This is a genomic window from Bacillus paralicheniformis (genome assembly GCF_002993925.1).
Lineage (GTDB): Bacteria > Bacillota > Bacilli > Bacillales > Bacillaceae > Bacillus > Bacillus paralicheniformis.
The window spans coordinates 1010001-1240686 of record NZ_CP023665.1; the positions used below are offsets into that span (position 1 = coordinate 1010001).

General features: G+C 45.5%; 231 protein-coding genes, 14 tRNA genes, 6 pseudogenes and 2 riboswitches (1 of these 253 running past the window's edge). Of the genes and pseudogenes, 175 read left to right on the forward strand and 76 right to left on the reverse strand.

Features of this window, described 5'->3' with window-relative positions; translation table 11 throughout:
- Positions 1-15: 15 nt before the first annotated feature.
- The 13 genes from CP943_RS05065 to CP943_RS05125 all read left to right on the forward strand — a co-directional run bounded on the left by CP943_RS05065 (position 16) and on the right by CP943_RS05125 (position 1207).
- Positions 16-91: transfer RNA gene (locus tag CP943_RS05065), tRNA-Val, on the forward strand.
- A gap of 21 nt (positions 92-112) precedes the next feature.
- Positions 113-189, forward strand: a tRNA-Met gene (locus CP943_RS05070).
- Positions 190-213: 24 nt separating this feature from the next.
- Positions 214-290 (forward strand) — tRNA-Asp (locus tag CP943_RS05075).
- A 9-nt stretch (positions 291-299) separates the two neighbouring features.
- A tRNA-Phe gene (locus CP943_RS05080) sits at positions 300-375 on the forward strand.
- Positions 376-378: 3 nt separating this feature from the next.
- A tRNA-Thr gene (locus tag CP943_RS05085) sits at positions 379-451 on the forward strand.
- A 7-nt stretch (positions 452-458) separates the two neighbouring features.
- Positions 459-543: transfer RNA gene (locus CP943_RS05090), tRNA-Tyr, on the forward strand.
- 7 nt (positions 544-550) lie between these two features.
- Positions 551-624: transfer RNA gene (locus CP943_RS05095), tRNA-Trp, on the forward strand.
- Positions 625-644: 20 nt separating this feature from the next.
- Positions 645-717 (forward strand) — tRNA-His (locus tag CP943_RS05100).
- An 8-nt stretch (positions 718-725) separates the two neighbouring features.
- Positions 726-797 (forward strand) — tRNA-Gln (locus CP943_RS05105).
- A 53-nt stretch (positions 798-850) separates the two neighbouring features.
- Positions 851-925, forward strand: a tRNA-Gly gene (locus tag CP943_RS05110).
- 14 nt (positions 926-939) lie between these two features.
- Positions 940-1010, forward strand: a tRNA-Cys gene (locus CP943_RS05115).
- A gap of 12 nt (positions 1011-1022) precedes the next feature.
- Positions 1023-1111: transfer RNA gene (locus CP943_RS05120), tRNA-Leu, on the forward strand.
- 14 nt (positions 1112-1125) lie between these two features.
- A tRNA-Leu gene (locus CP943_RS05125) sits at positions 1126-1207 on the forward strand.
- Positions 1208-1367: 160 nt separating this feature from the next.
- Here the strand turns inward: CP943_RS05125 and CP943_RS22605 are convergent.
- A complete protein-coding gene (locus CP943_RS22605; protein ID WP_311178838.1) occupies positions 1368-1544 on the reverse strand; it encodes a site-specific integrase in 177 nt (58 codons plus the stop codon).
- Positions 1545-2587: 1043 nt separating this feature from the next.
- Between CP943_RS22605 and CP943_RS05140 the strand changes: the two genes are divergently transcribed.
- The 13 genes and pseudogenes from CP943_RS05140 to CP943_RS22610 all read left to right on the forward strand — a co-directional run.
- A complete protein-coding gene (locus CP943_RS05140) occupies positions 2588-3340 on the forward strand; it encodes a hypothetical protein (protein WP_234026559.1) in 753 nt (250 codons plus the stop codon).
- 108 nt (positions 3341-3448) lie between these two features.
- Positions 3449-3577, forward strand: a complete 129-nt coding sequence (locus CP943_RS22795) for a hypothetical protein (protein ID WP_023856437.1) — start codon at positions 3449-3451, stop codon at positions 3575-3577.
- Between the two features lie 15 nt (positions 3578-3592).
- Positions 3593-4030 (forward strand): annotated as a pseudogene (locus CP943_RS05145) (ArpU family phage packaging/lysis transcriptional regulator).
- Complete coding sequence (locus CP943_RS05150) at positions 4030-4572, forward strand: site-specific integrase (protein WP_023856436.1); 543 nt, start codon at positions 4030-4032, stop codon at positions 4570-4572. The pseudogene CP943_RS05145 and the gene CP943_RS05150 overlap by 1 nt, the downstream one beginning before the upstream one ends.
- A 232-nt stretch (positions 4573-4804) precedes the next feature.
- On the forward strand, positions 4805-5701 hold the full coding sequence (locus CP943_RS05155; protein ID WP_023856435.1) for a hypothetical protein: 897 nt from the start codon (positions 4805-4807) through the stop codon (positions 5699-5701).
- Positions 5702-5914: a hypothetical protein gene (locus CP943_RS05160; protein ID WP_023856434.1), complete on the forward strand. Its 213-nt coding sequence runs from the start codon at positions 5702-5704 to the stop codon at positions 5912-5914. It begins immediately after the preceding gene.
- A 175-nt stretch (positions 5915-6089) separates the two neighbouring features.
- Complete coding sequence (locus CP943_RS05165) at positions 6090-6695, forward strand: hypothetical protein (RefSeq protein ID WP_105980826.1); 606 nt, start codon at positions 6090-6092, stop codon at positions 6693-6695.
- A 186-nt stretch (positions 6696-6881) separates the two neighbouring features.
- Positions 6882-7349, forward strand: coding sequence for a hypothetical protein (locus CP943_RS05170; RefSeq protein WP_105980827.1), 468 nt, complete (start codon positions 6882-6884; stop codon positions 7347-7349).
- 51 nt (positions 7350-7400) lie between these two features.
- Positions 7401-8027, forward strand: coding sequence for a hypothetical protein (locus CP943_RS05175; protein WP_105980828.1), 627 nt, complete (start codon positions 7401-7403; stop codon positions 8025-8027).
- A gap of 141 nt (positions 8028-8168) precedes the next feature.
- Positions 8169-8542 (forward strand): annotated as a pseudogene (locus tag CP943_RS05180) (HNH endonuclease signature motif containing protein).
- Positions 8543-8923: 381 nt separating this feature from the next.
- Positions 8924-9457, forward strand: a complete 534-nt coding sequence (locus CP943_RS05190; RefSeq protein ID WP_023856432.1) for a phage terminase small subunit P27 family — start codon at positions 8924-8926, stop codon at positions 9455-9457.
- A pseudogene (locus CP943_RS05195) lies at positions 9457-9942 on the forward strand (terminase large subunit domain-containing protein); the annotation flags it as partial. The gene CP943_RS05190 and the pseudogene CP943_RS05195, both read left to right, overlap by 1 nt.
- A gap of 80 nt (positions 9943-10022) precedes the next feature.
- Positions 10023-10269 (forward strand): annotated as a pseudogene (locus CP943_RS22610) (peptidoglycan-binding domain-containing protein); the annotation flags it as partial.
- Between the two features lie 48 nt (positions 10270-10317).
- Here the strand turns inward: CP943_RS22610 and CP943_RS05205 are convergent.
- Positions 10318-10608 carry a contact-dependent growth inhibition system immunity protein gene (locus tag CP943_RS05205; protein ID WP_023856429.1) on the reverse strand — a complete coding sequence of 97 codons (291 nt, stop codon included), beginning with the start codon at positions 10606-10608 and terminating at the stop codon, positions 10318-10320.
- Between the two features lie 12 nt (positions 10609-10620).
- Positions 10621-12210, reverse strand: coding sequence for a ribonuclease YeeF family protein (locus CP943_RS05210; RefSeq protein WP_234026560.1), 1590 nt, complete (start codon positions 12208-12210; stop codon positions 10621-10623).
- Positions 12211-12533: 323 nt separating this feature from the next.
- On the opposite strand from CP943_RS05210, the gene CP943_RS05215 reads away from it, so the two are divergent.
- The 3 genes from CP943_RS05215 to CP943_RS05225 all read left to right on the forward strand — a co-directional run bounded on the left by CP943_RS05215 (position 12534) and on the right by CP943_RS05225 (position 18772).
- The gene (locus tag CP943_RS05215) at positions 12534-13652 is read left to right on the forward strand and encodes a Rap family tetratricopeptide repeat protein (protein WP_023856456.1); all 1119 of its coding nucleotides are present in this window, start codon (positions 12534-12536) and stop codon (positions 13650-13652) included.
- Between the two features lie 753 nt (positions 13653-14405).
- On the forward strand, positions 14406-15731 hold the full coding sequence (locus tag CP943_RS05220) for a TGS domain-containing protein (RefSeq protein WP_105980829.1): 1326 nt from the start codon (positions 14406-14408) through the stop codon (positions 15729-15731).
- Positions 15732-16015: 284 nt separating this feature from the next.
- Positions 16016-18772, forward strand: a complete 2757-nt coding sequence (locus CP943_RS05225; RefSeq protein WP_234026561.1) for a M14 family metallopeptidase — start codon at positions 16016-16018, stop codon at positions 18770-18772.
- Positions 18773-18996: 224 nt separating this feature from the next.
- On the opposite strand, the gene CP943_RS05230 is transcribed toward CP943_RS05225, so the two are convergent.
- On the reverse strand, positions 18997-19512 hold the full coding sequence (locus tag CP943_RS05230) for an HXXEE domain-containing protein (protein ID WP_080131295.1): 516 nt from the start codon (positions 19510-19512) through the stop codon (positions 18997-18999).
- 109 nt (positions 19513-19621) lie between these two features.
- Between CP943_RS05230 and CP943_RS05235 the strand changes: the two genes are divergently transcribed.
- The 7 genes from CP943_RS05235 (at position 19622) to ssuD (ending at position 27178) form a co-directional block, all read left to right on the forward strand.
- Complete coding sequence (locus CP943_RS05235) at positions 19622-20191, forward strand: TetR/AcrR family transcriptional regulator (protein ID WP_035339157.1); 570 nt, start codon at positions 19622-19624, stop codon at positions 20189-20191.
- 127 nt (positions 20192-20318) lie between these two features.
- Complete coding sequence (gene aroD / locus CP943_RS05240; RefSeq protein WP_025811878.1) at positions 20319-21083, forward strand: type I 3-dehydroquinate dehydratase; 765 nt, start codon at positions 20319-20321, stop codon at positions 21081-21083.
- A 106-nt stretch (positions 21084-21189) separates the two neighbouring features.
- Positions 21190-21298: riboswitch (TPP riboswitch) on the forward strand.
- Between the two features lie 148 nt (positions 21299-21446).
- A complete protein-coding gene (thiC, locus tag CP943_RS05245; RefSeq protein ID WP_025811876.1) occupies positions 21447-23222 on the forward strand; it encodes a phosphomethylpyrimidine synthase ThiC in 1776 nt (591 codons plus the stop codon).
- A gap of 201 nt (positions 23223-23423) precedes the next feature.
- Positions 23424-24191 (forward strand): ABC transporter ATP-binding protein, encoded by a 768-nt coding sequence (locus CP943_RS05250; RefSeq protein WP_020450655.1) that lies wholly within the window; start codon positions 23424-23426, stop codon positions 24189-24191.
- A 41-nt stretch (positions 24192-24232) separates the two neighbouring features.
- The gene (locus CP943_RS05255) at positions 24233-25201 is read left to right on the forward strand and encodes an aliphatic sulfonate ABC transporter substrate-binding protein (RefSeq protein ID WP_199792127.1); all 969 of its coding nucleotides are present in this window, start codon (positions 24233-24235) and stop codon (positions 25199-25201) included.
- Complete coding sequence (locus CP943_RS05260; protein ID WP_023856468.1) at positions 25198-26034, forward strand: ABC transporter permease; 837 nt, start codon at positions 25198-25200, stop codon at positions 26032-26034. Before CP943_RS05255 ends, CP943_RS05260 begins: the two co-directional genes overlap by 4 nt.
- A gap of 13 nt (positions 26035-26047) precedes the next feature.
- Complete coding sequence (gene ssuD, locus CP943_RS05265) at positions 26048-27178, forward strand: FMNH2-dependent alkanesulfonate monooxygenase (protein WP_020450658.1); 1131 nt, start codon at positions 26048-26050, stop codon at positions 27176-27178.
- A 30-nt stretch (positions 27179-27208) separates the two neighbouring features.
- Here ssuD and CP943_RS05270 read toward each other — a convergent pair whose 3' ends face one another.
- Complete coding sequence (locus tag CP943_RS05270; protein WP_025811868.1) at positions 27209-27667, reverse strand: hypothetical protein; 459 nt, start codon at positions 27665-27667, stop codon at positions 27209-27211.
- Positions 27664-27870 carry a helix-turn-helix transcriptional regulator gene (locus tag CP943_RS05275; protein WP_020450660.1) on the reverse strand — a complete coding sequence of 69 codons (207 nt, stop codon included), beginning with the start codon at positions 27868-27870 and terminating at the stop codon, positions 27664-27666. Before CP943_RS05275 ends, CP943_RS05270 begins: the two co-directional genes overlap by 4 nt.
- Positions 27871-28419: 549 nt before the next feature.
- On the opposite strand from CP943_RS05275, the gene CP943_RS05280 reads away from it, so the two are divergent.
- The 7 genes from CP943_RS05280 to CP943_RS05310 all read left to right on the forward strand — a co-directional run bounded on the left by CP943_RS05280 (position 28420) and on the right by CP943_RS05310 (position 32692).
- Entirely contained in the window at positions 28420-28632 is a 213-nt protein-coding gene (locus CP943_RS05280; RefSeq protein ID WP_020450662.1) for a hypothetical protein, read from the forward strand.
- 106 nt (positions 28633-28738) lie between these two features.
- Positions 28739-29485, forward strand: coding sequence for an ABC transporter ATP-binding protein (locus CP943_RS05285; protein WP_020450663.1), 747 nt, complete (start codon positions 28739-28741; stop codon positions 29483-29485).
- Positions 29451-30920 (forward strand): hypothetical protein, encoded by a 1470-nt coding sequence (locus CP943_RS05290; RefSeq protein ID WP_025811867.1) that lies wholly within the window; start codon positions 29451-29453, stop codon positions 30918-30920. Before CP943_RS05285 ends, CP943_RS05290 begins: the two co-directional genes overlap by 35 nt.
- Entirely contained in the window at positions 30910-31818 is a 909-nt protein-coding gene (locus tag CP943_RS05295) for a PqqD family protein (RefSeq protein ID WP_020450665.1), read from the forward strand. The genes CP943_RS05290 and CP943_RS05295 overlap by 11 nt, the downstream gene beginning before the upstream one ends.
- A complete protein-coding gene (locus tag CP943_RS05300) occupies positions 31815-32099 on the forward strand; it encodes a hypothetical protein (RefSeq protein WP_011197680.1) in 285 nt (94 codons plus the stop codon). Before CP943_RS05295 ends, CP943_RS05300 begins: the two co-directional genes overlap by 4 nt.
- 106 nt (positions 32100-32205) lie before the next feature.
- The gene (rpsN, locus tag CP943_RS05305) at positions 32206-32475 is read left to right on the forward strand and encodes a 30S ribosomal protein S14 (RefSeq protein ID WP_023856470.1); all 270 of its coding nucleotides are present in this window, start codon (positions 32206-32208) and stop codon (positions 32473-32475) included.
- Positions 32476-32618: 143 nt separating this feature from the next.
- Positions 32619-32692 (forward strand) — tRNA-Gly (locus CP943_RS05310).
- Between the two features lie 108 nt (positions 32693-32800).
- Here CP943_RS05310 and CP943_RS05315 read toward each other — a convergent pair.
- Positions 32801-33430 (reverse strand): hypothetical protein, encoded by a 630-nt coding sequence (locus CP943_RS05315; protein ID WP_105980832.1) that lies wholly within the window; start codon positions 33428-33430, stop codon positions 32801-32803.
- 80 nt (positions 33431-33510) lie between these two features.
- On the opposite strand from CP943_RS05315, the gene queG reads away from it, so the two are divergent.
- The 18 genes from queG (at position 33511) to CP943_RS05400 (ending at position 49244) form a co-directional block, all read left to right on the forward strand.
- Positions 33511-34659 carry a tRNA epoxyqueuosine(34) reductase QueG gene (gene queG / locus CP943_RS05320; RefSeq protein WP_026580012.1) on the forward strand — a complete coding sequence of 383 codons (1149 nt, stop codon included), beginning with the start codon at positions 33511-33513 and terminating at the stop codon, positions 34657-34659.
- A gap of 63 nt (positions 34660-34722) precedes the next feature.
- Positions 34723-35625 (forward strand): amidase domain-containing protein, encoded by a 903-nt coding sequence (locus CP943_RS05325; RefSeq protein WP_105980833.1) that lies wholly within the window; start codon positions 34723-34725, stop codon positions 35623-35625.
- Positions 35626-35672: 47 nt separating this feature from the next.
- Positions 35673-36146, forward strand: coding sequence for a tRNA (uridine(34)/cytosine(34)/5-carboxymethylaminomethyluridine(34)-2'-O)-methyltransferase TrmL (trmL, locus tag CP943_RS05330; RefSeq protein WP_020450670.1), 474 nt, complete (start codon positions 35673-35675; stop codon positions 36144-36146).
- Between the two features lie 99 nt (positions 36147-36245).
- On the forward strand, positions 36246-36860 hold the full coding sequence (locus CP943_RS05335) for a YhbD family protein (RefSeq protein WP_020450671.1): 615 nt from the start codon (positions 36246-36248) through the stop codon (positions 36858-36860).
- Positions 36861-36875: 15 nt separating this feature from the next.
- Positions 36876-37586, forward strand: a complete 711-nt coding sequence (locus CP943_RS05340; RefSeq protein ID WP_039072541.1) for a polymer-forming cytoskeletal protein — start codon at positions 36876-36878, stop codon at positions 37584-37586.
- Positions 37587-37600: 14 nt separating this feature from the next.
- Positions 37601-38302: a hypothetical protein gene (locus CP943_RS05345; RefSeq protein ID WP_039072542.1), complete on the forward strand. Its 702-nt coding sequence runs from the start codon at positions 37601-37603 to the stop codon at positions 38300-38302.
- Between the two features lie 37 nt (positions 38303-38339).
- On the forward strand, positions 38340-38555 hold the full coding sequence (locus CP943_RS22270; RefSeq protein ID WP_125897635.1) for a hypothetical protein: 216 nt from the start codon (positions 38340-38342) through the stop codon (positions 38553-38555).
- Between the two features lie 143 nt (positions 38556-38698).
- Entirely contained in the window at positions 38699-40594 is a 1896-nt protein-coding gene (gene prkA / locus CP943_RS05350) for a serine/threonine protein kinase PrkA (RefSeq protein WP_020450674.1), read from the forward strand.
- 165 nt (positions 40595-40759) lie between these two features.
- On the forward strand, positions 40760-41926 hold the full coding sequence (yhbH, locus tag CP943_RS05355; protein WP_020450675.1) for a sporulation protein YhbH: 1167 nt from the start codon (positions 40760-40762) through the stop codon (positions 41924-41926).
- A 307-nt stretch (positions 41927-42233) separates the two neighbouring features.
- Positions 42234-42866: an HlyD family secretion protein gene (locus tag CP943_RS05360; protein WP_020450676.1), complete on the forward strand. Its 633-nt coding sequence runs from the start codon at positions 42234-42236 to the stop codon at positions 42864-42866.
- A gap of 63 nt (positions 42867-42929) precedes the next feature.
- The gene (locus CP943_RS05365; RefSeq protein ID WP_217626294.1) at positions 42930-44495 is read left to right on the forward strand and encodes a DHA2 family efflux MFS transporter permease subunit; all 1566 of its coding nucleotides are present in this window, start codon (positions 42930-42932) and stop codon (positions 44493-44495) included.
- Positions 44496-44512: 17 nt separating this feature from the next.
- Complete coding sequence (locus tag CP943_RS05370; protein ID WP_020450678.1) at positions 44513-45043, forward strand: NAD(P)H-dependent oxidoreductase; 531 nt, start codon at positions 44513-44515, stop codon at positions 45041-45043.
- Between the two features lie 13 nt (positions 45044-45056).
- On the forward strand, positions 45057-45389 hold the full coding sequence (locus CP943_RS05375; protein ID WP_026580008.1) for a hypothetical protein: 333 nt from the start codon (positions 45057-45059) through the stop codon (positions 45387-45389).
- Positions 45390-45522: 133 nt separating this feature from the next.
- On the forward strand, positions 45523-46290 hold the full coding sequence (locus CP943_RS05380; protein ID WP_051303785.1) for a hypothetical protein: 768 nt from the start codon (positions 45523-45525) through the stop codon (positions 46288-46290).
- Positions 46291-46294: 4 nt separating this feature from the next.
- Complete coding sequence (locus CP943_RS05385) at positions 46295-46669, forward strand: GntR family transcriptional regulator (protein WP_039072545.1); 375 nt, start codon at positions 46295-46297, stop codon at positions 46667-46669.
- The gene (locus CP943_RS05390; protein ID WP_023856480.1) at positions 46666-47367 is read left to right on the forward strand and encodes an ABC transporter ATP-binding protein; all 702 of its coding nucleotides are present in this window, start codon (positions 46666-46668) and stop codon (positions 47365-47367) included. Before CP943_RS05385 ends, CP943_RS05390 begins: the two co-directional genes overlap by 4 nt.
- Positions 47368-47386: 19 nt before the next feature.
- On the forward strand, positions 47387-48310 hold the full coding sequence (locus tag CP943_RS05395) for an ABC transporter ATP-binding protein (RefSeq protein ID WP_025811849.1): 924 nt from the start codon (positions 47387-47389) through the stop codon (positions 48308-48310).
- A complete protein-coding gene (locus CP943_RS05400; protein WP_025811847.1) occupies positions 48303-49244 on the forward strand; it encodes an ABC transporter permease in 942 nt (313 codons plus the stop codon). The genes CP943_RS05395 and CP943_RS05400 overlap by 8 nt, the downstream gene beginning before the upstream one ends.
- A 116-nt stretch (positions 49245-49360) precedes the next feature.
- Here CP943_RS05400 and cspB read toward each other — a convergent pair whose 3' ends face one another.
- On the reverse strand, positions 49361-49561 hold the full coding sequence (gene cspB, locus CP943_RS05405) for a cold shock-like protein CspB (RefSeq protein ID WP_003155376.1): 201 nt from the start codon (positions 49559-49561) through the stop codon (positions 49361-49363).
- A gap of 303 nt (positions 49562-49864) precedes the next feature.
- Positions 49865-49978: riboswitch (SAM riboswitch) on the forward strand.
- Between the two features lie 99 nt (positions 49979-50077).
- Here cspB and CP943_RS05410 point away from each other — a divergent pair.
- The 4 genes from CP943_RS05410 (at position 50078) to CP943_RS05425 (ending at position 54084) form a co-directional block, all read left to right on the forward strand.
- Complete coding sequence (locus CP943_RS05410) at positions 50078-51079, forward strand: methionine ABC transporter ATP-binding protein (RefSeq protein ID WP_023856483.1); 1002 nt, start codon at positions 50078-50080, stop codon at positions 51077-51079.
- 2 nt (positions 51080-51081) lie between these two features.
- The gene (locus CP943_RS05415; protein WP_020450685.1) at positions 51082-51732 is read left to right on the forward strand and encodes a methionine ABC transporter permease; all 651 of its coding nucleotides are present in this window, start codon (positions 51082-51084) and stop codon (positions 51730-51732) included.
- Positions 51733-51753: 21 nt separating this feature from the next.
- Positions 51754-52572 carry a MetQ/NlpA family ABC transporter substrate-binding protein gene (locus tag CP943_RS05420; protein WP_025811844.1) on the forward strand — a complete coding sequence of 273 codons (819 nt, stop codon included), beginning with the start codon at positions 51754-51756 and terminating at the stop codon, positions 52570-52572.
- Positions 52573-52698: 126 nt separating this feature from the next.
- Positions 52699-54084 carry an L-cystine transporter gene (locus CP943_RS05425; protein ID WP_020450687.1) on the forward strand — a complete coding sequence of 462 codons (1386 nt, stop codon included), beginning with the start codon at positions 52699-52701 and terminating at the stop codon, positions 54082-54084.
- Between the two features lie 45 nt (positions 54085-54129).
- Here the strand turns inward: CP943_RS05425 and CP943_RS05430 are convergent, their stop codons facing one another.
- Positions 54130-54471 (reverse strand): hypothetical protein, encoded by a 342-nt coding sequence (locus CP943_RS05430; RefSeq protein WP_025811843.1) that lies wholly within the window; start codon positions 54469-54471, stop codon positions 54130-54132.
- Between the two features lie 47 nt (positions 54472-54518).
- The gene (locus CP943_RS05435) at positions 54519-56315 is read right to left on the reverse strand and encodes a S9 family peptidase (protein WP_095289852.1); all 1797 of its coding nucleotides are present in this window, start codon (positions 56313-56315) and stop codon (positions 54519-54521) included.
- A 145-nt stretch (positions 56316-56460) separates the two neighbouring features.
- Between CP943_RS05435 and CP943_RS05440 the strand changes: the two genes are divergently transcribed.
- The gene (locus CP943_RS05440; RefSeq protein ID WP_095289854.1) at positions 56461-57021 is read left to right on the forward strand and encodes a YhcN/YlaJ family sporulation lipoprotein; all 561 of its coding nucleotides are present in this window, start codon (positions 56461-56463) and stop codon (positions 57019-57021) included.
- A gap of 115 nt (positions 57022-57136) precedes the next feature.
- Entirely contained in the window at positions 57137-58030 is an 894-nt protein-coding gene (locus tag CP943_RS05445) for a hypothetical protein (RefSeq protein ID WP_105980834.1), read from the forward strand.
- Here CP943_RS05445 and CP943_RS05450 read toward each other — a convergent pair.
- Positions 58024-58671: a spore coat protein gene (locus CP943_RS05450; RefSeq protein WP_020450692.1), complete on the reverse strand. Its 648-nt coding sequence runs from the start codon at positions 58669-58671 to the stop codon at positions 58024-58026. The genes CP943_RS05445 and CP943_RS05450 overlap by 7 nt on opposite strands.
- Before the next feature lie 698 nt (positions 58672-59369).
- Here CP943_RS05450 and CP943_RS05460 point away from each other — a divergent pair.
- The 3 genes from CP943_RS05460 (at position 59370) to CP943_RS05470 (ending at position 65687) form a co-directional block, all read left to right on the forward strand.
- On the forward strand, positions 59370-61391 hold the full coding sequence (locus tag CP943_RS05460; protein ID WP_095289858.1) for an ATP-binding protein: 2022 nt from the start codon (positions 59370-59372) through the stop codon (positions 61389-61391).
- A gap of 112 nt (positions 61392-61503) precedes the next feature.
- A complete protein-coding gene (locus CP943_RS05465; protein WP_105980835.1) occupies positions 61504-65106 on the forward strand; it encodes a 5'-nucleotidase C-terminal domain-containing protein in 3603 nt (1200 codons plus the stop codon).
- Positions 65103-65687, forward strand: coding sequence for a class D sortase (locus tag CP943_RS05470; protein ID WP_023856493.1), 585 nt, complete (start codon positions 65103-65105; stop codon positions 65685-65687). Before CP943_RS05465 ends, CP943_RS05470 begins: the two co-directional genes overlap by 4 nt.
- A 31-nt stretch (positions 65688-65718) precedes the next feature.
- On the opposite strand, the gene CP943_RS05475 is transcribed toward CP943_RS05470, so the two are convergent.
- Complete coding sequence (locus tag CP943_RS05475; RefSeq protein WP_105980836.1) at positions 65719-66636, reverse strand: RluA family pseudouridine synthase; 918 nt, start codon at positions 66634-66636, stop codon at positions 65719-65721.
- A gap of 112 nt (positions 66637-66748) precedes the next feature.
- Between CP943_RS05475 and CP943_RS05480 the strand changes: the two genes are divergently transcribed.
- The 8 genes from CP943_RS05480 (at position 66749) to CP943_RS05515 (ending at position 74700) form a co-directional block, all read left to right on the forward strand.
- Positions 66749-67117 (forward strand): DUF5365 family protein, encoded by a 369-nt coding sequence (locus CP943_RS05480; RefSeq protein ID WP_105980837.1) that lies wholly within the window; start codon positions 66749-66751, stop codon positions 67115-67117.
- Positions 67118-67306: 189 nt separating this feature from the next.
- A complete protein-coding gene (locus CP943_RS05485; protein ID WP_373367315.1) occupies positions 67307-67711 on the forward strand; it encodes a CBS domain-containing protein in 405 nt (134 codons plus the stop codon).
- 138 nt (positions 67712-67849) lie between these two features.
- Positions 67850-68512 carry an HAD family hydrolase gene (locus CP943_RS05490; protein ID WP_105980838.1) on the forward strand — a complete coding sequence of 221 codons (663 nt, stop codon included), beginning with the start codon at positions 67850-67852 and terminating at the stop codon, positions 68510-68512.
- 23 nt (positions 68513-68535) lie between these two features.
- Positions 68536-70074: a bifunctional GNAT family N-acetyltransferase/carbon-nitrogen hydrolase family protein gene (locus CP943_RS05495; RefSeq protein WP_105980839.1), complete on the forward strand. Its 1539-nt coding sequence runs from the start codon at positions 68536-68538 to the stop codon at positions 70072-70074.
- A gap of 335 nt (positions 70075-70409) precedes the next feature.
- Entirely contained in the window at positions 70410-72038 is a 1629-nt protein-coding gene (abc-f, locus tag CP943_RS05500; RefSeq protein ID WP_105979131.1) for a ribosomal protection-like ABC-F family protein, read from the forward strand.
- 244 nt (positions 72039-72282) lie between these two features.
- Positions 72283-73083: a formate/nitrite transporter family protein gene (locus CP943_RS05505; RefSeq protein ID WP_105979130.1), complete on the forward strand. Its 801-nt coding sequence runs from the start codon at positions 72283-72285 to the stop codon at positions 73081-73083.
- Positions 73084-73594: 511 nt separating this feature from the next.
- A complete protein-coding gene (locus CP943_RS22955; protein ID WP_023856501.1) occupies positions 73595-73774 on the forward strand; it encodes a hypothetical protein in 180 nt (59 codons plus the stop codon).
- Positions 73775-73788: 14 nt separating this feature from the next.
- A complete protein-coding gene (locus tag CP943_RS05515; protein WP_020450706.1) occupies positions 73789-74700 on the forward strand; it encodes an AEC family transporter in 912 nt (303 codons plus the stop codon).
- A 65-nt stretch (positions 74701-74765) separates the two neighbouring features.
- Here CP943_RS05515 and CP943_RS05520 read toward each other — a convergent pair whose 3' ends face one another.
- Positions 74766-75758 carry a quinone oxidoreductase family protein gene (locus tag CP943_RS05520; protein ID WP_105980840.1) on the reverse strand — a complete coding sequence of 331 codons (993 nt, stop codon included), beginning with the start codon at positions 75756-75758 and terminating at the stop codon, positions 74766-74768.
- 167 nt (positions 75759-75925) lie between these two features.
- On the opposite strand from CP943_RS05520, the gene CP943_RS05525 reads away from it, so the two are divergent.
- The 10 genes from CP943_RS05525 to CP943_RS05570 all read left to right on the forward strand — a co-directional run bounded on the left by CP943_RS05525 (position 75926) and on the right by CP943_RS05570 (position 86043).
- Positions 75926-76483 (forward strand): glycerol-3-phosphate responsive antiterminator, encoded by a 558-nt coding sequence (locus tag CP943_RS05525; RefSeq protein WP_026579996.1) that lies wholly within the window; start codon positions 75926-75928, stop codon positions 76481-76483.
- 227 nt (positions 76484-76710) lie between these two features.
- Positions 76711-77526 carry an MIP/aquaporin family protein gene (locus tag CP943_RS05530; RefSeq protein WP_059230666.1) on the forward strand — a complete coding sequence of 272 codons (816 nt, stop codon included), beginning with the start codon at positions 76711-76713 and terminating at the stop codon, positions 77524-77526.
- 46 nt (positions 77527-77572) lie between these two features.
- Positions 77573-79063 carry a glycerol kinase GlpK gene (gene glpK / locus CP943_RS05535; protein ID WP_020450710.1) on the forward strand — a complete coding sequence of 497 codons (1491 nt, stop codon included), beginning with the start codon at positions 77573-77575 and terminating at the stop codon, positions 79061-79063.
- A 146-nt stretch (positions 79064-79209) separates the two neighbouring features.
- Positions 79210-80877, forward strand: a complete 1668-nt coding sequence (gene glpD / locus CP943_RS05540; protein ID WP_105980841.1) for a glycerol-3-phosphate dehydrogenase — start codon at positions 79210-79212, stop codon at positions 80875-80877.
- A gap of 184 nt (positions 80878-81061) precedes the next feature.
- Positions 81062-82807, forward strand: coding sequence for a phospho-sugar mutase (locus CP943_RS05545; protein WP_105980842.1), 1746 nt, complete (start codon positions 81062-81064; stop codon positions 82805-82807).
- Positions 82808-82937: 130 nt separating this feature from the next.
- A complete protein-coding gene (locus tag CP943_RS05550) occupies positions 82938-83396 on the forward strand; it encodes a DUF6773 family protein (RefSeq protein WP_025811820.1) in 459 nt (152 codons plus the stop codon).
- A 21-nt stretch (positions 83397-83417) separates the two neighbouring features.
- Entirely contained in the window at positions 83418-83615 is a 198-nt protein-coding gene (locus tag CP943_RS05555; protein ID WP_025811818.1) for a helix-turn-helix transcriptional regulator, read from the forward strand.
- Between the two features lie 118 nt (positions 83616-83733).
- A complete protein-coding gene (locus tag CP943_RS05560) occupies positions 83734-84882 on the forward strand; it encodes a GAF domain-containing sensor histidine kinase (RefSeq protein WP_025811816.1) in 1149 nt (382 codons plus the stop codon).
- Positions 84870-85520 (forward strand): response regulator, encoded by a 651-nt coding sequence (locus CP943_RS05565; RefSeq protein WP_033155147.1) that lies wholly within the window; start codon positions 84870-84872, stop codon positions 85518-85520. The genes CP943_RS05560 and CP943_RS05565 overlap by 13 nt, the downstream gene beginning before the upstream one ends.
- A gap of 4 nt (positions 85521-85524) precedes the next feature.
- The gene (locus tag CP943_RS05570) at positions 85525-86043 is read left to right on the forward strand and encodes an NADPH-dependent FMN reductase (protein ID WP_025811812.1); all 519 of its coding nucleotides are present in this window, start codon (positions 85525-85527) and stop codon (positions 86041-86043) included.
- Positions 86044-86073: 30 nt separating this feature from the next.
- On the opposite strand, the gene CP943_RS05575 is transcribed toward CP943_RS05570, so the two are convergent.
- Positions 86074-86322 (reverse strand): YhdB family protein, encoded by a 249-nt coding sequence (locus tag CP943_RS05575; protein ID WP_023856510.1) that lies wholly within the window; start codon positions 86320-86322, stop codon positions 86074-86076.
- Positions 86323-86520: 198 nt separating this feature from the next.
- On the opposite strand from CP943_RS05575, the gene CP943_RS05580 reads away from it, so the two are divergent.
- Entirely contained in the window at positions 86521-86847 is a 327-nt protein-coding gene (locus CP943_RS05580) for a YqzG/YhdC family protein (protein WP_306453675.1), read from the forward strand.
- Between the two features lie 30 nt (positions 86848-86877).
- Here CP943_RS05580 and nsrR read toward each other — a convergent pair whose 3' ends face one another.
- Entirely contained in the window at positions 86878-87309 is a 432-nt protein-coding gene (nsrR, locus tag CP943_RS05585; protein WP_023856512.1) for a nitric oxide-sensing transcriptional repressor NsrR, read from the reverse strand.
- 258 nt (positions 87310-87567) lie between these two features.
- Here nsrR and hmpA point away from each other — a divergent pair, with 258 nt between their 5' ends.
- From hmpA to CP943_RS05600, 3 genes are all read left to right on the forward strand, one after another.
- Positions 87568-88782 (forward strand): NO-inducible flavohemoprotein, encoded by a 1215-nt coding sequence (hmpA, locus tag CP943_RS05590; RefSeq protein WP_025811809.1) that lies wholly within the window; start codon positions 87568-87570, stop codon positions 88780-88782.
- A gap of 95 nt (positions 88783-88877) precedes the next feature.
- Entirely contained in the window at positions 88878-90287 is a 1410-nt protein-coding gene (locus CP943_RS05595) for a SpoVR family protein (protein ID WP_025811808.1), read from the forward strand.
- 385 nt (positions 90288-90672) lie between these two features.
- Positions 90673-91509 (forward strand): C40 family peptidase, encoded by an 837-nt coding sequence (locus tag CP943_RS05600; RefSeq protein ID WP_105980843.1) that lies wholly within the window; start codon positions 90673-90675, stop codon positions 91507-91509.
- 48 nt (positions 91510-91557) lie between these two features.
- On the opposite strand, the gene CP943_RS05605 is transcribed toward CP943_RS05600, so the two are convergent.
- Complete coding sequence (locus tag CP943_RS05605; RefSeq protein WP_025811806.1) at positions 91558-92436, reverse strand: LysR family transcriptional regulator; 879 nt, start codon at positions 92434-92436, stop codon at positions 91558-91560.
- Positions 92437-92546: 110 nt separating this feature from the next.
- Between CP943_RS05605 and CP943_RS05610 the strand changes: the two genes are divergently transcribed.
- The 5 genes from CP943_RS05610 (at position 92547) to CP943_RS05630 (ending at position 98923) form a co-directional block, all read left to right on the forward strand.
- Positions 92547-93638 (forward strand): citrate synthase/methylcitrate synthase, encoded by a 1092-nt coding sequence (locus CP943_RS05610; protein ID WP_025811804.1) that lies wholly within the window; start codon positions 92547-92549, stop codon positions 93636-93638.
- Positions 93639-93759: 121 nt separating this feature from the next.
- Positions 93760-94824, forward strand: a complete 1065-nt coding sequence (locus tag CP943_RS05615; RefSeq protein WP_025811803.1) for a PQQ-dependent sugar dehydrogenase — start codon at positions 93760-93762, stop codon at positions 94822-94824.
- A gap of 82 nt (positions 94825-94906) precedes the next feature.
- A complete protein-coding gene (locus CP943_RS05620) occupies positions 94907-95776 on the forward strand; it encodes an SDR family oxidoreductase (protein WP_020450727.1) in 870 nt (289 codons plus the stop codon).
- A 138-nt stretch (positions 95777-95914) separates the two neighbouring features.
- Positions 95915-97273: a sodium-dependent transporter gene (locus CP943_RS05625; protein ID WP_020450728.1), complete on the forward strand. Its 1359-nt coding sequence runs from the start codon at positions 95915-95917 to the stop codon at positions 97271-97273.
- A 21-nt stretch (positions 97274-97294) separates the two neighbouring features.
- Positions 97295-98923, forward strand: a complete 1629-nt coding sequence (locus tag CP943_RS05630; protein ID WP_084825683.1) for a pyridoxal phosphate-dependent decarboxylase family protein — start codon at positions 97295-97297, stop codon at positions 98921-98923.
- 36 nt (positions 98924-98959) lie between these two features.
- Here the strand turns inward: CP943_RS05630 and CP943_RS05635 are convergent, their stop codons facing one another.
- Positions 98960-99847, reverse strand: coding sequence for an AraC family transcriptional regulator (locus tag CP943_RS05635; RefSeq protein ID WP_026579986.1), 888 nt, complete (start codon positions 99845-99847; stop codon positions 98960-98962).
- A gap of 77 nt (positions 99848-99924) precedes the next feature.
- Complete coding sequence (pdxR, locus tag CP943_RS05640) at positions 99925-101337, reverse strand: MocR-like pyridoxine biosynthesis transcription factor PdxR (protein WP_039072558.1); 1413 nt, start codon at positions 101335-101337, stop codon at positions 99925-99927.
- 112 nt (positions 101338-101449) lie between these two features.
- Between pdxR and CP943_RS05645 the strand changes: the two genes are divergently transcribed.
- Positions 101450-101884 (forward strand): GNAT family N-acetyltransferase, encoded by a 435-nt coding sequence (locus tag CP943_RS05645; RefSeq protein WP_095289894.1) that lies wholly within the window; start codon positions 101450-101452, stop codon positions 101882-101884.
- A 28-nt stretch (positions 101885-101912) separates the two neighbouring features.
- Here CP943_RS05645 and CP943_RS05650 read toward each other — a convergent pair whose 3' ends face one another.
- The 4 genes from CP943_RS05650 to CP943_RS05665 form a co-directional block, all read right to left on the reverse strand.
- Positions 101913-102203: a hypothetical protein gene (locus CP943_RS05650; protein ID WP_003180123.1), complete on the reverse strand. Its 291-nt coding sequence runs from the start codon at positions 102201-102203 to the stop codon at positions 101913-101915.
- On the reverse strand, positions 102191-103261 hold the full coding sequence (locus CP943_RS05655) for an anti-sigma factor (protein WP_011197691.1): 1071 nt from the start codon (positions 103259-103261) through the stop codon (positions 102191-102193). The genes CP943_RS05650 and CP943_RS05655 overlap by 13 nt, the downstream gene beginning before the upstream one ends.
- A complete protein-coding gene (sigM, locus tag CP943_RS05660) occupies positions 103254-103745 on the reverse strand; it encodes an RNA polymerase sigma factor SigM (protein WP_011197692.1) in 492 nt (163 codons plus the stop codon). The genes CP943_RS05655 and sigM overlap by 8 nt, the downstream gene beginning before the upstream one ends.
- Positions 103746-104033: 288 nt before the next feature.
- Entirely contained in the window at positions 104034-104576 is a 543-nt protein-coding gene (locus tag CP943_RS05665; RefSeq protein WP_026579984.1) for a cupin domain-containing protein, read from the reverse strand.
- A 155-nt stretch (positions 104577-104731) separates the two neighbouring features.
- Between CP943_RS05665 and CP943_RS05670 the strand changes: the two genes are divergently transcribed.
- The 3 genes from CP943_RS05670 (at position 104732) to CP943_RS05680 (ending at position 106920) form a co-directional block, all read left to right on the forward strand.
- Positions 104732-105727, forward strand: coding sequence for an aldo/keto reductase (locus tag CP943_RS05670; RefSeq protein ID WP_035339104.1), 996 nt, complete (start codon positions 104732-104734; stop codon positions 105725-105727).
- Positions 105728-105852: 125 nt separating this feature from the next.
- Positions 105853-106452: a lysophospholipid acyltransferase family protein gene (locus CP943_RS05675; protein WP_020450740.1), complete on the forward strand. Its 600-nt coding sequence runs from the start codon at positions 105853-105855 to the stop codon at positions 106450-106452.
- 102 nt (positions 106453-106554) lie between these two features.
- Complete coding sequence (locus CP943_RS05680) at positions 106555-106920, forward strand: DUF805 domain-containing protein (RefSeq protein WP_020450741.1); 366 nt, start codon at positions 106555-106557, stop codon at positions 106918-106920.
- Between the two features lie 29 nt (positions 106921-106949).
- Here CP943_RS05680 and CP943_RS05685 read toward each other — a convergent pair whose 3' ends face one another.
- From CP943_RS05685 to CP943_RS05700, 4 genes are all read right to left on the reverse strand, one after another.
- Positions 106950-108227: an acyl-CoA thioesterase/bile acid-CoA:amino acid N-acyltransferase family protein gene (locus CP943_RS05685; protein WP_105980844.1), complete on the reverse strand. Its 1278-nt coding sequence runs from the start codon at positions 108225-108227 to the stop codon at positions 106950-106952.
- Positions 108224-108844, reverse strand: coding sequence for a TetR/AcrR family transcriptional regulator (locus tag CP943_RS05690; RefSeq protein WP_228119598.1), 621 nt, complete (start codon positions 108842-108844; stop codon positions 108224-108226). Before CP943_RS05690 ends, CP943_RS05685 begins: the two co-directional genes overlap by 4 nt.
- A 107-nt stretch (positions 108845-108951) precedes the next feature.
- The gene (locus tag CP943_RS05695) at positions 108952-110274 is read right to left on the reverse strand and encodes a hemolysin family protein (RefSeq protein ID WP_020450744.1); all 1323 of its coding nucleotides are present in this window, start codon (positions 110272-110274) and stop codon (positions 108952-108954) included.
- A 60-nt stretch (positions 110275-110334) separates the two neighbouring features.
- Positions 110335-110760 carry a Cu(I)-responsive transcriptional regulator gene (locus CP943_RS05700; RefSeq protein WP_020450745.1) on the reverse strand — a complete coding sequence of 142 codons (426 nt, stop codon included), beginning with the start codon at positions 110758-110760 and terminating at the stop codon, positions 110335-110337.
- Between the two features lie 314 nt (positions 110761-111074).
- On the opposite strand from CP943_RS05700, the gene CP943_RS05705 reads away from it, so the two are divergent.
- The 4 genes from CP943_RS05705 to CP943_RS05720 all read left to right on the forward strand — a co-directional run bounded on the left by CP943_RS05705 (position 111075) and on the right by CP943_RS05720 (position 114084).
- Positions 111075-112448, forward strand: coding sequence for a hemolysin family protein (locus tag CP943_RS05705; RefSeq protein WP_003180145.1), 1374 nt, complete (start codon positions 111075-111077; stop codon positions 112446-112448).
- A 97-nt stretch (positions 112449-112545) separates the two neighbouring features.
- Complete coding sequence (locus tag CP943_RS05710; protein WP_105980845.1) at positions 112546-112947, forward strand: transcriptional regulator; 402 nt, start codon at positions 112546-112548, stop codon at positions 112945-112947.
- Positions 112948-113156: 209 nt separating this feature from the next.
- A complete protein-coding gene (locus tag CP943_RS05715; protein ID WP_003180149.1) occupies positions 113157-113444 on the forward strand; it encodes a hypothetical protein in 288 nt (95 codons plus the stop codon).
- Positions 113407-114084 carry an N-acetylmuramoyl-L-alanine amidase family protein gene (locus CP943_RS05720; protein ID WP_105980846.1) on the forward strand — a complete coding sequence of 226 codons (678 nt, stop codon included), beginning with the start codon at positions 113407-113409 and terminating at the stop codon, positions 114082-114084. Before CP943_RS05715 ends, CP943_RS05720 begins: the two co-directional genes overlap by 38 nt.
- Positions 114085-114290: 206 nt before the next feature.
- Here the strand turns inward: CP943_RS05720 and crcB are convergent, their stop codons facing one another.
- The 3 genes from crcB to CP943_RS05735 are packed head-to-tail and all read right to left on the reverse strand — an operon-like array spanning position 114291 to position 115765.
- Positions 114291-114647, reverse strand: coding sequence for a fluoride efflux transporter CrcB (gene crcB, locus CP943_RS05725; protein WP_026579979.1), 357 nt, complete (start codon positions 114645-114647; stop codon positions 114291-114293).
- Positions 114644-115045, reverse strand: coding sequence for a fluoride efflux transporter FluC (locus tag CP943_RS05730; RefSeq protein WP_023856526.1), 402 nt, complete (start codon positions 115043-115045; stop codon positions 114644-114646). Before CP943_RS05730 ends, crcB begins: the two co-directional genes overlap by 4 nt.
- A gap of 15 nt (positions 115046-115060) precedes the next feature.
- Positions 115061-115765 carry a glycerophosphodiester phosphodiesterase gene (locus CP943_RS05735; RefSeq protein ID WP_023856527.1) on the reverse strand — a complete coding sequence of 235 codons (705 nt, stop codon included), beginning with the start codon at positions 115763-115765 and terminating at the stop codon, positions 115061-115063.
- A gap of 191 nt (positions 115766-115956) precedes the next feature.
- On the opposite strand from CP943_RS05735, the gene CP943_RS05740 reads away from it, so the two are divergent.
- The 3 genes from CP943_RS05740 to CP943_RS05750 all read left to right on the forward strand — a co-directional run bounded on the left by CP943_RS05740 (position 115957) and on the right by CP943_RS05750 (position 118102).
- A complete protein-coding gene (locus CP943_RS05740; protein WP_003180159.1) occupies positions 115957-116064 on the forward strand; it encodes a YhdX family protein in 108 nt (35 codons plus the stop codon).
- Between the two features lie 182 nt (positions 116065-116246).
- Positions 116247-117323, forward strand: coding sequence for a mechanosensitive ion channel family protein (locus tag CP943_RS05745; protein ID WP_023856529.1), 1077 nt, complete (start codon positions 116247-116249; stop codon positions 117321-117323).
- Between the two features lie 29 nt (positions 117324-117352).
- Entirely contained in the window at positions 117353-118102 is a 750-nt protein-coding gene (locus tag CP943_RS05750; RefSeq protein ID WP_025811794.1) for an NAD-dependent protein deacylase, read from the forward strand.
- Between the two features lie 39 nt (positions 118103-118141).
- On the opposite strand, the gene CP943_RS05755 is transcribed toward CP943_RS05750, so the two are convergent.
- Together CP943_RS05755 and CP943_RS05760 are read right to left on the reverse strand one after the other, a co-directional pair.
- Positions 118142-118636, reverse strand: coding sequence for a GNAT family N-acetyltransferase (locus CP943_RS05755; protein WP_025811792.1), 495 nt, complete (start codon positions 118634-118636; stop codon positions 118142-118144).
- Positions 118637-118770: 134 nt separating this feature from the next.
- The gene (locus CP943_RS05760) at positions 118771-119682 is read right to left on the reverse strand and encodes a polysaccharide deacetylase family protein (protein WP_023856532.1); all 912 of its coding nucleotides are present in this window, start codon (positions 119680-119682) and stop codon (positions 118771-118773) included.
- Between the two features lie 293 nt (positions 119683-119975).
- On the opposite strand from CP943_RS05760, the gene dat reads away from it, so the two are divergent.
- Positions 119976-120827: a D-amino-acid transaminase gene (dat, locus tag CP943_RS05765; protein ID WP_095290007.1), complete on the forward strand. Its 852-nt coding sequence runs from the start codon at positions 119976-119978 to the stop codon at positions 120825-120827.
- Positions 120828-120866: 39 nt separating this feature from the next.
- Here dat and nhaC read toward each other — a convergent pair whose 3' ends face one another.
- Positions 120867-122225 carry a Na+/H+ antiporter NhaC gene (gene nhaC / locus CP943_RS05770; protein ID WP_023856534.1) on the reverse strand — a complete coding sequence of 453 codons (1359 nt, stop codon included), beginning with the start codon at positions 122223-122225 and terminating at the stop codon, positions 120867-120869.
- Between the two features lie 237 nt (positions 122226-122462).
- Between nhaC and CP943_RS05775 the strand changes: the two genes are divergently transcribed.
- The gene (locus tag CP943_RS05775; protein ID WP_023856535.1) at positions 122463-123443 is read left to right on the forward strand and encodes an aldose 1-epimerase; all 981 of its coding nucleotides are present in this window, start codon (positions 122463-122465) and stop codon (positions 123441-123443) included.
- Positions 123444-123458: 15 nt separating this feature from the next.
- Here CP943_RS05775 and CP943_RS05780 read toward each other — a convergent pair whose 3' ends face one another.
- The 5 genes from CP943_RS05780 to CP943_RS05800 all read right to left on the reverse strand — a co-directional run bounded on the left by CP943_RS05780 (position 123459) and on the right by CP943_RS05800 (position 129400).
- Positions 123459-123935 carry a DUF4944 domain-containing protein gene (locus CP943_RS05780; RefSeq protein ID WP_023856536.1) on the reverse strand — a complete coding sequence of 159 codons (477 nt, stop codon included), beginning with the start codon at positions 123933-123935 and terminating at the stop codon, positions 123459-123461.
- 77 nt (positions 123936-124012) lie between these two features.
- Entirely contained in the window at positions 124013-125947 is a 1935-nt protein-coding gene (locus tag CP943_RS05785; RefSeq protein ID WP_105980847.1) for a TOMM precursor leader peptide-binding protein, read from the reverse strand.
- Positions 125947-127794 (reverse strand): putative thiazole-containing bacteriocin maturation protein, encoded by a 1848-nt coding sequence (locus tag CP943_RS05790; RefSeq protein WP_105980848.1) that lies wholly within the window; start codon positions 127792-127794, stop codon positions 125947-125949. Before CP943_RS05790 ends, CP943_RS05785 begins: the two co-directional genes overlap by 1 nt.
- A 124-nt stretch (positions 127795-127918) precedes the next feature.
- The gene (locus CP943_RS22960) at positions 127919-128233 is read right to left on the reverse strand and encodes a heterocycloanthracin/sonorensin family bacteriocin (protein WP_080131300.1); all 315 of its coding nucleotides are present in this window, start codon (positions 128231-128233) and stop codon (positions 127919-127921) included.
- Positions 128234-128899: 666 nt separating this feature from the next.
- A complete protein-coding gene (locus CP943_RS05800) occupies positions 128900-129400 on the reverse strand; it encodes a universal stress protein (protein WP_026579971.1) in 501 nt (166 codons plus the stop codon).
- Between the two features lie 521 nt (positions 129401-129921).
- On the opposite strand from CP943_RS05800, the gene CP943_RS05805 reads away from it, so the two are divergent.
- On the forward strand, positions 129922-131676 hold the full coding sequence (locus CP943_RS05805; RefSeq protein WP_105980849.1) for a multidrug ABC transporter ATP-binding protein BmrC: 1755 nt from the start codon (positions 129922-129924) through the stop codon (positions 131674-131676).
- Complete coding sequence (locus tag CP943_RS05810) at positions 131673-133691, forward strand: multidrug resistance ABC transporter ATP-binding protein/permease BmrD (RefSeq protein ID WP_023856543.1); 2019 nt, start codon at positions 131673-131675, stop codon at positions 133689-133691. Before CP943_RS05805 ends, CP943_RS05810 begins: the two co-directional genes overlap by 4 nt.
- Before the next feature lie 20 nt (positions 133692-133711).
- Here CP943_RS05810 and CP943_RS05815 read toward each other — a convergent pair whose 3' ends face one another.
- From CP943_RS05815 to CP943_RS05820, 3 genes are all read right to left on the reverse strand, one after another.
- Entirely contained in the window at positions 133712-134335 is a 624-nt protein-coding gene (locus CP943_RS05815) for an NAD(P)-dependent oxidoreductase (protein ID WP_025811778.1), read from the reverse strand.
- Positions 134336-134358: 23 nt separating this feature from the next.
- Positions 134359-134502 (reverse strand): hypothetical protein, encoded by a 144-nt coding sequence (locus CP943_RS22400; protein WP_165688282.1) that lies wholly within the window; start codon positions 134500-134502, stop codon positions 134359-134361.
- Positions 134503-134672: 170 nt separating this feature from the next.
- Positions 134673-134876, reverse strand: coding sequence for an alpha/beta-type small acid-soluble spore protein (locus tag CP943_RS05820; protein WP_026579969.1), 204 nt, complete (start codon positions 134874-134876; stop codon positions 134673-134675).
- Between the two features lie 232 nt (positions 134877-135108).
- Here CP943_RS05820 and CP943_RS05825 point away from each other — a divergent pair, with 232 nt between their 5' ends.
- The gene (locus CP943_RS05825) at positions 135109-135333 is read left to right on the forward strand and encodes a hypothetical protein (RefSeq protein ID WP_020450771.1); all 225 of its coding nucleotides are present in this window, start codon (positions 135109-135111) and stop codon (positions 135331-135333) included.
- Between the two features lie 50 nt (positions 135334-135383).
- Here CP943_RS05825 and CP943_RS05830 read toward each other — a convergent pair whose 3' ends face one another.
- The 5 genes from CP943_RS05830 to CP943_RS05850 all read right to left on the reverse strand — a co-directional run bounded on the left by CP943_RS05830 (position 135384) and on the right by CP943_RS05850 (position 140309).
- Positions 135384-136490: an ABC transporter ATP-binding protein gene (locus CP943_RS05830; RefSeq protein ID WP_023856547.1), complete on the reverse strand. Its 1107-nt coding sequence runs from the start codon at positions 136488-136490 to the stop codon at positions 135384-135386.
- 115 nt (positions 136491-136605) lie between these two features.
- Positions 136606-137487: a helix-turn-helix domain-containing protein gene (locus tag CP943_RS05835; RefSeq protein WP_020450773.1), complete on the reverse strand. Its 882-nt coding sequence runs from the start codon at positions 137485-137487 to the stop codon at positions 136606-136608.
- 18 nt (positions 137488-137505) lie between these two features.
- Positions 137506-137724 carry a YheE family protein gene (locus CP943_RS05840; protein WP_171866274.1) on the reverse strand — a complete coding sequence of 73 codons (219 nt, stop codon included), beginning with the start codon at positions 137722-137724 and terminating at the stop codon, positions 137506-137508.
- Between the two features lie 144 nt (positions 137725-137868).
- Positions 137869-139227, reverse strand: a complete 1359-nt coding sequence (locus tag CP943_RS05845) for a YheC/YheD family endospore coat-associated protein (RefSeq protein ID WP_103749065.1) — start codon at positions 139225-139227, stop codon at positions 137869-137871.
- A complete protein-coding gene (locus tag CP943_RS05850) occupies positions 139224-140309 on the reverse strand; it encodes a YheC/YheD family endospore coat-associated protein (RefSeq protein ID WP_020450775.1) in 1086 nt (361 codons plus the stop codon). Before CP943_RS05850 ends, CP943_RS05845 begins: the two co-directional genes overlap by 4 nt.
- A 329-nt stretch (positions 140310-140638) precedes the next feature.
- Between CP943_RS05850 and CP943_RS05855 the strand changes: the two genes are divergently transcribed.
- The 8 genes from CP943_RS05855 to CP943_RS05890 all read left to right on the forward strand — a co-directional run bounded on the left by CP943_RS05855 (position 140639) and on the right by CP943_RS05890 (position 147783).
- On the forward strand, positions 140639-141769 hold the full coding sequence (locus CP943_RS05855; protein ID WP_103749064.1) for a DUF445 domain-containing protein: 1131 nt from the start codon (positions 140639-140641) through the stop codon (positions 141767-141769).
- Between the two features lie 122 nt (positions 141770-141891).
- The gene (locus CP943_RS05860; protein ID WP_016886435.1) at positions 141892-142245 is read left to right on the forward strand and encodes a YlbF/YmcA family competence regulator; all 354 of its coding nucleotides are present in this window, start codon (positions 141892-141894) and stop codon (positions 142243-142245) included.
- 446 nt (positions 142246-142691) lie between these two features.
- Positions 142692-143555, forward strand: a complete 864-nt coding sequence (locus CP943_RS05870) for a Cof-type HAD-IIB family hydrolase (protein ID WP_026579965.1) — start codon at positions 142692-142694, stop codon at positions 143553-143555.
- A 143-nt stretch (positions 143556-143698) separates the two neighbouring features.
- Positions 143699-145216, forward strand: a complete 1518-nt coding sequence (locus CP943_RS05875) for a coproporphyrinogen III oxidase (RefSeq protein WP_026579964.1) — start codon at positions 143699-143701, stop codon at positions 145214-145216.
- A gap of 135 nt (positions 145217-145351) precedes the next feature.
- Complete coding sequence (locus CP943_RS05880; protein ID WP_020450783.1) at positions 145352-146128, forward strand: enoyl-CoA hydratase; 777 nt, start codon at positions 145352-145354, stop codon at positions 146126-146128.
- Between the two features lie 126 nt (positions 146129-146254).
- The gene (locus tag CP943_RS05885; RefSeq protein ID WP_026579963.1) at positions 146255-147373 is read left to right on the forward strand and encodes a Rap family tetratricopeptide repeat protein; all 1119 of its coding nucleotides are present in this window, start codon (positions 146255-146257) and stop codon (positions 147371-147373) included.
- Complete coding sequence (locus CP943_RS22405) at positions 147363-147500, forward strand: hypothetical protein (RefSeq protein ID WP_023856549.1); 138 nt, start codon at positions 147363-147365, stop codon at positions 147498-147500. The genes CP943_RS05885 and CP943_RS22405 overlap by 11 nt, the downstream gene beginning before the upstream one ends.
- 4 nt (positions 147501-147504) lie before the next feature.
- Positions 147505-147783, forward strand: a complete 279-nt coding sequence (locus CP943_RS05890; protein WP_020450785.1) for a hypothetical protein — start codon at positions 147505-147507, stop codon at positions 147781-147783.
- Between the two features lie 72 nt (positions 147784-147855).
- Here the strand turns inward: CP943_RS05890 and CP943_RS05895 are convergent, their stop codons facing one another.
- Positions 147856-148041, reverse strand: a complete 186-nt coding sequence (locus CP943_RS05895) for a YhzD family protein (RefSeq protein WP_026579962.1) — start codon at positions 148039-148041, stop codon at positions 147856-147858.
- Positions 148042-148158: 117 nt separating this feature from the next.
- On the opposite strand from CP943_RS05895, the gene CP943_RS05900 reads away from it, so the two are divergent.
- The 6 genes from CP943_RS05900 to CP943_RS05925 all read left to right on the forward strand — a co-directional run bounded on the left by CP943_RS05900 (position 148159) and on the right by CP943_RS05925 (position 155932).
- Positions 148159-149055, forward strand: coding sequence for an ABC transporter ATP-binding protein (locus CP943_RS05900; RefSeq protein WP_020450787.1), 897 nt, complete (start codon positions 148159-148161; stop codon positions 149053-149055).
- Positions 149048-150316 carry an ABC transporter permease gene (locus CP943_RS05905; RefSeq protein ID WP_020450788.1) on the forward strand — a complete coding sequence of 423 codons (1269 nt, stop codon included), beginning with the start codon at positions 149048-149050 and terminating at the stop codon, positions 150314-150316. Before CP943_RS05900 ends, CP943_RS05905 begins: the two co-directional genes overlap by 8 nt.
- Positions 150317-150417: 101 nt before the next feature.
- The gene (locus CP943_RS05910; RefSeq protein WP_105981355.1) at positions 150418-151662 is read left to right on the forward strand and encodes a metallophosphoesterase family protein; all 1245 of its coding nucleotides are present in this window, start codon (positions 150418-150420) and stop codon (positions 151660-151662) included.
- Between the two features lie 13 nt (positions 151663-151675).
- On the forward strand, positions 151676-154636 hold the full coding sequence (locus tag CP943_RS05915) for an AAA family ATPase (protein WP_105980850.1): 2961 nt from the start codon (positions 151676-151678) through the stop codon (positions 154634-154636).
- A gap of 49 nt (positions 154637-154685) precedes the next feature.
- Positions 154686-155630 carry a 3'-5' exoribonuclease YhaM gene (gene yhaM / locus CP943_RS05920; RefSeq protein WP_020450791.1) on the forward strand — a complete coding sequence of 315 codons (945 nt, stop codon included), beginning with the start codon at positions 154686-154688 and terminating at the stop codon, positions 155628-155630.
- A gap of 68 nt (positions 155631-155698) precedes the next feature.
- Positions 155699-155932: a sporulation YhaL family protein gene (locus CP943_RS05925; RefSeq protein WP_020450792.1), complete on the forward strand. Its 234-nt coding sequence runs from the start codon at positions 155699-155701 to the stop codon at positions 155930-155932.
- 44 nt (positions 155933-155976) lie between these two features.
- Here the strand turns inward: CP943_RS05925 and CP943_RS05930 are convergent, their stop codons facing one another.
- Positions 155977-156837, reverse strand: a complete 861-nt coding sequence (locus tag CP943_RS05930) for a peptidylprolyl isomerase (protein WP_020450793.1) — start codon at positions 156835-156837, stop codon at positions 155977-155979.
- Positions 156838-157000: 163 nt separating this feature from the next.
- Here CP943_RS05930 and CP943_RS05935 point away from each other — a divergent pair, with 163 nt between their 5' ends.
- Positions 157001-157087, forward strand: coding sequence for a YjcZ family sporulation protein (locus CP943_RS05935; protein ID WP_003180245.1), 87 nt, complete (start codon positions 157001-157003; stop codon positions 157085-157087).
- A gap of 127 nt (positions 157088-157214) precedes the next feature.
- Entirely contained in the window at positions 157215-157313 is a 99-nt protein-coding gene (locus tag CP943_RS05940; protein ID WP_020450794.1) for a YjcZ family sporulation protein, read from the forward strand.
- A gap of 54 nt (positions 157314-157367) precedes the next feature.
- Here CP943_RS05940 and CP943_RS05945 read toward each other — a convergent pair whose 3' ends face one another.
- Positions 157368-157583 (reverse strand): hypothetical protein, encoded by a 216-nt coding sequence (locus tag CP943_RS05945; RefSeq protein WP_003180249.1) that lies wholly within the window; start codon positions 157581-157583, stop codon positions 157368-157370.
- Between the two features lie 78 nt (positions 157584-157661).
- Positions 157662-158177, reverse strand: a complete 516-nt coding sequence (locus CP943_RS05950) for a DUF3267 domain-containing protein (RefSeq protein ID WP_023856554.1) — start codon at positions 158175-158177, stop codon at positions 157662-157664.
- Positions 158178-158390: 213 nt separating this feature from the next.
- Here CP943_RS05950 and CP943_RS05955 point away from each other — a divergent pair, with 213 nt between their 5' ends.
- Positions 158391-158738 (forward strand): YhaI family protein, encoded by a 348-nt coding sequence (locus tag CP943_RS05955; RefSeq protein WP_023856555.1) that lies wholly within the window; start codon positions 158391-158393, stop codon positions 158736-158738.
- Here the strand turns inward: CP943_RS05955 and CP943_RS05960 are convergent.
- Together CP943_RS05960 and CP943_RS05965 are read right to left on the reverse strand one after the other, a co-directional pair.
- Positions 158735-159355, reverse strand: a complete 621-nt coding sequence (locus CP943_RS05960; protein ID WP_020450797.1) for an HTH-type transcriptional regulator Hpr — start codon at positions 159353-159355, stop codon at positions 158735-158737. The two genes, CP943_RS05955 and CP943_RS05960, sit on opposite strands and share 4 nt — an antisense overlap.
- Before the next feature lie 193 nt (positions 159356-159548).
- Entirely contained in the window at positions 159549-159905 is a 357-nt protein-coding gene (locus tag CP943_RS05965; protein ID WP_039072586.1) for a YtxH domain-containing protein, read from the reverse strand.
- Between the two features lie 161 nt (positions 159906-160066).
- Between CP943_RS05965 and CP943_RS05970 the strand changes: the two genes are divergently transcribed.
- Positions 160067-160258, forward strand: a complete 192-nt coding sequence (locus tag CP943_RS05970; protein WP_039072587.1) for a membrane protein YhzF — start codon at positions 160067-160069, stop codon at positions 160256-160258.
- Positions 160259-160349: 91 nt separating this feature from the next.
- Here the strand turns inward: CP943_RS05970 and CP943_RS05975 are convergent, their stop codons facing one another.
- The 3 genes from CP943_RS05975 to CP943_RS05985 form a co-directional block, all read right to left on the reverse strand.
- Entirely contained in the window at positions 160350-160877 is a 528-nt protein-coding gene (locus CP943_RS05975) for a tryptophan transporter (RefSeq protein ID WP_020450799.1), read from the reverse strand.
- A 143-nt stretch (positions 160878-161020) separates the two neighbouring features.
- A complete protein-coding gene (serC, locus tag CP943_RS05980; RefSeq protein ID WP_039072588.1) occupies positions 161021-162094 on the reverse strand; it encodes a 3-phosphoserine/phosphohydroxythreonine transaminase in 1074 nt (357 codons plus the stop codon).
- 198 nt (positions 162095-162292) lie between these two features.
- Positions 162293-162712, reverse strand: coding sequence for an HIT family protein (locus CP943_RS05985; protein WP_020450801.1), 420 nt, complete (start codon positions 162710-162712; stop codon positions 162293-162295).
- Positions 162713-163236: 524 nt separating this feature from the next.
- Here CP943_RS05985 and CP943_RS05995 point away from each other — a divergent pair.
- The 3 genes from CP943_RS05995 to CP943_RS06005 are packed head-to-tail and all read left to right on the forward strand — an operon-like array spanning position 163237 to position 165955.
- Positions 163237-163977 carry an ABC transporter ATP-binding protein gene (locus CP943_RS05995; protein ID WP_020450802.1) on the forward strand — a complete coding sequence of 247 codons (741 nt, stop codon included), beginning with the start codon at positions 163237-163239 and terminating at the stop codon, positions 163975-163977.
- Positions 163970-165196 carry an ABC transporter permease gene (locus CP943_RS06000; RefSeq protein ID WP_020450803.1) on the forward strand — a complete coding sequence of 409 codons (1227 nt, stop codon included), beginning with the start codon at positions 163970-163972 and terminating at the stop codon, positions 165194-165196. Before CP943_RS05995 ends, CP943_RS06000 begins: the two co-directional genes overlap by 8 nt.
- Before the next feature lie 48 nt (positions 165197-165244).
- The gene (locus CP943_RS06005) at positions 165245-165955 is read left to right on the forward strand and encodes an EcsC family protein (protein WP_003180270.1); all 711 of its coding nucleotides are present in this window, start codon (positions 165245-165247) and stop codon (positions 165953-165955) included.
- A 30-nt stretch (positions 165956-165985) separates the two neighbouring features.
- On the opposite strand, the gene CP943_RS06010 is transcribed toward CP943_RS06005, so the two are convergent.
- The 3 genes from CP943_RS06010 to CP943_RS06020 form a co-directional block, all read right to left on the reverse strand.
- On the reverse strand, positions 165986-167146 hold the full coding sequence (locus CP943_RS06010; protein ID WP_199792128.1) for a M20 family metallopeptidase: 1161 nt from the start codon (positions 167144-167146) through the stop codon (positions 165986-165988).
- Positions 167147-167286: 140 nt separating this feature from the next.
- Complete coding sequence (locus CP943_RS06015; RefSeq protein WP_020450805.1) at positions 167287-168663, reverse strand: transporter YhfA; 1377 nt, start codon at positions 168661-168663, stop codon at positions 167287-167289.
- Between the two features lie 107 nt (positions 168664-168770).
- On the reverse strand, positions 168771-169274 hold the full coding sequence (locus tag CP943_RS06020) for an antibiotic biosynthesis monooxygenase family protein (protein ID WP_020450806.1): 504 nt from the start codon (positions 169272-169274) through the stop codon (positions 168771-168773).
- A 131-nt stretch (positions 169275-169405) separates the two neighbouring features.
- Between CP943_RS06020 and CP943_RS06025 the strand changes: the two genes are divergently transcribed.
- From CP943_RS06025 to CP943_RS06050, 6 genes are all read left to right on the forward strand, one after another.
- Entirely contained in the window at positions 169406-171544 is a 2139-nt protein-coding gene (locus CP943_RS06025) for a transglycosylase domain-containing protein (protein ID WP_023856563.1), read from the forward strand.
- Between the two features lie 125 nt (positions 171545-171669).
- Positions 171670-172731: a uroporphyrinogen decarboxylase gene (gene hemE, locus CP943_RS06030; protein ID WP_023856564.1), complete on the forward strand. Its 1062-nt coding sequence runs from the start codon at positions 171670-171672 to the stop codon at positions 172729-172731.
- A gap of 73 nt (positions 172732-172804) precedes the next feature.
- Positions 172805-173743, forward strand: coding sequence for a ferrochelatase (gene hemH / locus CP943_RS06035; protein WP_023856565.1), 939 nt, complete (start codon positions 172805-172807; stop codon positions 173741-173743).
- A gap of 15 nt (positions 173744-173758) precedes the next feature.
- On the forward strand, positions 173759-175171 hold the full coding sequence (gene hemY, locus CP943_RS06040; protein WP_023856566.1) for a protoporphyrinogen oxidase: 1413 nt from the start codon (positions 173759-173761) through the stop codon (positions 175169-175171).
- 196 nt (positions 175172-175367) lie between these two features.
- Complete coding sequence (locus tag CP943_RS06045; RefSeq protein WP_003180287.1) at positions 175368-175940, forward strand: TetR/AcrR family transcriptional regulator; 573 nt, start codon at positions 175368-175370, stop codon at positions 175938-175940.
- Between the two features lie 71 nt (positions 175941-176011).
- Entirely contained in the window at positions 176012-178174 is a 2163-nt protein-coding gene (locus CP943_RS06050; RefSeq protein ID WP_105980852.1) for a YhgE/Pip domain-containing protein, read from the forward strand.
- A 56-nt stretch (positions 178175-178230) separates the two neighbouring features.
- On the opposite strand, the gene CP943_RS06055 is transcribed toward CP943_RS06050, so the two are convergent.
- Positions 178231-179226: a ketoacyl-ACP synthase III gene (locus CP943_RS06055; protein WP_003180291.1), complete on the reverse strand. Its 996-nt coding sequence runs from the start codon at positions 179224-179226 to the stop codon at positions 178231-178233.
- Positions 179227-179332: 106 nt separating this feature from the next.
- Between CP943_RS06055 and CP943_RS06060 the strand changes: the two genes are divergently transcribed.
- The gene (locus CP943_RS06060; protein WP_016886430.1) at positions 179333-180370 is read left to right on the forward strand and encodes a M42 family metallopeptidase; all 1038 of its coding nucleotides are present in this window, start codon (positions 179333-179335) and stop codon (positions 180368-180370) included.
- A gap of 78 nt (positions 180371-180448) precedes the next feature.
- On the opposite strand, the gene CP943_RS06065 is transcribed toward CP943_RS06060, so the two are convergent.
- The 3 genes from CP943_RS06065 to yhfH form a co-directional block, all read right to left on the reverse strand.
- Positions 180449-180646, reverse strand: a complete 198-nt coding sequence (locus tag CP943_RS06065) for a hypothetical protein (RefSeq protein WP_003180298.1) — start codon at positions 180644-180646, stop codon at positions 180449-180451.
- Between the two features lie 155 nt (positions 180647-180801).
- Positions 180802-182088 (reverse strand): glutamate/proton symporter GltT, encoded by a 1287-nt coding sequence (locus tag CP943_RS06070; protein ID WP_003180300.1) that lies wholly within the window; start codon positions 182086-182088, stop codon positions 180802-180804.
- Positions 182089-182396: 308 nt separating this feature from the next.
- On the reverse strand, positions 182397-182531 hold the full coding sequence (gene yhfH, locus CP943_RS06075) for a protein YhfH (RefSeq protein WP_003180302.1): 135 nt from the start codon (positions 182529-182531) through the stop codon (positions 182397-182399).
- Positions 182532-182687: 156 nt separating this feature from the next.
- On the opposite strand from yhfH, the gene CP943_RS06080 reads away from it, so the two are divergent.
- The 3 genes from CP943_RS06080 to CP943_RS06090 all read left to right on the forward strand — a co-directional run bounded on the left by CP943_RS06080 (position 182688) and on the right by CP943_RS06090 (position 186131).
- A complete protein-coding gene (locus CP943_RS06080) occupies positions 182688-183422 on the forward strand; it encodes an MBL fold metallo-hydrolase (RefSeq protein ID WP_105980853.1) in 735 nt (244 codons plus the stop codon).
- Between the two features lie 18 nt (positions 183423-183440).
- Positions 183441-184430 carry a lipoate--protein ligase gene (gene lplJ / locus CP943_RS06085; protein WP_020450815.1) on the forward strand — a complete coding sequence of 330 codons (990 nt, stop codon included), beginning with the start codon at positions 183441-183443 and terminating at the stop codon, positions 184428-184430.
- A gap of 159 nt (positions 184431-184589) precedes the next feature.
- Positions 184590-186131 carry a fatty acid--CoA ligase family protein gene (locus CP943_RS06090; protein WP_039072636.1) on the forward strand — a complete coding sequence of 514 codons (1542 nt, stop codon included), beginning with the start codon at positions 184590-184592 and terminating at the stop codon, positions 186129-186131.
- Here the strand turns inward: CP943_RS06090 and CP943_RS06095 are convergent.
- On the reverse strand, positions 186102-186548 hold the full coding sequence (locus CP943_RS06095) for a YhfM domain-containing protein (RefSeq protein WP_020450817.1): 447 nt from the start codon (positions 186546-186548) through the stop codon (positions 186102-186104). The genes CP943_RS06090 and CP943_RS06095 overlap by 30 nt on opposite strands.
- Positions 186549-186675: 127 nt before the next feature.
- Between CP943_RS06095 and CP943_RS06100 the strand changes: the two genes are divergently transcribed.
- From CP943_RS06100 to CP943_RS06115, 4 genes are all read left to right on the forward strand, one after another.
- Positions 186676-187227, forward strand: a complete 552-nt coding sequence (locus CP943_RS06100) for a helix-turn-helix domain-containing protein (protein ID WP_003180313.1) — start codon at positions 186676-186678, stop codon at positions 187225-187227.
- A gap of 12 nt (positions 187228-187239) precedes the next feature.
- Positions 187240-187956: an AzlC family ABC transporter permease gene (locus tag CP943_RS06105; protein ID WP_003180314.1), complete on the forward strand. Its 717-nt coding sequence runs from the start codon at positions 187240-187242 to the stop codon at positions 187954-187956.
- Entirely contained in the window at positions 187949-188260 is a 312-nt protein-coding gene (locus tag CP943_RS06110) for an AzlD domain-containing protein (RefSeq protein ID WP_025811755.1), read from the forward strand. The genes CP943_RS06105 and CP943_RS06110 overlap by 8 nt, the downstream gene beginning before the upstream one ends.
- 71 nt (positions 188261-188331) lie before the next feature.
- On the forward strand, positions 188332-189588 hold the full coding sequence (locus tag CP943_RS06115; protein WP_079289326.1) for a M48 family metallopeptidase: 1257 nt from the start codon (positions 188332-188334) through the stop codon (positions 189586-189588).
- A 57-nt stretch (positions 189589-189645) separates the two neighbouring features.
- Here CP943_RS06115 and CP943_RS06120 read toward each other — a convergent pair whose 3' ends face one another.
- Positions 189646-190782 (reverse strand): S8 family peptidase, encoded by a 1137-nt coding sequence (locus CP943_RS06120; RefSeq protein WP_023856571.1) that lies wholly within the window; start codon positions 190780-190782, stop codon positions 189646-189648.
- Between the two features lie 384 nt (positions 190783-191166).
- On the opposite strand from CP943_RS06120, the gene CP943_RS06125 reads away from it, so the two are divergent.
- The 4 genes from CP943_RS06125 (at position 191167) to CP943_RS06140 (ending at position 195286) form a co-directional block, all read left to right on the forward strand.
- Positions 191167-192096, forward strand: coding sequence for a DMT family transporter (locus tag CP943_RS06125; protein ID WP_026579953.1), 930 nt, complete (start codon positions 191167-191169; stop codon positions 192094-192096).
- 109 nt (positions 192097-192205) lie between these two features.
- Positions 192206-193183: an ABC transporter substrate-binding protein gene (locus CP943_RS06130; protein ID WP_026579952.1), complete on the forward strand. Its 978-nt coding sequence runs from the start codon at positions 192206-192208 to the stop codon at positions 193181-193183.
- 82 nt (positions 193184-193265) lie between these two features.
- Positions 193266-194264, forward strand: coding sequence for a FecCD family ABC transporter permease (locus CP943_RS06135; RefSeq protein WP_026579951.1), 999 nt, complete (start codon positions 193266-193268; stop codon positions 194262-194264).
- Positions 194264-195286 (forward strand): FecCD family ABC transporter permease, encoded by a 1023-nt coding sequence (locus tag CP943_RS06140; RefSeq protein WP_035339053.1) that lies wholly within the window; start codon positions 194264-194266, stop codon positions 195284-195286. The genes CP943_RS06135 and CP943_RS06140 overlap by 1 nt, the downstream gene beginning before the upstream one ends.
- A 30-nt stretch (positions 195287-195316) precedes the next feature.
- Here the strand turns inward: CP943_RS06140 and CP943_RS06145 are convergent, their stop codons facing one another.
- From CP943_RS06145 to CP943_RS06170, 7 genes and pseudogenes are all read right to left on the reverse strand, one after another.
- Positions 195317-195889, reverse strand: coding sequence for a histidine phosphatase family protein (locus tag CP943_RS06145; protein WP_020450824.1), 573 nt, complete (start codon positions 195887-195889; stop codon positions 195317-195319).
- Positions 195890-195996: 107 nt separating this feature from the next.
- Entirely contained in the window at positions 195997-197088 is a 1092-nt protein-coding gene (locus CP943_RS06150; RefSeq protein ID WP_105980854.1) for an acetyl-CoA C-acyltransferase, read from the reverse strand.
- Positions 197085-198518, reverse strand: a complete 1434-nt coding sequence (locus tag CP943_RS06155; protein WP_229129127.1) for an AMP-binding protein — start codon at positions 198516-198518, stop codon at positions 197085-197087. Before CP943_RS06155 ends, CP943_RS06150 begins: the two co-directional genes overlap by 4 nt.
- Before the next feature lie 13 nt (positions 198519-198531).
- The gene (locus CP943_RS06160) at positions 198532-199083 is read right to left on the reverse strand and encodes a biotin transporter BioY (RefSeq protein ID WP_101560673.1); all 552 of its coding nucleotides are present in this window, start codon (positions 199081-199083) and stop codon (positions 198532-198534) included.
- 147 nt (positions 199084-199230) lie between these two features.
- Positions 199231-199737: a methyl-accepting chemotaxis protein gene (locus tag CP943_RS22965; protein ID WP_370510583.1), complete on the reverse strand. Its 507-nt coding sequence runs from the start codon at positions 199735-199737 to the stop codon at positions 199231-199233.
- A gap of 300 nt (positions 199738-200037) precedes the next feature.
- A pseudogene (locus CP943_RS22970) lies at positions 200038-200409 on the reverse strand (protoglobin family protein); the annotation flags it as partial.
- 220 nt (positions 200410-200629) lie between these two features.
- A complete protein-coding gene (locus tag CP943_RS06170) occupies positions 200630-202180 on the reverse strand; it encodes an FAD-dependent oxidoreductase (protein ID WP_043054265.1) in 1551 nt (516 codons plus the stop codon).
- A 120-nt stretch (positions 202181-202300) separates the two neighbouring features.
- On the opposite strand from CP943_RS06170, the gene CP943_RS06175 reads away from it, so the two are divergent.
- A complete protein-coding gene (locus CP943_RS06175) occupies positions 202301-203158 on the forward strand; it encodes an SDR family oxidoreductase (RefSeq protein WP_020450827.1) in 858 nt (285 codons plus the stop codon).
- A 68-nt stretch (positions 203159-203226) separates the two neighbouring features.
- Here CP943_RS06175 and CP943_RS06180 read toward each other — a convergent pair whose 3' ends face one another.
- A complete protein-coding gene (locus CP943_RS06180; protein WP_020450828.1) occupies positions 203227-203460 on the reverse strand; it encodes an IDEAL domain-containing protein in 234 nt (77 codons plus the stop codon).
- Positions 203461-203732: 272 nt separating this feature from the next.
- Between CP943_RS06180 and CP943_RS06185 the strand changes: the two genes are divergently transcribed.
- On the forward strand, positions 203733-204311 hold the full coding sequence (locus tag CP943_RS06185; RefSeq protein ID WP_096747985.1) for a competence protein ComK: 579 nt from the start codon (positions 203733-203735) through the stop codon (positions 204309-204311).
- Here the strand turns inward: CP943_RS06185 and CP943_RS06190 are convergent.
- Positions 204305-204670 carry a YhjD family protein gene (locus CP943_RS06190; protein ID WP_105980857.1) on the reverse strand — a complete coding sequence of 122 codons (366 nt, stop codon included), beginning with the start codon at positions 204668-204670 and terminating at the stop codon, positions 204305-204307. The two genes, CP943_RS06185 and CP943_RS06190, sit on opposite strands and share 7 nt — an antisense overlap.
- 207 nt (positions 204671-204877) lie before the next feature.
- Here CP943_RS06190 and CP943_RS06195 point away from each other — a divergent pair, with 207 nt between their 5' ends.
- Both CP943_RS06195 and lepB read left to right on the forward strand, forming a co-directional pair.
- Positions 204878-205489: a TVP38/TMEM64 family protein gene (locus tag CP943_RS06195; protein ID WP_020450831.1), complete on the forward strand. Its 612-nt coding sequence runs from the start codon at positions 204878-204880 to the stop codon at positions 205487-205489.
- A 12-nt stretch (positions 205490-205501) separates the two neighbouring features.
- Positions 205502-206020: a signal peptidase I gene (gene lepB / locus CP943_RS06200; RefSeq protein WP_020450832.1), complete on the forward strand. Its 519-nt coding sequence runs from the start codon at positions 205502-205504 to the stop codon at positions 206018-206020.
- 128 nt (positions 206021-206148) lie between these two features.
- Here lepB and CP943_RS06210 read toward each other — a convergent pair whose 3' ends face one another.
- A complete protein-coding gene (locus CP943_RS06210) occupies positions 206149-207924 on the reverse strand; it encodes a S8 family peptidase (protein ID WP_105980858.1) in 1776 nt (591 codons plus the stop codon).
- Between the two features lie 424 nt (positions 207925-208348).
- On the opposite strand from CP943_RS06210, the gene CP943_RS06215 reads away from it, so the two are divergent.
- Positions 208349-209590 carry an MFS transporter gene (locus tag CP943_RS06215; protein WP_020450834.1) on the forward strand — a complete coding sequence of 414 codons (1242 nt, stop codon included), beginning with the start codon at positions 208349-208351 and terminating at the stop codon, positions 209588-209590.
- A gap of 40 nt (positions 209591-209630) precedes the next feature.
- Here the strand turns inward: CP943_RS06215 and CP943_RS06220 are convergent, their stop codons facing one another.
- Positions 209631-211244, reverse strand: a complete 1614-nt coding sequence (locus CP943_RS06220; RefSeq protein ID WP_020450835.1) for a PucR family transcriptional regulator — start codon at positions 211242-211244, stop codon at positions 209631-209633.
- 602 nt (positions 211245-211846) lie between these two features.
- On the opposite strand from CP943_RS06220, the gene allB reads away from it, so the two are divergent.
- From allB to CP943_RS22625, 15 genes and pseudogenes are all read left to right on the forward strand, one after another.
- Positions 211847-213211, forward strand: coding sequence for an allantoinase AllB (gene allB, locus CP943_RS06225; RefSeq protein ID WP_105980859.1), 1365 nt, complete (start codon positions 211847-211849; stop codon positions 213209-213211).
- 598 nt (positions 213212-213809) lie between these two features.
- Positions 213810-215039 (forward strand): allantoate deiminase, encoded by a 1230-nt coding sequence (gene allC, locus CP943_RS06230; protein WP_020450840.1) that lies wholly within the window; start codon positions 213810-213812, stop codon positions 215037-215039.
- A 23-nt stretch (positions 215040-215062) separates the two neighbouring features.
- Positions 215063-215851, forward strand: coding sequence for a (S)-ureidoglycine aminohydrolase (gene allE / locus CP943_RS06235; protein WP_020450841.1), 789 nt, complete (start codon positions 215063-215065; stop codon positions 215849-215851).
- A gap of 15 nt (positions 215852-215866) precedes the next feature.
- Positions 215867-216895 (forward strand): ureidoglycolate dehydrogenase, encoded by a 1029-nt coding sequence (gene allD / locus CP943_RS06240; RefSeq protein WP_105980860.1) that lies wholly within the window; start codon positions 215867-215869, stop codon positions 216893-216895.
- A gap of 26 nt (positions 216896-216921) precedes the next feature.
- Positions 216922-217971, forward strand: a complete 1050-nt coding sequence (gene allD / locus CP943_RS06245; protein ID WP_020450843.1) for an ureidoglycolate dehydrogenase — start codon at positions 216922-216924, stop codon at positions 217969-217971.
- 17 nt (positions 217972-217988) lie between these two features.
- Positions 217989-219746 carry an acyl-CoA synthetase FdrA gene (locus tag CP943_RS06250; RefSeq protein ID WP_105980861.1) on the forward strand — a complete coding sequence of 586 codons (1758 nt, stop codon included), beginning with the start codon at positions 217989-217991 and terminating at the stop codon, positions 219744-219746.
- Entirely contained in the window at positions 219746-221011 is a 1266-nt protein-coding gene (locus CP943_RS06255; protein WP_023856588.1) for a YlbE family protein, read from the forward strand. The genes CP943_RS06250 and CP943_RS06255 overlap by 1 nt, the downstream gene beginning before the upstream one ends.
- Positions 221008-221778: an oxamate carbamoyltransferase subunit AllH family protein gene (locus CP943_RS06260; RefSeq protein WP_075212922.1), complete on the forward strand. Its 771-nt coding sequence runs from the start codon at positions 221008-221010 to the stop codon at positions 221776-221778. The genes CP943_RS06255 and CP943_RS06260 overlap by 4 nt, the downstream gene beginning before the upstream one ends.
- 5 nt (positions 221779-221783) lie before the next feature.
- Positions 221784-222716 carry a carbamate kinase gene (arcC, locus tag CP943_RS06265; protein WP_020450847.1) on the forward strand — a complete coding sequence of 311 codons (933 nt, stop codon included), beginning with the start codon at positions 221784-221786 and terminating at the stop codon, positions 222714-222716.
- Between the two features lie 164 nt (positions 222717-222880).
- On the forward strand, positions 222881-224134 hold the full coding sequence (locus CP943_RS06270; protein ID WP_035339036.1) for an MFS transporter: 1254 nt from the start codon (positions 222881-222883) through the stop codon (positions 224132-224134).
- A 253-nt stretch (positions 224135-224387) separates the two neighbouring features.
- Positions 224388-224504, forward strand: a complete 117-nt coding sequence (locus tag CP943_RS22620; protein WP_234026564.1) for a DUF2690 domain-containing protein — start codon at positions 224388-224390, stop codon at positions 224502-224504.
- A gap of 250 nt (positions 224505-224754) precedes the next feature.
- Complete coding sequence (locus CP943_RS06280) at positions 224755-225852, forward strand: Rap family tetratricopeptide repeat protein (protein WP_105980862.1); 1098 nt, start codon at positions 224755-224757, stop codon at positions 225850-225852.
- A complete protein-coding gene (locus CP943_RS06285) occupies positions 225852-225968 on the forward strand; it encodes a hypothetical protein (RefSeq protein ID WP_020450851.1) in 117 nt (38 codons plus the stop codon). The genes CP943_RS06280 and CP943_RS06285 overlap by 1 nt, the downstream gene beginning before the upstream one ends.
- 250 nt (positions 225969-226218) lie before the next feature.
- The gene (locus CP943_RS06295; protein WP_026579936.1) at positions 226219-226713 is read left to right on the forward strand and encodes a hypothetical protein; all 495 of its coding nucleotides are present in this window, start codon (positions 226219-226221) and stop codon (positions 226711-226713) included.
- A gap of 262 nt (positions 226714-226975) precedes the next feature.
- Positions 226976-227086, forward strand: a pseudogene (locus CP943_RS22625) (hypothetical protein); the annotation flags it as partial.
- 24 nt (positions 227087-227110) lie between these two features.
- On the opposite strand, the gene CP943_RS06300 reads toward CP943_RS22625, so the two are convergent.
- Positions 227111-228265 (reverse strand): AbrB family transcriptional regulator, encoded by a 1155-nt coding sequence (locus tag CP943_RS06300; RefSeq protein WP_105980863.1) that lies wholly within the window; start codon positions 228263-228265, stop codon positions 227111-227113.
- Between the two features lie 209 nt (positions 228266-228474).
- Here CP943_RS06300 and CP943_RS06305 point away from each other — a divergent pair, with 209 nt between their 5' ends.
- From CP943_RS06305 to CP943_RS06315, 3 genes are read left to right on the forward strand one after another with little or no spacing between them, the layout of a single operon-like run.
- Positions 228475-228708 (forward strand): spore coat associated protein CotJA, encoded by a 234-nt coding sequence (locus CP943_RS06305; RefSeq protein WP_020450858.1) that lies wholly within the window; start codon positions 228475-228477, stop codon positions 228706-228708.
- 5 nt (positions 228709-228713) lie between these two features.
- The gene (locus CP943_RS06310; RefSeq protein WP_020450859.1) at positions 228714-228977 is read left to right on the forward strand and encodes a spore coat protein CotJB; all 264 of its coding nucleotides are present in this window, start codon (positions 228714-228716) and stop codon (positions 228975-228977) included.
- A gap of 21 nt (positions 228978-228998) precedes the next feature.
- Positions 228999-229568 (forward strand): manganese catalase family protein, encoded by a 570-nt coding sequence (locus CP943_RS06315; RefSeq protein WP_023856600.1) that lies wholly within the window; start codon positions 228999-229001, stop codon positions 229566-229568.
- A 44-nt stretch (positions 229569-229612) separates the two neighbouring features.
- Here CP943_RS06315 and CP943_RS06320 read toward each other — a convergent pair whose 3' ends face one another.
- On the reverse strand, positions 229613-230686 hold the 3' portion of the coding sequence (locus tag CP943_RS06320) for an AMP-binding protein (RefSeq protein ID WP_105980864.1). It continues 546 nt past the right edge of the window; 1074 of the gene's 1620 nt are visible here — the last part of the coding sequence; its start codon lies beyond the right edge, outside the window — the gene reads right to left on this strand; the stop codon is at positions 229613-229615.

A 230686-nucleotide genomic window follows, 5' to 3' on the forward strand; every position in this document is an offset into this window, starting at 1 on the left:
TACGTCCTGTACTTCGGAGGATTAGCTCAGCTGGGAGAGCATCTGCCTTACAAGCAGAGGGTCGGCGGTTCGATCCCGTCATCCTCCACCATTTCTATGAAAATCATATTATCGCGGGGTGGAGCAGTTCGGTAGCTCGTCGGGCTCATAACCCGAAGGTCGCAGGTTCAAATCCTGCCCCCGCAACCAAATTTAAAAATTCATTGCCAAAATGGTCCGGTAGTTCAGTTGGTTAGAATGCCTGCCTGTCACGCAGGAGGTCGCGGGTTCGAGTCCCGTCCGGACCGCCATTTAATAAAGGCTCGGTAGCTCAGTTGGTAGAGCAACGGACTGAAAATCCGTGTGTCGGCGGTTCGATTCCGTCCCGAGCCACCATTTGCCGGTCTAGCTCAATTGGTAGAGCAACTGACTTGTAATCAGTAGGTTGGGGGTTCAAGTCCTCTGGCCGGCACTGTTTTGGAGGGGTAGCGAAGTGGCTAAACGCGGCGGACTGTAAATCCGCTCCCTCAGGGTTCGGCGGTTCGAATCCGTCCCCCTCCACCATGTTTTTAGGGGCATAGTTTAACGGTAGAACAGAGGTCTCCAAAACCTCCGGTGTGGGTTCGATTCCTACTGCCCCTGCCAATTTTAATTCACAATTTATGGCGGTTGTGGCGAAGTGGTTAACGCACCAGATTGTGGCTCTGGCACTCGTGGGTTCGATTCCCATCAATCGCCCTTCATATTGGGCTATAGCCAAGCGGTAAGGCAACGGACTTTGACTCCGTCATGCGCTGGTTCGAATCCAGCTAGCCCAGTTTTCATCTTTCTTTATCATCCTGCATATGATAAGATGAATATTAGTTAAAATGCGGAAGTAGTTCAGTGGTAGAACACCACCTTGCCAAGGTGGGGGTCGCGGGTTCGAATCCCGTCTTCCGCTCCAATTCTTAAAATGATGGCGGCATAGCCAAGTGGTAAGGCAGAGGTCTGCAAAACCTTTATCCCCGGTTCGAATCCGGGTGTCGCCTTATTTGCCTCGTGCCGGGGTGGTGGAATTGGCAGACACACAGGACTTAAAATCCTGCGGTAGGTGACTACCGTGCCGGTTCAAGTCCGGCCCTCGGCACCATTGATCACACACATGCCGGTGTGGCGGAATTGGCAGACGCGCACGACTCAAAATCGTGTTCCTTCGGGAGTGTCGGTTCGACCCCGACCACCGGTATCCTTAGCTCTTTTTAAGAACCGATAAGATTTTTCGAAACGCTCATAAATGTTGATATATCAACGTTTATGAGCGTTTTGTGTTTTATAAGAACTGGATAGAAAACGGTACGTTTTGAAACTTTTTTGCACAAATTTTGCACAAGCACCTCCTCAATTTCCTATGCAATTTCAGCTTCCTCGATAGCCATTTCCTCAAAAATGTTTACAGTCTCATTTTCATCTCTTTCTCGTAGCTCTTTAATTAAGTGAGCATATGTGCTAGAGGTGGTTTCTATATCAGCGTGTCCTAACCTTGCACTTACATAATAAATTGACACCTTTCGATAAAGCAGCACGCTTGCATGAGTGTGCCTTAATCCATGAACTGTCGGTTACAACTTTTTTGAGTAGTTTATTTACATTTGTATTGCTGATGACTTTATATTTTGATTAGAGCTAAGGGCGAGAAAACCGTTGAAAAGAAGATCCGGGGTCTTGACTGGGTAGTTATTTGATGGGCGGCTACGGGTGCGGTCCATGTCATAGCAAATAAGCCGAAAATATCTAATGAAGTGTACAACGATATTGACGGAAATGTGGTCAATTTCCTAATGCAAGTCAAAAAGGATCCAAAGGCAATACAAAAGGCTTGTGAGTCTATTCCTTACAGCTGGGCGCTTTTACGAGAAATGGAAGACCGAGAATTATCCAACAGACGACTTTGACCGGGCTGTCCAATGGTTTTATAAGTACCGGTCCGGGATCAGCAAGGGAAACGTGGAGAATGTTCCACAAACCGGATGGTGTCACAGTACGAAAAGCGGGCAGAATCCAGCGGGTGGATATATAAGTGCCTGTACAGCTTTTCAATCATTCTCCAACCGAGTGAAGGGTGCCGCAAGGAATCATTGAAAAATACGATAGCCCCGATACTCTCTTTTATGTTGATCCTCCGTATGTCGGCCGAGAACAATTTATGCTGGCGGGTTTAAAGATCAGGATCACCGGATCTGGCGCGGCTTCTGAACCAGGTGAAAGGAAAAGTAGTTCTCTCTTATTATGATGATCCTTTGATACCCGAACTCTATCCCAATTGGGATAGAGAAACTTTTTCAGCATATAAGCAGGTTGTCGGTGAATCCGAAAAAGTGAACCTGGCCGAAAAAATGCTACTGTTCAATTATAAAATCACTCAGCTCAGTTTATTTGATCAGGAGGCGCAATTGTGATCGAATACAAGCTGTCGTGAATGAGGTTTACAGCAAATTAGATATAAAAATTTGACCAGATTGTATGCTGCCCGAAATGCGGCTGCAGCATGGGCGTTGAGAAGGAGAATATAAGTTGATAAAATAGGATGATTAGGAAAATATTGAGGTATGAAAGAGGGAAGATTGAAATGGATAAAAATCTAAATGAATTATTAAGTTATTTTGAAGTGCCTAGCTATGTTATTTCGCTAGTAGGTCTCGCTTTGTATCTGATTAGGATTTTACACCCCATTACTCTTTTTTCTTCGAATGTTGTTGAGCAGAAATTATTTTCAAAAGAACGGTTGTTTTTCGTAGTTGTTTGTAAATACTTTGCTTACGGATTTTATTTTGTAATCTTATTCTTTTGTTTATCTATATCTTTTAATGACAGTTTTGGTTGGACTTATAATGAAGTAAGAAATAATGTTTCTCTTATATTTATAGCATTAATAATAATGTTCTCATTAATAGCAAACGATATTCGAAACACAGAAAATGTTTTATTTAAAGTAAGGTCTAATAAGATTATTAAATTATTAGTTTTTTTACTGTACTTGATCGCTTTACTCACTTTTTATATCAATACTGCTTTGTTGATAGTATTTTCTGAGTATGAGAATTCACGATGGCTAATATTTGCGTTATTAATTTTATTTTTAATTTGTGCAGCTATCCCCTTCATTTCGATTCCTGTTATAAAATTCATTAATGGGTCAACTAAAAAAGCGGTATATATAAAAGATAAAAATAACGAGAAATGGTTCATATTACATCCAATAAACAAGGAAATCGTTTTATTAGGGGATAACAGCGATCCCAAAAGGTGTGAAAGAACCATGTTTAAAAAAATAGAAGATATATATAATGAACCGATCAGACTAAAAATAGAAGATAATTAAGTCCAAGACGGAAAGCCTGCGGACACTGAACTTACAGCTTTTACACTGTTTGTTTAGTGTCCGTTTTTTATTTGTCCCGGCTGCGGTCTAGTGAAAGGAGCAATAGATATGAAACCCACCAAAAGAAAACGCCCTGAAAAAGCACAGGAGCGCTCTGAACGCTTTTGGAGAGAAATCATGGGGCAAAAAAAGCAGATTCTTAAAAGAGGCAAAGGCGGCGCTTATAAGCGCAAATAAAAGGAGGAATAAACCATGCTATTTCAATTACCCGAAATCGATAGAGAAGCAACCAAAAAGAAGGTTGAAGCCATACTTGATAATTACAGGGTGGTTCTCTTGCAAGTGCCGGATGATCTGCTGCCGAAAGTAACGGCGGGGTTCAACATTGTTCCACCGTCAAATACAAACGCGTTTCATTCATCTACCGAAGATACGGCCATCAAAAGAATTGAAATGGAACAGGAACGACATGCCTTTCTTTTAAAAATTCAAAAGGCTGTGAATCGATTGCCGGCCAATGAACGGCAGATCATCATCATGAGGTATATGTCACAGGATCACCGTTTTAATTATGAGGTTTAGAACGAAATTGGGTTAAGCCCGCGCACATACTTCCGGATAAAATCGCGTGCTTTTTACAATCTGGCTTTTGCATTGAAAGAAGAAGTGTATGTGAAGAGTGCTTCATAATGAATTTTGTGCTGCCTATCAGGGACATGGACCAGATTTATTATATTAAGAAATTCCTGAGAGAACGGAGCGAAAGAAACTATCTTCTTTTCGTCACCGGCATCAACTCGGGTTTACGTATATCTGATTTACTCCGGCTAAGAGTCCGCGACGCGAAACGAATGTACATTGATTTAAGAGAGAAGAAAACCGGCAAGCAGAAACGGATCAAAATAAATAAGGCCCTAAAAAAAGCCCTGGCCCATTACATTAAAGACAAGGATGACCAGGAATTTTTGTTTAAGAGCCGTGAAGGGCTTAACAAACCAATCAGTAGAAGCACGGCATACAACATATTGAAAGAAGCGGCGAAATACGTCGGGCTTGATGGTATCGGTACCCACACCATGAAGAAAACGTTTGGTTATTGGCACTATAAAAAATTCAAGGACGTTGCTCTGCTGCAAGAGATATTTAACCATTCCAGCCCGGACGTGACGCTTAGATATATTGGGATCACTCAAGACACAATGGATCAAACAATGGACTCATTCAGTTTGTAAGCTCATCTGTCTTCAAAACGGATGAGTTTTTTTGTGCCTAATTTAACGAATTAACCATAATGAAAAATTGGCTGACTCATTTTAAAGAAAAGGCATAAAACTATGCAGGACAAAGGGTTCAGCGTTTTCGTGAATTGGACACAATATAAGATATGGTTAATTGGTGGATATTGTGGATAAATCAGGTGTCTTATATTATAATCCTCATAGGAATATTTAGGGGGGATTAAAATTGACAAGGACAGGCGTTCGGAAAGATGCAGCAAAAAAAGAAAATACAAAAAGAGCATTTGTTATAACACCAATTGGTGATGATAATACAGATATTAGACGTTCCGCTGAAGGCTTTATAGATGCTGTAATTGTACCTGTACTGAATGACCTTGGATTTGAAACTAATGTTGCTCATAGAATGACCGACGGTGGTTCTATTACAAATCAATTAATTAATAGTATTTTGGAAGATGATTTAGTTATAGCAAACTTAACTGGATTAAATCCAAATGTAATGTACGAGGTAGCTGTAAGGCATGCTGTTCGAAAGCCCATTGTTCATGTTTGTGAGAATGGTACTAAACTTCCTTTTGACTTAGGAGCTGAGCGTACTATATTTTTTACTAATGATATGAAGGGCGTTATAGAAGTGAAAGGGATCTTCAAAAAATATGTAGAATCAGCGCTTAAGGAAAAAGATCCAGACAACCCTATTTATAGGGCATCAAGTGAGTCGATGATTTTACAGCATGTGAAGGATGAAAACCCTGATCAGTTTATAGTTTTAAAAAGAATTAATGATATAGAAAGATTATTAAAATCTTTGAATTTATCGGAAAGTCTTAATGAATCACGACGGAAATCTAATTTCTACGGGTTTGAAACATTTGAATTTGAAGTAAGCGCAGTTAGTGAATCATTATTATTTGATGTGCTATTAGGAACAATGAATGATTTAGGGATTGATACAAAACTAAGTAATCCAATGGTAACTTCTTACATAAATGATGAGGGCAAAGAAACTTATAAAGTTATAATTGAGCTCCCTTTATATATGTCCTCGGAGAGATTTCTTAAAAAGTTTAATGAAAACGGAATGGGGCTTTTAGAAAACATAAAAAAGGTAAAAAAGTAAATGGCACAATTGTGGCACAACGTTGGCACTCTGTTTAGTTTTAAATCGGTTAATATGGTATTAGGTCAAACATTGAAGAAAACGCCTCCAATAACGGAAGGCGTTTTTCATATTGCTACTCAAATTAAGCCGGCGAAGAATATAGCCAAACGGGAAGAGCATTCTGAGCCGGATCGCGCTAGTCTTGCGGCATTGGTATCGGGAGATTTGTAAGCAGTATGTTTTTTGGACATGCCGTCTTACAATGCTTGGCTTCCTCTCGGAGTATGTGTAAGGCGCAAATTTTAATACGCGTTTAGCATAAGGAGGAATCGTTCGACAAATTTCGCACAATATAGACTGCTGTCAATTACCTCCGATATAGTAATATGGGAGGTAGGACGTTATTATGAGAAATTTTTATAAAGATATAGTTTTCTTTTTCATCATATTCTCTTTATTATTAGGGGATATTATCTTATTTTCAAACCTGATTAATGAGTTTTTTGTCGATTCCGAGACTATTATTGCAGGGATTATCGGATTTGTTGGCGCTATTTTGGGCGGCGCAATTACTTATGTAGGCGTTAGATTGCAACTTAGTCATAGAGATAAAGAAATTTTTTTAAGCACAGCTACGGAACGAATAATTAATTTAAGTTCATTGGAAGATCGATACTTAAGCTACAATAGAAGAGCTCTTAATTATGCTCAACAGATTCATATGGATCCAGAACGAAGAAATTATCAAACTGGCGAGCTAGTAAAAGAAATAATTGAATCAATACAACAAGACAGGAGAACTTTGATAGAAGAAATGGGGTACAGCGAATATAAAGAAATAATGAAAATCATAGGGAGTATATATAGAAAAATCGATGGGTATATTGGAAAAAGACCTATGACTGAAGACGAAGCTAAAGAAGGTATAGATGAAATTCAAAGATTATTTAAAATCATTTCAAGTTATAAAAGTTTAATTTTAAGAAAATATGAAAACTATACTAGGCACTAGTTACCTAGTGCTTTTTTATGTTCTCTGTAAACCGGATCCAGTGAATCTCAGAATAAACGATTGGCGGCCAATGAGAGCCTCTGAGTGTGGGGCCGGTTTAGAAAGAATGTATATTTTGACAATCCAATATAGCTGTTTTTTTGCTACAATAATCCTGATAAGTAAAATATAAGGGTGGTTAGTATATTGAATATGGATATCATAAGGTTTATTGCAGTACCTTTAATCGTTGTTATTCTTTCTGCTAGCTTTAGTTCCTACCTAACAACCAATGCCGAAAGAAAAAGAAGAATTTTTGATAAGAAATATGATTTATATTTAGAATTTGTTCAAGTTGTATCATCTGCTGTAATTGTTAATCAAGCTTTGTTAAAACATCAATTTAAAAATTTATCAGAGGATCAGTTGCCTCATGAGTTACAAAAAGAGAAGGCTAAACTAGCTGAGAATTATCTTTCTATTAAAATGAAAGTCTCTTTAATTTGTAATAAAGAAATTATTGAGCTTTTTAAAGATATAGCTGATTTTAACCTACAAGATCCTAAAAAATTAGATGCATTTTATAGAATAATGTTGCTTATGAGAAATGAACTCGGTTTAAGTAATGATTCAGTTATAACACATGATTTTGACCTATTATTAAATGGAAAATGAGATACTTTTAAAATTAACTTTAACCATAGAAGATTTAAAGGGGGGGATCACATGAAAGTTGTCGATTGGGTAGTGCTATTATTACCTATAACCTTAACAGGAATACTAGGTTTATTTTTCAATGCTAAATTAGAAAAACAGAAACATATTTTACAAAAAAAAATTCAAGACTTTAGTTTGTATAATGAGAAAAAACATTTATGTTATTCAGAATTATATAAACTGATGAAAGAGGCACAAGGGCATATTTTTGGTTTGAAAGGTTTAATTTCAAGACCTAGTTTTGATGATTATAACAAAGATGACATTGAGAGCTATTTAAATGAGATTGGTACTACTCAAAAAGTTGTTAACGATGTTGTTGATTTATGGGAAGTTAATAAAGATAAGGCAATAAAAAAAGTTAGAGAATATGAAAAATTGAGAGACCTAACTCTAGCAAAAAATGCATTAATTAAAGCAAAAAATTTTTGGCTGCTTAACGAATTATATTTTATCGAATATACAAGTGATAAACTAGACGAATATTTTCAAAAATTAAATGAATTATATATTAACTATAGCCATATTGAAGAAGTATCTAGAATTGAAAATAGGGAAATAAAAAAAGAAGTAGAGGATAAATTCAATGTGTTAAAAGCTCGGATGAAAGATGAACTTTCCTCTTTTATAGAATAAAGATAAATCAGTGCAATAGATGAAAAGAGAATTTTTGAGAAAAAGACCATTAACGATCTAAATAAAACGAGGGTGTTTCTAGTGAGTCTGTTCTTTTTTGAAATTTTAGGCTTTAAAAGCAAAAAAGAAGGAGAGTTTATAATGCATACCCCTTTAAAACCCTGCAATGAACCAGGCTGTCCGACTCTCACCCGGAAAAGTTACTGCGAACAGCATAAGAGGGACAAGCCAGCTTATGATCAATACCGTGAGTCAGCTGCCCGCCGGGGTATGACAGCAAATGGCGGAAGGCAAGACAGGGGTACCTGTCGAAGCATCCTTTCTGTGTTTCCTGCATGAAGGAGGGCAGGCGGGTTCCTGCATCAGTCGTTGACCATAACAAACCGCATAAGGGAGATAAAAAACTATTTTGGGATTCTTCCAACTGGCAGCCGCTGTGTGCGCCCTGCCACAGCAGGAAGACCGCGAAGGAGGATGAAGGCTTTGGCAACAGAACATCAAACCTGCGTATGTGATCACTGTTGAACCAAGTTCCATATCAAAGGATGTTCGAAAGTTAGGAAGTATGACAACGGGGTGCGGCAGCATTACATCAAGTGTCCGCGGTGTCAGACTGAATACACGTCCTACTACACAAACGAGACGATCAGGCGCATGAAACAGAAGGTAAAGAAGCTGACTGTACTACGTCTCAAAGCACAAGCTCAAAAGGGAATTGACGTATACAAGCAGAAATACACGCAAGCTCGAGAGGAATTAGAAACGGCCATGCTGGAGCTGCGGAAGGAAATGGAGCCCCCCGCCCTTAAATCTCTGGAAAGGATTTCGCCGGAGACCGCGCTCCCCTCCACATTTTGAAAAATTCCCTAAAAGAAATTTCGGAAGGAGGTGAGGGAATGGTAAGACCAAGGCAACCAGTTGACTTATTGCTTGTGAAAGGTAAGAAAAACCTGACAAAACAGGAGATTGAGGAACGAAGAAAGCAGGAGATCAAGGCGCCAGGAGACAAGGTAAAGGCGCCTTCTTATTTACCGAAATACTTAAAAAGGGAATTCAAAAAAATAGCGGACGAGCTGAAAAACATCGGAATTATGACGAATTTAGATGTTGATGCGCTCGCCCGTTTTTTATATTCGCGGAAGCTTTACCTTCAGGTGACGGACCAGCTGCTTGAGCAGGGGCCAATGAAAACAATAGTCGTCAGAGATAAGGACGCACAGGGAAATGTCGTGGGGGAAAAAGAAAAAACGGTAGTTAATGAAGCGTATTCGGACTTGCTTATCAATCAAGATAAACTATTCAAACAATGTCGGCAGGCTTCCAGTGATTTGGGCTTAACCATTTCCTCGTGCTGCAAGCTCGTGATTCCTAAAAAGGATGACGACAAGCCGAAATCAAAAGAGGAAGAGCGGTTTGGGGGCCGGATGTAATGCAAGAGGTCACCGCTGAAATTCTGATTGAGCGTGTATGGGCCTATTGCGAAAAAATACTTTCCGGTGAGATAAAGGCTTGTCAAAAGCATAAATGGGCTGTGCAGCGATTTTTTAAAGATGTTGAGGCGTTAGCGAAACCGGATTGCCCCTTTTACTATGACGCTGAAGCAGTGCTAGATTTTTACGAATGGGCGCGGCAGTTCAGGCATGTTGAGGGGATACTTGCGGGTGAGCCGATTGAGCTGACAGATTTTCAGCTATTTATTGCGGCCAATGTATATGGCTTTTTTAAAAAGGAAAACGGTGCCCGCCGATTCCGAAAAGTTTATATTCAGTTGGCGCGTAAGAATGCAAAATCGCAATTTCTCGCACTCATGGCTTCTTATGAAGTGTTCCCGACAACCGAAAAACATCGGGTGTTTATTGCTGGATGGTCCCGGGAGCAGTCAGACGATGTATACCAGGCGATTCTTGAACAGTTAATGCGAAATATCTCGGCCATTGTGGTGGATCAAGCAAGCGACCTGCAACATCGGCCCCAAAAGAAAGCACGAAAAAGCCGGAGGGAAAAAAGTACCCACTACCGATCGGAATTTACAAAAGCCCAATGATGAAGGGAACGGCTGTCCGGCAGATTCAGGAAGCATTAGCTGCCCTCTATTTCTAACCAGACAAAGATGCCAAAAATAACGGCATTGATGGCTTTTACGGGTGAATGCGGTCAAATGGTTCCAACTATGCATGGGCTGTCTGCGGACGGTATTTACGGACCGAAGACGAAAGCGAAAATTGAATCGTTACTGAAGTAATAAAAAAGGCCCTCTCGTAAAAAAGTGGGCCTTTCAAGTCTTTTTCTTTTAAATAGCTTCTTTTATTTGCTCTATTACACTTTTTAACCATTGTATAGGAGTTAATCCGATAGCAGGAAAATAAATTTCGCAGTGCGATTTTATATAGTCTTCTTTCTCTTGATCAGATATGTCACTATTTAAAAACTCTTGACAAAATTGTATTGTGAAAGCCAAGCATTCTTTGCTGGATTCACTAATAAACTCATTCAGTGCTTGTTCTGGGGACCCCATATCCTGATGAAATGTGCCATCCAAAAAATCACTTAACTCTTCAAAAATATCATAATTATCTTCCATATTGAAACTCCTTTATTTTATTGGATATCCTGTTAAAATATACTCTCCATCTTTCCCCTTTTTCAAGACTATTTTTGCATTCGTAACATCTTCTGCGGTATTTGAGCCTCTTTCTATACTTCTTCCAAGAACATCTCCATTACCTTTGTATCTTAATGCAAGAGTAGGCCTGCTTTTAGGGTCTGATAACCACTTTTCTACTTTTTTTATGTTTTTGGGATCTTTCAATACTTCACTAGCGACTTTTTCTGCTGTAGCTCTATCTTTAAAAGTAGATGAACCAGTGATTTTAAGATCTTTTTTTAAACGTTGGGATAACTCCTCGTCAGTTTTCCCAACATGCCTTTTGATTAAGTGGCCTCTTTTGGATTCATGAGCTGCTAATCCACCACCTGGTGCCAGGGGACTACTGTCCCCAGGTTTAACTGTATCTTTACTCTTCTGGGCTTTATCTACCTTAGAAACGTTCTTTGCCGCTTCTTCACCTTTAAATAGCTTGTAGCCGCGCTTTCCGTACTTAAATGCCTTTCCGATAGGGGTGATACTCAATCCGGCCATCAAACGATCACCGTTATCTTTAACGATTTCGCCTGTCGCAAGGTCGTATCCAAACGCTGCTCTTACTGCATCATACACACCTGTAAATTCCATCGCTGTATCGAAATATTTAGCAAAGTCGCTTTTTTCTACATTCTCTGGAAGGGTGTAGGCGGGTTCTATCTTAACGATTGTATCACCATCTATGTATGCCCGGTAAAGCGTATCGTTAAATACTCTATAATCTTTTTTAAGTTCATTCAATTCCTCTTGAGTGTACTCTTTCTTGGAAACCTTTTGTGTCGCCAATTTTTTTAATCGATCTGGATTGGCGAGAGTGTTAATGTCCGCATCTTCTTTGTCTCCGACTTTTTTCAACATGGCACCCATCGCTGTTTCTTGATTTCCACTCAGGTTATCCATCTCATCCGGCTTTAAAATCGCGCCTTTTTGATAACTGGTGATTTCAATTTTGGGCCCGGTATACATCTTTTCGAGCCGCGCCATGTATCTCTGCATCGTCTCAAGATCGTTTTCAGCCGTTTTGAGGGCGTTGGTTTGCTCGCGGTCAAACGCATGCAGCTTTTCAAGAGTCGTGCTGATTTCCTTTAACGCTTTCTGATTCTGTTCATGAAAACCGCTGTCATTCAAATCCGGTAAATCGACGATATGGCTGACTTTTGCGATTGTAGAGTTGGTTTTAGAAACCAAATGTTTCGTTGTTCGATCAGCAGCATTTAAGCCATTCTCCAGTTCGTGTTCGAGAAAGGACTGTGAAATAAATCCGTTATGGTTGGGTTCCAGGGAATTCAACGCGCTTTTCATTTTCTTCAGCGTGGAACTGTATTCCTCTATGAAAGTGTCATAGAACCGCAGAAAAGGGGTGTGACATTCCTCGTAAAAGGCGCGGATCGCGTCGCCGCCTTTTCCTTTTAAAGCATCATCAAGTGATGTGATCCCCTCAACGGCCTTTTTAACTTTATCGAATTCGTCTGATTGTTGTTTTAATTGTTCCAGCGTTTGATCAATTGCATGGTGCAGCGCCTGAACATCCAGAGTCTTCATGGCATTCTCCTCTAATACTTTTCATTACAATCAGTATATAGTTTACCACTTTATAGAAAGGACTTGGTGAATATATCCTGTTCAACCATGAAAATGAATCATTGGACTTAGGTCATTACTTCTATTAATTCATTTCGATTACCGTAAACAAGTTTGTTATAGCATTCTTTAGGCTCTGTGACTAAACCAAAAGCCATTTGTTTTAAATCTGTCTTTCGGTATCACGAAAATCTCATTTTTTGGGATGATAGAAGTTTTACAATTATGAATTGTATGTTAATCTTTACATAAAAAGGATGTTAGCTGGAAGGGAATGATGGCAGTTGGAGACTATCCCGTCTTCTGAAGTTGGAATCAAAATAAACCGCTGGTACAACGAAATTCAAAAATTAAACGTAATAGAAGCAGAACAATTAAAGGCGGAAGTTCACTTAGCTATAGAAAGAATGGAAGAAGATCAAGACTTGCTTTCCTATTATCAGCTTATGAATTTTAGACATGAGTTAATGTTGGAATATCTTTTCCCGGCAGAAAAAAAGCTGAGCAAATCGGATTATCTTAGGGAAATTGAGGGACAGGGAAGAAAATTGTCAGGCTTGCTCGAATACTATTTTTCCTTTTTCACCGGAATGTATCATTTTTCACGAGGAAAATACATAAAGGCAATTAAGGGTTATAGAGCAGCGGAAAAAAAGTTGACGAAAGTTTCAGATAAAATAGAAAAAGCAGAATTCTATTATAAGATGGCTGAAGTGTTTTATCATATGAAACAAACTCATATGTCAATGTATTATGTGTCTCTCGCTTATGATATTTATAAATCCTATGATGCATATGTGATTCGAAGAATCAATTGTCTATTCGTTGTTGCTGGGAATTACATTGATTTATCAACGCATGATCAAGCTTTACCGCATCTTTTAAGCGCTAAGGAATCCGCGGAAGACATTCAAAACAAGGCGATCGTTGCAAAGGCTCTTTTAAATGTCGCATATTGTTATAATGCAATGGAGAGACCAACAAAAGCTATTGAATACTTTCATAAGGCGATTGATGTAGCAAAGGAAATAAAGGCAAAGGAACTGACTCAGGCTTATTATGATTTGGCTTTAATTCACTTTCGAAATAACGAAAATATTGAAGGACGAAAATTTTATGAAAAGGCGCTTGAAAGTGCGCGGGTATTTGAAGATGAATTATTCCTGTGTCTGTTGGACGTTTTAGAAGTACTGTATATAAAATCAGCTAATAAGTCAGAGGTACTAGAAACAATGAAACCATTACGGGATAGTCGTGGTTACCCCTATCTTGAGGAACTGGCATTAGAAGCAGCTCTATTCTATACTAGGAATGAGCGGCCAAATGATTCCATATTTTTTTATGATCAGATGGTGCAGGCTCAGAAACAAATCAAAAGGGGCGACTTTCTGTATGAAATCTAAGCTGTTTCTTTCGCTGACCCTTGCATTGGGCTTGTTGGTCGTGTCGGACGCTTCCATTCACACATCTGTTGAACAACAACATGCAGAATTTTCTGTGGCATCTAGGCTCGCAACATAATTGTGTTTGGGCAGGTCATTTGTTGGCCTGCCTTTTTGGTGAAAGAATTATTTTAGTTTGAAAACGAACCTATGCCAAAATCTTGGACGACTTGTATAAAGCAGAACGATTGTGTTGATACTCATTTTTCTTCGCCCCTTGTGTTGGAATTTTTATCATATCAATATTTGAATATGCAGCTGTCCGCATTATTAGCAATTTAAAATTTTTGCGCCAAATTTTGTACAAAGGCAGACAAAAACCTTGATATATCAATGGTTCTCTGGATATATTCACCCTGACCACCGATATCGCTGAAAACCGTATTGCCAAACGACGAAAGAGCGTTCCATATAAAAGGAACGCTCTTTTAGTTTATTCCCATCAAAGCGGAGAGCCGCCAACATAAACGCAATGACCAACTGTTGTCCGCACTCTTCATTTATCGCACCGTGAAATAAGGCACCTTGTCATCGGCAAGGTGCTTTTCTCGATGCAATGATATGTCCCGATCCTCCGATCCACCTTTTTACGTTTTGTTTACAAGTTGATCAAACTTTAGCGACATCTGCCCGCTATATTGAATACAGCCAGATCTCATCCAGATATAGACAAAGGAACACGTAAAGGATTAATTTTTTTGAGGAGGAATACAGTTGTCAATTCGCATTAAATTGCCTGGCGGGTCCGTCAGAGAATTTGAGGAGGAAGCAAGCATTGAAGATGTCGCTGCTTCTATTAGCTGCGGTCTGGAAAATGCGGTTGCAGGTAAATTAAACGGAAAGCTTGTAGATTTATCAACTCCGCTTCAGGACGGTGCGCTCGTTGAAATTGTCACCCGGGACTCGGCTGAAGGTCAGAAGTTCAAGCGTGAAAAAGCGCGGGGGACAGGGCGTATTGTGGCACTTGATGCAGCTCGGGGGCTAGCGGTCATCGGGATGTATTTGCAGCACTTCGCCTTGAACGAAACGAACGGTTCAATCGTTTCCGGGAATACGACGCTTCTATTTGTGCTTTGCGGCGGCATCTCCTATTCGATCATGGCCGGGCGCATGTTGGATCGAGGAATGGAGCCGGCCGCATTTCGGACGCGGATGCTTGCCCGCGCGGTATTTATCGATATTATAGGATACCTTCTCATCATGCTGAATACTCCGTTCGGGGTGATTTTGCCAGCTTATGCGGCACTGTTTGTGCTGGCGTTGGTGCTGATTCGTCGTTCGACACGTGTGTTAGTTACAACAGCAGCTGTTTTGCTTGCAGTGAGCCCGCCGCTGATGATTCTCGGAGGCAGCGTACTGTCGAAAGCATACTTACTTGGTGATATGGCAGGCGGCCCGATGTCGGCGCTCGCACTTGCACCCGCTTTTGTCGCCGGTATGGCAATCGGGCGCTTCGATTTGACCAGGATGCGGACCGCACTCTCGCTAGTGGGCAGCGGCACAATCATGGTTATCGTCTCTAAAGTTTTGGGCACTTTCGTTCTTCCGGGGCTGAGCCGTTCATTCGAAGAGTGGCTCGTAAGTGTTCAAGGCACCGCCGGCGCTGAGCCGGATCAGTATGCAATCTGGCCGCACAACGTGGCACCGCCGTTGTGGCACAATCTTCTTTCGATTGCTCCGCACAGTGCGTCAACTTTCCAGACGATGCTGGGGCTTGGGGTTGCCTTTCTGGTGCTTGGATTGGTATGTCTCGTGCCGCCGAAAAACTCTGCCGTGTTAAAGCCGTTCGCGGGAGTCGGACGTGTGGCGTTGACGATGTATGCAGCTCAGTTTGTTGTTATATGGACTCTTGAAATCTCGGGGGCCAAGTATGATATCGGGGCCATTCCATTCAGTGATCTGTTCGTCGCGGCCATGGTGACGGTGACAGGGTGGCTGATTGCACGGCTTCCTGCCGGTCCGCTTGAGACAGCGATGCGCCGCTTTGACCGGGCCTTCAGCACCTTGGGACCCGTCACGGGAACGACGACATCCAGGTAGGCGGTCTTCAACATTTTACCAGAAGAAACCGTCTAAGGAGGCAGTTCCTTCAGGCTGTTAGCCTGTCGGGAGCTCCGGAAGATAAAGGAGGAGGAGGAGGAGGAGGAGGGCATGCTGAATCAGAGTGTGAGGCAGGCAAATGAAATGCAGCCAGAACTCCTCACTCTTGTAATGGTTTTCTCTTATCAAGTTTGCAATTTGAAAATATCATGAAATGGGGATGGCATTTTTCTATGTTTAAGAAATCGTTCACAAAGTGTTATCTGATCTTGGTTTTGTCGCTTATGATGCTGCTTGGAGCGATAACCCCCGGTGTTGCTATGGCGCAGACTGGCAAGGGAACGGCGTCCGGTCAGCAGACAAAAGTAAAGACTAAAAAATCTCAGAAGCTAAAACTGGACAACAATGTTGCTTCGATGACAGAGAAACGAACGCTTCATGCTGCGTTTAAGCTTCCGCAAGGTGTTGATGTGAAGAGCTTAAGCTGGACGTATGACGGCAAACCGCTGTCTCAATGGAAAAAATATAAGGTCCGTGATTACAGCGGTGCACCTTTCATTACTGTTAGCCATGTAAAAGTGACCAACGGCAAGGTTCATGCTAACATCAATTTCGATCTTCCATACGATACAGACAACCTGTCAGAGCCGCGATTGCAACGTCCGCTATACGCATCGCTGATGGGCACATATGATTTGGCGGCAACAGTGAACGGACGAGTGGTTGCCCATGCTCCCGTAAAATTGACGCCATATGACAGCTTCCGCACTTACGATGAGCTGAAACCGGAGATCGATGCCGTTACAGCAAAAGCTGCGCAAAAAAACAACAGATATATCAAAACGACTTCTATTGGAAAATCGGTCGAAGGCCGTGATATCTATTTGACAGTGCTTGCCAAAGATAAAGCCGCTGTCGATAAGTATCAGAAGGTGACTCACCCTGCCATGCTCAATGACCCGGAGAAATTGCAGGCCGACATTAAATCCGGCGCATTTGGCGACTATCAGGTGCCGATCTGGTTGAACAATATTCATCCGAATGAAGCGCCTGGCGTCGATGCGATCATGAATTACTTTAAGTCAATGGCATTGGATAAGAGCATGACGTACGATACAGTCCTGCCGAATGGCAAGAAAAGCAAGACAACGTTGAATATAGACGATGCATTGGAACATGTTTTTTTCCTGTTCGTTTATACGGACAACCCGGATGGCCGGGTTCATACAACACGTTCCAATGCTGAGGATTTCGATTTGAACCGGGATAATTCTTATCAAACCCAGCCTGAAACGCGCAGCGTAACGGAACAAATCGCGAAGTGGTCGCCGCTGTCTTTTCTGGATATGCACGGGTTCGATGCCAATTTCCTGATTGAGCCTTCTACTCCGCCTCATAACCCGAATGTTGAGTATGACCTTTTGATTGACCACATGGTGGAACAGGCAAAGGCTATGGGTGAGGCCGGGATTGCTAATACGAAGTATGACTACTATCATATTCCTTATGAAGAACATCGGAAAACTGCGAAATATCCAAATTATGTGTCAAAAGGCACGGCTTCGGGATGGGATGATGCATCTGCAGCATATACCGCTGCATTCGCCATGTATCACGGTGCGATGGGTCACACGCTGGAAACGCCCGAGTCGAATGAAGAGTCTACCAAAGCTCTGTATTACAGTTCTGCGGCAGCCACAAAATATGTAGTGGGAAAAAAAGAAGAGCTGTTCCTGAACCAATTAAAAATATTCGAGCGCGGCGTGGACAATATCGATGATCGCGCTGTCGATCATTACTTGGTCAACGCCAAAAACGAAGAGATCGGCCGACCGCGGCAGGGCAATCAAAACTTCTTCCCGGAATATTACGTACTGCCGGTCGATAAAAATATTCAAAAGAATGTGTTGGAAACCTATAAGATGGTTGAGTACTTCCTTCGCAACGGCGTAAAGATTGAACGATCAACAAAAGCGGTAACCGTTGACGGAAAAACATATCCGGCAGGATCATTTATTGTAAACATGCACCAGGCAAACCGCGGCCTCGCGAACTTGGTCTTGTATGATGGAATAGATGTATCTGATTATGAAATGATAGCCGGTGAGATGATTCAAAATTTCCATGATATGCGAGGTTTTGACCGTTATGTAATTCGAGATGCCGGGGTGTTCAAAGGCAAGACTTCTGCCATCACCTCCGTGTCGTTTCCGGGGACTAAAATGCCAAAACGCTCAGCTTATGTGCTGATCCAGAACACAAACAATGATGCGATAAAGGCAGTCAACGAGTTACTGGCAGCCGGCAAGACCGTTACAATGCTCACCAAGAGCGGATCAGGCTATCAAGCGGGCGACTTCGCGGTTGCCTACAAGGACCTGGCCCCGTTGGCTTCCAAGTACTATCTCGACGTGAGCGCATCCGGCCATAAGAAACCAAGCGGCAAAGTCCTCAGGGCTTCTACTGTAGGAGCACTGGGTGAAGCGGCATATGTACTGAAAAATCTGGGCTTTAACGTCACCTCAGAACAGGCGGGCGCAGATGTGCTTGTCAATACGTTCGACTCTTCTAAATATGTTAATAAAGGAAAGCCTTACATTGCATTTGGAAACATGGGGATGACGAATGTTCAGAAGTGGATCCCCGGATTTTCTTTTAAAGGACCTGAATGGGAGAGATACGAAGGCGTCTTCTTGGCAAATGTCATGCAAGATCATGCTATTACAGCTCCTTACAATAAACAGGAATACTTCTACACAGTCACTGGTTCTTATATTACCGCTGTTCCTAAAACGGCAAAAGTGCTTGCGGTGATTGCTGATGAAGATCACTTCTTCAAGGCAGGCTGGTGGCCTGGACATGATGCTGCCAAAGGAAAGATTATGGCTTTCACGTATAAAGATAACAACAAGAACTTAACTGTTTTCGCTAACGATCTAACCAATGACGATCATCCGCAGCATCAATATCGGTTGCTGGCGAATTCGATTTTCAATGCCGGTCCCGGAAAAACCGAAAATGCTCCATCATCAAAACGATGAGAGGCTGGACAGCTGAAGTGCAAGCGGCTCCCGCAGTGGAGGTGTCTCGTCTAAACAGCTGGATAGACAAGCTTTGGAACGAACATTGAACCATCGTTAGCAGCGCCATGATTTTAGATCATGCTGCCTTTCTTTTGAAGGGCAGTTTTTTCGTGTCTGACGGGTCTTCATCGTTTGCTTTGCTTCTAGTCAAAGGGCCGGAAGCTTCCGTAAGTGCCTGCTTTTCATATGCGGCCATATGCTTCCAGCCTTTCTTGAATCCTCCCCATTTTTTTATGCAGAAACTTAAGGTTAAAAAAGACGATAAGTGTTCCGGATATGGCTGATAAGATCATTGCAGGAAAACTGAATTTTTCTATCTCTGCGGCAGCGGTCAGCAGATAGCAACAAAATGGCAGCATAAAGATCGACGTTAATATGCCGGGTACATAATGTTTAAATCTGAACCATAGGACGATATGAACAAGGAAATGAACAGTAAAAGCAAAAAAGAAACCAAACCAGATAATATATTGATTAAAATAAATACTGAGAACAGTTACACCAACAGCTAGTATAAATTCTTCGAGCACAGCGCAAACAAAAGAAGCGGTTTTGGCATGTCCAAATGGAGCTTTTTTCAGTTGTTTCAGCTCGCTTCGATATCTTTTGCCCCATGCCTCGACCATCACCATCTCTTCAAAATCATGCAGTATAAATAATATCGGCAGCATCCAAGCCATAAATTGCATATTCTCCATTTACATTCCCCCTCTTATGTGCCACAATTGTGACATTTCATAGAGAACAAAGTCAATGAGCCAACGAAAAGTGCTACATTGCCATAAAAAGTGCGACAGGAGAGAGAATATGAAGCAAATGCCCTCAAAAACAGCTCAGCAATCTAAAAGCTGGCTGACGCTATCATTGTTGGAGCTTATGAAGGAAAAAAGCTTTTCAGACATCACCATTACAGAGATAGCGGAAAAAGCGCAGCTTGACAGAAGAACATTTTATCGGCATTTCCATTCAAAAAAAGATATATTAGACCGCTATTTTGAGCAGCTTTGCAGTGAGTATTCCAATTACATTGTTCAGGAAAAACATATTGACTTATCCAGTCTTGGACATGCATACTTCAACTTTTGGAGCCGACATGCCGATTTTTTACAAGCCCTTCATCAGAACCATTTGTTTTATTTGATTGTTGAGAAATATAATGAACTTCTACCGGATCTTCATAAAAAATTTAAAGAAGAAACCTTTCATTTTAAAAGCAAAATCGACTTGGAGTACGGGCTTTCATTCAGCGCAGGGGGCTTTTGGAACATCCTTTCAAAATGGTTTGAGAGAGGCCGGAAGGAAACTCCTGAAGAAATGAGTCATATTCTGCAAGGAATAGTAGATTCATTTTTAAACAAGCAAGCTATCGAAAGGTGATCTCATGTTGGTATATAAGTGCTTTAAGTGTTTAGCCTTCTTTCTTAATTTCTGCTTGTGCTTACGGCCAATCTTCGGTACCGTTAATGCAAAGACCCTTGTAATATAGAGAACAGGAGTGAGGCCGTTGTTGAATACGGTGAAGATCAGAGGGGTGGCCATCGGAGAAGGAGCCCCGAAAATTTGCGTGCCGCTCATCGGAAAAACGCATGAACAATTGAAAGAAGAAGCTGCTTTTCTTCTATCGATTAATCCGGATCTTGCCGAATGGCGGGCGGATTTTTTTGAGGATGTCGAAGACGTTGACAAAGTGAAAAAGGTATTGGCTGACATCCGGGAGATCTTAAAGGATATCCCGTTGATATTTACATTTCGCAGCGCGGAGGAAGGCGGCGAAAAAGAAGTCAGTAAGGAATTTTACTTTTCCTTGAATCATGCCGTAGTAAAAACAGGGCTGGCAGATGTGATTGATGTCGAGCTGTTCAATGAAGAGCATCATGTGGAAAAACTAGTTCAATCGGCTCATATGCAGCATGTCTTTGTCATTATATCCAACCACGATTTCGGGAAGACGCCGAGAGCGGAAGAGATCGTTTCCCGTCTCCGAAAAGCCCAGGATCTTGGCGCCGATTTCCCTAAGATCGCGGTGATGCCTGAAACACCGGCAGATGTGCTGGTGTTGCTTGAGGCGACTCATATGATGCATGAGCGGTATGCGAAGCGGCCGATTATCACGATGTCGATGGCCGGAAAAGGCTTGATCAGCCGGCTCGCCGGAGAGGTATTTGGCTCGGCCGTGACGTTCGGCGCAGCGAAAAAAGCATCCGCACCTGGCCAAATTGAGGCGACGGATTTGAAACATATACTTGATGTGCTTCATCGCAATTTATAATCATTGGGTGCGCCGCTCTGATCCCTTTTATAGTGAAAAAGATTCATATATTTTTCCATCCTTTTCACTTGCCAAATCGGTGTGTTACGATAAAAAATGAATTGAATAGCTTTACTAGGGGTGCCCGACTGCGGGCTGAGAGAGAAACATGTGTTTCTTAACCCTTTGGACCTGATCTGGTTCGTACCAGCGTGGGGAAGTAAAAAGGATTCGGGAGAAGATGGGGAATGGGTATGGTCCGTCTGTCTTCCAGTGATTTTACTGACTGTAAAACCAGGTTCATCATATGATCCTGGTTTTTTTGTGCTGGTGCTGTTCCGGAGTTTCGTCCTGATCAATTTTTTAGAGGGGAAGGATTTTTACATGAAACAGGAGTCAGTACAGCAAAAAAACATCTCGATTATGTCAAGTTTTTCAGGGAGCCGCAAAGTGTATGTCGAAGGGGCGCGACCTGACATTCAAGTGCCGATGAGAGAAATTTCGCTAAGTCCGACGACGGGTTCATTTGGCGCCGAAGAAAATCAGCCTGTCCGCGTCTACGACACGAGCGGTCCCTATACGGACGCGAATGCAGAGGTTGATATTCTTAAGGGGCTGAAACCTTTGCGGGCGACCTGGATCAGGGAGCGCGGCGATACCGAAGAATATGAAGGCAGAGAAATCAGACCGGAGGATAACGGCTATAAAAGCAAAGAGAAAGCGAGCAACAGCTATCCAGGGTTGAAACGAAAACCGCTGCGCGCGAAAAAAAGTCAAAATGTCACCCAGCTGCATTACGCAAGAAAGGGGATCATTACGCCCGAGATGGAATTTATCGCGATCCGAGAGCATGTATCTCCCGAATTTGTTCGTGATGAAGTGGCAAGCGGACGGGCGATTATTCCGTCAAACATCAACCATCCGGAAAGCGAACCGATGATTATCGGCCGCAACTTCCACGTGAAAATCAATGCCAACATCGGCAATTCCGCTGTCACCTCTTCGATTGAAGAAGAAGTAGAAAAAATGACATGGGCCATCCGCTGGGGCGCCGATACGATGATGGACTTGTCCACAGGTAAAGATATTCATACAACGAGGGAGTGGATCATCCGCAATTGTCCAGCTCCTGTAGGGACTGTGCCGATTTATCAGGCGCTTGAAAAAGTAAACGGCGTCGCGGAAGATCTCACTTGGGAGATTTACCGCGATACATTAATCGAGCAGGCTGAGCAAGGCGTTGATTATTTTACGATTCATGCCGGCGTCCTTCTTCGGTATGTGCCGCTGACGGCAAAGCGCGTCACTGGAATTGTATCCCGCGGCGGGGCAATTATGGCGCAATGGTGTTTGGCTCATCATGAGGAAAGCTTTCTGTACACTCATTTTGAAGAGATTTGCGAGATTATGAAAACATACGATATCGCATTTTCGCTCGGGGACGGCCTTCGGCCCGGCTCGATTGCCGATGCGAATGATGAGGCCCAATTTGCCGAATTGGAGACGCTCGGCGAGCTGACGGAAATCGCCTGGAAGCATGATGTTCAAGTGATGATCGAAGGACCGGGACACGTGCCGATGCATAAAATTAAAGAGAATGTTGACAAGCAGATGGAAATTTGCAAAGAGGCGCCGTTTTACACGCTCGGCCCGCTGACGACCGATATTGCACCGGGCTACGATCATATTACATCGGCAATCGGAGCGGCGATGATCGGCTGGTACGGTACGGCCATGCTTTGCTATGTGACGCCGAAGGAGCATTTGGGACTGCCGAACAAAGACGATGTCCGCGAAGGCGTCATAACATACAAAATCGCGGCCCATGCGGCTGACCTTGCCAAAGGGCACCCCGGCGCGCAAATCCGCGATGACGCGCTTTCCAAGGCGCGCTTTGAATTCCGCTGGCGGGACCAGTTCAATTTGTCGCTCGATCCGGAAAGAGCGCTTGAATACCATGACGAAACCCTTCCGGCGGAAGGCGCCAAAACGGCACACTTTTGTTCAATGTGCGGGCCTAAATTTTGCAGTATGAGAATTTCCCAGGATATTCGCGACTATGCCAAGGAAAACGACCTTGATGAACAAAAGGCTATTCAAAAAGGATTGGAAGAGAAGGCGAAGGAATTTAAAAAAGCAGGCGGCAGCATTTACAGTTAAAAACGGGCAATACTGCAGATGAAAGGGGAACCTTTCATCTGTTTTTTTATAATATGGGGTTGACAGGTCGGAATAATATGAATTAGTATGTTGTTTAATATTTCGGAAAATTTCATCAGCGCTGATCGGTCAACCGAAGGCTCTTATCTCAATTGGGATAAGAGTTTTTTATTTTCAGTTTAGAAAAGAAAGGGGAACAAGATGTCTTTATCAATTCGTGTAAATGAAAAAGCATTTGGAAACGGCAGCCTTAAAACAAGCGTGCTTCAAGACGTGAAACTGACGGTCGAAAACGGCGAATTTCTGACTGTCATCGGTCCAAGCGGATGCGGGAAAAGCACGCTCTTAAAAATCGCTGCCGGTCTTGACGGGAATTATGAAGGGCGAATCAGCATGAACGGAAGAGAAATCAAGGGCCCGGGGATTCAGCAAGGTTTCATCTTTCAGGAGCATCGGCTTTTTCCATGGCTGACGGTCGAGCAAAATATCGCCGCAGATTTAAGCCTGAAAGAACCGGCGGTGCGAAAAAAAGTCGATGAATTGATTGAAACGGTGCGGCTGAAAGGCGCGGAGAAACAGTATCCACGCGAGCTGTCCGGAGGTATGTCGCAGCGGGTCGCGATTGCCAGGGCTTTGCTCAGGGAGCCTGAGATTTTGCTGCTTGATGAACCCTTCGGCGCCTTGGACGCCTTTACGAGAAAGCATCTCCAGGATGTTCTGACAGACATTTGGCGAGAAAAGAAGATGACGATGATCCTCGTGACGCACGATATTGACGAATCGGTTTATTTAGCCAACCGGGTCGCTATTCTTACCGCAAAGCCGGGGAGAATCCACAAGCTGATTCCGGTCGATCTGCCATTTCCGCGCAGCAGAACATCGCCCGTTTTTCAATCAATCAGACAAAAAGTGCTGAAAGAATTCGAGACAACGGAAACATTCAGCTTTCAGGAAGGTTCAGGGATTTGAGCAGAAAGGAGCGGAAAAACGTGAAAAAATGGCCGTTGTATATGCTGGGCTGCCTGATGCTTCTTGCGGGCTGTTCAGCAGCCCAATCAAGCGGAGGGGGCGGAGATTTAAAAGAGATCAACATCGGAGTGCAGCAAAGCTTAAGCCCGTTGCTCCTTGCGAAAGAAAAAGGCTGGTTTGAAAAAGAGTTCGCAAAAGAAGGGATTCAAGTGAAATGGACAGAGTTTCAAAGCGGTCCGCCGCAGTTTGAAGGTCTTGCCGCAGGTAAACTTGATTTTTCCCAGGTTGGAAATTCACCGGTGATCGCAGGGCAGGCGGCTGGCATTGATTTTAAAGAAATCGGTCTTTCGCAAGACGGTTTAAAGGCGAACGGCATTCTTGTGAAAAAAGGGAGCGGCATCGATGACATAAAAGATTTGAAAGGAAAGAAGGTGGCGGTGGCAAAAGGCAGCAGCGGGTTCGATTTTCTGTATAAAGTGATCGATAAAGCAGGTCTGGAGCCAACAGACGTCAACATCATTCAGCTTCAGCCTGACGAAGCCATGCCGGCATTTGACAGCGGCGCGATTGATGCATGGTCGATTTGGGAGCCGTTTTTGTCCCTTAAAACGATCAAAAGTGACGCGGCAATATTGGTTGACGGGGAACAAATCGACAAGTATTCCCCGGGTTTTACGCTTGTACGAAGCGAATTTGCCGAGAAGTATCCTGATGAGGTGATCCGTTTTCTGAAGGTGTATGACAAGGCCGTGAAATGGCATAAAAACCATAAGAAAGAAGCGGTTGAAGCGTATGCGAAAATTAAAAATCTCGACAAAAAGGTCGTTGAAAACGTGCTGAATAACACCGAACCGTTAAATGAGCCGATCACAGACCGCATTATTGAAACGCAGCAGGAGACTGCCGATTTTCAATTTAAATTAAAAGCGATTAACAAAGAGATTGATGTAAAAGAAGTGGTTGACAATTCATTTATTAAAAAAGCGCTGAAAGGAGGAGATGACAAATGAGGGCTGTTTCATCAAGCACCCCCTCGATCCAGCCGAAAGCAGGCGCAAAACTGAGACCGGCCGCTTTTCGGCTGGCATGGGGGAAGGGAATTGTATTACCTGTGATATTGATTTTATTATGGCAGCTTGTCGGGACATTTGAGCTCATATCAAAAACCGTGCTTCCGGCTCCTTTAGATATATTGCTTACATTTCGGGATCTCATCGTATCAGGAGAGCTTTTCACTCATTTAGGCATCAGCATTCAGCGCGCCGCGCTCGGCTTTTTCCTGGGAGCCGGACTCGGGCTCCTGCTGGGGCTTGTAATCGGCTTTTCAAAAATCGCCGAGGATTATCTCGATCCCTCTCTGCAAATGCTGAGAACCGTTCCGCATCTCGCCGTCACGCCGCTGTTTATCTTATGGTTCGGTTTCGACGAACTGTCAAAGGTGCTCTTGATCGCGCTCGGCGCCTTCTTCCCGGTATATATCAACACATTTTCAGGAATTAGGGGCGTCGATTCGAAACTGTTCGATGTGGCGAGAGTATTGGAGTTCCATTGGCTGAAGCAGGTGACTAAGCTGATTCTTCCCGCGTCGCTTCCGAACATCCTCTTAGGCATCCGCCTGTCGCTCGGTGTTTCGTGGCTGGGCCTTGTTGTTGCCGAACTGATGGGATCAAGCGCGGGAGTCGGCTATATGATTATGGATGCCAGACAGTTTTCACAAACCGATAAGGTGTTTGTCGGAATTTTGATTTTCGCTGCCGTCGGCAAGCTGACGGATTCATTCGTCAGAATTCTGGAGAAAAAGTGCCTTGGCTGGAGAAACAGCTATCAAGGTAATCAAAAGTAAAGGGGAGATCTTTTTGGACATTTTATGGTTTATTCCTACTCATGGGGACGGACGTTATCTCGGCACAGACACGGGAGGCAGAGCCGCAGATCACACCTATTTTCAGCAGGTAGCGCAAGCGGCTGACCGGCTTGGGTATACAGGGGTTCTTTTGCCGACGGGAAGATCGTGCGAAGATCCGTGGATTACCGCCGCCGCTCTGGCGTCAGTCACGAAAAATCTGAAGTTTTTAGTCGCTGTAAGACCCGGTTTGATGCAGCCGTCGGTTGCGGCGCGGATGGCTTCCACATTCGACCGGCTTGCAGAGGGCAGACTCCTCATCAATGTGGTCGCCGGCGGTGATCCGTATGAATTAGCCGGCGACGGCCTGTTTATCAGCCATGATGAACGGTATGAAGCGACAAATGAGTTTCTCGACATATGGCGGTCGCTTTTAAAAGGCGAGACTGTCAGCTATTCGGGGAAACACTTGAAGACCGAAAACGGCCGCTTACTCTTTCCGCCCGCCCAACACCCTCATCCGCCGATCTATTTTGGGGGCTCGTCAAAGGCCGGGCAGGAGACTGCCGCCAAACACGCGGATGTCTATTTAACATGGGGAGAGCCGCCCCATCTCGTTAAAGAAAAAATCCAATCTGTCAAAAGACAGGCTGAAAAAGAAGGGAGGAACGTCCGTTTTGGAATTAGACTGCACGTAATCGTCAGAGAAACGGAACAAGAGGCGTGGCAGGCGGCAAATAGACTGATCAGCCACTTGGATGATGAAACGATTGCCGCAGCCCAAAACGCGATGAAACGGACGGATTCATCAGGGCAAAAGAGGATGGTTCAGCTTCATCAGGGAAACAGAACCAATCTTGAGATCAGCCCGAATCTTTGGGCGGGCATCGGACTGGTCAGAGGCGGAGCGGGGACAGCGCTCGTCGGTGATCCGGAAACGGTGGCCTGCCGGATAAAAGAATATGCTGATCTCGGCATCGAATCCTTTATCTTCTCAGGTTATCCTCATCTTGAAGAAGCGTATCATTTTGCCGAAAAGGTCTTTCCGCTCCTTCCGTTTCGCCCGAAACTTCAAAGAAAAGCGTCTGGCGAAGTCATCGGAAATGACCATTTTCCGACGAGGCAAAAGGAAAAAACGATTTAAATAAAAAAACTCCAGACATTCTGGAGTTTTTTATCTGTTTTTATAAAATGAAAACATATATGAAAGATGCTGAATAATGATCAGCACAAAGATGACGATGATCGGGAAATACGGGATCCTGGCTTGGAAAAACGGGTAAAAGATCAATAGAAGCGCTGCGACTGGCATCGCCACATACAGCACGATATAAGATGTTCTGCATGCTTTTGCGGTAATCATCTGTTCTCTTTCATCCTGTTCTTTAAATTCGTCAGGAACGAGCATAAAGCGCTGCTTGCGTGAACCGCTTTTTTTCTCCAAGTATGTGTAAATCGAAAGCGCGAGCCCAAAGAGAAGGATGGGAATCAGGTTAAAAACAAAATGGAGCTCTGAAGCGTTTGTTTTCAAGCTTTTGGCGATTTGTTCCGATGTGTGAAAAAAGGTTATAAACGTCCAGCATGCGAGTCCGAACAGAAGGATGTGAAAGAAAGTCCGTGTGATCATATTCATTCGTGTTTGCCTCCCTCTAACCAAAATACGTCTTCCATTTTTAATTGAAATTCCTCGCAAATTTTCAAAGCCAAAAGAAGCGACGGGATGTAATTGCCTTTTTCAATGGCCGCAACTGTCTGCCTTGTAACTCCGATCGCGTTTGCAAGGGCTTCCTGTGAATACCCGTACCTTGCTCTCAATTCTCTAACCCTGTTGTTCATCCTACCACCTGCAATTCTTCGTTTATATAGTATATTTGACATATTGTTAAATGGGTTTGACATAATGTTAACTTGATTTTACAATGTAATCAACATCTTTTGATCTAGGATCGGCAGGTTATTAACTGTAACATTTAAATTTATACATAAAATTAACAGAAATGGAATAGAGAAAATAGAATTATCTCACTTTTTGAAAAAAGGGACTTTGGGGGTATTTTGGGGTTCGGATTTCAGGAGAAGGAGGGTCTTATTAGCTGGTTCTTTTTCCTTAACATCCTTGAAAGACACGAGATTTATAAAAAGAAAAAATGAGAGAGAAAGAAGGAGGAGAAATAAGACAAAAAGATTATAAAGACATCATAAAGTGGAAACGGGGCTTTCATCTTCTCTTCCAAGCCGAAAAGCGTGGGCCATTAGATTGAAAAACCGCGAGATCCTTAAATAAATAGTTGGAACGTAGTGTTTATGAAATAGGAAATTTCATAGATTTCAGTATGATTTTGGATATGTTACTCTTTGGTTACTTGATAGAAAGGAGGGGGAAAAATGACATACGCAGCACCTCAGGTTGACTATTCTGTCAATCCGTCGATCGAAGATCAGGCTTGGTTCTTGGTGTTTGTTGCAGTGCTTTTGGCACTTGGCGCAACTGTTGTTCTTGGCGCCGCTGTATGGTGTGTAGTTAACGGAAACGGCAGCTTCACAGGATCCGTCCAATGGGTCAGCGGTTTGAAAGTCAACATTGAATGTAGGAAATAGCCATACTTAAAGTATCTGTTCACAACAAGAGACATATTTGATGAGGCTTAACCGTCTGTGGGGGGCGGTTAAGTCTTCCTGACATTAATCATACCCTGGAGGCATTATGTTTATTATAGATAACCTATCTAAAACATATAAAAACAATGTGACTGCCGTTAGCGGGTTTCATATAAAGATTGAAAAAAACCAGATTGTCGCGATAGCGGGTCCGAACGGTTCAGGAAAGACGTCGATTATTAATTCCATTTTAGGAATCATTACGCCTAGTGAAGGAACCATTCTTTTGGATGACCTGCAGAACACGACGGCGGAATTCAAGCAAAAGCTGGCGTATGTTCCCGATGAACTGCTTTTGCCGGATGCCCTTTCAGCTGCCGAATATTTGGATTTTGTTTCTTCTATGTATAATTGTACATCAAATGAAAAGCGGAGACAATTAATTGAGCTTTTCGATATGAAAGAGGCTTTGCAGGAGCCGATTGAAACGTACTCACACGGAATGAAAAAAAAGACGCAGCTGATCGCTGCTTTTATGCTGGAGAGCGAATTTGTCATCATGGATGAGCCGTTTCGCGGGCTTGATATTGAAGCGGTCATCAATACGAAAAAGCTGATGAAGCGCTATGCGGCCACACAAGGATCGATACTGCTTGCGACTCATGACATGCTTTCTGCGGAAGAATTGTGCGATAAGATTGCGATTATTTCAAAAGGCGTCAAGATGGATGAAGGAAAAGTCAAAGAATTAAAGGTTAAATACAGCTGTAATTCGCTTGAAGAAGTGTTCTTGAAAGCTTCGATGCTGAGTGATAGGGGTGCGCATTTTGATCAAATCATTCGAAATTTCTAAAATGATGCTGAAAATGTGGCAGAAGGAAATGGGCAAGCTCTTAAATACCGGCACCAAAAAAATGATCGCCGCCCTTTTTTTAATTTTGGCGATTGCGATGGGGAGCATCATTGGCTACAGCTTTACGGGGATGTTTTTAAGCGCTTTTCTGAATGGAGAAATTCGCTCACTCGGGTTGTTCGTGATTTCAATGTTCATGAACGTCTCGATTTTTACGTTTGTTTTCTTCATTTTATTTAAAGTAAGGACGCCTGAACAGAACAGCTTCTCCATGCAGCTGAGCTGGTTCCCGCTGACGGCTTTCGAGAGGAGTCTCGGATATTTTATTCCGTTTGCCGGCGCGGTTTCATTCCTTGTCCTGTTTATCATGTCTATTCTGCTGATTCCGAATTTTGTCGCCAGCGGTGTAGGCTTTTGGTTTGCTTTTACGTTTTTTGCCCTGCTTTTTGTGCAGATCATTTTTTTCTTTTCGCTTCTCAACCTTGTTTATAACCTGGTGTATATGGTGATCTTGAAATTCGGTTTTCCGCTGCAAAAATTTTTTTCAATGTTTGTTCTTGTCGTATTAGCTGTTATTTACGGATTCACCTCTTTTGATCTGGGGAAGATTCAGAACGCTTATTCAACCTTTGATTATAATCTGACATATTTTGCAGCGCCGCTGTTTCTCGTGCTGAACGGTCAGTCGGCAGGCGCCGGAATCATACTGGTGGTGCTGATCTTGGCAGCCGCAGTAACTGCTTCGTTTATGTCGCTGAATGTTGTGCCGATCCTCACTGAAAAAAAATCATCCAAACTGTTTTCATTTATTAAAATCCCGTCGTCAAAACCGCTGTCTTTGGCGGTGAAAGAAATAAAATCACAGGCCAGAAATGAAGAAAATATTTTAAACTTCATTTTTTTACTTTTGGCTCTATGCTTTTTAAAATACAAATTTCAGTTCGGATTTACCGGGGAGAGCTATTTGGTGCTTGGAGGCGTGACGGGCATCATCGCCTTCAATTCATATGGGAATGATCTGCGGATGATGCAGGTGTACAAGGCGATGCACTTGAAAATAACAACGGTTTTGTGGTCAAAGTATCTCGGGCTGTGTGTGCTTGGCCTCATTCAACTCTGCTTGTTTTCCGTGTTGACGTGGACTTTTCCTGAGAGCTTTGCGGTCTTCGTAAAGACGATTGCCGTGCTATTAAACGCAATTGCGATGTTCTATTTAGCGGGCATTATTTTTCCGCTTGACCGCAACAACCCTTATATGGGGATCTTCTCTTTCGGAATGCTCCTCATCTTTATGATTCCGCTGTTTTTCATCGTGAATTATGCGGTCGATAAAGTCACGGGCGAAGCGCTGCTGTTTCTCATACCGTGTCTCGAATTACTGCTGATCCTGCTGTTATACGGAGGGTTTAAATGGAGGTACCATTATGATCATTAGGATGTTGAAAGCACTGGTCGGAATCAAAAAAATTCCCTATTTTCCAGAGCATGTGAAGCTGGATCGGAAGCATATTTCAGATCGCGATCTCGATGCGGATTTTCCCATCAATCCGACAGCCTATCAAATGCTGAAAGAAGTCGACGGAAAAAAAGACGAACTGGAGATAGCCGGGGATCTGGCCGGCGTCTTTCGCGTCAGTGAAGAGGTGTTGCTAAAGGATTTGCACCAATTGCTGACAGGGCTCAACCGCAACTATTTAATCAATTGGAAGTACGGTGAACGCCCGTCTTTCCTCGGTTTTCTCTATCAGTTTTTCGGCCAGTACCATATTCGCTACAAGGAAAGGTTTTCAAGCGATTCTGATTCATTTCTGTTTTTGTACATGAAATTTCTTCATGTGATTTCTAAGAAAATTATTGTTTTCTGGCTCGTCTTTTTGATGCTGTCGCTTTCGGCTTACATTTTCGTTCCGGACGGTTCAATCATCAGCATTGCCGCTTATTTTTCCGTCATCTATTTCGGGTTGATCACCGGCACAGCACTTCATGAAGTGGTGCACGGCATCGCGCACCGGAAATTTGTCGGAAAAAACGGGCCTCAAGGGTTTTTAGCGGCTGATATGATGTCCGTCAAATTTATCAGGCCTGTCATATCGCCGTATGATAAAAAGTCGATTTGGATTACGGCGTTGGGGCCGCTTATACCAGGGGCGCTCGGAATAGCCGGCGTGCTGTTTACGATCTTTTTTCTTCAGGAAAACGCGGTCTCGGTCGGCATGCTTCTGTTCTTTTCCACTTATGCTCTGCATATGATGTATCTGCTTCCGTTTATGGGTGACGGAAAGTCGATTATGAAACAGCTGATGATCAGAGGAATTGGAGGTAAATCATCATGAATACAAACTCTTTAAAGCAGGGACTAATCTTTGCCAGTTTCTCAAGCTTTCTCGCATTTCCGATGCTTGCGGCTGCGCTTTTGTTTTATCATCTTTTTTCAAATCAAACGAGCAACGATATCCTGTTTAACAGTTTGTCGTTTGTCATGGAGAGCGAATCGGCTTTTTCATTCCAGGTGAAGCCCAACTTTTTCTTCATTATGATCGGGCTGTTTATCGGCATTTTTATTATAACGGCCGCGATTTCATCAATTTATCAGAAAAAAAAGGGTGAATCTTAAAAGAGCTTGCTACTTGAGGCAGGCTTTTTTTATTTGCATCGGAAGACGGGTTGTGATAAATTTAAATCGTAATCATTACGCTTTATTGAGAAGGAGGATACTCAGAGTGGCCAAGAAATCAAAAATTGCTAAAGAAAAAAAGCGCCAAAAGCTTGTTGAACAATATGCGGAACTCAGAAAAGAACTAAAAGAAAAAGGCGATTACAGAGCTTTGAGCAAGCTTCCGCGCGACTCGGCGCCATCAAGGCTGCATAACCGCTGCGAAGTGACCGGAAGGCCGAGAGGATATATGAGAAAGTTTAAAATGTCGCGGATCGCGTTCAGAGAGTTAGCATATAAAGGCCAGGTACCAGGTGTGAAGAAATCCAGCTGGTAATCTGTCAATGTCCGGAAAAAAGCTGCCGATGTTCATATCGGCGGCTTTTTTTCGACAAATTTTTAATATACCCTTGACGAAATTTTAATAAACGTGTAACATAATAAAAGTCAAAACGATGATGTTGTTTTTAGAGATCATATGCGGGTGTAGTTTAGTGGTAAAACCTCAGCCTTCCAAGCTGATGTCGTGGGTTCGATTCCCATCACCCGCTCCATACATACTGTTTATAACGCAGTGTTTCGTTTCTCAGATTAAACGAAGCATTGCGTTTTTTCATGTATGAAATCATCGTAAAAAACCTGCTCTCTTTAAGAACAGGTTTTTAAGGAAAGACGGTTGAGATATGTTCGCCGCCGTGAATTTGTTCGAACATTTTTGTTAAAGACTCGAGCAGGCGGCGGGATTCTTCTATAGATAATGAGGGCCTGAAAAAGACGAGCTGCAAGGCATCTTTTGTATCCGTTCCTGCATGATGAAGGCTGAGGTTTCCGGTGATCGTGCCGAATGCTCCAGCATCATCGGAGAACGTGATGATCTCGCCGGGACTTCCGGGTTCGATTTTAATCGGACCGTTTAATTTCCGGGCATCATATATATGAACCGGTATCAAATATTTGAGGGAGAAAAAACGGCTCAGATCAATCGCTGAATTTTCCGGCTCAACAAAGCGCTGTTCTTTGATATCTTTCAGCATCCGTTCGAGTCCGCTTTCCCGTCCTGAATAAGACGGGTTCAGCTCCCGGAAGGCATCATGCCATTCTTTAACGGCCATTTCATCTTCGGGACTGCGATCGGCATAGTCAAAAAAAAGCGATTCCTGAAAAAGGCGGAGCCGGCCTTTGAGCATTTGCGGGGAGCCGGTGATCTCAATATCTTGATATAACACAGCACCAACCTTAAATGAAGGAATGCGGTTTAAAATAGCAGGCGCGATTTGCAAACGAAGTTCCAATTTAAATTCATCTCCCGTGTCATGGTACACTCTATTATACAGAGAGCGAAAACGAAAACAAAGAAAGGAGGCTCTGCACGATGGATGTGAAAAAACTGAAACAGGATGTCATCGAATTCGCACAGGAAATCGGCATCGATAAAATCCGGTTCGCCAGTGCAGATACTTTTGAAACATTAAAAGAACGATTGATTGAGAACCGGACCCTCGGCTATGAATCAGGCTTTGAAGAACCCGATCTTGAAAAGCGGACGAACCCGGATCTGCTTTTGCCGAAGGCGAAATCGATCATCGCCATCGCCCTTGCTTACCCTTCAAAAATGAAAGATGCGCCGAGAAGCAAGAAAGGCGAACGGAGGGGCATCTTTTGCAGAGCTTCCTGGGGAAAGGATTATCATCATGTCCTGCGGGAAAAGCTTGATCAGCTGGAAGAATTTTTGAAAGCGCAGCGCAGCGATGTCAGAACGAAATCGATGGTTGACACCGGTGAGCTGTCGGACAGAGCTGTCGCAGAGCGCGCGGGCATCGGCTGGAGCGGAAAGAACTGCATGATCATTACGCCTGAATTCGGGTCTTACGTTTACTTGGCGGAAATGATTACGAATATTCCGTTCGAGCCTGATGAGAGAATCGAAGATCAATGCGGCTCATGCAACAAATGTATCGAGGCATGCCCGACCGGTGCGCTCGTCAACCCCGGGCAGCTCAACTCCCAGCGCTGCATCGCTTTTCAGACGCAGACAAAAGGTTTTCTGCCCGACGAGTTCCGTACGAAAATCGGAAATAGGATCTACGGCTGTGATACGTGCCAGATGGTATGCCCGAAAAATAAAGGGGTCGATTTTCATCTGCATCCTGAAATGGAGCCGGACCCTGAGATTGCCAAGCCGCTTTTAAAACCGCTTCTGACGATGTCGAATCGCGAATTTAAAGAAAAGTTCGGCCACGTGGCCGGCTCATGGAGAGGCAAAAAGCCGATTCAGAGAAATGCGATTATCGCACTTGCCCATTTTAAAGAAACGGACGCTCTCCCTGAACTGATTGAGCTGATGCACAAAGATCCGCGGCCGGTCATCAGGGGAACCGCCGCATGGGCGGTCGGAAAGATCGGCGGAGCGGATGTGATGGGTGAATTGGAGCGCGCGCTCGCGCACGAGCAGGATGAAGAAGCAAAAGTTGAAATCCAAAAAGGCATCGGCCTTTTAAAAGAAACGAGTGCGACTAATTGAGGGCTGTCCTGACATATGTTTAATGATGAGAAATGAATTAACAAACATATGGTGGTGTAGCCCTTGAAACAGATCATCGAGCAGCTCCTGAAAGCCAGACTTCATTACTTAATCAACGGAAAAGATGAAACAAACTGGCGGGATGCCGGGGGTTTTGAAGTCATTGAACGGAAGCGGAGGCTTTTTCAAAACCGCGGCGTGCAGATCGTGAAGGCCAATATGAAAGCAGCTGTAAAAGAGCACTGGCTTGATGAAGACGGCGCGTCGCATGTGAACTATCAAACCCATACCGTATACTTGTGCAAAGACGGGGATGATATGTATATGGAAGAACATATTGAAGACAGAAGCGCCATTTTGTATGATCAGATGGTCATCAAAGACTCCAAGGCCCCGCGTCCGGCCGCACAGTCTTATCCTGAGCCTGAAAGCGGCGATGATGAGATGCGCGAATTGCTGGGAAGGGCGTTCCGCTATGACCGGCTGGCCGCGGTGCGCTATGCGGAAACGTATTGGAATAAACGAAATCCCGCTTACAAAAACTTTGAAGACAATTGCACAAACTTTATTTCCCAGTGCATAAGGGCCGGAGATGCGCCGATGCGCGGCTATCCGAACAGAGGCAAAGGCTGGTGGATGCAAAACCATTCCTGGAGTTACAGCTGGACTGTCGCTCATTCGCTCAGAACCTTTTTGAAGCAGTCAAAAGCCGGCCTCCGAGCGGTTCAAAAGCGGGCCGCGAAAGAGCTGATCGAAGGCGATGTCATTTGCTATGATTTTAACGGAGACGGAAGATTTGACCACGTGGCTCTTGTGACGGCAAAGGATAAAAGCAATATGCCGCTGGTGAACGCGCAAACGCACGACTGCCGGATGAGGTACTGGTCTTACGAGGATTCGCCTGCCTATACTTCATCGATTCGATATGCGTTTTTTCATATATCAGATGATACGACAAAATCGTAATGAGTGGTATAATAAACAGCGGATCAGAAAAACAGAGGTGAATACTTTTGGCATTGCATGTCGTACTATATCAACCAGAAATTCCTGCAAACACAGGAAATATCGCACGGACTTGTGCAGCAACAGATACAACGCTTCATTTAATCAGACCGCTCGGTTTTTCAACCGACGATAAAATGCTCAAGCGGGCAGGTCTTGATTATTGGGAATTCGTCAATGTCGTCTACCACGACTCATTGGACGAATTGTTTAATGCCCATCCTGACGGCCGTTTTTTCTTCATTACAAAATTCGGTCAAAAACCGCACACTTCATTTGATTATTCAGATCAAAACGAAGATCACTTCTTTGTCTTCGGACGAGAGACGAACGGCTTGCCGAAAGAGCTGATCGAACAAAACATGGATCGCTGTCTGCGCCTGCCGATGACAGAGCATGTCAGATCACTGAACTTATCAAATACTGCAGCAATCCTCGTGTACGAGGCGCTTCGCCAGCAGAATTACAGAGATTTGACTTAAGCTTTATCAGGAAAAGAGCCCTTTTTAACAGAGGGTTCTTTTTTTTGCTTTATAATGTAACAGTGTTATGTTACAATGTGTGTAAAGGAGCTGAAACAGATGGTTCAGGATGATTTAATTTCAAAAAAAGAGCTGCTGGATTTGACTTCGATCTCATACGGGCAGCTCTATAGATGGAAACGGAAAAATTTAATACCGGAAGAGTGGTTTATCCGGAAATCGACGTTCACCGGACAAGAAACGTTTTTTCCGAAGGAAGACATTTTAAAAAGAATCGAAACCATTCAAAGCATGAAAGAAAATCTTTCCCTTGATGAAATGGCGGAAATGTTTACACCCGGTCTGTCCGAACTAAACGCGAGCCGCGGGGAACTGCTTGAAAAAGGCATCGTTTCACAAGCGGTCATGACGTTTTTTGAAGAATGCACCGGAAAGCGCGATGATCCATTTCATCTGACAGAAGCGCTTGCGGCTTATGTGTTGGAAGGCCTGCTCCAATCCGGCGACATCAGCCTGGATGAAGGAAAAATGGTGCTGGATGTCATCATGTCGCACGAGGCGGAGAACAAAGGGAGGCTGATTGTGCTTCGGAAGCTCGGCATTGCAACATGTCTGATCACCGAGGGCAGCATCGTGTTGGAAAAAGGAGTCAAGGTCGCCGCTGACATCAATCTGGCAGCGAGCAGCGAAGAATTGAAAACAAAATTCATGTAAATGGAGGATCAAAAGATGGAGAATTTATTGATAAACGGATTTGGCAGTTCAGGTGGAGGCACGTATCAAACGGTTGAATTAAACGGCAAAGGAACGATTAACGGCGATATTGACTGCGAAAGGTTCAGCTGCAGCGGCACCGGGACTGTAAACGGAGACGTGAAAGCGGGGGAGCTGAGAATCAGCGGCCACGCCAAACTAAACGGCGCAATCGCAGCTTCCAAGGTCAGAATCGACGGTTCTGCAAAGGTGGATGGCGATGTCGAAGCAGAACAGCTTAAAGTCTTAGGCTATGCCGGCATTAGCGGACATGTGAAAGGCGACGAAGCAATCGTTCGCGGAAAAACGTCAATCGGCAAAGACTGCGAAGTGGAACATTTTACTGCGGAAGGCTATTTTACAATCGACGGGCTTTTAAACGCGGAACAAATTGAGATTAAGGTTCACGGCGGTGAAAGTAAAGTGAAAGAAATCGGGTGCCGGCGGATCGTCTGCACTGCACATCAATCGAAGCTGTTCTCGTTTTTAACGCCGCTTATTTCTCCTCCGAGACTGTCTGCCGAGCTGATTGAAGGGGATCAAATTGAACTCGCCAATACGGCCGCGAAAGTTGTCCGGGGCAATTCGGTTATCATCGGCGAAAATTGCGACATCGACCTGATTGAGTATAAGGAAGATATCCGGGTGGCGGAAACGGCAAAAGTCGGAGAGAGAAGGAAAATATAGCGGAGGGATAGGACATGAAGAAACACGACTTGAAAATACACGGCTCCGGAAATGCCGGAGGCGGATCATTCCATCATGTTCTCATCAGAGGTGAAGGAACGATCACAGGAAACATTGAATGTGAAAAATTCAGTACACACGGCACAAGCGAATTGTCAGGCGATGCGACAATCAAAAGCTTTAGTGTACACGGGGAAACAGAGATCCGGGGGAGGCTGAAAGCTGACAAAGCCAGAGTGTACGGGACGGTGGATGTTTCTGAGGACGCCGACATCAGCGATGCAGCCGTAAAAGGCATTATCAATATCGGGGGTAATATGGCGGCTGAAACGTGCGATGTCAAAGGCGCACTGAACGTAAGAGGCGATTGTGAGGCAGAGGATTTTACACTGACGGGCAGCTTGGACGTAAAGGGTCTGCTGAACGCCGGCGCGATTGACATCGGCTTAAAGTTCGGAAACAGTTCGATTGGCGATATCGGCGGCACGCATATTAAGATTGTCAAAAAACGCGGGCTCTTGTTTAATAGAAACGGAGGTTTTCTCTCAGCAGGGACAATCGAAGGAGATGATATTTACCTGGAAAACACGGAGGCCCGCATGGTCAGGGGAAACCGCGTGCATATAGGGCCCGGATGCAAGATTGAGAAAGTTGAATACAAAAGCAGCTGCCGGGTATCTCCTAAGTCTGAAGTGAATGAAGATCAACAGGAATAAAACAGTGTTATGTTACGAAAAAAGGATGGCTTCAAAAGTGAGCCATCCTTTTTCCTTTGAATTTTATTTGCCGGGTTTGCTTTCGTATCCGGCAGTAAAAATGGATACGAGGAACGCGAGGATGACCCCCATCATGATCAACGTTCTCATTAAAATCCCTCCTCATCCTTATTCCCTTGTTGTCATCTGCACCGATGCCATCAGCCGTACCGCAGGAGCACTTGCGGACGGAACTTTTCTGCTCTTATTATGAATGGTTTGCTCCATCCTTGTCAATTCGAGGAAAGTACATTTCATTTTTTATATGAAAAGCATCTAAAGGGACATCTCCGCATAGATTGAATGTAACAGTGATTCACTTGGCACCTTGCATTTATCATCATATAGGAGGTTCTTATGGATATATTAAAAAAGATTGAACAGTATAGAGAGGAAGAGCAGCGTCTGAAATGGGAAGGAACCTTCGCTGAATATTTAGAAATCGTAAAGGAAAATCCGACTGTCGCGCAATCTGCTCATTCCCGCGTTTACAATATGATTAAAGACAGCGGCATTGAAGAGAAAGACGGGAAAAAAGTATACAGCTTCTTTGACAAAGAGCTGTTTGGTCTTGAAGAGCCTTTGGAACGCCTAGTTGAAGAATACTTTCATCCGGCCGCGAAGCGCCTTGATGTCAGAAAAAGAATCCTGCTTTTGATGGGGCCTGTTAGCGGGGGAAAGTCGACTTTGGTCACCATGCTGAAAAGGGGGCTTGAAGCATACTCTCTTACAGATGAAGGGGCTGTCTACGCCATTCAGGGCTGTCCAATGCACGAAGATCCGCTTCATCTAATTCCTCAGCATCTGCGGGACGATTTTTACAATGAATACGGCATTCGTATTCAAGGCAACCTGTCCCCGTTGAACATGATGAGGCTGGAACAGGAATACGGCGGAAGAATAGAAGACGTGAAGGTTGAAAGAATCTTTTTTTCAGAGGATAAACGGACGGGGATCGGTACGTTCAGTCCGTCGGACCCTAAATCGCAGGATATCGCTGATCTGACGGGAAGCATTGATTTTTCGACGATTGCCGAATACGGATCGGAATCCGATCCGCGCGCATACCGGTTCGACGGAGAATTAAACAAAGCGAACAGAGGAATGATGGAATTTCAGGAGATGCTGAAATGCGATGAAAAATTCCTCTGGCATCTTTTATCGCTTACACAGGAAGGGAATTTCAAAGCGGGCCGGTTCGCGCTCATCTCAGCGGATGAATTGATCGTAGCCCACACGAATGAAACCGAATACCGTTCATTTATATCCAATAAGAAAAACGAAGCGCTCCATTCGCGGATTATCGTCATGCCGATTCCATATAATTTAAAAGTATCAGAAGAAGAAAGAATTTATGAAAAAATGATCGCTGAAAGCGATGTGTCTGATGTTCATATTGCGCCGCACACGCTAAAAGTGGCTGCGATGTTTTCGATTTTGACGAGGCTGAAAGAGCCGAAGCGGTCAGACATTGATCTTGTCAAAAAAATGAGGCTGTATGACGGAGAGAGTGTTGAAGGCTACAATTCTGTCGATGTCGAGGATTTGAAAAAAGAATACACTGACGAAGGAATGAGCGGAATCGATCCGCGCTATGTCATCAACCGGATCTCGTCGACGATCATCCGCAAAAACATGGAATCGATCAATGCGCTTGATGTCCTCCGTTCTTTAAAAGAAGGGCTTAGCCAGCATCCGTCGATTTCGGCAGAAGACCGCGAGCGTTATTTGAACTTTATTTCCGCCGCCAGAAAAGAATACGACGAAATGGCGAAGAAAGAAGTCCAAAAAGCGTTTGTGTACTCTTATGAGGAATCTGCGAAAACGCTGATGGACAATTATCTTGATAATGTCGAAGCGTACTGCAATAAAATTAAGCTTCGCGATCCGCTGACGGGAGAAGAAATGAATCCGGATGAAAAGCTGATGAGGTCAATAGAAGAACAAATCGGCATTTCCGAAAATGCGAAAAAGGCATTCCGCGAAGAAATTCTCATTCGCATTTCTGCCTATGCAAGAAAAGGGAAACGGTTTGACTATAATTCGCATGAGCGGCTCAGAGAAGCCATTCAGAAAAAGCTGTTCGCAGACTTGAAAGATGTCGTCAAAATCACGACATCGACAAAAACGCCGGACGAACAGCAGCTCAAGAAAATCAACGAGGTCGTCGCCCGTCTCATTGATGAGCACGGCTACAACTCGACTAGCGCAAACGAACTCTTAAAATATGTAGGAAGCTTATTAAACCGGTAACTTGAAGACCCGTCCGGAGAAGGGCGGGTCCTTTTGTCCCATTTTCAAAATTGTTTGTCAAAAGTTATTTGCACCTGCATAAGATAACAATAAACATTTTAGACTTGCATCCGCAGGGCTATAAACCGAAGCCATTTAAGGGATTATCAATAAGGAGGGGAATTCATGTCCCATAAAGACAATGGCCATTTTATTATTTCTCAGGAAGACTGGTCCCTCCACCGAAAAGGGTATGATGACCAACAGCGTCACCAGAAAAAGGTGCAGGACGCGATCAAAAACAATCTGCCTGACCTGATTACGGAAGAAAGCATTATTATGTCCAACGGCAAAGATGTTGTCAAAATTCCGATTCGATCGTTAGATGAGTATAAAATCCGCTATAACTATGATAAAAATAAACATGCCGGCCAGGGAGACGGCGACAGCGAGGTAGGAGATATCGTCGCAAGGGACGGTTCGGATAAACGGGGCGCCGGCAAAGGCCAGGGAGCGGGCGATCAGGCCGGTGAAGATTATTATGAAGCTGAAGTTTCGTTAATCGATTTGGAAGAGGCGCTCTTCAGCGAAATGGAACTGCCGAATTTAGAACAAAAAGAACGGGATGATATCGTTGTCGAAGATATTGAGTTCAACGATATCCGCAAAACGGGTTTGACCGGTAATATCGATAAGAAAAGAACGATGCTCAGCGCTTTTAAGCGAAATGCAATGACGGGAAAACCTTCATTTTATCCGATCTACCCCGAAGACTTAAAATTTAAAACGTGGAATGACTCCGTAAAGCCGGAATCAAAAGCCGTTGTGCTCGCAATGATGGATACGAGCGGATCGATGGGCGTTTGGGAAAAATATATGGCGCGAAGCTTTTTCTTTTGGATGACACGTTTTTTACGGACAAAGTATGAAACGGTCGATATTGAGTTTATCGCCCATCACACTGAAGCCAAAGTGGTATCAGAAGAAGATTTCTTTTCGAAAGGGGAAAGCGGGGGCACGATTTGTTCATCTGTATACCGCAAATCCCTCGAACTGATTGAAGACAAATACCATCCGACACGCTATAACATTTATCCGTTTCATTTTTCGGACGGCGATAATTTGACATCCGACAATGCGCGTTGCGTTAAGCTTGTCGGAGAGATTATGGAGAAAGCGAATATCTTTTGCTATGGCGAAGTCAACCAGTACAACAGACATTCAACGTTAATGTCAGCCTACAAAAATATTAAAAACGAAAAATTCAAGTATTATGTGCTGAAACAGAAAGCCGATGTTTTTCAGGCTCTGAAGAGCTTCTTCAGCAATGAAGAACGGCATCAATATACATGAAAAAACGCGATTGAAACCTCCGGCAGCGGAGGTTTTTTGTTTGGAAAATATTTAAATCAAAATTTTAAGTGCAAGGTTATTGACATTCTTTATTACTTTAACTAATATTTAATCTTGTTAACTATTTATTTTGTTGTGCAGAGGTAAAAACAAATTTACCGCTTCCGATCTTTCTTGCTCAGTTTTGAACAACTTTTTCAGTACACGTCCCGCAAGTTGCTGGGCAGGAAATAGGAAAACGCAAAACCGCGGAAGCCGATCAAACCGGCTTCATCCAAAATATAAGGATATGAAAGGAGAAATAAACATGAGCAAAGGACGTTTAATTGCGACGAACATTATCGGACTCATCATCGTGCTTGCCATCTTAGCAGGAGGTGCGTATTTCTATTATGACAGCATCAGCTATGTGAAAACCGACGAAGCACACGTGACAGGCGAGATGGCCGACATTACGGCGCCTGCATCAGGGAAGCTCTCAGATTGGGATTTGAAAGAAGGATCAAAAGTTTCAAAGGACGAAAAAGCAGCGAAAATCAAAGGGGAACAAACGGTTGACGTGAAGTCGATCATGGACGGAACGATTGTCAAAAACGAAGCGAAAGAAGGCCAGATCGTACAAGCCGGTCAAACGCTTGCGAAAACCATCGACATGGATCATCTGTACATTACAGCTAACATTGAAGAAAACGACCTGAAAGACATCGAAAAAGGGGACAAAGTCGATATCGTCGTTGACGGTGATTCAGGCACTACATTTGAAGGAAATGTCGAAGAAATCGGCTATGCGACAAACTCAACATTTGACTTGCTTTCTCAAAGCAATTCAAGCGGAAACTACACGAAAGTGACGCAGAAAGTACCTGTGAAAATTTCAATTAAAAACCCGTCTGACAAAGTGCTGCCGGGAATGAACGCATCCGTGAAAATTTCAAAATAACCGGGGGAAATAAAAAAGAGCGAAAGGAGGATGTCATAAGTGGCTTCTCAGAAAAAAGGAAATATGTCACTGCTCATCATTTTAATGGGCGGCTTGTTTCTGGCCATTTTAAACCAAACGCTACTGAATGTGGCGATGCCTCATCTCATGACAGAGTTCAATGTGAGCGCCACAACGATTCAATGGCTGACAACCGGATATATGCTTGTCAACGGCGTTTTGATTCCTTTATCAGCCTTCCTGATTATGCGGTTCGGCGGACGGAGCTTGTTTTTAACGGCGATGCTGCTGTTTACGGTCGGAACGCTGATATGCGGAATTGCGCCTAACTTCTCGACGATGTTAACCGGACGCCTCATTCAGGCAGTCGGCGGAGGCATACTTCAGCCTTTGGTCATGACCACGATTCTCTTTATCTTTCCTCCGGAAAGCCGCGGGAAAGGAATGGGAATCTTCGGGCTTGCGATGATGTTTGCTCCTGCTGTCGGTCCGACGCTATCCGGCTGGGTCATTGAAAACTACAGCTGGCGGATCATGTTTTACGGCCTTGTGCCGGTTGGTTTGATCGTCATCATTTTCGGTTTTTTCCTATTTAAAAATATGACGGAACCTAAAAAAATCAAATTGGACACAGCAGGCGCGATTCTTTCAATTGTCGGATTTGCGGCGTTGCTGTATGGTGTGAGCGAAGCCGGCTCAGACGGCTGGGATGATCCGCTCGTACTTTCCACAGTTGTGATCGGTGTGATCGGCATTGCCGCTTTTATCATCCAGCAGTTGAAATCGAAAGAGCCGATGCTTGACTTCAGAGTGTTCAAATACGATATGTTTTCACTGTCAAGCGTGATCAACGCCATCATTACAGTTGCTTTGTATGCAGGAATGTTCCTGATTCCGATTTATTTGCAAAACCTGGTCGGCTTTACAGCGCTTCAGTCGGGGCTTCTGATGCTGCCGGGCGCACTCGTCATGCTTGTGATGTCGCCGATCTCAGGAATTTTATTTGATAAAGTCGGCCCAAGGCCGCTAGCGATTGTCGGATTATTGATCACTGTTGTGACGACCTACGAATTTACGACGCTTACGATCGATACACCGTATATGCACATCGTGTTGATCTATGCGATTCGGGCGTTTGGGATGTCCATGTTGATGATGCCGATCATGACTGCCGGCATGAACCAGCTTCCGCAGCATTTAAACAGCCACGGAACGGCGATGTCGAATACGCTTCGCCAAATCAGCGGTTCGATCGGAACGAGCTTGATCACGACGATTTATACAAATCGCACGACATTCCACTATGCATCAATGGCCGATCAGACAAATACGGCTGATCCGTCATTTATGAGCACATTGCAGTCAACCATTCAGTCAACAGCGCAATCGATGCATATATCTCTTGAACAAGCACAACAATATGTCGTGAAATATTTGACCGGACAGGCTCAGCTCAACTCGAATGTCATGGGCATCAATGACGCATTTATGTGGGCGGCCGGGTTCTGTGTCATCGGCCTCGTTCTCAGCCTGTTTTTGAGGGATGTCAGAAAAGACAAGCTGCGCAGGAAGAACAAGGCGGAGGAGCTGACATTGCTTCCGGCTCCTAAAGAAGCGAAAGAATCTTAAAATGAGGAGGTTCTGACATGAAAATTTATGTTGTTTACGACAGTGAAGGCGAGCATACGAAAAAGCTGGCTGAAGCCATTGCGGAAGGCGCAGGGGAACATGAGGCTGCAGACGTGCTGATCGATCATGTCAGCCAGGCGGATATTAGAAAGCTCGAAGAAATGGATGCTATCATCTGGGGCTGCCCAGGTCATTTCGGTACAATCAGCTCCGGATTAAAAACTTGGATCGACAGGCTGGGCTACCTTTGGGCGGAAGGGAAGCTGATCAATAAGATCGGCGCAGTCTTCTGCACAACAGCGACAACTCACGGCGGTCTTGAGGCGACAATGCTCAACTTAATAACACCGATGCTTCATCAAGGCATGATGGTCGTCGGCTTGCCTGGAAATGTACCTGAAAATGCTTTATACGGGTCTTATTACGGTGCAGGCATCACGTGTCCTGTCGACAGTGACGAACTGATCGGCGAAGAAGGCCTGGAGCTGGGCCGGGCTTTAGGCAGACGCGTCGCCCAAGTGACAGACCGCTTTACAGCAGGACAGTGAGGAGCGATTTGACATGACCATTATATTGACCATCATCGCTGCTGTCCTCGTCATTATCGGTCTGGTGGTATTTAATGTGCGGTCGGCGTCTTCACAGGATAAACCCGAACATGAGGATAACGCGGCAGCTGAAGCTGGCATTCCTCATGTTCAGGAAGAAGAAGCGCCTGAGCAAGTTGAAGCCGATCAGCAAGATCCGTTCGAAATGAATGATCAAACCTATCGGGCGATTCTGCAAAAACTTCAACATCCAAAAGAGGAAAAAAACCATTCCGAGAAAACGGAAATGGACGATATGGATTACCGAAAAGCATTAAAATCCATGAAAAAGCGGGAACAGGATTAAAGGCAAATTCGCTGGGAACCAGCGGGTTTGCTTTTTTTTTTTGCATTTTTTTGTAATATTTGATTGCGATTTTTACTGTATCGGTGTACTATTGATGTAGTACACCGATACAGTGACTAGAGGAGGATATGTTTTGCGGTCTTTCAGCGGTTTATTTAAAAAAGATTTTCTCATGGCAAGGTTTTGGTTTTTGGTTTGGATGCTGTGCATGATTTGTGCGATTATTGCAAGCTTTTGGTTTGCTCATTATACAGGCGAATCAATGGCTCTTTTTGGGGCGCTAGTGACCATTTTATTATTTCATAGTCTGTTTTGTCCTTTAATGATCCTAGCTCAGCTCCGTCTGGAAGGGAAGACGCAGCTTTGGTTATATAATCCGAACAACAGTGCGTTATTGCTGGTGTCAAAGCTTGCTTCAGCTGCCGTATACCAATTGATTTCCCACGCTGTTTTATTCATTTTCGGGCTGGTTGTCAGAAGCGTTCTGCTCTCCAGCAGCGCCGGTCTGTTTTCCGTGTCAGATTTGCTTCTCGTCAATATCGCTGTCTTTTTAGGCTCCATCAGTTTTTCCACATGGGTGATGTTTCTGTGGACGGTATATGAAGCGCTCAGAAAATATCCGGCTATCAAAAAAATCCGCTGGATCATTCCCTTGCTAATCTACAGTGCTTACGGATTAATCGAGGCGCTGTTCATCGAGAGCGGCTTATTCCAGGAATTGCAGAAATTGTGGAGCATTTCTTTAAAGGCTGAATTCAAACTTCATTACGAACATTCAGGATGGACTGTTACATTTTCTCAAGTTGATTTGCCGGGTGTTCTCCTGGTGTATTACACAGTCTTAGGCGTCTGTCTCTTCTATCTCTCCTGCAAATTACTGAACAGAAGAGTTGAGGTGTAAAAGAATGGCAAATGAATTTTCTGCTTCAAAGCCGATCTATAGGCAAATAGCCGAACAGCTCTTTAAAAAAATGATTCGCGGAGAGATCAAGCCGGGAGAAAAATTGCCTTCGGTCCGTGAGCTGGCTGTTCAGACACAGGTAAATCCGAATACAATCCAAAGAACCTACAATGAAATGGAAAGGATGGGCGTGGTGGAGACCAGAAGGGGACAGGGCACCTTTGTTGTTGAACATACGGAAGTCATCGATGATTTAAAGCGGGAGATGAGGACGGAAGTTATCGGGCAATTTGTCCAGAGCATGGAAGAGCTTGGCTTGTCTAAACAAGACATGTTGTTGGAACTTGACCGTTTTCTTCAGAAAGGAGATCCCAAATGAAGATTGAGCTGAAAAATGTCACGAAGAAGTTTGGCAAAGAGTATGCGCTCAAAGAGGCCGATCTGTCACTTTCTCCCGGGAAAATTTACGGGTTGACAGGACCGAACGGCAGCGGCAAATCTACGATCTTGAAGCTGATCACAGGGCTCTCGTTTCCGGATTCGGGCTCGGTGCTGATCGGAGGGCGGCCGGCAGCCAGAAAGGAGACGAAGAACATCGCCTATTTAACAGAGCTCGATATGTTCTACGATCCATTTCGGGTCAAGGATATGATTCACTTTTATGAAACCCAGTTTTCCGATTTCCGTATAAATAAAGCGTGGGATCTGTTAAAGGACATGAAAATCGACGGGGATAAAAAAATCGGCAAGCTTTCCAAAGGCAACCGGGGCAGGCTGAAGCTCGCGCTCACATTGGCGCGCGATGCAGCAGTCGTGCTGCTTGATGAGCCGTTTTCCGGTCTTGATCCGATGGTGAGAGAATCGATCGTCAAAAGCCTTCTTACATATTTGGAGCTTGATAAGCAGACAATCGTCATCGCCACCCATGAGATTCATGAAATTGAACAAATTTTGGATGAGGTCGTTGTCGTCTTAAATGGCCGAATTGAAGAAAAAAAGGATGTCGAACAGCTGCGCGAGGAATCCGGAATGTCGCTTTTGGAATGGCTGAAACGGTTTATTGAAGAAAAAAATTGAAAAGGCTGGAGGAGAAACAGTGGAAACACTTTTGGAATTAAAAAATGTATCAAAAACGATCAGGGGGAAAAAGATTATCGACGGCTTGAGCTTTGACGTGCGGGCAGGCGAAATATTCGGCTTCCTGGGTCCGAACGGCGCCGGAAAAACGACGACGATCCGGATGATTGTCGGGCATATGAACATCACCGCCGGTGAAATCGCCGTGTGCGGCGTCAGCGTAAAAGAAAATTTTGAAAAGGCCGCGCGGCATATCGGAGCGATCGTTGAAAATCCGGAACTGTATAAATTTTTAACGGGCTATCAAAACCTTCAGCAATACGCGCGCATGACGAAAGGCGTGACGAAACAGAAAATTGACGAAATCGTCGAGCTTGTCGGATTGAAAAACAGGATCAATGATAAGGTCAAAACGTATTCTTTAGGAATGAGACAAAGGCTTGGCCTGGCCCAAAGCCTTTTGCACGATCCGAAGCTCTTGATTCTCGATGAGCCGACGAACGGGCTTGATCCGGCCGGTATCCGGGAAATTCGCGATCATTTAAGAAAGCTGACGAGAGAAAGAGGTATGGCGGTCATCGTTTCAAGCCACCTGCTTTCAGAAATGGAGCTGATGTGCGACAGGATCGCCATTATCCAGAACGGAAAGCTCCGGGATATTCAGCATGTGCACGGACCCGCTCGGGATGAAAAGAAGCGCTATTATATTCAAGCGGATGACAATCAGGCTCTGATGCGGGAAGCGGCTGCCTTCAAAAAGATGAAGGTTGACGAAGCGGATGGCGGGATAGAGCTCAGCCTTCAAAAGGATGAAGTGCCTGATTTGATCAAACACTTGTCAGACAACGGTGTCCGCCTATATGAAGTGAAGGCTGTGAACAAATCGCTGGAAGACCGGTTCCTGGAAATCACCGCAGAGAAGGAGGAAGCTCAGCATGTTTAATCTCATCGTAAATGAATGGATCAAAATTTTTAATCGAAAAGGCACATATGTCATGATTGCGATTTTGCTGTTATCTGCCATCGGGCTGGGCGTTCTCACAAAGACGATCGGAGAGACAGACCAAAACCCGGACTGGAAAAAAGAATTGATGCAGGAAAATAAAGATATGAAAGAACAACTTAAAGGGGTCAATAATCCGGCACTTGAAAAAAGCTATGAACGGTTGACCGCCATTAATGAGTATCGAATCAAGCACGATTTGCCGGAAGACGGGGACTATTCGGCCCTGTCGTTCATCAGCGACGCGAGCAGCACCATTCCTCTCCTCGGTCTGTTTGTGATCACGGTGGCTGCGGGAATCGTTGCGAATGAATTCAACTGGGGAACGGTGAAGCTGCTTGTCATCAGGCCGATCAGCCGCTTTAAAATTTTGCTGGCAAAATATTTTACAGTTCTGCTTTTTGCATTGGCTTTGCTTTTCATTCTGTTCGCAAGCGCGGGTATCACAGGCATTGCTTTATTCGGGGCAGGCGACGGCAGCCAGGTTCACTTGGCGTACGCCGATGGAACAGTTGAAGAAAAAAGCCTGCTGCTGCACTTGGCCGGCAGCTATTTGCTGAATTCAATCTCGCTTTTGATGATGGCGACAATGGCCTTTATGATTTCAGCTGTTTTCAGAAACAGCTCGCTTGCCGTAGGTATTTCAATTTTCCTTTTGGCAATGGGCGGAACGGTGACAAACTTGCTCGCAACGAAATTTGATTGGGTGAAATACATCTTATTTGCCAACACTGATCTCACTCAATACTTTGACGGATCTCCGCTTGTTTCAGACATGACGCTGGGATTCTCGATTGTGGTGCTGGCTGTCTATTTTATCGTTTTTCATGTGCTCGCCTTTGGTGCATTCACAAAAAGAGACATCGCTTCATAAGCGGTTTTCGCAAAAAAAGCCTGACGCCGGTTTTCCGGGCGTCAGGCTTTTTTTAAATATAAAAAGACTGCTGACATTCGGTCAGCAGTCCTGTATGAAGATCAGCGGTTCACAGCTTACGCTTTTGTTACGTTAGCAGCTTGTGGTCCGCGGTTTCCTTCAACGATTTCGAAAGATACAGATTGGCCTTCTTCCAAAGTTTTGAAGCCTTCGCCTTGAATAGCAGAGAAATGAACGAATACATCGTCTTGTCCTTCAACTTCGATGAATCCGAAACCTTTTTCAGAGTTAAACCATTTTACTTTACCTTCTAGCATGAAATTTCCTCCTAAAGCGATAACGCTTAAATTCACTATTCTTGCTCTAAAACAAACTTCCAAGACGAAAACTCTTACAAAACTTTCTTCTTAAAGATAGTTCGAACAAAAATAATTACCTTTACTTTACCAGTGTTTAAGCGAAATTACAACTGCTAAACACAATTTTTTTAAAAAAAGTGAAATTTAATAATCAGGGCGAAAAATAAAGCATTAAAAAGCGGGTTTTTGAAATTTTCACAATTCTGATTGACAACATTTCAAAGAAGCTGTAAAGTTAGGTAAAACTTCATGCATCAACACTTCTTATTTAGAGAGGCGGAGGGAATTGGCCCTATGAAGCCTCGGCAGCGGGTTCTGCATACAGCAGAATACTGTGCCACATCCAACAAGCCGTACGGGCTTGGAAGATAAGAAGAGAGCGGACCACTCTATTTACTTCGTGTCGTCTAAGGCTTCTTCTTATTTTTTAAGAGGGAGCCTTTTTTGTTAGCCAAAAAGAGGAGGAAGATCATCATGATTACATTTGAAGGCGTTGAAAAGGTCTATGAAAGCGGCGGACAGAAGGTTCATGCGCTCAATGGAATCGACCTTCATGTAGATAAAGGGGAAATATACGGCGTCATCGGATTCAGCGGCGCAGGGAAAAGCACGCTGATCCGCTGTGTGAACTTCCTTGAAAAACCGACGGCCGGAAAGGTATTCGTCGGCGGAAGAGACTTAATGTCTCTGTCGAAAGCTGAGATTCGAGCTGTTAAAAGGAAGATCGGCATGGTATTTCAGCATTTTAACCTGTTAAATTCAAAGACGATTTTCGCTAATGTCGCTGAGCCGCTCGCGCTTGTCAAAACACCGAAAGCCGAAATCAAGCAAAAAGTGACGGAACTGCTCCATTTTGTCGGACTTGAGGATAAAGCCCGCGATTATCCGGATCAGCTGTCGGGCGGCCAAAAGCAGCGCGTCGGCATTGCCCGGGCGCTGGCGACAAATCCGGAGGTTCTGCTCTGTGATGAAGCGACATCCGCGCTTGACCCGCAGACGACCGGCGATATTTTGAAGCTGCTGAAGCGCGTCAACGAACAATATAACATCACGATTTTGTTGATCACTCATGAAATGAATGTGGCAAAAGAAATCTGCGACAAAGTCGCGGTCATTGAAAAAGGAAGGATCATTGAATCAGGCAGCGTGTTTGACGTGTTTTCCGCGCCGGAAACCGAAACGGCCAAAAGCTTTGTCAAATCAGCCATCGACCACGAGATACCTGAATCGATTCAAAAATTAAATGTGAAGCATCTCTACCAGCTTCAATTTGTCGGCGAATCTTCCGGGAAGCCATTTCTTTCGCAAGTGGCAAAGCGGTTTGACGTAGAAGTCAACATTCTGCACGGAACGATTACAGAGCTTCAGGGAATTCCGTTTGGCAGTATGACGGTTGAACTGCAGGGGGAAGACGGTGAAATCGGGCGGGCGCTCGAATATATCCGCAGAGAAAACATTCGCATCAGGGAGGTATAAGCATGCTTGTTACATATGACCAAATCATTGACGCACTGGTTCAGACGATTCAAATGACGGTTTTCTCGCTTTTATTTTCAAGCGTGATCGGCATTCCGCTCGGCATTTTGCTGGTTGTCACAAGGAAGGGGCATCTGCTTGAAAATCCGGCAGTTTTTACGGTTGTCAATATGATCATTAACATTTTCCGTTCCGTTCCGTTTATCATCTTGATGGTTGCTTTAATTCCGGTGACAAGGCTGATTGTGGGGACGTCCATCGGCACATCGGCAGCGATTGTTCCCCTGACTTTTTATGCGGGGCCTTACATCGCAAGGCTCGTCGAGAACTCTCTGCTTGAAGTCGATCCGGGAGTCATTGAAGCCGCTGAAGCAATGGGAGCGACTCCGCGGCAGATCATCTTCCGGTTTCTGATTCCGGAAGCGCTCGGTTCGCTTGTGCTGAGTTTTACGGTGGCAACGGTCGGATTGGTCGGAGCGTCGGCGATGGCTGGTGCGATAGGCGCCGGCGGTCTTGGGGATTTGGCGATCACATACGGCTACCAAAGGTTTGACACGCTGACGATGATCATCACGGTTGCAATTCTCGTCATCGTTGTGCAGGGATTGCAGACATCCGGAAACGTTCTGTCCAAAAAATTGAGAAGAAGATAAATAGAGAGGGAGACAGCTATGATGAAAAAGTTCACATTTATTATCATTTTACTGCTGCTTGCGGGAGTGATCGCGGGGTGTGCGGCAGACTCTGATGCGAAAACCATTAAAATCGGCATCAGCGGAACGGATACAAGAATCTGGGACTTTGTGAAGAAAAAAGCCGAGAAAGAAGGCTTAAAGCTTGAAATCGTCAAATATTCTGATTATGTTCAGCCGAACCAGGCTTTGGCGGGCGGTGACATTGACGCCAATGCATTTCAGACGATATCTTACTTTAATGCATTCAAAAAGGAACGCAATCTTGAACTTTCGCCGATCGGCACAACGATCATCGCTCCGATGGGCATTTATTCCGAGAAGTATGATTCGCCTGACGATATACCAAACGGCGCGGAAATCGCTGTTCCGAGCGAAGCGACGAACATGGGCAGAGCCTTGCTCCTGTTGGAGTCCGCCGGCCTGCTTCAATTAAAGGACGGATTTGACGGAAACGGAACGCTTGATGCGATTAAAGAAAATCCTAAAAAACTCAAAATCACAACGGTGGCCGCAGAGCAAACGCCGCGCGTGCTTCCCGACGTCGCTGCATCTGTTATCAACAACGGCATAGCGGTTGACGCCGGCTTCCATCCTGTCAAAGATTCGATTAAACTGGAAGACGAAACAGCGACACCGTACATCAACATTATTGCGGCCAGAACAGAAGACCGGGACCGTGAAGATTTGAAAAAGATCGTTGAGCTGTACCAATCAGACGATACCGCTGAATTGATCAAAAAAGAGTTTGACGGTGCACAGCTGCCGACTTTTGTTCCACTGAAAGACATCGGCGAATAAAATGTCAGTCGCGCAATTGATTCCAGGGTCATATATTGAAATACATCGATAATTCCTACTTGACCAATCAGGTTTGTTGTACTATAGTTTTTAAATGTAAAAAATTCTGGGGGTGCTTTTGTTACCATGACATTATTTGTTGTTATTAATATTATCGTCATGCTCGGCCTGATGGCGCTCCTTTATATGATGCAAAAAAAACATGTTTCGTTTTCTAAGCGGGTATTTACCGCTCTGGGAATCGGCATTGTTTTTGGATTCGCTTTGCATTTTATATATGGTTCGTCTTCAGAAACGATTACGCAGACATCTGATTGGTTTAATATTGCAGGCGGCGGCTATGTGAAGCTTTTGCAGATGATCGTTATGCCGCTTGTATTCATCTCGATTTTGGGTGCTTTTACAAAGCTTAAACTGACGCACAATATCGGAAAAATCAGCGGATTGATCATCGGCCTCTTGATCGCGACGACAGCTGTCGCTGCTGCGGTGGGAATCGCGTCCGCACTTGCTTTCGACCTGCAGGCTGTCCATGTGGATCAAGGCCAGGCAGAGTCAATGAGAGGGGCGGAACTCGAACAGAAATCGCAGGACATGGAAGCCAAAACACTTCCACAGCAAATTGTCGAGCTTCTTCCGGGGAATCCGTTTTTAGATTTTACGGGAGCAAGACCGACATCAACGATCGCCGTTGTTATTTTTGCGGCTTTCCTTGGAATCGCGTATCTCGGGGTCAATCGAAAACAGCCTGAACAAGCTGAGCTTTTCAAAAAGATGGTTGATGCCGTGTATGCGATCATTATGCGTGTAGTGACGTTGATTCTGAGGCTGACGCCTTACGGTGTATTGGCGATCATGACAAAAACGATTGCAACGAGCGATCTCGACAGCATTGCCAAGCTCGGCAAATTTGTCATCGCTTCATATGTGGCGCTGATCGTCATGTTCATCATTCACCTGCTGCTCATTACATTCAGCGGTTTAAATCCTGTCACATACTTGAAAAAGGCGTTTCCGGTCCTTGTATTCGCGTTTACATCTAGATCAAGCGCAGGCGCTTTGCCGCTGAACATTAAAACACAGCGCAGCCTCGGTGTTCCCGAAGGCATTGCAAACTTTGCCGGTTCCTTCGGACTGTCCATCGGACAAAACGGATGTGCCGGAATTTACCCTGCAATGCTCGCGATCATGATTGCGCCGACGGTCGGACAAAATCCGCTTGAGCCGTCATTTTTGTTCACGGTTATCGCTGTTGTTGCGATCAGCTCTTTCGGAGTGGCAGGCGTCGGCGGAGGTGCGACATTTGCAGCGCTTCTCGTCCTTTCGGCGTTAAATATGCCCGTAGCGCTTGCTGGACTGCTGATTTCGGTTGAGCCGCTCATCGACATGGGGCGTACGGCTCTTAATGTCAGCGGCAGCATGACGTCAGGACTTGTCACAAGCAAAGCAACAAATGAACTTGAAAAAGACACGTACCAAGACCGTACTAATATCATTGAAGCAGAAGTGTAAAAGAAGAACGGCCCGCACAGCTTGATTGCTCGTGCGGGCCGTTTTTTATGAATAGCTTTGGTCGTTATCGAACATCGTCTGGTTTGCAGTCTGATCGTTCATGACATTAACCGGGGCAGTCATATGGCTTGATTGATGCTGGTCGTTTGCCGTATGGCCTGACTGGCGATGTTCCTGTGACTGTCCTCCGGAATTGAAAGCCTGTTTGATCATGTCAGCCGGATTCATCATCATCTGGTTTCGGCCGTTACCTTGCTGTCGACCTCCCATGCCCTTCGCGAACATGCCTGTCAATCTTTTGCGGATTTCGGGAGAAAAAGCCGCGGTCAATGCAGCTGATCCTAAAACCAATACAGCGGGATGGATGCCTGATCTTCTTCTAAACAAAGGGTCAACCTCCTTTTTACGTATACCATCCCCAGTCCTGATCGGTTTTATTCTTCAAGCTGTGCCGCGAGATATAAGCGGTTACTTTCGAAAAATTCGAAAATTTTATGGTAGGCTTTTATTTTATTTTCTGTTTTAGAAAAACCGTGCCCTTCATTTTCCAAAACAAGATACTCAATATTCCGCCCCATGGCTTTCAACCGATCGACGACCTGATCGGACTCTTCCTTTACCACGCGGGGATCGTTTGCGCCTTGGATGATCAGCATCGGCTGAGTCATATTCTCCAGGTATGTAACAGGAGAATCGGCTTTCAGTTTTTCATAATCCCGCTCAGGGTTGCCGACCCATTTTTCCATCATCGGCTGCCAGAAATCCGGTACGGATTCGACAAACGAAAACAGATTGCTGACTCCGCATATATCGACGACGGCGCGGAAATACTCTGGATGCCTTCCGTGAAGCAATAGCGACATATACCCTCCGTAGCTGCCCCCCATTAAAAAAAGTTTTTCGCGGTCCGCAAGCTTTTGATCGATAAGCCAGTCGATGCCTGCAGTCATATCGAGGCGCGGTCCGTCTCCCCAATCTTGTTCAACCATTTTAAAGAAGGAATAGCCGTAATTCGCTGATCCCCTGAAATTAGGGGCGAATAACTGGTAGCCCATTTTCGCAGCGAGTTGAAAGAGATCATAGAACATAAAGGTTTCTGCATCTTGCGGTCCGCCGTGCGGCCAAATAATCGTCCAGCCGTTCGCTTCTTCCGGGCCCGGCTTAAACAGCAGCCCTTCTATTGCGAGACCGTCAAAAGAAGGATATGTCACAACCTCCGGATATGACAGCTCCTGTTCGGAGAAACCCGGAACCGAATGTTTCGTTAATTGCCGCCATTTCGTCTGTCCTTTCGTTAATACATAGAGATTAGCCGGCCTGGTCGGCGTTGAGCCGAGAATGTACAGCGTGCCCGAAGAGGCGCAGTGTATTTTCGAAATGGATGTGCAAGGGCAGTCCACCTCCCGGCTTCCTCCTGTTGCTGTGTTGTACTCATACATCACCTCTTTGACGCCTTTTTTTCCAATCAGATAAAGGAAAGTTCCGCTCGGATCAGCGTGGATGGCTGTTAAATCAGTTTTGTCAATCGAAAGCACCGGCGCAAAAATACCGGATGAAACGTTGTACAAGGCAAGGTATGAAAACTCGGCTTCGTAGTTTGTCGTGACGAATAACCGATCATCAGATGCAAAGCGGGAAGAATAAACCATATGAGGCAGCGTCTCATCGGGGACGATTCCTGTCGTCACACCTTCAGCGGTATGGATCATGCAGACATTGTGGCTGTTGACATAGTAGACATGGATGCTGACGGCTTTCTCGCCCGGGCTTACATCAGCCAGTATTGAAGTTCCGTCTTTTCCTTCAAAAATAAGCTCTTCTTTTTCAGCGAGACAATCGTATCTGTATGTATTTAAAAATGTCGGATTGTCCTTTGTGGAGGAGTAGTAAACGGCGTTTTGGACAGGGATGGGCTCGAAGTGGCGGTCCGTTTGATTTCCGTTTAATGAATGGAACGACCCGTTTTTTGACGAAAGCTTGTACAGTCCGCTTTGTTCGTTTCCGTCATGGTCAAAACCGGCATAGAGAATAGAGCCGTCGGGATTGTAGGCGATTCCTTTTGCATCCTGATTCAAGAATGACAGCTGGTACGGGTATGCATCGGGAAGATCCATCGCCCACAGGTTTGATGTTCCGTTGAGATTTGTATCAAAAACAAGCTGCGTCTCATTGGGATGTACCGCAAAGTCTTTAATTCGCAGCACATGCAAAATGCTTTTTGCTTTTTCCATTTTATATACACCTCCGGATTTATTTGGGTATTTTTACATTCAATAAGATCATAACAAAAGTCGCGTATAAAAAATATGCTTTAGACAAATAAATAACACGAAAAAGAAAAAAACTATACGTCAATCATTAAAGGAGGCAATTTTAATGTTCAGTATGAAAAAAGGCGCGATTGTTGCTTTGCTCCTTCCGTTTTTGTTCACAGCCGGATGCGGCATGGCAAACCAGGGGGCGGATAACAACCGTCGCAACCAGGACAATGCGCTTCAAAATGTAACAAACAGAGATAACGACCGCACGAATGTCAATGACGGCAGAAACGTCAACGACCAAATGAATGTGACAGACAACCGCGATGCCAATCGGAACAATAATAATATGGAAGTGGCGGATAAAGCTGCAGACAAAGTGACGGAACTGAAAGAAGTCAGAAGTGCAAACGTCATTACGACAAACCGCAACGCTTATGTAGCGGTCGTTTTGAAAGGCAATCCGAAAGGCGACGTAACGAATGAGCTGAAAGGGAAAATCTCGAAAAAGGTTAAAGAAGCAGACAATAACATTAACAATGTATTCGTTTCGGCAAATCCTGATTTTGTTGACCGGATGACAAATTATGGCGACAGAATCCAAAATGGCGAACCGATCGAGGGCATGTTTGAAGAATTCGGTGAAACGATCAACAGAATTTTCCCGAATCAAAGATAATGAAAAGCCGCAATGAGCGGCTTTTTTTGTTGGCTGCTTTTCATACAGGCCACTTCCTGAACCTTTCCGCATAGTGTGTAGTACAGAGAAGCACATCGCGGAGGAGGGATGATATGTGACGGGAGAGATGAAAGCAGCCTTTATTTTAATTATGGCGGGCACTCTATCCGCTTTGTTATTGGCCGTTTTTGTCGTGTTCAGCCAAGAGAGCCCTGAGGCAGCTGTTCTTTCTGGGAAAAAAGAAAAACTGAAAGAATCGCTGAAAATGCTTAAATATGAAAGTGTCAGCATTTATTACGCTAAAGAAGATAGGACGATCCTGGAGCTGACAAAGGAGACGCTTCGGGATGCAGCTGACTTGAATCGGGAACTGTTTGCGAGTCCTCTTCAAGACAGCGTTGATTTGATCTTTTTTTCAAACCGCGATGATATGGAGTCATTTTCAAAATTAAAGGATATCACCGGATTTTACTCAAATGATATGCGGATGATCGGGCTGTTGCTCGAGGAGAAAAAGCATCTGAATAGCAGCGAGGGATTCGCCGTCTTCCTGTACAAACGGGTGCTGATACATGAGTATACCCATTATGCTTTTCACGTCAAGCTGAGAGAACTGAATGCCGACCCGGCAGCTTATCCGCTTTGGTTTCACGAGGGAGTGGCGGAATGGGTTTCTGCGCACGACGCCGTAGAAATCCGGACTTTGCCGTCAGCCGTTCCGTTGAGCAAGCTGAAGACCGACAGGCAATGGCAAAAAGCACGCTTTGGATATGAAACCGATATTTATTTGCAAAGTTATTATTTGATCGAAGAGCTCGTGGAGAAAAAAGGAAGGGATGTCATCCTCGACATGATCGAGGAAACGGCTGCTCGGGGAAGTTTTGAAGACGGATTTAAGGCCGCCGTCGGTCAGTCTTTACTGGGCTTTGAAAAAGAATTCAAACGGAAATATGAAGCGAAAAAAACGGCACGGAACGTTTCTCTTCCGTGCCGTTTTCATTATCAATGAATAGGTCTCTGCTGCCCGTTCGGAGGCATTTGCGGCTGACCTTGCACCGGAGCGAATGCTGAAGTCATCTTCTGCATGTCTTGCGGTGCAAGCTGAGGAACTTGATAGTACCCGTGTTTGTTCTGATAAAGGAAAATTTCATAAGCCATTTCGATATAGTGAGGAATCTGGTCTGCCAGAACTCTTCTGCAGACAGGGTTTGTCACTTCGGGAGCCGCCATGGCCAATGCCGAACAATTGGTTTTCATCAAGCCGAGCATAAAGCTGCTGATACAGGCGTCATCAATCGCCTGCACGGATTGCTTCGGCTGTTTTGGCTGGGCATCTTTTAACCCGTAGACAAATTGGCGATCCTCTTTCATCATATACGTTGCCGTTTCCTGACTCGGCTTTTGCCCCGTTCTGAAACATTCTGTCGTGATGTTGTACTGAGACGAAATAAACCGGTGCTGCCGGTCCAAAATATCGAGCAGCTCCGGATCTTTGACATGCTCTCTGAACATCATATATTGCTCAAGAACGCCGATCATACCGGACAACACTTCATGCATGTCAAACACTTCGTGGCCCCCGTGATTCATATGCTGCATTCCTTCATTGCCTTGATTGATTTGCATTTGCGGCTGGTTTTGCTGTTCCACTCTAACGTATCCTCCTTAAATGTAATTCAACTATTATATTTCGTTTTTGCCGTCATGTTTATTCAAAAAAGGAATAATCGATAAACTGGATTTAAAGGGATTTTATTCTAACCGTCGAATAGTTTAGTTCAGAGAAAATATTATGGGGGTCTTGTGTTCAAAGACAATATATCATCTCATTGGTCGAAAGTGGAAATGAGGTCATTTTGGCGTCAAACTGAAAAAAACTGAGGATCAGGAGAGGAAATTCTGGCCGGTTTTGAGATCCCTCGTACCTTTGTAAACGGAGCACATATATGCCGGGCGATGATGAAATGTTCATGCATGCTTCATGCTTCCGGCAGTTAAAGGAATTCGGTGAGTGGATGGATGTTTGATATCCGAAAAAACAAATGAGCCGAAACAGGTCGGATTCAAATAAAGGCTGCCGGAAGAAGAATAAAAGACGGATGTCGGTCTTGTGTTCATGCACTTTTGTTTAAATATGGACTGAAAAACAATCGATTTGCAATGCCCGGGTGGATATCGGCATGAAGAACTTTGGCATTTAAAGAAGGTGCCTGCAAACTTTTTATTGCCCCTGCGCGATCTGTAAAGGATTCTCCCTCCGTAAATGATTTCAGCTGCCAATCATCATGAAAATGCAAAAAAGGTGTTTTCCTTTTTGATTTTGCACTTAGAAAAGGAGGAGTTTTGTAATGCTGGGCTCAAGTGAGACGGTTGGAAAAATGTCAGGTTTATTTGGTAATGATTCTGTGTATCCGAAGGTGCAAACAGAAGTATATAAAAAAATCAATGAACTGAGTGGTTTTCATAGGCTGGATGATATTTATCTTTCCTTGATCGACCAGTATATGTTTCCTTGTCTGATCCTGAATGACCGGGGAGAAATTGTCGCGTCCTCAGAAAGTGCCGATCAATATTTGAAAAGTTCAAAAGGCAACATTCATCAAGCTTTTCCCGCGAGCTTATCCGTGCAGGTCAATGCCGCTTTACAGAGGGCAAAAAAAGAGAAAAAAGTGTCGTTTAAAAACGTTCCGATTTATTTAAGCGGAGAACTATCCTTTGTTCATTTGACATTAAAAAGTTTCTTCCGCCAGTATCACAAGCTTTATGTGCTGTTTATCGAAAAAGCAAAAGAAGAGGCTGCCCGCGCGCCGGTATCCGGCGGAGAGGACGGCCAGCTTCATCTCCAACATCTGTACCGGACGGTAAAAGAGCTCGAAGCGTCCAACGACGCTTTGGTGTCCGCCAATCAAAAGCTTCAGGAAGAAAACAAAAAATTAACAGCGCTAAACAGGGCGTTTGAAAAGAAAGTGAATGAGCTGAACACCCTTAAAAATGATCTGAACAATCTGCTGACGAGCACGAACATCGCCGCCGTTTTTTTGGATCAGGAATTGAAATTGAAATTATTTACGCCAGAAGCCGCCAATATGTTCGACCTGAAAAAGGAGGACCTTTCAAGGCCTGCCGATAAGCTGACAGAGAGGTTCAACTATGAGGAGTATGCCGATGACTTAAAGCGGACGCTTTATGAAAACAAGACGGTCGTAAAAGAGTTCGAAATGCCAAACGGCGGCTGGTATGCCGTGAAAATGATGCCTTATTATGCTTCGGGGAAAAAGATTGAAGGCATTGTTGTCACGTTCACGAATGTCACTGAACTGAAAAAGACAAACGAGGCCCTGCACATCAGCTCACAGGCTATTGATCAAAGTCCGGCCAACATATTGCTCACTTCGGTCGACGGTTCGGTTACTTATGCAAACAAACGCTTCTGCCGGATGCTCAGAAAACAACAAGATGACATCATCGGCAGGGATGTATTTGACATTTACCGCAAGCATTTTCACTGTGATGATCTCCATCGCTACTGGAAGCACGTCCTTGATAAGAAACCATGGTCAGGGGATCTTCATTACCAGGATGGGGAGCAGCAGGACAGGTGGGAGCAAACCTCCCTTGTTCCTGTGGAGGACAGCGTAGGGAACGTGCATCAGGTGATGCTGATATCCGAGGACATTACAAACCAAAAGCGGTCTGAAAAAATGCTTATGAAATCGGAAATGCTGTCAGCGGTCGGGCAGCTCGCTGCCGGGATCGCTCATGAAATACGGAATCCCCTCACATCTCTGAAAGGGTTCCTCCAGCTGATGATCCAGTCTAAAAAATATCAAAAAGACTATGCGGAAGTGATGATGTCCGAATTCATCAGGCTTGAAGCGATTATCAACGAATTTCTCGTATTGGCCAAAACAAAATCGACTACATTTGATCCGGTTCAGGTCAACTCGATTGTTGAAGATGTCTGCATGGTATTGGAGTCGCAGGCCGTGCTGAACAATGTGCGGATCGAGAAACAGCTGAGCGGAGATCTCCCTGAGATTCTTGCTGTATCAAATGAACTGAAACAGGTTTTCCTCAACATATTAAAAAATGCGATCGAGGCGATGGAGGATGCTGAAGGCTTTATCACAATACGTTCCTACTTTGAAAAAGACAGCGTATTCATCACCTTTGAAGATCAGGGAAAGGGCATCTCAAAAGATGTGCTTGAAAAGCTTGGGGAGCCATTTTATACAACGAAGGAAAAAGGAACCGGGCTCGGATTAATGGTTACATTTAAAATTATTGAAAATCACGGCGGAAGCATTCATTTTGAAAGCGAGGAAGGAAAAGGAACGACCGTAAAATTGAAGCTTCCGATTAAAGAATGAGAATACGGTCATCCCTGTTCTCATTCTTTTTTGAAAATTTTACAAAAAAATTATATGTTCTTTATCATTATCAGATAAACTTGACAGGAAGCAAAAAACGGGAGGCGAATATATGGTCAATGTTCTAAAGTGTCGTTTTTTAGCTGGTTTGACGATCACCCTTATGATGATTGCGTCTTTTTTAGCGCCGTTTGCGGACGTATCGCGCGCTTCAGAAACGATTACCGTAGAAGAAGCGATTAAGCACAACGAAGGGCATGCAGCCGTTGAAGGGTATGTCGTCGGGCATACTGTGTCGAGCGGCCATTATCGTTTCAGCGGAAATTTCGCCAACGATTATAACATCGCAATCGCAGATAAAAAAGAGGAAACATCACCTGAGAACATACTCCCCGTGCAGATACCCGCATCTTTCAGAGACCAGTTCGGTTTAAAGACAAACCCTCATCTCATCGGAAAAAAACTCATCATTGAAGGCGAACGCTCTACATATTTTAATTCCCCCGGTTTGAAATCCGTTCAATCCATCACATTTTCCGGAGGCGATGCGCCGCCAGTCCAGCCGGAGATCAAAACGATAGCCGAGGCGCGCAAGCTTTTAAATGAAACGGTCAAAATCAAAGGAATCGTCACTGCGGATCAAGCAGCTGTCGGAGGAGGAAAACTGTCCACATTTATTCAGGACGACACGGCGGGAATCAATATTTATTCCGCTGTACAAGGCGATTTTCCAGAGCTGAAAGAGGGGATGTCTGTCTCGGTCACAGGGAAGATCACGACATTCAAAGGTTTGACAGAAATTGTTCCTGTACCGTCAGGCATTGAAGTAACCGGAGAAGGAGCGGCACTGCCTGACCCTGTTCCGTTGACCATTAAAGATGTGCTCGATCACGGAACGGCAGCTGAATACGAAGGCCGGCTTGTGAAGATGAAAGGCTTTATTGAAACAAAGCCGGATGCGCCGGCAGGCGGCGGCTATAATATCACGATGATCGATGAAAACTATCATCCGCTCACACTAAGGGTGATGGAACAAACGAACGCCGCCGAATCGATAGAACAAGGACAATGGTACGAAATTACCGGCGTGTTAAGCCGTTATGATACGGTGCAGCTTCTGCCGAGAAAGCAGGACGACCTTCAGATATTAGACGGCGTCGCGCATCCTCCCCCCGCTGCTGAAGGGGAATACGAAAGTGTTGTCGAACGAGTTGTTGACGGGGATACGATCCACTTAAAAGAGCCGGTTCTCGGATCTACAAAAGTCCGCTATGTCAACATAGATACAGCCGAAACTTATCATACGCCGAAAAATGAATTAGATGAAAACCAGCTGAAACATGGAAACAAGGCGAAGGAATATTTGCAGTCTATATTGGCTCCGGGAGACAAAGTCACTGTGAAGGTGGGCAAAGAAGCAAAAGACAGCTACGGCCGCCTGCTTGCCCAAGTCATCACTGAAGACGGCGTCAATACGAATTTGCAGCTTGTCCAAAAGGGGATGGCTGTCACCTATTTCATTTGGCCGATTGGAAGCGATGAAGACTATCAATTGTTTCAAAGCGCCGTCAAAAAGGCGAAAGACGAGAAAATCGGCATTTGGAATCCCGCTGATCCCCTCCTCGAAATGCCGTTTGAATTTCGTGCCAGGGAGCAAGGCAAAGGGCTGACGCGGCACGTCGGAGACTCTGCGGAAAAAACGTATGTCGTGCCTGAAAAGTGGCGAGAGATTCCGGTGGAAAGACGAATTTTCTTTACGACGGCTGAAGAAGCGGAAGCTGCAGGCTATTCGAAAAAAGAGCAAAGCGGCAATATTCCGCTGCGTCTGTTAAGCATGAATGATCTGCATGGAAAGATCGATCAGCAATATGAGCTCGATCTAAACGGCGATGGCCGGACGGATGGAACATTCGGCAGGATGGATTATGCAGCAGCATTAATCAAAGAAAAAAAATCCGAACGTGAAAATACGCTGATCGTCCATGCAGGCGATATGATCGGAGGAAGCTCGCCGGTTTCTTCCCTGCTTCAAGACGAACCGACAGTTGAAGTCATGGAGGAAATCGGATTTGACATTGGAACCGTCGGGAACCACGAGTTTGATGAAGGGACCGAAGAGCTGCTGCGCATGTTGAACGGCGGCGAACACCCTGAAGGGAAAGGGACAAAAGGTTATGACGGACAGAATTTCCCGCTTGTCTGCGCCAATTGCAAGTTGAAAACAAGCGGGGACAGCTTTCTTCCTCCATATGAAATCATTGAAGTTGAAGGAGTGCCTGTCGCTTTTATCGGCGTCGTGACACAGGCGGCTGCCAATATGGTCATGCCCGAAGGGATTCGCTCAATTGAATTTACAGATGAAACAAAGGCCGTCAACCAGGCTGCAAAAGAATTGAAAGCGAAAGGGGTCCGGGCGATAGCGGTGCTCGCCCATATGACAGCTTCCCAGGACGGCGGAGTTGTGACCGGTGAATCAGCCGAACTTGCCAAAAAAGCAGATCCCGAGATCGATGTTATCTTTGCCGGCCACAATCATGAAGTGGTCAACGGCCAAGTCAATGATATTTTAATCGTTCAAGCATACGAATACGGGAAGGCAATCGGTGTTGTCGATCTTGAAATCGATCGGGAATCGAAAGACATTGTTCAAAAGAAAGCGGAAATCGAATATGTGAATCAGGAAAAGCTCAAGCCTGATCCGGCGGTCGGTCAGATACTGGATAAATATGAGCAGATGGTTGCGCCGATCATCGGTGAGAAAGTCGGTGAAGCAGCGCACGACATGGCCGGCGGCTATTCAAATGACGGAGACACCCCTCTTGGGAATCTGATTGCTGACGGCATGCGGCACGCGATGAATTCAGATTTCGCATTGATGAACGGGGGCGGGATCCGCCAAGATTTAAAAAAAGGAACGATTACATGGGGAGACTTATTCAATATCCAGCCTTTCGGCAATGTACTCGTCAGGCTTGAAATTAAAGGCAGGGATTTATACGATATTATAGACGCACAAATATCCCCATCATATGGCCCGGATTACTCGATCAGCGGCTTTACCTACACATGGGACCCGAAAACAAATAAAACCGCGGATATCTTTCTTGAGGACGGAACGCCAATTGATTTAGACCGGACATATACGCTGACCGTAAACAACTTTATGGCATCTGCTTCGGGCAGCAAGTATTCGCCGATTTCCCGGCTTGGAAAAAATTCGGTCACAGGGCCGGAGGATATCGAAGCCACAGTAGAATTTGTCAAAAGCTTTAAAGAACCGATCGCTTACGCTGCCGAAGGACGAATCAAAAAATTAGCAGAAGATGATTCGCGTCCGGGAGAAGAGCCAGCTGATCCTGATGATGAAGAAAAACCCGGAAGCGGAGGCGCTGATCCGAATGACGAAGAAAAACCGGCTGGAGATAAGGGCGATGGAGAAAAACCCGGCTATGACAGCGGAGAAAAGCCGGTTCATGGCGATACGTCAAAGAGCGGAGCTGCTCCTGTTGCAGGCGTGACGATCGGTGAAGGGGCGGATGCGCCGGAGGAGAAGATGGACGGTCTGTCAAATGATGCGTTTCTGTCAGATTCGCGTGAAGAGCACAAGCTGCCCGATACGGCGGCCTTTTACGGCGGTTTCCTTTTGTACGGCTTCCTGACATTTATGTTTGGAGCGATTCTTTATATGCGGAAAAGGGGTATTGCAAAACTATGAAAGTCAAGATGTTATCGTTTCTGCTTATGACGGCGGGGCTTGCCATTTTTGCATACGGCGGCTGGAAAATATTCGATATGAACAGACAGACCGATATTTCTTTAACTGCAGCAAAAGAAGCCATTGCATCGAGTCAATCCGTCCGTTCAGCAAAGCATCCCTCAGCGCCCGCATCGTTTAAACCCGACAACGGCGAAGCGGCAGGCATCCTCCATATTCCCAGACTGGACGCTGAGCTTCCCATCGTTGAAGGAACCAGTCCCGATGATTTGAAAAAAGGTGTCGGTCATTATAAAGACAGCTATTATCCAAAACAAAACGGGCAAATTGTTCTTTCGGGGCACAGGGATACGGTTTTTCGCAGAACAGGAGAGCTTGAAATCGGAGATAAGCTGAAAATCGAGCTTCCATACGGAAGCTTCGAATATGAAATCACACACACGAAAATTGTTGATCAAGATGATACATCCATCATCACGCTGCAGCACGAAAAAGAAGAACTGCTGTTAACGACATGCTATCCGTTTTCTTATGTCGGAAATGCGCCTGAGCGCTATATTATGTATGCAAAACCGCTTTAAGGCTGTCCTTAATGGACAGCCTTTTTTATGTTTAATCAATCGTGCCGAACAGTCGTCCGATTTCGTCTTTCAAGTCATTCGGCAGCGGTGCTGTGACAGTGACGGGTTCTTTTGTGATCGGATGGGTGACATTGATTTCGATCGCGTGAAGAGCCTGCCTCGGAAAAAGCCCCTCTGAACCGCCGTATAAAGTGTCGCCTGACAAAGGATGACCGATGCTTGCAAGGTGAACACGTATTTGGTGGGTTCGGCCTGTCTCCAGCTGCAGCCTGCATAGTGTAACATCGTGCCGGCTGTCATACTCTTTCGATTCAAAATGGGTCACGGCGGGCTGTCCGGAATCGGACACCCTTCTTCTGACGGGGTGGTACCTGTCTCTGCCGATCGGCGCCGAAATGGTTCCTGTTCTTTTTCTGAATTTCCCTTCCGTTACAGCTAGATATGTACGCGACAGTTCTTTTCTTTGCAGCTGTTCGTCTAAAAGGGCGTGGGCGAGGCGGTGCTTTGCAAAAACGACAGCGCCGCTCGTATCCTTATCAAGACGGTGGACGTGCCGGACTTTCCGCTCCTCGCCGTTCATTTGAAAATAAAACGCCACAAGGTTGCTCAGCGTGCCGATCTGGCCAGCTTCATTCGGATGTGTCGCCATTCCCGCCGGCTTATTGACAATGAGCATATGATCATCTTCAAACAGAACGGGAAGTTCCCCGTATTCAGGGACGATTCCGCTTTCTTCCTCCTCCCTGAGATCGATCATCACGCTGTCTCCGCTCTCAAGCCGAACGTTATGATCTACGGGTTTATGATTCACTTTAATTTTCTCGTTTGCGACCCAGTATTGAATGACAGGCTTCGATGCTTTCGCTTCTCTTTTTAGAAATGCAAATAAATGTTCGCCGTCATGCCGGCTGCCTGCACTAAAGATTAAGCCGTGGTTTTTTTGGTTCATTTTTACTGCTCCTTTCTGTAAAAAGCGTTCAGCCATTAGGAAACACTTACCTTCACAGCCCATTGTTTATGTATGATATTCTGATTGAAGAGATTTGAACAAGGGATGAAGGGTGATCAATTTGCGAATTGTAAAGGCAGCAACTGAAGAACAAGAAATTTATATAGAAGAGCTTGTATCAGAGCTGTATCAAATATTTCCATTGTACTTGAATAAACAAAAAATAAAAGAACTTAAAAAGCAGGGCATGCTTGAATTGAAAGAGGATGAATACAAAGGAACGCTCGATGAGGCGTTTCAGATTATGACAAGCCTGCAATTGATCCATGCCTTATTAACTAAGGCGAAGCGCCGGTGGATGCTGAAAGACCGTGATTTGTTCGATAAAAACTGCCTCAAGCTGAATGACTGCGGTTTGTACTTCCCTCTGACATCCGCCGACTTTCATATCGTGAATACCGAGAATAAAATGCTGATGTAAAATCGGCTTTTGCCTGAATTGAAGAGCTTGTTCCGTTTTCGGAAAAGCTCTTCTTTTTATGAAAAGATGATATAAGAAATAAGCGGAAAACACAATGAAATGGTGCCAACTTCCTTTTTAGCATGTGCGCGACCTGTACATACTAACAATCGAAAGGGGTGCAGTCTATTGACGACAATCAGCAATGCAATGTCTAAGCAAGTGGCGACAATTTCTTCCAATCAAACGGTTCAAGAAGCGGCTGAGTTGATGAGCCGTCATAATATAGGGGCGATCCCGGTCGTAGATCAAGGCGTGTTAAAAGGAATGATCACAGACCGTGATATCACACTCAGAACGACAGCGGAAGGCCAGGATGGACAGACGCCTGTTTCAAACGTGATGACAACAAATGTTGTTTCAGGGAATCCGAACATGAGCCTTGAAGAAGCATCACAGCTGATGGCTCAAAGTCAAATCCGCCGTCTGCCGATCGTCGATAACAACCATTTAGTCGGGATTTTGGCGCTCGGGGATCTGGCGGTAAACGAAATGTCCAACGAATCTGCCGGACAGGCGCTTACGAACATCTCCACTCCGGCACGGACTCAGTAAGAACGGAAGAGCTTGCCTCTTACAGCAGGCTCTTCTTCATTTATACATACCGGTTTTTAGTGTCTTCTCTTTTCAAGGGGCGGCAAGAAGGATACAATGAATGGTGCAAACAGTCAAAAGGAGTTGGGCTAAAGCGCGATGATTAAAGCAGTGATTTTTGATTTTGACGGTCTTATTTTAGATACAGAAACGCATGAATATGAAGTGCTCCAGGAAATTTTTGAAGAACACGGCTCAGAGCTGCCTATGTCGGTTTGGGGAAATGTCATCGGCACGGCCGCCGGATTCCAGCCGTTTTCTTATCTGGAGGAACAGCTGCAAAAAAAGCTGGACCATGAGCAATTGACGAAATTGAGGCAAGAGCGTTTTACGAAAAGAATGGAAAGCGAAAAAGCGCGTCCCGGTGTGGAAGCTTATTTGTCCGCGGCGAAAGAGCTCGGTTTAAAAATCGGCTTGGCGTCAAGCTCGGATTATAAATGGGTGTCCCAGCATTTGAAACAAATCGGCCTGTACGATGATTTCGAGTGCATCAGAACGGCCGATGATGTTGAGGAAGTCAAACCGAACCCGGAACTCTATTTAAAAGCGGCGGAATGTCTCGGTGTGAAGCCTGAGGAGTGCATTGCATTCGAAGATTCTGTCAACGGATCAATCGCCGCGAAAAGAGCCGGAATGAAATGTGTGATTGTACCGAATAAAGTAACGAAAAGCCTGCTGTTCGAGCATTATGACCACCGTTTGGAATCAATGGCGGAAATGGAGCTTGAGCAGCTGATCGAAATAATTTCCAATCCATCATAAAGAAGGCAGAGGAGGAATGGGACGTGTCTGAAAAACTGGATCTTTCCCGCTTTGAAAAAAAGATTGTCATCCGCAATATTGAAGAAAAAGATATCGACAGCATCATCGGGCTTCAAGAGCTATGTTTTCCGGGAATGATCCCATGGAAACGGGAACATCTGGAAAGCCATTTGGAACACTTCCCGGAAGGCCAGTTTTGCGCAGAGCTTGACGGAGAAGTCATCGGTTCCTGTTCAAGCCTGTTGATCAACTTTGATGAATATGATGACAGACACACATGGCAAGATATTACAGACGACGGGTATATTACGAATCACAATCCCGACGGTTTAAACATGTACGGGATCGAGGTCATGGTTCATCCTGAATACAGACGGATGAAGATCGGCCACCGTCTCTATGAAGCGCGTAAAGATCTGGCAAGGCGCTTGAATTTAAAGAGCATTATCATCGGCGGCAGGATTCCGAACTATCATAAGTACGCTTCCGAGATGACGCCGAGGGAGTATGTCGAACAAGTCATCCACCACCAGATCTATGATCCGGTTCTTTCGTTTCAACTGTTGAACGGATTTACGATGATGAGGATCAATCCGAACTATCTCCCGGATGACAGAGCATCAAGCAAATATGCGACATTGATGGAGTGGAATAATGTCGACTACTTGCCGCAGACGAAGCGCTATTACAAATCAGCTTTTCCGGTGAGAATCTGTGTGATTCAATATGAGATGAAGCAGATTCATTCCTTCGAGGAGTTTGCCAACCAAGTCGAATACTATGCAGACGTAGCTTCAGACGCGGGAGCGGATTTTGCCGTCTATCCCGAAATCTTTACGACGCAGCTGATGTCGTTTCTTGAAGAGCGTTCACCGAGCCTGGCTGTTCAGCGGATCACCGAATATACAGAAGACTATATCAGCCTGTTCACAGATCTTGCCGTTAAATACAATGTCAACATTATCGGCGGTTCCCACTTCGTTGAAGAAGAAGGGAAGATCTACAATATCGCTTACTTGTTCAGAAGGGACGGAACTATCGAAAAGCAATATAAGCTTCATATTACCCCGAATGAACGAAAATGGTGGGGCATCAGCAGGGGGGACGAGGTGCGCGTCTTTGACACAGACTGCGGCAAAATCGCGATCCAGATCTGCTATGACATCGAGTTCCCGGAGCTCGGCAGAATCGCAACCGAAAAAGGGGCCAAGATTATTTTCACCCCTTTCTGCACGGAAGACCGCCAAGGCTATTTGCGAGTCAGATACTGTGCTCAAGCAAGAGCGGTTGAAAATCAGGTGTACACGGTTATTTCCGGTACGGTCGGCAATCTGCCGCAAACCGAAAATATGGATATCCAATATGCACAATCCGCGATTTTTGCTCCTTCAGATTTTGAATACGCAAGGGATGGAATCGTCGGAGAATGCAATCCGAACATTGAAATGGTGGTCATCGGCGATGTCGACCTGGAAATTCTCAGAAGGCAGCGGCAGGACGGAACCGTCCGGCAGCTCAAGGACAGACGCCATGACATCTACCGGATTCATTATCAAAAATAGCAGATTCGTGTGCCGGCCGTTTTAGGCCGGCTTTTTCATGTTGACTTTTATCTTTATTTTTCATATATTGTAACTATTAAAAGGAGGTGGAAAAGATGAATCAAACTGGTAAGCGTATGACGGATATGCAAGCTCATCTGTATATTTGTCGCGCGATTTTTTCCGGGGAATGCGTATTACGGGATCAGTCTGCCCTTTTTTACACATTCAATTGGAAAAAATACCAGTGAGAGACATCTGCCCACAATCGGATTTTTGATGCTGACGGCGGGGTGTAAGCTCTGCCGTCTTTTTTTATGCTCGGTGTCTCTTTACGGAGTGCGGAGGAAAAATAGATGATGATATGCAGTTTGCAACATGTCGGGCAAACATACGGAGGACATACGATTTTCAGCGGGCTGTCATGGGACCTGCACCAAGGGGAGCGAATCGGTCTGATCGGACGAAATGGGGAAGGGAAAACGACGTTGTTGAAGCTGATCGGCGGCCAAGCGAAACCTGATGAAGGCCTTGTGACTTGGAAAAAAGGATTATCAACGGGGCTCTTGGAGCAGAATCCCGCATGGGACGGCAGCCAAACGGTAAAAGAGCTGCTGTATGATGTTTTTTCGTCATTATGGGACACACAGCAGAAGCTTTCCCGGATTGAACGGCAATTGGCCGTTGAAAAGGACGAGGAAAAACTCAGTCTTCTTTTGGAAAAGTACGGGGCTTTACAAGATGAATTTCAACGGAAAGGCGGCTACGGCATCAGTGCGCAAATCGAACGGGTAGCGCACGGCTTAAATATCGAGCGGCTACTCGATGCCGAGTGGCGGGAGTTAAGCGGAGGAGAACGGACGAAAGCGGGTCTTGCCAGGCTTCTCTTGGCAGCTCCGGATCTGCTTTTGCTGGATGAACCGACAAACCATTTGGATTTGACAGCGATCGAATGGCTGACGTCTTTTTTAAAGCAGTACAAAGGCACAGCAGTCATTGTATCGCATGATCGCTATTTCCTGGATGAAGCGGTCACCTCAATTCTTGAAATCGACCAGGGAGAGCTTCACTTTTCCAAAGGCAGCTATACACATTATGCCGATGAACGGGAAGAGCGCCTCATGAGAGAATTTCATGACTATCAGGATCAGCAGAAGAAAATCAAAAAAATGAAGGAAACGATCAAGCGGCTGAAGGAATGGGCGAATCGCGCCAATCCTCCGAATGATGGCCTGCACCGGCGAGCCAAAAGCATGGAAAAAGCTTTGGAGCGCATGGAGAAGGTGAAGAAACCCGTACTGGAACGCAAAAAGATCGATTTAGCTTTCAGCATGGATGAACGAAGCGGAAAAGATGTCGTCAGGCTTGAGGATGTCTGCAAAAGCTTCGGTGAGCGGTTGCTTTTTGACAATCTCAGTATGCATGTCCGTTTTCAGGAGCGCGCCGCCATCGTCGGAGAGAACGGCAGCGGCAAAACGACGCTGCTCAACATCATTAGCGGAAAGGAAACACCGGACAGCGGTGACGTGCAGCTTGGCAGCAATTTATCGGCCGCATATCTGACGCAGCATGTCGGCGAAATGGAGGAAGAGCGCACGGTTTTAGCCGAATTCCGTGAACATGTTTCTGCATCAGAAGGCGAAGCCAGAATGTTGCTTGCAAAGTTTTTGTTTTTCGGCCAATCCGTCTTTCAAAAAGTGAAAAATTTAAGCGGAGGCGAACGGATGCGGCTTCGCTTGGCCCAGCTCGTTCACCAAAACCATAATGTGCTGATCCTCGATGAGCCGACAAACCATTTGGACATCGAATCGAAGGAGATGCTTGAAGAAGCATTAAGCCAATTTCAAGGGACGATTATCGCAGTTTCGCACGACAGATACTTTCTTGACCGGCTTTTCAATGTCACCTGGTGGCTTGACGGCAGAAAACTCGTCAAGTATGAAGGGAACTATACATTCGCAAGAGAGAAGCGGCGGCAGGGTTGACACATTTTTATCACATTTGATAGGATATTGCTACAGTTATAGAAGGCAAAAGCAATGGAATGTATGCACGGACTGTATATATTCTCTTTCGATATCTTAATTCTGCTTGATTTTGTTGTATGGGTATGCATACAAGTTAGGCAGCATTCAAACGCCTGGTTGACACAGGTTATTTGAGTGCTGCCTTTTTTTATTGTCTTTCTGCCATAACTGTGAGAAAAGAAGAAATAATGGAGGTTTTAGTATGGCTTTTCGAAAACCGGATGAAATAGCGGATGCGGCAATTGAAGCAGGAATGAAAAAAATACAGCTCTCGCTGCCGTCTCTGCTTGTATTGGGGTTTTTAGGCGGCGCATTTATCGCGCTTGGGTACTTGCTTGATATCAGGGTAATCGGCGACCTGCCGAAAGAATGGGGAAGCCTGTCCAGCCTGATCGGAGCTGCCGTATTTCCTGTCGGTCTGATCCTTGTGGTGCTCGCTGGCGCTGAATTGATCACAGGGAATATGATGTCCGTTGCGATGGCTTTATTTTCAAGAAAAATATCACTGAAACAATTGGCGGTTAACTGGGGAATCGTTACGATTATGAACTTAATCGGGGCACTGTTTGTTGCTTACTTTTTCGGACATTTGGTTGGATTGACTGAAACAGGTCCTTATTTAGAAAAAACGATCGCCGTTGCACAAGGGAAACTCGATATGAGCTTCGGCAAGGTTCTCATTTCCGGCATCGGCTGTAACTGGCTTGTATGTCTTGCTGTATGGCTTTCTTTCGGCGCACAAGACGGAGCAGGGAAGATCCTTGGCATCTGGTTCCCAATTATGGCTTTTGTCGCAATCGGATTTCAGCACGTTGTCGCCAACATGTTTGTGATTCCCGCAGCCATTTTTGCAGGCTCGTTCACATGGGGGCAGTTTATCGGAAACATCATTCCGGCTTTTATCGGCAATGTCATTGGCGGATCCGTGTTCGTCGGTCTCATTTATTTTATTGGATACTACAAGAAAGACCGCTCCAGAAAAGAAATGAAGCGGGTATCATAAACAAAGGGCAAACATACAAATGCCGTCCGTTTTTGGAAAAAGATGATGATGAAATGGGATTAGGCGGGTGTACTTCAAAGTAAGAAAAAAGCAACGGAGGCTGAACAGCATGACAATGAGACAGCAGAATGTGATACACAAGGAAAAGCTCATGGCTCATTCAGCCTGTGGAAGAATTCGTGTCCTTCCTTACCAATGCTTTTCGCACGCATTAAATCGGAATAGACGGACATCCGCGACTCCCCGCAGGCAGTAGAGACAATGTATGTCTTCTTTTGTCTGCGGTTTTTAATTGCCCGCGGCAGAAGGAATGATGCCCTTTGAAAGGACAGTGAAAAAGACAGTTGCATTCGCCTAAACCAGCAAGACCGAAAGGCTGCCGGTCATATAAAAATCCTGAAACATGCCCATTGCTTGAGCACTGCCAAGATCAAAGAACCGCCAGAAAGTCATCATCCGACATGTACGGGAGGCCCGCAAAATCGTTTGTCTGTTTCAGGGGAAACGGAATGTGAGTGAACAAGTTCTCCTTACAGCCGCATCCCAGTACATGAAGAAGATTGCCGCATACCTAGCCAAGCAGGGCCGGGTATGCGGGATCTCTTTTACTGCAAACGGGCTGGAAACACCGTTGAAAACAAACGGAATTTTCTATATGATTGATAGTATTAATGAGAACGGTTATACATAAAAAGAAGGTGCATCATGGAGTTTGTGCTTGTTTTACTGCCGGTTTTCGGGATATTTGCGATCGGGTTCATCGGACAAAAGCTGCTTCATTTTGATATTCAGAACCTATCTAAAATGTCCCTGTATTTAATGTCTCCGTTTTTAGCGTTTGATACGTTTTATGAGAACAAGCTGACGATGGATTATATCTATATGTCTGTCTATTGTCTCGGCCTCTGTTTCATTTTGATTCTATTTGTCTACCTCATTTCATATGTTCACGGGTATTCCAATCAGGAGCGATGCGCTCTCGTTTTATCATCCGCTTTCATGAATAACGGAAACTACGGCACTCCCGTCGTCCTGCTTGTCTACGGCACGGCCGGGCTTGATATCGCCGTTGTGCTGATGGTGCTTCAGCAGCTTGTCATGAGCACGATCGGCATATATTATGCAGCGAAAGGAAGCCCTGAAGCGGGCGGATTTAAAATTGTGATGACAAGGGTTATCCGGATGCCGGTCGCATACGGTGCCCTGCTCGGCATATGCTTTCAGCTGGGGCATATTTCGATTCCCGAACAGTTAATGACGGGAATTAAATTGGTGGGGGACGCCGCGATTCCGACGATTATGATTATTCTCGGCATGCAGCTTGCGGTGATTTCCTTTCAACATATCGAATACCGGAAAATTTCTTACTCGCTTTTGCTGAAACTATTCGTGTCTCCGCTCATTGCCTTGGGGTTTGCGCTGATTCTTCCCGTCGACGGGCTGGTTAAACAGATCATGGTGTTGGCGGCGGCCATGCCGACAGCGGCGAATACGACTTTGATGGCGGTGCAGTTTGAAACAAAGCCGGAAATCGTTTCAAGCGCGACGTTTATCAGTACAATGCTCAGCATCGTCACCCTTCCGGTCGTGCTGTGGCTGCTTTCATTATGGGGCTGACCTCTTTTTTCGGTCAAAACCAAAAAACGGCGGCTGAGGACTGGCAAGCCGCCGTTCCCCAGAGGTTACCCGCCTATTTGCAATGCGATATTTCCAAACTGTTCCCCGTCTTTCATCCGTTTAAAGGCTGCAACCGCTTCTGATAAAGGAAACACTTGATCAAGCACCGGCTTAAGGGAATGGCGTTCGATAAAATCAATCATTTGCCGAAATTCTTCGAGGCTGCCCATCGAAGTACCGATGATGCTGATCTGCGGGAAAAAGAGCGAGCGCAGCGGAAGCTGGATGCTGTCTCCCGAGCTGGCGCCGAAATTGATGATCCTTCCGTTCGGCTTGATGACATCGAAATAATTCGCAAAAGTTGCCGGACCGATGCTGTCGAGGATTAAATCAACCCGTTCCCCGCCCAAGCTTTCTTTCCACAGACCGCGGCTTTCAATTGCGAGATCCGCCCCATAGCGGAGCGCTTCTTTTCTTTTTTCTTCGCTTCGGGAGGTTACAGTCACCCGCGCGCCCGCTGCCTTTGCCATGAGCACTGCATTTGTGGCGACGCCTCCGCCGACTCCCGGTATTAAGATGTGTTCGCCTTTTTTTAAATGTCCTTTCGTAAATAAAGCCCTGTAAACGGTCAGAGCGGATAAAGGCAAGACGCCTGCTTCCTCCCAGGAAAGGTGCGCTGGTTTTTTCAACACGTGCTTCGCCGGGACGATGACATGCTCTGCGAAGGTTCCGTCAGATGGGCCGCCGAGAATGTCGGGTACTTGCGGAACAGAATCCGTATATTCCCAGCCGATGCTCGGATTGATGATCACCTCTGTATGAACGGCGAGGCCCTGAACGCCTTCGCCTGTCTCTTCGATCGTGCCTGCTCCGTCGGAGCCGGGTATAAATGGGGCATCACCCGCCTCCCTGGATTGAAAGAGGAACAAGTCACGGTGGTTCAGTCCGGCCGCTTTAAGTCTGATTTTGACTTCACCCGGACCGGGCGTTTTGTCGGAAACGTCTGTATATTTCAGTCCTGAAAGGCCCTTGATTCCTTCATGGATGATCGCTTTCATAAAAAATTCCCCCATTCGAGTTGGTTGTGTTAAATTATGGACATGACTGAAGGTAAATGTAAAATGATTTGCCCGGGGACCGTGAGAGGCTTTATAAAGGATTGCAATGAGGCGGAAATTCCATTAGTGTAATACAGAAGCAAGATAGCAAGTGAAGGAGATGGAACATGAGTTTTCACGATCAACAAATTTTACCTGCGGTACGTAATATGAAGCAGTTTGATACATTCCTGGACAGCCCGTTTTCATACGGGGTCCTGCTTGACATCCACCTTGGACAGCTGGGAGGCGTCATCAGCGCGGCCAGATCCCATGGGAAAAAAATGTTTGTGCACGTCGATCTGATCCAAGGAATTAAGCATGATGAATACGGGGCGGAATTCATTTGCCAGGAAATGAAGCCGGCGGGCATTCTCTCTACAAGATCAAGCGTTATCGCAAAAGCAAAGCAGAAGAAAGTGTATGCGATCCAGCGCATGTTTTTAATAGACACAAGCGCCATGAAGAAGAGTATTGAATTGGTGAAAAAGCACAGACCCGACTATATAGAAGTGCTTCCCGGAGTGGTACCGGAACTGATCAAGGAAGTCAAAGAAATAACCGGCATTCCGATCTTTGCGGGCGGGTTTATCCGTACTGAAAAAGACGTCGAGCAGGCGCTTGCAGCAGGGGCATCCGCAGTCACCACCTCAGACACTGATCTATGGAAAAAATACTGGAAGTAAAAATTTAAAATGTGAAAAATTATTGACAACGCTTTCACTATACGATACGATCTTACTAAGTTAATACATTGTGACGGAGACCCGGAGACCACAGCAGTTCTTTACTCAGTATGATGTAAAGAAAGTTTGCTGTGTTTTTTTATGGTCTTTTAGACACAGTGAAGAAGGTGAACCCATGGTGTTCATCTTAGAATAACACTTCATAATAGATTTTAGGAGGGATAGCCTTGACAGCATTTTGGGGGGAAGTTATCGGAACGATGCTGCTCATCGTCTTTGGAGCTGGAGTTTGTGCAGGAGTTAATTTGAAAAAATCGCTGTCCCATCAATCCGGATGGATTGTGATCGTCTTCGGCTGGGGGCTCGGCGTGGCCATGGCGGTATATGCCGTCGGCGGCATCAGCGGAGCGCATTTAAATCCGGCCGTTACATTGGGGCTGGCATTTGTCGGAGATTTTCCTTGGGAAGAAGTGCCTTCCTATATTTTAGGACAGATGATCGGCGCATTTTTAGGAGCGGTGCTCGTTTTTCTTCACTACTTGCCGCACTGGAAAGAAACCGAAGATCAAGGCGCGAAGCTGGGAGTATTTTCGACAGGGCCGGCGATTCCAAATACATTTGCAAACCTGTTCAGTGAAACATTGGGGACTTTTGTTCTCGTTCTCGGACTTTTAGCGATCGGTGCAAACAAGTTTACTGACGGACTGAATCCGCTCGTTGTCGGATTTCTGATCGTGGCGATCGGGCTTTCGCTCGGCGGAACAACAGGCTATGCGATTAACCCTGCCCGCGATTTGGGGCCGAGAATCGCCCACTTTGTCCTTCCGATTGCAGGAAAAGGAAGTTCAAATTGGAAGTACGCGTGGATTCCTGTTTTAGGACCGGCGCTCGGCGGTTCATTTGCAGGCGTTTTTTACAACGCCGCATTCAAAGGGCACATTACCAACACATTTTGGATTGTAAGCGTTATACTAGTTGTGATATTGTTAGGTTTCTATATTCATATGAAAAAACAATCGGTTGATCAATCGGTCAACATTTAAAAAAAAACGCAAATCTTAACAGACATATAAGGGGGAGTTTCCAAAAATGGAAAAATACATTTTGTCTCTTGATCAAGGCACCACAAGCACAAGGGCGATTGTTTTCAACAAAGCAGGCGAAATCGTCCATATTGCGCAAAAAGAATTTCAGCAATATTTTCCAAACCCCGGCTGGGTTGAACACAATGCAAATGAAATCTGGGGCTCCGTTCTGTCGGTGATCGCTTCTGCGCTTTCAGAATCGGGAATCGAAGCCGCGCAAATTGCCGGAATCGGGATCACCAACCAGCGGGAAACGACCGTTGTTTGGGATAAACATACCGGTAAACCGGTCTACAATGCGATTGTGTGGCAGTCCCGCCAATCGGCGGAAATATGTCAGGAATTGAGAGAACAAGGCTATGAAGAAACGATCAGAGAAAAAACAGGCCTTTTAATCGATCCTTATTTTTCAGGCACGAAGGTGAAATGGATTTTGGATCATGTGGAAGGGGCACGGGAGAAAGCGGAAAACGGCGACCTTCTCTTCGGTACGATCGATTCTTGGCTGATCTGGAAAATGTCCGGCGGAAAAGCGCATGTGACAGATTATTCAAACGCCTCAAGAACACTGATGTTCAACATCTATGACCTCAAATGGGATGATGAACTTCTCGATATTCTCGGCGTACCGAAATCGATGCTTCCTGAAGTCAAGCCTTCATCGCATGTATACGCTGAAACGGTCGATTATCATTTCTTCGGCAAAAACATTCCGATTGCAGGTGCAGCCGGCGACCAGCAGGCAGCATTGTTCGGGCAGGCTTGCTTTGAAGAGGGAATGGTTAAGAACACGTATGGAACAGGCTGCTTTATGCTGATGAACACCGGCGAGAAAGCGATCAAATCAGAGCACGGCCTGCTGACGACAATCGCTTGGGGCATCGACGGAAAGGTGGAATATGCGCTGGAAGGCAGCGTCTTCGTCGCTGGTTCCGCTATTCAATGGCTCCGTGATGGGCTGAGAATGTTTAAGGACGCCAAAGAAAGTGAAAAATACGCTGTAAGAACAGAATCTGCCGATGGTGTTTATGTGGTTCCTGCATTTGTAGGTTTAGGCACGCCTTATTGGGACAGCGATGTCCGCGGCGCTGTATTCGGACTGACCCGGGGTACGACGAAAGAGCATTTTGTTAGAGCAACGCTTGAAGCGCTTGCCTATCAAACGAAAGATGTTCTTGACGCAATGATGGAAGACTCCGGGATCTCGGTGAAAACGCTGAGAGTCGACGGCGGAGCTGTCAAAAACAACTTCCTGATGGATTTTCAGGGCGACATTTTGGATGTCCCTGTAGAACGTCCTGAAATCAATGAAACAACCGCGCTCGGTTCAGCCTATTTAGCGGGTCTTGCTGTCGGCTTCTGGAGTGATCGTTCCGAGATCAAAGACCAGTGGCAGCTTGACAAACGTTTTGAACCGAAAATGGAAGAAAAAGAGCGTGAGAGTCTGTACAGCGGGTGGAAGAAAGCTGTAAATGCAGCTAGGGCTTTTAAATAAGCCGCATGTATGTTACAATCTAATTAAGTTAATAGAAACGGTTGGAGAAGAGGAGAGACCGCAGGCACCAAAGCAGTATCAGCGCTTTGGATGTTTGTGGTCTCTTTTTCTATTTTTTTACCGTGACAACAAGGGAGGACATGAACATGGAATCATTATTTTCAAGCCGCAAACGGGACGATATTTTACAGAATATGACGAAGCAGAAGTATGACGTGTTTATTATCGGCGGAGGTATTACAGGCGCAGGGACGGCATTGGACGCCGCATCTCGCGGAATGAAAACGGCGCTTTGCGAAATGCAGGACTTTGCGGCCGGAACGTCAAGCCGCTCCACGAAACTCGTACACGGCGGACTTCGTTATTTAAAGCAATTTGAAGTGAAAATGGTAGCCGAGGTCGGCAAAGAGCGGGCGATCGTCTATGAAAACGGTCCGCACGTGACAACGCCTGAATGGATGCTGCTTCCGATGCATAAGGGAGGCACTTTCGGCAAATTCAGCACTTCAATCGGACTGCGAGTGTACGACTTTTTAGCAGGTGTCAAAAAAGCTGAGCGGAGGAGCATGCTGAATGCCGAGGAAACGCTTCAAAAAGAGCCGCTTGTGAAAAAGAACGGCCTGAAAGGCGGCGGCTATTATGTCGAATACCGGACGGATGACGCCAGGTTGACGATCGAAGTCATGAAAGAAGCGGTTAAATTCGGAGCCGAGGCCGTCAATTATGCGAAAGTAAGCGATTTTATTTATGAAAACGGCAAGGTCACCGGCGTGGTCATTGAAGACGTCTTCACGAAAAAAACGTACCGTGTCCACGCGAAAAAAATCGTGAATGCCGCGGGTCCGTGGGTTGACCGTCTACGGGAAAAAGACCATTCAAAAGAAGGCAAACACCTTCAGCATACAAAAGGCGTGCATCTTGTTTTTGATCAATCGGTCTTTCCTTTAAAACAAGCCGTTTATTTTGATACGCCCGACGGCCGCATGGTGTTCGCGATTCCGAGAGACGGAAAGGCATATGTCGGCACAACGGACACCGTCTACAACGAGGATCTGGAACATCCTCGAATGACGACTGCAGACAGGGATTATGTCATTAATGCAATCAACTATATGTTCCCTGAAATGGGAATCAAGGCTGAAGATGTCGAATCAAGCTGGGCGGGGCTCAGACCGCTGATTCATGAAGAAGGAAAAGACCCGTCCGAGATTTCCCGGAAAGATGAGATCTGGACTTCTGAATCCGGACTGATCACGATTGCCGGCGGAAAGCTGACCGGCTACAGAAAAATGGCTGAGCATATCGTCGATCTTGTCAGAGACCGATTAAAAGAAGAGGGCGGCAGAGACTTCGGTCCTTGCAGAACAAAAACGATGCCGATCTCAGGCGGCCATATCGGCGGTTCCAAAAATCTGGAGGATTTTATTCAAGTGAAAGCAGCCGAAGGGATCAAAGCTGGACTGTCCGAAGAGACGGCAAAACAGATCGCCGCACGATACGGTTCAAATGCAGACCGCCTGTTTGATCGTGTCCCATCCCTGAAAGATGAAGCAGCAGAACGCCGCATTCCTGTCCATGTACTGGCAGAAATGGATTACGGGATCGAGGAAGAAATGGCTGCCGTCCCGGCAGACTTCTTCGTCCGCAGAACGGGTGCGCTGTTCTTTGATATCAATTGGGTCCGCACTTACAAAGACAGCCTTACCGACTACATGAGCGAGAAGCTGAACTGGGATGGCGAAACGAAGGCCCGGCATGTCCAAGCATTGGAAGGACTTCTTCACGACGCTGTTGTCCCGCTGGAAAGCAGATGATGTATCGGGTCAAATGCCCTTGATGAATTTTCTTTAAAAATCAACCGAATGGCCTAACGTGAGGCTGTCTTGATCAGGCAGCCTCATTTTTTTCGTTCGGCATGCTAAATTTGGACAAAGCGGCTGTTTGTCGATATGATAAAAGAAAAGCTGCAATTACTTAGCTAGAACATTGGAGGTAATCATGAGCTGGAGAACGAGCTATGAACGCTGGAAAAACAAAGAAAACTTAGATTCCGAATTAAAATCGCTTCTTTTGGAAGCTGAAGGAAATGAAAAAGAACTAGAGGATTGCTTTTATAAAAAACTTGAGTTTGGTACAGCCGGCATGCGCGGAGAGATCGGACCCGGTCCGAATCGCATGAACGTTTATACGGTTCGCAAAGCATCGGCGGGCCTTGCCGCATACATAGGAGCGAACGGCGAAGAAGCAAAAAAGCGCGGTGTTGTGATCGCGTACGATTCCCGCCACAAGTCGCCTGAATTTGCAATGGAAGCTGCTAAAACGCTCGCGGAAAACGGCGTTCAAACGTACGTGTTTGACGAACTGCGCCCGACACCTGAACTTTCCTTTGCGGTAAGAGAACTGAATGCGTTTGCAGGTATTGTCATCACGGCGAGCCATAACCCGCCTGAATACAACGGCTATAAAGTCTACGGAGAGGACGGCGCGCAGCTTCCGCCTGCTGATGCCGACAAACTCATCGGCTATGTCAATGCGATTGAAAACGAATTGGAAATCGAAGCAGGCGATGAAGCTGCCTTAACCGAAAAAGGGTTGATCCAAATAATCGGCGAGGAAATCGATCAAGCGTATCTCGATAAACTGACATCGATTTCTGTCAATCCTGATCTGGCAAAGGAAACTGAAGTCAAAGTCATTTTCACCCCGCTGCACGGCACGGCAAATAAATCCGTGAGACGCGGCTTGAAAGCTCTCGGGTATGAGCATGTCACAGTCGTTCCGGAACAGGAGCTGCCTGATCCTGACTTTTCGACCGTGTCTTCTCCTAATCCGGAAGAGCACGCCGCTTTTGAATATGCGATCAGGCTCGGAGAAGAAAAAGGAGCCGATATTCTGATCGGAACCGATCCCGACGCGGACCGCCTCGGCGTTGCTGTAAAGGATCAAGAAGGCCGTTACGCGGTGCTGACAGGAAATCAAACCGGCGCGCTGCTTTTGCATTATCTGCTATCGCAAAAACAGCAGAAAGGCACGCTGCCTGATAACGGAGTCGTTCTAAAAACGATTGTGACGAGCGAAATGGGGCGCGACATTGCCGCTTCTTTCGGACTTGACACGATCGACACGCTGACCGGCTTTAAATTCATCGGAGAAAAAATCAAACAATTTGAAGCATCGGGCGAATATGCTTTCCAATTCGGTTATGAGGAGAGCTACGGTTACTTGATCGGCGATTTCGCAAGAGACAAGGATGCCGTCCAGGCAGCACTGCTTGCGGTTGAGGTATGCGCCTTCTATAAAAAGCAGGGAAAATCGCTGTATGATGGGCTCCTCGAATTGTATCAAACGTTCGGCTTCTATAGAGAAGGCTTGAAGTCCCTGACCTTAAAAGGAAAAGAGGGAGCGGAGCAAATCGCAGCCATCCTCAGCACATTCAGAGAACAGCCGCCTCTTTCCATCGCCGGAAAAGACGTTGTATCCGCAGAAGACTATTTGACAGGGAAGCGGACGCTGCTGAAGGAAAACAAAACAGAAACGATCGATCTTCCGACATCCAATGTTTTGAAATATTTCCTTGAAGACGGCTCATGGTTCTGCCTCCGTCCATCTGGCACAGAGCCTAAAGTGAAATTTTATTTCGCAGTCAAAGGCCCAACCAATGAAGACAGTGAAGCGCTTCTCCATCAATTGACAGATGAAGTGATGAAAAAAATCGATGATATTGTAAAAGCGACTTCAAATTGATAATCGCTGAAAACCCGCCTTGCTACACGGCGGGTTTTCAATTTTTATTGATAAGCGGCCATAAATAATGTAATATATATTTAACAATAAGTTAGATATAAATTGCATATGAAAGGGGAAAATGGCTGACATGAAATGGATCAAAACCGGGGATGAATACGTAGAAAAGAAAATGACGCAATTTTTTAGCGAAGCCGGTACGATTGTCGCTGCTATCTTATTTTTGGATATGATCATCCGGGGCCTCATTTTAGGGAGACCGGCATCCGAATACATCGTCAGTGCCATCGGTTTTGCAGTCTATGCAGGCTGGATATTGTTCCGCTATCTTTTGTCGGGGTTTGAATATCCGGAGATTGCAGGTCAAGCGGCGTACAGGAAAAAAAGAAAAGAGATCACGGCTCTCAGCCTCGCTTCCGGCATCATATTTGCCATTTTAGTGCTTATTTTTACCGGCATACCAAAACACCCCGGCAGTTGGTTTGACTTTATTATGATGGTGATGTTGTTTGTATTTTTTCATTTTCTGATCAACTTTATCTCGTTGCGCAAATCCTTTCGGAAAAATCAAGATCTATTAGATGATTAAATGAAAACGGCGGGTGAGCATATGGTTAACCGGGTCAAACTCGCCCGGGTCGAAAAGTCTTTGACACAAGCCCAGCTTGCCGAGCGGGTCAATGTGACAAGACAGACGATCGGGCTGATCGAAAAAAATAAATACAATCCGACATTGCACCTTTGCATCGCGATCGCAAAGGCGCTGGACAAAACGCTTGACGATTTGTTTTGGGAGGAAGAAGCTTAACGATTCGCTTTGTCCCTTCTCGGTCAAAAGTCTTAGAAAAGTTCATCTCATGAGGTGGCCTTTTTTTTATCAAATATCGATATAATAAAAGAAACTCCGGGTTAAGGGGATGAATCTTTTGCGGGAAGACACGCAGTTTGAAAAATTGAAAACGCTCAAAGAAATAGCGGAAGCTTTAAACGAAGGGAACCATCTAAAAGAAACGCTACATGCTGTTTTAAAAAAGCTGCTCAGCTTAACGGGACTCAAAACGGCGTGGCTTTTTCTGATCGATGAAAAGGGGAGCTTTGAACTGGCCGCTTCGGTCCGCCTGCCTCAGGCGCTTTCTTACCGGCACAACCGTTTATTATGCGAAGGAAGCTGCTACTGTCTTGAACAATATAGGGACGGAAAGCTGGACAGGGCGAAAAATATCATTCATTGCCGGCGAATTACGACGGCCATGAGACAGAAGACCGGAGATCCGGAAGGCATCACACATCATGCAACCGTCCCTCTCAGCGATCAGAAGAAACGGTTCGGTTTGCTGAACGTTGCGGCTCCGGACAAAATTCATTTCAGCCGCGGGGAACTGGCGCTCCTCGAAGCTGTTGCTTTGCAAATCGGGATGGCGATCAAACGGATGCGACTTGCTGAACAACAGCAAAAACACATGCTGCTGACCGAAAGAAACAGATTGGCTCAGGACTTGCATGATTCCGTCAATCAAATGCTTTTTTCGCTCAGCTTGACCGCTAAAGCGGCGGGTGAAATGACAGACCAGCCTGAGATCAGGGAAATGCTCGAGTTTATGCAACATCTTTCTCATGAAGCACTGCTTGAGATGCGGGCGTTAATTTGGCAGCTGAGGCCCCAGGGCCTTGAAGAAGGGTTGGCGGCGGCTCTTGAAAAATATGCGGAAGTGCTCGGCCTTCAGGTGATCTTCACGCTCAGCGGTGTGCTCCGGCTGCCGCCTCCTGCTGAGGAATTGATGTGGCGGCTGAGCCAGGAAGCTCTCAACAATTGCAAAAAGCATGCCATTGCTAGCCGCATACAAGTGAAAATCGATGTATTCCAATCGTCTGCCGTCTTGGAGATCGAAGATGACGGCAAAGGGTTTCAGTACGATCCTGACGCGGGGCTTCCGACGCTTGGGCTGAAAGGAATGAAGGAGCGGACGGAAAAAGCGGGCGGCACGTTTTTGATCGACTCCGCAATCGGTAAGGGGACGAAAATCCGGGCGGTTTTGCCTTTGAATGAGAAGGGGGAGGCAGGATGGAAAAGGTGAAAATCATCATTGCCGATGATCATCATATTGTCAGAAAAGGCCTCTTATTTTTTTTCAAAACAAAAAGCGATTTTGACGTTGTCGGAGAGGCATCAACAGGAATTGAGGCGCTCGATGTCTTGCGAAGACGGGAGGCAGACATCGTATTAATGGATTTATCAATGCCTGAAATGGACGGAATTGAGGCGACAAAGCGAATAAAAAAGGAATATCCGTCTGTCAAAATCATAGCGCTGACAAGCTATGCGGATGAAAGCTATGTGATTCCCGCAATCCAGGCTGGAGCCTCTGCCTATCAGCTCAAAGACGCCGAACCTGATGAACTTGTCGAGACGATACGTGCTGTTTATGGAGGTAGATATTCCTTGGATCCAAGCATCATGTCCCACGTCTTTCACCATATGTCACAGGCTGATGAGAAAGAAAAAATACATCAATTGACAAAAAGAGAAAAAGATGTTTTATTGGAAATTACAAAAGGGAAAAGCAACAAGGAAATCGCCGCTTCTTTATTTATCAGCGAAAAAACAGTGAAAACTCATGTATCCAATCTGCTGTCAAAGCTTGGCTTATCCGATCGCACGCAAGCCGCGCTCTTTGCAGTTAAACACGGACTACAACAAAATGACGGGAGATGATCAAATGAAAATAACCGTAGTCAGCGGAACCGCGAGAAAACAGGGCAGAACGCGGATCGCCGCTTCCTATATCGCCCGCACGTATCAGGCCGAGCTTATCGATCTAAGCGAGTTCATCCTACCGATTTTCAACGGAGATGAAGAGCAGAGCTCGCTGGAGAATGTTCAAAAACTGAAAACTTCGGTCAAAGAAGCAGACGCTGTCGTTTTATTATCTCCCGAATACCACAGCGGTATGAGCGGCGCTTTGAAAAATGCGCTCGATTTTTTAAGCAATGAACAGTTCTCGGGCAAACCGGTGGCGCTTTTTGCTTGTGCAGGAGGCGGCAAAGGCGGGATGAACGCGCTCGCCAATATGCGTATTGTCGCGCGCGGAGTTTATGCGAACGTCATCACAAAGCAGCTTGTGCTCGATCCGATTCATATTGATGAGGAACACCATACGGTTACTGAAGCAGCCAAAGCCAATATCAAAAATGTAATGGAAGAGCTTCTGCTCTTTGCCGAATTTCAAAAAGCCTGACGCCGATTAGAGCGCCAGGCTTATTTTATTTTACGTAAAAACGAGCACGCCGTTTTCGTGTTCTTGTCCCGAAAATGAGGCGTGATCAATGTATTGCAGCAGATCATAAAGCCTTTTTTCGACAATGGCGTCATCTCTTTCAAAATTGTAGGCGTGCAAAAAATGCTCGATCCGCTTTGATAATAAATCGTCTTCTGTCCGCACCATCAGGATCAGCAGATTGTCCCACTGCGAGCGGTGCGTATAATACAAAGCTTTGTCATAGTCAGCGTAATTCAATTTCGCCACTCTCCCTTCTTTCTGAGGAGTCATGATTATTTTATGTGGCGGGGTGTTTTTTTCTCCGGGCAAAACTTGGTCTCCCTTGTTTGACGGCCTAGAAATATGAGGATGGTATACGCTATACCGCGAAAAAATGTCTGCATGACATTCTCCGTTTCCGGTCAAGCTAACGTATGTACAATACATGCGGAGCGAATGGAAATGAAAAAACGATATTGCACGTACTTTTTTTGCATATTAACGCTTTTGTCATTCCCGGCGAAGAGCCACTTTCAAGCAGGTGTTTCCGATGCGCCAGAACGGTGGGAGAGAATCGCCTGGAGCGCCCTTGAAGAAAAATACGAAGGTGCAAAGCTTGAGGATTATGAATATTTAGGGCGCACTCAAGTCAATGATGAAGAGACAAAAGATGTCTTCAGGGTAACCGTCAATCAGGAAGGCAAATCATTTTCGGCGCACGCCGAGGTGTATTTTCACCCGGTGACCAATGCGATCATCAACGTGAATATTTTTACTTTATAACAAAAAAAACGAAGGAAGCAGCTTCCTTCGTTAACTCAATAATTTACGTATATGGTCCTGATTAACGATAATATCCTGCAGAGTGTATTGATCCAATACGTCCAAATAGGCGGAAAGGGCTTTGTTTAAAACATGCTTTAATCCGCAGATCGGAGAAAGTATACAATGGTTTTTTTCTCCGTTAAAACACTCGACAAGGTTAAAATCATCTTCTGTATTTCTTATGACTTCACCGATATTAATCAGTTCAGGCGCTTTTCCGAGACGAATCCCGCCGTTGCGGCCCCGAATCGTTTCAACGTAGCCAAGCTTGCCAAGCTCGTAAATCACCTTCATAAGGTGGTTTTTTGAAATGGAATAAGATTCGGCGATGTCTTTTATATTGACAAGCTCGTTTGAGTTTTTGGTTGCTAGAAAAATCAGTACTCTCAATGAGTAATCCGTATAATTTGTTAATTTCATCGCATTACCTCAATCAAACAAGTTTCCATTATCTTATCACATTTGCCTTCGGTTATGAGGGTGGAGCGGAAATTGTTACAAAAATATAAAACATTCCTTAAAAATATTGCTTTAATTCCATTAAAAGTCTAGTATAAAGATGTATTCAAAATACATCTTTAATCAAAAGTAACAGTCCCATTTAAAAAAAGATCTTATTGCACCTTTAAAGATGTATTTGAAATACATCTTTAAAGTGACTGGAGAGGAGAAAGCGTTATGCTATCTGAAAAAACCATGCAAATTGTCAAATCGACCGCCCCTGTTTTAAAAGAAAAGGGAACAGAGATCACCACTTGTTTTTACAAGCGGATGTTTAATGCGCACCCTGAATTGAAAAATATCTTCAACATGTCCCGCCAGCAAACCGGCGGACAGCCGAAAGCTTTGGCTTTTACTGTTTTGCAGGCGGCTGAGAACATCGACCGGCTCGGAGACCTGCTGCCGGTTGTCAAACAAATCGGACATAAACACAAAAGTTTGCATGTGAAACCAGAGCACTATCCTATTGTCGGTCAGCACCTTTTGGAAGCCATTGAAATCGTGCTCGGCGAAGCTGCGACAGAGGACATTCTCCAGGCATGGGCAGAAGCCTATGAAGAGATCGCCCGCGTATTTATTGAAGTCGAAAAACAAATGTATGAAGAAGACAAAAAGCAGGATGGAAACTGGGAAGGATTTAAACCGTTTGTCATCATGGATAAGCGGGTCGAATCCGCTACGATTACTTCCTTTTACTTGAAGCCTGCCGATGGAACGGATTTGCCCGCTTTCAGTCCCGGACAGTACGTATCTGTCCGCATTAAAATTCCCGGCGAACCATATTTCTTAACAAGGCAGTACAGCTTGTCAGATGCCTGGAATAAAGACTACTACCGCATTTCAGTCAAACTGGAAGCGGAGGAAGGGCAACCGGTCGGAAGGGTATCAAGCTATCTGCATGAGAACATGGAGATCGGGGGCAGCTTGGAAGTGAGCGCTCCGGCCGGAGATTTTACCCTTTCCGAAGGAACGGATCGTCCGGTTTACTTCATCAGCGCCGGATCAGGCATCACGCCTGTCATGAGCATGGTGCAAACATTGGCTCAAAAAGAAAGCAGCCGCGAGATCACATTCGTGCACGCTGCGAAATCTGAACAGCACCACGCTTTCAAGGAAGAAACGGAGAAGCTGCTCGGCGCCAATCCGGCGAACCGTCTCCTGTTTGTCTACAGCAGGGGTGCTGAAGCGACGGAAGATCATATTGTAAAAGGCCGGGTGAATGAAGAGCTTTTGAAATCGATCGTGAAAGATCCAAATGGCGAATTTTATGTATGCGGTCCGCTTTCATTTATGAAAAGCGTGATTGAAGGATTGCAAAATCTTGGCGTTCAGATGGAAAACATCCGCTATGAGAGCTTTGCTTCATCCCTTGACATGCAAATAGCGAACTAACCAAAGAGGCAGCTGTCAAACCGACAGCTGCCTTTCATCTTTTCAAATCCCGGCTCATACAATAAAGATAAGTCCAACCGGGGGGGATTTGAGTATTGAGCATACGGGAGCAAAAAGAGCTGCAGCGGGCGATAGCAGAAATTACGGAGATCGCGGAAGGATTCGGCCTGGATTTTTATCCGATGAGATATGAAATTTGTCCGGCTGAAATCATTTATACATTCGGCGCATACGGGATGCCGACAAGATACAGCCATTGGAGTTTCGGCAAGCAATTTCACAAAATGAAGCTTCACTATGACTTTGGCTTGAGCAAAATATATGAGCTTGTCATTAATTCAAATCCGTGTTACGCGTTTTTACTGGACAGCAATTCATTGATTCAAAATAAGCTGATTGTCGCACACGTTCTGGCTCATTGTGATTTCTTTAAAAATAACTGCCGTTTTCAAAATACGAAGCGCGATATGGTTGAAAGCATGTCGGCGACAGCAGAGCGGATTAAACATTATGAGACGGTCCACGGCTCAAAAGAAGTCGAAGCATTTCTCGATGCGGTGCTGGCGATTGAAGAACACATTGACCCTTCGCTCGTGAGGCCGAAGCTGTCGTGGAGCATAGATGACGAAGAGGAAGAAGAAACAGACGCGTCGCCCACTCCTTATGACGACCTCTGGGAACTGGATCACAAAGGATCGAAAGAGAAGAAGAAAAGGACGAAAAAAAAGTTTCCGCCGAAGCCGGAAAAAGACATTCTGCTGTTCATTGAAGAACATTCGCGGGAGCTGGAGCCTTGGCAGCGCGACATCTTAACGATGATGAGAGAGGAAATGCTGTATTTCTGGCCGCAGCTTGAAACGAAAATCATGAATGAAGGATGGGCGTCCTATTGGCATCAGCGAATCATCCGCGAGCTTGATCTGACATCAAGTGAAGCAATCGAATTCGCCAAGCTCAACGCGGGAGTGGTTCAGCCGTCCAAAACGGGCATCAATCCTTATTATCTCGGATTGAAAATATTTGAGGACATAGAGGAGCGCTACAACAACCCGACAGAAGATATGAAGAAGATGGGTGTAAAGCCGGACTCGGGGAGAGAAAAAATATTTGAAGTCAGGGAGATCGAATCAGACATTTCATTTATCAGAAACTATTTAACGAAAGATCTTGTAATGAGGGAAGATCTCTACTTGTTTCAAAAACAGGGAAGGGATTATAAAATCATCGACAAGGATTGGAAGGCTGTGCGCGATCAGCTTGTCAGCATGAGAGTCAACGGAGGATTTCCTTATTTGACAGTTGAGGATGGAGATTACTTAAAGAACAATGAATTATACATTAAGCATTGGTATGAAGGGATCGAACTCGATTTAAAGTATCTTGAAAAAGTTCTGCCTTACCTTCACCAGCTATGGGGAAGAAGCGTGCATGTCGAAACCGTGCTCGAAGATAAGCCCGTCATGTTTTCCTATGATGGAAAGGCTGTCCATCGCAGATATTTATAAAAAGTTTCAGGCTGCATTCGGGCAGCCTTTTTTTATTTTAAAGCGCAGCGACGTCCGTCACTATGCAGTTTTACGAGTTAATAATAAAAATGTAAAATAAAGTATTTAACACTATTTCTAGTATTGTAATTTTGGCTGCAGGAAAGTGCGAAAATGTAGTATTTAAGTTACTTTTGAAATGTAAATGAAATATTATCGACCCTTAAAAAATTTTTTTAAAAACGAATAATTAAGGAATTTGACTTAGTAAGTCAAGACTATACCTGATGGAAACCCCTCCTTATAATAGAAACAGAGGAAGGCTGAAGCAGCCGTTCTCAAAAATCATGAAACTGCTAATTTTTGCCTTTAAAAATATAAAGAATTCTGCTAGTGGGAGGACAACATGAAAAAACAAGTAATAACAGTAGCATCAGCGGTTGTTTTAGGATCGACTTTATTTGCGGGAGCGGCTTCCGCGCAAACCATAACGGTGAAAAAAGGGGATACGTTATGGGGATTTTCGAAGAAGTACGGTACAAGTATCAGCAAGATTAAACAGGAAAACAAGCTGAAATCCGATATCATTTACATAGGGCAGAGGTTGTCGATCAATGGAAGCAGCTCATCGTCTGCAAAAGCGTCGCAAGCTTCATCAGCTACGCATAAAGTGGTCAAAGGAGACAGCCTTTGGAAAATTTCTCGGACATACGGCATGACCGTCAATGAACTGAAGTCTCTGAATGGTTTAAAAACAGATTTAATCCGGATCGGACAAGTATTAAAAGTTAAAGGGACGAAAAGCGTAAAAGCTGCATCAACGACAAAGCCTTCTTCTTCAAGCGGGACAAGCAAAACAAGTAAGGCACCTGCGCAAACCTCTTCAGCGCTGAATACGTCAAAGCTTGTTTCAGATGCAAAAGCCCTTATCGGAACGCCTTATAAATGGGGCGGAACATCTACATCAGGATTTGACTGCAGCGGATTTGTCTGGTACATCCTCAATAAACAGACAAATGTGGCGAGAACGAACACAGCCGGTTACTGGAATTCGATGAAGAGCGTATCAAGCCCTGCAGTAGGTGATTTCGTATTCTTCACGACATATCAGCCGGGACCTTCGCATATGGGGGTTTACATCGGAAACAATCAATTCGTTCATGCCGGATCTGACGGCGTAACGATCAGCGATATGACAAACAGCTATTGGAAGCCCCGCTATCTTGGAGCAAAACGCTTCTAATGTTGCAGGGACAAGCCCGTTCATCATGATGAACGGGTTTTTTTCCGTTTAGAAACGGAACTCGGCTAAAAACGCTAAAAAGTGTTCGACCTTCTCATTATCTTTCAGACTAATTGCATATCCCCCTGCAACAGGAAGCTTCATGAAATCGCACGGCACCTCTATTAATCTTCCTTCCATCAGCTCGCGGCGCACAGTCGACAGCGGCAAAAATGATATACCGAGTCCTTCTGAAATAAATCGTTTCGTAATATGCGTTTGGCTTACGAGCATTGTTCTGACAAACGGAAATTTGATCCTCAGCTGCCTGACGAGGTCGTCCCAGTATTCGGGGTGATTATGGGTCAACAGCAAATATTCTTCAAGCAAATCTTCGACATCGAGCGGCGGCGCTTGTTCTGAATCGCGGCCGTCATGAGGGGCAACCAAAATCACGGGATCGCTGTACATGGAATAGCAGTTCAGGTTTGACGATTGCACGTTTAAGCAGCTTAATCCGATATCTGCATGGCCGGCTGAAATCAGGGGAGCGATTTCAGCTGATTCGGCGATCTTTACTTTAATCTCCGAATTCGGATGCAGCGCTGTGTATTTTTTTAATACAAATGGGAGAATCGTATCGGCGATAAGCGGTGAAACCGCTAGATTCAATGTCTGCGAATAGCCCTGTCTGATTCTGTGAAGCTCTGCCATGCTCGATTCATAGTCTTCCAGCAGGCGAAGGGCGAAAGGAAGGTAAGCGCGGCCTTCTTTCGTTAAATGAATGCTTCTTCCTTTGCGGGTGAACAGCTGGCACCCGAGTTCTTCCTCAAGCAGTTTAATTTGAACGGTGACGGTCGGCTGAGAAATAAATAAGGTTTCCGCCGTCTTTCTGAAATTTTCGTATTTTGCGGCAGTAACAAAGGTATGAAGCCATTTAAAATCCATTGCAGTCCTCCTGATTAATTTTGTTAATCAAAGACATCAATATAATTCAATATTTTTTAAATATTATATCAACTATAATGATATTTACAAAGGAAAAAGGAGGAATTGATATGGTTTATCATGGATTAAAAGGGATTACTTGTGTTGAAACAGCCATCAGCCGCATTGACGGTGAAGAGGGAAAGCTGATCTACAGAGGGTACAATGCTGATGAACTGGCGCTTACATCCACATTTGAAGAAGTCGCTTATCTGATACTCAACGGGTCATTTCCGACGGAAGCGGAACTCAGCCAATTCAATGAGATGCTCGCTTCATTCCGTGTGCTGCCAGAAGCATGCGAGCGATTGATCCGCAGCCTTCCTGCCGAATTAGACGATATGGCGGTTCTTCGCACGGCCGTTTCTTCATTCGGGGATAAATCGTTTGCGTTCAAGCCGACAATGGAGCAGGCTCTCAGACTGATAGCAGCCGCCCCGTCGATTATCGCCTTCAGAAAAAGGCTGACTGATGGCAAAGAGCCTGTTCAGCCGCTGGATGAGCTTGGCTTTGTGGAACATTATTTTTACATGCTGAAAGGAAAGCGCCCGACAGAAGCTCAGAAAAAAGCGCTCGAAACGTACATGATTCTTGCGATGGAACACGGCATGAACGCTTCAACCTTTTCGGCAAGGGTTACGGTGTCTACGGAATCCGATCTTGTTTCTGCCGTCACATCTGCACTTGGCACAATGAAAGGACCTTTGCACGGCGGAGCGCCGTCAGCGGTTACCGATATGCTGGAAGGCATCGGGGAAAAACAGCACGCAGAAAGCTATATAAGAGAGAAGCTTGAAAAAGGCGAGAGACTGATGGGATTTGGACACCGCGTCTATAAAACGCATGATCCGAGAGCGAAGGCTTTAAGGGTGAAAGCTGAGGAAATTGCCGGGGGCGACCGGGATATCGACCTTGCTCTTCATGTTGAAAATACGGCGATCCGCCTTTTGGAAGAATACAAACCGGGGCGCAAGCTTTATACGAATGTCGAATTTTACGCAGCGGCTGTCATGAAGGCGATCGATTTTGATGCCGCATTGTTTACCCCTACTTTTTCGGCAGCGAGAATGGTCGGCTGGTGCGCCCATGTGCTGGAGCAGGCTGATAACAACATGATTTTCAGGCCGTCGGCTAAATATATCGGGGAATTGGTTTCTCAGTAATGCGGACACACGCCTTCTCAGCGAAGGGCGTGTTTTTTAATAGATTTTTGTATGTTTAAGTAGGGAATTATGCCGGTGTTCTTGAATGTATTCATCAAGAAAATCCTTTAAGGGGGAGACGATGAAAAAAGGATTCCTGATGTTGATCATGCTGTTTTTTCTGAGTGCATGCTCAGAAGGCCGGGATTTTGATGCTGAAAATGAAGCGGCGGCGACAAAAGAAGGCGGAAGCGGCGCCGAGGTCATCGCAGAGCGCTTGGATGTACCTTGGACGATCGCTCACACTGGCGGGATTTTTTTCATTACCGAAAGAAACGGGGGAATCGTATCCATTGCCGAAGGCAAAAAGGAGCGCATGCAGCTTCAGCTGAAAAAGCCCGTTCATCAAGAAGGGGAAGGCGGGCTGCTCGGATTTGTGCTCCATCCTGATTTTAAAAACAATCAGGAGGCATACGTTTACCATACATACAAAGACGGGAGCCATCTGAAAAACCGGATCGTAAAATTGACGCTTGACCGTCTTACTTGGACGGAAACGGAGGAGCTGCTTGCCGATTTGCCAGGAGGCGTGATTCATAACGGCGGCCGGATGGCGATCGGGCCCGATCAAAAGCTGTACATCACGACAGGCGATGCGGGGGAAAGGGAATGGGCCCAGCAGCCTGAAAAGATGGCGGGTGTGATTTTAAGGATGGAGCTTGATGGTGCGGTCCCTGCTGATCAGCCTTTTCGCTCGTCTTATGTATACAGCTTTGGACACCGCAATCCGCAAGGCCTCGCATGGATCGGCCGGCAGCTTTACAGCTCCGAACACGGGCAGTCTGGACATGATGAAGTGAACAAAATTGAACCCGGAGCCAATTATGGCTGGCCGGTGATTGAGGGAAGCGATGAGAAGCGGGGAATGAAAGCGCCGCTCATCCATTCGGGAGAAAAAACGTGGGCCCCATCCGGTTTAGCGCAGAAAGGGGATGTCCTCTATATGGCCGGGCTGCGGGGAGAGGGGGTTTTCCGGGTCGATCCTGCGGAAGCCAAAGCGGTCAAATGGCTTGGCGGATACGGCAGAATCAGAGATGTAAAAGTAATCGGAGATGATCTGTATTTCATTACGAACAATGGCGACGGAAGAGGCGAAAAAAAACAGACAGATGACCGGCTCATCCGCGTGCCTCTGTCTGACCAGTAAACATGTCTCGCTGAGTTCTTGCGTTTAAGGATGCCGGAATCGTGGTAACTGTGCACTAAACAATGGTGAAGAGGTGAGACGAATGAATCCGGCAAACAGACAGACGGATGGACAGAAAGCGCAAAAACAAGAAAAACAACCCGGGGCTGAGCACAAGATGGTGCCCCTTCCGCTCTCGGAAGATCGCGACTACAAAGGAAGCGGCAAATTAAAAGGAAAAACCGCCATTATTACCGGAGGAGACAGCGGAATCGGCAGAGCGGCCGCCATTGCATACGCCAAAGAAGGTGCGGACATTGCCGTCATGTACTTGGACGAACACAAGGATGCCGAGGAAACGAAAGAACGAATCGAACAGGAAGGCGCAAAATGCCTCTTGATTCCCGGAGATGTCGGGGATGAAGCACATTGCAAAACATCTGTCGAAAAAGCGGTGAATCACTTTGGCGGACTCGACATTCTTGTCAACAACGCTGCCGAACAGCATCCGCAAAAAGGGATCGAAGATATTTCGACCGAACAGCTTGAACAAACGTTCAGAACGAATATTTTCTCCATGTTTCACATGACAAAAGCCGCGCTCCCGCATTTAGGGGAAGGAAGCGCGATTATCAATACCGCATCGATCACAGCTTATGAGGGCAGTCCGGCGCTGATTGACTATTCGAGCACAAAGGGTGCGATTGTGGCGTTTACCCGTTCGATGGCTGCATCCCTTGTCAAAAAAGGAATACGCGTCAACGCGGTAGCGCCGGGGCCCATTTGGACGCCGCTCATTCCGGCTACTTTTTCGCCGGAAAAAACGGAAAAACACGGTACAAATACGCCGATGGGAAGGCCCGGACAGCCTTCTGAACACGCTGCGGTGTATGTTCTGCTCGCTTCAGACGATTCTTCTTATATGACAGGACAGACGATCCACATCAACGGCGGAAGATATGTGACGACATAAGCTTTCAACCGGCTGCTATTGTAAGGCAGTCGGTTTTTTCTGTTTATTTTTTCGGAAAAATAAGAATTTGAAAGATCACTTTCAAAAAAGCTGCCCCGTAAGAGATAATAGAAACAGAAAGAGAAAGGATGTGTATGAATGAGCGATCGCAGAATGACAGCAAAATGGGCATCCAAACTTGGATTTGTTCTCGCTGCAGGGGGATCCGCCATCGGCCTGGGGGCGATTTGGAAGTTTCCCTATGTGGCTGGAACGAGCGGAGGAGGCGCATTTTTCCTTGTATTTGTCCTATTTACGATCCTGCTGGGATACCCCTTGCTTTTGGGGGAATTTATATTAGGTCGAAAAAGCCAATCGGATGCTATCGGCACCTATCAAAAAATAGCGCCGGGGACGCCTTGGGTGATCACAGGCTGGATCGGAATCGCCGCCTGCTTCCTTGTTCTGTCGTTTTACAGTGTGATCGGCGGCTGGATTTTGCTTTATATCATCAAAGCAGTAACCGGTTCATTGTCGGGTCTCACGCAGGACGGATACGGGGAGCTCTTCGGTTCGATCATCCAAGATCCGCTGCAGACACTGGCAGCGCAGCTTGCGTTTATCATCATGACGATCCTCGTCGTGGCGAAGGGTGTGCAAAAAGGAATCGAGCGCGTCAGTTCGATTATGATGCCGCTATTATTTATTTTATTTATTGCGCTCGTTTTAAGGGCTCTGACGCTTGAGCATGCGATCGACGGCGTGCGTTTTCTGCTTGTGCCCGATTTTGGCAGCCTGACGCCGCAGGCGATTCTTTTTGCGCTCGGACAAGCTTTCTTTACGTTGACGCTTGGCGTATCTGTGATGGTAACGTACAGCTCCTATTTGTCAAAGTCACAAAACCTTCCGAAGTCGGCGGTCTCGATCGTGATCATGAACCTTGCCGTCACGCTGCTTGCCGGTTTGGCGATTTTTCCGGCCGTCTTTTCATTTGGGCTTCAGCCCGATCAGGGTCCGACTTTATTATTTACGGTTCTGCCGGCAGTTTTTGACCGGCTTCCATTCGGGATGCTGTTTTTTATCGGATTTTTGACGGCCTTTTTATTTGCTGCGCTGACTTCGGCTTTTTCGATGATTGAGATCATTGTTGCCGCTATTACAAAAGGCGATCAAACAAAAAGGGGAAAATGGACGTGGGCGATCGGCCTTTTGATTTTTGCCGTCGGCATTCCTTCCTGCTTGTCTTACGGAGTGCTCGATGAGCCGTTCATTTTTAAGAAGACGTTTTTTGATGCGGCGGATTATGTCGTCAGCAATATTTTGCTGCCGCTTGGCGCGCTTTTTATTTCGATTTTTATTCCGCTGAAATTGTCCAAACACGATCTATATGAAGAAATGAAGAGCGGATCAAAAGCGGGGAAAGGCTTTTTTATCGTGTGGTTTTATCTTCTCCGTTTCCTTGTGCCGCTTGCAATTGTACTTGTCTTTTTAAATTTAATCGGAGTGTTTTCATTTTAAAAGATCAGGAGATGGGTGAATATGGTGTTAGACTTTCAACAGATGTTTCCGAGCGAGGATGGCAATCACGAGGCGCGGTATCAGCTGCTGGCATTGCTTGAAGCGGTATTGGCCGGAATGGACAGGCTGAAGGATCCCGCCCGGATGACGCTTGGCCGCGAGTCTGAAGTTTCCTCTGACTACTATCAAAGCGTCATTGAAGAGGCCGCCTTGCCGGAAAAAGGCTTCGGGGCGGAAAAAAGCGTTGAAGAGCTATTGAAATTGCTTGACGGCCACCGTTTTTTAAACAGGCATTATGTGGCCAACGCGACACCTTTGCCGAACACCGCCAGCATCGCCGGGAATCTTTTAATGGTTCTTTTAAACGGAAACAATTTATGGGATGTCGACGGCACCGCTGCAGCCAAGGCGGAAGTGCAGATCACGGCGATGCTTTCGGACATTGTCGGCTATGACAGGCACAAGAGCGGCGGTTTTACCACATGGGGCGGGCAGGGAGCCGTTTTTCAGTCGCTCAGGCTGGCGATCGCAAGCGCGTACCCTGAAGCGAATCAGCAAGGAACGCCGCATCACCTGTACGCGTTCTGTTCAGAGCTTTCGCATTTCAGCCTTTACAAATCGATGGAAGCGTCCGGAATCGGGACGGACCATTTGATCAAGGTCAAGACGAATCGCGATCATTCGATGGATCTGGCCGATTTGCGGGAAAAAATGCAAGCCGTGATTGAAAAAGGCGGACATCCGATTTATGTATTGGCAACGCTTGGCACAACTGACTCATTTGGCATCGATGATTTGGCCGGTATCAAAAAAGTGACTGAGGAAATAGAGGCCGCCTACGGTTTGCCTCCTGTCTATATTCATGCCGATACGGCGATGGGCGGGATGTACGGTTTTTTTAACGGATACGATTTCATCGGAAACCCGCTTCATCTTGAAGATGAGGTGCTTGAGACGCTTGCCCGCTACAAAAAACATTTTCAGCATTTGCACCTGGCGGACAGCTTGGTCTTTGATTTTCATAAACTTGGACAAACGCCGTATATCACAAGCCTTTTCTTGGTGAAAAACCGTGAGGCACTGAAAGTCGTTGATTTGGATCCGGATGAGACGCCTTATGTCGGTAACAGAGGGTTTGGCAGCTATCATACGAGCTATACGCTAGAGTGTTCGCGAATGGGAAGCAGCATACCGATTTATGCTTCTCTGCTCGCATTCGGAATCGAAGGCTACCAGGAGATCTTGGCCAATTACATCAGAGTTAACCTGGCATTTCGAAAAAAACTCCTGCAGGCTTTTCCGAATGCAGCCGTCACCAATGATGTATCACCTGTAACGACATTCCGCTTCTATCCGGGAAATGTCCGCTATCACGAAGAAATCAGCGGCGCCATCACGGAGGAAGAAGTGCGGAATATTAACAAATTCAATGAAAAAATCGCCGAAACATTGGGAAGGTACCGCAGTCACACCTATTTTGGCAGCACGAAAAAGCAAACATACGTTTATCCTGCTGACAGCCGTTTGCCCGTGCCGCTTTATGTCCAGAAATTCTACAGTGTCTCGCCTTACACGACGGTTGATACAATTGACCATTATATCGCCTTTTTAAAAGCGCATGTTGAACCGTCCGATGTAGCAGCCGGATAAAATTTAAACGGGAGGGTTAAACCTCCCGTTCTTTCTTTAGTCTTTATATGCGGTTCTTTTTTGAACCGGTATCCATATTTCGCTTTTAAACGTTGGGGAGCTGATATCTTGATCCTGATTCCAAAGGATTTCCGGCCCTTTCGTTTGCTCGTAATGTGAAGACGGGAACCATTCAGCATAAATGCGTCCCCAGACATTTTGAAGGGTGTCCGGAAACGGACCGGCCGCTTCAAATACAGCCCATGTCGAGGCGGGAACTTCAAGCTGTTCATATCGGTCCGGGCATTCCTTCGTTGTCGCTGCACCGATATAATGGTCAAGTTCTCCCTGCTCTTCCATCCGGCCTTCGGAAAAGTTCGCTGATGCTTGAATCAGTCCAAGCGGCTCCACATTTGACAGCTCCTTTAATTCATCGATGTTTTCACTCCTTAAAGCTTTCCACATCGAGGCGATTTCCGGATTGATTCCGTGAAAGACGACAGGAACCCTTTTTTTGATTCCGGCGATCCGAAATGCCTTTTTCTCAACAATTCGGTAATTCATTTCGTTTCCTCCTCTAATTGTAAGCTGGAAGGTCATCGGAGGATATGCTTTCAGTGTGCTGATATCGTGTCTGGCCTCTGTCGGTGTAATGCCGTGCAGCTTTTGAAATGCGCGCGTAAAAGCATCCGGCGAGTGATAGCCGTATTTCACCGCAATATCGATCACTTTTCGATTCGTGTTCTTCAGTTCAAACGCTGCAAGGGTAAGCCGCCTGCGGCGGATGTATTCGGACAGCGAAACCCCGGCAAGAAAAGAAAACATCCTTTTAAAATGATATTCAGAGCAGTAAGAAAGCTTCGCAAGCGTTTGAAAGTCGATACTGTCCGCCAAGTGTTCTTCAATATACGCCATGGCTTGATTCATGTTCTTCAGCAAATCCATTTGATGACCTCCTATGTTTACAAGAATAGCAGGAGCAGAATCCCCACATCCGACTTTCCGTGCCCGATTGTGCAGGGTCATTCCCGAGACTGTCCACCGTTCAACCATGCTGTCTTCAGCTTTTTGATGCCGTCTGCGATGCTTTTTTCAGAAAGTCCGCCAAACCCGAGGAGCACCGCGTGGGTTTCAGGAGGAGTCACATACGAGACTGAGGCTGGATATACTTTGACCCCTTTTTCCAGCGCTTTCCGGGTCAGCCACTCTTCGCTCGGGGCGTCTTTCACCTCAAGGATGATGTGAAGGCCGGCGTTCTCTCCTCTGACTGCGGCATGATCGCCAAATTCACGCTTGATGGCATCAAGGAGCGTTTTTCGCTTTTTTCGGTAGAGTGTTCTCATTCGGTTCAAGTGCCTTTGATAATCCCCGTTTTTCATAAAAAAAGCAATGGCATGCTGTACATGGCGGGAAACCGTTTGTTTAAATAAGGATGCCATGTTGAGCCCCTCTTTGACGAGCGGAAAGGGGAGAACCATATAGCTGATCCTGAGGGAGGGAATCAGCGATTTTGAAAAAGTCCCTAAATAGATGACCCGGTGGTTCCGGTCAAGTCCCTGAAGGGAAGGAATCGGCTGTCCTGCATAGCGGAATTCCCCGTCATAATCGTCTTCGATGATATAAGCTCCGGTCGATGCTGCCCAGTCAAGCAATTGCAGCCTGCGGCCGACCGGCATGATCATTCCGAGCGGAAACTGATGGGACGGGGTGGTGTATGCGAGCTGCGGCTGATATTGTTCAAGATCTTGCACGGAAATCCCGCTCTCGTCGACTGCTATAGGCATCACATTGAAGCCGCCGGTTTTCAGGACCGTTTTCGAGCGATGAAATCCGGGATCTTCAAAACCGACGGTTGTGCCTTTAGGAAACAGATGGCACAGCAACTGCAGCAAAACCGGTGTGCCGGCTCCGATGATGATTTGCTCGGGTGAACAGACCACGCCGCGCGATTCTCTGAGATAAACCGCAATCATTTTCCGCAGTGGAATGTCTCCGGCCGGCGGGCCGCTTTGAAAAAGGTCGTACCCTGATTCACCAACAGTTTTGGCGAGCGTTTTTTTCCATTGGGAAACAGGAAATGACGCGAGGTCTACGTGGCCGTGGTGAAAATCGATCATGTTAGCCGCCGTCTCATGTTCTTCCGGTTCTTTTTCGGCAGGGGGAGGAGGCGCAGTCTGTGCAAAGTCTCCTTCCACTTCAGCCGCAAACCAGCCTTTTCTAGGCTTGCTAAGCAAATATCCTTCTGCAGCCAGCTGTTCATACGCGTGTTCTACAGTTGTCAGGCTGACATTTAAGTGTTTGGAAAGCATTCGTTTGGAGGGAAGCTTTGTTCCAGGCTTTATGTGTCCCGAATGAATGCTGCGTTTGAAAAACGTGTACAGCTGCTGATAAAGCGGCTCGCTGCCGCTGCGGTTTAAAAAAGGGGTTATATCCATTCAATCATCCCTTTCAATTCATCTGGTATGTTTTATTTTATCAAAACTGGCCATTTTAAAAAGGCCAGTTTCCGGGTTAAAGTAGTTTCATAACCAACAGAAGGGAATGACGATGTTGCTCGATTGTAGGGAATTGCATTGTGAAACAGAGCTCAAGGAAGTCTATCCGATTATGAGACAGCTCCGCCCCCATTTGGATGAAACGTCTTTTTTGGAGCTCGTCAAAGAAGCTCGGGAGGCTGAAAGCTACACATTATTTGCGCTGTACGACGGTGATATTCCGGTGGCTTTGGCCGGCTTTTTGCCGAGGGTTTCTTTGAACCAAGGCCGGCATGTTTGGGTAGCGGACCTGGTGACGTGTGAAAAACACCGTTCAAAAGGCTATGGAAAGAAGCTTTTAGGCGCTGTTGAAGAGTGGGCCAAAGGGAACGGATTGGCTTCAATCGCTTTATCCTCAGGCTTACAGCGGGCAGACGCTCACCGTTTTTACGAAGAGAAAATGGGGTATGAAAAAGCGAGCTACCTATTTCGCAAGGCTCTGAAATGAAAAACTCCCCGGTATAACCGGGGAGTTATTAAAAGCCGAGCTGCAGATTCGTATCGATGGAGACGATGGTCCATACGCAAACGAGAATGAAAATGTTCAGGACGACGCCGAGAAATCCGAGACCGGTCCGTCCTTTTTTTATGAACAGCTCGATAATTCCGAGCGGAACGGCGGCCATCGCAAAAGGAAGCATCTTATACGAATATGCGATCGTGTCGCTTAAAATGGCCAAGTTTAAGACGAACAGGGACAGAATGGCCGTGCCGACAGACACCCATCCAAATACGTTGTGCTCCTTAAAGATTCTTACCAGTTCCATAATTCCACCTCACCTACTTTAGCTGCTTTGACAGGCCCTTTTTTGATCAGCCGTTCAACCTCTTTTGACGGTCCGGTAATGACGGCTCCATACACGTTCACACCATTCTGTTCCACATAGTCAAGCCGTTTGGAAAGCTTCAGGTCTTTCCTGCCTGAAATGGTTTCAGCCCATTTCTTGTTCTTGATCATGTAGGAAAGCGCCGCTTTAAACTGCTCGTCATCGTTTTCGGCAGGTTGCTGAATTTCAAAAATCCGGTTTGAATCTTTTCCGGGAAATCCGATCGGCTCTGCGTATGGATGATCTTTTAAATCGCCCTCTGTTTCAATCGCATTCCACAGAACGCGAACATCATAGCCTTTTAATTTTTCATACAGCTCCTTTGTCGGGTATGCTTTTTCAAAGGAAAGGAAAGCTTCGGTTACGGTTCCGTCAGGCAGCTGTTTTAAAATCGACTCGGCTTTGGACACTGATTTTTCTTTGATGCCGTCAGGGTAGACAAAATGACGTTCTTCTTTTGAAAGCTCCTGATTGTATTGATGAATCTGCGGAGACTTCAGCTGATCGAAGAACATTTCCACTTCTTCATTTCCAACTACTTTTGTGACGTTTCCGATTTGCTTCTTTAACGGGAACTGTGTTTCGATTCCAAAGAGTTTTACTTTGTTGACAAGGGCTTCAGTATCGACTTGAATATTCGGGTTTGTGACGGCAACTGTCATTGAAGCGGTTTGCACCAGTTCATTCCCTTTGCTTTCATGCCCGCCCAACCCGTAGTATAGATAGCTGCCGAGTGTGCAGATCGGCAGAATAATAAGCGTAGAAATAACAGCAAGGGTGGAAATCCGCATATATGATTTATTTTTTCCGTATCTTAAAATCGCTTTTTGCTTTTCAGGACTGATCGCCAAATCCCAGTCTTCGTCTTTCATTTCCTGTTCCAGCATGTCCTGGTATTCTTCAAGCTGTTCAAGCTCTTCTTCGACCCGGAGCATTTCCGATTCGGAAAGTTCGCCGTTTTTATATTTTTCCCAACGTTTTTTAAAATCTTCATTCATCGTTAACACCTCTGTTGTAAAGTGCTTTCAGCCGCTGTCTGGCACGAAATAAAACACTTTTAAAATTAGCCTCTGAGATATTCATCAAGCTTGACGCTTCCTTGTAGTTCAATTCTTTTAAATAGTACAGCGTAAGCGCTTCCCGGTAATTATCGGGGAGCTGGTTCATATATAAGGTTAACACTTCCTTGATTTCGACCTGGTGAGCAGGGCTTTGCACCGCGTTTTGAAACAGGTTTCCGATCATGTCGTCAGAAATCGTCACTTCCTTTTTATGCTTTCTGACATAGTCGATAAACGCATTGCGTGCCACTTGAAAAAGCCATGGCTTCACTTTGCTGTGGTCGTAAGAATGGATGTGTATGTAAGCTCTCATAAAGGTTTCCTGAAGCAAATCCTCTGCTAGATGTTTATCTTTCGTCATGGAGAGCAGGAACCTGTAAACATCATTCATATACATTTGGTAAATTTCGTCGATAGTCACTGCCTTTTCTCCCCTCTATGTTATAAACGCATAAGAAAGGTTTGAAGTTGCACTAAATATGCCCACGGCTCATTTTTCCTCCAATTTCTTACCTTTAAAATCATCTACCCTATATAATAACTGAACACGTTCAAAAAAACTAATCTTCATGGCGATTTTAACGACTGAACGGCCGAAATATAAAGAACAGCAGCAAAATAAGCCTTTAAGCATATCAGATCTTTATTATATGCTAAAAGGCTATTTGATTAGAGGATATCCTTCATTATCAGCTGTTTTTATCGTCTGTCAAAAATATTGGCCGTGACCGCGGCGGCCTTCTGCGGCCAGCGCATCGGCTTTCGTTCGATGGACGGTGCCGAATGGGTGGTTGGGCGGAGCATAGATTGAATAGAGTTTCAGCGGAGTATTGCCTGTATTGGTGAGATTGTGCCATGTTCCGGCAGGGACGACGATAGCGGTGTCATCGTAAACATTTCTTTTAAATTGCAAATGATGTTTGCTCGGCCCCATTTGAACGATTCCCCTGCCTTGTTCAACACGAAGGAACTGGTCAACGTGAGGGTGCATTTCTAATCCGATGTCTTCGCCGGGGTTGAGGCTCATCAGGGTAACTTGCAAATGCCTTCCTGTCCATAAAGCGGTCCGAAACGTTTTGTTCTGTTTGGCCGCTTCGTTGATGTTAGCGGCAAACGGCTTTTGTCCATAATCTCTTAATACGATGCGTTCTTCGCTGCCGGGTGTTCGAAAAGCGCCTGCATAGTCTGATTCGTGAAACCAAACCGGGTTATAAGAAAAAGGAATATAATATGGGTATTGATTTGGATGCATTTGTTCTAGGTCCCTTCATTAGCTTTATTGGGATCATCGTATGCAATAGGCATATGAAGTGTCCCGCTGTAAGATGGTTTTTAGTCAAAACACGTTTTTTTAAAAAAGCTTCCGGGAAAATATGATATCAGACTCATAACAGGAGGGAGAGGAGCATGGAATACATCAACATATCCGGTACATCGATCGAATCGTCGCGCATCGGTCTCGGAACATGGGCCATCGGAGGTTTTATGTGGGGCGGAAGCGATGAAAAAGAAGCGATTCAGACGATTCATGCTGCGCTTGATGAAGGAATCAACCTGATTGATACCGCTCCGGCATACGGTTTCGGGCAGTCGGAAGAAATCGTCGGTAAAGCCGTACAGCAATACGGAGAGCGCGACCGAGTCATTCTCGCGACAAAATCAGGACTTGATTGGAAGCAGGAACAGCTGTATCGCGACGGATCGAGGGAGCGGATCATCAAGGAAGTTGACGATTCGCTGAAAAGGCTCAATACGGATTACATCGACCTGTATCAAGTGCATTGGCCCGATCCGCTCGTCCTGATCGAAGAAACGGCGGAAGCGATGAAAGACTTGTATGATGCGGGGAAAATCAGAGCGGTCGGCGTCAGCAATTTTTCCCCGGAGCAGATGGACACATTCAGAGCTGCGGCGCCGCTGCATACCGTACAGCCGCCGTACAACATGTTTGAAAGGGAAATCGAGCAAGACATTCTTCCGTATGCGCAAGATCAAGGGCTGACGACGCTATTATACGGAAGCTTGTGCAGGGGGCTCCTGTCAGGAAAAATGAATGAGGACTACACGTTCAAAGGGGACGACCTTCGAAAGCGGGACCCTAAGTTTCAAAAGCCGCGCTTTAAAGAATATCTTGAGGCCGTCAGGAAACTTGATGAGTTTGCAAACGAGCGGTTCGGCAAATCGGTTCTCCATCTGGCAGCAAGATGGGTGCTTGATCAGCCTGGCGCAAGCATTGCTTTATGGGGGGCAAGACGCCCTGATCAAATCCGTCCCGTCAGCGAAATCATCGGCTGGAGTTTAACGGAAAGTGATCAAAAAGCAATTGACGACATATTGGACAATACGATTTCAGAACAGATCGGGCCTGAATTCATGGCGCCGCCGACAAAAGAAAAAGTCTGAAAACCGGGGAGAAAATTCCTCGGTTTTTTTTGTGAAAAATCATTTTTTAGTACCAGGTAATAAAAAAAATTGTTATAATAATAAAGGGAAACCTCATACGACTACATCAATAAAGGAAGTGCCATATGTATAAATTTACTGGTTATGCTGCAAAAGCGATTCTTTCTTTGCGCGGCGGAATTAAAGTATACAATAAAGAAAATCTTCCTAAAGACACAGGTTTCGTTATTGCGTGCACACATGCAGGATGGGTGGATGTCGTCGCACTGGGTGTCGGCATTTTGCCTATGGAAATTCATTACATGGCGAAAAAAGAGCTTTTTGAAAATAAATTAAGCGGTTCTTTTCTTTCAAGCATCAACGCATTTCCCGTCGACAGGGAAAATCCCGGGCCAAGCAGCATCAAAACCCCGATCAAGCTGTTGAAAGAAGGAAAAATCGTCGGCATTTTCCCAAGCGGAACAAGATCATCTGAAGATGTTCCATTGAAAAGAGGGGCTGTCACGATCGCCCAGATGGGAAGAGCGCCGCTTGTGCCGGCCGCATACAGCGGTCCTTCCAACGAAAAAGAGCTTTTCAAGAGAGGCAAAATGAAACTGGTCATCGGCGAACCGCTCAATCAGGAAGATTTCGCTCAATATTCGTCAAAAGAAAAGCTGGTCAAGATGACGGAGGCTTTGAATGACAGTATTAAAGCTTTAGAGAAAAAGCTGGAGCAGCTATAATTCAAACATACGCAAGGAAAAACAGCTTCTCACGCACAGAAGCTGTTTTTTAATTTTTTGGGCAGTATTTTAGAACGATATTTATTGGTGAGGAGCTTATATATGAAATGGTATTTGAAAGCAATAAAAAACTATGCAGGATTTACAGGAAGGGCGAGACGAAAGGAATTTTGGCTGTTTTGCTTTTTCTCATACATGATTTTGGTCCTCTACGGTTTTTTTAAAGCCATTCTGCATCTTCCGGAATATGAAATAGAGACATTTTTAGGGATGGTTTATTTGCTTGCCATTCTTGTGCCGGGCTTGGCTGTCACGATCCGCAGATTGCATGATACGGGTAAAAGCGGCTGCTGGATCTGCATCGGTCTGATCCCTCTCATTGGGCAATTTATTTTGCTGATCATGCTTTGTCAAAACAGTGTAAAAGAGGAAAATCAATACGGGCCGAACCCGAAGGGAGCTATCTAAGCGAAAACCGCCTGTCCCCAGGCGGTTTTTTAGTTGTTTGGGGCAGTTGATTTTTCTAAAAACAAAAGCAGTTCCCGCCAAAATGTTTGAGCTGCAATGGCATCGGCTTCAGTTTTTCCCCCATAGGCTATTTTTCGGCTTTTCCGCCCGGATGTCGGAAAGTATGGAGGCCTGATATTATGGCCGGCATCTTCGAAATATAGATGTTTAACAGAATAGGGAAATCTCTTCTTTTTCAGCCGTTCAACGATTTTCTCGTTCATAGAGGCGGAGGGCCATACCAAATCATCCGTACCTGAAGTTAACAGAATAGGCCCATTAATATGTTCCGCTTTTATAATTGCTGGATGATCCTCTTTCACTTTCCGTAAAGCTTTTTTGTAAAGATCAGTAAAAGCATGAGGCTGTCTTGTGAGCTTATGTGTCACCATATTCCACAGCTGAGAAAGCGAAAACAATGGCAGCGGGGCAAAGGCGAGCGGTGCGCCGTCCAGACTCCAGGAAGATGTCTGCCGAAATTTTTTTAATCCAACGCCTTGAAAGACGACCCCGCCGCCTACATGAGAAACCGCAAAACGGATTTCCGGAAAATGGGAACCTATCAGCAGCGCCAGTTCGCCGCCTTTTGACCTTCCGCATATTCCGATCTGACGATGATGAAGTCCTTCTTGGCGTCCGAGCCAATCGATCGCTTTCCGGAAATATTCAAGCGGGATTTCAACCAGTTTTTTAGGAAGCTGTTTGTATTGAAAATAAGGGATTGCAAATGTTGCATATCCGTAATTTGCTAACATGCCTGCCATTGTTTCATCAAGACCGCCGTCAGATCCCCCTAATACGATGACTGCGGGAGGCCGGTTGACAGCAAGCGGACGAAAAAATGTGCCGGACAACCCATTTTCGCTTACTTCCTGTCTCTCTACTGTTTCAGAAAGCAGCACTCGTTTTATTTCTTTACTCAGGATCGTGCGTTCTTTTTGCTTCACCTCAATCCTGTAAACGGAGGAATTAACCGATTTTTTATGGAACGAGCAGGAGGATTCAACCGCCTGCATTGACCAAAAAAGCCCCATTTGATCTTTAGACTGGTAGGTTCCTTTTATTGGGGCTTCTGCTGCAGGGTCGACTTCTCCCAATCGATTCGCTTGAAAAACAGCATGTGATCTCCACTCTGCGTCAGCTTCATCTTTCACAGTCAAGATGATTTCAATGATATCAAACGGTCGGAGTCCGCTTATCTTCAGGTTTATTTTTTCATCCCATTTGGAAACTGCAGGTATGTGCAAAACCGGTTGCAGAGTAATCAAGACGGCACTTCCTTTTCAAGTTTTGTATAAAATAAATCGACGCACTCCTCAACATAGTCATCAATACGATCATCGAACGACTCCTTGAATGCGGGCAAATGTTGAAACATAATGTATTGATTCAGCAAACCGAAAAACATTTGGCTTAAAATTTGAAAATTGCCGCCTGAAATTTTTTTTTCGGCATAGAGGTTGGCAAAATAAGTCTCTAAAAAGCGATTGAGACGGCGGGGAATATCCATGATTAATTCGCAAACTTCCTTATCCTGTACTGCATCATTAAAGTAAAGTAAAAAAACAGTACCTTTTTCCAGGTTTTCTTTTAGATATGCTTTCGCAATGAATGAGAGGTCTTGTCGTAAATCGCCGCTCAGTATTCCTTCAAGTTCTCCAATAAAATCTCCCGATGACACATGTTGAATAACACTTTCCCGAAATAAATTCTGTTTATTTCCGAAGTGTCTAAAAAGGGTCAAATGATTGACGCCTGCTTTTTGGGCAATTTCCCTGGTGGATGCGGCTTGATATCCTTTTTCTTTGAAAAGGGCAAGCGCCGCTTCGATTAATCGATCCCTTGTAGATTGTGCTGACATAAGTCCCTCCTGAAATGTAATCACTTGATTACATGATAATTGAATTTTGTTCTGTAATCAAGTGGTTACATATTTTGAATGCAAAAAAAAGAGGATACAAATTCATTGTATCCCCCGGTTTGTTCACAATGTTATTCCGCTTCCTCAAGCAGCGGCGTTTCCGCAGCTTTTTTCACCTCAACGTATGAAACGTGGTGGCCGTCGATTTCGTTGATCGTGAATTCAAATCCCTGATCGGTGATCATGTCGCCTTTTTGGACGTCATATTTTTGCGTCAGGAACCATCCGCCGATCGTGTCAATTTCCTCATTGTCGAGCTGAATGCCGAGCAGATCGTTGACTTGGTTGACGAGCACTTTACCGTCGAGAATGTAATGGTTTTCGCCAATCTTGCGGATTTCATTAATTTCATCGATATCGAATTCGTCACGGATTTCGCCGACGATTTCTTCAATGATGTCTTCGACCGTCACGAGTCCGGCCGTTCCGCCGTATTCATCAGAAAGGATCGCCATATGAACGCGTTCTTTCTGCATTTTCAGAAGCAGATCGTGGATCGGAACAGTCTCGATCACATGAATGATCGGATTGATAAACTGTTCAATCGTGTCTTCTTTGGAGCATTCTCCGCTGATGCAGGCCGTCAGTATTTCCTTGACATTGATGACGCCGACGATGTTGTCCTTATCTCCGTCTTCTACGGGATAGCGGGTATAGCCTTCGACCTTCGTGATGTCGATCATCTCGGCGATTTTCATATCATTTGGAAAGCTGACGACTTCTGTTCTCGGGATCATGATTTCCTTGGCAAGACGGTCATCGAATTCAAAAATTTTGTTGACATATTTGAACTCAGATTGATTGATTTCGCCGCTTTTGTAGCTTTCTGACAGAATAATTCGCAGCTCTTCCTCTGAGTGCGCCATTTCATTTTCAGAAACCGCTTCAAGGCCAAACGCTTTCGTCAGCAGCCTTGCAGATCCGTTCAGCGCCCAGATGAATGGGAACATGATGCGGTAGAACCAGATCAACGGTTTTGCAAAAAGGAAGGAAACGGCTTCCGCTTTTTGGATCGCAAGCGTCTTCGGAGCGAGCTCGCCGACAACCACATGCAAAAACGTAATCAAGCTGAAGGCGATCACGACTGAAACGATGTGTGATACAGAGCTCGGAATGTTCCACTTCACAAATAGCGGTTCAAGCAGCCGGGCAACTGTCGGCTCCCCGAGCCAACCGAGACCGAGAGCCGTCAAAGTGATGCCGAGCTGACAGGCCGATAAATATTCGTCTAAATGCGTAATGACTTTTTTCACCGAAACCGCTGTTTTGTTTCCTTCAGCAATCAATTGATCAACCCGCGAGCTTCTGATTCTGATAATCGCAAACTCAGACGCTACGAAAAATGCTGTTAAAGCAATTAATACAGCAACAAAAACCAAATTAACTATTTCCAATTAGGACCTTCACTCTAGCGTGAGAATGAAGGTAACACCTCCTGTTTAGTAAAAGATTAACTAAAGCAGCAGTAAAAAGGACTGGATGACCGTCATTTTTTCAGGAGAAAGCCGGCTTTTCAGAATCTTCCGTTCATCGGGATTCAGCCGTTTCAATCTGTTTATGAGCACGGAAATATTGTCATTGACATGATCAATTTCCGTTGTCAGGCTTCCAATTTCATCATCATTCACAGTTGAAGAGGGAAACTGGTTTTCCAGCCTTACTTTAATGTCGGACAGGGCCAATCTCTGCTGCTTGCAGTCCATAATAAACTTCAGCCGTTTGAGAGCGGCTTCATCGTAATAACGGTAGTTTGAACATGATCTGTCAGGCGTTAACAGCCCGAGATTCGTATAATAATCGACAGTCCGTTTTGTTACGCCTGCAGCAGCTGCTAATTCGCCAATGCGATATTTCTCTGCCCCATCTGCATCCCTCCTCAACCATCACGTTATAGTTATAAAACATTTTAATATATTAGAAGCTGTTTATACAAGTTAATTGATCAAAAAAAGGCGTAAAATTGATGCGAAAACCTTTATTTATCTAAATATTCGAGAAAATATTGTTAGATTTAAAGTTTAGACATTTGACTGACTCTTTTTTAATAAAGTAAGATAATAGTATATATTTGGCTTGGAGGTGGTTAGATGGGGCCCTCTGCATAGTCATTTTTACAGAACGCACATCAGCCTTATTAAGGGAATTTGAATTCATCAGGAGGTGACTCCTTGTCCTTTGTGAAGGATAAGGTTAAATGGACGATATTGTTAGTCTGATAATCATCGGGATTCTGATTGCATTAACCGCTTTTTTCGTGGCATCGGAATTTGCGATTGTCAGAGTCAGAAGCTCCCGCATTGATCAGCTGATTGCTGAAGGAAACAAAAAGGCGGTTCGCGCAAAACAAGTGGTGTCGGATTTGGATGAATACCTTTCAGCTTGCCAGCTCGGCATTACGATTACAGCACTCGGACTCGGCTGGATGGGGGAGCCGACGGTTAAAAAGGTGCTGCATCCGGTCTTTGAAAGCTTGCATGTTTCTGGCGCTGTATCGCACGCTCTTTCAGTTGCCATTGCATTTTTAGTGATTACATTCCTGAACGTCGTGGTTGGAGAACTTGCCCCAAAAACCATCGCGATTCAAAAAGCCGAACAGATGACACTGTGGCTGGCGGGACCTCTGCACTTTTTCAATGTTGTGATGTTCCCGTTCATTTGGACGCTGAATGCCTCAGCCAGAGTGCTGACCGGGTTATTCGGTTTGAAGCCTGCTTCGGAAAAGGATGAATCCCATTCGGAGGAAGAGCTGCGAATCCTGTTATCAGAAAGCTACAAAAGCGGAGAAATCAATCCGTCTGAATATAGATACGTTAATAAAATCTTTGAATTCGACAATCGGATCGCCAAAGAAATTATGGTGCCGCGCACTGAAATCGCCTCCGTCCCGGTGGATATGCCGATCGATGAGGCCATTTCGGTCATGCTGCAGGAAAAGTATACGCGCTGGCCTGTCTATAAAGGCGATAAGGATCATGTCATCGGCATGATCAATACGAAACAGCTGTTTACGGATATGCTCATGATGTCAGAGGCTGAGAAAAAGCGATTGTCCCTTGAAGCCTATGTCCGTCCGGTTATTGAAGTCATTGAAACCGTGCCTGTTCAAAAGCTGCTGATCAAAATGCAGCGGGAGCGGATTCACATGGCGATCTTAACGGATGAGTACGGCGGGACATCTGGTCTTGTGACGGCCGAGGATATTCTTGAAGAAATCGTCGGGGAAATCAGGGACGAATTCGATGAAGACGAAAAACCGCTTATCGAAAAAGTCTCCGATCATGAATACATTATGGACGGCAAAGTGAGAATCGATCAGGTCAATGAGCTGTTTGAAGACGATCTCGAGGAAGAGGAAGTCGAAACAGTCGGCGGACTTGTGCTGAAAGAAAACATAGATATCGCGGAAGGCCAGGCGGTGCATATCGGCTCTTACACGATAACGGTTCTCGAAATGGAAGGGCGTCTGATTAAGCACGTCGAAGTTAAGCGGGAACAAACAACAGAACATGTAGAGCTGGCACCGGCAAATCCGGTCGTCGTTAACGAAGTCACCTTGAGCGAAAAATAGCTCAAGGTGATTTTTGATTTTAAGAAAAAAGTCATTTGAACAGGAACTTTTGTTCGTATATAATGGGAACAAACGTTCTGTTTGAGAGGTGATTGATTTGCTGTGGTACGAAATCATTTCGGAGGAAGAGAGGAAAACGTATATTAAGCGGATCGAATTTCATTTGCGGAATTGGAAAAATTACAAAGCCGCCGTGCTCAATTTAGAAAGGAGGATGGAGAAGGAGCAAAAGAACGGGCTCACCGTCAAAGAAAGAAACGCTGAATATCAGATCGACGCGGAAAAAAGGCTCTATCAATTTTTGCTTGATTCGATGGAAACGGCTGTCTCCGAATTGGATGAGCTCGAGCGGAAGTTGGTGGAATGCCGGTATATTCATAATTGGAGCATGGGAAAATGCGCGATGGAAATCGGCTACAGCGAAAAAACGCTGTTTTTAATGAAGAAATCGCTGCTGGCCAAGCTGCTTGTCAGCTTGGCGGCGATCACGAATATTTAACGGATGCGAGGGCTTGTCTCAAACAAGCCCTTCTTTTCTGCGCCGCTTCAGTTTTTTTTCAGGTTCTTGACGCGATGATGACACGGGAGAGGGCAGCTTTTCTTTTATGATAAAGACAAGCTTTAAACAGCGGGGAGGTTTGACACATGTAATGAAACAAATGCCGGTCATTTTTTGAGACAAACGCTTCAGGAAAGGAGAGGAAGAACATGGATTTTTCTGAAATTGCGCTCGTTCCGCTGATTACGGGATTGGTGCATACGGTAAAGCTTGTCGGCATTCAGAAACGATTTCTCCCCATCTGTGCAATTGTCTTCGGCATCTCGATTTCTCTCTTGTTTACCGCAGGGGACTGGAAGGAAGATATGATGATCGGAACTTGGCTTGGCTTGTCATCAGTTGGATTTTACTCCGGCTCAAAAAACGTCTTGAAACCATTATCAAAGGAGGAGATTGAACATGAAGATTTATTTGGATCCGGGACACGGCGGAAGTGATCCGGGAGCATCGGGAAACGGTTTGCAGGAAAAGGACGTGACGCTTGCGATTGCTCTCAAAATGAATGACATTCTATTAAAAGAGTATGATAACGCAGAGACGAGGCTGAGCAGAACAACAGACAAAACGGTCACGCTTCAGGAGCGCACAGATGATGCCAATTCGTGGGGGGCCGATTTATTTGTCTCCATTCATACAAACGCTTTTGACGGTACGGCGTACGGGTATGAAGATTATATCTACAGCGGCTTGACCGATGAGTCGGTTACTGCTCTTTATCAACGGATCATTCACGGCGAAGTGATCAAGGAGAACGGACTCAGGGACAGGGGAATGAAGAAGGCGAACTTTCATGTTCTTCGGGAAACAGCGATGCACGCCATATTGACGGAGAACGGCTTTATCGATCATCCCGAAGATTCGGCAAAAATGAAAAGCGCCGCTTGGATCGAACAGACGGCGCGGGGACATGCAGCCGGCATCGCACTCTGCCTCGGTCTGACACACAATGAGTTTCCCCTGTATAAAGTGACGATGGACGGGGGACAAATTGGAGCTTACCAAGAAAAAGACGATGTTTTGAACGTTATTTCTGCGAATTGGGACAGCTTTCAAACAGCGGCCATTGAAAAAGGATAAAAAGGGAAGAATCCATTTTGAATACTTCAAAATGGATTCTTTAATGTGTTTGTATCTTTTTTAGTTGTCCGTGGTGTTCCTTTCTGAACAATGCCATCCAAATCAGGGCACAGCTTTTGCGACGGCGGGCGCAAGAAAAATGACAACCGGAAGTACATGTGCAAGCGCCTGTTCATAGCCGAACAAGCATCATTGTTTCATCATCTTCACAAAATCAGCATGCTGCCGGCCCAGAACCCCCCGAGTGAGCATGCCATTGTAAGCAGCATGTAAACCGCTGAATCCTTTACACGTTTTGCAGCCAAAAGCTGAACCGCTTCGACGCTGAATGTGGAAAATGTTGTGAAGCCTCCGAAAAATCCAGTTCCGACCACGATAGAGACCGTTTGATTGTCAATGCCGAGGCTGACGAATATGCCGAGGGCGAATGAGCCGACAATATTGACCACCATCACGCTGACAGGAATGCGCGGGCGCGGAAACATCGCCATGAGCATATTGCCGAGCCAAAATCTTAAAACGGAGCCGAATCCTCCGGCGATCATAAATCCAACTGCCATCATGATTGATACCGCTCCTTTTCTTTCCCTGACGCTCCGCTCATCCTTTTGCCGATCATGATGCCCAAAAATGCGGAGCACACCCCGCAGGCAAGCGACACGATCAAGTACAGAACCCCGATGTGCGGAGCGGCCGATTGCAGCAAAAATACGGTCTCTTTAGAAAAAGCGGACATTGTCGTATATCCTCCGCAAAACCCCGTTCCTAAACATAACTGGACGAGCGGCTTTTTTGCCCGAGCCGCAAAAAAACCTGTCAAAAGGCCGAGGAGAAGGCTTCCAGACGCATTTTCAATAAAAGTCGGCCAAGGAAAACCGGCGGTGCCGCCATGCAGATTGACGAAGTAGCGCAGCAGCGAGCCGAGGGCTCCTCCGATAAAAACGGCAACAGATGATTTCATACTCTTCCTTCTTTCTCAAAAATAATCCGGGTAGTCGGTAATGATCCCGTCGATTTTCCAGCTTTTCAGGCGGCGTCCCGTTTTCTCCCCGTTGACCGTCCAGGCCAGCGCCTTCAAATCACAGCTGTGAATCGATTTGATCAGAAAAGGGCTGACCATCGTAGCTTTCAGGCTGACGTACCGGGCAAACTCCGCGATTTGCCGCAGCCGGGCGCGCGGCAGCATTCCGAATCGCGGCCTGATCAAAACGGCGGTCGGAATCGAAGGATACATGTGATGAAGCGCCCTCATGGCGCCTGCGTCAAACGACTGGACAATCGTGTTCATCGAATGGCCGAACCGGCTGATCAGTTGTCCGGCCGCTTTTTCGATTCCGGGCTGGGTTTTGGACGACTTGATTTCGATGAGAAGGCCCGTCTTGTTGTGATATTTCCCCAGAACAGCTTCAAGTGAAGGGATTTTTTCGCCCTGAAATTCCGGGCTGAACCAGCTTCCCGCATCAAGCTTTTCGAGCTCATTCATCGTATACTCGCGAACGAACCCGGTACCGTTCGTCGTTCTGTCAACTTTGTCATCGTGGATGACGGCAAGTCTGCCGTCTTTTGTCAGCTGTACATCGAGTTCGATAAAATCAGCCCCGAGCTCCACCGCTTTTTCAAAAGCGGCAAACGTATTTTCAGGGGCGTAAGCCGAGGCTCCGCGATGTGCGATAATATGCAAGCATGTCAGCTCCTCTTGATAAAATCTTTCCATCACAAGGATACCCGATTTTGACGATGCAAGTAAATCATTTGACTGAAGCGGACAAAGGGCAGGGAGAAGAGACAAGCGACAAATTTCGGCAAAATGGTACAAAAGGATCATTTACTAAAGATTCTGATATTTTATAATGGACAAAAGGAGGCGAGATGATGGGTAAAGGGAGAATTAAAGTGGAAGAACGGATTAAGATCGAAACCGATGCTGAAATGTTTAAAGCGACTCTCCTTGATCAAACACAGTCTCAGAAGAAGAAATAGCGGTGTTGGCCCGAATCACGTTGTCTCTGGAACAATAAAATATGATGATCATCAGGCTGCCGAAGTGTTCGGCAGCCTTTTATGTGTGTCGACGGTTATTTTTGGTGCACAATAAAATGAGAAATTTTTTTCTCGTTTTAGTATAATTAAAGCTTGATGAGTGAAATAAGGGAGAGAAAGCAATGTTCGAAAAGTATATGACAATGGATTTCGCTGTCGATATCGGAATCAGCATCGGTATCCTTCTTTTATTTTTCGCGTTTCGAAAAATATTTACGAAGTACTTGTTCAACTTAATACTGAAATTGACGAATAAGACGAAAACAGACTTTTTCAATCAGGTGGTGCTGGCCTTTGAAAAGCCGGCCCGGTGGTTTTTTGCGATACTCGGTATTTATCTGGCCATCATATATTCCCCGTTTTTTGATGGGCATATGGCGATCGTTCATAAACTGTACAGAGTGTCCGTGATTTTGGTTATTGTAAGCGGCCTATACAACTTAACGGCGGCTTCGTCGGTTTTATTCGATAAAATCAATAAGCGGCTTGAGCTTGATATGGATGATATTCTTGCGCCGTTTTTGTCCAAGATTCTCCGCTTTATCATTGTAGCGCTCGGAATCAGCGTTATCGCCGGAGAGTTCAATTATGATGTCAACGGATTTGTTGCCGGACTCGGGCTCGGCGGCTTCGCTTTTGCTCTTGCGGCAAAAGACACTGTCGGCAACTTTTTCGGCGGAATTGTCATTATTATGGAGAAGCCCTTTACAATCGGCGATTGGATTGAAACAAATATCGTCACCGGATCTGTTGAAGATATATCGTTCAGAAGCACGAAAGTCCGCACGGCCGGAGAAGCTCTCGTGACCGTCCCCAACTCGGTGCTGGCTAACGAAGCGATCATGAACTGGACGAAAATGCGAAAGCGTCAGGTCACCTTTACGCTCGAAATCGATCCGTCCACCCCGCGCGAGAAAGTCGAACGATGTGTGGAGCGTTTCAAAGAAATGCTCAAGTCGCACGAAGGGGTCAACCCGGATGTCATTATGGTCAATTTTGATGTCCTGAAGGATACGCATTTAAGCATCTTCTTCAATTACTATACCAATACGACGGTCTGGGCCGAAAACTTGGACGTCAGACAGGATGTCAACTACCGCATTCTTGATATTATGAAAGAGGAGCAGGTTGATTTTGTTTCTCCGGGTCACAGCCTCTTTGAGTTGAAGAAAATGAAAGATCAGCAAGGAGATGCTTAGGTAACGCTTTTGGAAGGGAGACAAGCCAAATGGAGGAAAAAGCCCTGAGATTTGTGGAGATGATCGAAAATGCCGAGCGCATTACCGTTTTGACAGGCGCCGGTATGAGCACGGAATCAGGTATTCCCGATTTTCGTTCAGCCGGCGGCATATGGACGGAAGATCTGTCGAGAATGGAAGCGATGAGTCGTGATTATTATGAACGATATCCAAAATTGTTTTGGCCGAAGTTTAAAGAGCTTTTTCAAATGAAAATGACCGGAACTTATCAGCCGAATGACGGGCACCTTTATTTAGCCGATCTCGAGAAAAGCGGTAAGGATGTCAAGGTGTTCACGCAAAATATCGACGGACTGCATCTTAAAGCGGGAAGCCGCCATGTTTATGAACTGCACGGTTCGATCCAAACTGCCACATGCCCAAAATGCGGGGTGCGCTATGGTCTTGACCACATTCTTCAAGAAGAAGTGCCAAGATGCCATCGCGTCAATGGCAAGGGGAGAGAATGCGGATTCATATTAAAAACGGATGTCGTGCTGTTCGGCGATGCCGTTCAGCATTTTGACACGCTTTTTGAAGTCCTCAACGAATCCGACCTGCTTTTGGTGATCGGCACTTCACTCGAAGTGGCGCCTGTCAGGTTTGTTCCTGAAGAAGCGCACTTGATCCCAGGCTTGAAGAAAGCGATGATCAATCTCGATAAGACACCTTACGATCATTTATTTGATATTGTCATCCATCAAAAAATCGCCGAGTTTGTTCGGAAGCTTAACTGTTAAAAAGGCGCTCCAGACCGGAGCGCCTTTTTCTGAGCTTCATCACAATTTTTTATAATAAAAAACGGATGTATCGAAGCTGCCGTCTGCAGATTCCGCGTATGCGGGAATGCGGCCGGCTTCGGCAAAGCCGAGCGAAGCGTAAAGAAGGTTGGACGGGTCTTTTTCCCTTGTATCCAGCACGAGAAGAGATCTGCCTTCCTGTTTCGCCCTGTCGATCGCTTTTTCCATTAATGATCTGGCGACGCCCTGCCGCCTGAAGGCGGGATCTGTCATTAACTTGCAGATTTCCGCTCTGTGGCGGCCGTTTTGTTTTGTGCATAAGTGCAATTGAACACTTCCTGCGATCCGGCCGTTTTGTTTGGCAATCCATAACACCGAATCCGGTGTGACGGCTGTTTTCCAATAAGCCTCCGCCAGCTGCTCATCAAGCGGGGGCAGAAAGCCGATCGATGCCCCGTCATCGACGACTCGGATGAGAAGCTCGGCCAATTGATTGGTATATTCGGCAGTCGAATGCAGCTCTTCAATTTTCATTTATTCACCCCATGATATAGAGATAACTGCATCATAATCAGAAAACGGTTTGTTTGGCAACAAGTGTGTCAGATAATCACACTTGCGGGAGGAAATAAAAAAATCCCCTTCAGCAGGGGATCAGGTATGGGGTGTTATTCATGAACGGGTGTCATCGATTCATCAAGCGTTGCAAATGAATACCCCATGTTTTTTAAATTTGTCAGCAATAACGGCAACGATTGAACCGTTGAAGGAATATCGTGCATCAGGATCACGATCGGCTGTTTTGTCTGCCGCTTTTCCAGCGTATTCAGCTGGTTCATGACTTCCGGAACGAATTTTTGGCTTCTGTATTTCCAGTCCATGCTGTCAATATTCCAGTCCCAATAAACAAATCCGTTCTTTTTCAGCACTTTTTTCTGCGCTTCGGTCAGCGAAGGTTTGCTCCCGTAAGGCGTTCTGATTAAATGGGTTTCAACCCCGGTGATAGACTTCAGCGTTTTTTGAGCCTGCTTCATTTCCAGCTGAGGAGAATTGGCGCCTTTATAAAATTGCTTTTGGTCATGGGTCACTCCGTGAAGTCCAAGTGCATGGCCCTGCTGCTTCATATTGAGAACGGCTTTTTTGTGAAGCTTCATGTTCGGTTCGAGCATGAAGAACGTCGCTTTAGCGTCATGTTCGGATAAAATTTGCAGCAGCCTTTGGCTTACGGCTGAAGGCCCATCGTCAAACGTCAAATAAACCGTTTTTTCCTTCAATTTTTCTTGCTTTTTTTCCGCGGCAGCTTTTTGCTTCTCTTTTTCCTGCTTGCGCTTTTCGATCTGCTGTTTTGTGCTCAAGTGATCGAGAAGTTCGCCTTGCGTTGCTTTTTTGAGCGGAACGCTGTCTCCTTCATGCCTCATTTGGCTGTTTTCCGACACCGTAAGCTCTTTTTTCTCAGCGGCGGCAGAGGACTGTGAAAGGTCCCACACGTACAGGAGAATCAGACACAAAACAAAAAAGCACGCTGCTTTCGTCAACAGATAAGCTACAGATGGGGCAGTTTTTTTTGATACTTGGCGCATGTCACTCTCTCCGTATCATTTTTCTCGTTCCAATGCCATTATAGAATGCTAGTCTCATAAAATAATGGATCACAATGTTTAAGTATACAGGATTGGAAAGAAGATGAATACAGGATGAAGGGAAAAATATATCAAATTTTAATAGAAAATGCTGAACGATGGGGAATGCTGTTTTTTTGATCATGAAGGCGGAGAAAAGTTTTTGGAAATATTGCACTATTTTGAAGGGCAGGGTCGTGTTAGAATGGAATGGAGAAAATTCAGAAGTCAACAAAAAACAAGGGGATGGAGAAATGAAAGTTCTTTTTAACGGCCGGCTGATGGAACGGAGCGAGTGTGCGGTTGATATTGAAGACAGAGGCTACCAATTTGGAGACGGCGTCTATGAAGTCATCCGCATTTACAATGGAATCTTGTTCACGCTTGATGAACACATTGCCCGCTTATATAAAAGCGCAGCCGAAATCGGAATCGACTTGTCTATTTCAGAAGCCGAGCTGAAAAGCCAGCTGAAAGAGCTCGTCGACATCAATCAAATGCGGGACGGCGGGCTGTATCTTCAAGTGACAAGGGGAAAAGCCCCGAGAAAGCACCAATACGGAGCAGGGCTTACGCCTCAGGTGACGGCTTATACATTTCCTATTCAAAAGCCTGAAAAAGAACAGCAAAACGGCGTTTCAGCTATTACTGCGGACGACATGCGCTGGCTGAGATGCGACATTAAGAGTTTAAATCTGTTGTACAATGTAATGATTAAGCAAAAAGCGCATGAAGCTTCTTCATTCGAAGCGATCTTAATTCGCGACGGGTTGGTGACGGAAGGGACGTCCTCAAATGTTTACGTCGTCAAGCAAAACGTTATCTACACCCATCCTGTGACAACGCTCATCTTAAACGGCATCACGCGGATGAAAGTGCTTCAGCTGTGTGAGCAACACGGCTTGAACTATGAAGAAAAAGCGGTGACAAAGGCTGAATTGCTGAATGCAGATGAGGTGTTCATCACGTCAACGACAGCCGAAGTCATTCCGGTCACATCGATTGATGGGCAAACTATCGGCTCCGGAGCGCCCGGACCGCTCACCAAAAATGTGCAGACAGCATTGCAAAACAGCATTTTGTCAGAGACAGCCAAACCGGTTTAACAAAGAAAAACGCCGCTTCCATGGGGAAACGGCGTTTTTTTACTTGCGGAAACCGAACAAAATTGAAAAGAGCGGCGATAAATATAGGAAAAACACAAACGGCAAATATTCAATAACGGGAACGCCGAGCGCGCTGGACATGAACGCGCCGCTGACTCCCCAAGGAATCATCGGATTGATTAATGTCCCTCCGTCTTCAAGCGATCTCGACAAATGTTTCCGGTCGATTCCGAGCTTGTCATACAGCTTTTTAAAGGACTGTCCGGGAATCAAGATCGATAAATACTGTTCGCCTGTCGCCAGGTTCATGCCGATGCTTGATGAAACGGTTGAGAACACAAGCCGGCCTTTCGTATGAATGCCCTTGATCACACCTTCAAGCAGGCTTGTAATCAGGCCGATCTTTTCCATGAGACCGCCGAGCGCGAATGCGATGATAATCAGGGAAACAGAGCCCATCATCGATTGAAGGCCGCCGCGGTTTAAAATTTTCTCAACGGCTTCAGTGTCGGCTGAGAAAACAGGACCATTCTGCATCGCTGACAAAAACGATGAAATGCTGGCGTCAGGCTGTATCAACGCGGCAAGAATTCCGGCGGAAACGATCCCCGCTGCAAGCGACGGAATGACGGGCGTTCGTCTGACAGCAAGTACAATCACAAGAAGAGGCGACAGAAGCGCCCAGACGCTGATGTTGACTGTACTTTCTATTCCGTTTATGATCGCTTGAATGTTTTCGGTAGAAGCCGGTGCCGCCGTTAAAGAACGGCCCATGAAAAAGAAAAGCAAAATCGTGATCAAAAGAGCGGGGATCGTCGTTCCCGCCATATGTCTAATATGCTTGAAAATGGGAAGCTCTCCGACCCCTGCGGCAAAATTGGTCGTGTCAGACATCGGAGACATTTTGTCGCCGAAACAGGCGCCGCAAATCACAGCTCCCGCCGCCCATGTCAGTGGAACGCCGGCCGCCGCGGCCACGCCGATGAGGGCGACGCCGATCGTGCTGACCGTCGTAAAGCTGGAGCCGACCAATGAACTGATCACAAGACAGCTGAAAAGTGCGGTGAGCAGCAGGTGCTGCGGTTCAATCAGATTCAACGCGTAAACCGTTACCGTCGGAATCGCGCCGCTGTACTCCCAGACTCCGATTAAGATGCCGATTAAACAAAGGACGATAATCGGCTGAACGCCATTCCGGATGCCTGAGACAATGCCGCTTTCAAGGTCTTTCCAGGAATGGCCTTTCACCGCGCCGACCGCAGCTAAAAAACCAACGCAAATCAACAGCGGTATGTGCGCTTCTGCTTTAAATATGAATAAGCAGGTGAAAATAATGAACAATATGGCTAAAAACAATAGAGCCGATATGGAAAACGATAGACGTTTTTCGTTTGACAAGTCACACACCTCATTAGAAGAAATATCTCTCTTTAATACTTTGATGCTTTTGTGCATAAACGTATTATAACAGAAAAATAGATTATATACTTAAATTAAAATATTTCAAACATTTTTCAAAGGTTCGCCCATTCTATTTTGAAAGCGCTGACTTTTTTAAGATATAATAGATTGGAGATAGGCATGTACTTGATACACGTTTCACTGATCCTTTAGCCAAAATAGGGGGAAATGCGAATGTCTTACACTGTTCAGAAAAGCCGGTTTTTAGATGAGGAAGCGATCTGGTTGGAAAATGATGATTTAGAGGCTGTACTTGTGCCCGGGTGGGGAAGCAATTTAATTTCACTGAAGTGGAAGCCGAGCGGTTTGAAATTGTTGAAAACGCCTGAAACAAAGGAAGAATATAACGCGAATCCGTTTTTATTCGGAATTCCTGTTCTTTTTCCTCCCAACCGGATCGATCACGGAAGATTTACATATGCGGGAAGAACGTACGAGCTGCCGATCAATGAAAAGCCGCTCGAAAACCACCTGCACGGATTTCTTTACGATAAAAAATGGACGGTCGAAAAAGTGGAGGCAACAGAAGAGATGATCATCGTGCAGACGAAGCTGGACTCTGATGATCATCCCGATATTAAAGCGATCTTTCCGCACTCGTTTTCCATCACCATCACTTACACGTTAGAAGGACAGCATCTGAAAATCGATGCATCGGCTGTCAATCGCGGTCAAGACCCGATGCCGATCGGATTGGGGTACCACACATCTTTCCGCTATCCTTTAAACGAAGCAGGAGATAAAGAAAGGTGTCTGTTTACTCTTCCTGCCTCAAAGCGATGGACGCTGACAGACCGCATGCTGCCGACAGGCGAGTATCGGGTGACAGAGGAGTTCAAAGCGGGAAAAATGGCAGCGGGAGAAAGGCTTGACGATATATTGGCAGCTGAACAAGACCAGGAAGGAAACAGCGCGGCCGTCATTGCGGACAGCCTCGCCGGCATTCGCGTCCGCTACCAATGCGACGGTCATTTTAAGCACTGGGTTGTGTTTAACGGTACATCTGATCAGGATGACCTGCTTTGTATAGAGCCATATACTTGGATGACGAATGCACCGAACCTCAACCTTCCGAAGGATGTGACCGGATTTCGGGATTTGGGGACTCAGGAAGAGCTGACGATGCGAAGCAAAATTGAGGTGGGCGGAATATAATCGATATTCCGCCTTTTACCATGAGCTTTTATCAAGCGTAAATGCTGTATGGGACGCTTGTTTGCCCTCTCTCCAATCCAATTGAACCGTGATCTTGCGGCCGGCGAATTCGGCTTCTTCAAGCTCTTCCAAAAAAGAAACGGATTGTTCTTTTGACCCTCCGCCGGGGAATTCGCCTCCCGCGTAATCTTTCATCGGCGTCTCGACTTGGGAGTTCAAAACGATTTCATCACCAAACTTTACGACCAACTTTTCCAAATATATATCGTCCAGCTCCCCGCGGTCGCCTGTCCAATAGAGGTCTCCGCCAAATAGCGTGCGGCCTTCTATCTTTTTGATCACGGCCTCCCAATTTCCATCGGCGCTTTGTCCGTTCCATTTCGGGTATTCCGTCATATAGAAACCGATCAGTCTGCCGCCGAAATAAACGGTGCAAAAGGCCGTGAAAAGGGAAGCAATGAAAAGAAGCGGCCGCTTGTATTCCTGTTTCATATTATCCACCGCCTAAAAAGTTCTGCTTTATGATCATAAAGCAGAACAATCGGGAAAAAAAGTCATTCTCTTAAATTTTAAGGGAACGGGTGCGGGTGCAGGTTCAGCTGTTCTGGTGTTAACGGCTCTTCTGCAAAGCCGAGCTCCTTCGGCACCGTGAAAATTCTCTCAAGTCCTTCCAGGCGGATGAAGCGCTGTCCGAATGTCATCGGAATCAGGCCCGGGATAAGCACTTTCACACAGTAAAGTCCGTTCCGTTTGATAACAGGGGAAGTCTGGTCAACGACAATCACTTCAAGATTGAGACTCCGGAAAGCTTCAAGCAGGTCGCAGAGATCTTCGGTTAAATCAAGGTGTTTCTTTCTTTTTTTAAAGGCATCGTCGAATGTTTGTAGAGGCCGGCTTTGATTCAGCAAAAACCGGAGTCGCTCTTCAGCTTCAGGCAGTCCGTACATGAAGCTGTGATCCTCCATTTCCTGCACTAAAGCAGGATTGCGGAGCATCTGGTGATATTTGCTCCTTTCAGATTCAAATTTGCGGTCGTGCTTCAACATCATGCCTGCCAGCTCATGAAGGGCGCTTTTCACCGCTTTTACGGGATCGGGGTGGGCCCCTGCGGAACAAATCAGATTCAATCCTTCCCGTTTTCTGTTTTTGGCGATCGCCCAAACGCTTGGAATGCCGTATTCCATCGTTGAATTAAAGACATGCAGATCATATCCCGCCACACTTCGCACCCTCTCTGTCATGAGGCGTAATTCCGGATCTTCTGAAGAGCCGAGATCCAGCTGCCGAAGTGGGAGCCTGGCGTACCAGGCAAGCAAAAATGAATCGCGCTCAGCGGCTTCTAGTATGGCATGGAAAATCGCTTCCTCCAAACTCCCTCCAAGTGCACAGCCGTTCGATGTTTCATAGACGAAGCTGTCTTCGCGCCCCAGGCTGTAATAGGCGAGCGATTCAGGAATGAGAATCGGCCGTTTCTGCAAAAATGAATAGCCCCATACCCAGTGAAGAGGACGGGCCGGGTGAAATGGCTGAAAAGGAAAATCGGGATGCATGTATTGTTCCGCTTGATGGAGCCCGACTTTTGCCGGGTTGAGCGCACGATCCTTTACATTTTCATAGGTGTCATGTACGACCGTCCGTTTGCCGCGCGGTTCAATTCCGGAATAACGTTCCAAACCCTCTAAAATGGCGGTCAATTCGCTGTCTTCATACGAATGGCTCCGCCCTCCGACACCTTCATTTCCCGTCCATAAAGGCATATTGACGATCATATCGGCGAACGGCAGAATCGCGTCATAAATTTTGGTGTTGAATATCCCCGTTCTATGATCCAGATAGTCTTTGGCGAGCGTTTGTTTTAAATCGTCCGTGTTTCGCACGCGAAAGCTGTCCGGGTTCGTTTTCAGACTGGGCCGAAGCGATATCCGTGCGGATTCCGCTCCGTCTTCAGGCAGACTGCCGCATATAGGGCATGTCGGTTCCGGGATGAAAGCGTGGAGCGAACTTTCTAACGTTTTCAAATTGACGATGTATAGGTTTTTTTTCAACCGGCCGCACCCGCCGTTCATGATGTTGTCGACTTCTGTGCAGATCAGGCTGACCATTTGGCGGCAGCCGGTCTTTGAAACCCACGGATCGCGGCTTATGCCATTGCTTTTTTGTTCCAGTTCAAGGGTCTCTCTGCTGTCGGGGCCGGAGATATACCGCCTCATATCGGCGCATTGGGAACATCCTGACGCTGACGGAATAACGAGCGGTCCGATGACCCCTTCGCCAAAAGATGCAAACCCGCGAAGCCACGGAATCCCTGCTGCCCTTAGCACCTTTTCCGCCTCGCGGTATAATAAAGGCCGCCAAGCATCGTGCAGCACAAGAGCGAACGCAGTCTCCTCCGGTATGCTGTTCTCAAAATCAGACCTTCGGATAATGTTATATTCAGCAGATAATTGTTGTGATGCGTCTTCTGCCATCAATCCTTCGCCAATGACCAAAATGCAGCGGTTCATCAAGATTCCTCCTTTCGCAACTGCACGCAGTAAATGCCTGCCAGTTTTTCTTTGAAAAATGGTTCAGCAGGCAGCTCATAGACATAAAGCTGCAAGTCGCAGTTGTTTTTCAAGGCGGAAAGCAGTGTTTGCTGCAAATCAGCGGAAACGGGGGTAGCAAGCTTCAGGTCACTAGACTCCAGCAAAACATCCGCGCCTTTCACAGGGTCTTTGTCTGTCAGCGCCCGTTCGAGCGCTTTTCTGAGAGCGAATGTGATGTTGAGTCCAGAACTTCCGTACCAGCGGCCGCGAATTCCCGCCCATGCGACAGGGAAGCCTTGTATGTTTTTTCCTACACCGATTTCCGGTTTGCCGTACAAGACTGTCAGCGCTTTTAAATAAAATGCGGTATGCCGGTCTTCCATTCCGCCTAGCTGAACGAGGGAAATCGTTTCTTTTCCGCTTTTGATCCGTTCTCGCAACCGGTGTTCCAAGCATTTCTCCAATCCCCTTAATACGCCTTCAGCCAGCGTTTCCCCGGCGGCGATCTCCCCGTTACTCGGATAAGAACGGTTCAACCTTGATGCATACATTTCAATACCCGCCAGCCCGGCTTCCCGCCGCGCCTCTTGATGGGTCAAACCGACCGACACCGTCTCGGGCAAAAGCTCCGCAGGTCCGGAAGAGAGCGGGTCTGCTGTCTGAACAAAGCATTGTGCTAAAGGAAGCTGCCGCAAATGTTTCTCTTCCCACAGATGAAAAATGCCCGTTACAGGTGAGGTCAGTTCACTGAAACATTGAAATAACCTGCTTTCTGCTTCTCTTCCGGGGCGCTCCGAAAGTTTCGCTTCAAGGTCGCAGATGAGTTCAGGCGAATCCTTGCCGCAAGCGAAGTCCGGATGCGGAAGAAACATATGCCAGCCGCCTTCGAGCGTTGCCAAATCAATCAGATACACTTGATTCTTCTTAGATAATGGTGCAATCTCAGCAGTTGCTTTCATCAATTCGAACACAATAACGTTTGCCAGCATGTCTTTCCCTGCCGAAGGAAAAGTTCGAAGAGCCCGTTCTTCATGGAGCGCAGACCGATGGAGGCGCCTCCAGGCATCCTTCAGGCAGCCGTCTCCTTGTTGATGAAAGACAGGGCCTGCCAGTCCGACTTGTTTCAGGCAGATCCCGGGTATGAAGCCTTTGTTCTCTTCGAGGCAAAACGTTTGAAGATCGCGGAGCTCATCTGTGAAGCCGCGGTCAGAGACATACAGAACCCAATCGGCAGATCGCACCGCTTCCCGCCAGTGTTGCGTTTCGGCGCAGCCAATCTCCAGTCCGCTTTCGGTTTGCCCTGATATTTCTCCCAGTTCGTCTAAAGCGTGCCCGGATGCATCCGTCACGATCGCACGGATTCTTGAAAAACCGGAATCGATCAGCGACCGGACCAATTTTGTGAGAAAGGAGCCGGCCCCTATAGCCAATATTTTGGTTTGACGCGACAGCTGAAAGCGGTAAGCGCCGGAATCGGCAAAGCTCTCAATAAATTCGATTTGGGCTTCAAACGTTTGAAGCACTGAGCTTTCCAGTTTGTGCGGGTGATCCCGGCTTACGTCGCGAACGAACCCGTTTTTATAAAGCATTTCTCCGATTTCATATACTCTCTTTCGGTACGGAGCCTGTAGCCCTTTTGTCAAGTCTTCAAGCGAATGTTCCCCGTTGAACATCGGCAGAAGTTTTTCGATCCATTGAGCAATCGAAGATCCTTTTATGCGAAACGACCCGGAATTATTTCTAAAGTATGCGCCGCCGTTCGGATCAGGAAGAAACCATGTATCCTGGTTTACTTTCAGGCGAGCGGAAGCAGTCAGGTGTGTCATGCTCTTCCTCCTTCAATGTTTTAAAAACAAGACATACCATTATATGTAATTTTGTTTGTCCTTTATGCAATAGAAGACCCCTGCGGCAAAAGAGGCAGGGGAAGTCTTCTTTTTTATAAAAAAACTACATGCCTCCGCGCCAACAGCTCCAACAGCAATGGCCCGCGCAGCTCCAACAACTGTGGCCCATGCAGCTCCAACAGCTGTGGCCCATACAGCTCCAGCAGCTGTGGCCCGCACAGCTCCAACAGCTGTGACCCGCGCAGCTCCAACAGCTGTGACCCATGCAGCTCCAACAGCTGGCACAGCTTCCGCAGCTCCAGCAGCTTGCGCAGTGTTTAACATTGGCGTGATGACGGTCCGCATCCCAATGCGTCATATCTTCTGCCTGGAATTGATCCATCTCCAACGACTGCAGTTCATCATGGAATGGTTGCATTTAATATCCCCCTCATCGATAAAATTTTTTGACCAAAACACAATAAAAAAAGAATGAAACATAAGCAAAGTCAGATTAAGTCAAATACCCCGGGTACTCACAAGATCAAATTATGAGGTCTGTTAGGTGGTTGTTACTAATTTGAACGCCTATTTTTCCTGTTATTGGATTTCGCTGGAGAGGGGCTTTTATTTTGCGGCAGTTTATTGATATAAAGATCGTTGGGACTGTAGAGAGGGGGGACAATAAGTAAAACCAAGAATGCGGGGCAAGGCGGAGAAAGAAATCAATTGTAAGTCATGTGGAGTGAAAGTCAAATTTCAAGGGAAACGTCTAAAGTGAAGAAAGTCTAGAGGATAAAGGTAACCATTCGGCTTAGCAGGAAAAAATCAATTGGCGTTGTATATAGCAGTAGAGGATCATTCGCGGGAACAGTGCCCTTGCAGTTTTATACTGATGCAAATGCTTATGTATGACTGCAAAAACAGGTTCTTTCTACAAGTATGTTTTCATAGAGAAGGAGAGATTGCATTGATTCAATAATAAATGCGGTCATAGTATTAGGAGTCTTCCTATCCATTGTGTGGGGCATGATCTATATTATGAACAGGAGAAGATCGTAACATGATGAGAGGCCGGACATTTGACCGGCCTCTTTTAAAATCGTTATTTTACAATTAGCACAGGGATCTCCGATTTTGTCGATATCTTGTCACTGACACTGCCAAACAGGAGCTTTTTCAGGCGGTTTTGGTCGCGCGTACCCGTGATGACAAGGTCAGCGCCGATATTTTCCGCATGTTGTAGAACTGCGTTGGCCGGGTCGCCTTCCAACACCTCTATTTCCGCGTCGTACTGGTTTTCGCTCAATATGATTTTCGCTGCCGCAATCGCTTCTTCCGCGCTGTCCTCATAGATCATGGGTTCACCGGCCAAGTCTGAATCGTGGGGGACCCGGGGCACGGCCGGGAAGCCGCTGTAAAGGTATGGCGCGCCGGCAGCGGGTCTTTCAGTCGCAGCCTCTGTTCTCACTTGCCTCGGTTCATGGACATGGGCGACGGTCAATTGCGAGCCGAGCCTTTTCGAGAGGTCGATCGCTTTTTTCAGCGCTTTTTTGCTTTCCTCTTTTCCGTCAAACGCGACAATGATCCGGTCAGCTTTAAACAAATTGATCATTCCTTTCAGAATGGATTTACTTTTATATTACCCGTTTTCCCAACAAATCTAACGAAATATGAGAATATGAATCAAAAGCCCGCCATTCGCCAAAAAAACAAATTGACAAATAAAGGGCCGTACTATAAGATGGAAAATATTAATAAGATTGGAGGGTATCGTCATGTTTAGAAATATCAAAGCATCAGTTCAACAACAAAAGCACCTTAACGTGACATTTTTATACCTTCCTTACGATCAGGGCTCTGTTTCACTTTAACAATTTTCAAAAGGAAGGCGCATGTCGCGTGAACAAGCGTACATGCGCCTTTTTATATGAAAAAAGGCATGCTGGTACACAGTGTGCCTTTTTTTTCTGAGAAAAAACATTCTGTTCCCGATGCGGAGCAGCATGTTTTTCTAATAAATAAACCGCACATAAGGAGGAATTTTTTATGCCGAGTATCAGAAAAAACGAAATCAAAGATTGTAAGGAAAAACTTGAAGGCGGCTAAAAAAGGAGAGGATATTAGATGTTTTCTGTTTTATGGAAGCTGGGCTGGTTTTTTAAAGCCTCTTGGCGGCGCTACACGCTAGCAGTCGTCCTATTGATTATTGTAAACGTATTGGAAATGTTTCCGCCGAAGCTGCTTGGCAACGCGATTGACGACATGCAGGCGGGCACTTTTTCAAAGGCCGGCATGCTCGGCTATATCGGTTTATTTCTCGCGCTTGGCGCAGTTGTTTATATCTTGTCCTATTATTGGATGTATCAGCTGTTTGGGGGAGCGAACCTTGTCGAAAAAATCCTCAGATCCAAGCTGATGGGCCATTTGCTGAAAATGACCCCGTCTTTTTACGAGAAAAACCGCACAGGGGATTTGATGGCGAGGGCGACAAATGATTTAAAAGCGATTTCCATGACGGCGGGCTTCGGCATTTTGACCTTGGTCGATTCGACGATGTATATGCTGACGATTCTTTTGACGATGGGTTTTTTGATCAGCTGGAAGCTGACGCTTGCTTCGATCATTCCCCTTCCGCTGATGGCGGCTGCCATCAGCATTTACGGGAAAAAAATTCATGAGCGTTTCACGGAAGCGCAGGATGCGTTTGGCGCTTTAAATGATCGAGTGCTTGAGTCCGTGTCAGGGGTAAGGGTGATCCGGGCCTATGTACAGGAGAAAAATGATGTCAGCCGGTTCAACAGCATGACGGCTGATGTGTACAAGAAAAATATGAAAGTCGCTTTGATCGATTCGCTGTTCGAACCGACGGTGAAGTTTTTGGTCGGGATCAGCTATTTAATCGGTCTTGGCTACGGCGCCTATCTTGTTTTCCGCAGCCAGCTGACATTGGGTGAACTCGTCTCTTTCAACGTGTACCTCGGCATGCTGATCTGGCCGATGTTTGCGATCGGAGAACTGATCAATGTCATGCAGAGGGGAAATGCTTCGCTTGACAGAGTAAATGAAACATTGGCATATGAGCCTGATGTGAGAGAGCCCGCCGAACCTGAAGCAGCGGAACCGGGCGATATTGTGTTTGACGGGGTCGCTTTTACGTACCCGAGCTCCGCGTCGGAAAACCTGGCCGATATTTCATTTACCGTATTAGAAGGACAGACGGTCGGAGTCGTCGGAAAGACGGGAAGCGGCAAAACGACGTTAGTCAAGCAGCTGCTGAGGCAGTACCCGAAAGGAAAAGGAACGATCACCATTTCGGGCGTGCCGATTGACCGCCTGCCGCTTGATCAGCTTCGCAGCTGGATCGGGTATGTGCCTCAGGACCACGTGTTGTTTTCAAAATCGGTGAAAGACAATATTTTGTTCGGCGGACGACTCGCCGAGGAACGCGATTTATACGATGTCATCTCTGCAGCACATCTGAAAAAGGATATTGAGATGCTTTCAGACGGTTTGGAGACAATGGTCGGAGAGAAGGGCGTCGCTTTATCCGGGGGGCAGAAACAAAGGATTTCAATTGCGAGAGCGATGATTGCGGAGCCCCATATTTTGATCTTGGATGATTCGCTGTCCGCCGTCGATGCGAAAACGGAAGCGGCGATTATTGAAAACATCCGCAGCAGGCGGAAAGGCAAAACGACCTTTATTACATCACATCGGATGTCGGCCGTCGAACACGCCGATTTCATTCTCGTCATGGAAAATGGAAGGATCGTTGAAAGAGGGACGCATCAGGAACTGATCAGCCGGAAAGGCTGGTATTTTGAACAATACGAAGCACAGCAGCTTCCTTCGGGAGAAGAAGGGGGGACTGTAGCATGACAACAGGAAAAAGGCTTTTCCAATATGCGCTTCTTTACAAAAAAATTCTCATCTGGGCGCTCGTCATGCTGACGATTGCCGTCACAGCCGAGCTGACGGGACCGATGATCGCCAAAAAGATGATCGACGATCATATTCTCGGAATTGAAAAAACGTGGTATGAAACAACAGAGGAGACGAAATATACCGTTTCCTATAAAGGAAAGGAATATATCAGGGAGGACAGGACAGACTCTTCAGCTGAAAAGCTGCAGGAAGTTCACATCTTTCAAGTCGGCATGAACTACTACTTTGTGGAGGAACCGGTTTCCTTTGACGGAGAGCGGACGGTATCCGGAGAAGAGCTGAGAATGACAAGCGGAGACCGGACGGAAACCTACAAGGCCGATCGCCTGTCTTTGTCAGAAGTGTATGCTTTTTACGAGCCTGAAATAGGAGGGCTGATTTCACTCGTTTCTATTTATTTCGGCCTTCTCGTCTTCTCGATCTTTTTCCATTACGGCCAATTCTACCTCTTGCAGATGAGCGCAAACCGCATCATTCAAAAGATGAGGCAGGATGTATTCGCCAACATTCAAAGGCTACCTATCCGCTATTTTGATAATTTGCCGGCAGGAAAAATCGTTGCAAGGGTGACGAATGATACCGAAGCGATCCGCGACCTGTATGTGACCGTTCTTTCGACGTTTGTCACAAATATCATTTATATGGCCGGAATATTCGCCGCGCTGTTTTTCCTTGATGTCAGGCTGGCCGGCGTCTGTCTGTTGATTTTGCCCCTGATTGTCATTTGGGCGGCCGTTTATCGAAAATTCGCTTCTGGCTACAATCATAAACTCAGGTCAATCAACAGCGAGATCAACGCCAAAATGAATGAATCGATTCAAGGCATGCCGATTATTCAGGCATTCCGTCGCGGACAGGACACAAAAGAAGAATTTGAACAGCTGAACGAGAGCCACTTTCATTACCAAAATAAAATGCTGAAATTGAATTCGCTTATGTCCCACAACTTGGTCAACATTCTCAGAAATGTGATGTTCACCGCTTTAATCTGGTATTTCGGGGGAGCTGCCCTGAACGCGGAAGGAATGATTTCAATCGGCGTCCTTTATGCATTCGTTGATTACTTGAATCGTTTATTTCAGCCGATTACGGGCATTGTCAACCAGTTTGCCAAGCTTGAATTGGCTCGCGTATCATCGGAGCGGGTTTTCCGCCTGCTGGATGAGCCAGGCGTCGACGTCAAAGAGCCGGGCAGCGAAAGAGCGCGGGGGCGAGTCGTATTTGAAGATGTATCTTTTCGCTATCATGACGGTGAAGATGTGCTGAAAAACATCTCATTTGAAGCGAAGCAAGGGGAGACCGTTGCATTGGTCGGCCATACAGGCTCAGGAAAAAGCTCCATTTTAAATGTACTTTTCCGCTTTTACGATATTGAAAAGGGCGATGTCAAAATCGACGGCAGAAGCATATACGATATGTCAAGGCAGGAAATCAGAAAGCAGATGGGCATCGTTCTCCAGGATCCTTACTTATTTTCCGGCACGATTGCTTCAAATGTCAGCCTTGACAATGCTGATTTGACCAGAGATCAAATAGAAGCCGCCTTGAAACAGGTTGGGGCACTTGAAATGCTCGCCCGCCTGCCGAAAGGTCTTGACGAGCCGGTCATCGAAAAAGGAAGCACCCTTTCGTCAGGGGAAAGACAGCTGATCTCGTTTGCGCGTGCGTTGGCATATGATCCGGCTATTCTTATTTTAGACGAGGCAACGGCCCATATCGATACGGAAACAGAAGCGGTCATTCAAAAAGCGCTTGATGTTGTTAAACAAGGGCGCACGACCTTTATCATCGCCCACAGGCTGTCAACGATCAAAAACGCCGACCAGATTCTCGTTCTTGAAAAAGGCCGGATTATCGAAAGGGGAAATCATGAAGAGCTGATGAAGCAAAAAGGACAATACTATCAAATGTATGAACTGCAAAAGGGAAAAGGAACCCTGACAGGGTAAGCCGGATCTTCACCCCGGCTTTAATAAGCAAGCCCCACCCTTGCCTTGACAAACTGGTCTGATTCAAGCTGTTTGAAAAGAAAATGGGCGGTGTCGCCGGTCGATATTTCTTTTCCGCCGTCCGGCAGAACATCCTGTTCAAAACGGTATGTCTTCAATGCCGGCCCGTCGGGGAGATATGTCGGGCAGACGATCGTCCAATCCAATTCAGACTCGCGGAGACGTTCGTACACACGGGCATGTTCTTGCGCTGCGCGCGCCGAGCGCCGTTTTGATTCGTTTGTTTCAAAGCGGTAAAGGTCCGGGTTCTGCCTCGCGTTTAAAATACCGGCCGTTCCGATTGTAATCAGCCGTTTAATCCGATGTGCGTTCATGGCATTTATCATATGTTCGATGGAGACGGTCAATGTATCGTCTCCATCTGTGTTTAAACAGCTGACAACGATATCCGAATCTTTTATTAAAGACTCGACGTCATGCTGGTTCCTGGCGTTCCCTGTAAGCGCTTGGCAGCATTTATCCGGAATGCGGGCGCCTTCAGTCCTCCTAACAAGTGCGTAAACGGAATAACGCCCATCCTCTTCAACAAAATTGAGAAAGGCCTGTCCGACACGGCCTGTACCTCCAAAAAGCGCAATTTTCAACATAATCACTCCCATCGGATCTATCATACGTCAGATCGTCCGGAAGAAAAAGCCCCGCGAAAGCAAAAAATTCCATGATAAGGGCGGACATTTGAGACATACTCATTCAATAGAGAAATCCCGACAAATTGAATCAATTCCCAATTGATGCTCAACATCAGCTGCATGCCGACTCCTCCTTTATATCAGCATATGAAAAAAGGAGAAGCGGGTGCGGGCTTTCATAAGATATGCCAGAGGTGCGGGCCGCCGCCCCGGCAATGAATGTGAAAGTTTGTCGACACGCTAAAGAAGGTGCAGGATATGCACCTTCTGTTATCCATGAATATGAAGTTGTTTAAAATTGTTGACCGCCGATAGATGCTTGAGCTTGGGAAACTAAACGTTTTGTAATTTCTCCGCCGACAGAACCGTTTGCACGGGAAGTCGTGTCAGCGCCGAGGTTTACGCCGAATTCAGAAGCAATTTCGAATTTCATTTGTTCGATCGCTTGAGCTGCTCCTGGGACAACCAGTTGATTTGAAGAATTTTGATTAGCCATTTGTATCAAACTCCTTTATAAAAATGGTATGGTTGGGCTGACTGGAGTTGCACCAGCTGCCGGCTTTCACCAAAAGAAAACCGCTGCCTTCTCGGCTAAAGCCCAATGTTGGTTTGTACTACGTATTATGGTGGATTCGATAAAATAAATGCGTGCTTCAATCTGGTAAATGTTGAAAGGCGAAAAGGCCGGGAATGGGGCAAGCTAAGGAAAAAAGCAGGAGATGAAGCAGATGATGTGTCCAGTGTGCAATGGGATTCTCGTCCAGACAAGGCATTGTCCGAAGTGCGGCGGGGAAATGGCGGACGCGGGGAGAGCAACCGATTTTTTCGGTCCGTACAGTCCGTATATGGAGTTCGATTCATTTAAACAAACGCAAACCGTATGCGTTCATTTATATACTTGCCAGGACTGTACTTATGAAGAAACCGTTGAAATTGAAACGACCGAAGCATAGCAGCACGGAGGGCCGCAGCATGCTTCGGTCATGGAGAGTGTTTAAATCCGCTATTCTTCAGAACGGATGCGAAGCTCCGTTTCTTTATCAAAGAAGTGGGCTTTATTCATGTCCAGCGCAAGAGGAAGCGTATCGCCGGCCTGGACGTCGGTTCTTGAGTCGACTCTGGCGATGAACGGCTGCGTGCCGGCTTGCGAATAAAGCATCGTTTCGGCGCCCATCAGCTCAGCTACCTCAATTTTCGCATCGATTTTTGAGTCTTTTGACGCTTCAATGAAAACAGGCTCGTCATGGATATCCTCAGGTCTGATTCCCATGATGATTTCCTTGCCGGCATAGCCCTGGCTGCGCAGAACTTTCATTTTTCCTTCCGGCACGCGAACCGAAACGCCGTCAAATGTAAACAAGTCTTCTTTTAGAGTGCCGGTGAAAAAGTTCATTGCGGGAGAACCGATAAAGCCGCCGACAAACACGTTTTCCGGATTTTCATAGACTTCCTTCGGCGCGCCGACCTGCTGGATGATTCCGTCTTTCATGACGACGAGCCGCGTAGCCATCGTCATCGCTTCAGTCTGGTCGTGGGTGACATAGATGGTCGTCGTCTGCAGGCGCTGATGAAGCTTTGTGATTTCGGCGCGCATTTGTACGCGCAATTTGGCATCAAGGTTTGATAACGGTTCATCCATCAGAAACACCTTTGCGTCCCGAACGATTGCCCGGCCTAAGGCAACGCGCTGGCGCTGTCCGCCGGAAAGCGCTTTTGGCTTTCTGTCCAAATATTGTTCAAGGCCCAGAATTTTGGCCGCTTCATGGACGCGCCGTTTGATTTCATCCTTCGGAAACTTCCTCAGCTTTAAGCCGAAAGCCATATTGTCATAGACGTTCATGTGCGGATAAAGGGCATAGTTTTGGAATACCATCGCAATGTCGCGGTCCTTGGGAGCGACATCATTCATCCGTTTCCCGTCGATTGTGAATTCGCCATCCGTAATTTCCTCAAGTCCTGCGATCATTCTGAGCGTTGTCGACTTGCCGCAGCCTGACGGTCCGACAAAGACGATAAATTCCTTATCATCGATATGAAGATTAAAATTATCCACAGCCGTGACTTTGTTGTCATACACTTTGTATATCCGATCGAGCACGAGTTCCGCCATTTTTTCTCCCCCTCTTTTATGTAAGCGCTTTATCTGGTCTTAGTTTATAAAAAACGGCAGGTCGGTGTAAATGGACATGGTGCACAATTTCTTTTCGTGCAAGTTGCTAAAGCCGCTAAAGGAGATACATCATCAAATAAACAGCGGCTGCTTCTTCAAACTGTCTGATGTCAATCCCGGTCCGTTCGATGAATTTATCAATTCTGTACTGCAGGCTGTTTCGGTGGATAAACAAACGTTTTGCTGTAAGAGAGGCATTCAGGTTGCATCTCATATACGTTTTGATGGTCAGGGATGTCTCGGGATCAGACAGCGCCTCTCTTACGGCGTCCGAAAACGAAGAAGCATGAACCCGCTCGGGTTTTGCCGTCAAAAAAGACGGGAGACACTGGCAAAACGTGGCGACGTTTCCGATGTCACCCGCTTCCAGCATATAATGAAACATTTGTTTTTCAAAGCGGATTTTGCCTTGAAGCGATCCGTTGACTGGATGAAGCTGGCCGCTGAAAAACACAGGGTTTGCCATGAAATCGCTTGTCAGTGCATGCGCAAGCTCGGACAGCTCTTTTTTGGCGAGAAACGGCGAAGGATTTTCGTGGACGATGACAGCTTCGTGCCGGTCGTACCATACCACAAGCGGGTCTTTAAAAAAGCCGCTGACCGCTTCTTTGATCGCCTGTCTTTCTTCAGGTACATGCTCCATTTTAAAAAAATGTCCTTGCATCAGCTGAATGTTCCCCGGGTTTGGAAGGGGGGCATTGCGAAAAAAATATTGATGCCATTCTTTCTCCCGCTTTGTCAGCTGCTGTTCGGGACGCGGTTCTGAGAAAGGCCGGAACAGGCAATGGAGCAGCTCTTTTTCCCGGTCGGTGACCGCGTTTTTCAGCACGCCGAAGGTCTCGCCTTCGTCCGTTTGAAACCATAATGCATCGTGTTTTGAAACAGCCTCAGATACAATCATCCGTTCACCGTAAAGCGTCTTTAATTTCTCCAGCATACGACAACGTCCTTTTCTTTATTCGTAAATATGGAAGAGCATTAATTCATGAATTTCGCTTTTCAGGGAAGGCTCGTCATCGTGCGGGGGATAGGTGCTGCCCCACTCGATTTCCCCTGATTTATGATAGATTCCTTCATAGTGAATCCCTTTATGATAAAACGATATTTTCCAGCCGGGAAGCCTTTCTTTTTTAAACAGCGGCTTCCATTGAAAATGAGAAATCATAAACGCCACGCTCCTTCATTGATTTCAGGTGGGTCAAATCCAGCGAGCTGTCTACACGTTGATTTGTTATCATTGTATCTCATTCACAGAAAAGATCATAGATTCTTTTCAAGTGGAGCTTTTTCAAAAAAATACCGTGAAGAAGCAGGTTCTTCACGGCTTGAGGTCATGCCACATGTCCTCCGGATTAAGGATGGACTGTTCAGTTAAATAAGAAGCATATTCGAAGCTTCTTTTCTTCGTTAAGCTGCTGACAGATGCCAGACGGGGATGGGAGAAGATCCCCCTGCCGGGCCGGGAATTGGCTTCAAACAGCCATACTTTTCCCGAACGGTCCAATCCGAGGTCAAAGCCGATTTCCCCGATGAAACCGTCAAGCTTTTCGTCAAGGACCCGGCTGAGGAGGAGCGCCGCTTTTGTCAGTTTTTGCAGAGTGTGAAGCCTTTCCTGAGGATCATCATATAGCTCTGCAAGCGTTTTGACGGCACCGCCGCTCGACATGTGGGTTGTAATTCCGTCTTTTCCAGCGATTTTGACCGCGATGGCTGTGACGGTCCATTGGCCTTTTCCGTTTTTGTTTGTATGAACCCTGAAGTCTGCCGGATGATGATCCACTTCGATCCGTTCGATGCCCTGCTGGGCGAGATAAGAAGTATGTTTGTGCAGTCTCTGCCATTCATCTAAACATTCAGCAGCGGACGAATAAGATGTGACGCCTTCGGCATGTCTGGCGAGAATTCCGTTTTCTTCCCGTTTTGAAAGCTGGAGTATGCCTTTGCCCAAACTGCCGCCGGCGGGCTTTACATAAATGAAGCCGTATTGACCGATCATGTCTTCGATTTTACCGGCATCGGGCTCGAATGCCGAAAATGGAAGAAATTCCGCTGTCCTCTCGTCTTGCTGCAGACATTTATAGATCTCCCATTTGTTAAAGAAGCCCGGGTTGAACCACGGAATCCGGTATTCATCCATAAGGCGGGTTTTTGTTTCCCGCAGAGCGGCGGATTCTTCCGCTTTGCGGTTCGGCAGTCTGTCGTAAACGACGTTGGGAAGGGGGACTGTGGCCTCCTCCCAGCCGTTTTCCCTGAAAATGAGAGCCTGCACTGTACCTTCTTCCCAATCTATCTGGTGCGCTCCGAACAGATAGCTGTAGCCTCCTGCCGGGAGATCCATTGTCAAAAGCTTCGAAAAAAATAAAGACCTCCCTCTGACAGGGTCCAGCTGCGATTTTGTAAAACCGGCCGTGAAAATCCCGATTAAAGGTCCGATATAGACGGTATTGTCGCGGAAAATCAGGGAGGCTTTGCCGCGGTACGGAATCCGCAGGTTTTTGTACAGATTTTCAGATAATAAAACGGTGCGCTTCAAATGGCTGTCAAATGAGACGTGGCAACGTTCAACACTTGTACCGAAAGCCGCGAATAACAAACCGTCCTGTTTAAAAGAAGCGGGCAGGAGCATCGTGTTTTCGCTCGTCTGGTGGATGCCGACGGTCAGCGGTTGACCGGTCATCTTTTCTCAGCCCCTTTCGCGCCGGCTGAAGCCGTTAAGAATGAGCAGTACTCCAAAGGACCTTTATACAAAAGCTCCCTTTTTTCAGGAGAGTGCTTAATAAAAGCGTGCTTTCCGGGCTTTGAATTGACATCCAGAAGCCAGACTTTTCCGTCTTTCGTCAGGCAGATATCAAGGCCGAGCTCGAATAATGGTCCGTGATTTGATTCAAGCACCAGGGGTACGGCCTGCGCCATTGTCTCTAAATCATCGAGAAGGACGGCCTGGCGCTTTTTCGGCACGGATAAAAGCCAGCTGTCAAAGCTCACCGCCTCTGAGCCCCCGGCCAGGTTTGCAAGCAGTCCGTGCTGATAGCTCCGCCTTACCGTTTTGCCGGCTGTTTCCCATTCTCCACTGCCGTTTTTCTGAAGCAGCAGCCTGATATCGCACGGAAAACCGTCTTTGTCTTGAATATCGAGGAACGATTGCAGCAAATAGCGGTGCTGAAGAACTTTCTGACACCACGTTTCAAATGAAGCCTGTTTCGAAAATGACTTCAGCTGTTTGTGTTTTCCGGTTTGGTAGGCGGCCTTGACCGTTTTTCCCGTAAGCTCGAGGTGAATGATGCCGCGGCCTCCTGATCCGGATGCAGGCTTCAAGATGCACGCTTTTTCTTTTGCAAGCTTGCGCAGGATATCCTGGGCGTTTTCTGCAATCGATGTGGCAGGAAGGTAGGACTTGATGACGGGATCGGCATTCAATGCTTTGAAAACCGTCCATTTGTCAGGAAGTCCGAGTCCTAAAAATGTTGTTTTAGGATACTTTTTGAGCCATTCGACAATCGGTTTTGCTTTTTTCGATTGCTGATCTCTGCCGTAAAAGCAGCGGTCATAGATCAATTCCGGGATTTCTCTTTCAATTTCATTCCACTGTCCTGACTTCGGGTGAAAGGAGAGCCCTTTCACAAGCAGGGAACCGGGGGAAATATCCAGGGGCGTGAAACGGATAAACCGGATTCCATAGTCCGAAGCCATTTTGGCCAGTTCTTCGGCATAGGCTTTTTCATGTTCGTGCGACAGCGACATAAATCCAAGCGTCATCATGATTATACCTCCTTCATGAAAAACAAGGCTTAACAGGCTGAGACTGTCAAACTTCGGGCAAACTTTAATATATAGACTTCTGTTTCATGATACGCTTGAGATTGCAGAAATAGGCTTTTGTAAATTGGAAATGATTAAAAATTTTAGAGCGCCCTTCATACAATTGCCATCTGACCCATTGTATTTTGAAGCGGCTTGCTCCATTCCGTTATTTGCCCGTCTTTTATTCAGCTACTATAATAACGTTAGGCAAGACGGTGAGGATCGACCATAAGGCCCACGCTGTGCAGCTAAGATGTCAGGTAAAAAGGAAGGCAGTTGAAAAGAACATGTATGTATTTGGGGTTTTTGCCGTTATGATTGCAGTCGGTGCACTTATCGGCGCTGTAACGAACCATTTTGCGATTAAAATGCTTTTTCGCCCATATAAAGCGGTCTACATATTTGGAAAGAGGGTTCCTTTTACACCCGGATTAATTCCGAAAAGGCGCGATGAATTGGCGAGACAGATGGGACAGATGGTCACAGGCCATCTGCTGACAACAGAAGGGATCAAAAAAAGGCTTGCATCCGATGCGGTTAAAAGCCAGGCGGTGCAGGTTGGGGAGCGGATCTTGGCGCACCTCTCGCAATCAACGGCCACCGTTGAAGAAGCATTGGAAAGCATCGGAATTTCAAATCCCGCCCAAAAAGCGGATCGGGCGGTATCCAGATGGACGGATGAGAAGCTGTCCGCATTGTTAGAGGCACATGAAAATGAACCGCTCAAAGAGCTTATCCCTCTTGAGGCCCAGAAAAAGCTGAAAGAGAAAATTCCGATGGTGTCCGGCTATATTTTAAGCCGGGCTGTCACCTACTTTGAAAGCGGCGAAGGAAAGGAACGCCTCGGACATATGATTGACGATTTTTTGAAAGAACGGGGCATGCTCGGCAGCATGGTGCAGATGTTTTTAGGCAACAGCAGTCTGGTTGACCGCGTTCAGCCGGAGATTGTGAAGTTTTTAAAGAACGGCGAGACCGCGCGTCTTTTAACGGATCTGCTTGAAAACGAATGGGACAAGCTGAAAGAATATACGTTCAAGGAAGCGGATGACAAATGGAATCTCAAATCTCTCATTTTCGATTTGAAGGAAAAGCTTTTGAAACGATTCTCGTTTCAGCCGTTTTTCGAAAAAACGATTGGCTCCTCTATTGCCAGTGTTGAGCGGGAGATCGCTTTGCGCCTGCCGCAGATCGCCGACCGGCTTCTCGAAGAGGCGGGCCGCCGCCTGGATCAAGTGCTCAAGCAGCTGGAGCTCGAGCAAATCGTCAAGGAACAGGTGGACAACTTCCCTGTTGAACGTCTTGAAGAAATGGTGCTGTCCATTTCCAGGCGGGAGTTCAAAATGATCACGTATTTAGGCGGTCTGCTTGGCGGAATTATCGGAGCCGTGCAAGCCATCTTTGTAATTTTGATCTGAGGCTGAAGACGGCCTGTTCAAACGGAATTATCGTATAACTGTGAAAAACGCTCCATAGTTTGTTATAGTGGAGTGGTGCCGATTCCATAAGAAGAATACAGGCAGGAAAGGAGCGGATTAGGATGACGGTCAATTTACATGACTCGGCTTATGACTTGGGGCAAGCCTTGCGACAAAGCGATGAATATTCCCGATTGAAAAATCTTTATGATGAGGTGAATGGCGACCCATCTGCTAAAAAGATGTTTGATAACTTTCGCGATATTCAAATGAACCTTCAGCAAAAACAGATGAACGGCGAAGACATCACACAGGAAGAAGTCGAACAAGCGCAAAAATCCGTGGCGCTCGTCCAGCAGCATGATAAAATCTCGCAGCTGATGGAAGCGGAACAGCGGATGAGCATGCTGATTGCTGAATTAAACAAAATCATCATGAAGCCTTTGGAAGAGCTTTACGGAAACCCAGAGAGCTGATAAAAAATCCCCCCTTGTCAAGGCAAGAGGGGATTTTTTCACTAAGTGAACAAATAACGTTCATAAAGATTTAAAAAAAGACTTGTCAATTCATGAAATAGTTGCGATAATATTAAATGTAAGTGCTTTCATTTTTTGCCGGGATACGATCATGAAAAACGGACTGGCGGCAAAATGATAAGGGGTATAGAGGAAATTAACAGACTGAAAGCACGTCTGCTGGTCAAATAAAGGGGTTATCAATATACGGTGAATTGAACGAAAGGGGCGTTGAATTCACTGTTTTGAATATGAGGGAGAATCATGATCGTATCCACAAGATGCGAAGTAAAAAGTCTGTGAAAACAGGCTTTTTTAGTATGTGTATCAAGAGGGCTGTTCTAAAAAAAGAGATCGGGACATATCCTCTATAACAGATTCAGTCATCAAAGAAGGGGGACCTCCTGGTGTCAAAACAAATGCTTGCGCTGAATATAGACGGAACGCTGCTTCGGACAAACGGACGGCTTCATCCCGCAACGAAGGAAGCGATCGAATATGCAAAGAAGAAAGGTGTATATGTTACGCTTGTGACGAACAGACATTTTCGCTCCGCTCAAAAAATCGCCAAATCTTTAAAGCTGGATACGAAGCTGATTACACACAGCGGAGCGATTATAGCGGACAAAATCGACGAACCTTTATTAGAAAAAAGGATTTCCGAAGAACAGACATTTAACCTTGTTCAAATACTGGAAAGCTATGATTGCAATATCAGAATCCTCCATGAAAAATATTCGATTGGAAACCGGAAAAAAACGAATTCAAACCTGCTGGGGAAAACGATGATTCACCCGTCTGACCCGATTTTTTATCCCGTCCAGTTTGTCGATTCGCTGAGCGACATGCTGATGGATGAACCGGTCAGCGCACCGGTGATCGAGGTTTATTGTTCAACAGGACAGTCCGAAGAAATCAGGCAGACGATCACAAATGCATTTCCTCTCGTCGACATCATTGGAGCGGGGGAAAAAATGCTGATTGTCCATAAAGGGGTTTCCAAAGAAGCAGGCTTGACGATGCTCGCCGCCGACCTCGGTCTAAAAATGGAAGATGTCGTTGCGATCGGCCATGAAATCGACGACCTCCCGATGATCGAGCTTGCCGGACTCGGAGTCGCAATGGGCAATGCTCCTCAGAAAGTCAAACAAAAAGCGGATTGGGTGACGCGCTCCAATGATGAACAGGGCGTCGCTTATATGATTAAAGAATACTTCAGAATGCAGCAAAGTAAAGGGTTTCTTAAAAAATTCCATATTAAAAAAGTCTGATTCTGATAGAATCCCCGCTTTCAACTCGAATGCGGGGATTATTCATTCATCGCTGCCACGTAGGAATGTTTGTTTCCCGGATTGATTTTGGCCATTTATTTTTGTACACTAAAGAAAGTTTTGAAACGAAAAAGGTGATGACATTGCGCATTTATATAGAAGGGCTCCAAGATGAAAGGTTCCAGAGACCGCTTGAGCATATAGCCAACTTATTCTTTGAAGAAAGCGAAGTCGCTTTTGGCGAAGAAGCGCCGGCAGACCTTGCGATCGTTCTCGGCTACGACCGGAAAGAGAACGGCGTCAAGGCTTCGGGTATGATAAAAGATACGGACATTAGAGCGGAATATGCAAAAAACATTGACCCCAAACTGACGGAAAAGGAAGCGTTTAAGCAGGTGAAAAATACCGTTTCCTACGTTTTTTTGAGCATGCTTCAGGAGCATACCGGAATCATTCAGAAATGGGGGATTCTCACCGGTGTTCGTCCGACAAAGCTGCTTCATAAAAAGCTGGAGAGCGGCATGCCAAAGGAAGAGGCACATGCCGAGCTGAAACGGGATTATTTAATTCACGACGAAAAAATCGAACTGATGCAAAACATCATTGACCGTCAGCTGAAAGCGGTACCCGATTTGTATGAGCTGAGTCAAGAAGTCAGCATTTACATCGGCATCCCGTTTTGTCCGACGAAGTGCGCCTACTGTACGTTTCCGGCGTATGCGATCAGAGGACAAGCCGGTCGGGTCGGCTCATTTTTGTGGGGGCTTCACTATGAGATGCAAAAAATCGGCGAATGGCTCAAGGAGAACGATGTCAGAATAACGACCGTGTATTTCGGCGGCGGAACGCCGACAAGCATTACCGCTGAAGAAATGGATCTATTGTATGAAGAAATGTACCGTTCATTTCCCGATGTAAAAAACATCCGCGAGGTCACAGTTGAGGCTGGACGGCCCGATACGATCACAGAGGAAAAGCTCGCAGTCTTAAAAAAATGGAACATCGACCGAATCAGCATTAATCCCCAGTCTTACGAGAATGAAACGCTGAAAGCGATCGGACGCCACCATACGGTCGAAGAAACGATCGAAAAGTATCATCTGTCGCGAAATGCCGGCATGTCGAACATCAATATGGATTTAATCATCGGCCTTCCGGGCGAAGGGGTAAAAGAATTCAGAAACTCTCTTTCCGAAACCGAAAAATTAATGCCCGAATCATTGACCGTCCATACGCTGTCATTTAAGCGCGCGTCTGAAATGACGAAAAACAAACATAAGTATAAGGTGGCTGACCGCGAGGAGATTGTCGCGATGATGGATGACGCTGTCTCGTGGACGAAACAGCACGGCTACCATCCCTACTATTTGTACAGGCAGAAAAACATTCTCGGCAACCTAGAGAATATAGGCTATTCCCTTCCCGGCCAGGAAAGCATCTATAACATCATGATCATGGAGGAAAAACAGACGATTATCGGGATCGGCTGCGGAGCTGCGAGCAAATTCGTCGATCCGGGAACGGGAAAGATCACACACTTCTCCAACCCGAAAGACCCGAAAACGTACAATGACAGATTTGAACACTATACAAACGAAAAAATCCGCTACTTGTCTGAGCTTTTTCAGAAGGAGGCAAAAAGCGGTTCTCAACAGGAATAGAAGCTGCTGCCGGTATCGCCGGCAGCTTTTTTATTGCGGAATCAAACCGGAATCGGCAGCAAAAAAAGGTTTTAAAGGGCGAAGGTGGAATAGTTTAAACAGTATCAATTGTAAACGTATTCACGGAGGTGCAAGATGGAGTATATCAAATGGAAAGACGAAGACGGGATTTTTGAAATTGTGCTGAATCGCTCTGAGGCGTACAATGCCTTGAATGAAAAAATGCTTGAAGAACTGAATGAAGCTTTGCGTATTGCAGAGGAAAGCGAATCGCTGCTTCTCCTTGTGAGAGGCAGCGGCAAAGGATTTTCGGCAGGCGGAGACATTAAGATGATGCTGTCTTCCGGAGATCAAGACAGCTCTGCCCGCGTCATTGACACAATTTCTGAAATTGCGGTGAAGCTTTACAGCATGCCGAAGATGACGACAGCGGCTGTCCACGGGGCGGCCGCAGGTCTGGGATTGAGCCTCGCGCTCAGCTGCGACCATGTGCTGGTCGAAAAAGAGGCGAAGCTGGCGATGAATTTTATCGGCATCGGGCTTGTTCCCGACGGAGGCGGACACTTCTTTTTAGAGCGGAGAATCGGTGAAGCTGCGGCCAAAGAATTGATTTGGAGCGGGAAACAATTGACGGGGGCCGAAGCGCACGAACTTCGGATCGCAGACGCTGTATTCAGCGGGGACTCCGGCCGTTTTGCGCGCATCTATCTTGAAAAGCTTCTGCACGCTCCGCTGGCAGCGATGATTGAGACAAAAAAGATCTATCAGGCGCTGAATGGCGGTAGGCTGCAGAAAACGCTTGAACTCGAGAAAGCGGCCCAAATGAAAATGAGGCTGACAAGCGACCATCAGGAAGGAATCCGCGCATTTTTAGAAAAGCGCCAGCCGCAATTTAACCGTCAGCAAGTATAACAAGAGGGCCCGACAGGAAATTGACCTTGGGAAATGATGTGCAGAAGCAATTGTAAAAAAATTTAAGTTTCTATAAAATGATTCATAAGGACACAGGTCTGTACGAAGTCTTGGGAGGCGGGGAAATTGAAACAGAAGATTCCATCTGAATACGTTGCTAGTAAGCTGAATGATTGGTACAACGCCATTCGGAAAAATCAGATCGCCGCCAGTGAATCATTGAAAGCGGAAATTTTAAATGATTTTCAAGACATGGAAGAAAATCAGGACGTCCTGCTCTACTATTCGCTGCTCGAATTCAGGCATAAGCTGATGCTCAGCTATTTGAAACCACAAAAGACTGAAAATATTGAAAAAAACCTCCGCGACTTAGAAGAGAAAAAGGACCAAATGACAGGTTTACTAAACTATTATTACTGGTTTTTTAAAGGGATGTATGAGTTCAAACAAAAGCGGTTTGTCAAAGCAATCGGCTGCTATAAAACGGCTGAACAAAAAGTCAGCGCTTTGGAAGACGAGGTTGAAAAAGCGGAATTTTATTATAAGCTGGCGGAAATCTACTATTATATCAGCCAGAGATATTTATCGATCAACTATGCGACGCTCGCTTCCGACATTTTTAACCGGTATGAGACGCTAAAAGAAAAAAAGATTTTCTGCGATTTTATCATTGCCGGCAATTGGGTTGAATCGATGACATACGGACCAGCGCTGAAAAGCCTGGCCAACGCGCTTGAAGACGCCGCGAAAATCAAAAACAGCCATTTGACGGCAGCCGCTCATTTTAATTTGGGAAATTGCTATTTCCATCAAGAATCGTACCGGGAAGCCTCAGATCATATGGAGAGCGCCCTTTCCATTTTTGAACAGGAAAGTTCATCATATATTCCAAAAGTGCTGTACAACTTAATGTACGTCCGTCTAAAACAGGGAAATCATGTCGGAGCGGCCGACTGTTATGAAAAAGGCATCCGAAGTGCGGCATCGCTCGGAGATGAAGAACACGCGGCCAAGCTTAACATTCTATCCGGGCTGTATTTGGACGGCGGGGATCGGAAAGCCGTGGAAATCGGATTTGATTATTTGGAGTCAAACCATTTATATGCCGCTGTTGAAGAGCTGGCTTTAGACGCAGCCCAGTACTATAATCAAATGGAGCGGCTTGAAGATGCCATTTTTTACTATGAGAAGTGCGCTCAGGCAAGACGAAAAATCAAAAGGGGAGATGCATTGTATGAAAGCTAAACTGTTGTTCGTCGCGGTGTCGCTGGCTGTTGTGTTAACGTCTTCAGGCTTTTTGGCAGATGTGGGAAAAGCTCCTTCCTTGTACGCGGACAAAATGATCACGACTGACAAGGAGGCCCGAGTTTAAGAACATGATTTCATCTGAGAATGAGCGGGCTGACGCAGCGAAAGAATGGACGATGTATATTACAGTTTCTTGCCTTTTCATCCTGATCGTCTCTGTGATTTGTTTTTTCGCTCCGGCCTACAGCTTGCAGGATCTGCTGTTTCGACTGTTTGATGCCGTCATCATCTGTGTGCTGGCGGTCAATGGCCTTTATTTTCTGCGAAAAAATAAAGGCGTCGCTTGCTTATCGTTTTTACTCTGTTTCATCAACATGGGACTGCTCATTGTTATGATGATCCACTAGTGTTTGGCGGATTAAAGGGCAGGCGGCAGCGGGAGACCTTCCCCAAAAGAGCCGCCTTGCCCCGTATTTTAGTCAGCTCCGGAAAACAATGATTTTACCGGACGAATGTACTACCCGGTGTGTATGCTCCAAAAATTGCTTTTCCTTCAGCATTCCTCTTCCTTTCTCTTTCGCTTCTTCATCATCGGCCGCTTCAAATCGCTCATTCAAAAGCGTTTCTCCACCAGTATCGAAAACGGTTACATAATAATTTTCCATTTCTCTTCCCCTTTCTCAAAATATGATCTATTTGTTTAAAATTATATAAAAATCAAAAAAATCCTTTTTAAAATGGTATGACTAACGTATGATTGTAAATTGGAAGGAGGAGTTATTATGCTCAAAATCGATCACGTCACGAAAAAGTTCGGTTCATTTACAGCTGTAAACGATCTGACGCTGGAGATTCCAGACAAGCAAATGTTCGGTCTGCTCGGCGCCAACGGAGCAGGGAAAACGACGACATTCCGAATGATATTAGGCCTTTTGAATGCGACAGAGGGTACTGTCACATGGAAAGGACAGCCGATTAACTACGGTATCACAAACAGCATCGGCTACTTGCCCGAAGAGCGCGGACTGTATCCGAAGCTGAAGGTGAAAGATCAGCTCGTATACCTTGGCCGCCTGAAAGGCATGACAAAGCAAAATGCGCTCAAGGAAATGGAGAAGTGGCTCGAACGGTTCCATATTACGGAATACGCCGACAAAAAGGTTGAGGAGCTCTCCAAAGGGAACCAGCAAAAAATTCAATTCATCACGGCCGTGCTGCACAAGCCGGAGCTTTTGATTCTCGACGAGCCGTTCAGCGGTCTCGATCCGGTGAATGTCGAGCTATTAAAAGACGCGGTCATTTCTTTGAAAGACGACGGCACTTCGATTGTATTTTCAAGCCACAGAATGGAGCATGTCGAAGAGCTGTGCGAACACGTCTGCATTTTGCAGCGCGGGACGCCTGTCGTTCAAGGGAAATTAAAAGAAATCAAACGTTCTTTTGGCAGAAAGAATGTCACGATTCACGCAGACGGCGACTTGAGCTTCTTGAAAGAGGCGGACGGTATCGTCAAATGGCGGGATCATTCCGAAGGAGTCCGCCTGCAGGTCGAAAATGAAGAAGTCTCTCAAGAGCTGTTTACAATGCTTCAAGGACGCGGGTTTATCAGAAAATTTGAACTTGAAGAGCCTTCTTTACATGATATTTTCGTCGAAAAGGTAGGTGCCCGTTATGAATAAGTTTTGGATTGTTCTTTTTCATACATATCTCAGCAAGCTGAAAACAAAGTCGTTCATCATTTCAACGGTGATCACGCTTGCGCTTGTCGTGCTCGTCACAAATCTGGGATCGATTATTTCCATGTTTGATGACGGCGGAGAGGGTGATAAAATCGCCGTCATTGACCGTTCAAATCAGCTGTACGACACGTTTGCCCAGCAAGTGAAAGCACTCGACACTGATGAAGCGCTGGAAGTCGAAAAAGCGGATAAACCGGAAAAAGAGCTTGAAAAAGACGTCAGAGACGAAAAGCTTGAAGGCATTTTAATCCTGGACAGAGATAAAAAAGGCGTGCTGAAGGGAACGTATAAAGCGCTCGAAATCGCTGATTCCACAGCTGTCTCCACGATTGAACAGGCGCTCTCACAAGCAAAGGTTGCCGTTGGAACGGCTGAATTGAACGTACCACAGGAAAAGCTGAGTGAACTGTTTACACCGGTAAAAGTCAACAGTGTCGCCTTGAAAGAAGGAGCGAAAACCGAGGAAGAGCTTCAAAAGGCGACAGGACTTGTATATGTTGTGCTGTTTGTCATCTATTTTTCGGTTTTGACGTACGCGTCAATGATCGCGACAGAAGTTGCGACGGAAAAGTCTTCCCGCGTGATGGAAATTTTAATTTCCAGCGTGCCGCCTGTCCAGCAAATGTTCGCCAAACTGTTCGGCGTCGCTCTGTTAGGATTGACACAGATTGCCGCACTGTTTCTTGTCGGCTATCTTTCGCTCCAGTCCAGCCAGGAAAAGGGAGGGGATGCAGCCGATATGATTAAAGGATTTCTTGACATTTCCGGCGTACCTACTGCAACGCTTGTGTACGCGGCCATTTTCTTGATGCTCGGCTACTTCCTCTATGCAACTCTTGCGGCATTTCTCGGAAGCGTCGTCAGCCGGATTGAAGATGTTCAGCAGATGATTTCGCCGATGATTCTGCTGGTCGTCGCAGGATTCGTAATTGCCATGGTCGGGCTAAGCACACCAGATTCAACGTTCATTACCGTTACTTCATTCATTCCGTTCTTTGCGCCAATGATCATGTTTCTCAGAGTCGGCGTGCTTGATATTCCGTTTTGGGAAGCGGCACTCGGCATCGGCATTACCGCTCTCACCATTGTGATTCTCGCCGTCATCGGGGCGAGGGTGTATAAAGGCGGCGTGCTCATGTACACGAGCGGCGGCGGATTGAAAAATATCAAACAGGCGCTTCGTCTGTCGAAAGATCGATAATGAAAGAGAAAAGCAGCTTGAAAGAAAAGCTGCTTTTTTCGTGCAAAGAGTAGAACGTGCATTCGCTTTCAACCCGTGATAGAATGGGAGCAGAATATTTTATGAAAAGGAGCAGAAGATTGACAAACATCACTTTCATTCATGCGGCCGATCTGCACCTGGACAGTCCGTTTCACGGCATTAGCCGGCTACCTGAAGAGGTTTACCGGCGGATCAAAAACAGCACATTTAAAAGCGCTGAAAATGTGTTTAAGCTTGCGATTGATGAAGAGGCCGACTTCATTTTGCTTGCCGGCGATCTTTTCGACGAAGCAAACCGCAGTTTAAAAGCACAGATGTTTTTGAGAAAGCAATTTTTAAAGTTGAAAGAGAACAACATCCAAGTCTATGTGATTTTTGGCAATCACGATCATCTGGGCGGCGATTGGACGCCGATTGATTGGCCGGACAACGTCCACATTTTCTCGTCGGAAGACATTGAAGAAAAATCGTTTTACAAAGACGGCCGGCTCGCCGCAAGCATCTACGGCTACAGCTATCCCGAGCGCTCTGTTTTTGCCAATAAGGCTGCTGAAATCAAAAAAACGACCGACGCGCCCTTGCATATCGGCATGATTCATGGGACGCTTTCCGGGGAGAGCGGCCATGATCCGTACTGTCCTTTTTCCCTTCAAGATTTAAAAAACGGCCGGATGGATTACTGGGCGCTTGGCCATATACATAAAAGACAGGTCATTTCAGCCTCCGAACCGGCGGTGATTTATCCGGGAAACACGCAATCGCGGCACATGAAGGAAACGGGAGAGAAAGGCTGCTATCTCGTCAATGTTTGCGGCGGAGAACTGTCCTTCGAATTTAAAGCCTTATCGGATGTTCTGTGGGAAACGGCCAGCATCGATATCTCCGGGACAAAGCAGATGACAGAGCTGATCAGCCTGATGCAGGATGCCCTTCAATCTTTCAGAAACAGAGGCAAGCCGGCATGCGTCAAGATGGTATTGACAGGAGAAACACCCTCTTATTTGGCGGAAGGACAGGCCGGCATCGTGGACGAGATCCTTGACATCTTCCATGAAGAAGAGCGGGAGGAAGACGCGTTCATCTGGCTTACCGCGATCGAAGATCAAACAGATGCCGCCTTGTCTGGAATTGAACGGGACGCTTTTTTTCAGGAGCTATCGCAAGAAATGCAGGAATTTCAGGATTTCAGCCTGATTTTTGACGATTTGGAGCGGCATCCGGTCTTTAGAAGGCACGGAGAGCGGTTTCATGAAGAAGACTTCCGGGACATTCGCGCGCAGGCGGAAAAACTGCTGCTTCATGAACTGAAGACATTGAAAAGATAAGGGAGGGTGCAGGGTGAATATACATGCGATACATATATACGGATACGGTAAATTTGCCAATCAGACATTTCGCCTGTCTCCTTCAAATCTGCATTTGGTCTACGGGCTCAATGAAGCCGGGAAAACGACGCTCATGTCGTTTATTGAAAGCGTGCTGTTCGGTTTTCCGAAGACGAAACGGTATGAGCCGAAAACGGGCGTTATTTACGGGGGGATGCTTGAGGTCGGGCACCCTGATTTGGGGCAGATCCGGATCGAACGAACGGCCGGAAAGCCTGAGCGGGTCACCGTTTATCTGGAAGACGGCAGCACGAAGCCGGAAGGTTTTTTAAATGAGCTGCTGTCAGGCGTCGACAGACAGCTGTATAAAGCGATCTATTCATTTGACGTGTTCGGCCTTCAGGAAATTCATAAATTCAACCGCGACAAAATCGGCCGTTTTCTGCTGTTTTCGAGTCTGTTCGGCTCTGAAGCGATTTCAAAGATGGATGCCGGCCTCGTGAAAAAGCAGGAAGAGCTGTTTAAACCGAACGGCCGGAAACCTGAACTGAATCAGGAGCTCGACCGGTTAAAAAAGCTTTCCGAAGATTTGAAAAAAGCGAAAGCGCGGGAAGGCGACTACCACCGCCTGTTAAACGAAAAAAAAGGCGCTGAGGCCTCAATAAAGGACAGCGGACAACTGCTAAAAGATCTTGAGCATCTCGTCTCACAAATCGAGCAGGCGATTGAGATTCTGCCGGCAGCCGCGGAAAAACGCCAGCTGGAAGAGCAGCTCGCATCTTTCGGCGGCTCAGGGGAAAGCCGTTTCCCCGAAGGCGGACTTTTTGAGCTTGAAAAGCTCGAATCCCACCTGCATCCAAAAGCGGCTCAGCTGAAGGCGCTGGAAGAGAAAAAGCGCCGTTTGGAACAGCGGGCCGCCGCTTTTGCACCGGCTGAAGACTTTCTCGAGCACGAAGCGGAAGAGCTTTTAAAAGCATATCCGTTTTACCAGTCGTATTCCGAAAAAATCGCGTCTTTGACTGATCAGCTTCACCAGATTAACGGACGGGTTCAAGCGGGGCTTGGGCGCCTGAAAATCGAGGAATGCGATATCCTCAATGCGGACACCGCGTATGAATATGAGTGGAAGCTGCAGGAAACCGCTCAGGCATACATCGAGCTGCGTGAACTGAAACGGTCGCTTGACGAACGCTTTGAGCAGGCGAGAGCTGATCTGGAGGAAGCTGAACAGGCCCACGCCGCTCTCAGCAATGAAGTGATGCCGGAAGATGTCCGCAAGCAAAAGGAGGAAACCCTCAGCCGGCTTGCGTCCGCCGGCGGCCATGCCGGAAGGCGGGAAGAGCTGCTCCTTCAGCTGTCCTATCTGAAGCAAGAACAAAAGGTTCGGATGAAAAGAAGAAAGACCGCTTTTGCAGTAGCGCTTTGTGCTGCTTTTGCGGCAGCTTGTGCGGCGCTCTTTTTCAAGGAGTGGTTCCCGGGCGCTTTACTCGTGCCGATCTTGCTCATATTTGCCGCTGTTGTTCTAAAAAAGCCCGAGCCTTCCGCGGCAGCGGCTTTTATTCAAAAACAGCTGGACGACATTGATCGCAGCGGTACAAAAAGCGGAGTGAGTGACAACGCTTTGAGGGAAGAGCTGTGGAAGGACGACCAAACCCGGCAGCTCCTTATCGCAAAACAAGCAGAGCTCAGACAGAGAGAAGCGGAATATGAAAGAGCGATTCAGAAGTTCGAAGCGTGGGAAAAGGATATCCGTCCGTATCAGGAGAAGACCGAACGCTATTTGAGAGAGCTGAACCTGTCAATCGACCCGTCATTTTTAGCCGATGCGTACGCTTTGATCAAGGAACTCCGAGAGGAAATGTTGAAAAAGCGGGATATCGAGCAAGAGCTGAGCCGCCTTCAGGCTAAAAAAGCATCCTTTGAATCGGAATTGAGAAAGCTTGTCTCATCTCTCGGCCGCGCTGGCGAAAGCGTCCAAGAGCAGGTGTTTCAGCTGAAAAGCGCGCTTGATTCTCAAAAAGAAAAACTTCGGCAAAAACAGGAAGCGGACGTGTCTTTAAAGCATACCGCCGAACAAATCAAAGAGCTGACAAAAGAGACGGAATACTTCCAATCCCAAATTGGCGAACTCTTTCAAAAAGCAGGGGCGGACGGCCGTGAGATGTTCATCGGTCTGGCGAAGCGCGACCAAGCCAAAAAAGAATTAACGGCAAGGCTCGGGCAGCTCAAAAGAGAGCTCGGCAGGCAGGACGAGAAGGCCGTCATGCTTGCATCAGAACACTCTCTTGCAGAACTGAAAGGAAAGCTGGCCGAGGCGCAGGAAAAAAGAGCCCGTATAGAAAATAAGCTTGCAGAAGAAAGACAAAAGGCGGCGAATGTCCATGCGGAACTGGTCAGACTTGAGGAATCGGGAGCGGTATCCGAGCTCGCCTATCAGACCGGAATGCAAAAAGAGCGGGTCGCCGAACTGGCCAAAAAGTGGGCTGCCGTCAAGCTGATCCGGCAGGCGGTCAAAAACAAGATCGATGAACATAAGAAGGTTCGGCTTCCGAAGCTGTTACAGACGGCTGAAACATTACTAAACCCATTGACTGCCGGGCAATACGAAAAAATTTATTTTTCTGAAACAGATGAATCCATGATGGTCATGCGGAAAGACGGGGCTGTTTTTTACGCCCACGAACTGTCCCAGGCAACTTGTGAACAGCTCTATTTAGCGATCCGATTCGCTCTGGCCCTCTCCCATCAAAAGGAAGTCAAATTGCCGTTCCAGCTGGATGACAGCTTTGTCCACTTTGACCGGGAGAGGTTTAAACAAGTGCTGAACATCTTAAAAAAGCTTTCAGGCGAAGATCAGCAAATTTTGTATTTTACGTGTCATGAACATGTAAGAGAAGCTTTTCACGACGAAGATGTGATCCTGCTGCCTTCCGTCATGAAAAAGGTGGAAGTGAAGGGTATAACTAACAAATAAAAGTGTGTGCTATAATGATTTTATGTAGGAAAACGGAGGGAGCTTTATCATGGCAAAAGGTATCATGCTGCACGAAGTTGGCGAGCAGGTTGATTTGTATTTGCTCATTAAATCGTCAACGAAAGGAATCGCGAGCAATGGGAAACCGTTTTTAACGCTGATGCTCCAGGATCAGTCCGGAGATATAGAAGCGAAGCTTTGGGACGCCAAACAGCAGGACGAAGTGACCTACGGCCCGCAGACGATCGTGAAAGTGGTCGGCGACATTCATCATTACCGCGGGCGGAATCAGCTGAAGCTGAGAAACATCAGACCTGCGGGCGACAATGACAATGTCAAAATCGATGACTTTCTTGAGACTGCACCGATTCCCAAAAACGAAATGATGGATGCGGTCACTCAATATATTTTTGAAATGAAAAACCCTAGTATTCAGCGAATCACGAGGCACCTCGTCAAAAAATACGGCAAGGAATTCATTGATTATCCAGCTGCGACGAAAAATCACCACGAGTTCGTATCAGGTCTCGCATACCATGTTGTCTCCATGCTGAACCTGGCCAAATCGGTCGCAGACCTGTATCCGTCGCTCGATCGCGACCTATTGTACGCAGGTGTTATTTTGCATGACCTTGGAAAAGTAAAAGAACTATCCGGACCGGTGTCCACGACCTATACTGTCGAAGGGAATCTGCTGGGGCACATTTCGATTATGGTGACAGAAATTGCAAAAGCAGCCGAAGAGCTTCAAATTGATTCAGAAGAAGTGCTGATTCTCCAGCATTTGATTTTAAGCCATCACGGCAAACCCGAATGGGGCAGTCCAAAGCCGCCGATGGTCAAGGAAGCGGAAATTCTTCACTATATCGACAACCTTGACGCGAAGATCAATATGATGGACAGAGCGCTCGAACGGGTCAAGCCGGGAGAGTATACCGAACGCGTCTTTGCATTGGATAATCGTTCCTTTTACAAGCCTGTTTTTCACAAATAAGCGTCATAACTTGTCTCCCTTTTGCATAATGTCTGATATACAGTTTATTCAAAAAAGGGGGAAAAGCCGTGCTGCTGTTTCCGTGGTGGGTGTACCTTTGCATTGTCGGCATTATTTTCAGCGCCTATAAGCTGATGACGACGGCAAAGGAAGAGGAAAAGATCGATCAGGCTTTTATCGAAAAAGAAGGCCGCATTTATATCGAACGGATGGAAAAAGAAAAAGCACAGCGCATGAAGCGTTCATTGGATGAAGATCAAGAACAGCATGAAAAATCGGCTGACAGTCATTCCATCGCATAAAAAAAGCTGTCCGGCCCCGCGAGGGGAGGACAGCTTTTTTGGCGTCAGCTGCTGCTGCTTGTCTGAGCTTGGCGCTGGTCGACTTGTTTTTTCAACTCTTTGTCTTTTACTTTTAGATCAGCATCTTTGACAAGTTTGTCGATAACAGATTGCAGTTCAGTTTGATCGTTTTGCTTTTGTTCTTGGACCTCTTTTTTGAGATCTTTTTTCATGTCTTCATATTTGCCGCGCTCTTCGTCTTTCTTAATGATGTGATAGCCGAATTGCGATTTCACAGGGCCGCTGATTTCGCCGGTTTTCAAAGCAAACGCAGCTTTGACGAAATCCTTGTCCATGTTATCTTCCTTGCCGACCCATCCGAGGTCGCCGCCTTTTTCGGCTGTTCCGTCAGTTGAATACTCTTTTGCAAGGTCTTCGAATTTTTCGCCTTTTTTCAGCTTTTTCTCAACTTCTTCAGCCGTTTTCTTTTCCTTCACAAGAATGTGGCTCAAGTGGATTTTGCCTTTTAGGCCGTCATAATATTCTTTTACGTCATCATCGGTTACTTTTATGTTATCCTTTGCGGCTTTTTTCATGAGAAGTTCGTATTTGATCTGTTCTTTGACGAAGTCTTCGCCTTTCTGCTCAATGAGCTGGTTGAGCTGGTCACCCATCGACTTTTTGTACTCGTTCAGCTTTTTGTCGATTTCTTTGTCGGAGACATTGTATTTATCATCGAGTACTTTTTGCTGAACGAGCATGTTCAGTGCGTCCGCTCCGGCATTGTCTTTTAATGTTTGATAAAGGTCTTCTTTTGTAATATTTCCAGCTTTTGTTTCTGCAACAACCTCAGAGTCTCCTCCGCTGCATGCGCTGAGAGCCAGCACACTTGTCGCTGTAATCGCCGCAATTGCAATCTTCTTCATAAATGCAAACACTCCTAATCATAACAGTTTAAACTTTCCTTTGAATTGTATCATATCATATTCTGACATGCTGTAAAAAGATTTTCAACAGAGGGGCATCCGTCTAGTCAAATTTTCTTTCCGCTCATACAAATATATTGATCAAGAAAAGGAGGTCAATAACATGAGCGGAGGATACTCAAGCGGTTTTGCTTTATTGGTCGTGTTGTTCATTTTATTAATCATCGTTGGTGCAGCTTATCTGTACTAAAACCTTAGAAAATGAGAAAAGAACCGTCATTTTTTCAGGCGGTTCTTTTCTTTTGGACGATAGCCTAATCGTTTCATGACATTCGTGCATACACTAATGTAACGACTGGGGCAGAGGAGGTGTCAATATGGGCGACGGTTATACAGGAGGTTTCGCTGGCGGCTTTGCGCTGCTTGTGGTACTGTTCATCTTATTAATTATTATTGGTGCTTCTTGGATATGCTAATCAACAAAAGGATAGCTGCCGGATCAATACGATCGGCAGCTATCCTTTTTTTCTTTACACCGTAAAGGAAATCTCAATGAATGATGAGATCAATAAAATTAAGATCAGCACATTAATCATTCTAAACACCTTATCCTGCCGTTCTTCAGGAATCTCTCTGACAAGGCATAAAGAGTTTGTAAGCTTGTTTATGTTGAAGACAGTAAAAACCGCAAACAAGATGAAATAAAAAAGGATGATAGGAGATCCCCCTCTCTGTTTCTGCTCCATACTACATTACCAAATATTTATTAAAAAAGATAGAAAATAGACTGAAAAAAAGGATTTTCCAAGTGCCGAGCGGCTGGATTATTTTTGTATTAAAATATCAAAATCGTCGGCTTCCTGATCGACATAGCAGTTTTTAGGCGCTTTGATCAGTTTCCAGGCAAACAGAAAATCAGGCAGACAATAGCCGAAATGAATGCTTGAAATGATACAGAAATAATGAGCAAAGCTCGGCATCACAGCCCCCGCGTAAAATAAAGCAGGCGTGATGACGAAAAAAGGGCAGAGAAGAGAGACAAGCATCGTGTTTTTTGGAACTTCTCTCCATGTTCTCATTTTCAACCAATAAATCTTTTTTTCTAATTTTTTCTTGCTGATCAACGGCAAGATATGAAGAATTTTATGGGCAATTATAGCCGCAACCAATAGTCCTGCAAACAAAAGGGCGTGATCGCCTCTCTGAACAGTTTGCGGATGAATCAGTTGCATCGCTAAATATTCGGGAATAAAAAATAAAATCATTAAACTGACGGCAGTAAGCACGATGCGCATGCCTCCATAATCTTTAACGAGATTGATGGTTTTCCAGCAACTCATAAATGACATCCTTCCGTTTCAACAAACTGTTATATGAAATCCTCAGAATAATTTACTCCTCTGGATGAGAAAAATCAATCCCTTTTTCGAAAAAAATTTCGTCATTTTCCAAAGAATTTAGAAGGGTGTAAAAGGAACAGAAATCTCCCGTGTTGAACTTTCATCAGAAGGGAATATCGGCTAAAATAAGAGAAAGGGAGAGAAGGGACAAATATGAACTCTATGGAGCAACGCCTTGAGCGGCTGGAATATTACATCAAACTGTTATTGAATAATGCGGATATGGAAGAGTATCCGTATTATAAAATGTTGATCGAAAAGGGCTTATCAGAGGAAGAAGCAAAGGAAACGGAAAAGCTGTGCGAAGAGCTCTCAAAGGAGCTTGAAGCACAAAAAGCGCAAGGATATGTGATGTTCGATCATCTCCTCACGCTTTTTGCGGGACAGTTAAATGAAAAACTTGAAGTGCACGAAACGATTTTCGCCCTTCACAGACAGGGTCTGTACAAACCGCTGATGAGCGAATTCATCAGCATTATCAGGCAATACGATCTGGCTTAGTTTTTAAGAGGCTCAAGCGGTTTGTCCATCTCTATCGATTCCCCGGCTTCTTTTGCTTCTTGTTTTTTCTTCATTTTGCCCTCTTCGCTCGTAAATTCACTTTCGATGTTTGAAAACGATTTTTCGAAAATTTCCATGAAGTCATCGCCGTAAATATGGCGGATGATCGACATCATCTCGACGATTTCTGGAAACTTCCCGTACAGCTGATGAAGGGGCTGAGCGCCTTTTAAGACGGCATTCCGGGTCGGATCGTAAGACTCGAGGATTTTAAGGAAAACGTCTTCACCTTTCGGAGTCAGCTGAATGTAAGTGTTTCGTTTGTCATTCAACTTTTTGGAAAACTCCAGGTAACCTCTTTCCTCAAGTTTTTTTGAAAAATTAAACGCTGTGGATACGTGCATGACGCCGAACTTGGCGATTTCCGAAATGGATGCACCGTTCAGCTGGTAGGCGATCCACAAAATATGATGCTCGTTAATGTTCAGATCATAAGGTTTAATCCACTGCTGCCAATCCTTTTCTATTGACTTCCAAAGCGCCTTGCTAAGCTGTGCCATTCTTTGACTGAATAAAAGGGCTTCTTTCACCGTATAGGGCTCTTCCGCTCGATTCATTCACTTCACCTGCTTCTCTTTATCTTATAATTTCTATTATGCCAATAAAATAAAGATTAATAAAGATGTAAATTTACGAAATTTTTAAAAAATCCAGCTTTACGGTGTGAAATCAGGATTTTACCCAAAAAAAGAGCGTGAAAATTTTCCATTCACACCCCTTTTTTAAGGTTCATTTTTTTCGCTGAGTATATTAGTTTTGTAAGGTTTTCTCCAGCTGTTTTATCTTTTCTTCAATCTCAGCGATTTCCTTTTTTAAGTCCTGCTGGTGAGGTTTGATTTCATCGCGCCATTCCTGGATGGACGTTTGCAGTTCGCTGCCGACGTCTTTGATGATTTCCGCGCCTTCTATGGCGGTTTTGACGAATTGCTCTTTTAATGCGATTCCGTCGTTTTTCAGCCTTTTGACGGTGTCTTCCCATTTACCGCAGTTGGCTTTTAGCTGTCCTCTCAAGTTTTTTCCTGAAGTCGGCGCGGTCAGCAATGCTGCAACACCGCCAATAACACCGCCTACAATCAGTCCAGCTGCTAAAGATCGGCCTTTTGACATGTACATCACCCCGGTTATATTTTTAAAGATCAGGCTTGGCAGGCGCCCGTCTTCTCATGATTAGATACTGGCGTTCGAGCCGGGCAATCCGTTTCTCTTCTTAGAAACTTCTGCATAGCTTGCTTTATTTTAGCATACTTTTAAAAAAAGGAGGGAGAGGGTTGTCTGTCATTATCATTGTTTTGACAATTTTAAGCGCTGTGTTTACCGCCGGCTCCTTTTATTATTTAAGGCTTCTCAGATATTCTGCATCTTACCCGCCGAAACGCATTCTTAAACAAAAAGCGCTTTTTTGCACGGGAAGCGCAGGATTGGCGCTCCTGCTCCTTTTTTTTATTCAGCTTCTTATATAAAATATCGGGCGGATTCCCCTTTTTTTGACCATCAAAATGAAAAAAACCTCTTCAAAAAAAGGATAACCCTTTTCAAGAAGAGGTTCTGATTTTATTTGACTTGTTCAATCAGCCTTGAGCGCTTCATGATCGACTGCACGATCGGGAAGATGACCGCCATGGCGATCGTGTTGATCAAGGCAGCAGGTAAAACGACAACAGAAAACAGGGTAATGAACCCCTGGTTTCCAGGCAGGCCGACGATGAACAGCGCAGCCGTAAGGAAAATGGTTCCGGAAAGAACCGTTCCTGCAGCAGTTAATCCGGCGGCGGCAAGCGTTTTGCTGTTCAGCTTTTTCACAAGCAGAAATACGCCGAAGAACATCAAGGCTGTTAGCGGTTTGTCGATGATGTTGGGCAGCTGTCCTCCCGGAAAAGCCGTCGTCAACGCGGAAATGACGCCTGTCACGATTCCGATGACAAGAACATTTTGCAATCTAGGGAACAAAAGGATTCCCATAAACATCATGATCAGCATCATATCCGGCTTCATTCCGTAGAAAAAAGGCGGAATCACAGCGTGAAGCGCCGCTCCAATGGCGACAAACAGGGCCATAGCCACTAATTCTTTTGTTTTCATGTCTATTCTCTCCTCATCTAGGCTCTTTTTACGCTTTCCAATAATATGCTCGTCATTTATTGCGAAAGCTTTCTAGTAGTATATCAAACTTTCGAAGGAATGGGGAAGCCTTTTTCGCCATCTTCCATCATCAGGATAAACCATCAGTTTTCTTCGCGGAATTTCTTCATAAAGGCTGCCAGCTTTTCGCAGTCTTCAACAGATACGGCATTGTAAATCGAAGCGCGGCAGCCTCCGACCGAACGGTGTCCGCCAAGCCCTGACATTTTTTCTTCCTTTGCCTTTGCGATGAATGATGCTGTCAGCTCATCATTTTTGAGCGTAAAGGTGACGTTCATGTTTGAGCGGCTGTCTTCTCTCGCATGGCCGCGGTAGAATCCGCCGCTTTCGTCGATCGCGTTGTATAAAATACCGGCCTTTTCTCGATTGCGTTTCTCAATGGCATCGAGGCCGCCTTTTTCCTTGAGCCACTCCAGCACGAGAGACAGCATATAAATCGCAAAAGTCGGAGGGGTATTGTAGAGAGAATCCGCTTTGGCATGTGTTGAGTACTTCAGGATTTTGGCAACTTGCTCGTTTTCTTTGCCGAGCCAGTCTTTTTTCATGATGACAACGGTCACCCCTGACGGTCCGAGGTTTTTCTGAGCGCCAGCATAGATGATGTCAAATTGGGAAACATCGATTTTTCTGCTTAAAATATCGCTGGACATATCAGCGACAACCGGAATCGGAGCGTCAGGGAACTTTTGCCACTGCGTTCCGAAGATCGTGTTGTTGGAAGTCAGGTGGAGGTAAGCACCGTCTGCCGGAATCTCCGGTACTTCGGGAATATAGCTGTACGTATCTTCTTTACTGGACGCGATGATCGATGTGTTTCCGAAGAGCTTCGCTTCGGCGAGCGCTTTTTCAGACCAGGCGCCTGTCATTATGTAGTGCGCCGTTTTGTCTTTGGAGAGGAAGTTCATCGGAATCATTGAGAACTGAAGGCTTGCTCCGCCTTGCAGAAACATGACTTCATAATCATCAGGTATGTCCATCAGTTCCTTTAACAGAGTTTTCGCTTTTTGATGAACGGCGTCATACTCTTTGCTGCGGTGGGACAGCTCCATCACGGACATCCCCGCACCGTTGAAATCAAGAAATTCGTCTTTCGCCTTTTGCAGTACTTCTAAAGGCAGTGCTGCCGGTCCTGCGTTAAAGTTCGTTGTACGTATCATCACAATCGCTCCCTGTTCATGTATAAAAATATAAAACCATCCTAACATAAAAGGTTCCGGTTATACATAAAAAATTTGAATTGTGTGAAATATAGAACAAAGTCTATTTAGTCGTGCCGGGCGATCTGATAAATGTGGAGTTTTTTTGAACGAAAAAAAGACGCCGGCAGCTGCCGGCGCCCTTGGACAATGTCTCGATTACAGGTGCTTGTTGATGGAAGCTGCAATGTTCTGCAAGTCTTCCGGTGAATAGTCGTCCGCATGTGTTTTCCAGACGGCTCCGAATCCGTCTCCTTTGCCGTAGCGGGGGATGATGTGCATGTGATAGTGGAAGACGGACTGCCCCGCTTTTTCGCCATTGTTATTCAGAAGGTTTAAGCCGATCGGCTCGTATTCGTCTTTGATAGCTTGGGCGATTTTCGGAACCGCTTCAAAAAATTCCCTTGAAACATCAGGTGTCATTTCGTAAATATTGGTTTTATGAACTTTTGGAATCACAAGCGTATGCCCTTTTGTGACTTGGCTGATGTCGAGAAAAGCCAGTACATGTTCATTTTCAAATACCTTTGCACAAGGGATTTCTCCGTTTATGATTTTGCAGAAAATACAGTCGCTCATACTTTTCCTCCTTTTTCCATCAGGGAAAGGTTATGTATAAGCAACATATTACCACAATTTGCGCGAAAACACGAAAAACAGGATGAACGGCTCCAACGTTCACCCTGCCTGAAGAAGGTACGCTTTAACGAAGAAACGTTAACTGCCTTTTGCAAGCACCCCATTTTCGTCAAAATGAAAGCTTGTAACGCCTATACATTTCCTGCGACAAACACCTCATTTGATCGTCACACCTTTTTTATATGACGGAGATGTCAAATAAAGCAGGTGCTTTCTCAATTCAGTGGATGAAAGAAATTTCTAAGCTTGACATGTTTCATACTCAGGAACTCTTGCCGATTTTGTCTTTGACAAACACCTCATTCGCCAGAGTTGATAAGCTTTCCCTTCTTCAAGAATTAGAATGTCCTGATGCGCATTCGATTATTCGTTTTATTTTAAGGCCGAAAAGCGGGAGGGAAAACGTTTCAAATACATTCTTGTTTTTGGTACTATTAAGAAAAATGCAGGAAAGGAACGAACGTATGTCACTACTGACTGTTAATGAGTTAACTGGAGGGTATACAAGAAACCCGGTGCTGCGCGATGTTTCATTTGCGATTGAACGGGAGCAGATCGTCGGGCTGATCGGTTTGAACGGAGCGGGGAAAAGCACGACGATCCGGCATATCATCGGCTTAATGGAACCGCACAAAGGATCGGTTGAATTGAACGGCAAAACGTTCATGGACGATCCGGAAAGCTATCGTTCCCAATTTACGTTTATTCCGGAAACGCCGATTTTATATGAAGAGCTGACATTGAAGGAGCATTTGGAGCTGACGGCGATGGCGTATGGCCTTTCGAAGGAAACGTTCGAGAAAAGGCTTCCGCCGCTTTTGAAAGAATTCAGAATGGAGAAGCGCCTGAAATGGTTCCCTGCCCATTTTTCAAAAGGTATGAAGCAGAAGGTTATGATCATGTGCGCTTTCCTTGTCGAACCCGACCTGTACATTATAGACGAACCGTTTCTCGGTCTTGATCCGCTGGCGATCAATGCCCTTCTCGAGCGGATGAACGAAGCGAAGAAAAACGGCGCGGCCGTTTTGATGTCGACGCATATTTTGGCAACGGCAGAGCGGTATTGCGACTCCTTCATTATTCTTCATAACGGCGAAGTGCGGGCGAAAGGAACGCTTGATGAGCTCAGAGAGCAGTTTTCGATGGAAGAAGCGAGCCTCGACGACCTGTATCTTGAACTGACGAAGGAAGAGAGCTATGAATAGCATTCTGGGGATTTGGAAGACAAGAATTGAGGAGTATGTCAAAGAAACAAGATCATATTTGAAATACATGCTGAATGACCACCTTGTCATCGTCATGATTTTTTTCCTTGCAGGAGCTGCGAGCTGGTACAGCAAATGGCTGAAAGAGATGCCCGAAGGTTTTCCCGCCTATTGGGTGATGGCCGTCATCTTTTCGTTCATTTTGACAGGCTCATACGTCCGCACGCTAATTAAAGAAGCGGATCTCGTCTTTTTGCTGCCGCTCGAAGCAAAGATGGAGCCGTATTTTCAGCAGGCTTTCCGATTCAGTTTGTTGACGCAGCTTTTTCCGCTGGCCGCCGCGGCCCTCGCTTTGGCACCGCTCTATTTTGAAGCGAGCGGCCAGGCATTTTCCGCGTACTTCATCTTGCTGATTCAGCTGCTCGTCTTAAAAGGATGGAACACAGCGATGCAATGGCGGATGACGTTTTTCGGCGAAAAAAACATGAGGGTCACCGACTGGATTGTCAGACTGCTTCTCAACACGATCGCGATCTATTTCGCTTTAGCGTCTTCATACGGATTTGCAGCAGCTGTCTACCTGATCATGGCCGCTCTGTATGTGTATTTTAAAATGATCGATAAGAAAAAATCGTTTAAATGGGAGCTGCATATTGAAGACGAAATCAGAAGAAAGCAGCGGTTCTACAGAATTGCGAACCTATTCACAGACGTTCCCCATCTTAGAAAGCAGGCGAAAAGAAGAGCATATCTCGATTGGATGCTCCGGTTTATTCCGTATGAACAGCGCCGGACATTTACATATATGTACGGAAGGGCCTTTATCAGATCAAACGACTATTTCGGTATCGTCGTCAGGCTGACCGCAATTTTTGGTATCATCATCGCTTATTTTTCGACATATGAGTGGGTTTCTGCGGCGCTCATCGTCTTTACCGTATTCATTACAGGAATTCAGCTGACGCCGCTGTTTGATCATTTTTCACACTTGTCCTTGCAGGAGCTTTATCCCGTCAAAGCTGCAGAAAAGCGGAAGAGCTTTTTCGGTCTGCTTCACATTGTTCTGAGCGTCCAGGCGCTTGTTTTATCTGCCGTTGCCGGAGCCATGATGCAGTGGACCGGGATGCTTGCCGGACTGGCCGGCTCCGCATTGCTTATATTTGTAATTTTGAAGCCTTATTTCAACAGCAGATTGAAGAAAAATGCCAAGAGATCATGAATCCTTTTCTTTTTAAGCAAGTATGATGAAAGAAGAGGTGAGAGGCGCATGAATGAAAACCAGCTTTATTTGGAGGAAGCGATCCGCTGGAAAATGAAGTTTCTCAGAAAGCCGTCGATGGCTGAGCGGATGTCGAAAGGCGTGCAGTCGAAAATCAACGCCCGCATTCCCGCCAAAGTTCATAAAGCGATAACAGAAAGCATTAAAAAGATGGTCGAGGCCACTTTGCTCGGCTCGAATTTGACGACTTTTGACAAGAAAACAGGCGCGCTTTCGCTAAGGGAAAAAGATGAGCTGGCTCAGAAGACGATTGCCCAGTATCAAAAGGCGGCTGCCGTTGAAGGGATCGGAACAGGTGCAGGCGGGATTTTTCTCGGACTGGCGGACTTTCCGCTTTTGCTCGGCATCAAAATGAAATGCCTGTTCGAATTGGCGTCGATTTACGGATACGATATCAAGGAAAAAGAAGAGCGGATGTTTCTTCTGTATATTTTTCAGCTCGCCTTCTCAGGGGAAGCTCACCGAAAAGAAATTTTCCGTATGATTGAACATTGGGAAACCGAAAAGCGCGAAATCGATTGGCTGGCATTTCAGCAGGAATACCGGGACTATCTCGATCTTGTAAAGCTGTTTCAGCTTGTGCCGGGCTTCGGCGCGGTCATAGGCGGAACGGCTAACTATAAGCTGCTTGGGCATCTTGGGGAAACAGCGAGACACGTTTTCCATATGAGGTTGATACATGAGACAGCCGGATATTGATGATCCGGCTGTTTTTTGCTTTTTCGGTTGTTACATTGCAGGCGTTTCGCGGAGCGCCTGCTCTTTCTCCTGATAGGAGACAGCGGCATTTGCCAGCACCTTGGCTGCGATCAGCAGCGCTTTTTCATCAAGGTCGAATTTCGGATGGTGATGAGGAAACACCGCGTCCGGATTTTCAGGACGGCCGCCTGTAAAGAAAAATGTCCCTTTGACGCGCTCTAGGTAGTAAGCGAAATCTTCCCCGCCCATTTGCATGCCGCTTTCCTCAACGTTTTCGACGCCTTCTGTCTGTTTGGCGATTTTTGCGAGAAAAGCCGTTTCTTCCGGATGATTGCAGACAGGCGGATAGCCCCTTTCAAAGGAATAGTCACAGTCAGCACCATGCATGCCGCATATACCTTTTGCAATCTGTTCAATTTCGTTTTCAATCAAGGTGCGGATTTCATCATTGAAGGAACGCGCCGTCCCGATTAAAACGGCTTTATCAGCGATTACATTAAAGGAGTTTTCGGCAACAAATGAACCTATCGAAACGACTGCCGGCTGAGTCGGATCGAGCCTGCGGCTGACAATCTGCTGGAGTGAAGCGACGATCTGCGATCCGATCAACACGGCGTCTTTTGTTTTATGAGGCTGTGCGCCATGCCCGCCTTTGCCTTTAATCGTAATCGTAAAACGGTCCGCAGCGGCCATGATCGGTCCTGTTCGATATTGAACGGTTCCCGTCGGCTCAGTAGCCCACAAATGGGTTCCGAAAATCACGTCAACACCGTCAAGACAGCCGTCTTCAATCATCGGCCTGGCTCCACCCGGGGAATATTCCTCGGCGTGCTGATGGATGAGGACGATCTTTCCTTTTAAACGGTCGGCATGTTCGTTCAAAATTTTCGCGAGGACGAGCAGGGTGGCCGTGTGCCCGTCGTGTCCGCAGGCATGCATCACTCCCGGCACCGTCGACCGGTAAGGCACATCTTTTTCATCATGAATGGGCAGCGCGTCAAAATCGGCTCGAAGCGCAATGACGGGGCCGGGCGATCCGCCTTCGATGTGCGCGAGAACTCCGCCCCCGCCGACATTGGTGCGGATAGGAATACCGAGCGCTTCATAGTAAGAAGCGATAAATGCGGCTGTTTTCTTTTCTTGAAAAGAAAGCTCCGGGTGCTGATGAAAATGACGCCTCAATTTGACCATTTCATCGTAGTGTGCATCAAGCTGCTCATTAATTTGTCGGATGAATGCGGATGCGCTCAAAAAAATTCCTCCTTTTAGGAATGACAAGTTTTTATAATTTTATGACAACTGAAGCCGCTGTTCAACCTTGCTGTCACGTTTTATAGAAGAAAAATGGCGGCAATCGTTGTGACAGTTAATCCGGCTGCTACAGGAATAAAGTTTTTTCTGGCAAGATCGAACGGGTCCACTTTACAAATCGCTGCTACCGGAATGAGCGCCCATGGCACAAGCGTACCGCCGCCGACCCAAATGGCTGAGATTTGGCCGAGTGCGGTCAGAACGGCCGGGTTGCCGTCAACAGCCGCAGCAAACATCGAAGCAGCTGATCCGGCTAGAGATATTCCTGAAAAACCGGAGCCGTCAAGACCGGTCACCGCTCCCGTGACAGTGAGCGCCACTGCGGCGAGCTCTGGAGAGAGCGGGACGCTGTGGGCAAAAGCTGAACCGAGGTCCTGCACGATCCTATTAGAAAAACCGGGTATCTCGGCTGTCAGTACTTTTTCGAAACCCGCGTCGCCCAAGTAAAAAAAGGCGGCGATCGGAATGACGGGGGCAAACACTTTAAAGCCGAACTGAAATCCGCGAATGAAATAACCGGTGATTTTCTCAAGACGACGGTGTTTGTGGACGATAAAATGAATGAGAATCATGACGAAGACAGCTGTTCCTCCGACAAGCGCCGTCGCTTCGTCTCCTTGCAATTCCAGGATCAGCATCGCGGCGATATCCCCTAAAAAAATGACCGGAATCATCAGTGCGAGCCATTTTCTTGGGGCTGGGGGAAGAAGCCATTCAGGCTCGCTTTGCAGCCGCTCACTGTTTGCGGCTGCTTGATTGTCTTTCTCTTTCCTGAGCATAAAAAAGGCTGCCGCCGTTGTCGAAAAGCCCATGATCAGGACGAGCGGAACGCTTGCAGACATCACTTCTGCAACGGACAGTCCGGCTGCATCTCCGGTCAATTTAGGCGCCGCCTGGATGATGTAATCGCCTGATAGAGCGAAACCGTGGCCGAATAAATTCATGGCGCACGCTACCGCTATCGGGGAGAGGCCGGCTTTCAGCGCGGCAGGCAGGAGGACGGCGCCGATCAATGCGACAGCCGGGGAGGGCCAAAAAAATGAAGAAATGATAAACATTAAAGCTCCGGTGATCCAATAGGCCAAGGCAGGACCTTTCATCCATTTGGCGATCGGAGTGACCATTGCTTCATTAACGCCGGTCTTTGCCAACAGTTCGCTCATCGAAACGGTAAAGCAGATGATGAAAATGGTCGGGAGAAGTTCTCCGGCGGCGTAGATTAAGCTGTTGAACAGGCCCATCACAGAGGCAATGGCAGAATGGGTAGCCGCTAATGAAATGAAAAAAACCCCGGCAAGCGATATAAAGGTGGTATCAAGACGAAGAAGCATAAATGCGAGAATTGCAGCGATAAAGCCCAAATATATAAAGTGAACGGACGTTAATTCAATTTCCATTTCCCGATCCCCCCGTTAACATAACCTCATACAGCTTATTCCTGGGCTGTCAGAGTGTGAAGGAAGGGCTCATTTCCTCGGAAATAAAAAACTGCCTTAAAAGGCAGTTATTCGACAGAATGATACGAAGAAATATAGGATGGGCGGGAAAAAATCGTTCCGCCTTGGTTGATTCCAGCTGAAGATTCCTTCTTTTGATGGGCTTCGCCGAACGGTTTGGAGCTTTTCCAGTCCTGAAACGACTGTTCTGTGTCCCACAGCGTCAGTACGATATACGTATCGCTGTCTTTCGGCCTCAGCACCCTGAGGGCTTTAAAGCCAGGCTGATTTTCGATTTTTCCGGCTCTGTTTTTAAAACGGGTTTCGAAAAGCGGTCTTCCTTCCGGTGTGACAGGGATGTTGTTGAGGACGGCGAATCCGGAATGTTCCAAAGTTCCCGACTGATCGATGATTTCGTAGCGGTGAGGAGAATGAAAGACGCTTTCTCCGTCGGTTTCGTGAAAGAGAATGGCGGAATCGTGGCTTTTCATAAATAACATGTTTTCAAGACCGTGCTGTTTGGCGAGCTTTTTTAAAAACTCGACAGTTCCGTATGTAATGTAAAAATTCAATTTTATCACCCCTTTTTGATAGTATAACAAAAGGACGATTTAAAATTCTATCTATTACCCGCTATAAATGCTGCAACATAATTTGAAGAAAAAATTCCCATACTAGCTATAGAAAGGAATGAGGTGACCATATGAGAAAGAGATTTTTCATTCCAATCATCATTACAGCGGCGATATTCCTTTTATCGTTAATCGGATATATTACGATTTTGTTTCTGGGGGATTATGTGATTGATGAAAAGAAACTGATTTTCCATGCTTCTTCTAAAATCGTCGACCAAAATGGAGAAGAAGTCACAAGCCTCTATACTGAAAACAGAAGACCTATTTCAATTGCCGAGGTGCCGGACGGCGTAAAAAATGCCTTTATCGCGGTTGAAGACAAGCGCTTTTATGAGCACCACGGCATCGATTTTAAATCCGTGAGCCGTGCGGTCTATAAAGATATATTAGCGGGAGGAAAAGTGGAAGGTGGAAGTACGATCACCCAGCAGCTCGCAAAAAACACTTTTTTGACACACGACAAAACGTTTTTAAGAAAAACGAAAGAAGTCATAATCGCGATCAACTTGGAGCGGGACTACAGCAAAGACAAGCTTTTGGAAATGTATTTGAACCAGCTTTATTTCGGGCACGGCGTCTATGGAATCCAGGCGGCTGCAAACTACTTTTTTAGCAAAGATGTGAAAGACTTGACGGTCAGTGAGGGAGCGGTGTTGGCTTCCATTCCTAAAGCGCCGTCCACGTATTCGCCCATTCTCAATCCGGAAAAAAGTCGTGAGCGACGCAATGTCATTCTCGGCATGATGAACGAGCAGGGATATATCAGCTCAAAGGAAACCGTCAGAGCCCAAGGCAGCACATTGGGCCTCCACGTGAAAGAAAAATCAAAAAATCCGTGGCTTGACAGCTATATTGATCTGGTCATGAAAGAAGCGGAAGACAAATATTCGATTTCGAGTGAACAGCTTCTTCAAGGCGGATACACAATCAGTGTTCCGCTCGACGTTTCGATACAAAAAGCGGCTTACACGCTGATGAAGCAGGACGGCTATTTTCCCGGAACAGACAATAAAGCTGAAGGGAGCGCCGTTTTTATCGATAACCGGACAGGCGGCGTAGTGGCCGCTCTCGGAGGTCGGGAATACGCTCCGAAAGGCTACAACAGGGCAACAGCCCCGCGTCAGCCGGGTTCGACTTTTAAACCGCTTGCCGTTTACGGCCCCGCTCTTGAAGAAAAGCGGTTTAAGCCGTACTCCATGCTTGAAGATAAACAGCTGTCGTACGGCGGCTACTCGCCGAAAAATTATGACGGCCAGTACGAGGGCAAGGTCTCTATGGTGGATGCGCTGACCTACAGCAAAAACGCGCCTGCCGTATGGACGCTAAATGAGATCGGAATCGAAACGGTGAAGCCTTATCTCAGCCGCTTGGGCATGAACGTGCCGGATGAGGGCCTGGCATTGGGGCTGGGCGGCTTAGAGAAAGGAGTGTCGCCGCTTGAGATTGCCGGGGCATACCGGACCTTTGCAAATTCAGGACAATACACCGAGCCGTTCTTTATTAAAAAAATCACGGACGAAAACGGGGATGTCATATTCCGCCGCGAGGAAAAATCAGAAAAGGTATTCAGCAAACAAACCGCTTGGAACATGACGCGAATGCTAGAGGAGGTCGTGAAAAGCGGAACGGGAAAAGCCGGTGATTTTTCCGGAGAGATTGCAGGAAAAACGGGCTCGACCACGTATACCGGAAAAGAGGGCGGAACAAAAGATGCCTGGTTTGCGGGGTATACGCCCGAAGTGACGGGAGCTGTCTGGATGGGCTACGATAAAACGGATGAATCCCATTATTTAAAAGGCGGCAGCGCTTATCCGACAAGGCTGTTTAAAGACATTTTAAAACGCTCCAACCATAAGCCTGAACGATTTAAGGCGCCTGAAGGTGTAAAAGATCTGGACAGGCCGATCCGCCTCGAAGATTTGGAAAGTGTTAAAGCAGACTATTCCTTTACGCCGATGGGGCTGATTACGGTGTCATTAAAATGGCATGAACAAGAGGATAAAAGGGTTGAATACCGAATATATGAAAGGAAAAACGGAAAAGAAACGCTCATTGATACGGTTAAGGGGAAAGGAAGCTATTCAATCCCTTATGCAAACATCTTTTCCAATGCTTCCTATAAAATTGTTCCGTACAATCCGCAGACGAAAACAGAGGGGAAAGGGACTGATTATATCGAACCGAAAGTGTTTCCTTCGGGTCATTAGGTACCCGAAATTCATCAATTTCTTGAACAATAAGTCTCATGAGTATACCGTTCAATAAAAAAACGGTATATTGGAAGGAGTAATTTTGCGAACGTATGGTTGCAGCTTGAAAGGTGGATATCATGATGAAAAACGACAAGGCTTTTAATGACACATTCTTAAAAGCGTGCCGAGGAGAAAAAGCCGCCCATGTACCGGTATGGTACATGAGGCAGGCTGGAAGATCACAGCCTGAGTACAGAGCGCTCAAGGAAAAATACGGACTGTTCGAAATTACGCATCAGCCCGAACTGTGCGCTTACGTGACAAGGCTCCCCGTCGAACAGTACGGTGTCGATGCGGCAATACTTTATAAAGACATAATGACACCGCTTCCAGGTATTGGCGTTGACGTCGAAATTAAAAACGGCATCGGTCCTGTCATCGATCAGCCGATCACATCTCTCACAGATGTTGAAAAACTCGGCGAACTCGAGCCGGAGGAGCATATACCATATGTGCTGGAGACGATCAGGCTCTTGACAGAAGAACAGCTGAACGTTCCGCTGATCGGTTTTACTGGGGCGCCGTTTACACTGGCCAGCTATATGATCGAAGGTGGCCCGTCCAAAAACTACAATAAAACAAAAGCGTTTATGTACAGCCAGCCTGCTGCATGGGACCTCTTGATGAAAAAGCTCGGGAAGATGGCGGCTGTATACGTCAAAGCCCAAATCCGCGCCGGCGCCAAAGCCATTCAAGTGTTCGATTCCTGGGTCGGCGCGTTGAATGTCGGTGATTACTGCCGCTATATCAAGCCGACGATGGACATTCTTTTCAAAGAGCTGAAAAAAGAAGGCGTGCCGCTGATAATGTTCGGGGTCGGCGCAAGCCACCTCGCGACTGAATGGCACGATCTTGACCTTGACGTCGTCGGGTTGGACTGGCGGATGAGCGTGCAGGAAGCCAGGGATAAAGGGCTGACAAAAACGCTTCAGGGGAATTTGGATCCTTCGATCCTCCTCGCCCCGTGGGAAGTCATTGAAGAGAGGACGAAAGCCATTCTCGATCAGGGCATGCAGACGGACCGGTTTATTTTCAACCTCGGTCACGGGATTTTTCCCGAAGTGAGTCCTGACACACTGAAAAAATTGACGGCATTTGTTCATGAGTATTCCGCCTCAAAAAAATCGAGCCTGATGACATGAGCATTTCAGTTGGTCTTTTCAATATAAACTGTCAAAATACGTATAGATCATGATCTTTAAAGAGGTGTTCACGTTGGGTAAAAAGAAAATGGGGCTTCTTGTTATGGCGTATGGGACGCCGTACAAAGAGGAAGACATTGAACGTTATTATACACACATCAGAAGAGGCAGGAAGCCTGAGCCTGACATGCTTCAGGACTTAAAAGACCGCTATAAGGCGATCGGCGGAATTTCTCCGCTTGCAAAGATCACGGAAGAGCAGACGAAGCAGCTGGAAAAACGCTTAAACGAGCTTCAGGATGATGTGGTATTCAAGTCATATATCGGTCTCAAACATATCGAACCTTTCATCGAGGATGCCGTTCAGGAGATGCATAAAGACGGGATTACAGAAGCCGTCAGCATCGTGCTTGCGCCCCATTTCTCCACCTTCAGCGTACAGTCGTACAACAAGCGGGCGAAAGACGAGGCTGAAAAGCTCGGCGGATTGTCGATCACATCGATCAACAGCTGGTATGATGAGCCGAAATTCATCGCATATTGGGCGGATCAAGTGAGAAAAATCTATGACGAAATGCCTTCGGAAGAAAGGGATAACGCCGTCTTGATTGTATCGGCGCACAGCCTTCCTGAAAAGATCGTCGAAATGGGTGATCCATATCCTGAACAGCTTAAAGAATCAGCGAAGCTGATTGCCGAAGCAGCGGGTGTAAAAGATTACGCCGTCGGCTGGCAAAGCGAAGGAAACACCCCTGATCCGTGGCTTGGGCCGGATGTTCAGGATTTGACCCGTGACTTGTCAGAGCAAAAAGGGTACAGCGCTTTTGTTTATGCTCCCGTCGGCTTCGTAGCTGACCATTTGGAAGTTCTTTATGACAACGATTATGAATGCAAAGTCGTCACAGACGATATCGGAGCAAGCTATTACAGACCTGAAATGCCTAACGCAAAACATGAGTTTATCGATGCTTTAGCAGATGTTGTATTAAAACAATTGGAGAAAGAACAGTAAAGAAGGCGATTGTAAATGAGTGGAGAACGCAGGCAGATTGTCATCATCGGCGGCGGTATTACCGGATTGGCCGCCGCCTTCTACTTGGAGAAGGAAATCAAAAAGAACGATCTCCCGGCCGAAGTCACGCTTGTTGAAGCAAGTCCGAGACTGGGCGGAAAGATACAGACGGTACACAAAGACGGCTATGTGATTGAACGGGGGCCGGATTCATTTTTGGAACGGAAGCAAAGCGCACCTCAGCTCGTGAAGGATCTCGGGCTGGAGCACTTGCTCGTGAACAACGCGACAGGCCAGTCTTATGTTCTTGTCAGCGAAACGCTCTATCCGATTCCGGAAGGAGCTGTGATGGGGGTGCCGACAAAAATCGGACCTTTTCTGACAACCGGCTTGTTTTCCTTGCCGGGGAAGTTGAGAGCCGGAATGGATTTGCTGCTTCCAGCGAGCAAGCCGCAGGAAGACCAGTCGCTCGGAGAATTTTTCAGAAGGCGTGTCGGCGGTGAAGTGGTGGAGAACCTGATCGAACCGCTTTTGTCAGGCATTTATGCCGGGGACATTGACCGCCTCAGTCTGATGTCAACTTTCCCGCAATTCTACCAGACAGAACAGAAGTACAGAAGCTTGATCATCGGGATGAAAAAATCGCGCGGCGCCCAGAGCGCCAAAAAGCCTGCGAACAAAAAGAAAGGCCAGTTCCAGACGGTGAAAACCGGCCTGCAGACGATTGTTGAAGAACTGGAAAAGCAGCTCGATATCACAAAGGTTTATAAAGGCACAAAGGTCGTCAGCATTGAGCGCGCGGGCTCGGGCTACAGCATGAAGCTTGACAACGGCAAGGTGCTTCACGCTGATTCGGCCGTGGTCACCGCTCCCCATAAAGCAGCTGCCGCGATGTTTCCAAAAGCGGATTGGCTGAAGGGTTTAGAAGATATGGTGTCAACATCTGTCGCCAATGTGGCGCTCGGATTTCCGGAAGAAGCCGTCCAAATGGAGCATCAAGGAACAGGCTTTGTCATTTCAAGGAACAGCGACTTTTCGATTACGGCGTGTACTTGGACAAACAAAAAATGGCCGAGCACAACGCCTGAAGGAAAAGTTCTGTTAAGAGCTTATGTGGGGAAAGCCGGCGATGAGTCCGTTGTCGAACAGTCAGATAACGAAATGGTGAAAATCGTCCTCGACGATTTAAGACGGATTATGAAGATCGACGGCGAGCCGGAAATGACCTGCATCACAAGATGGCATGAAGCGATGCCGCAATACCATGTCGGCCATAAGAAAAGAATGAAAGAGATCAGGGAAGGGTTACAGGCGTCATATCCGGGCGTTTTCATGACGGGGGCCTCTTTTGAAGGGGTCGGCATTCCGGATTGCATCGACCAAGGCAAGCAGGCCGTAGCCGATGTGCTCTCACACCTTTTCGAATAAAGAAGAGCAAATAAAGCTGTCCGAATCCATTCGGCGGCTTTTTTTATTTCACTCTTTTTACAGCTTTCATCATTTTAAAGTTTGTTTATGGAAAAGATAACATTTAAATTATTGCATTTTATATTCAGGTGTGTTACATTACTTTTTGTACTTACTGACCAAAATGTTCAAATAGTCAATTTCGGGGTGAGAAACCGTGAGCAAAGATCGAAAAGCACTGATTTTAGAAGCGGCGACAAAATCGTTTACACAATTCGGCTACAAAGCGACGACGATGGATCTGGTGGCGAAGCTTGCCAATGTCGGCAAAGGTACGATTTATACTTTTTTCAAGAATAAAGAGGAACTGTTCGACGACATTTTTTCTTCGCTTCTGATTGAGATGAAGCAAACGGCTGATCAAGCGATTGATCCTGATCTGCCTTTTCACGAAAATGCCCATCGCGCGATGATGGCGATATTGGAGTACAGAAAGAAGCACCAGCTGACCATTAAGATCTTTCAGGAAGGTGCGGAGCTCGGCACACCGGCGGCCCGCGAAGTGATTGAAAAGCTGGAACGCATGGTCATCAGCTATATTAAGAGAAAGATTAAAGAAGCGATTAAAAATGACGATATTAGACCGTGTGACCCCGAGCTGAACGCGTTTGTCATCTTCAAGCTTTACATCGCGCTCATCTTTGACTGGGAAAAAAACCATGAACCGCTGAAAGATGAAGAGTTGGCAGAGATGCTGAAAATGTATATTTTAAAAGGATTATCTCGTTAGATTGTCCTTTCTTTGTTTAAAGGGGTGCTTATCCGCATAGAGAGCGGCTACTAACTAGGAGGCGTATCAACATGAATGTTTTCAAAAACCAGTGGAGAGAACTGATAACCAATAAAAAACTACTGATATCCGTGATCGGGGTTCTCTTTATACCGCTGATTTACAGCAGCATATTTTTGGCGGCGTACTGGGACCCATACGGAAACGTCGATCAGCTCCCCGTAGCGGTTGTGAATTCCGACAAGGGAACGACATATGAAGGAAAAGACCTTCACATCGGCGACGACCTTGTCAAAGAACTGAAAAAAAACGATAAATTCGACTGGCATTTTACGACGAAGGAAAAAGCGCTGAGAGGCTTGCAAAATGAGGAATACTACATGGTTGTAGAAATTCCTGAATACTTTTCGAAAGATGCCAGCACGGTGATGGATAAACATCCGAAAAAGCTGAATCTGATTTATCATACAAACGCCGGACGAAACTATGTCGGCGCCCAGATCAGCGATAAAGCGATTGAGCAGCTTCAGCATTCAGTCGGTTCTGAAATCACGCAGCAATATGCTGAAGTCATCTTTGACAATTTCGGCAAAATCGCAAAAGGTCTCGGTGAAGCCAGCGAAGGTGCCGGAAAACTGGATAAAGGACTGAAAGATGCGAAAGAAGGAAGCGAAAAGCTGAAAAAGAACCTTGAAAAGCTTGCGAAAAGCCAAATTCAGTTCAACAAAGACGGAATGGAGAAGTTCGGCGCGGCATTCAATACGCTGAACGACAAAATTCATGAACTTGATTCAGGGCTTGCGCAATTTTTAGAAAAAAGCGGCCAGCTGCACAGCGGTGCTCAACAGCTCCAACAAGGCATGCCTCAGATTGTGGCGGGATTGGAGCAGATGAATGAAAAAGCACAGATGATAAGCAAACTCGAAGAAGCCATTTCAAATGAAAAGATTCAGCAGCTTGAAACGGCACTTTCAAACGCCGAAAAGGCGAAAAAAGAAATCAGTCAGATTTCAAAAAATATTGATGAGCTTGAAGCGGCATTGAAAAACCAGCACAGTGAAGTCAAACAAATTATTGAATCCAGCAACATGCTGACACAAGAACAGAAAGCCGCGCTTATGAAACAAGTCGATGAAAAAATGGGAACGGTGAAGCTGCCTGAGTTTGACAAGTTGAAAGCGCAAATTCCCGATGTAAGCGAACTTCCCGATTTATCCGGGCTGAAACAGAAGCTTGAGGAATTGAAGCGAGTTCCTTCGGATGTGAACAAGCTTTATAAAGGATCGCAAAAGATTCAGCAAGGGCTCGATGCGCTGACAAACGGTTTGGGTGCTTACAACGAAAAATTCGTGGAGGCGAAAAGCGGATCATCCAAAATCGCCGAAGGCAGCCAGACGTTAGTCGGGAAGTTCGGCGATCTGCAAAGCGCGGCTGATAAACTGAAAGACGGTTCTTCCAAGCTTGCAGAAGGGGCTAAATCTCTTGATGAAGGTCTTGGCAAGCTGTCTGACGGAAGCGGGGAGCTGTTTGACAAGCTGTCTGACGCTGCCGATCAGACCGGCGATATTCAAGCGGGAGACGAAAACTACAATATGTTCTCAGATCCCGTCGATGTGAAAGGCGATAAAATCGATCCGGTTTCCAACTACGGAACAGGATTAACCCCGTATATTTTGTCGCTCGGCTTATTTGTCGGTGCATTAATGATCACCGTCGTCTTTGATGTGAAAGAGCCGGCCGTCCGGCCTGAATCAGCTTTCGGCTGGTTTATGAGCAAATTCAGCGTACTTTTTGCAGTGGGGATTCTTCAAGCGGCGATCGCCTGCACGATCATTCTCTCTGGCATCGGGCTTGAAGTGCAAAGCGTCTGGAGATTTTATGTGTTCAGTATGATCATGAGCATTACATGTCTTGCGATCATTCAATTTTTGGCTGCGACCATGGGAAATCCGGGACGTTTCATTGCCGTCATTCTGCTCGTACTTCAGCTTGGAGGAAGCGGAGGAACATTCCCTCTTGCACTTGTTCCTAAGTTCTTCCAAGTCATCCATTCCGCACTGCCGATGACCTACAGCATTGCGGGATACAGAGCGGTGATTTCAAGCGGAGACTACGCGTATATGTGGGAGCAGGCTGCCGTGCTCGGCGGTGTTGCGATCGTCATGATGGCCTTGACGCTGATTTATTTTAAAGTGCTGCTGAGAAAAGGAAAAGTTGAAGAGCAGCACGCATAAAAGAAAAACATCTTTTCAAGCCCGGCAAGGGCAAGAAAAGATGTTTTTTTTTGAAATCAGGAAGCTGGCGCGCCCCATTTTACAATCAGTCCCGTATATGTAAGACCCCCGCCGAAACCGAACAGAATCAAGGTATCGCCCTCTTTCAACTTTCCGTTTTTGACGGCTTCATCAAGGGCGAGAACGATTGATACGGATGAGGTGTTGCCAAACCATTCGACGCTCGTCAGCGCTTTTTCGAGTGAAATTCCGGTTTTTTCGCAAATTGATTCGACCATTCGCAAATTCGCGCTGTGCGGGACGAACCAATCGATATCTTTCAGCTCCATTTCAGCTTGGATAAGCAGCTTTTTGACGCCTTCGGGAATGGATCTGACCGCCCATTTATACACTTCGCGGCCGTTTTGAACCATTTTTCCTTCACCTGAGAGCGGCTCCCCTTTAAGGTCGCTGCGCAAGCCGGTTCTGTATAAATGGCGGGCTCCGTCACCTTTCGTATCCTGGGTAAAAGTAATAAAGCTTGGGGAATTGTCGTCCCGTTCGACAAGCAGGGCGCCCGCGCCGTCGCCGAACAAAATGCAAGACGCGCGGTCTGTGTAGTCGGTTGTTTTGGATAAGGTTTCACCGCTGATCACAAGAATTTTTTTATGCAGTCCGGAAGTGATCAGGCCGTTGGCGATATGCAATCCGTATGTTAATCCCGCGCAAGTCGCATTTACATCCACCGCGCCGACTTCTTTCCATCCGAAGTGCTCCTGAACCTGGCATGCCGTGCTTGGAAAAGCATAGTCCGCCGTTGTGGTAGAGACGATGATCATGTCAATATCGTCCAGCGTGCCGTTGTATCTGCTTTGTAGATTTTCAACGGCCTTTATGCAAAGATCTGATGTGAATTCGTGACTTCCTGCGATTCGCCTTTCTTTCATTCCTGTCCGCTGAACGATCCATTCATCAGAAGTATCGACGATTTTTTCAAAGTCTTTGTTTGTCATGCGCTTTTCGGGAACATAGGTGCCGATGGCGGAAATTCGCGCTTTTGATAAAGTTTTCATGAAGTTCACTCTCCTTTTTTTTATTATAACACCTAGTATTAGTATCTGGTACTAAAATATTGATCTGATGTATACTATAAACATCACAAGTTGGGAGGAATGAACAATGTCAGGACAGAAAACGCTGGAGCTCATCAAGGAGCTCGTCTCCATCCCGAGCCCTACCGGAAATACGTATGACATCATAGACTATATCAATCGCCTATTACAGGAAGAAGGAGTCGAAACAAAGTTTAACCGTAAGGGCGGCCTGATCGCGACGATACCGGGCCGCGACAAAGCCCGGCACCGGATGCTCACCGCTCATGTCGATACCCTCGGAGCGATGGTGAAAGAGATTAAGCCGAACGGAAGGCTGAAAATTGACTTAATCGGGGGGTTCAATTACAACTCGATTGAAGGCGAGTATTGCAAAATTGAAACAGCATCAGGGAAAACTTACACCGGCACGATCTTAATGCATCAGACATCAGTGCATGTTTACAAAGACGCCGGAAAAGCCGAGCGGAACCAGAAGAATATGGAGGTCCGCATTGACGAACCGGTCCGCAGTGAAGAAGAAACCCGGGCGCTCGGCATCAATGTCGGTGATTTTATCTCCTTCGACCCGCGCGTTGAGATCACACCGAGCGGGTTTATCAAATCGCGTCATCTTGATGATAAAGCAAGCGTCGCCCTCCTTATTGAGCTGATCAGAACGATCAACACAGAAGGGATGACACTGCCTTACACAACACATTTTTTAATTTCCAATAATGAAGAAATCGGTTATGGCGGCAACTCCAATATCCCGCCTGAAACGGTGGAATATTTGGCTGTTGATATGGGAGCGATCGGCGATGGGCAGTCAACCGACGAATATACGGTATCCATTTGTGTGAAGGATGCCAGCGGGCCATATCACTACGGGCTTCGCAAGCGTCTGACCGCTCTTTGTGAAACATACGGAATCGAGTATAAGCTTGATATTTACCCGTACTACGGCTCAGATGCTTCAGCAGCCATCAGAGCGGGCCATGATATCGTCCACGGGCTGATCGGCCCGGGAATTGACGCATCCCACGCGTTTGAAAGGACGCATCAGTCGTCCCTGGAGCAGACGGCAAAGCTGCTGTATCATTATGTCCTGTCTGACATGGCATAAAAAAGCTCCCAAAGGACCCCGGTCCCTTGGGAGTAAAAAAAGAGTGGAAGTCATCCATCCGTAGAGGATGGCGTTTACTTACCAGTAATCATAGTGTTTTTTCTTTTTGCAGTGATCAAAGTGGTCAAACTTCTTGTAGTCATAGTCATAATCATACTTCTTATAGCATGGATAATAGTAGTAATAATAGTAGTAGTAGTATTTCTTGCAGTCGTGGTCTTTCTTGTGGTAGTCAAAGTCATAATCTTTCTTGCAATGGTCATGGTAAAAATACATTAAACTTCCCTCCAGTTTTCTTTTCTAATTTAACTACAGTACATCGTATGTAAACGAAAGGAAGTTGTTTGGACAGGTTTCTTGAGCAAATTGCATATTTTTAAAAAAACGTATGTTTCTCCAAAAGCGGGAAACATACGTTTTTTTGCGGGCTGTCAGCCGGACATTTTCATATCTGCCGGCTCCCTTTGATTTAAGACGGTCTGTCCTTTAACGGCGTCATATTCACCTTCCCATTTTGACATGACCACAGCGGCAAGAGCGTTTCCGGTCAGGTTGACGACCGTTCTCGCCATATCCATAATCCGGTCGACTCCGGCAATGAAGGCCAGCCCTTCAGCAGGAACGCCGATCGTGCCCAGAGTCGCGAGAAGAACGACGAATGATGTGCCGGGAACGGCAGCCATTCCTTTAGAAGTGACCATCAGGACAAGGATGAGCGTGAGCTGCTGCCCAATGGACAGATCGATGCCGTAGACCTGCGCCAGAAACAGCGCCGCGATTGCCTGATACAGGACAGAGCCGTCAAGGTTAAATGTGTAGCCGATCGGAATGACAAACGACACAATGCCTTTCGGACAGCCGATTTTCTCCATTTTTTCCATGACGCGCGGAAGCACAGTTTCAGAGCTTGATGTACTGTATGCAAGAAGAAGCTCATCTTTCATATAGGCCAAAAATTTAAATATATTGATACCGCACAGCTTGCCGACGATCCCAAAAATGACAATCAGAAAGAAAGCAAGAGCAAGATAGACAAGCAAAACGAGCTTTCCCAATGATAAAAGCGAAGAAAAACCAAATTTTGAAACCGTTACACCAATTAAAGCAAAAACGCCGAACGGCGCGAATTTCATGACGATGTTCACGACGTGGAACATGGCTTGAGACGTTGCCTCAAAAAAGGAAAGCACAGGCTTGCCTTTTTCGCCTATGGCTGACACTCCGAGTGCGAACAGAACAGTGAAGCAAATGATCGCAAGCAGATCGCCTTCAGCGAGCGATTGGAAAAAGTTTGTCGGCACAATGTGCAGGAACGTGTCTGCGACAGATTTGGTGCTTGCCTCTTTTTCTGTTTCTACATATTGGCTGATATCCTGTTTTTCAGCACCAGAAAAGTTTACGCCGTGTCCAGGCTGAATGATATTTCCAAGGAGCAGTCCGAGCACGATCGCAAAAGTCGTAATGATTTCAAAGTACAGAATCGTCCGAAAACCGAGCCTGCCGACCTTTTTTCCGCTGCCGGCCCCTGCAACCCCGACAATCAAGCTTGAAACGACAATAGGAATCACAATCATTTTGATTAATCTTAAGAACAAATCACCGACGGGCTGCAGATACGTTGCGACCGCAGGGTTTCCGAACCAAATCGCTCCTGCTGCAACACCTAAAATCAGCCCGAGGAAAATTTGTGTGGCTAATCCGAATTTAAGTCTTTTCATAGATGCCCTCCCAACGCATGCTTAATTTATACTAGAATATTAAACTTGAGATCGTAAATTAAGTATAGCGAAAGAAAATACAGCTCGTCCATTAAAAAAATAACGTCTGAATATATTGAAAATTCAAATATGAGATGATCATCCCAGCTTAAATTCAAATCGGGACGTTCATCGGTGTATATTTCCCTAAGTGAAATAGTAAAATGTTATTAAAATAATGAATTTTGACAAGAATCTCTCTCTTTATAACTAACTTTATGACAAAAAAACGCCCCGGGGAGATCCGCCGGGGCATTTTTTAATGACGTCTATATATCTTTTACATTTAAGCATTTAGAGCAAGTGTTTCCGTAGCATTCGTGCTGCTCATCAATATCGTGGCCGCATTTTGAACATTTTTTGGAAGGCAAATTTCTGAAGAACTCGGTGATTTTAGCGAGCATGTTGATTCCCCCAATTCGTTTGTTGTCATCATTGTATTATAACAGTATCTAGTAAATCAATGTCTGTTTTATGACAAAATATAAAACATGCAATTTTTAAGAAAAATGGGTATATTGAATAGGGGGACGATAGACACAAAAAAGAGGTGTGTATATATGAAGATGACAGTCATCGGCTGCTGCGGAGGATTTCCGGCTGCAAATGAAGCGACTTCAGGCTATCTCTTTCAATCCGGGGATTATTCCGTTTTAATCGACTGCGGCAGTGCCGTTTTATCGAAGCTTCAGCTGTTTCTGCCCGTTGAGGAGCTTGATGCCGTTATATTATCCCATTATCATCACGACCATATTGCGGATGTCGGCCCTTTGCAATTTGCCAAACTGGTCGGCTCATTCCTCGGCAAGGGAGCGAATGCCCTTCCGATATATGGACATCCTTTTGATGAAGAGCAGTTTTCAAAGCTTACATATAAAACGCATACCGCTGGATTGGCCTATGATCCGAAAGAGTCTTTGGCAATCGGACCGTTTACGTTCACGTTTTTAAAGACGGTTCATCCTGTTGACTGCTTTGCTATGAGGGTGACGGACGGTGTTCATTCTGTCGTTTATACAGCCGATTCGAGCTTTCAGGAAGCTTTCATCCCGTTCAGCGCAGGAGCCGATCTATTGATCTCGGAGTGCAATTTTTATGCGGATCAGGATGGGAGAAGCGCCGGTCATATGAACAGCCTCGAAGCGGGACGCATCGCTGCAGAAGCGGGTGCGGGACATCTGCTCTTGACACACCTCCCGCATTTCGGGGAACATCAAAAACTAGCAGAAGAGGCCAAAACCGTTTATAAAGGCGCGGTTGATCTGGCGCACACCGGTTATGCGTGGGGAGAATAGAAGGAGGAACTGACAAACATGCTGTTTATCGATAATCAAAATATTACAGATCCGAGGATCAACTTGGCGATTGAGGAGTACTGCTTAAAGCACCTCGATCCTGAAGAGACGTATCTGCTGTTTTATATCAACCAGCCGTCGATCATCATTGGCAAAAACCAAAATACGATTGAGGAAATCAACACAAAGTATGTGGATGAAAACGGGATCATTGTCGTTCGCAGGCTGTCAGGCGGCGGAGCTGTCTACCATGACCTCGGGAACTTGAACTTCAGCTTTATTACGAAAGACGACGGCAACAGCTTCCATAATTTTAAGAAGTTTACGGAGCCCGTTGTGGCCGCTTTAAAGCGGCTTGGCGTCGATGCGGAGCTGAGCGGCCGAAACGACTTGATGGCAAACGGCCGGAAAATTTCGGGAAACGCCCAGTTCTCAACGAAAGGGAGAATGTTCAGCCATGGCACGCTGTTGTTCGATTCTGAGATAGAACATGTCGTATCGGCTTTAAAAGTAAAAAAAGATAAAATCGAATCAAAAGGCATCAAATCGATCAGGAGCCGGGTAGCCAATATCAGCGAATTTCTCGATCAGAAGATGACGACAGTGGAATTCCGAAGCATGCTTCTCCGCTATATTTTTGATACAGAAGGGGAAATACCGGAGTATAAGCTGACTGAAAAAGACTGGAAAATCATCAATCAAATTTCAAAGGAACGCTATCAAAACTGGGATTGGAACTATGGGAAGTCTCCGAAATTCAATCTTCAGCATTCAAAACGATTTCAAGCGGGATCGGTCGACATCCGCCTGGAAGTGCAAAAAGGCGTGATCTGCGAGTGCAAAATATTCGGTGACTTTTTCGGAGTCGGCGATGTCAGCGATATTGAAGAGAAGCTGACAGGCGTACAGTATGAAAGAAAAGCGATTGAAGAAGCCCTTCAAGGCGTCGACATCAAGCATTACTTCGGCAATATTCAAAAAGAAGAATTTTTGGATCTTGTCTACTAAAAGAGAGGCTGCGGTTTCCGCGGCCCCTTTTTAACTTGAGAGGAATGGAAGATATTTCCCAACAGCCCTTGAGTGTTTTCTGTTCATTTACTATAATGGGAATAGATTTTGATTATCACAAAATGAATGGTCATTCATTCATTTTTAAGGGGTGGGAGAATGAATTTAGTTTCAAAATTAGGGGAAACAGCTCAATCAAAGCCTGACAGAACCGCTTATATTTTTGGGGAACAGACGGAAACATACGGGGGATTACAGCAGAAAATTGATTGCTTTGCAGAAGGTCTGCGCGAAATCGGGGTGGAAAAGGGAGATCATGTTGCTTTGCTTCTCGGCAATACCCCGCATTTTGTGATTGCGTTTTACGGTGCGCTGAAGGCCGGAGCTGTTGTCATACCGATCAATCCGGCCTATACGCCGACTGAGATCGGCTATATGCTGACAAATGGCGACGCAAAAGTGATCGTGGCTCTGGGACAGCTGCTTCCGCTTTACGAAAAGGTGCATGAATCCCTTCCGAAAGTCAGCTGCGTCGTGCTTTGCGAAACGGGAGAGCCGCTTCGCGAACCGGAAAGCACCGAGGTTAAGATGAAATTGAAATCGTTTACAAACATTATGAAACCTCCTGTCCGGCCGTTTCCTGAAATCGACGCCGAAGATACGGCCGCCATCCTTTATACGTCAGGAACTACGGGAAGACCAAAAGGGGCGATGCTCACACATCAAAATCTATTTTCGAATGCAAATGATACAGCCCGCTATCTAACAATGAATGAATCTGACCTTGTCGTCGCCGCCCTGCCGATGTTCCACGTTTTTTGTTTAACGGTCTGCATGAATGCGCCGCTCATGAACGGCGCAGCGATTTTGATCGTGCCGAAATTCAGTCCCGCCGAAGTTTTCAAGCTGATTAAAAAGCATCAGGCGACGATCTTCTCAGGCGTGCCGACAATGTACAATTACCTGTACCAGTATGAAGGGGCGGATGAAACCGGTTTTCGATCCATCAGGATTTGCATCTCAGGTGGAGCAGCCATGCCTGTCGCTCTCCTGAAAAGTTTTGAAGAAAGATTCGGCGTTCTCGTTTTAGAAGGCTACGGTTTGTCGGAGGCTTCTCCTGTTACATGCTTTAACCCGTTCAGCACCGGCCGCAAGCCAGGATCGATCGGCACGAACATTCTCAATGTCAAAAACAAAGTCGTCAATGAAATCGGGGAAGAGCTGCCTGCCGGTCAAGTCGGGGAGTTGATCGTTAAAGGGCCGAACGTTATGAAAGGGTACTACAACATGCCGGAAGAAACGGCCCATACGATTAAAGACGGATGGCTGTATACAGGTGATTTGGCAAAACGGGATGAAGACGGTTATTTTTATATCGTCGACAGAAAAAAAGACATGATTATCGTCGGCGGCTATAATGTCTATCCGAGGGAGATCGAAGAAGTGCTCTACCTTCATCCGGAAATCGCAGAAGCGGTGGTGATCGGAGTGCCAGACCCGAATACGGGAGAAGCCGTCCAGTGCTATGTCGTTCCGAAGAATAAAACGCTGACAGAGGATGATGTCTTGTCGCATTGCAAAAAGCATCTTGCCAAATACAAGCGCCCGGCGGCAATCGTCTTCATGGATGAAATACCGAAAAATTCGACCGGCAAAATTTTAAGGCGCGCTTTAAAAGACATTTTGACAAATCAATCTTGACACGTTAAAAGGGACGCCTGCCGCGTCCCTTTTCTGCAGTTCTCTGAGAAGAGCGTCTTTTTCCTTTTGTCGGAGAACAAAATATGTGCCCTCCTCTTCTTTCAGGATGACGGCTTCATCTTTCTTCAGCCAGACGGTGAAGTGAACGCGATGTGTGTCGGTCATGCTGATGTATCCGTGATACGCCGGAGAAGGCAGGCTATGCGCCGACTTTTCTTTCATTCTTTTCCCTTTGTTAAATGTATCAAGCAGAACGCCTATGTTGTGCCTATCTTTGATGCTGACCGTTTTTTCGCTGTCATCTGCCTGCTTCAAGATGATTTCTTCGGCATTTCTTGAGTCGAAAGGCTCCGCCATCAAGTGGAATACATAAAAGACAGTGATAGATAAAATACCGAAAAAAAGTATGATCCCCATTATTTTTTTCAGAATGATCACCTCAGGCTATTTATTTTCTCCGTTTAATGGCTTTTCATCCTAAAAAATTATGCTATAATGTTCAATAAATTATACAAATGTTCAATTTATTGAGAGGAGGCAGAAGATGAATTCGATTGAAAAACAAGTCGCAGAAAACATAAAGAGGCTGCGAAAAGTCCGCAATTACAGTCTTGATCAATTGTCATCGATGACTGGCGTCAGCAAAGGCATGCTCGCGCAAATTGAAAAAGGCTCTTCAAGTCCGACGATCACAACTTTGTGGAAGATCGCAAACGGGCTGCAAGTATCATTTACTTCCTTGGCAGAAAAGCCCGCGGGGGAGCCGACGGTCGTCAGAAAGCATGAGAAAACGCCCGTTTTGGCCGGAGAAGAAAAATACGCGGCATTTCCGCATTTTCCCTTCGACCAGAAAAAGAAGTTTGAAATCTTTTATATTGAACTTGCGCCTGGCTGTGTACACGAATCAGAGCCTCACCACGGAGGAATTGAAGAGTATGTGCTCGTCTCTAGAGGAGCGATCGCGGTGACGGCGTGTGATTACACCTGCAGCCTGAACGAAGGCGATGCGATGCATTTCACCGCAAACACCGTGCATACGTACGAAAACAACACGGAACAAACGGCATCATGTTATACACTCATTTATTATCCGTAAAGAGGTGTCAAGATGGAAAAGCACGATTCACTCAACTTTCTAGACGGGCTTCGTTCAGGGGTTTCCCTTGCCGTCGGCTACATTCCGGTCGCTTTGACATTCGGGCTTTTGGCGAAAACAACGGGGCTGTCGCTTTTTGAAACGTTTTTGATGAGCGCCCTTGTTTTCGGAGGAGCGTCCCAGTATATGTCTTTAAGCATGCTCGCCGTTCAGACGGGAATCATCGAAATCGTTATGACGACGTTCATTGTGAATATCAGACATTTTTTATTTTCGGCGACTTTGAATCAATTGGTAGAAAAAGATTCGCCTTGGAAAAAAGCGTTTTACTCATTTTTCGCGGTGACAGATGAATCGTTTGCCGTCGCTGCTCTAAGAAAGGAAAAGCTAACGACCGGGTATATGATCGGCCTTGGTTCGATCGGATATGTAAGCTGGGTTTTTTGGAGTGCGGCCGGGCATTTTGCAGGGGCCGCCATGCCGGCTGTTCTCCAGGAAAGCATGAGCATCGCCCTTTATGCCATGTTTATCGGATTGTTGGTGCCGCCTTTGAAAAAACAGCGAAAAGTCCTGCTGCTGGCGGGGGCGGCTGCGTTATTCAATACGGTTTTCCAAATGAACGGAATATTGTCGGCAGGATGGTCGATCGTCTGCGCTACGCTTTTATCTGCCGTCCTGATTGAATGGCTGTACCAATTTAGAACAGAGGGGAAGAGAAACTATGTTTAGCCCGATCATCTGGATGATTATCGGCATGGCTGCCGTTACATATGTGCCGCGGGTGGTGCCGCTTATTGCTTTTGAAAGCCTGAAGCTTCCCGGATTTTTGGAGCGCGTGCTGAAAAATGTGCCGTACGCCGTCTTAGGGGCTCTCATTTTTCCGGGAGTTTTTTTGGTGCAAAGCGGTATGCTCTACGGACTTGCCGGCGCTCTTATCGCATTTTTATTTTCCTATTTTGGAGCAAGCGTCATAGTCGTCGTGATGGGGACGATTTTGACGCTCGCAGGCGCCGGCCTCTTGCTCTCATTGTAAGGCTTGGTTCTAACTTTCGCATGAAAAGCTTACAATAGAAGTAACTGCTATGTGAGAGGAAGTGATTCGCCATGCGGAAATGGATCGCGGGAGCCGGTCTCCTGTATGTGCTGTACGGCCTTTTTTTCTATTGGTATCTCTTTATGGCCGGTGAACCCTCCGTTCCTGAGGCGCTGAAAGGGACAAGCGCAGACCCGGCGGCATTTATGAACGAAAGAGAACTCGTGCTGACGGAAGATTACTCGAAAATAAAGGACTTTCTGTTTTTTATCCGGATTCCGTTTGAATGGTTTTTATTTTTTATATTGTTGATTGCCGGTTTATCCAGGAAAATGAAAAATTGGGCGGAGCAGACCTCGAAGAGGAGAAGCATTCAAATCACGGCATATGTTTTTGCTTTGTTTCTGATCGTCACGATCGTTTCTTTGCCGCTTGACTGGATCAGCTATCAATATTCGCTTGACTACGGCATATCAACCCAGACAACCGCGAGCTGGATCAAAGACCAGGTGATCGACTTCTGGATCAGTTTTCCGATAACGGCTGCGGCGGTGATCGTCTTTTACTATTTGATCAAAAAGCATGAAAAACGCTGGTGGTTTTATGCCTGGTGTCTGACGGTTCCGGTTACGCTGTTTTTATTTTTTCTCCAGCCGGTTGTCATTGATCCTTTATACAATGACTTTTATCCGCTGAAAAATAAAGAGCTTGAACAAAGCATTCTGAAGCTGGCCGATCAGGCGGATATTCCTGCGAATCACGTCTATGAAGTGAACATGTCTGAAAAAACGAATGCGTTAAATGCCTATGTAACAGGAATCGGCGCCAATAAAAGGATTGTGCTCTGGGATACCACGCTGAACAAGCTGGATGAGCCGGAAATTTTATTCATCATGGCGCACGAAATGGGACATTATGTGATGAAGCATGTTTACATAGGACTTGGCGGGTATCTGCTTTTATCCCTTGCTGTCTTTTATGTGATCGACAAGCTGTACAAGCGGATCATCGGCCGCTATGGAAGAAGCCTTCATATTGCAGGAAAATCCGATCTAGCCGCACTTCCGCTTCTTCTGATGCTGATGGGGGTCATCTCTTTCGCGTCGTCTCCATTTACGAACGCAGTTTCGAGGCATCAGGAAAAAGCTGCTGACCAGTATGCGATTGAACTGACGCAAAACAGCGATGCAGCGGTTTCGACGTTTCAAGAGCTCTCAAAAGCCGGGCTGAGCGAGGCAAACCCGCCGTTTCTCGTCAAGATTTTTAAATACGGCCATCCGACGATCATGGAACGGATTCAAAATATTGAACAACCTTCATCAGAATGAAGAAAAAGCTAGTGCTAAAAACACTAGCTTTTTCTATATGCTATTTGTTAGAATATGTTATTGAGCGGCAGCTTCGACATTGATCAGACCTTTCCCATAGTAGAAGGAGCTTCCCAAATAAGTCGCCGTGCTGGAGAGACGGTTGCGGACTTGTGAAGCTGAAAGGTTCGGATGTTTTGACAAGATCAAAGCTGCTGCTCCCGCTACATGAGGAGAAGCCATTGACGTTCCGTTCAATGTTGCATAAGTGTTCGTTGGGTAAGTGCTGTATACGCCTGCGCCAGGAGCCATGACTTCAAGCTCTGCTCCCACACTGGAAAATGAAGCTCTGTTGCTGTTAGAGTCTACCGCACCAACAGCGATGACAGAATCGTATTTCGCAGGATAGCCAATTGTATTCGTGTTTCCTGAAGATCCGCTGTTCCCTGCTGCAGCTACAACGACAACCCCTCTTGCATATGCATTGTCGACTGCCTGTTTCATCGCTGTCGAGCCTGATGCTCCCCCAAGGCTCATATTGATAACATCCATGCCGTTTGTTGTCGCCCACTCGATTCCGCTTACAATGCCGCTGTATGATCCGCTTCCGCTTGAATTCAGTACTTTAACCGCGTACAAGGATACGCTTGGCGCAACGCCTAATACACCCGTTGTATTGTCAAGCGCAGCTACTGTACCGGCAACATGCGTGCCGTGTCCGTTGCCGTCGGTGTTATAAGCTTCGCCAGCCACAAAGCTTGCTCCGCCGACTACGTTCAAGTCCGGATGAGAAGCTTGGATTCCTGTATCCAGGACGGCTACTTTTACATTCGCTCCCTTAAAGCCTTGAGCCTGCACTTTGTCCGCTTTAATGAGAGGAATGCCGTAAGGAACGGTTTGCGCCAAGGCATGGGCCACATGATCCTCTTCCACATAAGCGACATCCGGATCATTTTTGACTTCCTTAAGCGCTTCTTTGTCTAGCTTCGCTTTTGCCGCGTTGATGATTCTAAACTGCTTGTCCACTTTTCCGCCGCTCTCTTTGATGATGTCCTTTTTGACAGATGCGGTTTTCACTCCTGACTTAAATCCGACAATATAATCCTTTTCAACATTTTTCGCCGGTTGAGCAGCAGAAGCGGAATCGCTGAATGCCATCGTGAACACGAGCATGAAGGCCGTCAGCATCCCAAGCCAAAAACTCTTTTTCCTCATCATTATTCACTCTCCTCCTCTTTATTCAGAATAATTTAAATAGAAGGATAATATAATCTATTCCAATTATTCTGTTAATTTATTATAGAAAAAAAATGAATTATATGGTAGGCCTATTTTTTTGGAGGACCAATTTAAAATTTTTTGGTTATTAATAACTGTTTTAGAAAAATGTTCAGTTCGAAAGTATGAATAGACCGCTTCAGCCTGGCAGGGAAAGAGGTCCCGAGGGCCGCGAATGACAGGAGATTGCTCCATCTGATTCATTTTATGAAAATACTATTCATTTATTTTATGAGATCATTTTTTGCCGAAGGAGGTTGCAGCCTTGTCGATCATCTATTAAAATATGCAATATATCGCATACAGAAACGGGTGAAAGATATGAAATCAGCTCATGTGAAAGGCGTATTGATGGTGCTTGCAGGGGCTTCATTGTGGGGATTATCGGGAAGCGCTGCACAGTACATATTTGAAAGGGGAGCGGTTGAAGCCGGCTCGCTTGTCTCTGTCAGGCTTCTGGCATCGGGAGTCATTCTCTTGTTATATGTTTCAATGAAAAACGGTTTTCAACATGTGTGTCAGATATGGAAGAAAAAAACAGATATTTGTTCGATTTTAGTATTTTCCATTTTTGGAATGCTTGCTGTTCAATATACGTTTTTTGCTTCAATCGAAAAGGGTAATGCCGCGGCTGCTGCAATTCTTCAATACTTGGCGCCTTTTTTCGTATTGTTTTACCTATATGTTAAAAAAGAACTTCCGCCTAAGTGGAAAGATGCCGTACTTACTTTATTGGCGCTTTTCGGCGTGTTTCTTCTTTTGACAGGCGGAAGGCCGGACAGTTTGTATATTCCGGCCGAGGCCGCCGTTTGGGGCATTTTGTCCGGTGGAGCGCTTGCTTTCTATACGGTTTTTGCAGGAGGATTAATTCAATCGTTCGGTGCTTTGACGGTTACGGGATGGGGTATGCTCGTCGGAGGGGCCGGAATTTCTTTTTTGTTTCCGCCGTTTCGGTTTGACCTTTCGCACATTGGGGCAGGGGAGGCGGCAGCCATTCTGTTTGTTGTATTGTTCGGCACAGCTTTGGCGTTTGCCCTATACATCGGCAGCCTTTCTTATCTTTCCGCAAAAGAAACGAGCTGCCTGAGCTGCGCCGAACCGCTAGCGGCTGTTTTGTCGTCGGCGGTCTGGCTGGGTGTGCCGTTCAATGCCTTTCAAGGTGCCGGTACGGTAATGGTGATCATCACGGTCATCATTCTTTCCCTCAGCAGAGAAAGCAAAGCGGGGGATTCCGTGAATGAACGGGTGTAGAAAGGAGAAGGAGGCTCCTTTCTTTTTTTATAATGATAATGATTATCGTTGTCATTGGTATGAAGTGTTGCTATAATAATTTCGTCTACTACCAGAAAAGGAGATACATATGAAGCACAAGTATTTTGCTATTTTATTCCTATTGATGATATCAGTGTTGACAGCCTGCTCGGGGGGAAGCGAAAGTACGAAAACCTCCAGTCAGGATTCCGTGACAGTTAAGCACGACTTAGGAGAAACGAAAGTAAAGAACAATCCGAAAAAAGTTGTTGTTCTTGAATTGGGTTTTATTGATGCGCTCCTTGATGCGGGCATTAAGCCTGTCGGGATTGCGGACGACGGCAAACCTAAGTTTATTAACGAGAAGGTCAGAGAAAAAATCAAAGGGTATACTTCAGTCGGTTCGCGCGCCCAGCCAAGTTTTGAAAAAATTGCTTCTTTAAAGCCCGATTTAATAATTGCCGATTCGAGCAGACACAGCGGTGTCTATGATAAACTGGCGAAAATTGCGCCGACAATCGCGCTGAAAAACTTGAATGCAGATTATCAGGACACGCTTGACGCGTCTCTTACGATTGCGAAAGCCGTCGGCAAAGAAAGCGCAATGGAGAAAAAGTTGGCTGAACATAAACAAAAGCTGAATGAATTGAAACAGAAATTCGGGAGCCGGAAACAGAGCATTCTTCTGCTCGGAAACACAAATGAAGCAATCACTGTGCGCGACGAAAACTTTTTCACGTCTCAGCTTCTGACGAAAATCGGCTATACATACGGTGTCAGAGACAGCAGCAAAGGCGATGGCGAAAACGGTGAATCCGTCAATATTAAAATGACGCTTGAGCAGCTGCTTGAGAAAGACCCCGACACCATTGTCCTGATGACGGGAGAAAAAGATAAAGTCGATGAAGACGGGAAAAGACCCATTGAAAAAGACCCTCTTTGGAAAAAGCTCAGCGCTGTCAAAAACGGCAAGGTTTATGAAGCCGACAGATTCGCCTGGTCGCTCCGCCGCAGTATTGACGGAGCAGATGCGCTGATAGATGAAATCGGTCAGCATCTTCTGTCTGAGGATCAAAAGAAATCTTAAGAGCCTGCCAGCTTGCTGGACGGGATGACGCATGCTTTTTACAAAAGCATGCGCTTGTTTTTTTCTAAAGGAGTGACCTGTTTTGATATATATGAAACGTTTTGCACCGCTCATTTTTGTTTTTCTTTTGCTCGCGGGTTTTGCGCTTTCTGTTTCAATCGGTTCGTCAACGATTGCGCTGCCCGACATTTGGGCAGCTGTGTTTATGTACGACGGTTCAAAATTGCACGCGATTATTCAGTCCATCCGAATTCCGCGCGCCTTGGCCGCCGCATTCATCGGCGCGAATCTAGGGGCCGCGGGCGCACTGATGCAGGCGGTGACAAGAAATGCGCTGGCATCTCCGAGCATCTTCGGAATCAATGCAGGGGCCTCTCTTGCTGTCGTATGTTTGACGGTGATGTTTCCTGCGCTTGCCGCTCCCCAGACAGCGATGGGAGCCGCTTTTGCCGGCGGTGCCGCGGCCGCGCTGGTCGTGTACGCGGTTGCCTCAGTATTCAGCGAACACGACAGGGATATCAGCTTTGCCTTGATCGGTGTCGTCATTCAGGCGATCATTGCTTCGATGACGCAAATGCTGCTCATTTTTCATGAAGAGTCGACGGAAACGCTATTGTTTTGGCTCTCCGGTTCTTTAGCGGGGAGCTCGTGGGATAAGCTTCATTTGTTGATTCCGGTAAGCATGGCAGGTTTGTTGACGGCTTTGGCCTTAGGGAGGGCGGCTTCCGTCATGAGTCTCGGAGATGATGTGTCACATGGGCTGGGACAAAATGTATGGCTCAGCAGATTGTTCATCGCTTTCACTGTTGTCGCGCTGGCAGGAGCATCGGTGTCCGCTGCCGGACCGATTGGTTTCATCGGTTTGATGGTTCCTCATATGATCCGGTATCTGATGGGGGCTGACTATCGGTTCGTGATTCCGTATTCGGCATTGCTAGGAGCCGTTCTTTTGCTGTTTGCTGATATTCTGTCCCGCTTTGTCTATTTTCCGTACCAAACGCCGGTCGGAGTTGTCACGGCAATGATCGGGACGCCGTTTTTCATCTATTTGGCGAGAAGACGGAAAAAGGGGGCGGCATGATGAACAATGCGGAAAGAAAAATGAAAAGACGGCGCGGGCAATCGGCGCTTGTCCTCTCTGCGTTATGCGCCTGTTTGTTGATGCTCATTGTACTCAATTTGGCGATCGGCGATGAAAACATCGGACTGTGGGACGTAATGAAATCACTGGCAGGGCAAGGGGATGCAGGAGTCCGCTTCTTGGTGATGGAATTTCGAATGCCGCGCATCCTTCTCGCTGTGCTTGCCGGAGGGGCGCTTTCAATCGCAGGTGTAGTCGCACAATCGCTGATGAAAAATCCGCTGGCCGCCCCTGACACGCTTGGCATTACAGGAGGAGCGGGATTGGGCGCTGTGATCGTTACGGTCTTGTTTTCACAGCAAAGTCCGCTTCTGCTGACAGGCGCCGCCTTTTCAGGAAGCGTTTTGGCTGCGGCTCTCGTCTATTTATTGGCTTATCGAAACGGGATTTCTCCTGTGCGGCTGGCGCTTGTCGGGATCGCGGTCAATGCTTTTTGCCATTCGGGTATTCAGCTACTCATTTCAAGGGGGAGCCCGAATGTCAACAACGCATTAATTTGGCTGAATGGAAGTCTGTGGGGGAGAGACTGGGATGATGTACTGTCTCTTTTCATATGGTGTTGTCTGGTCATTCCTCCGTTATGGTTTGCGGCAAAACCGCTCGATATCATCAAATCAGGGGACGGGATTGCCGTCGGCCTCGGCATCCGGCTCGAAAGAACGCGATTTCTGCTGCTTGCCGGTGCGGTCCTACTGACAGCTGCGGCTGTGACCGCCGTGGGAACAATCGGTTTTATCGGGCTGATGGCGCCCCATATCGCAAGAAAGCTGGCAGGGGCTGAAACGAGGATCTTGATTCCCGTTTCAGCGCTCGTCGGCGGCATCGTTCTTTTGATAGCCGATGCCGCCGGAAGAGGCCTTGTTCCGCCGCTTGAAATACCGGCTGGATTGATCGCAGCCATTATCGGCGGTCCGTATTTTATCTATTTACTGCGCCGCGAAGCGAGGCAGGGGAGAGCATAAAAAAGACGGCATCAACCTTGCCGTCTTTTTTTAATTTGACAAATGGTGTGAAAGATTGTAATCCTTCACATGCCATTTATTTTCATGGAATTTGATGTTGCTTAGGCACGCATTGACGAGCTTCGTATTTTCCAGGTTGATGTCGCCGTTTGAGATTTTTGACAGAAGGGCGTGTATCGCGGCTCCGTGTGCGACGATCAGCACTTTTTTGTCCGGATACCGCTCGCTGACCTTTTGAACGCCGGCCATCAGCCGTTCGGCAAGCGCTTCTTTTGATTCCTGATTCGGATATTCTTTATCGGGGTAGAGCCTCGTTCTTTCTTCGAATGGCATCCCTTCTGCATCTCCGTAATTCCTTTCGATGAAATCTTCCATTTCGATGATTTCAAGTCCCAGGTATTGATTGATGATTTCAGCGGTTTCTTTCGCTCTTCTTAAAGGGCTTGTAATGATGACGTCCCAGTCGGACCCTTTCAAAAACGCCCCGGTTTCTTTTGCCTGTTTTTGACCGGTTTCATTTAAAGGGATATCGGTTCTTCCCTGCAGTTTTCCTAAAGCATTCCAGTCTGTCTCGCCATGCCGGATCAAACAAATCGCAGTCATTCTGAAAAATCTCCTTTCGATGTCGGCTTTCGCGTTTTTCGGTGATATGGCTATTATACTAAATTTAAATACAATGACTACGAATGATGACTGGAACAGAGAAAAATTCAAACGTTTTTTTCAAAAAGGAGCGCCATACCGACTCCGCCGCCGCTGCCGATCGCCGCGACGGCATACTTCAAGTTGTCTCTTCTTGCCGCTTCGTAAAACAGGCGGGTTACCAACACGGCTCCTGAAGCACCGTACGGGTGTCCAAGCGCCAAAGCGCCTCCCCTGACATTCAGTTTGTGATAGGGGAGGCCAAGCTCTCCGGCGCAGGCCGCGATTTTGACGGCGAACGCTTCATTGATCTCAAACAAATCGATGTCTTTGACAGACAGGTTTCGTTTCTTTAAGAGTTTTTGAATCGCGGGCACCGGAGAAATTTGCGGAACGTTTGGGTCGACGCCGGCGACCGCGCTGTCAACAAATCGGAGAACAGGCTGCAAGCGGAGCGCTTCCGCTTTTTCTTCGTTCATCACGACAACCGCGCTTGCGCCGTCGTGAATTCCACAGCTGTTTGCGGCTGTTACGGTTCCTCCTTTTTTAAAGACTGGTTTTGCTCTTTCGATGATGTTTTCCAGCAGTCGTTTGCGAATCATGCTTTCATCGGCCGCCAATCCTTGAAATGGCAGAATCTCGTCGTCATAATAGCCGTTTTCAAACGCGGACTCGCTTCTTTTATAGCTTAACAGGGCATAGTCGTCCTGCATCTTGCGGGTAATGCGGTACCGATCCGCCGTCAGCTCAGCGGCAATTCCCATATCCGGATCACCCCATTCATCGGGAGAAAACCTCGCTCTTCCCGGAAAAGGGGAGAGGCTTGCACTTTCTGTACCTCCGGCAATATAGCAGGATCCTGCCCCAGCTTGCACGAAACAGCAGGCGGTCCGGATCGCTTCAAGTCCAGCGCTGCATTGACGGTCTATCGTCATTCCTGAGACGGAAGCGGGAAGACCGGCGGCAAGCGCGGATAAACGGGCGATGTTGCCGCCCGGTCCGACCACGTTTCCGAGGATGACCTCGTCCAATATCCCGTTCAGCGGCTTTGCGAGGTGCTTGATCAGGGAGGCGGCCAGATCATGGGGCTCGGCATTTTTCAATAAGCCGTTTTGTCTGGCGAGCGGCGTTCTTTTGGCGGCCGTGATAACAGCTTTCATCTGATCACGTCCTTCAGCTGTTCTTTCAGAAGGTGACGGGCGACTTTTCCTCCGGAAGTATGCGGAATCTGTTCGAGATAGTGCCACATTCTCGGCACTTTGTACGGAGCGAGTCGGCTTTTGCAATATGTTTTAAGCTCTTTAACCGGGGCTTTACCCTTAATGACGGCTGCCGCTTTTTCTCCCCAGTAATCGTCGCGGATGCCGATTACTGCAGCTTCTTCCACTTCCGGGTGTGACAGGAGAACACCTTCAACCTCTTCGGGGAAAATATTGATGCCGCCGTAGACGATCATGCTGTTCTCCCGTCCTGTTATGTAGAGGTAACCATCTTCATCCATCCAGCCCATGTCATCGACTGTCATCCAGCCGTTTTCATCAATCGGGGAGGCGGCGGCCGCTTCTTGGAGGTAGCCTGAAAACAGCATCGGGCTTTTCACGAAAATTTTGCCGACCTCCCCGGTTCGGACTGCTTCCCCTGAGCTTGAACGGATGGCAACGTCAACATTGTGAAAAGGCCGTCCGACAGAGTCCGGCTTCACATGAAAGTCTTCCGGAGCGGATACAGAGACGAAGCTCATCTCAGAAGTTCCATAAAAATCGAATAAAGAAAGATGCGGATGCGCTTTTTGAATCGCTTTTTTTGCCTGCCTGCTCCAATTGGCGCCTGAAGAAATGACCTTGACCGGTTTATCGATTCGCCTGTTCTCCGCTCTCAGGGCTTCAGTCATCGTCGGCACCGTGAACAGCGTTGTCACGGGATTCCGGGCGACTGCGTTTTCGAGCCGGGACGGCGAAAATTTTTTCAGAAGGTAGACGGTTCCGCCGAGATACAGCGTTGTCATTGCTCCGTATAAAAAATGCGAGAAGAAGAGCGAGCCGGGTATCACGACGCTGTCTCCGGCTGATAGCTGAAAATCCCTGCTGCTGATGCGGAAGCTTTCGACCCAGGAGCGATGCGATCTGATGAATGCTTTCGGAGCTCCGGTAGACCCGGATGTAAACCCGATGTAAAACGGTTCATCATCAAATGGGCGAGGTTCCAGGACCGGAGCGTGATTGATTTCGTCAAGGCATTCGTTCAGAAGCAGTGTTTGTTCAAGAGCAGGGAACGGCTGATCCGAGATGAACAGTTCGGCTTTGCAAAGAGAAAGCTTTTCCCGGCATTCAGACGGGCTCCAGCGCGGATCAAACGGAACGGCCGTCCAGCCGGCCATCGCCGCTCCCGCGAACAGCTGCAAAAAAGGCAGTCCGTTTGGAAGCGAAAAGGCCATCCTTTTATTCTTTGTTTTTTTCGCGCTGAGCCAGCCGGCCGTCCTGCATACTAACTGGTGCCATTCCAGATAGCTGACAGACATTTCATCTATTTGAACAGCCGTTTTCTGAGGATAGCGATTGGCGTGGTATTGATAAGTCTCAGTAATTGGCACGGTTTCATTCCTCCTAAGCTGCATTCCTGCTTACGTCGTTTTTGAGCGCTTTTCTCAATCTTAGCACGAGAAAGGCGGCTGCGGCGGATTTTAGCAGGTCTCCGGGTACATACACCAAGCAGAGCTTCATCGCTTCGGTGAGAGGAATTTGCATCAGAAACGCCTGGACAGGGACGCCTGCCGTGTATAACAGCAATACGCCGAATAAGAGATGAATGAAAAAGAGGTTTCGAACATGTAAAACTTTAAGTTTGCCGACGGCCCATGAGATGCAAAAAGCTGCGACAGGGTAGGCGAGCAAGTAGCCGGCGCTTGGTCCCATGAAGACGCCGATTCCACCCCTTCCTCCTGATAGGAGAGGCAGCCCGCTTGCGACTAGCAGCAAAAAGACGGTAAGACTGAGTGCCGCGTTCCGCGGTTTGTTGACTCCGCCGGCGAGCATGACGCCAAGCGTTTGAAACGTAATCGGTACGGGCGTGAACGGCAGGGAGATCGGCGGGAAAAAGCCGAGCACTGCCATGATGGCTGTGCTAAGCGAGATAAATGTCATATCTTTGACTTGCATAGTAGACTCGATTCCTTTCAAATAACGTAATAGAATCAAAGTATCACTTGAAGCTCTATAATGTCAACTTTGTTTTTGTTTAGGTTTACAAAAAGGAGATCGAAAGAAAAAACACAGGCCATGAGTTGACCTGTGTACAGGAATGATTTATTTTTTTGTCAGCTCTACGAGAGAATCGACTGAAACCGCGACTTGTGACACGGCGGCATTCACATCTTGAAGGCCGCTTAAAAATGCCTGCAGATCGCCTTCGATTCGGCCGCTTTGCTCTTTGCTCGTTTTCATATTGGAGACGATATCATCGAATAGATGATTGATCTCCGACATCTTGTCTTTGCTTTCGTTCACGAGCTGGTTTACATCTGTAATATGCTTCGTGACGATCGAGATTTGCGCGTTTGTGTTATTGACGAGCTCAGATACGGTGGAGACGGTTTTTTTCGTATCATCGGACAGCTTTCTGACTTCGTTTGCGACGACTGCGAACCCTTTGCCGTGCTCCCCCGCTCTTGCAGATTCGATCGAGGCGTTGAGCGAAAGCAAATTCGTCTGCTCGGCAATGCCTGTTACGATTCCGAAAATCTTTTCGATCTGCAGCGCGATTTCTTCCAGCTTTTTAATTTCCTGCTCGATTTGCGTCATGCTGCTTCCCATTTGATTCAGCTGGTGTTCCTGCTCCTCAAGCTCCTTTTTTCCGCCGATCGATTTTTGTTCGACAGAAACAGCTGTCTTCGTTCCGGCTCTTGACGTTTCGGCGATTTCGGACGATTTGTCGACCAATTCCTGTACAGCGCCCGTTGTTTCGGCAAATAAAGCGGCCAAAGAACCGGAAGTATCTTTGATTTGCCGGTGAAGGTCATTTTTGCTCTCTTCATCAAGTCTGCGGAGCCTTGCATGCTCGTCTTCAAAGGCCTCGAGGACGATCTGCTGTTCGATGTTGAGAATTTTGGTGACGGCTTTGACTGACCGCCTGTATTCCTCATCGGATAATGCGTTTTCAAAGATTGACAGCATGGAAAGAAGGAGATCTTGAAATGCCCCCAGATACCACTTTGGCAAGAGCCCAATCCGAAGATGAACGTGGGCGATCCGGATCCTTTTTTCTAAAAAGGCTTCGTCGATGACACCTGAAAACATTTCCTGGATGTGGATCGTCAATGTCTTTTTGAGACGGTCAACTGAGCTGTGGTCATGGATGATCTCCATCAAAGAGTTTTCATGCTCAAGGTTTTGGTAAAACCGGGTGACGATGGTTTCGATATGTTCAGTGACTAAAGGCTTCAGCCTGCTCAGCACCCAAAGATCATCATCCGTCAAATCGACCATTGCCAGCTGTTTTTTAAATTCTGCGTGCTGATTGAGCCTGATTCTTTTTGTTTGGTCAGGACCTTCTTCAGCAAAGAATGATCGTTCTGTCTTTCTATCCTTTTTGAATAACACGATCGTATCCCCCTGTAATCGTTAATGATAAAACTGCCGTTTTTATGAAATTTCCAGCATTTATCTTTTTATCGGCAATTTTTCATTACTTTTTAACTTGTACACCTCAGCTTTCCGGATCTTTCAAAGGTTCTACGGCAGGACCCTCGATGACATCGCCGTCGACCGAAAACCTTGAGCCGTGGCACGGACAGTCCCACGTCTTTTCTCCGTCGTTCCACTCGACTTCGCAGCCCATATGGGTGCATGTTGTGTCAACCAGATGAAGCTCGCCTTTTTCATCGCGATAAGCACCCGCACGTTTCCCGGCATGTGATACGACCGCACCTTCTCCGTTGACAAGGTCTTCCGGCTTCCTGATCGGCTGTTCGAGTTTTCCTTCGGCAAAGTGTTTTGCAACATCCGCGTTATAGGAAATGACTTTTTTGATGCTTGGATCCGGGTGGAAACGGGCCGGTTGAAAGACGGCTTGATAAGGATTGTCTTCGCCTGCGATATGGTCTGTCATCAACTGCGCGGCGAGGGTGCTTGTTGTCATGCCCCATTTCCGAAAGCCGGTGGCGACGAGAATGCGCTTTTCTTTCGGATAGATCGGCCCGATATACGGAATTTTGTCAAGCGTGATTAAATCTTGCGCTGACCAGCGGTAAGGGATCGATTCAATGCCGAACACGCCTTCTGCAAATGATTCAAGCGCCTGATAATGCTTGATTGTATCCTCTCCCTGGCCGGTTTTGTGGCTTTCACCGCCGACAAGAACCATTTCTTCTCCGTCAATCGTCACCGAACGGAGCGAGCGTGAAGGCTGATCTATACTTAAATACATGCCGCCTGGATACGGCGTTTTCGGCTTGACGGCGAGCACGTATGACCGGCTCGGCTCAAGCCTTGCAAAATAGAAGCCTTTTTTATCATGAAACGGAAAGTGCGTGCAGCACGCGACATAATCGCTGAAGATTTGATGCCCGTTTCTTGTCAGCACTTTTGGCCGGTCGCCTTCTTTGATTTCTTTAGCCGCCGTGTTTTCGTAAATTTTTCCGCCGGCTTCCAGGACGGCCTCTGCAAGGTGTTTCAAATAGTGGAGCGGATGAAACTGGGCCTGGTTTTTCATAACAAGTCCTGCTTTCATATCGATTGGAACGGGGAGATCTTTGATGAATTCCCTGTCAATCCCGAGCTTTTGATATGCCTCATATTCCTTTCTGATTTTTTGTACCGATTGTTCTTCAGTTGTGTAAATGCATGCGTCCTGTTCTTCAAAATCGCACGGAATCTTTTGCTCAAGCACGAGGTTTTTGATAAAGGACAGCGCCTTGAGGTTTGCTTCATAATACAGTCTCGCATTTGGCATTCCGATGTGCCCGATCAGCTCATCATAGATCAGATCATGCTGTGCGGTGATTTTGGCTGTCGTATAGCCGGTTGTTCCGTCGAGTATCCGCCCGGATTCGATCAAGATGACGCTGTAGCCTTTTTTCGTCAGTAAATAAGCAGTCGTCAGTCCGGTCATGCCGCCGCCGATGACGGCGACATCTGTTTTGACATCTTCAGACAGTTCTTCGAACTTAGGAAGATCTGTACTGTTTCTCCAATACGATTCAGGCGAGTCCGGCAGTTTTTGTTCTTGATTGCTCACAAAATTCCCTCCATCATCCATCTGTTTTGTTCTTAAATTTTCCCAATTGAGAAATATTCATGCATGTGAAACGGCTTGTCATAAAAAAGGGGCGTTTTCATAAAATAGTAAGGTTGAATCGATGTGAAGGAGGGAATCGTTTTGAGCAAGCAGCCGAAGAAAGTACTGCCTCCCCAGCACCAAACGCAGCGTCCGGGATTGGAGTATTTGATGGATCCCCGGCCCGTTTTTGACCGGCCGAAACGAGAGCGGAAACTGGCCGGGAAAACCGCGATTATTACGGGAGGAGACAGCGGAATCGGCCGTGCCGTATCCGTTTTGTTTGCGAAGGAAGGCGCGAACATTGTCATTGTCTACTTAAATGAACACCGCGATGCAGAAGAAACAAAGGGGTATGTGGAAAAAGAAGGGGTCGGATGCAAGCTGATCGCAGGAGACATCGGAGACGAGGCTTTTTGCAACGATATTGTGCGCCAGGCAAAGGAAGCATTCCCAACGATCGATATACTCGTCAATAATGCGGCTGAACAGCATCCGCAAAAGGGAATCGAAAAAATTACAAGCCATCAGTTGATCCGAACGTTTCAGACGAATATTTTTTCAATGTTTTATTTGACAAAAGCTGTGCTGCCGCATTTGAAAAAAGGCAGCTCAATCATCAATACCACTTCGATTACGGCTTATGCCGGCAATGAAAGGCTGATCGATTATTCTTCGACGAAAGGAGCGATTACATCATTTACGCGTTCGCTCGCTTTGTCGCTTGTCGATCAGGGCATCCGTGTGAACGGGGTGGCGCCGGGTCCGATTTGGACGCCGCTGATCCCGTCGACGTTTACGGAGAGAGAGGTCGAAATATTCGGTTCAACAACGCCGATGGAACGGCCCGGACAGCCTGCTGAAGTGGCGCCGAGCTATTTGTTTCTAGCCAGCGACGATTCTTCCTACATGACGGGCCAAGTGCTCCATGTCAACGGCGGAACGATTATTAACGGATAAAAAGGCCGGGACTATTTCATAAGCCGGCTTTTTCCGCGTAAAAAAGCCAATCCGGGAGGGATTGGCCGTTATGCGTGCTTTTTCAGCGCTGTATATTCTCTTGAAAGCTCAAGGAAAGATTGCTTATCTCCTTTGTCTAATGCTTCATTAATCTTCTTGTTCAGCGTGTGCAAACGCCGTTTAAAAAGCGATTCATCAAGGACCATTTGAATGTAGATATCCGTGATGGTTACATCAAGTTCTTTCACCTTTTGGGTATTGCGGGACTTCATGAGCTCAGCGTACGACTTTTTCTCTTTCATAAAGATTCCCCCTGATGCCTTTTTTATAGTATATGGATTACACAACAAAAAATCAATAAGTATTTATAATTTTTAGATAATTATTCGAAGATGCGTGTTTATGAGAATAAAAGTTTGTATATTTGGACAAAGAAACACGGATTTAATCGAACAAAACATAAAAATGGCATTTTAAAAACATATTTTCAAATTAATTGGAAAAAATCCTGTCGTTTTGTAAAGGATAATGTTAGATTAATAGTATAAATTTACTAACGATTAGGAGGATCATGATGAGCACAGAGGATATGACAAAAGATACGTATGAAGTAAACAGTTCGACAATGGCTGTCCTGCCTCTGGGAGAGGGGGAGAAACCCGCCTCAAAAATACTCGAGGCTGACAGGACTTTCCGCGTCAATATGAAGCCGTTTCAGATCATCGAAAGAAGCTGCCGCTATTTCGGGTCGAGCTATGCGGGGAGAAAAGCGGGCACATATGAGGTCATTAAAGTTTCCCATAAACCGCCGATCATGGTGGATCACTCAAACAATATTTTTCTTTTTCCCACATTTTCCTCAACTCGTCCTCAGTGCGGGTGGCTTTCCCATGCGCATGTTCACGAGTTTTGCGCGGCAAAGTATGACAACACGTTTGTCACGTTTGTCAACGGGGAAACGCTGGAGCTGCCCGTATCCATCACATCTTTTGAAAACCAGGTTTACCGAACGGCATGGCTGAGAACAAAATTTATCGACCGGATTGAAGGAAACGCCATGCAGAAGAAACAGGAATTTATGCTCTATCCGAAGGAAGACCGGAATCAGCTGATATACGAATTCATCCTCAGGGAGCTGAAAAAGCGCTATTGATCGGGAGCGGCTTTGAATAAATAGTACTCAAGAAGCGCGGATACCTGATTGCGGATGCGGGGATTAAAATAGTTATGCTCTTCTTCGTATCCTTCATATATAAAGGAGTACATCGTAAAGGCTTCGTCCCGTGACACTTCGTGCACCTTGATTTTCCGCCGGCGCAGTTCATTTTTCACGTCGTACAGATCGCGCTGGGCAAGCTTTAACGCCTGTTCGATCAGACGCTGATAGGGGTCTTTCAGCTTGAATGGCCCCTGCTGGATGATTTTCATGTCCCGGTTTAATATGCTGACGGTCATCGGGAGGTAAATCGCCTTTTCAATCATATCCCTGGCTTCAGCGGGAATTCTTGTCATGGCTTTTCTCCTCATTTCTTTTATTGATAAGGAACGTTTGTTCTGTTTTTATTTTACACGAAAGACGGCCTTTTAATCAAGAACGGGAAAAAATGACTAAAATGATCAAGTTGTTTCAGACTAATACAGAAAACACCGAGACGGATGATTTAAAGTTTTTGATTTAAAGTGTAGAATAGAAGTAGACAACCGCCCTGAGGAGAATCAATGTTGGAGCAATTATTCAGCTATTTTACAGAAGAGAATTTAACAGAGTTTTTTCAGAGCTACAGGGCTTTTGGTCCTTTTGTAGCCGTTCTGCTGCCGTTTATTGAAGCGCTGCTCCCGTTTTTACCCCTGCTCGTGTTTGTTGTCGCCAATGTAAATTCGTTCGGTTTATGGCAGGGGTTCTTGTTGACGTGGATCGGGGCATCTTTAGGCTCTATAGCAGTTTTTCTTTTTATCCGCCATTTCGGCCAGCAAAGAGCACTCGGTTTTATCCGCAGGCATCCATCCGTAAAAAAACTGATGATCTGGGTGGAAAAACGGGGCTTCGGTCCGCTGTTTCTCCTGCTTTGCTTTCCATTCACGCCTTCGGCGGCGGTAAATGTTGTGGCAGGACTTTCGAGAGTCAGCCTGCTGCCTTTTTCACTGGCGGTGCTTTGCGGCAAGTTCGTGATGATTTTTATGGTGAGCTTTGTCGGCCATGATCTGAAGGCGCTTTTTACCCAGCCTTTGCGGACAGCTGCCGTGATCATCGTCATGCTGATCTTATGGTACGCCGGAAAACGGGTTGAACATCGTCTGAACGTGAGATTCAGCCAGAGAGAGAAAGACTAGGGGGACACAGAATTGAAAAAGCGTTTTTTGGTCATAGCCGGGGTGCTGCTTGTCATCGTCGTCGGAATTCAGGTCAAAAATGCCGTTTTCATTGAATATAAAGTAGAAGGCGTCAGCATGAATCCGACCTTTCAGGAGGGCAACGAACTTTTGATCAACAGGTTCGCCCACCACTTTAAAACGATCAGCCGATTTGACATCGTGCTGTTTAAAGGACCTGACAAAGATATATTCATTAAAAGGGTGATCGGGCTTCCGGGCGAAACCCTCCGGTATGAAGATGATCAGCTGTATATCAACGAAGAAAAGATCAAAGAGCCTTATCTGGACGATTTAAAGGCCGTCACTGCCGGAGGGGACTTGACAGGGGATTTTACGCTGAAGGAAGTGACCGGAGAGGAAAAGGTGCCTGAAAATGAGTACTTCGTCCTCGGGGACAACCGGATCCACAGCTTTGACAGCCGCCATTTCGGCTTTGTTTCAGACCGGGACATCGTCGGGATTGTGACGGAAAGAATTGATAAAAAGTGATTGGAGAATGCGGCGGAAAGCAAGCGGCCGGCCGAAAGGAATACGATGTCACAATTGTCGTGTCCGAGCAGAACAGCATCAAAAAAGACGTATTTGCAAGAAAAGCCCGGGATTCCGGGCTTTTCTTGCTATTTCAGTTTGATCGCATTGATTCGTTTTTGCAGCTTCGTTTTTTCGGCGGATGCTTTCAGCTTGCTGACCGCTGATTGCGCTGCCGATTTTGTTTTTTTCGTTCTCTTTTGTTCGGCCGTTTTAACTTTGGCTTTCGCCGCTGCCACTTTTTTGTTATAGGCTGACGCGGCTTGCTTTTTCGCGGTGTTCAGCTTTTTTTGCAGATTTGATTTGTCTTTTCCGGCAGGCAGCTCATTAATCGCTTTTTGCGCTTTGCCGAGGTTTGAGTCTGTGGCCGCTTTTTCAGCTTTTGCAACGGCCTGCTTTGCGGTGTTCAAGAGGCTTGAGCGGACCGCGTTGATCCGTTTTTGCAAATTCGTTTTGAAAGTACCGCTGTCGAGTTCATTGACCGCTTTTTGGGCTGCGTCGGCATTGGTTTTCTTTTTTTGCTTCTCTGCGAGTTTTACTTTGCTTTCGGCTGTCTTTTTAAGCTGCTCTTTAACAGCATCGAGCCTCTTTTTCAAAGCGGTTTTATCGGCGTTTGCAGGCAGCGGTTCGATCGCTTTTTGCGCGGTTTGAATGTCCGCTTTTTTCTTTGTCTTTTCCGCTTGTCCGACTGCTTTTTGCGCTTTCTCCAACGGCTGTGTGATCTCTTTGAAGCGGATTAATCCATAGCCGAACAAATGATCACGGCCGGGAGCGCCCAAGTCGCTTGTATAAATCTGCATTTTCTTGCGCAGCTCAGCATTTGAAGCGGTTGGGTACAGCTGTTTCAAAAGAGCAAACATTCCGGTGACGTGCGGCGTTGCCTGTGAAGTGCCGCTTCCAATTGCATAGCCGCGGTCGGAAGATGTACTGATAATCGATGTGCCGGGAGCGGCAAACTCGACGGCGCTGCCGGTGTTGGAAAATGAGGCGATCTGATTTTTTTCGTTGGTGGCCGAGACGGCAATGACGCTGCTGTAGGCGGCCGGGTAATAAACGGATTTTCCGTTTCCGGCATTTCCGCTTGCACCGACTAAAATCATTCCCCGTTTGTATGCTCTATCTACTGCATCGTGGAGAACTTGACTGTCGCCTGAAACGACGAGGCTCATATTGATGATATCGATTCCGTGCTGGATCGACCAATCGATGCCTTGTAAGATGCCTTTCAGATCCCCCGAACCATTCCGGTCCAGCGCTTTTACGGCATACAGCTGCGCGCCGGGCGCGATGCCGTCGATCCCCCGTCCGTTATGCTTCGCTCCGATGATTCCGGCAACATGAGTTCCGTGGCCGTTATCATCACGGTATGAAGCGGTATAGCCGACCATCGATGCACCGCCTGCGATTGACAGCTCTTCATGGGGGGAAATCCCGCTGTCAATAACCGCAATTTTCACCTGTTTCCCTGTCAAACCTTTATTCCAAGCCAGTGCGGCTTGAATCGGCTTGATGTTCCACTGTGAAAACGCGGAGGCGGTTTGCGCTGTGCTGCTGGAGACAGCTTTTAGAACGGTGCTGTCGGCAGCAGCTACCGGGAGGTTGTCTTCGACATACAGGACGTCGGGATCTTGTTCAAGTTCCCGCACTGTTTTGTCGTCCGCAGTAACAGCAGCTGCGGGAATGTGCCGGTAAACGTGTTCTACCGTGTCTGCTTGTTCGATGACGTTTTCTTTTCCGCTGGCATTTTTATATACGACAATGACTTCGTTTTCCTGCTTATTGCTTTCCGCTTGAATGCGGGGTGAATTTGCGGAAAAACCGACGAACATTGCAGCGGACACCGCGATTTTCCATAACTTTCTCATCCGGCTCTCCTCCTTATTTAGCGGCATTCGCTATATATATCGGAGAATTTTTGAATTTTCAAAGAGAAAGAAAGCCGATCTTAAGGGCGCCCGTCGTGCAACTCAGTTCTTGAAATGTTAAGAACGCTGCTATATCAACGTTTGGGGAGCCTTCCTGTTTATTTGGGAAGTGCTTTTTTTAATAAATTGTAGGTTTGTTTAAAAAAAGAGCCATCTTTTTTACCTGATTGCTTTTATAGAAATGAGAGAGCTGGGAAAAATAGGACTAGCTTCTATCGATGAATCTTTCATTGATATTTTTAAGCAGATGCCTTTTGTCTAAAATGTATAATGTTACTTTTGTTTTTGTTGAAAGTGAACAATGTTATTGACTGGCTTATAACCTACAATTTAATTAAATAATAAAAAGGGAGCGTGTCATACCGTGGAAAAAACAAAGAAACATGACCCCGATTATTACAAAAAGATCATTATTGCATTGTGTTTAGGGTGGGTAGCTATTTGGATTTATCGTACAATCCTTACGCCAATATATCCACAGATTCAAGAATCATTAGGACATATTAGTGATACACAAATGGGGTTGGTTGCTTCTATTTATTTCTTTGCCTATACGGGTATGCAAATTCCGTCAGGAGCACTTGTCGATAAATTTGGACAGAAAAAGGTGTTAATTCCTGCATTTATCGTCTTTGCGCTGGCTGCATTTGTAATTGGCACAAGTTCAACTATCATGCAAGTATACATTGGTTCGTTATTGGCTGGTATTTCGACTGGTTCATATTACGGTGCAGCCTTTTCCTTATCAGCCAAACATACGCCAAAAGATAAAAAAAGCTTTTCCAATGCGATAATAAATAGCGGATCAGCATTAGGAATGGTAATTGGACTAATCGGATCATCGGTTTTAGTAGGCGGTTTTGAAATTCAATGGAATTATATGCTTTTTATAACAGCTATCGTTATCGTAGCTGTAACATTTGTGTTTGTGTTGTTTATTAAACAAGATAAAACATCAGACAAGGAAGTGGCTGAAGAGAAGAAAGACGCCGTACAAAGCACAGAGATTCTAAATGAAAGCTTATTTTCTCCAAGACAATTAGTTGTATATTTTGTGTATTTTGCAACATGCTATGGCTATTATATGATTGTCACTTGGCTGCCATCCTTCCTTGTAGCAGAAAAAGGATTTGCTCAAGGCTCAGTAGGATATGTAGCTGCACTAGTTGCAGTCACTGCAGTGCCTGGTGCTTTGATATTTACTAAATACATAGACAAACATGCACATTTGCGTCTGCGTTTAATTTTATTTCTATTAATTGCTGCGGCAATCACAATTAGTTTGACAGTATTTGCACCAAATCCTGCAGTGCTGTATATTGCATTAATTTTATATGGCTTATTAGGTAAACTTGCGATTGATCCAGTTTTAATAACCTATGTATCTGATTCCGTATCAGGAGATAGAGTGGCCAGAGCATTAACTCTCTTTAACTTCTTTGGAATGAGCTCATCTGTTATTGCACCAACACTTACTGGTTATATTGGTGATGTAACCGGCTCGCAAGTATTAGCATTCTATATTGCAACCATCCTTCTCGCAGCAGCAGCGTTGCTATTTTTCCTTGTGGTTATGTTAAGACAGAATAAAACAGTAGCTAACTAAATAAATAGAAAAGAAAACTTCCGGTGGTTCTACTTTTGATTTACAACGATATTTTCTCTGAAGCAAATAATGCTAATCGAATGCTCAGGGATGTATCAGGAGATTCTACAGATTGACCTAATATTTCTTCGCATTTTTTAATACGATATTTCACAGTATTACGGTGAATGAAAATATCCTCTGAGGTCTTTGTAAGATCACATTGGTTTGCCATATAGACATTTAACGTAAACCTTAGTTCTTTTTCCTTCGTTGTTTGGGGATAAGCTAATGGACCGAGTGTATAAATGATAAATGGTTTTAATTTATTCGTTGGAATGAGTTGTAATAATTCTTCTACGCTTTTAGATTTATAGGGCTCTACAAATTCTATTTCGCCTTGTTCATATTTATTATCATAAGCCTCATTCGCTTCGAAAAAAGACAGTGGTAATTGTGAAAGCTCGGAGACCTCATTACCAATGCCAAATGAAAGGGAGCTATTAAAAAATAGCTGATACTCTTTTTGGATATATCTGCAGTATTCCAAATAATAATGATGTCTTCTTTGTAAAAGTATCGTAAATCTGCGTTCACCCTGAGACATATATATACTAATGGAAGGGTCAATCCCAGTAAACTTATGCGTTAACCACTCAAAAGTCATCTGATATCGCTCATTTAAGTAGGCGCTATTTTCTACATTCTTTTCTTTGTCTATCCCGCAAATCATCACTTGGTAGAATTTAGAGGGTTGAATGTGATATTTTTTTAAAAGGTCGGTGTGTTGTGTTAGTGATACAAGGTTATCAGGATGTTCGGACATCAGAGATGTAAAAAAATGGTTCGTATCCTGCTGCTCTGCTTCTTTGATTTTACTATTTTTGTAAATTGCGAGACTAAGTGTGTTAACTGCTTGTTCTATTGTTAATAAACTAAACGGATAGTTGAGCAAATTAACATTTGAAATCATTAGATAATACGGAAAATATTTAAATGCAGGAACCTTAAATATAGCATATTCTTCCTGGAAAACACCATTGTGATTTGGTTCGATTTGCTCTGAATTTAAATATCTTCGGAAATAATTGAGGTTTTTTTGAACATGTTCTGAGTGTTGATGAAAGTGATGACTCGCTGACTCAACTTGATGAAAAGAATTTAGCAGCATGACAGGAACCTTTATAAGTCTACTTAAACGTTCAATCATCATGTTCAGGCTTAACCCTTGCATAAGCATAGCATTTAACTCTTGTTGGATATCTAATGCGAAGTGTAATTTTTCTGTTTCTTCATCCAGGATAAATGACGATATATGATGAGTAATGGATCCTAAATTCCAACTTTCCGGAATTTCAATAATTGGGAATTTTAATTTGTTTGCAAATGCAATAACCTCATCATCTAATTTTTTTAAAAATCGGGATAGCTTGATACCTAGACCAGCAACTTGTATATCATTTAACTCACTAATAAGACTGATTAGTCCGGATTGATCATCCTGATAGCTCATTCCTGTTGTGACGATAAGTGAGTGCGGCGTTGTAAAATTTTTAATATCAGGCGTTTCTGTAATATCAACCATTTCTACCACTCGTTCCAAATCGCCCTGCTCATTTAGCAATGTTAAATCTGAAAATTGTAGTACAGATAATATTTCTTTTAATGTTGTCATAAAGGCTGCCTCCTTATCTTTGTTAGAAAAAGATAAAATAAAAATGAAATATGTCAGATGTTACAAGGATAACTTTTCAATCTGATCGTACACTGTTTTTGAAGGTAATTATACGTATAATCCTTTAGTTAAAAATATTAAAGGAGAATCATTAATGCTTGAACATGATTCTTCGTTTTTTGAAAAGTGTGATTATAACAAAGATATCATGCCGAAGATCACTTGAACAAAGAATTTCATCCTCATTTACTTTTTTTAACGTTGGGGGTGGGACTAGTGCATAATATTCCGGATTATATAGCTGTTGGTGATGTTTTACATCACCATTTCAAGCAACGATATCACTTGTCGGATAGCCTTATGACTTGTTGCAAACGGATACACAGGTTCAAAATATGGCGTCCCGTTTTCATTGATAGTGGGGCGGGGTTGCCATTTATTATTCTTGATCATTAACTTTGCTATCGGTGAAACATTAAATAAGTGCTATCTTAAATTTAATGATTTGCATTTTTGGTGGTTTGGCTACCCGGGGGATTAATGCTGGCGGTTGCGAAAGGCAGTATTTTATATCCAACCATTAAAAGAGGAGGATGATTTTAATGAATTTTGATTCAATTATCAAAAATGGATTAGTCATTCTGGAAAATGGTGAACAAGAAGTCGAAGTAGGGATTAAAGATGGCAAAATCGCAGCAATCGGTCAGGATTTGGGTACAAGTGCAAAAATTATCGATGCAAAAGGATCGATTGTATCTCCGGGTATGGTTGATGCACATGTTCATATCACAGAGCCGGGCGGCGGCTATCGTGATGAATGGGAAGGCTATGACACAGGAACACGTGCCTCTGCAAAAGGCGGTGTCACAACGATCATCGAAATGCCATTAAATCAAGTGCCAGCAACGGTAGATGAGGAATCTATTCAAGAAAAATTTAAAGCTGGAAAAGGAAAATTATCTGTAGACGTTGCGAGTTACGGAGGTTTAGTACCATTTAACTTGGATGGGGGTATTCAAGAGTTAGATAACAATGGTGTTGTTGCATATAAATGTTTTTTAGCAACATGTGGTGACCGTTCTATAGAAGGAGATTTCATGAATGTAGACGACTATTCCCTCTACGAAGGTATGAAACAAATTGCGAAGACAGGCAAAATATTATCTGTACACGCTGAAAATGCTGCAATTACGGACAAGTTAGGGGAAATAGCATCTAAAAATGGTGAAACCTCATTACGTGCTTATGTAGATTCTCGACCCGTATTTACTGAAGTAGAACCGATTAGAAAAATAATTCTATTTGCGAAAGAAACGGGATGTCGTGTACACATCGTTCATATAGCTTGTGAAGAGGGCGTAGATGAAATTGTCAAAGCACAACAGGAAGGGGTCGATATTACATGCGAAACATGTACACACTATTTATATTTCTATAAAGAAGAACTGGATAATATCGGACCAGTTGTAAAATGTTCTCCGCCAATCCGTGAACAATCACGCTTAGAAGGCATGTGGAATCGGGTATTAAACGGAGATATTTCATTCGTAACATCAGACCATTCACCATGTACCCCAGACTTAAAAGCTACGGATAATGCATTTGAAGCTTGGGGGGGTATCGCAGGTGTACAAAATAATGTTGACGTATTATTTGATGAGGGTGTGCAAAAACGTAATATGTCATTATCCAAATTTGCAGACATTATTGCTACAAACCCTGCGAAACGTTTTAATCTATCATCAAAAGGCAGTATTGCAGTAGGGAAAGATGCGGATTTCGTATTTATTAAGAAAGATGCACCTTATGAATTAAAGGCTGAGGACTTAGCATATCGACACAAAATTAGTCCATATATTGGCCGCAAAATTGGTGCTCAGGTAGTGAAAACAATCCTTCGCGGTGTCGAAATCTATGATAAAGAAAAAGGGATTTTAAATGAAAAAGTAGGAAGATTTATTCCTTGAGTGACGGACTAGCTATCCCGTCAGGAATTTGAGGCATAGGAAGGTGTGAAGGCGACCTGAGATTGTGTTACACTCGCAAATTCAGTGTGTCATCAGCATTTCTTATGGCAGCTAATACAGCTGAAGTGAGCATGGCAAAGTTGACTTCATCACAATCTTTCGCTATTACAGCAACAGTTGTTAATCAATATGTATCCTGACTCTTGGCATATCATTTATGATGTAATGAAACAGATAAATGACCCTATAAATCAATGTTTTTTATTGATTTATAGGGTCATTTTTTTATTTGCACCTTATTTATTTGATTGGCAAAAGAGAAGTTTCGCTCTTTTGAAGCGAGCGATCTGTGATTTTCTTTAGGAGACATTCAATGCAAATTTAATTTGTTATAAAGCGTATTTTTTTATGTAATCGAAAGCCAACAGTTTCTTTTTATATCTGGCATTAGCCCATTATTTAGATACCGTAAATTGATTAAAAGGTGTCTTTGTTAAAAGTGCATAAAATGTTTTTCCATTATTGTTGGTTATGTCAATGAATGGTTGTAAATAGGGTTCTATGATGAAAGTAAATAAAAGAGAGGGGGAGAAAAAGAATGGATATTCAATCAACCTTTGAAACGTTGGATAAGAAATTCACAAGATTTGGCGGTTTAGAAAAAGGGGGAATTACGCGGCTGTTATACTCTCCTGAATGGATTGATGCAGTTCGCGAACTGGAAGCAACATTCAAGGAAGAAGGTTTAGAAGTAAGCTTTGATGATGTTGGGAACTTATCTGGTCGTCTTGTTGGAAGTAAATATTCTGAAGAAACTATTTTAACAGGATCACATATCGACACAGTTGTTGAAGGCGGTCATCTAGATGGACAATTCGGTATCTTATCTGCACTGGTTGCTGTGAAATATTTAAAAGAAAAATATGGTCAACCATTACGAACAATAGAAGTATTATCGCTCGCAGAAGAAGAAGGAAGCCGATTTCCATATACATTTTGGGGAAGTAAAAACTTTTTTAACCTAGCCAAAAAAGAGGATGTTGACACAATAGAAGATGCTGAAGGAATTAAATTCGAAGATGCTATGCACGAATCGGGTTTTGATTACCGTAAAACAGATGATGTTCGTGACGATATTAAAGCATTTATTGAAGTACATATTGAACAAGGGAAAGTATTAGAGACGGAAAATAAAGCGATTGGTGTTGTAACTGGGATTGTCGGTCAAAAACGTTACTCAGTTAACTTGAAAGGTGAAGCAAACCATGCTGGCACAACACCGATGTCATTACGAAGAGATACAGTTGTTGCATATAGTGAGATTGTAACAGACTTAACGAAACGAGCTAGAGAAATTGGAGAGCCTCTTGTATTAACGTTTGGACATGTCACTCCTGTTCCAAACACGGTAAATGTCGTCCCTGGAGAAATTACCTTTTCGATAGACTGTCGTCATATTGATCAACAACTATTAAATGATTTTGCGAGAGAAATTGAAGATAAAGTTAAAGCGGTGGCAGAAGCAAACAGCATGGCTTATGACATTAATTTATGGATGGATGAAGCACCGTCATTGATGGATAAAGAAATCATTCAAATAATTGAACAAGCAGCTAAGGATAATGTGGGGGACAGCTATAAATTGATGCCATCTGGTGCAGGTCATGATGCACAAATTTTTGCGGATTTTGTCCCTACAGCAATGTTGTTTGTACCTTCTATTGGCGGAATCAGCCACAATACCAATGAAGAAACGAAGATAGAAGACCTTGTGAAGGGGATTGAAGTATTGAAAGATGTATTGTTTGAACTAGCTTATAAGGAATAATAATGAAAAGGAGCCAGATACTCATGAGTTACTTAAATCATAATCAAGGATACAGAGAAGGTTTATTAGAAACACGTTCAGTAATAAAAAAGGATAATTATGCGGTAATTACACCCGATGGCTTGGTTAATAATGTTGTACCTGGCTTTGAAGATTGTGATGTAACCATTTTAGGATCCCCGCGTTTAGGTGCAAGGTTTGTAGATTATTTGGTAACAGTTAAAAACAAGGGCGGAAACAAAACCGGTTTTGCCGGTGATGGTATCCAATCATTTGTGTACGTTGAATATGGTAAAATCAACGCTTTTGCGGATGGTAAAAAATACGAATTGGCAAAAGGCGGATTCTTATATGTACCTCCACACTTACAATTGACGTTTGATAATCATAATAATGGTGAGGACAGCCGTTTGTTTTTATACAAAAAGCGTTATCAGCCGCTTAAAGGACATACGCCAGAAATTGTTACAGGTAATGTGAATAACATCAAACAAGAACCCTATGAAGGGATGAAAGAAGTATTAATTCAAGATTTACTGCCAAAAGAAATCGCATATGACATGAACATTCATATTCTTTCATTTAAGCCGGGTGCTTCGCATGGTTACATTGAAACGCACGTTCAAGAACATGGTGCTTATATATTAAGTGGACGAGGTGTTTACAACTTAGACAACGAGTGGATGCCAGTTGACAAAGGTGACTATATTTTTATGGGAGCTTATACGCCGCAAGCAACCTATGCAATTGGTTTAGATGAACCATTCTCGTATATTTATTCAAAGGATGCGAATAGAGATATTAATCTATAAAGAGGGGCAATTTTAATGAGTGAACCATTAGTGTATGTAGAAAGTAATCGTCTCCGGCAGCTAATGAAAGATAAATTAGTGAAAGCAGGCTTACCTGAAGAACATGCGGATAAAACAGCTGACTTACTCATCTTTGCAGATGAACGAGGTGTTCACTCACATGGTGCAGTGAGAATGCAATACTACTCCGAACGTACATTAAAGGGTGGATATAACCTGAACCCCGACTTATGCTTCGTAAAAACGGGTCCAGCATCAGGGATTTACCATGGAGATAATGCGTTAGGACATTATGTGAGTTATCAAGCAATGAAAAAGGCAATCGAATTAGCAAAAACATCAGGTATCGGTGTTGTCGGTGTAAAAGAAATGGGACACAGTGGTGCGATTGGTTATTATGCACGTCAAGCAGCATTAGAAGGTATGGTGGCATTAACAGTATGTCAATCTGATCCCATGGTTGTGCCATTTGGCGGTACCGAACCGTACTTTGGCACCAACCCAATTGCTTTTAGTGCGCCTCGAAAAGATGGCAGTCCAATACTGTTTGATATGGCAACAACGGTACAAGCCTGGGGGAAAATCTTAGATGCAAGAAGTAAAAACAAATCTATTCCAGACTCATGGGCAGTTGATAAAAATGGAGCACCAACAACAGACCCGTTTAAGGTAAATGCATTATTACCAATGGCTGGGCCTAAAGGATACGGGTTAATGATGATGGTGGATATTTTATCGGGGAGTTTACTCGGCTTGCCATTTGGCAAGCATGTCACTTCCATGTATAAAGATTTATCAGAGTACCGTCGCTTAGGGCAGCTTCATCTCGTGATCAATCCTGAATACTTTGGCGGGAAGGAGCAATTCCTGGAAAAAATATCTCAAATGGTTGAAGAATTACATGATAACCCGCCTGCTGAAGGATTTGACAAAGTGTATTATCCCGGTGAAATTCAAATAGATGTGATGAAACAGTATAAAAAAACAGGTATCCCAGTTACAAAGGAAATTTTAGATTATTTAGAGTCAGACAACATTTACTAATCATGTAATGGAAGGGGGAGAATCAGATGCGAGTATCTAAACAGGAGCTGTTTCATTTAATCAAACAGAAGCTAATCAAAGCTGGATTAAATGAAGGAGCCGCACACGATGTTTCAGATGTATTGACATTCGCCGATCATAGAGGGATCCATTCCCATGGAGCAGTACGTGTGGAATACTATGCCGAACGAATCGCAAAAGGCGGTATTACAGCAAACCCAAACTACACATTTGAACAAACAGGACCTGCATCCGCTGTCTTTAGCGGAGATAATGGTCCAGGTCACCAAGCAGCAAAACAAGCGATGGAAAAAGCAATCGAAATGGCAAAAAATTCAGGTGTGGCTGTTGTAGGCATGAAGAATATTTCGCATAGTGGTGCATTGGGTTACTTTGTTGAAATGGCAGCAGAACAGGACATGGTTGCTTTAAGTATGTGCCAATCAGATCCAATGGTCGTACCGTTTGGAGGAACAGAACCATACTTTGGCACCAATCCGATTGCTTATAGTGTACCATCGGCTGATGAACGCATAATCACATTTGATATGGCGACAACTGTTCAGGCATGGGGAAAAGTATTGGATGCCAGAAGTAAAAATGAATCGATCCCGGAAACATGGGCAGTAGATGCAGCCGGTGCACCAACAACGAATGCAAGAGATGTTCATGCACTTGTGCCAATTGCTGGTCCAAAAGGTTATGGATTGATGATGATGGTGGATATTTTATCGGGCAGTCTTCTTGGAGTACCTCATGGCGTACATGTATCCTCCATGTATCAAGATCTGACAAAAGGCCGCGATTTAGGGCAAATTCATATTGTTATCAATCCCGCATACTTCACAGATTTAACTGCTTTTAAACAACAGATTTCGACGATGCTCGATGAATTAAAAGCACAACCGGCAGCTGAAGGCTATGGAGAAATTTATTATCCGGGTGAGCGCGGTAAATTAAGAAGTGCCAAATATGATAAAGAAGGAATTGAAATTGTAGACGATATTTATAACTACCTCGTTTCAGGCGATGTTCATTACAATCGCTATCATGGAAAGAATAGATTTGCAGAATAACAAAATGGAGGATCATTATGTTATACACAATTATAAAAGAAAACACCTATCAAGATTCTATCGTGTTAATGCTTTTATCAAACAAGTTATCTGCAATAGATGGTGTAAACAAAGTATCGATCATGATGGGAACACCAGCTAACAAAGATATTTTTAAATCTTCGGGTTTAGGCACAGATGAATTGGAAAAAGCAAATCCAAATGACATTGTTATCGTTATAGATACAAATCAAGAAGAAAAAGTAGCGGCAGTGAAAGAAGAAGTAGAAGCAGCTTTAAAAGGTGATGCCGCTTCACAAGACGCATCTAAAGGCCAAGAAGCACATAACTGGAAGCGCGCAATGGAACTTGCGAACAACCCTAATTTGGCATTGATCTCCATTCCTGGTCAGTATGCAGCAATGGAAGCGGAAAATGCATTGAATGAAGGGTTACATGTATTTGTATTCAGCGACAATGTATCTAAAGAAGATGAGGTTAAGTTGAAACAAAAGGCGCATGAAAAAGGATTATTAGTAATGGGACCAGACTGCGGGACCGGAATTATCCATGGCGTGCCACTTGCATTTACAAATATCGTGAATGAAGGAGATATTGGCGTTGTGGGTGCATCAGGTACAGGGATTCAGGAAGTGACAAGCATCATTGACCGTTATGGTAAAGGTGTAACAAACGCAATTGGTACAGGTGGTCGGGATTTATCGACAGAGGTTGGTGCTATCACGGTTTTAGATAGTATCAAAGCATTGAACCAAGATCCAAAAGTAAAAGTGATTACAGTAATTTCTAAACCGCCTGCAGAGGAAGTGCAGCAAAAAGTATTAAACGTATTAAGAAATATTGAAAAACCGGTTGTTACGTTATTTTTAGGAGATCAACCAACTTATCAGGAAGAAAATATTTATCATGCGTATACACTTGAAGAAGCAGCGGTTGTATCTGTTCAATTATCCAATGGTGACAAACCGAATTTTAAACCGACATTGGCTGAAGATGTAAATGTGTCGTTAAAAGATTCACAAGTTGGTATTAAAGGTTATTACTCAGGTGGTACTTTGGCATCTGAAGCAGCTATGTTATTGAAAGAGGCATTTAAAGAGGAAGTACTTGAAGAGAAGAAAGAAGCCTATATCCTAAAAACAAAACATCATGAAATTATTGACTTAGGCGATGATATGTATACCCAAGGGAAGCCGCACCCGATGATTGATCCTGAAAAGCGTATCGAAATGCTTGAAACATCGGGAAACGATCCTGAAACAGCAGTCATCATGATTGATAACGTTATTGGCTATGGCAGTCATGATGATATGGCAAGTGAATTAGCACCAGCCATTAAACGTATGTTAGCCAATGCACATCAGGGAGGCCGCGAACTTGCAGTTCTTGTAACAGTTGTAGGTACAACTAAAGATCCTCAAGGTTATGAAAAGCAAATTGAAACTTTAAAAGAAAGTGGTGCAATCATTTGTGAGACAAACGACCAAATGGTTCGTACCGCGATTAAACTGGCACGAGGAAAAGTGGAACAGCCAGTCCTTAATATACAAAAATTTGAACATACCCAAGAAGACTTAACAGTAGACGAAAAAATTGTGTCCTTAATTAACAAGAAGCCAAGTGTCATCAATATTGGGCTGAAAAGTTTTACAGCAGCTGTTCAGAACAGCGGATCAGAGTGTGTTCAATTTAACTGGCGTCCAATTGCTGGCGGTGATGAAAAGTTAATGAAAGTACTTCAATTTCTAAACTACTATGAAGGAGAGACAATCTAATGGGGTACAAAACAATAAATGAAGCGAACGAAGCTGTTATCCAGAAGATCATAGCAGCTGAACCATTCTTAACGGATGTTGTACCTGCCAAGTCTGTGATTCCTGAATTGGAAGATTACGTGTTATTACATGCCGGGCCTCCAATTAAATATGAAAATATGACAGATCCTATGCAAGGCTCTTGTGTTGGAGCGATTCTTTTTGAAGGATGGGCAGAAGATGAAGAGGGAGCGCGTGAACTGCTTGAAAACAATAAGATTACATTTATTCCATGTCATCATGTGAATGCAGTTGGACCAATGGGAGGCATTACATCACCTAATATGCCGGTTCTTGTTGTGGTGAACAAAGAGAGCGGCAACGAGGCGTACTGTCAAATGAACGAAGGCATCGGTGCAGTATTACGCTTCGGTGCTTATCATGAGCAGGTAATCAATCGCCTGCACTGGATGAAAGATGTGTTGGGTCCGGTGTTAAGTAAGGCATTAAGAAAAATTGATGGAGGCTTAAATGTTAATGTATTGATGGCTAAAGCTATAGCAATGGGGGATGAATTTCACCAGCGCAATATTGCAGCGTCATTGGTGTTTTTAAAAGAAGTTGCTCCAATAATTGCAGCATTAGATGATGTTGAAAACGAACAAAGAACAGAAGTGATCCAATTTTTAGCTGATACAGACCAATTTTTCTTAAACATTGCCATGGCGACAGGAAAAGCAATGATGGATGCAGCGCGTACAATCAAACATGGTACAGTCGTTACCGCAATGTGCCGAAACGGTGAAAACTTTGGCATCCGTATTGCAGGTATGGGAGATGAGTGGTTTACAGCACCTGTTCATACACCACAAGGGTTATATTTTACCGGCTACTCAGCGGAAGATGCAAACACAGATATCGGAGATTCAGCGATTACAGAAACAATCGGTGTTGGCGGTGTAGCAATGATTGCTGCCCCTGCAGTAACACGTTTTGTTGGAACAGGCGGATTTAATGATGCGCTTGAAACAAGCAATCAAATGGCTGAGATCTGTGTTGGAGAAAATCCGAACTTTGTGATTCCGACGTGGGACTTCAAAGGTGCGTGTTTAGGTATTGATGCACGTAAAGTTGTTGAAACAGGCATCACGCCGGTAATCAACACAGGCATTGCACATAAAATTGCCGGATATGGGCAAATTGGTGCTGGTACAGTTCATCCTCCAATCGAATGTTTTGAGAAAGCAATCACAGCATATGCTGAAAAACTAGGTTTTCAAGGATGATTTTACAGGCAAGTGCGATTGGTTCAATCGCACTTCAGCTATTAATTGAGGGAAAAACATTTACTGTGCACAGCATTTTTGAAAAAGGTATAAATATTGTTGATCAGAATGATGAATTGATATTTATCGGCACAAATGAAAATGGGACCTTTCCATTTGGAATTTTGCTTGGTTCACAAACGAAGCAAACATTAAAAGCAGGTCTTGAGGTGGGAGATTCATTACACGTTCGCAATAACCATCTTTCCCATAACTGCTTTAAACTCAATTTTAATGCCAAAATACTTCCGTTATATACGGATTTTAAACATGCAAACATCAATAAATTAAAAGAAAACATGAAACAGATTTCATTTAAATCGTATGAATCTACTGATTTTGAATCAGTTCATGTGTCGGACTTGATAAATAAATTACACGATCCAACTGAAAATTTGGAAGAGGAGTTTCGTTACTTTATCGGACGAGGCCAAGGTTTAACCCCAACAGGTGACGATATACTGGTCGGTATATTATATGGACATTTCATCAACTCTTTTATCGCCCAAAACCACCTCGAAACATTGGGGAATCTCATTAGAAAACCCTTAACAACCCTTGTTAGCACGCGCTTTTTAACTTGTGCTATAGAAGGTTTATTTAGTTCGAAAATTACAAGATTACAACATGATCCATCTTTGAAAAGTATGAAAAGCCTTATAAAAGTAGGTTCTTCTTCTGGGATGGATACTTTATACGGAATTTATATGGCTTTAACAAAGGAGTGAAAGAAATGGGGAAAAGAGTAGTACTGGCACTAGGAGGTAATGCAATTTTACAGCCAAAACAAGAAGCAACTTATGCCAATCAACTCAAAAATGTAATCTCTGCAACACGTCATATGATTGAAATCAAAGAGGCAGGACATAAAATTGTGATTACACATGGCAATGGTCCGCAAGTGGGGAATATTATTGCTCAAAACGAAGCTGCCAAAAATGTCGTTGAACCACTGCCAATCTATGCTTGTAATGCAGAATCACAGGGATTCATTGGTTATATGCTGGAAAAAGCTTTGAAAAACCATATGAAAGAACGGGGCATTGCTGCGAATGTAGCTACATTTCTAACCATGGTCGAAGTGGACAAGGATGACAAAGCATTTGAAAAACCAACGAAACCAATAGGAGTATTTTATTCAGAGGAAGAGGCGAAGCAATTAGAAGAGAAAGGGTTTACGATGTCAGAAGATGCAGGGCGAGGCTACAGACGAGTTGTGCCTTCCCCGGAACCGAAAGTGATCCATGGAATAGAAGAGATTCGGCGTTTAATTGATGAAACGATTGTTATCTCCTCTGGCGGCGGCGGTATACCTGTATATCGTGATGAGAGCGGTCTATTACACGGTCTTGAAGCAGTTATAGACAAAGATCGTTCAGGATTAAAGCTTGCACAACAAGTAAATGCTGACGTTTTCATGATGTTGACAGACGTACCAAATGTATTTATCAATTTTGGCAAAGAAAATGAGCAAAAACTAAGCCGAATTACAGTAGAAGAAGCTGAACAATATGTGGCAGAAGGGCAATTTCCTGCTGGCAGTATGCTGCCAAAGATCCAAGCGGCTATAGAATTTGCAAAGTCAGGTAAAGAGGCAATGATTTGTTCATTGGATCAAGCGGTAGCTGCGCTAGATGGAAAAGCGGGGACACGCATAACAAAATAAGACAATCCGTGTTGTTCATAAGGAGGATAAAAAGCCAAAATTCCTCCTTTTTTCAGATATGACCACAGACAGATTTCGAAAAGATACAATCTATGAAGTCTAAATCGAAAGTCAAAGGAAGAGTAGAAAATAAGGATCATTTAAAAGTTGAAGGAGGAAGTTTGATGACAAAAGAGACGGGATCAGTTGAAGGTAAAGGAAAACAACCACTGATTCCCTATTGGGTTAAAGTTGTTATCGTATTTTTTTTCGGTTGGGTAGCTCTTTATGCAACGCGAACAATATTAAACCCGATTATGGGGGATATTGAATCAGCGTTTTCATTAAGCAAGGCACAACTTGGCTTAATTATGAGTATATTTTTCATCGGTTATGCAGGTATGAACGTTCCTGCAGGAATATTAGGAGATAAAATTGGAAAAAAGCGAGTGTTGGTTCCGGGTGTTATTCTATTTGGATCGCTAGCAGCAGTTACAGGAATGATGCCTACATTTTTTCTATTTATCTCTGCATGGCTTATGGTTGGTATGGCTCAGGGGGTATATTATGGGCCGCAATATGGAATATCATCCGAAATGATCCCGAAGAACCGTTTAACATTAGGTAGTGCTGTAATTAATGCAGGGATGGCTTTCGGTACTTCAATTGGCTATTATATCTCCAGTTATGTTGTAGGAGAATGGGGATTCGGATGGAGAATTCCATTTTTTATTATCGGAGTGCCGGTTGTACTTATCGGTATTGCAATGGCAATTGTAATTAAAGACAAACCCAAAAATGATAAAGAGGTTAAAAGCACCGCTGAACCGTTTAAGTTTTCATCTTTATTTAATAGAAACTTAATTTTGGCTTATATTATTATTTTCTGCTCTATTTACGGATTCTTTATGATTATTACTTGGTTGCCATACTATTTAGAAACAGCACGCGGTTTAACCGGAGGAAATATCGCCTTTGTTGCATCACTTGTTCCATGGGCCGCGATTCCAGGTTCATTATTTTTTAGTTGGCTGTCAGATAAGCTAGGCCGGCGTAAACCAGTATTGCTTATGATGTTACCGTTTGGTATTTTATCAACAGCTGCAATTGTTTACTTTGATAGCTTACCAATTCTGTATATGACACTAATTGTGTATGGAATTGTAGGGAAAATTAGCGTTAATCCCGTTTTAATTGCGGTTGTAGCTAATAATGCACCAAAGCAATCATTAAGTACAGCATTTGGATTCTACAACTTTGTTGGAATGTTAGGTTCCATTTTAGCTCCGTATATTACAGGCTGGCTTACAGACGCTACAGGAAGTATGAATATAGGATTTTATTTTGCAGCAGCTCTGTTAGTCATCGCATTGATTGCAACATATTTAATAGATGAAAGTAATTTGCCCTCTGTTGATAAAGCAGCTAAAAATCATTAGTCAGTAAAAGCTTATGACTTCTTCACTGTAATTGTGATTCAAGCAGCATAACAAAGGCGACAGCCAGACTGATAGATGCAAATAATAAACAATTCGGGATCGCGGTGTAAAAATTGGGCTGCGTCTGCAAAACAGCATGGGCTAAAATGACGCTGGACAAAGCAGCGCGCTCAGGCTTGGAGGCAAATGCATATGTGAAAAGAAACAAGACGGGAAAGAACTGAGCGGCAGCTCAGCTGGAGGAAACGGAAAAGTGCTCCCGGGTCAGACATCCTGTTATACACCGATGGTTTATGTTCTCGATCCGCGTTCTTCATATGCGATGTGGAAATATTATCATTCATCAAGCGGAACCTTCGCTTATGCCTAGATAAGTTCGTATTTATATTAAAGCAATGAAAGCACCCTTTCAGCAAGGGTGCTTTTTGCTGTCTTATCAGTCCCGGTTTCTCATTTCTTGAAGAGTCATTTGACCTAATGAAGGGGCAGAAATAGCGGGGGATTCAAAAAAACTGTGCAAAATGAACTATTACTATTAATTTATATAAGGGGAAAAATATAGTATGATAAGAAATGAATAAAATACAAAAAAATTGAATATCGGCAGAAAGGAGCTCCATATGAACAAAATCGCCGCGGAAGAAGTCGCCAACATGCTCAATACATGGTACCGCGCCATTAGAAGAAGCGATGCTGAACAGTCGATCAGGCTGTTTGAACAAATCAAACCGCTGCTGGCAGACATGGAGGAAGATCAGGAAGTTTTGATCTACTATTCCCTGCTGGAACTGCGGCATAAAATTATGCTCTACGATTCGAGAGGCAAAAAGATAGAGCAGCACGACGTATCGGCCGGCGACAGTGCTGCATCACATATGACATCCTATTACTACTACCTGTTTTCAGGAGCTTATGAAGTGTATAAAAAAAATTATGAGCAGGCAATCAGCTTCTATAAAATTGCCGAGAAGAAGCTTGCTCATGTACATGATGAAATTGAAGTTGCCCAATTTCACGATAAAGTCGGAAAGCTCTACTATTACTTGGGCCAGAATATCGTCTCTTTAAACCATACCCGGCAGGCGATGGAAATTTTCAAAGGACATGGCGACCATGACATGAGCCTTGTCTCAACTTATATTACAATGGCCGGAAATTATACTGAGATGGGGAAATATACAGAGGCGGAAGAATATTTAACAGAAGCAATCCATACTGTCAGAAAAGCCGGCGACCATTTTAAAGAAATGCAGCTCCTTCATAATTTTGCCTTACTTTATGCGGCGATGGACAAATCGGACAAGAGCATTCAATTTTTGGACATCGTTTTGAATGATCATGCATATGCTGCATCGGATTATTATTTCAATGTCGTGTTTTTAATGATCAAAGAGCTGTTTAAAACCGGAGACTATGAACGCGCCGCAGCCTTTTACAAAGAAGGGAAGGAAAGGTCGCAATCTGCGGCGAATGAAATATTTGACGCTAAAATCGATCTTTTATATGCGGCTTATGCTGGATGTGGTGAACAGGCGGTTAAAGACTGCAAAGACAACATAGAAATCCTCTTTCAAGCAAAGCAATACGACAGTGCCAGAGAACTATCTCTCTTAACGGCCAATGTTTACAGATCAAAGTCTCTTTATAAAGAGGCCGCACATTTCTTTTTGGAAGCGATTAAAGCGGAAGAAAAAATGAAAAAAGTGGAGGGAATGTGATGAAAAAACTGTTCATTGTTGCTGCGATTGCTGCCGTCGTATGTTCGGGATGGTTTGCGGCAGAAACTCATTCGCCATCCGGCGACATGCAGATTGCTGAAAAGATGGTTGGTTAAAACGAATACTCGGAACAAATATTGAATATCCGCTCCTCCAGCAACGGGGCGGATTTTTCTTCGGATAAAGGTAAAGGATTGGAGGATATGAACAACACATAAGCTCTAAAATATTTAAAATTATGGCATGATAAACGCGGCTATGGCCTTGAATACATCTTCACCACTACTTATGGTGATTGAACTTGGGTCAAATTTTATAACAAAATTGTATATTTAAATTACAACAAAAAGAGAGGAATAGTCATAAATGGGTGAAAAAAATAAAGGAAAAAACTACTCTATTGAGGATCATATTTTTTCAATTTTGGTTGTTCTTCTTATGTGTGTATTTCTTATTTCTTCCCCTTTTCTGATATTCTTCGGAGTCTTTAAATTGGTGGCTTTGGCACCAGATGTGTCAATCAATACAAAAGGTACTTTTGATTCTGTGATCGTTTTATTTAAGTTTTTTGTTCTCACTGTGGTAGTTGTAGGGATTGTAGACGTAGTCTTTTCTCAGATTTTATTGAAAAAAAGGAGATTTCTCAATTTTATTATTGAAGCTTTGTTGATGTTTTGTGTTTTTTATCTATATGTATTGATTTATTCAATGAATTCTCAGGAGATTGTTATACGGAATCATGGTGTATTCTTAGTATCTTTATTTTTGTTTATTTTGTATTTGCTAATAAATGTAGCATATATCGTTTCACGACGGCTATATAAGGCAACTATGAAAAACATACAGAAAAAAAACAACTAATAGAGCAGGCTGCTGTCTGCTCTATTAAAATTTCAATTGCCAATAGTTCCATGTCTTATTTTGAATCCATAAATTGAATAGACTATTAATCCAATTAATAATTTTTTCCTTTGGGTTTGGTGGGTTTGAGGCTATGTCAAGGATGTTAGAATCTAAGTTAATCTATGTGTTCAACCTCTGATGTTTTGGGAAGTAATGTCTGATGAGGCAAGGATTCAGATAAGCAGCTTTAGGAACAGCAGCCGCATCTAGAGAAGTCCTAGCTGCATTGCTTGATCCGCATACGGCTGCGGAATTATCGATGGATGATATTGTAAGCATGTGCGATGAATTGATCGAAGCACACGGCGACTGGCTGCCGGAATTTGAATAAAAAAATAAAGCCCGAGCGAAGGGATCAGCCTTCAGCTCGGACTTTTTTCATGCGGGGGTGTGAATATTTTTCCGACTTTTGATGAAGCAATCGGAAGAATGGAGGAAGCATCGCGATCACGAGCACCACCCGCAACACTTGGACGGCGACGACGAACGTAGAGTCGGCGTGAAGCGTGACAGATGTTGTCGCCATTTCCGCGATTCCCCCCGGAGCAAACGCCAATATGGCCGTTGTCAGGGAAATGCCTGCCGCTTTAGCGGTGACGGCGGCGCTTAAAATCATTGCAATGATCAGTCCGACGGAGCTGGCAAGTGCGACGATCAGCGTTTTTCTGACGCCGATAAACATTTCTTTGCTGATTTTTGAACCGATCGTCGCGCCGAGACAAATTTGCGACAGCACTGAAAAGCCGTGGGGCCACCAGGCTGTTGCGCTGAGCCCGGTCATTGAAGCGCCTGCGATTTGCAGAACGGCCGCACCGGTCATGCTTCCGAGCAGCCATGGCGCCGGAAACCGCAGTGCTTTCATCGCTTTGCATACCCCGAATCCGCCCAGCATGATCAGCGCAGTCCATGCGATATGAGGCGCTTCAAAAGCCGATGTTCCCGCGGCGATCACTTGGCTGCCGGCAGCATGGGCGTCAGGCTGCTTCGCATTTATCAAAAAAACGAAAAAAGGAATGGTCATGACGACCAGAAGCACACGTATCATCTGCACGAGACTGACGATTGCCGTGTTCGCTCCCACTTCCTGAGCGATGCCCGGCATCGCGGAAAGCCCGCCGGGGGCCGTTCCCACAAAACTCGTCAGCATATCGGTCTTGCTGAACCTCCATAAGACAAAGCCCGACAGCATGGCGAACACGACGGAAAGGAGGAGCATGACGCCGACAATCAGCCAATTTTCCTTAAAAATCGAAATCACGGACATATTGATTTTCTGGCCGAGCTCAATTCCCAATAGCATTTGGCCGAACTGAAGCCAGCCATGATGGATGCCGTTTTGTCTGACAGCAGCCTTTAACGGTGACGGGCGAAACAGCGACAGACAAGCGGCTGCTGTCATTGTGCCGACCATCCAGCCGATCGTCATGCCGGTCAAAGAGAGAAGAAATCCCCCAAAACTGCTGATTAATATCAATAATATATCCCGAAGGAAATCTCTTTTTTCCCTCAAATGAAAAACCTTCTTCCTGATTACTGCAATCATTTTGTTCACTAAGTAAAGTATTTCTATATATCACTATATAATAATTTTAGTGATTGGTAAAATACGAATTTATTTAAAAGATTAATAAGAAAAACTGATCGTTCATTTTTGAACATAACAGATGGAACATATGAATACATTAAATTAGATTCGATCACAAATAGAGGTGAACCGATATGAAACATTCCAAGGAATCATTCACCAAAGTCAAATCGTATCGTCCGTTTCACAGCGCTTTTGATCCGTGTCCTCCGATCGGTAAAAGATATTACAGAACCCCTCCAAATCTATATCTAGGTTTTCAGCCCCGCGGCCTTCCGCAGTTTTCCCCGATGGAGGCGCTGCAAAAAGGGACGCTTTGGCCCGTATTTTACGATCATTATGAAAATCCGTATGAAGATGGGAGGTAAGGGGGGTGACGAACTCTTTACCGCAAGACTATTATCAAAGGCTCCATGAAATTCAGGCCGTCGATTTTGTCATCGTTGAGCTGATGCTTTACCTTGATACACATCCCGATGATACCGACGCCATCAGACAATACAACCAGTATGCCGGATATTCAAGAAAACTGAAAGCGAAGTTTGAATCAAAATACGGCCCTTTGACGCAAGGGAGCCCGGATCAGACGGAATCCTATTGGAGCTGGAAAAAAAGTCCCTGGCCGTGGCAAGTTTAATAGAGGAAGGGAGTCAGGTTCATGTGGCTTTATGAGAAAAAACTGCAGTATCCTGTTAGGGTGAGAGAATGCAATCCGAGACTTGCCAAATTTTTGATTGAGCAATACGGCGGAGCGGACGGCGAATTGGCTGCGGCGCTTCGCTATTTGAACCAGCGCTACAGCATTCCTGACAAAGTCGTCGGACTGCTGACGGACATCGGTACGGAAGAGTTTGCTCACCTTGAAATGATTGCGACGATGGTATATAAATTAACAAAAGACGCGACACCCGAACAGATGAAGGAAGCCGGGCTCGGCGATCATTATGCAGACCATGACAAAGCCCTGTTTTACCATAACGCTGCCGGCGTTCCGTTCACCGCTACATACATCCAGGCAAAAGGCGATCCGATTGCCGATTTATATGAAGATATAGCGGCTGAAGAAAAAGCGAGGGCTACGTATCAATGGCTGATTGACATGTCGGATGATCCGGATTTAAATGACGGGCTGGCATTTTTACGGGAAAGGGAAATCGTTCATTCACAGCGCTTCCGCGAAGCTGTCGAAATTTTGAAGGAAGAGCGCGACAGTAAAAAAGTATTTTAAACAGCAAAAAGCCGAAAATACGATTGGTATTTTCGGCTTGTTGTTTACTGCACAGGGCTCGCAAGCAGCTCTTCTGCGCGGTCGCGAAGCACATACTTTTGGACTTTTCCGGAAGCGGTCAGCGGGTATTCGTCGATCAGAAATACGTACTCCGGAATTTTGTAATATGAAAGCTGTCCTTTGCAAAAATCTCTGACATCTTCAAGCGTCAGCTTTTTGCCCGGTTTGCATTTAATAAAGGCCGCCGTTTTTTCCCCGTATTTTTCATCAGGAACGCCGACAACCTGTACATCGACAATATCCTCATGTTCATAAAGGAATTCCTCTATTTCACGCGGGTATATGTTTTCACCGCCGCGGACGATCATATCTTTTAAGCGGCCGGTAATCCTCACGTATCCGCCCCGGTCCATTTCGGCCAAATCGCCGGTATGGAGCCAGCCGTCTTCATCAATGGCCTTTTTGGTGGCTTCGTCCATTTTATAGTATCCCTTCATGACGAGGTATCCTCTTGTGCACAGTTCGCCTTGCTCGTCCGGGCCGAGCGTTTCCCCCGTGTCAGGATCCACAATTTTCATTTCTACATGCGGATGCACTTTACCGACGGTTTCAACGCGGCGTTCGATCGTGTCGGTGACCGTTGTCTGCGTAATCACGGGTGAAGACTCCGTTTGTCCGTATGCGATTGTGATATCCGTCATATTCATTTGCTTCATCACTTTTTTCATCACTTCTTTAGGACACGGGGAGCCTGCCATGATCCCGGTCCGCAATGAAGATAGGTCATAGTTTGCAAAATCGGGGTGGGTGAGCTCGGCGATAAACATTGTCGGCACACCCTGCAGTCCTGTACATCGCTCTTTTTCGACCGTTTGCAGGACGATGTCCGGTTTGAATTCGATGATCGGCAGCATGGCCGCGCCTGACGCGACACAGGCAAGCGTGCTTAGCACACAGCCGAAGCAGTGAAACAGAGGAACCGGAATGCACAGCCTGTCTTCGCTCGTCAGCCCCATTCTGTCGGCAACGATCGCCGCATTATTGACGATATTGTAGTGAGTCAGCATCACACCTTTTGGAAAGCCTGTTGTTCCCGACGTATACTGCATATTGATCAC

Excerpts from the sequence above, each read along its gene's own strand:
- CP943_RS05225 (WP_234026561.1), top strand. The coding sequence starts at position 16,016 with ATGATGCTGCTTGGAGCGATAACCCCCGGTGTTGCTATGGCGCAGACT.
- CP943_RS05555 (WP_025811818.1), top strand. The coding sequence starts at position 83,418 with ATGGTTAACCGGGTCAAACTCGCCCGGGTCGAAAAGTCTTTGACACAA.
- CP943_RS05720 (WP_105980846.1), top strand. The coding sequence starts at position 113,407 with ATGAAGATTTATTTGGATCCGGGACACGGCGGAAGTGATCCGGGAGCA.
- CP943_RS05275 (WP_020450660.1), bottom strand. The coding sequence starts at position 27,870 with ATGAACAACAGGGTTAGAGAATTGAGAGCAAGGTACGGGTATTCACAG.
- CP943_RS22400 (WP_165688282.1), bottom strand. The coding sequence starts at position 134,502 with ATGCAGCTGATGTTGAGCATCAATTGGGAATTGATTCAATTTGTCGGG.
- abc-f (WP_105979131.1), top strand. The coding sequence starts at position 70,410 with ATGATGATATGCAGTTTGCAACATGTCGGGCAAACATACGGAGGACAT.
- CP943_RS05760 (WP_023856532.1), bottom strand. The coding sequence starts at position 119,682 with ATGCGCCAAGTATCAAAAAAAACTGCCCCATCTGTAGCTTATCTGTTG.
- CP943_RS05620 (WP_020450727.1), top strand. The coding sequence starts at position 94,907 with ATGAATCCGGCAAACAGACAGACGGATGGACAGAAAGCGCAAAAACAA.
- CP943_RS05425 (WP_020450687.1), top strand. The coding sequence starts at position 52,699 with ATGACATTATTTGTTGTTATTAATATTATCGTCATGCTCGGCCTGATG.
- CP943_RS05440 (WP_095289854.1), top strand. The coding sequence starts at position 56,461 with ATGTTCAGTATGAAAAAAGGCGCGATTGTTGCTTTGCTCCTTCCGTTT.
- CP943_RS06160 (WP_101560673.1), bottom strand. The coding sequence starts at position 199,083 with ATGCAAGTCAAAGATATGACATTTATCTCGCTTAGCACAGCCATCATG.
- CP943_RS05140 (WP_234026559.1), top strand. The coding sequence starts at position 2,588 with ATGGATAAAAATCTAAATGAATTATTAAGTTATTTTGAAGTGCCTAGC.
- crcB (WP_026579979.1), bottom strand. The coding sequence starts at position 114,647 with ATGATGGCAGTTGGATTTATGATCGCCGGAGGATTCGGCTCCGTTTTA.
- CP943_RS05260 (WP_023856468.1), top strand. The coding sequence starts at position 25,198 with ATGAGGGCTGTTTCATCAAGCACCCCCTCGATCCAGCCGAAAGCAGGC.
- CP943_RS06130 (WP_026579952.1), top strand. The coding sequence starts at position 192,206 with ATGAAGCACAAGTATTTTGCTATTTTATTCCTATTGATGATATCAGTG.
- allE (WP_020450841.1), top strand. The coding sequence starts at position 215,063 with ATGAGTTACTTAAATCATAATCAAGGATACAGAGAAGGTTTATTAGAA.
- CP943_RS05965 (WP_039072586.1), bottom strand. The coding sequence starts at position 159,905 with ATGTCAAAAGGCCGATCTTTAGCAGCTGGACTGATTGTAGGCGGTGTT.
- CP943_RS05675 (WP_020450740.1), top strand. The coding sequence starts at position 105,853 with ATGTATAAATTTACTGGTTATGCTGCAAAAGCGATTCTTTCTTTGCGC.
- CP943_RS05950 (WP_023856554.1), bottom strand. The coding sequence starts at position 158,177 with ATGAGTTGCTGGAAAACCATCAATCTCGTTAAAGATTATGGAGGCATG.
- CP943_RS05420 (WP_025811844.1), top strand. The coding sequence starts at position 51,754 with ATGAAAAAGTTCACATTTATTATCATTTTACTGCTGCTTGCGGGAGTG.
- CP943_RS06220 (WP_020450835.1), bottom strand. The coding sequence starts at position 211,244 with ATGACAACATTAAAAGAAATATTATCTGTACTACAATTTTCAGATTTA.
- CP943_RS05300 (WP_011197680.1), top strand. The coding sequence starts at position 31,815 with ATGAATACAAACTCTTTAAAGCAGGGACTAATCTTTGCCAGTTTCTCA.
- yhbH (WP_020450675.1), top strand. The coding sequence starts at position 40,760 with ATGTCCCATAAAGACAATGGCCATTTTATTATTTCTCAGGAAGACTGG.
- CP943_RS05565 (WP_033155147.1), top strand. The coding sequence starts at position 84,870 with ATGGAAAAGGTGAAAATCATCATTGCCGATGATCATCATATTGTCAGA.
- allD (WP_020450843.1), top strand. The coding sequence starts at position 216,922 with ATGCGAGTATCTAAACAGGAGCTGTTTCATTTAATCAAACAGAAGCTA.
- CP943_RS05270 (WP_025811868.1), bottom strand. The coding sequence starts at position 27,667 with ATGAATATGATCACACGGACTTTCTTTCACATCCTTCTGTTCGGACTC.
- CP943_RS05375 (WP_026580008.1), top strand. The coding sequence starts at position 45,057 with ATGACCATTATATTGACCATCATCGCTGCTGTCCTCGTCATTATCGGT.
- hemE (WP_023856564.1), top strand. The coding sequence starts at position 171,670 with ATGAAAAACGACAAGGCTTTTAATGACACATTCTTAAAAGCGTGCCGA.
- allC (WP_020450840.1), top strand. The coding sequence starts at position 213,810 with ATGGATATTCAATCAACCTTTGAAACGTTGGATAAGAAATTCACAAGA.
- CP943_RS05960 (WP_020450797.1), bottom strand. The coding sequence starts at position 159,355 with ATGAATCGAGCGGAAGAGCCCTATACGGTGAAAGAAGCCCTTTTATTC.
- CP943_RS05880 (WP_020450783.1), top strand. The coding sequence starts at position 145,352 with ATGGAGTATATCAAATGGAAAGACGAAGACGGGATTTTTGAAATTGTG.
- CP943_RS05730 (WP_023856526.1), bottom strand. The coding sequence starts at position 115,045 with ATGAAATCATCTGTTGCCGTTTTTATCGGAGGAGCCCTCGGCTCGCTG.
- CP943_RS05650 (WP_003180123.1), bottom strand. The coding sequence starts at position 102,203 with ATGGAACTGGTAAGAATCTTTAAGGAGCACAACGTATTTGGATGGGTG.
- allB (WP_105980859.1), top strand. The coding sequence starts at position 211,847 with ATGAATTTTGATTCAATTATCAAAAATGGATTAGTCATTCTGGAAAAT.
- CP943_RS05805 (WP_105980849.1), top strand. The coding sequence starts at position 129,922 with ATGTTTTCTGTTTTATGGAAGCTGGGCTGGTTTTTTAAAGCCTCTTGG.
- CP943_RS05295 (WP_020450665.1), top strand. The coding sequence starts at position 30,910 with ATGATCATTAGGATGTTGAAAGCACTGGTCGGAATCAAAAAAATTCCC.
- CP943_RS05605 (WP_025811806.1), bottom strand. The coding sequence starts at position 92,436 with ATGGATTTTAAATGGCTTCATACCTTTGTTACTGCCGCAAAATACGAA.
- CP943_RS05790 (WP_105980848.1), bottom strand. The coding sequence starts at position 127,794 with ATGACACACCTGACTGCTTCCGCTCGCCTGAAAGTAAACCAGGATACA.
- CP943_RS06110 (WP_025811755.1), top strand. The coding sequence starts at position 187,949 with ATGTTTAGCCCGATCATCTGGATGATTATCGGCATGGCTGCCGTTACA.
- CP943_RS22405 (WP_023856549.1), top strand. The coding sequence starts at position 147,363 with ATGAAAGCTAAACTGTTGTTCGTCGCGGTGTCGCTGGCTGTTGTGTTA.
- CP943_RS06315 (WP_023856600.1), top strand. The coding sequence starts at position 228,999 with ATGTGGCTTTATGAGAAAAAACTGCAGTATCCTGTTAGGGTGAGAGAA.
- CP943_RS05515 (WP_020450706.1), top strand. The coding sequence starts at position 73,789 with ATGGAGTTTGTGCTTGTTTTACTGCCGGTTTTCGGGATATTTGCGATC.
- CP943_RS05785 (WP_105980847.1), bottom strand. The coding sequence starts at position 125,947 with ATGAACCGCTGCATTTTGGTCATTGGCGAAGGATTGATGGCAGAAGAC.
- CP943_RS05895 (WP_026579962.1), bottom strand. The coding sequence starts at position 148,041 with ATGGAAAATTATTATGTAACCGTTTTCGATACTGGTGGAGAAACGCTT.
- CP943_RS05485 (WP_373367315.1), top strand. The coding sequence starts at position 67,307 with ATGTCTAAGCAAGTGGCGACAATTTCTTCCAATCAAACGGTTCAAGAA.
- CP943_RS05470 (WP_023856493.1), top strand. The coding sequence starts at position 65,103 with ATGAAAGTCAAGATGTTATCGTTTCTGCTTATGACGGCGGGGCTTGCC.
- CP943_RS05835 (WP_020450773.1), bottom strand. The coding sequence starts at position 137,487 with ATGCTGGAGAAATTAAAGACGCTTTACGGTGAACGGATGATTGTATCT.
- queG (WP_026580012.1), top strand. The coding sequence starts at position 33,511 with ATGGATGTGAAAAAACTGAAACAGGATGTCATCGAATTCGCACAGGAA.
- CP943_RS05755 (WP_025811792.1), bottom strand. The coding sequence starts at position 118,636 with ATGAAAATTGAAGAGCTGCATTCGACTGCCGAATATACCAATCAATTG.
- CP943_RS05340 (WP_039072541.1), top strand. The coding sequence starts at position 36,876 with ATGGAGAATTTATTGATAAACGGATTTGGCAGTTCAGGTGGAGGCACG.
- yhfH (WP_003180302.1), bottom strand. The coding sequence starts at position 182,531 with ATGCTCGCTAAAATCACCGAGTTCTTCAGAAATTTGCCTTCCAAAAAA.
- CP943_RS05670 (WP_035339104.1), top strand. The coding sequence starts at position 104,732 with ATGGAATACATCAACATATCCGGTACATCGATCGAATCGTCGCGCATC.
- glpD (WP_105980841.1), top strand. The coding sequence starts at position 79,210 with ATGGAATCATTATTTTCAAGCCGCAAACGGGACGATATTTTACAGAAT.
- CP943_RS06000 (WP_020450803.1), top strand. The coding sequence starts at position 163,970 with ATGAATAGCATTCTGGGGATTTGGAAGACAAGAATTGAGGAGTATGTC.
- CP943_RS06090 (WP_039072636.1), top strand. The coding sequence starts at position 184,590 with ATGAATTTAGTTTCAAAATTAGGGGAAACAGCTCAATCAAAGCCTGAC.
- CP943_RS05150 (WP_023856436.1), top strand. The coding sequence starts at position 4,030 with ATGAATTTTGTGCTGCCTATCAGGGACATGGACCAGATTTATTATATT.
- CP943_RS05930 (WP_020450793.1), bottom strand. The coding sequence starts at position 156,837 with ATGAAGAAGATTGCAATTGCGGCGATTACAGCGACAAGTGTGCTGGCT.
- CP943_RS05910 (WP_105981355.1), top strand. The coding sequence starts at position 150,418 with ATGAAAAGGAGCAGAAGATTGACAAACATCACTTTCATTCATGCGGCC.
- CP943_RS05160 (WP_023856434.1), top strand. The coding sequence starts at position 5,702 with ATGGCACAATTGTGGCACAACGTTGGCACTCTGTTTAGTTTTAAATCG.
- CP943_RS05850 (WP_020450775.1), bottom strand. The coding sequence starts at position 140,309 with ATGATGACGCTTGGATTTATGTCGCTGTCGCACGAACATGAAAAAGCC.
- CP943_RS05855 (WP_103749064.1), top strand. The coding sequence starts at position 140,639 with ATGTATGTATTTGGGGTTTTTGCCGTTATGATTGCAGTCGGTGCACTT.
- CP943_RS05505 (WP_105979130.1), top strand. The coding sequence starts at position 72,283 with ATGGCTTTTCGAAAACCGGATGAAATAGCGGATGCGGCAATTGAAGCA.
- hmpA (WP_025811809.1), top strand. The coding sequence starts at position 87,568 with ATGCTATCTGAAAAAACCATGCAAATTGTCAAATCGACCGCCCCTGTT.
- CP943_RS05460 (WP_095289858.1), top strand. The coding sequence starts at position 59,370 with ATGCTGGGCTCAAGTGAGACGGTTGGAAAAATGTCAGGTTTATTTGGT.
- CP943_RS06250 (WP_105980861.1), top strand. The coding sequence starts at position 217,989 with ATGTTATACACAATTATAAAAGAAAACACCTATCAAGATTCTATCGTG.
- CP943_RS05255 (WP_199792127.1), top strand. The coding sequence starts at position 24,233 with ATGCTGGGCTGCCTGATGCTTCTTGCGGGCTGTTCAGCAGCCCAATCA.
- lplJ (WP_020450815.1), top strand. The coding sequence starts at position 183,441 with ATGCTGTTTATCGATAATCAAAATATTACAGATCCGAGGATCAACTTG.
- CP943_RS06120 (WP_023856571.1), bottom strand. The coding sequence starts at position 190,782 with ATGAGGAAAAAGAGTTTTTGGCTTGGGATGCTGACGGCCTTCATGCTC.
- CP943_RS06190 (WP_105980857.1), bottom strand. The coding sequence starts at position 204,670 with ATGACAAGAATTCCCGCTGAAGCCAGGGATATGATTGAAAAGGCGATT.
- CP943_RS05645 (WP_095289894.1), top strand. The coding sequence starts at position 101,450 with ATGTTGCTCGATTGTAGGGAATTGCATTGTGAAACAGAGCTCAAGGAA.
- CP943_RS06055 (WP_003180291.1), bottom strand. The coding sequence starts at position 179,226 with ATGAAAACTTTATCAAAAGCGCGAATTTCCGCCATCGGCACCTATGTT.
- yhaM (WP_020450791.1), top strand. The coding sequence starts at position 154,686 with ATGGCAAAAGGTATCATGCTGCACGAAGTTGGCGAGCAGGTTGATTTG.
- CP943_RS05995 (WP_020450802.1), top strand. The coding sequence starts at position 163,237 with ATGTCACTACTGACTGTTAATGAGTTAACTGGAGGGTATACAAGAAAC.
- CP943_RS05830 (WP_023856547.1), bottom strand. The coding sequence starts at position 136,490 with ATGGCGGAACTCGTGCTCGATCGGATATACAAAGTGTATGACAACAAA.
- CP943_RS06185 (WP_096747985.1), top strand. The coding sequence starts at position 203,733 with ATGAGCACAGAGGATATGACAAAAGATACGTATGAAGTAAACAGTTCG.
- CP943_RS06025 (WP_023856563.1), top strand. The coding sequence starts at position 169,406 with ATGAGAAAGAGATTTTTCATTCCAATCATCATTACAGCGGCGATATTC.
- CP943_RS05600 (WP_105980843.1), top strand. The coding sequence starts at position 90,673 with ATGAAAAAACAAGTAATAACAGTAGCATCAGCGGTTGTTTTAGGATCG.
- CP943_RS22960 (WP_080131300.1), bottom strand. The coding sequence starts at position 128,233 with ATGCAACCATTCCATGATGAACTGCAGTCGTTGGAGATGGATCAATTC.
- CP943_RS05745 (WP_023856529.1), top strand. The coding sequence starts at position 116,247 with ATGTTCGAAAAGTATATGACAATGGATTTCGCTGTCGATATCGGAATC.
- CP943_RS05945 (WP_003180249.1), bottom strand. The coding sequence starts at position 157,583 with ATGGAGCAGAAACAGAGAGGGGGATCTCCTATCATCCTTTTTTATTTC.
- CP943_RS06180 (WP_020450828.1), bottom strand. The coding sequence starts at position 203,460 with ATGAAAGAGAAAAAGTCGTACGCTGAGCTCATGAAGTCCCGCAATACC.
- CP943_RS05905 (WP_020450788.1), top strand. The coding sequence starts at position 149,048 with ATGAATAAGTTTTGGATTGTTCTTTTTCATACATATCTCAGCAAGCTG.
- CP943_RS05490 (WP_105980838.1), top strand. The coding sequence starts at position 67,850 with ATGATTAAAGCAGTGATTTTTGATTTTGACGGTCTTATTTTAGATACA.
- CP943_RS05810 (WP_023856543.1), top strand. The coding sequence starts at position 131,673 with ATGACAACAGGAAAAAGGCTTTTCCAATATGCGCTTCTTTACAAAAAA.
- CP943_RS05250 (WP_020450655.1), top strand. The coding sequence starts at position 23,424 with ATGTCTTTATCAATTCGTGTAAATGAAAAAGCATTTGGAAACGGCAGC.
- CP943_RS05580 (WP_306453675.1), top strand. The coding sequence starts at position 86,521 with ATGGAAATGAAAAAACGATATTGCACGTACTTTTTTTGCATATTAACG.
- CP943_RS06015 (WP_020450805.1), bottom strand. The coding sequence starts at position 168,663 with ATGGAAATTGAATTAACGTCCGTTCACTTTATATATTTGGGCTTTATC.
- CP943_RS05545 (WP_105980842.1), top strand. The coding sequence starts at position 81,062 with ATGAGCTGGAGAACGAGCTATGAACGCTGGAAAAACAAAGAAAACTTA.
- CP943_RS06150 (WP_105980854.1), bottom strand. The coding sequence starts at position 197,088 with ATGAAAGCTGTTATCACGGCCGCCAAAAGAACGCCGCTCGCCAGACAA.
- CP943_RS05610 (WP_025811804.1), top strand. The coding sequence starts at position 92,547 with ATGGTTTATCATGGATTAAAAGGGATTACTTGTGTTGAAACAGCCATC.
- CP943_RS05280 (WP_020450662.1), top strand. The coding sequence starts at position 28,420 with ATGACATACGCAGCACCTCAGGTTGACTATTCTGTCAATCCGTCGATC.
- CP943_RS06050 (WP_105980852.1), top strand. The coding sequence starts at position 176,012 with ATGAATGTTTTCAAAAACCAGTGGAGAGAACTGATAACCAATAAAAAA.
- CP943_RS06195 (WP_020450831.1), top strand. The coding sequence starts at position 204,878 with ATGTTGGAGCAATTATTCAGCTATTTTACAGAAGAGAATTTAACAGAG.
- CP943_RS06095 (WP_020450817.1), bottom strand. The coding sequence starts at position 186,548 with ATGGGGATCATACTTTTTTTCGGTATTTTATCTATCACTGTCTTTTAT.
- CP943_RS05635 (WP_026579986.1), bottom strand. The coding sequence starts at position 99,847 with ATGGATTTGCTGAAGAACATGAATCAAGCCATGGCGTATATTGAAGAA.
- CP943_RS06140 (WP_035339053.1), top strand. The coding sequence starts at position 194,264 with ATGAACAATGCGGAAAGAAAAATGAAAAGACGGCGCGGGCAATCGGCG.
- CP943_RS05975 (WP_020450799.1), bottom strand. The coding sequence starts at position 160,877 with ATGAAAACAAAAGAATTAGTGGCTATGGCCCTGTTTGTCGCCATTGGA.
- CP943_RS05935 (WP_003180245.1), top strand. The coding sequence starts at position 157,001 with ATGAGCGGAGGATACTCAAGCGGTTTTGCTTTATTGGTCGTGTTGTTC.
- CP943_RS05775 (WP_023856535.1), top strand. The coding sequence starts at position 122,463 with ATGTCTTACACTGTTCAGAAAAGCCGGTTTTTAGATGAGGAAGCGATC.
- CP943_RS06270 (WP_035339036.1), top strand. The coding sequence starts at position 222,881 with ATGACAAAAGAGACGGGATCAGTTGAAGGTAAAGGAAAACAACCACTG.
- CP943_RS05890 (WP_020450785.1), top strand. The coding sequence starts at position 147,505 with ATGATTTCATCTGAGAATGAGCGGGCTGACGCAGCGAAAGAATGGACG.
- CP943_RS06210 (WP_105980858.1), bottom strand. The coding sequence starts at position 207,924 with ATGAGAAAGTTATGGAAAATCGCGGTGTCCGCTGCAATGTTCGTCGGT.
- CP943_RS05520 (WP_105980840.1), bottom strand. The coding sequence starts at position 75,758 with ATGAAAGCGATCATCCATGAAGGAATCAAGGGCCTTTCAGGACTGAAA.
- CP943_RS22965 (WP_370510583.1), bottom strand. The coding sequence starts at position 199,737 with ATGGGAAGCAGCATGACGCAAATCGAGCAGGAAATTAAAAAGCTGGAA.
- CP943_RS05415 (WP_020450685.1), top strand. The coding sequence starts at position 51,082 with ATGCTTGTTACATATGACCAAATCATTGACGCACTGGTTCAGACGATT.
- CP943_RS05615 (WP_025811803.1), top strand. The coding sequence starts at position 93,760 with ATGAAAAAAGGATTCCTGATGTTGATCATGCTGTTTTTTCTGAGTGCA.
- CP943_RS05335 (WP_020450671.1), top strand. The coding sequence starts at position 36,246 with ATGGTTCAGGATGATTTAATTTCAAAAAAAGAGCTGCTGGATTTGACT.
- CP943_RS05205 (WP_023856429.1), bottom strand. The coding sequence starts at position 10,608 with ATGGAAGATAATTATGATATTTTTGAAGAGTTAAGTGATTTTTTGGAT.
- CP943_RS06080 (WP_105980853.1), top strand. The coding sequence starts at position 182,688 with ATGAAGATGACAGTCATCGGCTGCTGCGGAGGATTTCCGGCTGCAAAT.
- allD (WP_105980860.1), top strand. The coding sequence starts at position 215,867 with ATGAGTGAACCATTAGTGTATGTAGAAAGTAATCGTCTCCGGCAGCTA.
- CP943_RS05550 (WP_025811820.1), top strand. The coding sequence starts at position 82,938 with ATGAAATGGATCAAAACCGGGGATGAATACGTAGAAAAGAAAATGACG.
- CP943_RS05625 (WP_020450728.1), top strand. The coding sequence starts at position 95,915 with ATGAGCGATCGCAGAATGACAGCAAAATGGGCATCCAAACTTGGATTT.
- CP943_RS05955 (WP_023856555.1), top strand. The coding sequence starts at position 158,391 with ATGAACTCTATGGAGCAACGCCTTGAGCGGCTGGAATATTACATCAAA.
- CP943_RS05390 (WP_023856480.1), top strand. The coding sequence starts at position 46,666 with ATGAAGATTGAGCTGAAAAATGTCACGAAGAAGTTTGGCAAAGAGTAT.
- CP943_RS06105 (WP_003180314.1), top strand. The coding sequence starts at position 187,240 with ATGGAAAAGCACGATTCACTCAACTTTCTAGACGGGCTTCGTTCAGGG.
- CP943_RS06260 (WP_075212922.1), top strand. The coding sequence starts at position 221,008 with ATGATTTTACAGGCAAGTGCGATTGGTTCAATCGCACTTCAGCTATTA.
- CP943_RS06305 (WP_020450858.1), top strand. The coding sequence starts at position 228,475 with ATGAAACATTCCAAGGAATCATTCACCAAAGTCAAATCGTATCGTCCG.
- CP943_RS06060 (WP_016886430.1), top strand. The coding sequence starts at position 179,333 with ATGTCAGGACAGAAAACGCTGGAGCTCATCAAGGAGCTCGTCTCCATC.
- CP943_RS06295 (WP_026579936.1), top strand. The coding sequence starts at position 226,219 with ATGGGTGAAAAAAATAAAGGAAAAAACTACTCTATTGAGGATCATATT.
- CP943_RS05400 (WP_025811847.1), top strand. The coding sequence starts at position 48,303 with ATGTTTAATCTCATCGTAAATGAATGGATCAAAATTTTTAATCGAAAA.
- CP943_RS05465 (WP_105980835.1), top strand. The coding sequence starts at position 61,504 with ATGGTCAATGTTCTAAAGTGTCGTTTTTTAGCTGGTTTGACGATCACC.
- CP943_RS05825 (WP_020450771.1), top strand. The coding sequence starts at position 135,109 with ATGATGTGTCCAGTGTGCAATGGGATTCTCGTCCAGACAAGGCATTGT.
- CP943_RS05860 (WP_016886435.1), top strand. The coding sequence starts at position 141,892 with ATGACGGTCAATTTACATGACTCGGCTTATGACTTGGGGCAAGCCTTG.
- nsrR (WP_023856512.1), bottom strand. The coding sequence starts at position 87,309 with ATGAAATTAACAAATTATACGGATTACTCATTGAGAGTACTGATTTTT.
- serC (WP_039072588.1), bottom strand. The coding sequence starts at position 162,094 with ATGATACGTACAACGAACTTTAACGCAGGACCGGCAGCACTGCCTTTA.
- CP943_RS05475 (WP_105980836.1), bottom strand. The coding sequence starts at position 66,636 with ATGAACCAAAAAAACCACGGCTTAATCTTTAGTGCAGGCAGCCGGCAT.
- CP943_RS05370 (WP_020450678.1), top strand. The coding sequence starts at position 44,513 with ATGAAAATTTATGTTGTTTACGACAGTGAAGGCGAGCATACGAAAAAG.
- CP943_RS06100 (WP_003180313.1), top strand. The coding sequence starts at position 186,676 with ATGAATTCGATTGAAAAACAAGTCGCAGAAAACATAAAGAGGCTGCGA.
- CP943_RS06010 (WP_199792128.1), bottom strand. The coding sequence starts at position 167,146 with ATGGTCAAATTGAGGCGTCATTTTCATCAGCACCCGGAGCTTTCTTTT.
- CP943_RS05410 (WP_023856483.1), top strand. The coding sequence starts at position 50,078 with ATGATTACATTTGAAGGCGTTGAAAAGGTCTATGAAAGCGGCGGACAG.
- CP943_RS05900 (WP_020450787.1), top strand. The coding sequence starts at position 148,159 with ATGCTCAAAATCGATCACGTCACGAAAAAGTTCGGTTCATTTACAGCT.
- CP943_RS05210 (WP_234026560.1), bottom strand. The coding sequence starts at position 12,210 with ATGAAGACTCTGGATGTTCAGGCGCTGCACCATGCAATTGATCAAACG.
- CP943_RS05940 (WP_020450794.1), top strand. The coding sequence starts at position 157,215 with ATGGGCGACGGTTATACAGGAGGTTTCGCTGGCGGCTTTGCGCTGCTT.
- CP943_RS06280 (WP_105980862.1), top strand. The coding sequence starts at position 224,755 with ATGAACAAAATCGCCGCGGAAGAAGTCGCCAACATGCTCAATACATGG.
- CP943_RS06170 (WP_043054265.1), bottom strand. The coding sequence starts at position 202,180 with ATGGATGATGGAGGGAATTTTGTGAGCAATCAAGAACAAAAACTGCCG.
- CP943_RS05345 (WP_039072542.1), top strand. The coding sequence starts at position 37,601 with ATGAAGAAACACGACTTGAAAATACACGGCTCCGGAAATGCCGGAGGC.
- CP943_RS05525 (WP_026579996.1), top strand. The coding sequence starts at position 75,926 with ATGAGTTTTCACGATCAACAAATTTTACCTGCGGTACGTAATATGAAG.
- CP943_RS05435 (WP_095289852.1), bottom strand. The coding sequence starts at position 56,315 with ATGGAAAAAGCAAAAAGCATTTTGCATGTGCTGCGAATTAAAGACTTT.
- CP943_RS06285 (WP_020450851.1), top strand. The coding sequence starts at position 225,852 with ATGAAAAAACTGTTCATTGTTGCTGCGATTGCTGCCGTCGTATGTTCG.
- CP943_RS06125 (WP_026579953.1), top strand. The coding sequence starts at position 191,167 with ATGAAATCAGCTCATGTGAAAGGCGTATTGATGGTGCTTGCAGGGGCT.
- CP943_RS05230 (WP_080131295.1), bottom strand. The coding sequence starts at position 19,512 with ATGGAGAATATGCAATTTATGGCTTGGATGCTGCCGATATTATTTATA.
- CP943_RS22795 (WP_023856437.1), top strand. The coding sequence starts at position 3,449 with ATGAAACCCACCAAAAGAAAACGCCCTGAAAAAGCACAGGAGCGCTCT.
- CP943_RS06255 (WP_023856588.1), top strand. The coding sequence starts at position 219,746 with ATGGGGTACAAAACAATAAATGAAGCGAACGAAGCTGTTATCCAGAAG.
- CP943_RS05285 (WP_020450663.1), top strand. The coding sequence starts at position 28,739 with ATGTTTATTATAGATAACCTATCTAAAACATATAAAAACAATGTGACT.
- CP943_RS05820 (WP_026579969.1), bottom strand. The coding sequence starts at position 134,876 with ATGGCTAATCAAAATTCTTCAAATCAACTGGTTGTCCCAGGAGCAGCT.
- CP943_RS05360 (WP_020450676.1), top strand. The coding sequence starts at position 42,234 with ATGAGCAAAGGACGTTTAATTGCGACGAACATTATCGGACTCATCATC.
- CP943_RS05190 (WP_023856432.1), top strand. The coding sequence starts at position 8,924 with ATGGTAAGACCAAGGCAACCAGTTGACTTATTGCTTGTGAAAGGTAAG.
- CP943_RS06115 (WP_079289326.1), top strand. The coding sequence starts at position 188,332 with ATGCGGAAATGGATCGCGGGAGCCGGTCTCCTGTATGTGCTGTACGGC.
- CP943_RS05680 (WP_020450741.1), top strand. The coding sequence starts at position 106,555 with ATGAAATGGTATTTGAAAGCAATAAAAAACTATGCAGGATTTACAGGA.
- dat (WP_095290007.1), top strand. The coding sequence starts at position 119,976 with ATGAAAGTTCTTTTTAACGGCCGGCTGATGGAACGGAGCGAGTGTGCG.
- CP943_RS05385 (WP_039072545.1), top strand. The coding sequence starts at position 46,295 with ATGGCAAATGAATTTTCTGCTTCAAAGCCGATCTATAGGCAAATAGCC.
- CP943_RS05780 (WP_023856536.1), bottom strand. The coding sequence starts at position 123,935 with ATGAAACAGGAATACAAGCGGCCGCTTCTTTTCATTGCTTCCCTTTTC.
- CP943_RS05570 (WP_025811812.1), top strand. The coding sequence starts at position 85,525 with ATGAAAATAACCGTAGTCAGCGGAACCGCGAGAAAACAGGGCAGAACG.
- CP943_RS05655 (WP_011197691.1), bottom strand. The coding sequence starts at position 103,261 with ATGAATGAAGATTTTAAAAAACGTTGGGAAAAATATAAAAACGGCGAA.
- CP943_RS06005 (WP_003180270.1), top strand. The coding sequence starts at position 165,245 with ATGAATGAAAACCAGCTTTATTTGGAGGAAGCGATCCGCTGGAAAATG.
- CP943_RS06145 (WP_020450824.1), bottom strand. The coding sequence starts at position 195,889 with ATGACTGCGATTTGTTTGATCCGGCATGGCGAGACAGACTGGAATGCT.
- CP943_RS05750 (WP_025811794.1), top strand. The coding sequence starts at position 117,353 with ATGGAGGAAAAAGCCCTGAGATTTGTGGAGATGATCGAAAATGCCGAG.
- CP943_RS05630 (WP_084825683.1), top strand. The coding sequence starts at position 97,295 with ATGGTGTTAGACTTTCAACAGATGTTTCCGAGCGAGGATGGCAATCAC.
- CP943_RS06065 (WP_003180298.1), bottom strand. The coding sequence starts at position 180,646 with ATGTATTTTTACCATGACCATTGCAAGAAAGATTATGACTTTGACTAC.
- CP943_RS05235 (WP_035339157.1), top strand. The coding sequence starts at position 19,622 with ATGAAGCAAATGCCCTCAAAAACAGCTCAGCAATCTAAAAGCTGGCTG.
- CP943_RS05985 (WP_020450801.1), bottom strand. The coding sequence starts at position 162,712 with ATGAGCGACTGTATTTTCTGCAAAATCATAAACGGAGAAATCCCTTGT.
- thiC (WP_025811876.1), top strand. The coding sequence starts at position 21,447 with ATGAAACAGGAGTCAGTACAGCAAAAAAACATCTCGATTATGTCAAGT.
- hemY (WP_023856566.1), top strand. The coding sequence starts at position 173,759 with ATGAGTGGAGAACGCAGGCAGATTGTCATCATCGGCGGCGGTATTACC.
- CP943_RS05740 (WP_003180159.1), top strand. The coding sequence starts at position 115,957 with ATGGGTAAAGGGAGAATTAAAGTGGAAGAACGGATTAAGATCGAAACC.
- CP943_RS05365 (WP_217626294.1), top strand. The coding sequence starts at position 42,930 with ATGTCACTGCTCATCATTTTAATGGGCGGCTTGTTTCTGGCCATTTTA.
- cspB (WP_003155376.1), bottom strand. The coding sequence starts at position 49,561 with ATGCTAGAAGGTAAAGTAAAATGGTTTAACTCTGAAAAAGGTTTCGGA.
- CP943_RS05175 (WP_105980828.1), top strand. The coding sequence starts at position 7,401 with ATGAAAGTTGTCGATTGGGTAGTGCTATTATTACCTATAACCTTAACA.
- arcC (WP_020450847.1), top strand. The coding sequence starts at position 221,784 with ATGGGGAAAAGAGTAGTACTGGCACTAGGAGGTAATGCAATTTTACAG.
- CP943_RS05845 (WP_103749065.1), bottom strand. The coding sequence starts at position 139,227 with ATGACCGGTCAACCGCTGACCGTCGGCATCCACCAGACGAGCGAAAAC.
- CP943_RS05665 (WP_026579984.1), bottom strand. The coding sequence starts at position 104,576 with ATGCATCCAAATCAATACCCATATTATATTCCTTTTTCTTATAACCCG.
- CP943_RS06070 (WP_003180300.1), bottom strand. The coding sequence starts at position 182,088 with ATGAAAAGACTTAAATTCGGATTAGCCACACAAATTTTCCTCGGGCTG.
- glpK (WP_020450710.1), top strand. The coding sequence starts at position 77,573 with ATGGAAAAATACATTTTGTCTCTTGATCAAGGCACCACAAGCACAAGG.
- CP943_RS05165 (WP_105980826.1), top strand. The coding sequence starts at position 6,090 with ATGAGAAATTTTTATAAAGATATAGTTTTCTTTTTCATCATATTCTCT.
- pdxR (WP_039072558.1), bottom strand. The coding sequence starts at position 101,337 with ATGGATATAACCCCTTTTTTAAACCGCAGCGGCAGCGAGCCGCTTTAT.
- CP943_RS05715 (WP_003180149.1), top strand. The coding sequence starts at position 113,157 with ATGGATTTTTCTGAAATTGCGCTCGTTCCGCTGATTACGGGATTGGTG.
- CP943_RS05705 (WP_003180145.1), top strand. The coding sequence starts at position 111,075 with ATGGACGATATTGTTAGTCTGATAATCATCGGGATTCTGATTGCATTA.
- prkA (WP_020450674.1), top strand. The coding sequence starts at position 38,699 with ATGGATATATTAAAAAAGATTGAACAGTATAGAGAGGAAGAGCAGCGT.